The organism is Caballeronia sp. LZ032, assembly GCF_031451315.1.
Classification (GTDB): Bacteria; Pseudomonadota; Gammaproteobacteria; order Burkholderiales; family Burkholderiaceae; genus Caballeronia.
The window spans coordinates 678939-853166 of sequence record NZ_JARUXP010000003.1; the positions used below are offsets into that span (position 1 = coordinate 678939).

General features: G+C 64.6%; 147 protein-coding genes and 2 pseudogenes (1 of these 149 cut by a window edge). 93 read left to right on the forward strand and 56 right to left on the reverse strand.

What is annotated here, in order from left to right:
* From QCE69_RS24580 to QCE69_RS24620, 9 genes are all read left to right on the forward strand, one after another.
* Window positions 1-1319, forward strand: partial view of an LLM class flavin-dependent oxidoreductase gene (locus QCE69_RS24580; RefSeq protein ID WP_309933459.1) — the 3' portion only. Its footprint begins 34 nt before the window's first position; the window shows 1319 of its 1353 coding nt (coding positions 35-1353); the start codon falls outside the window, past its left edge; the stop codon is at window positions 1317-1319.
* Window positions 1320-1468: 149 nt separating this feature from the next.
* Entirely contained in the window at window positions 1469-2476 is a 1008-nt protein-coding gene (deoC, locus tag QCE69_RS24585) for a deoxyribose-phosphate aldolase (protein WP_309933461.1), read from the forward strand.
* 27 nt (window positions 2477-2503) lie between these two features.
* On the forward strand, window positions 2504-4894 hold the full coding sequence (locus tag QCE69_RS24590; RefSeq protein ID WP_309933463.1) for an aldehyde dehydrogenase family protein: 2391 nt from the start codon (window positions 2504-2506) through the stop codon (window positions 4892-4894).
* Between the two features lie 66 nt (window positions 4895-4960).
* Complete coding sequence (locus QCE69_RS24595) at window positions 4961-5443, forward strand: RbsD/FucU family protein (RefSeq protein WP_309934179.1); 483 nt, start codon at window positions 4961-4963, stop codon at window positions 5441-5443.
* Window positions 5440-6372 (forward strand): ribokinase, encoded by a 933-nt coding sequence (gene rbsK / locus QCE69_RS24600; RefSeq protein WP_309923937.1) that lies wholly within the window; start codon window positions 5440-5442, stop codon window positions 6370-6372. Before QCE69_RS24595 ends, rbsK begins: the two co-directional genes overlap by 4 nt.
* Window positions 6369-7409 (forward strand): ABC transporter permease, encoded by a 1041-nt coding sequence (locus QCE69_RS24605; RefSeq protein ID WP_309933465.1) that lies wholly within the window; start codon window positions 6369-6371, stop codon window positions 7407-7409. Before rbsK ends, QCE69_RS24605 begins: the two co-directional genes overlap by 4 nt.
* Window positions 7410-7467: 58 nt before the next feature.
* Window positions 7468-8472 (forward strand): substrate-binding domain-containing protein, encoded by a 1005-nt coding sequence (locus QCE69_RS24610; RefSeq protein ID WP_309816209.1) that lies wholly within the window; start codon window positions 7468-7470, stop codon window positions 8470-8472.
* A 53-nt stretch (window positions 8473-8525) separates the two neighbouring features.
* Complete coding sequence (locus QCE69_RS24615; protein ID WP_309933468.1) at window positions 8526-10055, forward strand: sugar ABC transporter ATP-binding protein; 1530 nt, start codon at window positions 8526-8528, stop codon at window positions 10053-10055.
* Window positions 10052-11113 carry an ABC transporter permease gene (locus QCE69_RS24620; protein WP_309923944.1) on the forward strand — a complete coding sequence of 354 codons (1062 nt, stop codon included), beginning with the start codon at window positions 10052-10054 and terminating at the stop codon, window positions 11111-11113. Before QCE69_RS24615 ends, QCE69_RS24620 begins: the two co-directional genes overlap by 4 nt.
* Window positions 11114-11284: 171 nt before the next feature.
* Here QCE69_RS24620 and QCE69_RS24625 read toward each other — a convergent pair whose 3' ends face one another.
* Both QCE69_RS24625 and QCE69_RS24630 read right to left on the reverse strand, forming a co-directional pair.
* Complete coding sequence (locus QCE69_RS24625; protein WP_309933469.1) at window positions 11285-12007, reverse strand: DeoR/GlpR family DNA-binding transcription regulator; 723 nt, start codon at window positions 12005-12007, stop codon at window positions 11285-11287.
* 144 nt (window positions 12008-12151) lie between these two features.
* Window positions 12152-12832, reverse strand: a complete 681-nt coding sequence (locus QCE69_RS24630) for a dihydrofolate reductase family protein (RefSeq protein WP_309933472.1) — start codon at window positions 12830-12832, stop codon at window positions 12152-12154.
* A gap of 164 nt (window positions 12833-12996) precedes the next feature.
* Here QCE69_RS24630 and QCE69_RS24635 point away from each other — a divergent pair, with 164 nt between their 5' ends.
* Window positions 12997-14211 carry a YeeE/YedE family protein gene (locus QCE69_RS24635; RefSeq protein WP_309933474.1) on the forward strand — a complete coding sequence of 405 codons (1215 nt, stop codon included), beginning with the start codon at window positions 12997-12999 and terminating at the stop codon, window positions 14209-14211.
* A 39-nt stretch (window positions 14212-14250) separates the two neighbouring features.
* Here QCE69_RS24635 and QCE69_RS24640 read toward each other — a convergent pair whose 3' ends face one another.
* From QCE69_RS24640 to QCE69_RS24655, 4 genes are all read right to left on the reverse strand, one after another.
* The gene (locus QCE69_RS24640; protein ID WP_309933476.1) at window positions 14251-15120 is read right to left on the reverse strand and encodes a type II secretion system F family protein; all 870 of its coding nucleotides are present in this window, start codon (window positions 15118-15120) and stop codon (window positions 14251-14253) included.
* Between the two features lie 235 nt (window positions 15121-15355).
* Window positions 15356-17050: a POTRA domain-containing protein gene (locus QCE69_RS24645; RefSeq protein WP_309933478.1), complete on the reverse strand. Its 1695-nt coding sequence runs from the start codon at window positions 17048-17050 to the stop codon at window positions 15356-15358.
* A 116-nt stretch (window positions 17051-17166) separates the two neighbouring features.
* Window positions 17167-18657: a collagen-like triple helix repeat-containing protein gene (locus QCE69_RS24650; protein WP_309933479.1), complete on the reverse strand. Its 1491-nt coding sequence runs from the start codon at window positions 18655-18657 to the stop codon at window positions 17167-17169.
* Window positions 18658-18891: 234 nt separating this feature from the next.
* Complete coding sequence (locus QCE69_RS24655) at window positions 18892-19062, reverse strand: Flp family type IVb pilin (RefSeq protein ID WP_309923955.1); 171 nt, start codon at window positions 19060-19062, stop codon at window positions 18892-18894.
* A gap of 498 nt (window positions 19063-19560) precedes the next feature.
* Here QCE69_RS24655 and QCE69_RS24660 point away from each other — a divergent pair, with 498 nt between their 5' ends.
* The 5 genes from QCE69_RS24660 (at window position 19561) to QCE69_RS24680 (ending at window position 23583) form a co-directional block, all read left to right on the forward strand.
* On the forward strand, window positions 19561-19815 hold the full coding sequence (locus tag QCE69_RS24660) for a hypothetical protein (protein WP_309933481.1): 255 nt from the start codon (window positions 19561-19563) through the stop codon (window positions 19813-19815).
* Between the two features lie 300 nt (window positions 19816-20115).
* Complete coding sequence (locus tag QCE69_RS24665) at window positions 20116-20439, forward strand: DUF3649 domain-containing protein (RefSeq protein ID WP_309933483.1); 324 nt, start codon at window positions 20116-20118, stop codon at window positions 20437-20439.
* Between the two features lie 47 nt (window positions 20440-20486).
* Window positions 20487-22064, forward strand: a complete 1578-nt coding sequence (locus tag QCE69_RS24670) for a PepSY-associated TM helix domain-containing protein (RefSeq protein ID WP_309934180.1) — start codon at window positions 20487-20489, stop codon at window positions 22062-22064.
* Complete coding sequence (locus QCE69_RS24675; RefSeq protein WP_309923962.1) at window positions 22061-22342, forward strand: DUF3325 domain-containing protein; 282 nt, start codon at window positions 22061-22063, stop codon at window positions 22340-22342. The genes QCE69_RS24670 and QCE69_RS24675 overlap by 4 nt, the downstream gene beginning before the upstream one ends.
* Window positions 22343-22413: 71 nt before the next feature.
* Entirely contained in the window at window positions 22414-23583 is a 1170-nt protein-coding gene (locus QCE69_RS24680) for an L-dopachrome tautomerase-related protein (protein ID WP_309923964.1), read from the forward strand.
* Window positions 23584-23593: 10 nt separating this feature from the next.
* Here the strand turns inward: QCE69_RS24680 and QCE69_RS24685 are convergent, their stop codons facing one another.
* Window positions 23594-24718 (reverse strand): alanine racemase, encoded by a 1125-nt coding sequence (locus tag QCE69_RS24685; protein WP_309933485.1) that lies wholly within the window; start codon window positions 24716-24718, stop codon window positions 23594-23596.
* 16 nt (window positions 24719-24734) lie between these two features.
* Window positions 24735-25637 (reverse strand): DMT family transporter, encoded by a 903-nt coding sequence (locus QCE69_RS24690; protein ID WP_309933487.1) that lies wholly within the window; start codon window positions 25635-25637, stop codon window positions 24735-24737.
* Window positions 25638-25826: 189 nt separating this feature from the next.
* Between QCE69_RS24690 and QCE69_RS24695 the strand changes: the two genes are divergently transcribed.
* The 13 genes from QCE69_RS24695 (at window position 25827) to QCE69_RS24755 (ending at window position 39674) form a co-directional block, all read left to right on the forward strand.
* Window positions 25827-26132, forward strand: a complete 306-nt coding sequence (locus QCE69_RS24695) for a non-heme iron oxygenase ferredoxin subunit (RefSeq protein ID WP_309933488.1) — start codon at window positions 25827-25829, stop codon at window positions 26130-26132.
* Between the two features lie 25 nt (window positions 26133-26157).
* Window positions 26158-27402, forward strand: coding sequence for an FAD-dependent oxidoreductase (locus QCE69_RS24700; RefSeq protein WP_309933489.1), 1245 nt, complete (start codon window positions 26158-26160; stop codon window positions 27400-27402).
* A complete protein-coding gene (locus QCE69_RS24705; protein ID WP_309923977.1) occupies window positions 27389-28681 on the forward strand; it encodes an aromatic ring-hydroxylating dioxygenase subunit alpha in 1293 nt (430 codons plus the stop codon). Before QCE69_RS24700 ends, QCE69_RS24705 begins: the two co-directional genes overlap by 14 nt.
* On the forward strand, window positions 28682-29191 hold the full coding sequence (locus QCE69_RS24710) for an aromatic-ring-hydroxylating dioxygenase subunit beta (protein WP_309923980.1): 510 nt from the start codon (window positions 28682-28684) through the stop codon (window positions 29189-29191).
* 30 nt (window positions 29192-29221) lie between these two features.
* Window positions 29222-31627, forward strand: a complete 2406-nt coding sequence (locus QCE69_RS24715) for a xanthine dehydrogenase family protein molybdopterin-binding subunit (RefSeq protein ID WP_309923982.1) — start codon at window positions 29222-29224, stop codon at window positions 31625-31627.
* Entirely contained in the window at window positions 31624-32460 is an 837-nt protein-coding gene (locus QCE69_RS24720; protein ID WP_309933490.1) for an FAD binding domain-containing protein, read from the forward strand. Before QCE69_RS24715 ends, QCE69_RS24720 begins: the two co-directional genes overlap by 4 nt.
* A 19-nt stretch (window positions 32461-32479) precedes the next feature.
* The gene (locus tag QCE69_RS24725; RefSeq protein WP_309933491.1) at window positions 32480-33673 is read left to right on the forward strand and encodes a 2Fe-2S iron-sulfur cluster-binding protein; all 1194 of its coding nucleotides are present in this window, start codon (window positions 32480-32482) and stop codon (window positions 33671-33673) included.
* 79 nt (window positions 33674-33752) lie between these two features.
* Window positions 33753-34718, forward strand: coding sequence for an amidohydrolase family protein (locus QCE69_RS24730; protein ID WP_309923988.1), 966 nt, complete (start codon window positions 33753-33755; stop codon window positions 34716-34718).
* Between the two features lie 50 nt (window positions 34719-34768).
* On the forward strand, window positions 34769-35521 hold the full coding sequence (locus tag QCE69_RS24735; RefSeq protein ID WP_309933492.1) for an Asp/Glu racemase: 753 nt from the start codon (window positions 34769-34771) through the stop codon (window positions 35519-35521).
* A gap of 11 nt (window positions 35522-35532) precedes the next feature.
* A complete protein-coding gene (locus QCE69_RS24740; RefSeq protein WP_309933493.1) occupies window positions 35533-36372 on the forward strand; it encodes an alpha/beta hydrolase in 840 nt (279 codons plus the stop codon).
* On the forward strand, window positions 36359-37393 hold the full coding sequence (locus tag QCE69_RS24745; protein ID WP_309933494.1) for a 2,5-dihydroxypyridine 5,6-dioxygenase: 1035 nt from the start codon (window positions 36359-36361) through the stop codon (window positions 37391-37393). The genes QCE69_RS24740 and QCE69_RS24745 overlap by 14 nt, the downstream gene beginning before the upstream one ends.
* A gap of 18 nt (window positions 37394-37411) precedes the next feature.
* Window positions 37412-38035 (forward strand): N-carbamoylsarcosine amidohydrolase, encoded by a 624-nt coding sequence (locus tag QCE69_RS24750; protein ID WP_309933495.1) that lies wholly within the window; start codon window positions 37412-37414, stop codon window positions 38033-38035.
* 43 nt (window positions 38036-38078) lie between these two features.
* Window positions 38079-39674 (forward strand): MFS transporter, encoded by a 1596-nt coding sequence (locus QCE69_RS24755; protein ID WP_309933496.1) that lies wholly within the window; start codon window positions 38079-38081, stop codon window positions 39672-39674.
* 23 nt (window positions 39675-39697) lie between these two features.
* Here QCE69_RS24755 and QCE69_RS24760 read toward each other — a convergent pair whose 3' ends face one another.
* Window positions 39698-40204, reverse strand: coding sequence for a MarR family winged helix-turn-helix transcriptional regulator (locus tag QCE69_RS24760; RefSeq protein WP_309924000.1), 507 nt, complete (start codon window positions 40202-40204; stop codon window positions 39698-39700).
* Between the two features lie 397 nt (window positions 40205-40601).
* Between QCE69_RS24760 and QCE69_RS24765 the strand changes: the two genes are divergently transcribed.
* Entirely contained in the window at window positions 40602-41924 is a 1323-nt protein-coding gene (locus QCE69_RS24765; protein ID WP_309816294.1) for an MFS transporter, read from the forward strand.
* A gap of 86 nt (window positions 41925-42010) precedes the next feature.
* Complete coding sequence (locus QCE69_RS24770; protein ID WP_309924004.1) at window positions 42011-43222, forward strand: benzoate/H(+) symporter BenE family transporter; 1212 nt, start codon at window positions 42011-42013, stop codon at window positions 43220-43222.
* 7 nt (window positions 43223-43229) lie between these two features.
* Here QCE69_RS24770 and tssM read toward each other — a convergent pair whose 3' ends face one another.
* From tssM to tssH, 10 genes are all read right to left on the reverse strand, one after another.
* Window positions 43230-47243: a type VI secretion system membrane subunit TssM gene (gene tssM, locus QCE69_RS24775; RefSeq protein WP_309933498.1), complete on the reverse strand. Its 4014-nt coding sequence runs from the start codon at window positions 47241-47243 to the stop codon at window positions 43230-43232.
* An 81-nt stretch (window positions 47244-47324) separates the two neighbouring features.
* Window positions 47325-48656 carry a type VI secretion system protein TssL, long form gene (gene tssL, locus QCE69_RS24780; RefSeq protein ID WP_309933500.1) on the reverse strand — a complete coding sequence of 444 codons (1332 nt, stop codon included), beginning with the start codon at window positions 48654-48656 and terminating at the stop codon, window positions 47325-47327.
* Between the two features lie 27 nt (window positions 48657-48683).
* Entirely contained in the window at window positions 48684-50030 is a 1347-nt protein-coding gene (gene tssK, locus QCE69_RS24785; RefSeq protein WP_309933501.1) for a type VI secretion system baseplate subunit TssK, read from the reverse strand.
* 11 nt (window positions 50031-50041) lie between these two features.
* Entirely contained in the window at window positions 50042-50608 is a 567-nt protein-coding gene (gene tssJ / locus QCE69_RS24790; RefSeq protein WP_309933503.1) for a type VI secretion system lipoprotein TssJ, read from the reverse strand.
* A gap of 136 nt (window positions 50609-50744) precedes the next feature.
* The gene (locus QCE69_RS24795; RefSeq protein WP_309924012.1) at window positions 50745-51227 is read right to left on the reverse strand and encodes a type VI secretion system tube protein Hcp; all 483 of its coding nucleotides are present in this window, start codon (window positions 51225-51227) and stop codon (window positions 50745-50747) included.
* A 29-nt stretch (window positions 51228-51256) separates the two neighbouring features.
* Window positions 51257-51793, reverse strand: coding sequence for a hypothetical protein (locus tag QCE69_RS24800; RefSeq protein WP_309933504.1), 537 nt, complete (start codon window positions 51791-51793; stop codon window positions 51257-51259).
* Window positions 51790-52152 carry a tlde1 domain-containing protein gene (locus QCE69_RS24805; protein ID WP_309933506.1) on the reverse strand — a complete coding sequence of 121 codons (363 nt, stop codon included), beginning with the start codon at window positions 52150-52152 and terminating at the stop codon, window positions 51790-51792. Before QCE69_RS24805 ends, QCE69_RS24800 begins: the two co-directional genes overlap by 4 nt.
* Before the next feature lie 20 nt (window positions 52153-52172).
* The gene (tssC, locus tag QCE69_RS24810; protein WP_309924019.1) at window positions 52173-53675 is read right to left on the reverse strand and encodes a type VI secretion system contractile sheath large subunit; all 1503 of its coding nucleotides are present in this window, start codon (window positions 53673-53675) and stop codon (window positions 52173-52175) included.
* Window positions 53676-53748: 73 nt separating this feature from the next.
* On the reverse strand, window positions 53749-54288 hold the full coding sequence (tssB, locus tag QCE69_RS24815; protein ID WP_309933507.1) for a type VI secretion system contractile sheath small subunit: 540 nt from the start codon (window positions 54286-54288) through the stop codon (window positions 53749-53751).
* Between the two features lie 55 nt (window positions 54289-54343).
* A complete protein-coding gene (gene tssH / locus QCE69_RS24820) occupies window positions 54344-57046 on the reverse strand; it encodes a type VI secretion system ATPase TssH (protein ID WP_309933509.1) in 2703 nt (900 codons plus the stop codon).
* Between the two features lie 798 nt (window positions 57047-57844).
* On the opposite strand from tssH, the gene QCE69_RS24825 reads away from it, so the two are divergent.
* From QCE69_RS24825 to QCE69_RS24845, 5 genes are read left to right on the forward strand one after another with little or no spacing between them, the layout of a single operon-like run.
* A complete protein-coding gene (locus QCE69_RS24825) occupies window positions 57845-58333 on the forward strand; it encodes a TagK domain-containing protein (RefSeq protein ID WP_309933512.1) in 489 nt (162 codons plus the stop codon).
* The gene (gene tssE, locus QCE69_RS24830) at window positions 58330-58848 is read left to right on the forward strand and encodes a type VI secretion system baseplate subunit TssE (RefSeq protein ID WP_309933513.1); all 519 of its coding nucleotides are present in this window, start codon (window positions 58330-58332) and stop codon (window positions 58846-58848) included. The genes QCE69_RS24825 and tssE overlap by 4 nt, the downstream gene beginning before the upstream one ends.
* A 53-nt stretch (window positions 58849-58901) precedes the next feature.
* Entirely contained in the window at window positions 58902-60797 is a 1896-nt protein-coding gene (gene tssF / locus QCE69_RS24835; protein WP_309933515.1) for a type VI secretion system baseplate subunit TssF, read from the forward strand.
* Window positions 60797-61903, forward strand: coding sequence for a type VI secretion system baseplate subunit TssG (gene tssG / locus QCE69_RS24840; protein ID WP_309933517.1), 1107 nt, complete (start codon window positions 60797-60799; stop codon window positions 61901-61903). The genes tssF and tssG overlap by 1 nt, the downstream gene beginning before the upstream one ends.
* Entirely contained in the window at window positions 61900-62937 is a 1038-nt protein-coding gene (locus QCE69_RS24845) for a type VI secretion system ImpA family N-terminal domain-containing protein (protein ID WP_309924034.1), read from the forward strand. Before tssG ends, QCE69_RS24845 begins: the two co-directional genes overlap by 4 nt.
* 29 nt (window positions 62938-62966) lie before the next feature.
* Here QCE69_RS24845 and QCE69_RS24850 read toward each other — a convergent pair whose 3' ends face one another.
* Together QCE69_RS24850 and QCE69_RS24855 are read right to left on the reverse strand one after the other, a co-directional pair.
* The gene (locus tag QCE69_RS24850) at window positions 62967-63371 is read right to left on the reverse strand and encodes a hypothetical protein (RefSeq protein WP_309924036.1); all 405 of its coding nucleotides are present in this window, start codon (window positions 63369-63371) and stop codon (window positions 62967-62969) included.
* Entirely contained in the window at window positions 63368-64783 is a 1416-nt protein-coding gene (locus QCE69_RS24855) for a GMC oxidoreductase (protein ID WP_309933518.1), read from the reverse strand. Before QCE69_RS24855 ends, QCE69_RS24850 begins: the two co-directional genes overlap by 4 nt.
* Window positions 64784-65187: 404 nt before the next feature.
* On the opposite strand from QCE69_RS24855, the gene QCE69_RS24860 reads away from it, so the two are divergent.
* From QCE69_RS24860 to QCE69_RS24905, 10 genes are all read left to right on the forward strand, one after another.
* Entirely contained in the window at window positions 65188-66036 is an 849-nt protein-coding gene (locus tag QCE69_RS24860; protein ID WP_309924039.1) for an ABC transporter permease, read from the forward strand.
* A gap of 40 nt (window positions 66037-66076) precedes the next feature.
* On the forward strand, window positions 66077-67180 hold the full coding sequence (wecB, locus tag QCE69_RS24865; protein WP_309816352.1) for a non-hydrolyzing UDP-N-acetylglucosamine 2-epimerase: 1104 nt from the start codon (window positions 66077-66079) through the stop codon (window positions 67178-67180).
* 179 nt (window positions 67181-67359) lie between these two features.
* Window positions 67360-68805 (forward strand): ABC transporter ATP-binding protein, encoded by a 1446-nt coding sequence (locus QCE69_RS24870; protein ID WP_309933519.1) that lies wholly within the window; start codon window positions 67360-67362, stop codon window positions 68803-68805.
* Entirely contained in the window at window positions 68802-72050 is a 3249-nt protein-coding gene (locus QCE69_RS24875) for a glycosyltransferase (protein ID WP_309933520.1), read from the forward strand. Before QCE69_RS24870 ends, QCE69_RS24875 begins: the two co-directional genes overlap by 4 nt.
* A 190-nt stretch (window positions 72051-72240) precedes the next feature.
* The gene (locus tag QCE69_RS24880; RefSeq protein ID WP_309933521.1) at window positions 72241-73623 is read left to right on the forward strand and encodes a hypothetical protein; all 1383 of its coding nucleotides are present in this window, start codon (window positions 72241-72243) and stop codon (window positions 73621-73623) included.
* 148 nt (window positions 73624-73771) lie between these two features.
* Window positions 73772-74833, forward strand: coding sequence for a dTDP-glucose 4,6-dehydratase (gene rfbB / locus QCE69_RS24885; protein WP_309816365.1), 1062 nt, complete (start codon window positions 73772-73774; stop codon window positions 74831-74833).
* 11 nt (window positions 74834-74844) lie between these two features.
* Window positions 74845-75738 carry a glucose-1-phosphate thymidylyltransferase RfbA gene (gene rfbA, locus QCE69_RS24890; protein ID WP_309924050.1) on the forward strand — a complete coding sequence of 298 codons (894 nt, stop codon included), beginning with the start codon at window positions 74845-74847 and terminating at the stop codon, window positions 75736-75738.
* Window positions 75723-76274, forward strand: coding sequence for a dTDP-4-dehydrorhamnose 3,5-epimerase (gene rfbC, locus QCE69_RS24895; RefSeq protein WP_309933523.1), 552 nt, complete (start codon window positions 75723-75725; stop codon window positions 76272-76274). Before rfbA ends, rfbC begins: the two co-directional genes overlap by 16 nt.
* Window positions 76271-77170, forward strand: a complete 900-nt coding sequence (rfbD, locus tag QCE69_RS24900) for a dTDP-4-dehydrorhamnose reductase (protein WP_309933525.1) — start codon at window positions 76271-76273, stop codon at window positions 77168-77170. Before rfbC ends, rfbD begins: the two co-directional genes overlap by 4 nt.
* 139 nt (window positions 77171-77309) lie before the next feature.
* Window positions 77310-78293, forward strand: a complete 984-nt coding sequence (locus QCE69_RS24905; RefSeq protein WP_309924055.1) for a LacI family DNA-binding transcriptional regulator — start codon at window positions 77310-77312, stop codon at window positions 78291-78293.
* An 11-nt stretch (window positions 78294-78304) separates the two neighbouring features.
* On the opposite strand, the gene QCE69_RS24910 is transcribed toward QCE69_RS24905, so the two are convergent.
* Both QCE69_RS24910 and QCE69_RS24915 read right to left on the reverse strand, forming a co-directional pair.
* A complete protein-coding gene (locus QCE69_RS24910) occupies window positions 78305-79045 on the reverse strand; it encodes an enoyl-CoA hydratase/isomerase family protein (protein ID WP_309933526.1) in 741 nt (246 codons plus the stop codon).
* A 34-nt stretch (window positions 79046-79079) separates the two neighbouring features.
* Window positions 79080-80396: an MFS transporter gene (locus QCE69_RS24915; protein WP_309933528.1), complete on the reverse strand. Its 1317-nt coding sequence runs from the start codon at window positions 80394-80396 to the stop codon at window positions 79080-79082.
* A gap of 271 nt (window positions 80397-80667) precedes the next feature.
* On the opposite strand from QCE69_RS24915, the gene QCE69_RS24920 reads away from it, so the two are divergent.
* Window positions 80668-81546, forward strand: a complete 879-nt coding sequence (locus QCE69_RS24920; RefSeq protein WP_309836317.1) for an isocitrate lyase/PEP mutase family protein — start codon at window positions 80668-80670, stop codon at window positions 81544-81546.
* A gap of 50 nt (window positions 81547-81596) precedes the next feature.
* Window positions 81597-82385, forward strand: coding sequence for a carboxymuconolactone decarboxylase family protein (locus QCE69_RS24925; RefSeq protein ID WP_309924060.1), 789 nt, complete (start codon window positions 81597-81599; stop codon window positions 82383-82385).
* On the opposite strand, the gene QCE69_RS24930 is transcribed toward QCE69_RS24925, so the two are convergent.
* Window positions 82357-83055, reverse strand: coding sequence for a GntR family transcriptional regulator (locus QCE69_RS24930; RefSeq protein ID WP_309933530.1), 699 nt, complete (start codon window positions 83053-83055; stop codon window positions 82357-82359). The genes QCE69_RS24925 and QCE69_RS24930 overlap by 29 nt on opposite strands.
* A gap of 101 nt (window positions 83056-83156) precedes the next feature.
* Between QCE69_RS24930 and QCE69_RS24935 the strand changes: the two genes are divergently transcribed.
* The 3 genes from QCE69_RS24935 to QCE69_RS24945 are packed head-to-tail and all read left to right on the forward strand — an operon-like array spanning window position 83157 to window position 86888.
* Window positions 83157-84467 (forward strand): MFS transporter, encoded by a 1311-nt coding sequence (locus tag QCE69_RS24935; RefSeq protein WP_309924064.1) that lies wholly within the window; start codon window positions 83157-83159, stop codon window positions 84465-84467.
* A gap of 22 nt (window positions 84468-84489) precedes the next feature.
* The gene (locus tag QCE69_RS24940; protein ID WP_309925276.1) at window positions 84490-85446 is read left to right on the forward strand and encodes a D-2-hydroxyacid dehydrogenase; all 957 of its coding nucleotides are present in this window, start codon (window positions 84490-84492) and stop codon (window positions 85444-85446) included.
* A gap of 35 nt (window positions 85447-85481) precedes the next feature.
* A complete protein-coding gene (locus tag QCE69_RS24945) occupies window positions 85482-86888 on the forward strand; it encodes an MFS transporter (RefSeq protein WP_309933532.1) in 1407 nt (468 codons plus the stop codon).
* Window positions 86889-86912: 24 nt separating this feature from the next.
* On the opposite strand, the gene QCE69_RS24950 is transcribed toward QCE69_RS24945, so the two are convergent.
* On the reverse strand, window positions 86913-87053 hold the full coding sequence (locus QCE69_RS24950) for a hypothetical protein (RefSeq protein WP_309933533.1): 141 nt from the start codon (window positions 87051-87053) through the stop codon (window positions 86913-86915).
* On the opposite strand from QCE69_RS24950, the gene QCE69_RS24955 reads away from it, so the two are divergent.
* The gene (locus QCE69_RS24955; RefSeq protein ID WP_309933535.1) at window positions 87039-88022 is read left to right on the forward strand and encodes a hypothetical protein; all 984 of its coding nucleotides are present in this window, start codon (window positions 87039-87041) and stop codon (window positions 88020-88022) included. The genes QCE69_RS24950 and QCE69_RS24955 overlap by 15 nt on opposite strands.
* Window positions 88023-88643: 621 nt before the next feature.
* Here the strand turns inward: QCE69_RS24955 and QCE69_RS24960 are convergent.
* Window positions 88644-90179 carry a class I adenylate-forming enzyme family protein gene (locus QCE69_RS24960; RefSeq protein WP_309933536.1) on the reverse strand — a complete coding sequence of 512 codons (1536 nt, stop codon included), beginning with the start codon at window positions 90177-90179 and terminating at the stop codon, window positions 88644-88646.
* Between the two features lie 262 nt (window positions 90180-90441).
* Here QCE69_RS24960 and QCE69_RS24965 point away from each other — a divergent pair, with 262 nt between their 5' ends.
* Window positions 90442-91590 (forward strand): MaoC family dehydratase N-terminal domain-containing protein, encoded by a 1149-nt coding sequence (locus QCE69_RS24965; RefSeq protein ID WP_309933538.1) that lies wholly within the window; start codon window positions 90442-90444, stop codon window positions 91588-91590.
* A gap of 16 nt (window positions 91591-91606) precedes the next feature.
* Here the strand turns inward: QCE69_RS24965 and QCE69_RS24970 are convergent, their stop codons facing one another.
* The 15 genes from QCE69_RS24970 to QCE69_RS25040 form a co-directional block, all read right to left on the reverse strand.
* Window positions 91607-92374: an IclR family transcriptional regulator gene (locus QCE69_RS24970; protein ID WP_309933540.1), complete on the reverse strand. Its 768-nt coding sequence runs from the start codon at window positions 92372-92374 to the stop codon at window positions 91607-91609.
* Window positions 92375-92487: 113 nt separating this feature from the next.
* Window positions 92488-94056: an AMP-binding protein gene (locus QCE69_RS24975; protein WP_309933541.1), complete on the reverse strand. Its 1569-nt coding sequence runs from the start codon at window positions 94054-94056 to the stop codon at window positions 92488-92490.
* 33 nt (window positions 94057-94089) lie between these two features.
* Window positions 94090-94899: an alpha/beta hydrolase gene (locus tag QCE69_RS24980; RefSeq protein WP_309933542.1), complete on the reverse strand. Its 810-nt coding sequence runs from the start codon at window positions 94897-94899 to the stop codon at window positions 94090-94092.
* Window positions 94900-94921: 22 nt separating this feature from the next.
* Window positions 94922-95311, reverse strand: a complete 390-nt coding sequence (locus QCE69_RS24985; RefSeq protein ID WP_309933544.1) for a hypothetical protein — start codon at window positions 95309-95311, stop codon at window positions 94922-94924.
* A 21-nt stretch (window positions 95312-95332) separates the two neighbouring features.
* A complete protein-coding gene (locus tag QCE69_RS24990; protein WP_309933545.1) occupies window positions 95333-96121 on the reverse strand; it encodes an enoyl-CoA hydratase/isomerase family protein in 789 nt (262 codons plus the stop codon).
* A gap of 20 nt (window positions 96122-96141) precedes the next feature.
* Window positions 96142-97734 carry a GMC family oxidoreductase N-terminal domain-containing protein gene (locus QCE69_RS24995; RefSeq protein WP_309933547.1) on the reverse strand — a complete coding sequence of 531 codons (1593 nt, stop codon included), beginning with the start codon at window positions 97732-97734 and terminating at the stop codon, window positions 96142-96144.
* A gap of 22 nt (window positions 97735-97756) precedes the next feature.
* Window positions 97757-98461 (reverse strand): ABC transporter ATP-binding protein, encoded by a 705-nt coding sequence (locus QCE69_RS25000; RefSeq protein WP_309933549.1) that lies wholly within the window; start codon window positions 98459-98461, stop codon window positions 97757-97759.
* Window positions 98462-98468: 7 nt separating this feature from the next.
* Window positions 98469-99221: an ABC transporter ATP-binding protein gene (locus tag QCE69_RS25005; protein WP_309933551.1), complete on the reverse strand. Its 753-nt coding sequence runs from the start codon at window positions 99219-99221 to the stop codon at window positions 98469-98471.
* On the reverse strand, window positions 99218-100126 hold the full coding sequence (locus QCE69_RS25010; RefSeq protein WP_309933552.1) for a branched-chain amino acid ABC transporter permease: 909 nt from the start codon (window positions 100124-100126) through the stop codon (window positions 99218-99220). Before QCE69_RS25010 ends, QCE69_RS25005 begins: the two co-directional genes overlap by 4 nt.
* 4 nt (window positions 100127-100130) lie before the next feature.
* The gene (locus QCE69_RS25015) at window positions 100131-101036 is read right to left on the reverse strand and encodes a branched-chain amino acid ABC transporter permease (RefSeq protein ID WP_309933554.1); all 906 of its coding nucleotides are present in this window, start codon (window positions 101034-101036) and stop codon (window positions 100131-100133) included.
* 24 nt (window positions 101037-101060) lie between these two features.
* Window positions 101061-102374 (reverse strand): ABC transporter substrate-binding protein, encoded by a 1314-nt coding sequence (locus QCE69_RS25020; RefSeq protein WP_309933556.1) that lies wholly within the window; start codon window positions 102372-102374, stop codon window positions 101061-101063.
* A gap of 186 nt (window positions 102375-102560) precedes the next feature.
* Window positions 102561-103664, reverse strand: a complete 1104-nt coding sequence (locus QCE69_RS25025; protein WP_309933558.1) for a porin — start codon at window positions 103662-103664, stop codon at window positions 102561-102563.
* Between the two features lie 286 nt (window positions 103665-103950).
* Entirely contained in the window at window positions 103951-104358 is a 408-nt protein-coding gene (locus tag QCE69_RS25030; protein WP_309933559.1) for a carboxymuconolactone decarboxylase family protein, read from the reverse strand.
* Between the two features lie 282 nt (window positions 104359-104640).
* Window positions 104641-105678 carry an IclR family transcriptional regulator gene (locus QCE69_RS25035; protein ID WP_309933561.1) on the reverse strand — a complete coding sequence of 346 codons (1038 nt, stop codon included), beginning with the start codon at window positions 105676-105678 and terminating at the stop codon, window positions 104641-104643.
* A gap of 98 nt (window positions 105679-105776) precedes the next feature.
* The gene (locus tag QCE69_RS25040) at window positions 105777-106481 is read right to left on the reverse strand and encodes a GntR family transcriptional regulator (protein WP_309933562.1); all 705 of its coding nucleotides are present in this window, start codon (window positions 106479-106481) and stop codon (window positions 105777-105779) included.
* Window positions 106482-106561: 80 nt separating this feature from the next.
* On the opposite strand from QCE69_RS25040, the gene QCE69_RS25045 reads away from it, so the two are divergent.
* The 9 genes from QCE69_RS25045 (at window position 106562) to QCE69_RS25085 (ending at window position 123595) form a co-directional block, all read left to right on the forward strand.
* A complete protein-coding gene (locus QCE69_RS25045) occupies window positions 106562-107317 on the forward strand; it encodes an SDR family NAD(P)-dependent oxidoreductase (RefSeq protein WP_309933564.1) in 756 nt (251 codons plus the stop codon).
* 16 nt (window positions 107318-107333) lie between these two features.
* A complete protein-coding gene (locus tag QCE69_RS25050; protein ID WP_309933566.1) occupies window positions 107334-108527 on the forward strand; it encodes an acyl-CoA dehydrogenase family protein in 1194 nt (397 codons plus the stop codon).
* On the forward strand, window positions 108520-109587 hold the full coding sequence (locus QCE69_RS25055; protein WP_309924082.1) for a phosphotransferase family protein: 1068 nt from the start codon (window positions 108520-108522) through the stop codon (window positions 109585-109587). Before QCE69_RS25050 ends, QCE69_RS25055 begins: the two co-directional genes overlap by 8 nt.
* Window positions 109588-109650: 63 nt before the next feature.
* Complete coding sequence (bktB, locus tag QCE69_RS25060; protein WP_309933568.1) at window positions 109651-110835, forward strand: beta-ketothiolase BktB; 1185 nt, start codon at window positions 109651-109653, stop codon at window positions 110833-110835.
* Window positions 110836-110912: 77 nt separating this feature from the next.
* Window positions 110913-111938 carry a phosphotransferase gene (locus tag QCE69_RS25065; protein WP_309933571.1) on the forward strand — a complete coding sequence of 342 codons (1026 nt, stop codon included), beginning with the start codon at window positions 110913-110915 and terminating at the stop codon, window positions 111936-111938.
* A gap of 395 nt (window positions 111939-112333) precedes the next feature.
* On the forward strand, window positions 112334-115885 hold the full coding sequence (gene recC / locus QCE69_RS25070; protein ID WP_309933572.1) for an exodeoxyribonuclease V subunit gamma: 3552 nt from the start codon (window positions 112334-112336) through the stop codon (window positions 115883-115885).
* Window positions 115882-119688 (forward strand): exodeoxyribonuclease V subunit beta, encoded by a 3807-nt coding sequence (recB, locus tag QCE69_RS25075; RefSeq protein WP_309933573.1) that lies wholly within the window; start codon window positions 115882-115884, stop codon window positions 119686-119688. The genes recC and recB overlap by 4 nt, the downstream gene beginning before the upstream one ends.
* Window positions 119685-121835 (forward strand): exodeoxyribonuclease V subunit alpha, encoded by a 2151-nt coding sequence (gene recD, locus QCE69_RS25080; RefSeq protein ID WP_309933576.1) that lies wholly within the window; start codon window positions 119685-119687, stop codon window positions 121833-121835. The genes recB and recD overlap by 4 nt, the downstream gene beginning before the upstream one ends.
* 215 nt (window positions 121836-122050) lie before the next feature.
* Entirely contained in the window at window positions 122051-123595 is a 1545-nt protein-coding gene (locus tag QCE69_RS25085; protein ID WP_309934182.1) for a DUF2779 domain-containing protein, read from the forward strand.
* Between the two features lie 30 nt (window positions 123596-123625).
* Here QCE69_RS25085 and QCE69_RS25090 read toward each other — a convergent pair whose 3' ends face one another.
* The 4 genes and pseudogenes from QCE69_RS25090 to QCE69_RS25105 all read right to left on the reverse strand — a co-directional run bounded on the left by QCE69_RS25090 (window position 123626) and on the right by QCE69_RS25105 (window position 126569).
* A complete protein-coding gene (locus QCE69_RS25090) occupies window positions 123626-124378 on the reverse strand; it encodes a hypothetical protein (RefSeq protein WP_309933578.1) in 753 nt (250 codons plus the stop codon).
* Between the two features lie 94 nt (window positions 124379-124472).
* A pseudogene (locus QCE69_RS25095) lies at window positions 124473-124836 on the reverse strand (SDR family oxidoreductase).
* Between the two features lie 95 nt (window positions 124837-124931).
* Window positions 124932-125684, reverse strand: coding sequence for an SDR family oxidoreductase (locus tag QCE69_RS25100; RefSeq protein ID WP_309933580.1), 753 nt, complete (start codon window positions 125682-125684; stop codon window positions 124932-124934).
* Between the two features lie 183 nt (window positions 125685-125867).
* A complete protein-coding gene (locus tag QCE69_RS25105) occupies window positions 125868-126569 on the reverse strand; it encodes a TetR/AcrR family transcriptional regulator (protein WP_309933581.1) in 702 nt (233 codons plus the stop codon).
* Between the two features lie 148 nt (window positions 126570-126717).
* Here QCE69_RS25105 and QCE69_RS25110 point away from each other — a divergent pair, with 148 nt between their 5' ends.
* The 4 genes from QCE69_RS25110 to QCE69_RS25125 all read left to right on the forward strand — a co-directional run bounded on the left by QCE69_RS25110 (window position 126718) and on the right by QCE69_RS25125 (window position 130040).
* Window positions 126718-127275, forward strand: coding sequence for a hypothetical protein (locus QCE69_RS25110; RefSeq protein WP_309933582.1), 558 nt, complete (start codon window positions 126718-126720; stop codon window positions 127273-127275).
* Between the two features lie 22 nt (window positions 127276-127297).
* The gene (locus QCE69_RS25115; RefSeq protein WP_309933583.1) at window positions 127298-128206 is read left to right on the forward strand and encodes an amidohydrolase family protein; all 909 of its coding nucleotides are present in this window, start codon (window positions 127298-127300) and stop codon (window positions 128204-128206) included.
* 21 nt (window positions 128207-128227) lie between these two features.
* On the forward strand, window positions 128228-129163 hold the full coding sequence (locus tag QCE69_RS25120; RefSeq protein ID WP_309933584.1) for an alpha/beta hydrolase: 936 nt from the start codon (window positions 128228-128230) through the stop codon (window positions 129161-129163).
* Between the two features lie 229 nt (window positions 129164-129392).
* Window positions 129393-130040 carry a hypothetical protein gene (locus tag QCE69_RS25125; RefSeq protein ID WP_309933586.1) on the forward strand — a complete coding sequence of 216 codons (648 nt, stop codon included), beginning with the start codon at window positions 129393-129395 and terminating at the stop codon, window positions 130038-130040.
* Window positions 130041-130056: 16 nt separating this feature from the next.
* On the opposite strand, the gene QCE69_RS25130 is transcribed toward QCE69_RS25125, so the two are convergent.
* Window positions 130057-131739 (reverse strand): FAD-dependent oxidoreductase, encoded by a 1683-nt coding sequence (locus QCE69_RS25130; protein WP_309933589.1) that lies wholly within the window; start codon window positions 131737-131739, stop codon window positions 130057-130059.
* A 348-nt stretch (window positions 131740-132087) separates the two neighbouring features.
* On the opposite strand from QCE69_RS25130, the gene QCE69_RS25135 reads away from it, so the two are divergent.
* The 11 genes from QCE69_RS25135 to QCE69_RS25185 all read left to right on the forward strand — a co-directional run bounded on the left by QCE69_RS25135 (window position 132088) and on the right by QCE69_RS25185 (window position 142725).
* On the forward strand, window positions 132088-133140 hold the full coding sequence (locus QCE69_RS25135; protein WP_309816458.1) for a sugar ABC transporter substrate-binding protein: 1053 nt from the start codon (window positions 132088-132090) through the stop codon (window positions 133138-133140).
* 69 nt (window positions 133141-133209) lie between these two features.
* Complete coding sequence (locus tag QCE69_RS25140; RefSeq protein ID WP_309924111.1) at window positions 133210-134013, forward strand: ATP-binding cassette domain-containing protein; 804 nt, start codon at window positions 133210-133212, stop codon at window positions 134011-134013.
* A 17-nt stretch (window positions 134014-134030) separates the two neighbouring features.
* Complete coding sequence (locus tag QCE69_RS25145; protein ID WP_309933590.1) at window positions 134031-135290, forward strand: ABC transporter permease subunit; 1260 nt, start codon at window positions 134031-134033, stop codon at window positions 135288-135290.
* A 35-nt stretch (window positions 135291-135325) separates the two neighbouring features.
* Complete coding sequence (locus tag QCE69_RS25150; RefSeq protein ID WP_309924114.1) at window positions 135326-136054, forward strand: SDR family oxidoreductase; 729 nt, start codon at window positions 135326-135328, stop codon at window positions 136052-136054.
* Window positions 136055-136076: 22 nt separating this feature from the next.
* Window positions 136077-136841, forward strand: coding sequence for an SDR family NAD(P)-dependent oxidoreductase (locus QCE69_RS25155; protein WP_309924116.1), 765 nt, complete (start codon window positions 136077-136079; stop codon window positions 136839-136841).
* 99 nt (window positions 136842-136940) lie between these two features.
* Window positions 136941-138065: an ROK family protein gene (locus QCE69_RS25160; protein WP_309933592.1), complete on the forward strand. Its 1125-nt coding sequence runs from the start codon at window positions 136941-136943 to the stop codon at window positions 138063-138065.
* A gap of 43 nt (window positions 138066-138108) precedes the next feature.
* Window positions 138109-139086 (forward strand): sugar kinase, encoded by a 978-nt coding sequence (locus QCE69_RS25165; protein ID WP_309933593.1) that lies wholly within the window; start codon window positions 138109-138111, stop codon window positions 139084-139086.
* A complete protein-coding gene (locus tag QCE69_RS25170; RefSeq protein WP_309924121.1) occupies window positions 139079-140362 on the forward strand; it encodes a D-tagatose-bisphosphate aldolase, class II, non-catalytic subunit in 1284 nt (427 codons plus the stop codon). The genes QCE69_RS25165 and QCE69_RS25170 overlap by 8 nt, the downstream gene beginning before the upstream one ends.
* 26 nt (window positions 140363-140388) lie before the next feature.
* A complete protein-coding gene (locus tag QCE69_RS25175) occupies window positions 140389-141165 on the forward strand; it encodes an L-iditol 2-dehydrogenase (RefSeq protein WP_309924123.1) in 777 nt (258 codons plus the stop codon).
* Window positions 141166-141210: 45 nt separating this feature from the next.
* Window positions 141211-141990: an SDR family NAD(P)-dependent oxidoreductase gene (locus tag QCE69_RS25180; RefSeq protein WP_309933595.1), complete on the forward strand. Its 780-nt coding sequence runs from the start codon at window positions 141211-141213 to the stop codon at window positions 141988-141990.
* Between the two features lie 90 nt (window positions 141991-142080).
* Window positions 142081-142725, forward strand: coding sequence for a DsbA family oxidoreductase (locus tag QCE69_RS25185; protein ID WP_309933596.1), 645 nt, complete (start codon window positions 142081-142083; stop codon window positions 142723-142725).
* Window positions 142726-142892: 167 nt separating this feature from the next.
* Here QCE69_RS25185 and QCE69_RS25190 read toward each other — a convergent pair whose 3' ends face one another.
* On the reverse strand, window positions 142893-143555 hold the full coding sequence (locus QCE69_RS25190) for a DUF4397 domain-containing protein (protein WP_309933597.1): 663 nt from the start codon (window positions 143553-143555) through the stop codon (window positions 142893-142895).
* A gap of 311 nt (window positions 143556-143866) precedes the next feature.
* Window positions 143867-145375, reverse strand: a complete 1509-nt coding sequence (locus QCE69_RS25195) for an MDR family MFS transporter (protein WP_309933599.1) — start codon at window positions 145373-145375, stop codon at window positions 143867-143869.
* A gap of 196 nt (window positions 145376-145571) precedes the next feature.
* Between QCE69_RS25195 and QCE69_RS25200 the strand changes: the two genes are divergently transcribed.
* The 3 genes from QCE69_RS25200 to QCE69_RS25210 all read left to right on the forward strand — a co-directional run bounded on the left by QCE69_RS25200 (window position 145572) and on the right by QCE69_RS25210 (window position 150350).
* Window positions 145572-147512 carry an AAA family ATPase gene (locus QCE69_RS25200; RefSeq protein WP_309933601.1) on the forward strand — a complete coding sequence of 647 codons (1941 nt, stop codon included), beginning with the start codon at window positions 145572-145574 and terminating at the stop codon, window positions 147510-147512.
* A gap of 127 nt (window positions 147513-147639) precedes the next feature.
* Window positions 147640-148110: a hypothetical protein gene (locus QCE69_RS25205; RefSeq protein ID WP_309924135.1), complete on the forward strand. Its 471-nt coding sequence runs from the start codon at window positions 147640-147642 to the stop codon at window positions 148108-148110.
* Between the two features lie 128 nt (window positions 148111-148238).
* Window positions 148239-150350: a TonB-dependent siderophore receptor gene (locus QCE69_RS25210; protein WP_309933602.1), complete on the forward strand. Its 2112-nt coding sequence runs from the start codon at window positions 148239-148241 to the stop codon at window positions 150348-150350.
* Window positions 150351-150428: 78 nt separating this feature from the next.
* Here the strand turns inward: QCE69_RS25210 and QCE69_RS25215 are convergent, their stop codons facing one another.
* The 4 genes from QCE69_RS25215 to QCE69_RS25230 all read right to left on the reverse strand — a co-directional run bounded on the left by QCE69_RS25215 (window position 150429) and on the right by QCE69_RS25230 (window position 153848).
* A complete protein-coding gene (locus QCE69_RS25215; protein WP_309933604.1) occupies window positions 150429-151157 on the reverse strand; it encodes an SDR family oxidoreductase in 729 nt (242 codons plus the stop codon).
* Window positions 151158-151171: 14 nt separating this feature from the next.
* Entirely contained in the window at window positions 151172-152473 is a 1302-nt protein-coding gene (locus QCE69_RS25220; RefSeq protein WP_309924141.1) for an MFS transporter, read from the reverse strand.
* Window positions 152474-152568: 95 nt separating this feature from the next.
* Window positions 152569-153327 carry an SDR family NAD(P)-dependent oxidoreductase gene (locus tag QCE69_RS25225; RefSeq protein ID WP_409021232.1) on the reverse strand — a complete coding sequence of 253 codons (759 nt, stop codon included), beginning with the start codon at window positions 153325-153327 and terminating at the stop codon, window positions 152569-152571.
* Window positions 153324-153848: a 2,4'-dihydroxyacetophenone dioxygenase family protein gene (locus tag QCE69_RS25230; protein WP_309816733.1), complete on the reverse strand. Its 525-nt coding sequence runs from the start codon at window positions 153846-153848 to the stop codon at window positions 153324-153326. The genes QCE69_RS25225 and QCE69_RS25230 overlap by 4 nt, the downstream gene beginning before the upstream one ends.
* Window positions 153849-154115: 267 nt before the next feature.
* Here QCE69_RS25230 and dld point away from each other — a divergent pair, with 267 nt between their 5' ends.
* Window positions 154116-155852, forward strand: coding sequence for a D-lactate dehydrogenase (gene dld / locus QCE69_RS25235; RefSeq protein WP_309924143.1), 1737 nt, complete (start codon window positions 154116-154118; stop codon window positions 155850-155852).
* Window positions 155853-156125: 273 nt separating this feature from the next.
* Window positions 156126-157625, forward strand: coding sequence for an argininosuccinate lyase (locus tag QCE69_RS25240; RefSeq protein ID WP_309924144.1), 1500 nt, complete (start codon window positions 156126-156128; stop codon window positions 157623-157625).
* 16 nt (window positions 157626-157641) lie between these two features.
* On the opposite strand, the gene QCE69_RS25245 is transcribed toward QCE69_RS25240, so the two are convergent.
* Window positions 157642-158556 carry a LysR family transcriptional regulator gene (locus QCE69_RS25245; RefSeq protein WP_309933606.1) on the reverse strand — a complete coding sequence of 305 codons (915 nt, stop codon included), beginning with the start codon at window positions 158554-158556 and terminating at the stop codon, window positions 157642-157644.
* A 164-nt stretch (window positions 158557-158720) separates the two neighbouring features.
* Here QCE69_RS25245 and QCE69_RS25250 point away from each other — a divergent pair.
* The 3 genes and pseudogenes from QCE69_RS25250 to QCE69_RS25260 all read left to right on the forward strand — a co-directional run bounded on the left by QCE69_RS25250 (window position 158721) and on the right by QCE69_RS25260 (window position 161098).
* Window positions 158721-160048: pseudogene (locus tag QCE69_RS25250) on the forward strand (MFS transporter).
* Between the two features lie 254 nt (window positions 160049-160302).
* Window positions 160303-160572, forward strand: coding sequence for a hypothetical protein (locus tag QCE69_RS25255; RefSeq protein WP_309933608.1), 270 nt, complete (start codon window positions 160303-160305; stop codon window positions 160570-160572).
* Complete coding sequence (locus tag QCE69_RS25260) at window positions 160535-161098, forward strand: glycine betaine ABC transporter substrate-binding protein (RefSeq protein WP_309934185.1); 564 nt, start codon at window positions 160535-160537, stop codon at window positions 161096-161098. The genes QCE69_RS25255 and QCE69_RS25260 overlap by 38 nt, the downstream gene beginning before the upstream one ends.
* A 20-nt stretch (window positions 161099-161118) precedes the next feature.
* Here QCE69_RS25260 and QCE69_RS25265 read toward each other — a convergent pair whose 3' ends face one another.
* Window positions 161119-161979, reverse strand: a complete 861-nt coding sequence (locus QCE69_RS25265) for an IclR family transcriptional regulator (protein ID WP_309933610.1) — start codon at window positions 161977-161979, stop codon at window positions 161119-161121.
* A 284-nt stretch (window positions 161980-162263) separates the two neighbouring features.
* On the opposite strand from QCE69_RS25265, the gene QCE69_RS25270 reads away from it, so the two are divergent.
* The 9 genes from QCE69_RS25270 (at window position 162264) to QCE69_RS25310 (ending at window position 172431) form a co-directional block, all read left to right on the forward strand.
* Window positions 162264-163355, forward strand: a complete 1092-nt coding sequence (locus QCE69_RS25270) for an ABC transporter ATP-binding protein (protein ID WP_309933611.1) — start codon at window positions 162264-162266, stop codon at window positions 163353-163355.
* Window positions 163348-164265 carry an ABC transporter permease gene (locus QCE69_RS25275; protein ID WP_309924158.1) on the forward strand — a complete coding sequence of 306 codons (918 nt, stop codon included), beginning with the start codon at window positions 163348-163350 and terminating at the stop codon, window positions 164263-164265. The genes QCE69_RS25270 and QCE69_RS25275 overlap by 8 nt, the downstream gene beginning before the upstream one ends.
* A 15-nt stretch (window positions 164266-164280) precedes the next feature.
* Window positions 164281-165075 (forward strand): ABC transporter permease, encoded by a 795-nt coding sequence (locus tag QCE69_RS25280; RefSeq protein ID WP_309924160.1) that lies wholly within the window; start codon window positions 164281-164283, stop codon window positions 165073-165075.
* 10 nt (window positions 165076-165085) lie between these two features.
* Window positions 165086-165436, forward strand: a complete 351-nt coding sequence (locus QCE69_RS25285; protein WP_309924161.1) for a (2Fe-2S)-binding protein — start codon at window positions 165086-165088, stop codon at window positions 165434-165436.
* Window positions 165433-166857 (forward strand): NAD(P)/FAD-dependent oxidoreductase, encoded by a 1425-nt coding sequence (locus QCE69_RS25290; RefSeq protein WP_309933613.1) that lies wholly within the window; start codon window positions 165433-165435, stop codon window positions 166855-166857. The genes QCE69_RS25285 and QCE69_RS25290 overlap by 4 nt, the downstream gene beginning before the upstream one ends.
* Complete coding sequence (locus QCE69_RS25295; protein ID WP_309924165.1) at window positions 166850-167977, forward strand: FAD-binding oxidoreductase; 1128 nt, start codon at window positions 166850-166852, stop codon at window positions 167975-167977. Before QCE69_RS25290 ends, QCE69_RS25295 begins: the two co-directional genes overlap by 8 nt.
* 35 nt (window positions 167978-168012) lie before the next feature.
* Window positions 168013-169059 (forward strand): ABC transporter substrate-binding protein, encoded by a 1047-nt coding sequence (locus QCE69_RS25300; RefSeq protein ID WP_309933614.1) that lies wholly within the window; start codon window positions 168013-168015, stop codon window positions 169057-169059.
* A 456-nt stretch (window positions 169060-169515) separates the two neighbouring features.
* Entirely contained in the window at window positions 169516-171135 is a 1620-nt protein-coding gene (locus QCE69_RS25305) for a gamma-glutamyltransferase family protein (RefSeq protein WP_309933616.1), read from the forward strand.
* A 198-nt stretch (window positions 171136-171333) separates the two neighbouring features.
* Window positions 171334-172431: a type I restriction endonuclease gene (locus tag QCE69_RS25310; RefSeq protein ID WP_309924171.1), complete on the forward strand. Its 1098-nt coding sequence runs from the start codon at window positions 171334-171336 to the stop codon at window positions 172429-172431.
* A 97-nt stretch (window positions 172432-172528) separates the two neighbouring features.
* Here the strand turns inward: QCE69_RS25310 and QCE69_RS25315 are convergent, their stop codons facing one another.
* A complete protein-coding gene (locus tag QCE69_RS25315; protein ID WP_309924173.1) occupies window positions 172529-173266 on the reverse strand; it encodes an SDR family oxidoreductase in 738 nt (245 codons plus the stop codon).
* Window positions 173267-173333: 67 nt separating this feature from the next.
* Entirely contained in the window at window positions 173334-174089 is a 756-nt protein-coding gene (locus tag QCE69_RS25320; protein WP_309933618.1) for an isocitrate lyase/phosphoenolpyruvate mutase family protein, read from the reverse strand.
* Between the last annotated feature and the right edge of the window lie 139 nt (window positions 174090-174228).

Consider the following 174228-nt stretch of genomic DNA (forward strand, 5'->3'; position numbering starts at 1 on the left):
CATTCCTCTATCCCACCGGTCATCACATCGCGGCATGGCGCCACCCTCGGGCGGTGGCTGATGCAGGCAGCAACTTCGCGCACTACGCGCAACTTGCGCAGGCGGCCGAGGCCGCGAAATTCGATCTCGTGTTTCTCGCCGATGGCTCCGGCACGCGGGGCGACGACGCACCGTTCCTCAGCCGCACGGCGCACAGCTACGTAGCCCAGTTCGAGCCACTTACGCTGCTTTCGGCGCTGGCAGCCGTGACGCAACGCATCGGGCTGATCGGCACCGCGTCGACGTCGTTCAACGAGCCGTATCACATCGCACGCAAGTTCGCGTCGCTCGATCACATCAGCGGCGGACGGGCCGGATGGAATCTCGTGACGTCGTCGAGCGAACATGAAGCGCGCAATTTCGGTCATGACGAACACTTGCAGCATGCGCACCGTTACGAACGCGCCGCGGAATTCGCGGACGTCGTCGCGGGGCTGTGGGACACCTGGGACGAGGATGCCTTCCCACGCGACAAGGCCTCCGGCATCTTCTTCGATCCTGCGAAGCGCCGCGTGTTGAATCATCGCGGCGCGTTCTTCAAGGTGCGTGGACCCTTGAACGTCGCGCGCGCGCCGCAGGGACATCCGGTGCTCGTGCAGGCGGGATCGTCGGAGGCGGGCAGGACGCTGGCGGCGCGCACGGCCGAGGTCGTTTTCACGGCGCAGCAGACACTCGAAGATGCGGTCTCGTTCTATGCGGACGTGAAGGGCCGCATGGCGCACTATGGCCGGCATCCGGATTCGCTCAGGATCATGCCGGGCGTCATGCCGATCGTCGGGCGCACGGAAGCGGAAGCGCAAGAGAAGTTCGAGGAACTGCAGGCGCTCATCGATCCTGTCGTCGGCCTCGCGATGGTCTCCACGCTGACGGGCGGTGTCGATCTCTCGTCGTTCCCCCTCGACGGTCCCATCCCCGAGTTGCCTGAAACCAATGCCAGCAAGAGCCGTCAGTCCCTGATGATCGAACTTGCGCGCCGCGAGAATCTGACGATTCGCGAACTCTATCGCCGCATTGCGGGGGCGCGCGGACATTGGCAACTCGTCGGGACCGCCGCGCAGATTGCCGACGAACTGGAACAGCGCTTTCAGCATTTCGGCGCCGATGGCTTCAACATCATGCCGGCGCTGCTGCCAGGTTCCCTGCACGATTTCATCGAAGGGGTGTTGCCGGAACTGCGACGACGCGGACTGTTCCGCAGCGAGTACGAAGGAACCACCCTGCGCGATCATCTCGGCCTGGCGAAACCGCGCGTTGCACAAAAAAACGGAATCGCAGCCTGATTTTTTCTGCATCGGCACCACGGCACGCCCAATCGACTGGAGCGCCTCCGAACTTTCCCTATGTTACGATCGTAACAAAGTTGATATAAACTGAGATCAATCTATCAAAACATGTTGTGCGTCGCACAAGACGCCGGCACACCGATCTCATGCTGGAAACTGCATCGAAGTCCATCGTCGCGTGGCCTGGAAAGGTTCAGGACCACGCTGGCACACGCAATCCCGGCGTGCCGTTCGACCTGGCGTGGCTGGACGGGCTGCGCGTCAATCAGTCAGCCGTGTCCCGCCGCGCGTCCACCCTCGGTACGCGGCGCGCGGTCAAGAAGGACGCGCAGGCGGCCTGGCTGCTGAAGGCCATCACCTGCATCGACCTGACGACGCTCAACGGCGACGACACCCACGGCCGCGTTGAACGCCTGTGCGCGAAGGCGCGCCGGCCGTTGCGCGACGACCTGCTCGACGCGCTCGGCATGCCGCCTGCGTCGATCACGACCGGCGCCGTCTGTGTCTATCACCGCTATGTGAAGACCGCCGTGGACGCGCTGCAAGGCAGCGGCATTCCGGTGGCCGCGGTGTCGACCGGTTTTCCCGCCGGCCTCAATCCGCATGAATTGAAGCTGCGCGAGATCGAGGCTTCGGTCGCCGACGGCGCAGCGGAGATCGATATCGTCGTCACGCGCGAGCACGTTCTGACAGGAAACTGGAAGGCGCTCTACGACGAGATGCGCGACTTCCGCGCCGCCTGCGGCCCGGCGCACGTCAAGGCAATTCTCGCGACGGGCGACATCCGCACGCTCTCGAATGTCGCCAAGGCGTCCATGATCTGCATGATGGCCGGCGCCGACTTCATCAAGACCTCGACGGGCAAGGAAGGCGTGAACGCCACGCTCGACGTGTCGCTCGTCATGGTGCGCATGATCCGCGACTATCTGGCGCGCACCGGCGTCCTGATCGGCTTCAAGCCGGCGGGCGGCGTCTCGACGGCCAAGTCGGTGCTCGAGTATCAGATCCTGATGAAGGAAGAACTCGGACGCGAGTGGCTCGAACCCGACCTGTTCCGCATCGGCGCATCGAGTCTGCTGGCCGATATCGAACGCCAGCTCGAACATCACGTGAGCGGACGCTATTCGGCGTTCAATCGTCATCCCGTCGCCTGATCCGCACGACTTCACATTCCAAGCCTCATGAGCGTTGCCGACTATTTCTCCTCGATGGACTACGGACCCGCACCGGAAGACGATCGCGCCGCGCGCGCCTGGCTCGATCAACATGAAGGGCGCTTCGGTCACTTCATCAACGGCGCCTGGCGCGACAGCGATGCCGCCGAGCGTTTCGATTCACGCGAACCCGCCACGGGCCACGTGCTCGCATCGGTCGCGCAGGGCGAGCAGGCCGATATCGATGCCGCCGTACAGGCCGCGCATGCGGCGCTCGAAGGCTGGCAGGCCATCGGCGGCGCCGGGCGTGCGCGTCATCTGTATGCGCTTTCGCGCATGGTGCAGCGGCATGCGCGCCTCTTTGCGGTGCTCGAATCGCTCGATAACGGCAAGCCGATCCGCGAGTCCCGCGACATCGATATCCCCCTTGTAGCAAGGCATTTTCTGCATCATGCGGGATGGGCCCAGTTGCAGGACAAGGAGTTCCCGGACTGGGCGCCGCTCGGCGTGGTCGGCCAGATCGTGCCGTGGAATTTTCCGCTGCTGATGCTGGCATGGAAGATCGCACCCGCACTCGCGCTCGGCAACACGGTCGTCCTGAAGCCAGCCGAGTTCACCTCGCTCACCGCGTTGTTGTTCGCCGAACTCGCGCACCGCGCGGGCTTGCCGAAGGGCGTGCTGAATGTCGTCACCGGCGACGGCCGCACCGGCGCCGCGCTCGTCGAACATCAGCGGGTCGCGAAGATCGCGTTCACCGGATCGACCGAAGTGGGCCGCCTGATTCGCGCGAGCACGGCGGGCTCGGGCAAGTCCCTGACGCTCGAACTCGGCGGCAAGTCGCCATTCATCGTCTTCGATGACGCCGACCTCGACAGCGCCGTCGAAGGCGTCGTCGATGCCATCTGGTTCAATCAGGGACAAGTGTGCTGCGCCGGTTCGCGCCTGCTCGTGCAGGAAGGCATCGAGGCGCTCTTCGTCGAGAAGCTCAAGCGTCGCATGGACACGCTGCGCGTCGGGCCGTCGCTGGACAAGGGCATCGACATGGGCGCGGTCGTCGACGACATCCAGCTCGAACGCATCCGCGCACTGGTCGCGCAGGGTGCGAGCGAAGGCTGCGAGATCCATCAGTCGACGCGTGTCGGCGTGCCGGAAGGCGGCGCGTTCTTTCCGCCGACGCTGGTTACCAAGGTCTCGCCTGCCTCGACGCTCGCACAGGAAGAAATCTTCGGTCCCGTCCTCGTGACGATGAGCTTCCGCACGCCGGAAGAAGCCGTCGCACTCGCAAACAACACGCGCTACGGGCTTGCCGCGAGCGTGTGGAGCGAGAACATCAGCCGCGCGCTGGATGTCGCGCCGCGCCTGCAATGCGGCGTCGTGTGGATCAACGCGACCAACCTCTTCGACGCGGCCGTGGGCTTCGGCGGCTATCGCGAGTCGGGCTTCGGCCGCGAGGGCGGACGCGAGGGCATCTACGAATATCTGAAGCCGCGCGCCTGGGCGAAGCTCCCGTTACGCAGCGAAGGCAAGGCCGCGCCGGCCGAGCCGGATTCATTGACCGATGCGGGCAACGTCAGCGCGCTCGATCGCACGGCGAAGCTCTTCATCGGCGGCAAGCAGGCGCGTCCGGACAGCGGCTATTCGCGCCTCGTGCGCGCGCCTTCGGGCGATATCGTCGGCGAAGTGGGCGAGGGCAATCGCAAGGACATTCGCAACGCCGTGGCGGCCGCGCGCGGCATGACCAAGTGGACGTCGGCGAGCGCGCACAATCGCGCGCAAGTGCTGTACTACCTCGCGGAGAACCTGAGCGCGCGCGCCGATGAATTCGCACGGCAACTGGTGCAGCGCGCCGGCGCCAGCGAACGGGATGCGAAGCGCGAAGTGGAAGCATCGATCACGCGCTTCTTCACGTACGCCGCATGGACCGACAAGTTCGACGGCGCGGTGCATGCGCCGCCGCTGCATGGCGTGGCGCTGGCAATGCATGAAGCGATGGGCGTGATCGGCGTGGTGTGTCCGGACGAGGCGCCTTTGCTGGGCTTCGTGTCGCTCGTCGCGCCCGCGCTGGCACTCGGCAATCGCGTGGTGGCGGTGCCCAGTGAGACGTGTCCGCTGATGGCCACGGACTTCTATCAGGTCGTCGAGACTTCGGATGTGCCGGGCGGCGCGCTCAACATCGTCACCGGCGATGCGCGCTCGCTGGCGCAGACGCTCGCGCAGCATGATGACGTCGATGCGCTCTGGTGCTTTCATGGCGCCGCGCTCTCGGCGCTTGCCGAGCGTGAATCGGTGGGCAACCTGAAGCGCACCTTCGTCGATCAGGGCCGTGTGTTCGACTGGCACGATGCCGCTAGTGAAGGCCTGCCGTTCCTGCGCCAGGCCGTGCAAGTGAAGAACATCTGGGTGCCGTACGGAGACTGATCAAGGAATTGACCGGGCGCAGATCTCGACAAGACAGGAGACGCGCCCATGCATGGAGGAGACGCTGTGCTGAAGAACATCGATCCGCTCTTGAACGCCGATATCCTGCACGCGCTCGCCGCGATGGGTCACGGCGACGAAGTGGTGATCTGCGACGCTCATTTTCCCGCCGATTCCGTCGCGCGCAAGACCGCGCTCGGACGCGTGCTGCGCATGGACGGCGCGAGTGCACCGCGTGCGGTGCGCGCGGTGCTGTCGGTATTGCCGCTCGATACTTTTGTCGATGACCCCGCGGGCCGCATGGAAGTGGTCGGCGACGCCGCCACGCTTCCGGCCGTACAGCGCGAGGCACAACGCGAAGTGGACGACGCCGAAGGCCGTGCGTTGCCGTTCGCAGCCGTCGAGCGTTTCGCTTTTTATGAACGTGCCAGACAGGCTTTTTGTGTGATCGCGACGGGCGAAGCGCGCGGTTATGGCTGCTTCATCTTCAAGAAGGGCGTGCTGCTTGCACCCGATGTACCCGAAGCTTCGAACGGAGGCGCGCGATGAAGAGCGTCGTCATTCTCGGCATCTACGTGACGGACCTCGCGTTTCGTGCACAGCGCATGCCCTTGCTCGGCGAGACCGTCGCGGGCTCCGCGTTCAAGATGGGGCCCGGCGGCAAGGGCTCGAATCAGGCGGTGGCCGCCGCGCGCGCGGGTGCGGACGTGATCTTCTGCACGCGCATCGGCGCGGATGCATTCGGTGACATCGCGCAGGCCACCTGGGCCGCCGAAGGCATCACGTCGCGGGCCACGGTCATGCAGGATGCCGCCACGGGCGCCGCGCACATCTACGTCGATGAAAACACCGGCGGCAACGCGATCATCGTGGCAGCGGGCGCTGCGGGCACGCTCGTGCCCGAGGACGTGGAAGCTATCGAAGCAGACATCGCGGGCGCGGGCGTGTTCGTCACGCAACTGGAACAGCCGATTCCGGCCGCACGACGCGGGCTGGAACTCGCGCGCAAGCATGGCGTGATCACCGTGTTCAACCCGGCCCCGGCGCTGCCGCTGACCGACGACATCTATCCGCTGTGCGACTACATCACGCCGAACGAGACCGAAGCGGCGGCATTGACGGGAGTCGAAATCACGTCGGTCGATGACGCGCGGCGTGCCGCCGACGTGCTGCTCGACAAGGGCGCGCGTGCCGTGATTGTGACGCTGGGTGAAGCGGGCGCGCTGCTGCATACGGCGCAGGAATCGACGCTCGTGCCGGCCTTCAACTGTGGCCGCGTGGTGGAAACAGCGGGCGCGGGCGATGGCTTCACCGGCGGCTTCGCGGCAGCGCTCGCACGCGGCGACAGTCCGCTCGATGCAGTGCGTTTCGGTTGCGCGCTTGCGAGCCTTTCGGTCACGCGGCCGGGCACGGCGCCATCGATGCCGCGTCTCGACGAAATCACCGCGGTGCTCGAGCAAAGGAGCGTCACGCAATGAAAGGTGCGAAGTGGCTCGCTGACCGCCAGTTCAATTTCCTGATCGGCGTGAACATCCTGGTGGTGCTGGTGGCCACAGCGATGTCGCACGGTCAGTTTCTCGACATCGACAATCTTCAGTCGATGGGCGGACAACTGCCCGAGCTCGGCCTGCTCGCGCTCGGCATCATGCTCTCGATGGTCTCGGGCAACGGCGGCATCGACCTGTCGGGTGTGGGACTCGCGAATCTCTCGGGCATGGTCGCGGCGCTGTTGCTGCCGCACATGGTCTCCGCCGATGATTCCCCCGCGCTCTATACCGGCGTGTTCGTATGCATCGTCGTGATCATGGGCTTGCTCGGCGGCCTGTTGAACGGCGTGGTAATCGCGAAGCTCAGGCTCACGCCGATTCTCTGCACGCTCGGCACGCAACTGCTGTTCACGGGCATTGCGGTGGTGCTGAGCAACGGGGCATCGGTGCGGGTCGAATACGTCGATCCGTTGTCGAATATCGGCAACGGCACCTTCCTGCAAGTGCCCATCGCGCTGTGGATCTTCATCGCGGCCGTGCTGGTGCTCGGCTGGGTCCTGAAGCGCACGCCGTTCGGCCTGCGTCTGTACCTGATGGGCACGAACCCGAAAGCCGCGTTCTATGCGGGCATTCCGCGCGCGCGCATGCTGATCGTCACGTATGGATTGTGCGGCGTGCTCGCTTCGCTTGCGGGACTGATCAGCGCGACGCATACGTCCAGCGCCAAGTGGGATTACGGCAACTCATATCTGCTGATCGCGATCCTGATCGCCGTGATGGGCGGCGTGAATCCGGCGGGCGGTTATGGGCGCATCGTCTGTGTGTTCCTTGCGGCGACCGTGCTGCAATTCCTGTCGAGTCTGTTCAACCTGCTCGGCGTATCGCAGTTTTTCGGCGATTGCGCATGGGGCTTTCTGCTGCTCGCATCGCTCGCCTTCGCAGGCGGTGAACGCGTGCGCGCGATCTTCGGCATCGGCGGGGCTGCACCCAAAAGCAAAGTGCCGCCGCCTGCATCGACCGGACGTTAGTGTTGCGTGTGACATATCAAAGAAGCCAATTCAATCGATACCTGAAGGAGACAACGCAATGAAGCTCAACAAACTCGCCACCGCGCTGACCGCGGTTGCACTCGCCGCAGGCGCCATCGCGGCGGCGCAGGCCGCGACCAACGAGACCATCGTGACGGTCGTCAAGGTGACCGGCATCAACTGGTTCAATCGCATGGACGAAGGCGTGAAGGAGTTCGGCAAGGACAACCCGAACATCAACGCCTATCAGACGGGACCGGGCCGCGCGGATGCCGCGCAGCAGCTCAAGATCATCGAGGATCTGATTGCGAAGAAGGTCACGGCCATTGCCGTGGTCCCCTACGATCCGCCTACGCTGGAACCCGCGCTCAAGAAAGCGATGGACCGCGGCATCAAGGTTGTGACGCATGAAGCGGACAACGCGAAGAACACGATGGTCGACATCGAAGCCTTCGACAACACCGCATACGGTGCGGGCCTGAACGAACGGCTCGCAAAGTGCATGGGCCAGCAGGGCAAGTGGGCGGTGCTGGTCGGCTCGCTCGGCAGCCGTTCGCAGGTGCAATGGGCTGATGGCGGCATCGGCAATGCGAAGGCCAAGTATCCGAAGATGGATCTCGTCGAGCCGAAGCTCGAAACCAACAACGACGGCGAGCGTGCCTATCAGGTCGCCAAGGAAGTCTTGCGCAAGCATCCGGACCTGACGGGCTTCCAGGGATCGTCGTCGCTGGATGTGATCGGCATCGGCCGCGCGGTGGAAGAGGCGGGCAAGGTCGGCAAGATCTGCGTGTACGGCACGGGCCTGCCGACGGAAGCCGCGAAGTTCCTCGAGAGCGGCGCGGTCAACGGCATCGCGTTCTGGGATCCGAAGCTCGCGGGACTGGCGATGAACAAGGTCGCGCAGATGCTCGTCGAGGGCAAGGAAGTTCAGAACGGCGCTGACCTCGGCATCACCGGCTACAACAAGGTAACGGTCACGAAGGGCCCGGGCAAGGGCGTGATCGTGCGCGGCACCGGCTGGGTCGATGTCGACAAGACGAACTACAAGCAATACAACTTCTGATGTGACGTGCGCGGCGCGCTTTTGCGGAAGCGCGCCGCTCGCCCCGGACAGACATGACCACCACGACACCGCTTCTCGAAGTCGTCAACATCCACAAGCGCTTTACCGGCGTGTATGCGCTGCGTGGCGTGAGCCTCGCGTTCGAACGCGGGCAGATCTATCACTTGCTGGGCGAGAACGGCTGCGGCAAGAGCACGCTCATCAAGATCATCTCGGGCGCGCAGCCGCCGGACGAAGGCGAACTCGTGATCGAGGGCGCGCGTCATAGCAAGCTCTCGCCGCTCGAATCGCTGTCGGCGGGTATCGAGACCGTCTATCAGGATCTGTCGTTGCTGCCGAACATGAGCGTCGCGGAGAACGTGGCGCTGACCGCGGAGCTTGCCACGCATCAGGGCAAGCTGGCGCGTACCTTCGACCGCCGCGCGCTCGCGCAAACCGCGGCGCGCGCGCTCGAAGCAGTGGGCCTGCCGGGCGACGCAGCGTTCCAGAAAACGCTCATCGAACAATTGCCGCTCGCGACGCGTCAGCTCGTTGCCATCGCGCGGGCCATTGCCAGCGAGGCGAAGTTCGTCATCATGGATGAGCCGACCACTTCGCTCACGCAGAAGGAAGTGGACAATCTGATTGCCGTGCTCGCGCGGCTGCGTGCGGACGGCGTGGCCGTGCTGTTCGTGAGCCACAAGCTGGACGAATGCTATGCGATCGGCGGTGAGGTGATCGTGTTGCGCGACGGCCAGAAAATGGCGCAAGGGCCGATCGAGCAATATACGAAAGCGCAGATCAGCGAACTCATGACGGGCAAGCATCTTTCGACCGAGCGATATCGCGCGGAAGGCGAGGACAGTGCGCAGCATGTGGTGCTGGACGTGCAGGCGCTCGGCCGCAAGGGCCAGTTCGCGGATGTTTCGTTCAAGCTCCACAAAGGCGAAATTCTGGGCGTGACCGGCTTGCTCGATTCGGGCCGCAATGAACTCGCGCGGGCACTGGCCGGCGTGGCGCCCGCCGATCACGGCAGCGTCACGCTCGACGGCATGCGCGTGCGCCTGCACTCTCCCGCCGACGCGAAGATGCAGCGCATCGGCTATGTGCCCGAAGATCGTCTCAACGAGGGCCTGTTCCTCGACAAGCCGATTCGCGACAACGTCGTCACTGCGATGATCGCGAGTCTGCGCGACCGTTTCGGGCAGATCGACCGCAAGCGCGCGCAGGAACTCGCGGAGCGCACGGTCAAGGACCTGCAGATAGCGACACCGGATGTGGACAAGCCGGTGCAGTCGCTTTCAGGCGGCAACCAGCAGCGCGTGCTGATCGGCCGGTGGCTGGCCATCGATCCACGCGTGCTGATCCTGCATGGCCCGACCGTGGGTGTGGACGTGGGCTCGAAGGACATCATCTATCGCATCATGCAGCGGCTCTCGAAGGAGGGCATCGGCATCATCCTGATCAGCGACGACCTGCCGGAATTGCTGCAGAACTGCGACCGCATCCTGATGATGAAGAAGGGCCGCATTGCGAGCGAATATCGCGCGGACCGGCTCGATGAAGCCGGTCTCTACCACGCGCTACTATCAGAGGCAGCATGAGCATGAGCGAATCCATCCGCCGCACGGGGAGCGAGACGATGCCGCAGCACGTGGCCGAAGTCGCACCGCGTGTGCGCAAGGGCAATCTTTACGCGCAGCTGATGCGCAATCCGGAGTGGTTCACAGTCGGGCTGATCGTAGTGACGTGTCTGGTCGTGGGCGGCCTCAACCCGCGCTTCTTCCAGTTCGCGACGCTGTTCGACATGCTGCATTCCGCCACCACCGTTTCGCTCTTCGCGCTCGGAACGCTGGTGGTGCTGGCCTCGGGCGGCATAGACGTGTCGTTTACGGCGATTGCAGCGCTCACGATGTATTCGATCACCAAGGCCGTGTTCGCCTGGTGGCCCGATTGTCCATTCGCGCTGATCCTGCTGGCGGGCGCCATTGGCGGCGTGATCCTTGGCATCGTCAATGGCATGCTCGTGCACCGGCTGAAGGCGCCGTCGCTGATCGTGACCATCGGTACGCAATATCTGTTTCGCGGCTTGTTGCTGACTTTCGTTGGCACGCAGTTCTTCATGAACATTCCGCACAGCATGGATACCTTCGGGCGTCTGCCGCTTTTCTTCTATCACACGTCCGATGGCCTGCGCGCCGTGCTGCCGGTTTCAGTGCTGGCGCTGGTGATTGCCGCGGTGGTCACGTGGTGGCTGCTGAACCGGACGATGATGGGCCGGGGTGTGTATGCAATGGGCGGCTCGCTCGCCATCGCGGAACGGCTCGGCTACAACCTGCGTGCGATCCATCTGTTCGTGTTCGGCTATACGGGTCTGCTGGCGGGCGTGGCGGGCATTCTCCACGTTTCGACCAACCGCCTCGCGAACCCGTTCGATCTCGTCGGCACGGAACTGGATGTGATCGCCGCGGTGATCCTGGGCGGTGCGCGCATTACCGGGGGCACGGGTACGGTGGCAGGCACGCTGCTCGGCGTGGTGCTGGTGACGCTCATCAATAGCGTGCTGATTCTGATCGGCGTGCCAAGCACGTGGCAGAAGGTGATCATCGGCGCGTTCATTCTGGTGGCGGGGACGTTGTTTGCGCTGGGGCGCAGGCAGTAGGTCTGCAGGCCTCTGGGGATCTTTTCACGGCTGGCGTTGAGCGACGGACTTTGAAATCCGAAATGAAAAAGGCTCGTTCAAAAACTGAACGAGCCTTTTCGATTTTTAGCGGAATGAGGCTTTCCAATTAAAAGCGGAACGTCGCTTTCGGCTTTTAATCGGAACCCGGGGTCAGGTACGCGCGCGCTGCGTCTGTCCTTCTTCCGTGATGACTGAATTGAACTCCGAAAGCTGCGAGAAGCGCACGGCCTTGACCTTGCCGAACTTGCTCGCATCGACGACAAGATGCCGCTCGACCGCGCTCGCCATGGCTGCCTGCTTGATGGCCACTTCGTGGAAATTCCAGCAGGTCACGCCGCGCGCTTCATCGACCCCGCCCGCCGACATGAACGCCTTGTTGATGCCCATGCGCCGCAAGGTTTCGACGCTTTCGTCGCTCGCGAACGATTCCGACGAAGGCACATAGACGCCGCCGAGCAGGATCATGCGCACGTTGGGCTTGCGCCGCAGGATTTCTGCGACGTTCAACGAATAACACACCACCGTGAGATGCATCTCCATCGGGATCTGCCGTGCAAGTGTGGTCAGGGTCGTGCCGCAGTCGATGAAGATGGTTTCGCTGTCGACCAGCAGCCGCGCCGCATGGTTCGATGCGATTGCCTTGGCTTGCGCGAAGTGATCTTTTTCTTCCTCGATGGTGTAGCCCGCGTTCGGCACGTCGGCCGCGCTGACGATATAGCCGCCGAGATAAGTGAACTGATGCGGATGGGCCGCGATGTCGCGGCGTACCGTCATTTCCGAGACGCCGAGCAACGCGGCCGCATCGCGCAGACGCATCACATTTTGTTTTACAAGCGCGCCGGAGAGGGTGCGCAAGCGGTCGTTTTTGGCCATCGGGGCGGCGCGACAGGGCGCAGTGAGGCGGGCGGCTATCGCACGGAGAGTGTTAGATTTTGGTCGTTCGTTGAAAGGATTATAACAACGCAAGCCGCGCTTTTTGCGGCTTGCCTGCATTGGAGCGGGTAAATCCCGAGACGGTCAGCGGGCGCGTGAATAGCGCACCCAGACCACGTCACGATCCAGTTTCTCGACCGATTCCAGTTTCAGATAGGCCGGCTTCTTCCATTGCTCCATCGATACTTCGAAAGAGGACGTGTGCGCCTCGCGACCGTCGACGAGCGGAATCAGCAGCACGCTGACCTCGTCGGCGAGGCCTGCATTGACGAACGCGCCGGACACATGGCCGCCGCCTTCGACGATCAGCTTGCCGACCTTCAATTCGCGCGCGAGCGTATCGACGACCCGTTTCAGTTCGATGTCTTCCTTGCCGCCGAATACATACGACGCGCCGATCGATTGCAGATATGCGAGGTAGTCATCTTCGACGCTCTCTGCCACCACTTCGACGACGTGCGAATCCAGCGCCGTGCTGCTCTTCCACGCGACGCGTCCCTTGGGATCGATCGAAATGGCGTACTGACTCGCGTTGCGGTCGGCGAAATGATCGGTGCGGGGAATCGGACCTTTTGCCATGCCGCGCGGATAGTCGCGGTCCTTGCCGTGCGAGATTTCCTGCATCGTGACGCGGCCGCAGACCCAGGCATCCGCCTTGAAACTCGCGGCGGTTTCCTCATAAGTGGGCGATGCGTAATCGAGGTTCCAGTTGTCGGTGAGACTGCGGCCGTCAATCGACGACATCATGTGGCAGACGATGTACATGCGGTTCTCCAGTGCGTGAGAGCAGATGAACCTTGGGTGCAAGCACCGTGCCGCGTACGTTTTGTTCCGATAAAAAACGTAATGGCCGCCAGCGAATTTTGCTCAAACACGCGACAATCCCCGGCTGCCGCGATTTTTTTTCACTCTGGATTCACTTTTTCGTCATGTCAGATCTCGCCAGTTCTCTCCCACGCCGTACCGACATCGATCCGAAGCCGCTCGGCATCGCCGCGCTGCTGATCGTGCTCGGCGTGCTGTATCTCGGCCAAACCGTCGGGGCGCGTCAGGCCGCGTTGTACGCCGTCGGCGCGCTGCTCGGCGTCACGCTCTATCACGCCGCGTTCGGCTTCACGTCGGCCTGGCGCGTCTTCATCGCCGATGGTCGCGGAGCCGGACTACGCGCGCAAATGCTGATGCTCGCGGTCGGTGTCGCACTGTTCTTCCCCGCGCTGGCAGCCGGCTCGCTGTTCGGCATGCCGGTCACGGGACTGGTGTCGCCGGCGGGGACATCGGTGGTGGTGGGCGCCTTCCTGTTCGGTATCGGCATGCAACTCGGCGGCGGCTGCGCGTCGGGCACCCTTTATACGGTCGGCGGCGGCAGCACGCGGATGATCGTGACGCTGGTCGCGTTCATCGCCGGGTCGGTCATCGGTACCGCGCACATGCCGTTCTGGACCTCGATGCCGCAACTGCAGCCCGTCTCGCTAGTCAAGACGTTGGGCGCAGGGCCTGCGCTCGCGCTCAACTGGCTCGTCTTCGCGTTGATCGCCGCGCTGACGGTGGTGATCGAGAAGCGCCGTCATGGCAGGCTCGTCGCGGCGCACGTGCAACCGGCGCACACGTCGCCGTGGCTGCATGGTCCGTGGCCGCTGATGGCGGGCGGCATTGCGCTCGCTGTGCTCAACTTTGCAACGCTGGCGCTGTCGGGACGGCCGTGGGGTATCACGTCGGCGTTTGCGCTGTGGGGCGCGAAGGCGTCGGCAATGATGGGTGTCGATACCGCCAGCTGGCCGTACTGGATGAGCAAGGCCAACGCAGCCGCCCTGGCCGCGCCGATTTCACGCGATGTGACGTCGGTGATGGACATCGGCATCGTGCTCGGCGCCATGCTTGCCGCCGCGCTCGCGGGCCGCTATGCGCCTGTGTGGCGCGTGCCGCTGCGCTCGCTGGTGGCGGCCATCGTCGGTGGCCTGTTGCTCGGCTATGGCGCGCGGCTGGCCTATGGCTGCAATATCGGCGCGTACTTCAGTGGCATCGTGTCGGGCAGCCTGCACGGCTGGTTGTGGCTCGCCGCTGCGTTCTTCGGCAACGTTCTGGGCACGCGCCTGCGCCCGATGTTCGGTCTCGAAGTGGAACGCGTGCGGCCGACTTCCTGCTGATTGTTTCTGCAAGCGCGGCCGTTCTTGCGGTCGCGCATCTCAGTCGTCCAGCCGCGCCTGCCGGAACAGCAGATACGCGGCGATGCCCTGCATGACGACCGCGGCATAGACCAGCTTCCTGCCGAGCATGTCGGTCCACATCGAGTCGAAATATTCCGGATTGAGGGTGATGACGGCGCAGCCGATCAATCCGGCTAACAGCGCGGGCATCCATGCCGATGTGCTGGGGCTGGCCGGCGCGTGCTCGTCCGGTTGGAGGTCGCGCAGGCTCGACGCCATGCGATCGAGCACTCGCTCCGAGCCTCCGCCGAATTTCATCGAAACCTGCAGCACCGCGCCGATCAGTTCAAATTCCTGAACGCGATAAGTGCGCGCGGCTGCCGCCAGCGCCTGATCGATGTTTGCGTCGATGCGAAATTGTGGAACGGCCCGTTCCAGGCATGCGGAAAGCGGCGCCTGCATGCTCGCGGCGGCTGCCTGGAACGCGGCCGGGATGCTGTGACCCGTATCGACCCGGCGCGTGATCCCTTCGAGGAACGCAGGCAACTGGCGCACGATATGCCGCTGGCACTGCCGCGCACGCCATGCGAGCCACGCGTAGCACGTCAGCGACGAGGCTGCGAGGGCAAGGGCCGCCGCCAAGGGCGCATCGCGCGTGATGCACAAAATGGCGACTGCCCCGGTGACGAGCGCCCATAGCGCCAGCGCCAGGCCGGGACGCCGTACGTTGGAGCGGTGCATCTGATCGTCGAGTTCGCGCAACAGGCGAGCGGGCGGCGTCATGCAACGACCGAGGATGCGCTTCGCGAGCCGTGCGTCGTGCCTGAGCGCGCCACAGACCCACGTCATGACGGCGCTCGCCGCGCACAGCATGGCGAGCGTGAAGACCAACACGATTCCAGTGGGCACCGAAGCCTCCGGCCAATGAGCAGCGGCCCGCAAGCGGGCGATTTGTGTAATCGATCAGGCTGCGGTACACGTCTCCCCGAGGTCGCGCGTTTCACCGTGATGCAAGGCCTGTCGATGTGGACGATACCGGCGATCGTCTCCACGATCTGTTTTCTCACGCTCATTTCCACGCGCCGAAATCCGGCGTTTCCCGCCAGCTCGAAAAAAAGTGGCGGGATTGCCGGGACGGGCACGCTCAATACAACTGGTACGAGAAAGTCGCATTCACGCGCGGACTACGTGACGGGCTTTCGATCGGCGCATCGCCGATGGCCCGCGCCAACGACAAATCGATGCTGTAGTGCTTCGCATCCGATACGCGAAATCCCACGCCCACCGACGAGAGCCGGCGCGGATTCGGCGTGCCGCCATGCAGGTAGACGCGTGCGGCGTCGATCGATGCATACGGCGTGAGCGTTTTCAGCCAGGTCCATTCGAGCGCGATCGGACGGTTCAGCTCGAACGATGCACCCCAGCCCGAATCGCCCGACACTTCGCCCGGCTGATAACCGAGCGCGAAACGTTGGGCGCCGAACGCAATCTGCTCGGACGTGGGCAGCGTGTCGGGCGAGAACTGACCTGTTGTCGAGATCACCGAGCCGATCTTCCACGGCCATTCATTGGTCTGCGAGAAGCTCGCGCCGGTGCGCAGGAATGTAAGCGACACCGGGTTCGTCAGCGCCAGGCCGGTGATGTTGGTTTCGGCCGATTTCGAGGCGCCGAGGATGTTCATTGCCTTCGCCACGTTCAGGCTGGCGCGGCGCGTCATGCCGGTGTCGATGCCGGTGTAGTCGAGCGACAGTTGCGCCACGCGAATCTGCGAGCGGTTCGTGAGCTGCGGATTGCTCGCCACCGCCATGTTCTTCAGGCGATCTTCGTCGTGAGTGGCATAGACGCTCGCGGTGCCGAGCACGCTGCGCTTGTTGCTCAGCACGAATGGATAGACCGCCGAGAAGGCGAGCTTGTCGTTGATGACCGTGCGCTCGATGTACGACGGCAGGCCCGGGTTGTCGACCGGATGACCGTAGTAATGCGAGGCGTCCACCTTGAACGCGAGGCCGTCGGCGCCCACGGGCACCATCGCGTTGATGCCGTAGTAAGTCTGGTCGTTGCGTCCCGGGGGCGCGAGTGCCGATGCGGTGATCGATTCGCCCAGGCCGAGCAGACCGTTCTCGGTGGCGCTGAAAATGCCCTGCACGCCTGGATGATTCACGTCGATGCCGCTCGACAGATTGAAACGCTTGCGCGTGACGTTGAGTTCGAGCGTCGTCTTGCCGTCGGTGTTCTGCGGCGGTGCGATGGTGGCGTCGATCTTCGCGCCGGGAATCATGCCGAGCAGGTTGATCGTGCGTTCGAAGGTGCTTTGACGCAGCGGGCGGTCCGTGGCGATATGCTGCGCGACCGCGCGAATCCGCTTTTCCAGGTTGCCGGGTTCGCCCTTGATCCTGATGTCGGCCACGTAGCCTTCGACGATCGTCACACGCACGACGCCGTTCTCGAAGGCCTGCGCGGGCACGAACGCGAACGACAGCGCATAGCCCCGCTCCTTGTAGAGCGCGGTGACGCCGTTGGCCGTTTCCATCAGCTGCGCGATCGTGATGTCGGTGCCGACGAGGCTCTTGAAGCGTTGCGCGACTTCCTCGAAGGGCAGGCACTTCACACCTTCGATCTGGATCGATTGTGGCGTGATGTGCCGCGCGAGCAAGTCCTGCAGTTGTTGCTGCGGCGCCTGCACCTCGACTTCGACCGCCGGCGCGCGTGCCGGCGCGTTGACCTGAGGCAGGGCTTCGAGCGGATTGCCGCCGACACTCGGGCGCGGCGCGTTCTGCGCATCCGCGGCGTGGACGAACGCAAGCGCCGCCGCGACTGCGGCCGCTTTCCAGTTGAACATTTTTTTAGCTTGGATCGTGATTGGTTTTTTTTGCAACGCACGGCCCAGGTGCCGCGCGCCGAACGCATCTTGTGGCGTCCGACGTGCGGGGAACCGGGCCGCTGTGCGCCGTTGCCTTACTTCTTGATTCCGCCGCCGCCGAGGACGCTGCCGAGCGTCGACGTCAGGCCGCCGAGCAGGCCCGTCGAGCCGCTCGTGCCACCCGAGGTGGTGCTCGCCGTGAGCGTCGTCGTCGCCGAGACGGTCGAGGTCGTGGTCGAGGTGGTGGTTGCGGTTGCCGGGACCGGCGCGGCCATCGTCATGGTTGCGGGCGCGGCCGGCGTCTTCACGCCGGTCGTGACCGTGCTGACGAGCGATGTGACCGGCGCGAGGGCGCCCGCCACTGCCGTCGAGCCGGTGACAGCCGACACCGCGCCCGTCACCGTCGATACCGCGCCATTGACAACGCCCGTGGCCGCGCTGACCACCGGCGCCGTGCCGGTTGCCGTGGTCACGCCGGACACGACACCGCTGATCGCAGAAGGCATCGAAGTCGCCGGCGTGCCGCCGACGAGCGTGCTCGCCGATGCCACCGTGGTGCCCGTCGCCGAGACGAGCGAGCCCACGCCCGTCGCAACCGGATTGCCACCGGCGGACAGTTTCTGGCCGCCGCTGACGAGGCCCGCGCCGACGTTCGACAGCAGCGTGGAGACGGGCGCGCCGAGGCCGGTCGCGGCGCCCACGGTCTGCGTCGTCGTGCTGACGAGCGAGGTGATCGGCGTGATGGTCGTGCTGACCTGTTGTGTCAACTGCTGCACGGGGGCGCTCGTGAGCGCGGTCGTCAGATTGCCGCCCAACTGGTTCACGCCCGTGCCGACGCCGCTGACCAGCGCGCCGACCGGCGTCGTCACGGCGGCGAGCGGGGCGAGCGCGCCGGTGTTCAAACTCGTCACGGCATTGCCGCCGCTCGTGACCGCGTCGCCGATGCGCTGCACGACGCCGCCGACGCTCGCCACGGTCGTGCCGACCGGATTGGTCGTCGCGCCGATCGAACCGATGCCGTTGCCGACGCCATTGCCGAGCGTCGTCACTGCCGCGCCCAGGTTCGAGACGACGCCGCCGAGGTTCTTCGTGGTGTTGTCGCCGAGACCGGTCGGCTTCGTGTCGCCGAGCGCGTTGCCGAGATCCGTTACCGTGCCGCCCGCAGCCGTCACGATGTTGCTCGTCTTGTCGACGACCTGCGCGATCGGCTGTGCTGTCGGACCGGTCTTGATGACGGGCGTGCCACCGCCGTCGCCGCCGGTGTCCTTGCCGCCATTGCCACCATTGCCGCCGTTGCCGGCCGTGGTGGTGACCGGCGTTACCGGCGTGCCGGCATCGTTGCCGCCGGTGCTGGTTTCGAGCGTTATGCCGTTGCCCTCGGTGCCGGCCATGCCGGACGAGTCACGCGCGCCGGAGGCGGAGGAACCATTGGCGCCGGTAGTGCTCGCCGTATGATTCGCCGTTCCGCCGGTCGATTTGTTGACGGAGCCCGAACCGCCGCAGGCCGACAACGCGAGGAGTGCCGCTACCGCCCCGGCCAGGGCGGTCATGCGGATGGTTTCGCTATGAAACGTAAGTGTCTTCATTTCTCAGAGATATCTGTTTATTGTTTGCTGCACCGATTTTTTCCCGACATATGTTGAAAAAAAACGGCGGACTGCGTAAAAGCACGAATATCGGGACCGGTTGATCCTTAATGACGTGCTGAGATAACCGCCAGCCTGTCTGTGCTATTTCCACAGGCGAGCGCGGTCCCCCGCGACTTGCGATCGCGGTTTGCCCGAAGGCGAGTTAATTTGCGATATGCGCGTTAAAGCGAATCAAACGCCTTTTAGCGCGGTCGAGATATTCTGGAAGGTGGATTTGAGCTGATCCGCCACGTCGCCCACGGCAGTCATGATGCCAAGAGCCAGCACACCGGCAATGAGTCCGTACTCGATGGCGGTGATGCCGCGTGTGTCTGCGAGATAGCGCTTGAAGACGCGTTTCATGATGTTCCTCGGTTTTTCCAATCACCGGGCCATCGGTCAGCGGGAGGCGCGACAAGCGTATCCGGCTTGCTTGCAAGGACGGGTCCATCTTGCGGGGCGCTTCTCGCTGGCCGATGCCTGGCGTTTGCTCTCAGGTTCTGTTTTTAATCTTCCCGTGTGCCCGGGTGAGAAGCCCTGTTCCGCATTTTTCCGGAATGCGTTCCGCTAAAAATTGGAACAGGTACTTCTTAAGCATGTTATCGACGCGCCTTTGTCCGGCCTGAGCCCGGCTTTTGCAAATCTTTAATCTTTTTTTTGTACGAAGTAATTTCTTCTCCATAAGCACGAGTCAGTGCGCAGATGATCAGGGTTTTCAGGCTTGCCGTTTCGCGCCTGGAAGTCTAGGAAGATGCATCGACGTTCCGGGTAAAAGCACCGGGAGACTTTCGTTGAGCAAGCAGAAACCCGCTCGGCATGCCGCAAAAGAGAAACACGAACGCTTATGCGAGAATTCGGTCCATGAAAAAAATCCAGCTCCTCATCCTCTCGCTGGCGCTCGCGGCGCTCAGCCCGCTGGCTCACGCCAGCTTCGCGGAGGGCGCCCATGAATTCAAGGAAGACGTCAAATCGGCCGGGCGCCAGACGGGCCATGCAGCCCGCGACGCGGCGCACGCCATCGGTCAGGGTGCGAAAACGGCGGGACACGCCGTCGCAGACACCTCGAAGCGCGGCTATCACGCCACTAAAAAATGGCTCACGGGCGATAGTGAGTAGTCGCGTCGTCGGAACAATTCACGCCGGTTTTTAAGCGTCGCATGACAAGTCTCGACGCAGGTTAATAATAAGCGTTATCATTTACGTCACTTTGCTGGCTCATCGGGCCGGAGCCGGGCAGCGTGCGTCGTCATCACGCAGCGCGCCTGGAAAGCGGCGACATCAGCAGTTCCAGTCACGCATCCGGGCTCGATCGAAGCCCGATCATCTCACCCACAGCTTTGAAACCGCGCAGTGCGATCCGGCGTTCCGGTTCGATTCGCGCGGGCGCAGTGGCGCGAACGTATCCAAGGAACTGAGTTGAAGACACACGCCACAGCGGGCGGGACGGGACTCCCCGCAGCAATCGGCAAACACGGGCCGCTGATCTCCCGCATCGTTGCCGCAATCCTGGGCGGCTATGCGCTCGCTTCCCTCACGAGCGTTGCGGCGCTCGTTCTGCCGATGAGCAAGCCCCAAGCGGTGCTCACCGGCATGCTCGCGAGTTTCATCGTGTATGTGTGCGCGGTGATCTGGGTGTTCGCCGTGCGCAGCGCGCGGCGCGCCTGGGGCGGTCTGGTGATCGCGGCGCTGCCGTTACTGCTTGCGTCGTGGTGCGTGTGGTCCGGAGGAAGCGCATCGTGAAGGCCACGCATGACGCTCAACCGCGAGCACGCGGCATTCGCCAGACCATGTCGGACCTGCATACATGGGCGGGTCTGCTGGCCGGCTGGATTCTTTATGCGATGTTCCTGACCGGCACCGTCAGTTACTTCAAGGACGAGACCTCGCAATGGATGCGCCCCGAGCAGCCGCATCAGCGCGCCTTGCCCGATCCCGCACAGGTCGCGCAGCGCGTGACCACGACTCTCGGCTCGATCGCCGCCGGCAGTCCGCAGTGGAGCTTCGGATTGCCGGATGAGCGCACCAGCGTGATCGACTCCTTCTGGCGTGCGCCGCCCAAGGCGAACGGCAGGCGCGCATTCGAGGAGGCGAGCTTCGATCCGGCCACGGGCGAGCGCAGCAGCGCGCGCAAGACGCTCGGCGGCGAATTTTTTTATCGCTTCCATTTCCAGTTTTATTACATGCCGGTGCTCTGGGGCCGCTGGCTCGCGGGCCTGTGCGCGATGTTCATGCTCGTCGCGATCGTGAGCGGCGTCATCACGCACAAAAAAATCTTTACCGATTTCTTCACGTTCCGCTGGGGCAAGGGCCAGCGTTCCTGGCTCGACGCGCATAACGCACTCTCGGTCTTCGGCCTGCCGTTCCACGCGATGATCACCTACACCGGTCTCGTCACGCTGATGGCGATGTATATGCCATGGGGCGCGCAGACCGCGTTCAAGACGCCGGCGGAACGGCAGGAGATGATGTCGCAGTTGAGCGCGTTCATCCAGCCCGGCAAGCCGTCCGGGCAGAAGGCCGCGCTCGCGCCCGTCGATGCCATGGTGCGCGAAGCCGAAGCGCGCTGGGGCCGCGACAAGGTCGGACGCGTGACCATCACCAATCCGGGCGACAGCACGGCGCGCGTAGCGGTTTCACGCGGCGAGGCGCAACGCGTGTCGATGAGTCCGCAGTATCTGCTTTTCGATGGCGTGAGCGGCAAGCTCATCGACGTGAAGGATCATGTCGGCGGCGCGGCTGAAACGCGCGGCGTGCTTTATGCGCTGCATCTCGGACGCTTCAGCGATCTGCAGTTGCGCTGGCTGTACTTCATCGTGAGCCTCGCGGGTACGGCAATGGTCGGCACAGGGCTGGTCATGTGGACCGTCAAGCGCCGTCAGAAGCTGCCCGATCCGGCGCGTCCTTACTTCGGCTTCCGTCTGGTCGAGCGCCTCAATATCGCGAGCATTGCGGGGCTCTCGGTTGCCATGACGAGCTTCCTGTGGGGCAACCGGCTGCTGCCGGTGGGCATCGCCGCGCGCGATGAAGCGGAGATCAACGTGTTCTTCACGGTATGGGCCGCGACCTTGCTGTACGCGATGATGCGTCCGGCCAAACGCGCGTGGATCGAACTGCTGTGGCTTGCCGCTGCAATGCTTGCGCTGCTGCCCGTGCTCAATGCGCTGACCACGGACCGTCCGCTCTGGCGCAGCATCGCGCAAGGCGACTGGGTCTTCGCGGGCTTCGATCTCATGATGCTGGCTTTCGCGCTGCTGCACGCCGCGCTGGCGCGGCGTGTCACACATCATCGTCCGCGCGTGAAGGCTTTGCGAAAGGAAGCGCCCGCGCGCGTGATGACCGCCGAGCGCGAAGAGGAGAATGCATGATGCACCTCCTGACCTTCCTGTTCTGCCTGATCGCCTTCGCGTGTCTGGCCGCTTCAATGGACCGCCACCAGCAAGCCGTATGGGGCCGCGAATGGTCGCCGCGAACGTCGCGTGGCTTGCGAATTACCGGGTGGTGCGGGCTGGTGCTCGCATTGCGCCTGATCGTCGATCAGGACGGATGGGCGCTCGGACTCGTTCGTTACAGCGGCTTGACGAGCCTGGCCGCAGGCATCGTATTCGGCTCGCTCATCATGTGGCAAAGACGCGCTGCGTCTTGACAGCCCAGGCATGCCTTCCTAGCATCAAGCGGTACTCGAGGGATCCACGCTGACACACAAGGAGACGCTTGATGAAGGATCGGGATGCGCACCGCACGATGCGTCGACGCGTGCTTGCTTCACTGGGCGCCGGCGCGCTTGCGACGCTGGGCTTCGAGCAAACGGCACATGCCGCTGCGCCCAAGCTCGAAACCGTCGCCACGTTCGACGATGACTTCCGCTTGGTCGGCATCGGTGTATCGAAGCAGGGTCGCGTGTTCGCGACCGCGCCTTCGTCCGTGAAGCGCTCGCGCTACAGCATGGTCGAGGTCGATCCGGACACCGGCGCACTCACGCCCTTTCCGGATGAAAGCTGGAACGTGTTCAAGCCGGATGAAGACGGTGCGCATCAATGGATCTCGCTTCAGGCGCTATGGGTCGACGAGCACGATCATCTCTGGGCGCTCGACTCGTCATTGCCTTCGGTGGATCAGACACGTCAGCCGCCGAAACTCGTCGAGTTCGATCTCGCCACGCGCAAGATCGTGCGTCAGTTCGATTACGGCAAACTCGTCACGCCGAAGGATTCGCTCAACGACATACGCGTCGATCACACGCATGGCTTCGCGTACATCAGCAACGCGGCCAATCAGGGCGGCGTAGTGGCGACGAACCTCCGGAGCGGCGCTTCACGGCTGCTGCTTGCAGGCGATCGTTCGAGCGTGTCGGATCCCGCACAACATCTGATGTTCGGCGACCAGCCCGCCCGCAAGCTCGACGGCAGCGTGCTGGTGCTGCAAACCGACGGCATCGCGCTGTCGCCGGAACGCAAGTGGCTGTACTACCGGCCGTTGACGGATCATCACTACTGGCGCATCGAGACCGCCGCGCTCATCGACGACACGCTGCCCGCCGAGGCGCTGGCGCAGCGCGTGCAATATCTCGGCGATGGCGCACTGACGGGCGGCCTCATCATGAGTCCGGCGGGCGTGCTGTATGGCGGCGATCTCGAGAAACGCACGGTGGTCGGCTTCGACGTGATCGAGCGCGATGGCAAGCCCGCGCTCAGGGAGCACACGCTTGTAGGCAAGCATCGCGAGCTGTCATGGGCGGATGGCTTCGCATACTCGAAGGGCTATCTCTACATCGCGGATTCCCATCTGCACGAAACCAACTTCTCCAACGGGTATCCGCGCGAGGGCAAGTTCGCGATCTTTCGTGTGCGCTTGCCGAATCAGCCCACGCACAGCCTCGCGGGATGAAGTCCGATCATCACCAGCCGTGAAAGCGCGGCCATACGGCGGTGCTGCCATCGCTCGATAGCGCGTGGTACTCGGGATACTGGGCGCCTGTCGCACACGCGTGATTCGGCAGGATGCGCAGCTTCATGCCGATGGGAAAACGTCGCGTGAGATCCTCGCCTGAGGCGACGGCGATGATGCCGTGCTCCTGATTCGCGCCGACGACTTCGCAGCCCGGCAGCGGCGTGCCATCGAGGGCGCAGGCCAGGCCGTAGCCGAAGTCGCGTGTCTGCTTCGATGTGCCGCGGTCACGGCTCATCGCCATCCATCCCGCATCGACGATGACCCAGCCCTTGTCGGGCTGATGTCCGATGACACTCGCCAGCACGCTCAACGCAATCTCATCGGTCGTGCATGCGCCGACGTTCGCCATCACCAGATCGAAGAACACGTAGACGCCCGCGCGCACTTCATCGACGCCTTCGAGATGGGTCGCGGCGAGGGCGGTCGGCGTCGAGCCGATGCTCACTGTCCTGCAAGCAATGCCCGCTGCACGCAGACGTTCGGCCGCATGCACGCAGCCGTCGCGTTCCTGGGCAGCGAGTGCGGCGAGCGCGTCGGGCTCGTTCAGTTCATAGCTGGAGCCGGCATGCGTCAACACGCCGCCAACGCCGATGCCGCCCTCCTGCAAGATGCGGCCGATGTCGATCAATGCGTCGTCGTCAGGTGCGAGGCCCGAGCGGTGCCCGTCCGTGTCGATCTCGAGCCAGACTTCGAACGATGCGCCTTCCGCCTTGCAATAGTCGACGATCGCGCGCGCCGCCGCGGCGTTGTCCGCGATGATCTTCAGGTCGCAGCCGCGCTGCCTGAGCGCGAATGCGCGCGGCAACTTCGCGGGCGCGATTCCGACCGCATAAAGAATATCGGTGATGCCGGCCGAGAAGAACTGTTCCGCTTCCTTGAGCGTCGATACCGTGATGCCGTGCGCGCCGGCCGCAATTTGCGCGCGCACGGCATCGAGGCATTTCGTGGTCTTCACATGCGGACGGAACTTCACGCCGAGCGCGTCCATGCGCGCCTGCATCGCGGTGATATTGCGCTGCATCCTGGCGATATCGATGATCGCCGCGGGGGTATCGAGTTGAGCGAGTTGCATGATGTGGTTGGGAGTGTCAGGCGATGGGACCTTCAGGCAGCTTGCTCTGCCACGCCACGGCGATCGCGCTGCCGACGATCAGCGCAATGCCAGCAAGCGACAGCGGCGCGATCGTTTCGCCCCACGCCAGATAGGCAAAGAGCGCGGCCCACACGATGCTCGTGTAATTGAAGGGCGCGAGCGTGCCGGCGTCTGCGCTGCGAAATGCAACGGTCATCAGGACCTGGCCGGCGGTGGCAAGCGCGCCGAGCAGGGCCATCAGGAGCAGGGCGTCGAGCGTCGGCGCCTTCCAGCTGAATGGAAGGGTCGCGGCCATCACGACCGTGCCCACCGTGGTGAAGAACAGGACCGTGGTGCGGGAATCGTCACTGGCGCGAATGCGCTTGATCTGGATGATCGAAAGTGCGCCGCACAACGCGCTCATGATCAACAACGCCGGGCCGAGCCAGCTCGACTCTCCGCCGCCCGGGCGCACGACCAGCAGCACGCCGGCAAAGCCGATCATGGCCGCCACGGCCGCGCGTGGCGTGAGCCGTTCCTTGAGCAGCCAGGGCGCGAGCACGACGACCAGCAGCGTCTCCGAATACGCGATCGCCACGGCCTCGCCGAGCGGAATATAGGGCAAACCCGCAAAGAAGAAACCGGAAGCGCCGAGCAGCGTCAACGCGCGCCAGGTCTGCCCGCGCATGTCGAGCCGCCTGACGCGCTGGATGAGCGAGCGCTCGCCGATGCAGCACATCGCCACGGCCGGCACGAGACCGAACAGCATGCGGAAAAAAGTCAGTTCGTTAGCCGGATAGTGCAGCGCGACAGCCTTGGCGAGCGTATCGACGATGGCGAAGCAGAGCATCGACGCAAGGATGAAACCGATGCTCGCGAGCGGAAGGTGTCCGGCGCGGGTGGCGACAGTCGAGGGCATGACGCGTGAAGTCGTGACAGAACCCTGAATCATCGCATGACGGCGTTGCCCACGTTCCGGACCGCCCTGTTCCGGTTTCTTTCGATACGGGAAACCACTATTTTTGATCAGCTTGACTCGCCGAAAAGTCCTGCTAGCATACGTTCATCAGATTCATCAGCATACTGAACATATCGGAAGGAGCGACAGATGGCTCTCAAGTTCGCGGCGAAACTCGCCGACCTCGTGGAAGACGAGCCGCTTGGCGTGACGATCGGCGAGGAACGCATCGCGCTCTATCTGCTGGGCGGCGAAGTGCATGCCACGCACAACGTCTGCACGCATCAGTTCGCGCTGTTGAGCGACGGCTATATGGAAGACGGCTGCATCGAATGTCCGCTGCATCAGGGACGTTTCGACATCCGCACGGGCGCCGCGCAGTGCGTGCCCGTGACCGAGCCGCTGCGCGTCTATGGCGTGCAGGTGGCAGGCGGCGAGATCTTCGTCGACCTTTGAAACGCGCGACGCGGAGCGGCGAATCATGACTCAGACGGTATTGATCATCGGTGCAGGACAGGCCGGCGCGCGCGCCGCCGAAGCGCTGCGCACGCACGGCTTCGACGGCCGCATCGTGCTGGTCGGCGACGAGGCGCACGCGCCCTACGAGAGGCCGCCGCTGTCGAAAGACGTGCTGACGGCTCAGTCCGATGCGGACTGTTTCAAGGGCTGGGTGCATCCGGCGCAGCTGTACGCGGATGCACGCATCGAATGGATCAGTGACCGCGTGCTGCAACTCGATCCGCAACGTCATGTCGCGGTGCTGGAGCAGGGCGGTGAACTGCGCTACGACCACTGTCTGCTGACCACAGGCGGACACGCGCGCCAGTTGCCCGGCATGCCCGAAGGCCCGCATACGTTTTATCTGCGCACGCTCGACGATGCCATGCGCCTGCGCAGCCGCATTGCAGACGCGCGTTCCGTGGCGGTGATCGGCGGCGGCTTCCTGGGGCTCGAATTTGCGGCGAGCGCACGCAGCCGTGGACTCGATGTGAGCGTGTTCGAATCGGCGTCGAGCCTGTTGAGCCGCGCGCTGCCGCCGTCCATCGCAGAACGCCTGCGCCTGAAGCACGAAGATCGCGGCGTGCGCTTCTTCTTCGATGCAAAGCCGCTGTCGCTGCAGGCGCATGCCACTGGCGTGCAAGTCAACGACATGCCATTCGATTGCTGCGTGATCGCGATCGGTCAGGAACCGGACGATGCGCTTGCACGGGCCGCGGGCATCGCGACCGACAACGGCATCCGCGTGGATCGCCATTGCCGCACATCCGCGCCGGATGTCTATGCCGCCGGCGATTGTGCGAGCTTCCCTTACGGCCCGGCGGACAGTGCGGTGCGCCTCGAATCGTGGCAGAACGCGCAGGAACAGGCGCTTGTCGCGGCGCGCAACATCATGGGCGAGTCCGTCGCCTACGCTCCGACGCCATGGTTCTGGACCGATCAGTACGACTGGAACATCCAGATGCTCGGCTGGCCCGGCATCGGCGTGGAGCAATGGATCGAACGCGCGGGCGCGGACGGCAAGACCGTGCTGATGGGCTTGCGCGAGGGCGTCATGGTCCAGGCGCTCGCCATCAATCAGGGCGGCGAGTTGCGTGCGCTCCGGCGGCTCGTTGAGGACGCCATGCCGGTCGACGCAAAGCTGCTGTGCGACCCCACGGTCAAGCTGCGCCAGCTGGAGCGGCTGATTCGCTCAACACAATCGGGAGATCAAGGTGTACTCGTCTGAAACGGTCATCGGGGTTCATACGCCCCAAACAAAGAATCCGCCGATAGAAGGCCTCGCATGGCCTGAACAAGGGCTGCAGTGCATCCCCGACTGGGTGTACACGAGCGAAGCGGTCTACACGCGCGAAGTGGAACGGATCTTTCATGGACGCACCTGGAACTTCGTCGCGCTCGAAGCGGAAGTGCCGAATGCGGGCGACTACAAGCGCTCCTATGTCGGGCCCACGCCGGTGGTCGTGTCGCGTGCGGAAGACGGTTCGATCAACGTCTTCGAAAACCGCTGCGCGCATCGCGGCGCGGAGTTCTGCCGCCATAGCCGCGGCAACAACAAGGAATTCGTCTGTCCGTATCACCAATGGTCATACGATCTGAAGGGCAATCTCCAGGGCGTGCCGTTCCGGCGCGGCGTCAACAAGCTCGGCGGCATGCCGAAGGACTTCCGCACGGATGAACACGGTCTGCGCAAGCTTGCCGTCGCGACCCGCAACGGCGTGGTGTTCGCATCGTTCACGCATGACATGGAGCCGCTCGAGGACTATCTCACGCCCGAGATCCTCACGGACTTCGACGCCGTGTTCAACGGCAAGAAACTGCGCGTGCTCGGCTTCTACAAGAACGAGCTGCCGTGCAACTGGAAGATGTATCACGAGAACCTGAAGGACCCGTATCACGCGACCCTGCTGCATTCGTTCCTCGTCGTGTTCGGCCTGCTGGTGGCGGGCAACCGCTCGGCGATGGTCGCGGACAGCAAGTACGGCATTCACGGCACCATGGCCTCGGCCAAGAGCGACACGCTCTACGCGACCGTCGACGAAGACAAGAAGAAGGAGATGCGTTCGTTTCACGACGGCATGGTGTTGCAGGACGAACGTTTCCTCGAATTCGTCAAGGAGTTCGATTCCGAATGGTCCGTGACGATGCAGACCATCTGGCCCAACCTGATCGTGCAGCGCGAGATGAACACGCTGGGCGTCCGCCATATCGTGCCGAACGGCCCGAACAGCATGATCATGCTCTGGACCATGTTCGGGTATGAAGACGATACCGAAGAGATGGTGCGTCATCGTTTGCGCCAGGGCAATCTGATGGGACCGTCGGGCTTTCTCGGCCTCGAAGACAACGAAGCGATGAAGTTCGTCCAGGAAGGCGTGCGCCGCTCGGTGACGGACCGCAGCATCATCAAGCTGGACGGCGACAAGATCGGCACGGCGGACAACCTGATCTCCGAGGCGGCCATTCGCGCCATGTACAAACACTATCGTGAAGTGATGGAGTTCTAGATGTTGCCAGGATTCGAGAAGCAGCCCATTGCGCACGATAAGGCGTTGATCGCACGCGCCGCGGTGGAAGACTTTCATGCCGAGTATTGCGCGGCGCTGGATAGCGGCGACATCGAGCGCTGGCCCGAGTTCTTCACCGAGAACTGCCTGTATCGCGTGACCGAATACGAAAATGCCGCGAACGGCTTTCCGGTCGGGCTCGTGTATGCGGAAGGCCGCAACATGCTGCGCGACCGGGCCGTGGCCATCGCCCGCACGCAGATGTTCGCGCCGCGTCAGATGCTGCATTTCGTGTCGAACGTGCGCATCCTGAACGCGACCGATGAAGAAATTGTCGCGCAGAGCAACTACATGCTGTTGCAGACACTGGTGGAAGGCGCGACCACGCTGCATCAGGCGGGCAGGCTTTTTGACCGCTTCGCGCGCAATGGTAACGTGCTTCTGCTGAAAGAAAGACAGGCGGTATACGACACGGCGATGATCGCCAACGATCTGGCCTATCCGGTCTGAACGTCAGCGCTGATCCGGGAGAGTGCGCATATGAGTCACACGGAAAATACGGAAGCACCTGTCGAAACAGGCGGTGTCGGCGCGCGCGTCAGGCGTCGAGAAGACGAACGGCATCTGCAAGGCAAGGGCAAGTTCGTCGCCGACTATACGTTTCCCGATCTGCAGGAGGTCGCGTTCCTGCGCAGTCCCGTGGCGCATGCGCGCATCGTGCGTATCGGCAAGCCCGAGCGCTACGCACAACAGGTGATCCTGCGCGACGACATGCAAGGCGCGACCGATATCGTCGCCGATTCGAGCCTGCCTTCGTACAAACCCTCGTCACATCCGCCGCTGGCGTCCGGCAAGGTACGCTTCGTCGGCGAACCGGTGGCGATGTGTTTCGCGAAGACGCGCGCGCAGGCGGAAGACATCGCCGAGGAAATCGAGCTCGATCTCGATGAACTGCCGGCCTTCGCCAATGCCTTCACCGCCCGCGAGCGCACCGACGTGCGCGTACACGATCACTGGACGGACAACCTGTTCCTCGACCTCAAGGCCGACGTGAATTTCGACGAACGCGCGAAGGACGCGCCCATCGTCGTGAAACAGAAAGTGGATCTCGCGCGTCAATGCATGGTGCCGATGGAAGGCAAGGCCGTGCTCGCGTACTGGGACGATACGCACGGGCAACTCGTCGTGATTACATCGACGCAAGTGCCGCACATGATCCGCACGGTGCTGTCGCAGTGCCTGGGCATCGACCATGCGCAGGTCCGCGTCATCTCGCCCGACGTGGGGGGCGCGTTCGGCTACAAGTGCGTGTTGCAGCAGGAAGAGTTGTGCATCGCGTGGCTGGCGCTCACTTTCCGGAAACCGTTCCGTTTTATTGAAGACCGCCGCGAGCATCTGATCGCCGGCGCCAACTCGCGTCAGCACCACTACGAACTCACCGCCTACGCGGACAAGACGGGCCGCCTGCTTGCGCTCGATGCCGAACTGCTGATCGACGGAGGCGCCTATTCCGCGTGGCCCTTCACGATCGGACTGGAAACCGGCCAGGCGCTCGGCAATCTTCCGGGACCGTACGATTTCAAGGGCTATCGCTGCCGCACGCAATGCGCAGCGACCAACAAGCCGGGCTTTCTGCCGTATCGCGGCGTGGCGCGCACGGGCGTGTGCTTCGCGATCGAATTGACGATGGACGCGATTGCGCGTGCAGTCGGACGCGAAGCGTGGGAAGTGCGTCACGACAATCTCGTGCGCGGCGCGGACATGCCTTATACGAACGTCGTGAAGAAGCATTACGACAGCGGCGACTTCCAGGAAAGCCTGCGGCGCGCGGTCGAACAACTCGACGTGCCGAAGTGGCGCGCGCGGCAGAAGGCGGGCGAGAAGGATGGGCGTCTCGTCGGCGTCGGCTTTGCGACTTTCACTGAACAGTCCGCGCACGGCACGGCGGTGTTCGCGTCGTGGGGCCTGCCGGTGGTGCCGGGCTACGATCTCGCGACGGTGCGCATCACGGCCGACGGCGGCCTCGAAGTGCGCGCGGGCATTCACTCGCATGGCCAGGGCATGGAGACCACGCTCGCGCAGATCGCAAACGAAGTGCTCGGCGTGACGCTGCAAAAGATCAAGGTCGTACACGGCGATACCGCGCTGACGCCATATTCCACCGGCACCTATGCATCGCGGAGCATCGTCATGGCGGGCGGCGCGGTGGCCGCGACCTGCCGCGAGCTCGTGCCGCGTCTGTTGTTCATCGGCGCGCATCTGCTCGGCGAACCGCAGGAAGCGGTCCGCTTCGAGCGGGGCGACGTGATCGGCACGCAAGGCCGTGTGTCGATCGGGGAGATCGCGGCCGCGTGGTATCTGCGTCCCGAGCGGCTGCCCGCCGGCGTGAACCTGGCCGGTCTTGAGGCGACACAAGGCTTCAAGCCCAAGGTGGACACCGGCGCGTTCAGCTACGCGACGCACGCCGCCGCCGTGGCCGTCGATCCGAAGACGGGCGATGTCGAGATCCTCGACTACGTGATCGTCGAGGACTGCGGCCGCATGATCAATCCGATGGTGGTCGAGGGACAGACGATCGGCGGAACGGCGCAAGGCATCGGCACCGCGTTCTATGAGGAGACGCTCTACGACGACAATGCGCAGCCGCTGACCTCCACGCTCGCCGACTACATGCTGCCCGGGCCGACCGAATTGCCTCCGCTCAGGATCATTCACATGGAAACGCCGTCGCCCTATACGGAGTTTGGTGCGAAGGGTGTCGGCGAAGGCGGCGCGATTGCTCCGCCCGCCGCGCTGTTCAACGCGGTGAACGATGCGCTCATGCCGCTCGGCGCGACCGTATCGGAGACGCCGCTCACGCCGCGCCGCCTGCTGTCGGCCATCGAGGCCGCGCGAGCGAAGAGCCAGGCGCCGCGTGAAGAACTGAGCCAGGAGGTGGCGGGATGAAGTCCGCTGCGTTCGACTATGTGAGGCCGGCATCCTTGCCGGAAGCGCTCCGCGAGTTGAGTGACGCGAAGCCCATCTCAGGCAGTCAGTCGATGGGACCGATGCTGAACCTGCGCCTCGCGCGCCCGTCGCGCGTGATCGATGTATCGCGCATCGCGGACCTGCGCAGCGTGACCGCGAGCGGCGATTTCGTGCGCGTCGGGGCAGCCGTCACGCACGCAGAGATCGAGGACGGCACGCACGAACTGCTGCGTCATCCCTATCTGCAGCACGTGGCGAGCGGCATCGCGTATCGCGCGATCCGCAATCGCGGCACGATCGGCGGCAGTCTGGCGCATGCCGATCCGGCGGCGGACTGGCCGCTCGCGCTCTCCGCGCTGGATGCACGTCTCGAAGTGGCGAAGGCCGGCGGCACGCGGCAGGTGCGCGCGAGCGGCTTCATGCTCGGCGCGTTCACGACGCTGCTCGAAGAAGGCGAAATCATCACTGCGGTGCTGCTGCCCAAGCTGGGTCCGACGCTGCGCTGGGGTTACTACAAGCTATGCCGCAAGACTGGCGAGTTCGCGCATGCCAGCGCGGCTGCTGCGTTCGATGCACGCTCGGGACTCGCACGCGTGGTGCTTGGCGCGCTCGACGGTCCGCCCGCCGCACTCGACGACCTCGCGCGCCAGATCGCTCAGCGGGGCCCGTCCGCCGTCACTGAAGACGCGCTCGCGCAAGCGGTGGCCGGGGCGATGCCCAACGCCGACAGCATCGACCGCTCGATCCATGCCGCCGCATTGCAGCGCTGCCTGGCGCAGGCGCTCGGCGACGCCGGCACGACTCAAGCCTAGAAGAGACTGAGAGACTGCAATGTCCGTCATCGAACTCACCATCAACGACCGTTCCGTGCGCAGCGATGTGGAGTCGCGCGTGCATCTCGGCGACTTCCTCCGCGAAACGCATCATCTCACCGGCACGCACCTCGGCTGCGAGCACGGCGTGTGTGGCGCATGCACCGTGCTCGTCGACGGCGAGCCGGTCCGTTCGTGCATCACCTTCGCCGTGGCATGCGATCAACAAAAGGTGCGCACGATCGAGGGCTTCGACGACGACGAACTGATGCGCCGTCTGCGCCGTTCGTTTTCGATTCATCATGGGCTGCAATGCGGTTACTGCACGCCGGGCATGCTGATAACAGCGAGCGATATCGTGCGGCGTTTCCCCGACGCCGATGAAGCGCGCATCCGTCTCGAACTCTCGGGCAACCTGTGCCGCTGTACGGGCTACATGGGTATCGTCGCGGCGATCAAGGCGGTGCTCGCGGACCTGAAGGAGAATCCGATCGCGGATGCGCCCGTCGCACGCAAAGTGGTTAGCGATGCAACCATCGCCGCGCCCGCGTTCGAGACTTTCGCGGCGGCGCCCGCCAGCGCGCCTCAGGCTGCCGCACCCACGGCGGCGGCCGTCAGCGAGCCTGCGGGCGCACAGCGCAAGGGCTGGACTGCCATCGACGACAGCTTCGTCGTGCCGTTCCCGCTCGATCAGGTCTGGACCTTCATGGGCGATCTGCCTTCCGTTGCGCGCTGCCTGCCGGGCGCGGAACTCCTGGATCACGACGGCGAGTCCCTGAAGGGCAAGATCGCGATCAAGTTCGGTCCGATGTCGGCGAACTTCGCCGGCGCCGCGCGCCTGGAACGCGATGACGCCGCGCATCGCGCGGTGATGCGCGGTGCGGGGCAGGACAACATCAGCCGCTCGCGCGCCAACGGCGACGTCACCTACGCCTTGTCCAGCGAGGCGAACGGCGCTCAGACGCGCGTGGCAGTCACGCTCGAATACATGCTGCAAGGCCCGCTCGCGCAATTCTCGCGCTCGGGGCTTGTGAAGGATTTCGTGCGACGCATGATCGCGGACTTCGGCGCGCGCATCACCGCGCAGCTCGGCGGCAGCGATGCGCCGGAGGCATCGGCTGCATCGGCTGCATCGGCGAAGTTCAATGCGGGCGGTCTCGTGTGGAGCGTCATCTGGAGCCGCATCAAGCAGCTTTTCGGCAAGCGCGACTGAACGGCGCATGACTGGCCAGGCACCCGGTTTTTCGGCCATATCGTCAGTCCACTGATTAAATAATCCATAGAGGTTTTACATGAGCAAGCGGATTCGCAAGATCGCTCTGGAAGAGCACTTCAGCACGCCGGGCTTCCAGGGCTATTCGAAGAGCTTCACGCAGCACATCGCACCCGAGGTGCTGCGCGATCTCGCGGCGCGCCTGAACGACTTCGACGAGGAGCGCATCGTCGAAATGGACCGCGCCGGGATCGACTATACGATCCTCTCGCAAACGGGTCCGAGCGTGCAGGGCGAGCCCGATGCCGCGCTCGCGATCCGCCGCGCGCGGGAAAGCAACGACTTCCTCGCCACGCAGATTGCACGTCATCCGGCGCGCTTCGGGGGCTTCGCCACCTTGCCGATGCACACGGCACACGCCGCATCGAATGAACTGACGCGCGCAGTCCGCGAACTCGGTTTCAAGGGAGCGCTTGTCAACGGCCATACGCTGGGAACCTATTACGACGACCGCGCCTACGATCCGTTCTGGGCGACGATGCAGGAACTCGATGTTCCGCTCTACCTGCATCCCACCGACGCTTTCGTGAACCCGCGCGTGCTCGACGGCCATCCGGAACTCACCGGCGCGACCTGGGGCTGGGGCGTCGAAACGGGCAGCCATGCGTTGCGTCTGCTGTTCAGCGGCGTGTTTGACCGCTTCCCGAAGCTCAAGCTCATTCTCGGTCACATGGGCGAGGGCCTGCCTTATCTGCGCTGGCGCTTCGACAGCCGCTTCGCCGTGTACTCGCATGGCTTGACGCTGGAGCGCGCGCCTTCGGAATACATCGGCACGAACATTCTCATCACGACCTCGGGCGTGTGTTCGGCGCCCGCGCTGATGGGCGCGATCGGCGAGATGGGCGCGGAGGCGGTGATGTTCTCGGTGGACTATCCATACGAGTCGACGGCCATTGCAGCGGACTTCATCGAACGCGCACCGCTCGACGACGCCACGCGCGCGCTCGTCTGTCACGGAAACGCGGAACGCCTGTTCCGCCTTTGATCGGTCGCAAGCAAGCAATCAAGCAATCAATCAAGCAGAGGGAGCAGCACATGACGAAGCCATACCGTATCGGCCAGATCGTGCCGAGTTCGAACACGACGATGGAAACCGAAATCCCCGCGATGTTGCTCGCGCGCCAGTCGATCCGGCCCGAGCGCTTCACGTTCCATTCGAGCCGCATGCGCATGAAGAAGGTCGTCAAGGAAGAACTGGCGGCCATGGATGCGGAGTCGGACCGTTGCGCCGTCGAGTTGTCCGATGCACGCGTGGATGTGCTCGGCTATGCCTGCCTCGTCGCGATCATGGCGATGGGACACGGCTATCACCGCGTGTCGCAAAAGCGCCTGCACGAACGCACCGTGGAGAACGGCGGCGATGCACCGGTCATCACGAGCGCGGGCGCGCTGGTCGATGCGCTGAAGGTGATCGGCGCGAAGCGCGTCGTGGTGGTTGCGCCCTACATGAGGCCGCTGACCGATCTCGTGGTCGACTATATCCGCAACGAGGATTACGAGGTCATCGACTATCGTGCGCTGGAGATTCCGGACAATCTCGAAGTGGGCCGCCACGACCCGAGCCGCCTGCCCGAGATCGTGATGTCGATGCGCTATCGGGAAGCGGACGCCATCGTGTTGTCGGCGTGCGTGCAGATGCCTTCGCTGCCGGTCATCGCGAAGGTCGAGGCGTTGACGGGCAAGCCGGTCGTCACGGCGGCGGTCGCGACCACGTATGCGATGCTCAAGCAACTCGGCCTCGAAGCCGTGGTGCCGGGCGCGGGCGCCCTGCTGTCGGGCGCATACTGATCGAGGCGCTTATGTCCACCTTCGTCTGCGGCGCGAACCTGCACGCCAACGGTATCCGCCAGCACTACCTCCGTTACGGCGGCGAGCGCGCCGGACGCGATCCGATCATCATCGTGCCGGGCATCACGAGTCCGGCCGTGACGTGGGGATTCGTTGCGGAACATCTCGGTCAGGTCTTCGATACCTATGTGCTCGACGTGCGCGGCCGTGGCTTGTCGTCGGCGTCGGATACGCTCGACTACAGCCTCGACGTGCAAGCTGCCGATCTGATTGCGTTCGCAACTACTTTGGGCCTGCAACGCTACAGCGTTCTCGGGCATTCGATGGGGGCGCGCATCGGCATTCGCGCCGCACGGTCGGCCCCCGAGGGCATGGTGCGGCTCGCGATGATCGATCCGCCGGTATCGGGTCCGGGACGACGTCCGTATCCGTCGCAATTGCCGTGGTATGTGGATTCGATCCGCCAGTCGCGCGAAGGCATGAGCGCCGAAGCGATGCGTGCGTTCTGCCCGACTTGGACCGAGGCGCAGCTCGCGTTGCGCGCGGAATGGCTGCATACCTGCGATGAACGCGCGATTCGCGCGAGCTTCGAAGGCTTCCATACCGACGACATCCACGCCGATCTCCCGCATCTGAAGATTCCCGCACGACTGGTGACGGCGGGACGTGGCGACGTGGTGCGCGACGAAGATGTCGAAGAGATTCGCGCAAGCGTGCCGCATCTCGAACACACGCGCGTGCAGAATGCAGGCCACATGATTCCGTGGGACGACGAAGCCGGCTTCTACGCGGCGCTCGGTGAGTTCCTCGGTGCGCCGCTCATTCAAGGAGGCGATCATGCCCGTCAGTGACTATCAAATGGTCGATGCCTGGACCCGGGTTCTGAAGCTTTCGCGTCTCGAAGCCGGGCAGACGGTGACGATCCTCACCAGCGCGTCCACGCATCCGCAGACGCTCGCCACCGCGTTGATCGCGACCCAGGCGCTGGGCGCTGTCGTGAACCGCCTCGACTTGCCGCCGGTGAACGGCGAGAAGTCCTTGAGCCGCGATTCGCTCGCGTATCTCGGCACGACGCCACTCACGGGCAACCGTGCCGCCATCGCGGCGCTCAAGGAAAGCGATCTCGTCCTCGACCTGATGACTCTGCTGTTCTCTCCCGAGCAGCTGGACATTCTCAAGACCGGCACGAAGATCCTGCTTGCCGTGGAGCCGCCTGAAGTGCTCACGCGTCTGGTGCCGACCGAAGGCGACCGGACGCGCGTCCTCGCGGCGCAGGCACGCATTGCGCGTGCGAAGAAGATGCACATCGTGTCAGCGGCGGGTACGGACTTTCATTGTCCGCTGGGCGAATTCGAACCGATCGCGGAGTACGGTTTCGTCGATGAACCGGGCCGCTGGGATCACTGGCCGAGCGGCTTCGCGCTGACCTTCCCGGACGATCGCACAGCCCATGGACGCATCGTCATCGATCGCGGCGACATCCTGCTGCCGCAGAAGAGCTATGTGCAGGACCGCATCGAACTGACAGTGGAGGGCGGCTATGCGACGCGCATCGAAGGCGGCATCGACGCGCAGTTGCTGAGCGAATACATGGCCACCTTCAACGATCCCGAAGCCTACGCGATCTCGCATATCGGCTGGGGTCTGCAACCGCGTGCACACTGGTCGACGCTCGGTCTCTATGATCGTGAGGCAACCATCGGCATGGACGCGCGCGCCTTCGAAGGGAATTTCCTGTTTTCGCTCGGACCAAACAACGAAGCAGGCGGCAGCCGCACGACGACCTGTCACATCGACATCCCGCTGCGGCACTGCGACGTCTTCCTCGACGGCGAGGCTGTCGTGCGCGACGGCGTCGTGCTGGATCGATAAATCACTGAAGGCACTCCCATGTCCCACGATATCGAAACCTACCAGCGTCAGAGCTTCGGCACGGCGCTCGAACCGAAAGCGCCGTTCGGCCTGTTGATCGTCGATCTGGTGAACGGCTTCGCCGATCCCGAAATCTTCGGCGGCGGCAATATTCCGCATGCCATCGAGAACACGGTGCCGCTGCTGGCGCACGCGCGCGCGAAGGGCTGGCCGGTGGCGCACAGCCGCATCGTATTCGCGGACGACGACGCCGATCACAACATCTTCACGATGAAAGTGCCCGGCCTGCTGACGCTGAAGGAAGCGGCCCACAACAGCGCGATCGTGCCGCAACTGACGCCGCGCGATGGTGAACTGGTCGTGCGCAAGACCGTGCCTTCCGCGTTCTTCGGCACGCCGCTCGCGGCATGGCTCACGCAGCACGGCGTGCGTACGCTGTTGATCGCGGGCGCGGTGACGAGCGGCTGCGTGCGTTCGTCGGTGGTCGATGCGATGCAGTACGGCTTCCGTCCGTTCGTATTGTCAGACTGCGTAGGCGATCGCGCGCTCGGGCCGCATGACGCGAACCTGTTCGACATGGCGCAGAAATATGCGGCCGTGATGAAGCGCGACGAAGCCCTGGCGTTGCTCAAGAACCTCTGATCGTCCGCATGGACGGCGCGCACGCCAACCGCATGGGATCGACATGGATACCTCTGTTTCCGGACAGCCGCAGCGTTCCGTCACGCGCCACGAGTTCACGCTGATCGTTGCGTCCTCGTTCGGCGCGCTGCTCGAATGGTATGACTTCTACATCTATGCGGCGCTCGCGGGCACGTTCGGCGCGTTGTTCTTCCCGAGCGGCAACGATACCGTGGCCTTCCTGGCGAGCCTCGCCACCTTCGGCGCCGGCTTTCTCGTGCGGCCGCTCGGCGCGCTGTTCTTCGGACGGCTCGGCGATCGCATCGGCCGCAAATACACCTTCATGGCGACCATCGTGCTGATGGGTGTCGCGACGGTGGGCGTCGGCTTGCTGCCTTCCTTCGAGCGCATCGGCATGCTGGCGCCGGCCTTGCTCGTCGCGTTGCGGCTGTTGCAGGGCTTCGCGCTCGGCGGCGAGACCGGTGGCGCGGCCACCTATCTTGCGGAGCATTCGCCGGCCGAACGGCGCGGCTTCTTCACAAGTTCGCTGCAAACCACGGCCACGCTCGGATTGCTGGCGTCCATCGCGGCCGTCAGCATCAGCCGCGCGGCAATGGACGAAGCCGCGTTCCGCAGCTGGGGCTGGCGCATGCCCTTTGTCGTGTCGATCGTGCTGCTCGCGGTCTCCGTGTATCTGCGCACGAAACTCGCGGAATCGCCCACTTTCCGCGACATGAAACGCGCCGGGCGGCTCTCGAAGTCACCGATCGGGGAAAGCTTCGGCACGTGGGGAAATCTGAAGTATGTGCTGATCATGCTGTTCAGCACGGCATCGGGCGTCGGCGTCGTGTTCGGCACGGGACACTTCTATTCGATGGTCTTCCTGCAGAACACGCTCAAGGTCGCGCCGAACACGGTGAACCTGTTTCTCGCCATCGCGCTGATCGGCGTGTTTCCGTGCTATCTCGTGTTCGGCTGGCTATCGGACCGGATCGGACGGAAGTGGATCATGATGCTCGCGTGCCTGCTGCTCGCCGCGACCACGCAACCGATCTTCCACGCGCTGACGCACTATGCGAACCCGGCGCTCGAAGCCTTCCAGAAGCAGGCGCCCGTGACCGTTCGCGCCGACGATTGCCGCTTCACGCTGTTCTCAGCGCCAGTGACGGAGTGCGACCGCATCCGCGCGTTCCTGAGCGCGTCGGGCGTGTCGTATGAGCAGGCGCGGCCGGCGGCGGGCGAAGGCGCATCGACGACGATCGGTGCGCGCATCGTGCAGGGCAGCGACCGGCACGCGCTGGAGCAGGCGCTGATCGCCTCCGGCTGGTCGCCCCACGCGGATCCCGCCCGCATCGACGCGCCGATGGTCATCTTCCTGATGTGGCTGCTGCTGCTCTATCTCGCGATGATCTACGGCCCGATGGCGGCCTTCATGGTCGAGCTGTTTCCCGCGCGCATCCGCTACACCTCGCTGTCGTTGCCATTTCATCTCGGCTCCGGCTGGTTCGGCGGCATGCTGCCTTTCGTGGTGTCGGCGATGGCGGTGGCGCGCGGCGACGTGTACTTCGGCCTCTGGTATCCGGTGACGATTGCGCTGGTGTCGTTCGCGGTCGGCGTGCTGTTCGTGCCCGAGACCTTCCAGCGCGACATCACGCAGTGACGCACAGTGACGAGTACGCAAAGTCAGTCGAAGTGCTTGAGCGAAGTCCGGCCGTACTGGTTGTTCCCCTCGACGAGCTTCATCATCATGCGCACGAAATGAACGCGATCTTCGGCACTGAGCGGTTCGAGAAACTTCACCTGCGCCTGGCGCATGCTGCCGTACATCTCCTTCATCGTGCGGCGGCCCTTCGCGGTGATGTTGGCGAGCTTCAGGCGGCCGTCGTTCGGGCTCGGTTCGCGCTTGACCAGGCCGCGTTCCTCGAGCCGGCGCAACACGTCCGCCATGGTCGTGCGATCCACGCCCACCTCCGCACACAGCGACGTCTGGTCGAGACCGGGTCGTTCGCTCAAGGTGGTCAGCAAGCCGTATTGCACCGGCGTGATGGCAAAGTCCTTGCAGCACTCGAAGAAGAGCGCGATGTGAATCTGGTTGAGCCGCCGGATCAGAAAGCCCGGGCGTTGCCACAAATGTCCGGTTTCGATGCCGCTGTCGGAGACGGCCGCTTTTTTCTCGGCTGCGGTGCCCATCCTTTACCTTTTTCGAAGAAGTTTCGTCACACGGGAGTGTAGCCTTCGCGCGCGGGGTCTGTCACAGGCGCGGTCACGGAGCATGCTTTCACATGGTGCCCGATGCACCGTATCCGGGACCACGACGGCCGCGTCGATTGTAGGGGCAATCATGCTTGCGCCGCCATTTTTTTCCGGATACAAAGCTATCAATCAGCGTACTGATGAAATGCCTCGGGTTGCATTGCAGCATGTCGATGATGGATGTCGGATCACGAAGTCAATAGAAGGACGCGTCGCGCAGTGATCAGTGCGATCGGTTCATGTGCAATGTCCCGCAATGCGCATGAATGATCAGCATGCTGATTAAAAAGCGAATGCGTTGAACCTCACCTCACTCAGTGCCTTGGAGTTTCACATGAGTTCTACCCCTGTACGGACGGACGACGTCGCCATCAAAGGGCGGTCGATGTCAGGCAACGACATCAAGACGCTGATGCTGGCGTCGCTGGGCGGTGCGCTCGAATACTACGACTTCATCGTCGCGGTGTTCTTCACCAAGCTGCTTGCAACGGTGTTCTTCCCGCCGCAGACGCCCGAGTGGCTCGCGCAGCTCGAAGTGTTCTGCATCTTCGCGGCGGGCTATCTGGTGCGGCCGATCGGCGGCATCTTCTTCGCGCACTTCGGCGACCGGATCGGCCGCAAGAAAATGTTCGCGCTGAGCCTGTTCCTGATGGCCGCGCCGACGCTGCTCATCGGCTTGCTGCCCAGCTACGCGATGCTCGGCATCGTCGCGCCGCTGCTGTTCCTGTTGTGCCGCGTGTTGCAGGGGCTGTCGGTCGGCGGGGAAGTGCCGGGCGCATGGATCTTCTGTTCGGAGCACGTGCGGCGTGACCGCATCGGTCTCGCGTGCGGCCTGCTGATGTCGGGGCTGTGCACCGGCATCCTGCTCGGCGCGCTGTCGGCGAAGTTCCTGATTGGCAACATGGATCCGGCCGAACTCAAGACCTGGGGTTGGCGCGTGCCGTTCATCGCGGGCGGCGTGTTCGGTCTGATCTCGGTCTATCTGCGCCGCTATCTGCAGGAGACGCCCGTGTTCGAGGCGCTGCGCGCCAAGCGTGAGGCCGATGCGCGCCTGCCGCTCGCGGTCGTGCTGAAGGAGCATCGCGGCGCGGTGATCGTCTCGCTGCTCGCCACGTGGGTGTTCTCGGGCATCTTCGTGCTGTACTTCCTCTACACGCCGACCTTCCTCCAGACGCAATTCCACTTCGCGCCGAAGGACGTCTTCACCAACAATTCGTGGTCGATCTTCGGCCTGATTCTCGGCAGCACCTTCGCCGGATGGGCCGCGGACAAGATTGGCGGAGGGCGCGCGTATGCCATCGGCAGCGTGGCGATGCTGCTCGTGACCGGCGCGTTCTACCTGAGCCTGAACGCGGGCAGCACGTCGGTCTGGGCGCTGTATATTGCCGGCGGCTTCCTGATCGGCACGATCACGCTCGGGCCGTACATCATCGTCAAGAGCTTTCCGGCCGAAGTGCGCTTCACCGGCTTCGCGCTCTCGTACAACACGGCCTATGCGATCTTCGGCGGCACCGCGCCCGCCATCGCGTCCTTCATGGTGGGACGGCAGGGCATGACGATGGCGCCCGCATGGTACATTGCCGCGTTGTGCGTGCTCGGCGTGATCATCGGCCTCATCTGGCGCGCGCCGGTGCACGCCGAAGCGGCCGCGCACTGACGCACGGCCTGGGTTCCGTCGCGGTCTTGCACGCTTTCACTGTTTCAGCGTTTCGGTGCGAGACCGCTTGCGCAAGAGCACTCTCCATGTCCGTTGGCGACACAAGCGGCGATCACGGCCTCGGCCGCTCGTGGCTTCTCTATCTCTCACTCGCGTTCGCGAGCATGAGTTTCTCCGCGACCGGCCCGGTCGCCATCATCATCGCCGCGTCGCGTGAAGGCGGCTTGAGCTTCGCGCAGACGTCGTCGTGGTTGTTCGCGTCGATCGGCATCAACGGGCTCGCGAGCATTGCGATCAGCTGGAAGACGCGCCAGCCGCTCTTGTTCCTGTGGACGATTCCCGGCGCGGTGCTCGCCGCACCGGTGATCGCGCAATACGGTTTCGGGGCGGCAGTGGGGACGTATCTCGTATGCGCGGCCGTGCTGCTCGTGCTGGGCGTGACGAACCTCGTCGGCTTGCTCGACCGCTGGGTGCCGATGCCCATCGTCATGGCGATGATCGCCGGACTCTTCATCAAGTACGTGCTGGCCGTGGTGCATTCGACCGTGGCTGCGCCGCTCATCGGCGGCTGCATGCTGCTGTGCTTCTTCGGCCTGCTGTGGCTCGAACGCCGCAACGCGGCGCCCATGCCGCCGCTGATCGGCGCGATGCTGGCGGGCGCGGCGGTGCTGTTCGCGACCGGCTTCAGGCTGCCGAGCCACAGCGGCGGCGCGTGGATCGCGACGCCCGCGTTGATCGTGCCGCGCTTCGACCTTCACGCGATCTCGCAACTGCTGCTGCCGCTGCTGATCACCGTGCTGTTCGTGCAGAACGCGCAGGGTATCGCGGTGACGCGCGCGTCGGGTTATCGGACGTCGTTGCGCCTCGTGACGCTCGTCAGCGCCGCGCTCACGGCGATCACCGCGCCCTTCGGCGGCTGTCCCTCGGTGCTGGCCGGGCCGAGCAATGCGATCCTGGTGTCGGGCGGCACGCACGGACGACACTTTCTCGGCGCGTTGATGGCGGGCGTCATCTGCGTGACGATCGGCGTGTGTTCGACGGCCTATGTATTTCTTCTGACGAGCCTGCCCGGCGCGTACATCGCGATCCTCGCCGGACTGGCGATGATGGGCGTGCTCGAAAAGTCGTTCGTCAGCGCGTTCCGTTCGGCCTTGCCCTTGAGCGCGATGATCGTGTTCGTCGTCACCTTGAGCGATGTCACGCTGCTGGGCGTGGGCGCAGCCTTCTGGGGTGTGGTGGCCGGTTGCCTCGTGTATTACGCGATCGAACAGCCGCGCGGCGGGGAAACGCGCGCGTAGCCTTCGTTCACGGCGAAGCCGGCATGGTCGACGGCGCCGGCAGCCCGGGCGGCGGACCGCTGTCCGCGAGATCGAACAGCGGGACGGCGGCGGGGCAGTGAAAGGCGGTGAGCAGGTCGCTCGTCAGCGGATTGGCGAGGCTGCCGGTGCTCGCGATATCGAGCGCCGCCTTGCGCCCGTCGAAATCGAACACGACGCGCACGCGCCCCGGCGTCGCGGTCGGCACGATCTGGCCGCGTCCGAGCAGGCGCATCAGCGCCCACGGGCCGTCCACCGAGAGGGTCGAGGTGTCCGTGCGGATCCGCGGGTTCGCCGTGAGCTCGACGTGCACGCCGCCGCGCGGTCCCGGCCAGGCGATGCGCAGCGGCGTCACGGGACCGTGCTGATACAGCATGCCTTGCCCGTCGATGTCGATGGCCAGACTCAGGATCGTGGGATCGAGTTCGGGCACGCGCACGTCCGCTTTCCAGGCAATCTGCTTGCCCTGTTCGCCGAAGAAGACCTGGCGGATCGCCTGCGCGCGCTGGAAGGGCACGAGATCCGGGCCTTGCACGGGGGCCGTCGAGCCGGGCAGCGTGCGGTAGCGCCAGGGCTGTGACGACGTATCGACGAAGGGCGCCAGGTTCTTGATGAAGAAATCGTCGAACAGGCCGCCTTGCGCGAACATGCGGGTGAAATCGTCGATGCTGATGTCGCGCGCGCTGTCCCGCACGAACGGATAGTTGCCCTCGACGGCCAGGCGGCATGCATCGCCGACCACCGCCTGGGTCTGGCGCGAGAGCAGTTGTCCCACGCCCTGGTTTACGTCGCGCGAGCCTTGCAGGGCGAGCGCCTGCAACACCGCGCGAAACGGCGCGGGCATGGTGTCGGCGGCCATCTTGAGCTTCGCGGAGGCGTCGTTCGGCGGCGGCAGGCCATTGTTCGACAGCGCGGTTTCGGCGATGGTCAACGCCGTGTAGGTGTCGTTGAGCAAGGTGGCGACGCCGTCGAGTCCCGTCTGGCGTGCCTGCGCCGACGCGGATGCGGACGGTGCGCCCTGCGCCGCTCGCGCCGGTGCGTCCGGCCGGACCTGCGCCTCGCCCGTCACCATCTCGCGCAGCGCGGCGAAGCGGTCGTCGACGAGTTCGCGCTCCACGCGCTCCTGCGCCCGCATGCCGAAACCTTTCGTCTTGCTGTTGAGCGCGGCGTCCGCCTGATCGAGCAGCGAACGCTTTTCATCCGTCAGGCTTCTGGTGAGCGTGGTCTCGCGCGCGGCGGCGAATGCCAGTCGCGCGAGCGGCGAATCAGGCGCCGCGAACTGCCGCATGATCTGCAGGTTGAAGCCGGCACTCGAACCGGTCACCGGACGAATGTCCGCCAGGAACGCGCTCCAGTGCTGCTGATACTCCGTCAGATACAGGCGGCGGATGGCGTCGGTCAGCGCATCGTCCCCGCCGCTGGCGGCGCTCACGAATTCAGCCGTTTTTTTTTGAGCCTCGCGTACGCCGCCGGTCCAGCCCGAGAGATACGCCCGTCCCATGACCCAGGCGTCGTCGTCGCGCGCGATCTTGAGGAATTCCGCCAGACGACGGTCGAACAGGGCGCGGTAGCCATCGAACGTGAAGAGGCCTGGCACGCCGCGCGAAAGCGGTTCTCCGCTCGCGCGCGTGAACGACATGCCCGCCTGCGGTCCCACCGCGCGCAGCAGCGTGAAGTCGTCCGGGGCGTCGTCCCGCATCGCGGCCTTCGCGCGGTCATACAGCCGTTGCGTGCCGTTGCTCTCGTCGAGAAAGCTTCGCGCGCGTTCGATCAGCGCGTCGTTGCGGATGAGCGGCGACTGCACGACGCGCTGCCCCGCGAAGAGCCGGTCCAGATGCTCCAGCATCGATGCACGGCCGCCGTAGGCCGACGCGCTGTCCGTTCTCGACCAGTCGTCCAGCACCCAGGTCTTGATTTCGCTGCCGTTGAACTTCGCGGGCTCGTACAACATCAGGTAGACGCGCAGCGCGCTGTAGGCGGCTTTTGGGTCCTGCCGTGCAATGGCCTGCGCGATGACCGCCTCGATGCGATGCACGAGCTGGGGCAGCAGCAGACTGGCTTCGAGAGCGCGATAAGTTGCGCCGCTCGCATCGACGATGCCGGGCGCCACGTACAGACCATAACGATAGCTTGCATCGGGACGGGCGAGATCGAGGCCTGTCCGGGCGGGCAGGTGCAGGGCGTCGGTCAGGGCATCGGGCACGCTGTCGGGCCTGGGCTCGCGATAGAGTTGCGCGACCTTCGCGGAGAGCGCCTGGGTCTTGTGCGTGACGGCTTCCAGGTAGCGGCTGTTATTGCCGAAGCTTTCATGCAGGGCGACGGCCAGCCACGCGAACAGCAGTACCGCGAGCGCATGGCCGATCAGCCGCAGCAGGCGGAAGCGATATTCCCAACGCAGGTTGGGCCGCACCAGATGCGCTTCGGGCAGGATCACCTTCCGGAAGACATCGTGCAGGAAGTAGCTTCGGTTGCCGGCTGGACTAGCCGTTGCCTGACGGCCCGTGAGCGCGTGGTCGACGCCGTCAGCCAGGCGCCGGGCGATCGTCGCGGGTTCGGCCGGCAGCGGCAGGCCTTCTTGCGCGGCGCTCGTGAAGTACACGCCGCGCAGCATCGGATGATGTTCGGTGTCGTCGTAGCGCGTGCCGGTGAAAAGCCGCGCGAAACACTCCGCGAGCGGCCCGGCGAGCGCGGCGAAGGCCTCGGGAAAGGCCACGAGACGGCGGCGGCGGTCGAGGTCGAATTCGTCTTCGAGGCGCGTGTTGAGGCCGTCGGCCAGACGCGCCGCCAGCAACGCGAGCTCTTCACGGCAGCGCGCTTCGGTGGCCGGCGACGCGACCGGCAGCGTGAAGCCCCAGACCTGCGCGCGATGCTCCTCGGTCAGCGCGGCAAAGTAATCGGCAAAGCCGCTCAGGCGGTCCATCTGCGTGACGATCAGATACACCGGAAAGCGGACCCCGAGCGTGCGGCGCAGGTCCGCGAGCCGCGCGCGGAGGGCGTCGGCTTCGGCTTCGCGCAGGGTGACGTCGGCGGCGGTGAGCAGGTCGAGGCGGATCGTCAGCAGCGCGCCGTTGATCGGCGCACGCGGACGGTGGCGGCGCAGCATTCGCAGAAAACCCAGCCATTCCTGCCTGTCGGTTTCGCGCCGGTTCGGAAGGTCCGTGTGGATGCTGGGATGCAAGGGCGCGACATTCGCTGAGCGAAGGCCCGCGGCTGCGGCCTGTGTTTCGCTGGCCGAGGTCAGCGGATGGGAGGAATGGCCCGGACGCGTGTAATAGCCGGGCGTGTCGATGCACAAGGCTTCGTCGGTGAGCCACCAGTCGACGGTCGGATCGGCGGGCGCATCCGGGCGCGCCTGCCGGAGCGCGACGCTCGCGGGCACCGGCAGCCCTGCATTGAGCAGCGCGCGCGTCTTGCCCGAACCCTCCGAACCGAGCGCGATGAACCAGGGCAATTCATACAGGTGACGGGTGCGCTGGAAGAGACGGGCGAAGCCGCCCGTGCGCGTGCTCTTGAGGCTCTCCAGCATGCTCCTGAAGCGCGTTTCGAGTTGCCGGAGTTTGGGGTTCGCCAGTGATTCCGGTTTGTTGCTGTTGCCGAAAGCGAGCGCGCGGCGCAGGAACTGTTCGTCGCTGCGCATGCGGCACCAGATGCGGTACAGCAGCCAGCCCACGAAGACCGCGACGACGGCGGCGATGGCGACGATGCGCGCGTCCGTGGACGCGAACGGTTTCCTCTCACCGAAGCTCAGCAGGGGCGCGGCATGCCAGATGAGCAGGCAGAGCAGCGCGCCGAACACGAGCGCCATCGACGCATGTCTGAGCCGGAGGAGCGCGCCGCACAGGATCAGCGCGATCACGGTCACGCGCAACGCGACGCTCTCGAGCGGCTTGAGTCCGCCGAACGCAAAGTATGGCCCGATGAACCAGACGGCCAGCACGAGCAGCAGCAGCGCGATGATCGCGAGAAACAGGCGTGAGAACAGGAACGACAACAGCTTCTTCATTCTTCGGGTCCACTTCGGGTCCAGTAGCGACGTTCGGCGTGAAGGCTTACGCGAGTGCAGGCGGTGCGGTCCGAGCCTCCGTCACGGCACGACGGCAATCTCGACGCGCCGGTTCAGCGCGCGGCCGGACGCCGTGCGGTTGTCGCCGAGGGGACTGGATGCGCCGCGGCCGACTGCCTCCAGCCTGCCCGCCGGCACGCCGGCCGCTTGCAGCTGCTGGACGACCTGTGTGGCGCGTTCGAGCGAGAGCGCGTCGTTGGAGGCGTAGCGACGGCTGCGGATGGGAAGGTTGTCGGTGTAGCCGGTGACCGTGACCCGGCCGGGAACCCGGGCCACTTCGCCGGCGATTTTCACGATCAGCGGAGTCATCGCGGCGTTCACGTCGATGCCGCCCGGCGCGAACATCGCGTCGCCGCGGAAGGTCACGGTGCTGTGGCGTGCGTCTTCATCGACGCTCACCATGTTGGCTGCGATCTCGTTTTCGAGCAGTTCGCGCAGACGCGGTACGCGCGGCGCGGGCGGCGGCGTCATGCGTCCGATCTCGATGATCCGCGTTTCGAGCAAGGCGCCTTCGCTGAGCAAGTGATACTTGAACCAGCCGAACAGGCCAAGCAACGCGAGACCGAGGACGGTGAAGCTGATCCATGCAGGGAAGTTCCACAGCGAGAGGCGTTTGCCGTGTGCGGTGGAGTCGGCGTGGGGTGAGAGGGCCAGGGGGATGGGATTGCGGCCTTCCTGAATCTTGTTGAACAGGAGGCGGCGGATTCCGTCATGCCTGCGCGCACCGTCCGCCAGCGTTCGATACGTGCCCATGAAACCCAGGCTGAGCACCCGATAGATGACTTCGATCAGGTCTAGGTGTTCGTGAGAATCCTCCAACAGGCGACCGATGAGATTGAAGATCTTTACGCCGCCTTTGACATCTTCATGGAACTTCGCCGCCAGAGTTTTGGTACTCCACTTGGCGCCGGGTGAATTGCGGTCCCATTCAGTTTGCATGGCCGCTTCATCAAGAGCCGTAGACAGGCAATAGCTCGCACCGAGCATGTGGTCGCGACGGATATTGCCCTGCTCGCACAAGCGCTGAAAATTGCGCACTTCGTCCTCGAGCAACTGCTGGAGCACCTTCATACCGACTCCAGTGAGGTTATCGGGCATGTCCGCAAGCGCGCGCAGAAGCGGACGCGCCGCTTCGAGCAATGGATTACCCGCCGCGAGAATCGCACGCAGACGTGCCGCGGGGACTTCGCCCGGCGGCATGCGGCTCATAGCAGTTTTGAACGCGACTTCAGCTGCCGTTTCCGCTTGCTTGTCTTGAGCCGGTTGGGCGTGCGTCGCGTTTTGCTGCGATGCCTGTTCGGCATCCGGTGTGATATCAGCCTGTGTAATTTTCCACTCTCCCGATGCCAGCAATCAGTTCTCGCCACCCGCGCCACCGCTTCATCCGCGCACACCCCACAGCTGGAGCTGCAACCCGGGAAACTCACCCGCAACGTGCAGCGCAATACCGCCATGTTTCTCGACGACACTCCAGAGCGGCCCGCCGCGCGCGATTTCGAAATAGACGAAGCCGGCGTTGAACGGAATCTGGCGCGGCGGTACCGGCAGGCTTTGCAGCGGAATGCCCGGCAGATGCGCGCGCACCAGATCCGGCAGACGCTCGGACGGTCCGACCTTGGCCTGAGACGCGAAGCGGTCCGCAAGCGCATCCATCGGCATTTCCGCGAACACGGCGAGCACCACCGAGGAGAACGAGCGCATCTCGCCCGGATCGACGACGGCGTTGCTCACGCCGTAGCCCGCATCATCGAGCGGAATGCGCTGGGCGCTACGCACCAGCACCGCGTTGAGCAGCCACTGCGTGTCTTCGACGATGGGCCGCAGACACAGATGCGGCTCTTCATGCCGGTACGGCGGATGCGTGTCGAGCGGACGGCGCGTGGCCGGCCGGACATAAGTAGAGAGTTCACCGGCCATGCTCAGCAGCAGCGCATACAGTTTCGCGGGAGAGGTAGTCGGCACGCGGCGCAGATGCTGCAACAGGGGTTCGTAACGATTGAGCGTCTGCAACAGCAAATAGTCCGAGACTTCGGCCACCGAACCCGCTTGGCCGTCGCTGCCGGTGAGCCGCTTCGCGAGCTTGTCGGCGCGCATGTGGAGCAGATCGTGGACGTCGCCGAGCCAGGTGGTCAGCAACGCGCTCGCGCCATATCCGCAGACGGGCGGAACGAGGGATTCGTCCAGTTCGATACTGCCGTCGGCGTGCAAGGACTTGACGCGCGCGAGCGGCAGGCCGATCCACCCGCCGGTCATCTCCTTGCGGGGCAACAGGCGCACGCGCAGATTCGACAGCTGGACAGTCTTGGGCCCCAGGCCCGTGGAGTTGGCGTCGCGCAAGTCGGTGGCGAACACGGAATGACGTGCGAGCGAATCCGCTGAATCGTCGAAGGTGGTTTCTTCGCCGTTGGGCACGCGCACCGGCACCGCGAGGCAGATCTCCTGTTCGAGGTGCTCCTGGCGGATCGTCAGCGGTGCGGGCGGCGGCGTGCTGCCGGGCATGTCGAAGGGCGTGCCGTCGGCGAACAGGCCGCTCGCCGACTTCACGATGACCTTGCCGAGCGCGAGCGCTTCGGAATCGATCGCATAGTGCGAGAAGCCGAAGAAGAACGGTGAAAGCGGCGCAGCGCGCTTGTGTGCGAAATGCTCCAGATACCGCTCCTGTTGCTGAAACAGTTGCGGACAGAGGAAAAGACCTTCGCTCCAGGTGACTTTGTTGTGCCAGCTCATGCGCTATGTGCTCATTCGTTGTGTGGCCGGTTGCCGGAGGGGTCGCCCGGTGGAGCGCCGGATTGCGCGTCGCTGATCCGGATGGCATCGGTATCGAGGTCAATGGCGAGCCGCAGCTTCGGCGCGCGCCGGTACCACGCCGCCGTGGGTGTCGCGGGCAGCAGCGTCGTCGCGCGCCACACGGCGTGGGGCAGGTCGCGATACGCCGCGATCACCCCCAGCGCCGTGCTGGCGCCGTGGGCATTGCGTGCGATGCGCCTGCTCTCGCCCGGCCGCAACATGAACTGGTCCCGCATCACGAGATCTGCGGCGAGCACGGTCTTGTCCTTGTCCTGTAGCGACTGGAAATCCGCCTCGTTGAAAGCGTCGAGACTCTTCAGTTCGTACACGCGCACGAGAATGGGCGCGGCCCTTTTCTGATCGTCGGGATTCACCGTCGATGACGCGCGAATGGCGACGTCGAGTTTCAGCGGCTCGTGTGCGGGCGGGGCGTCGGAGCTTGCGCAGGCGCCGAGTGCAAGTGCGCACACGAGCGCCGACACACGCGCTGATACGAGCGCTGATGCAAGCGAGCACACGAACGAGGCACCGGACGACCACACGGGCGCAGCGACGGAGCGAAGGGAGCGAGTCGGCAGAAATCGCATGGATGGCGTTAAGGGCGCTATCCGATGCGTGCGCATCGGATAGCGCGTGAAAAGGCGTCGAGTTCGTTCAGGCTTCCTTGTTGGCTTTGATGTCGAACGTTGCCGTGACGGCTCCGCCGCTGCCGCCCTGTGCGTTCTGCACGATGTACTCCTGCTTCACCTTGGCGAACGACAGGCGCACTTCCTCGCGCACCCCGATCTCCCCGTGGGACCCTGAAGGTTGGACCTTGGTCACCATCACGTCGCTCATGGTGATCTTCAGGTATTCGAGCGGGCTCGTGCCCGCCTTGCGCACCGTGAGGACAGCCTGGTCGATGTGCTTGCCGGTCAGGCAATACTTCATCAGGTTGGGACTCGCGCGGTCCATCAGATGCTCGAAGCTGAGATCGTCGACATTCGCCTTGCCCGCGCCGCCGCCACTGCCTGAGTGCATCATCGAATCCTGCGAGACGCGCCAGCCCCAGCTGGCCACTTCGATCTCGCTCTTGTGCGTGGCGTCCTGCGATTCGCCGTCGATACCGTTGATCTTGATGAAGATGTCTTGTGCCATGGCTATCTGTTCCTTGAAGTTGAGGATGTCTATTGCAATTGCGACGAGCTCGTTTCGAGCTGCCGCTGGATGTGCGCGAGCCGGTCCAGGCACGGGCCGCGCCGGACCGCGTCGCCTTCGGGCACGTCCGTTACCGCTGGAATCGTCCGGTCCAGATAGGCCTTCACCTCTCCGGGCGACGGCTCGATGAAGGGCGCGCCGCACACGGCGGAAGTGCCGAGCACGGGCCCGTCGTCGAGCACGCGCAGGACGGCCGCGGGATTCTTCGGCAGCGCTGTGGCGAGGGCGATGGTCAGGCCGATGGACGCGCTCGCGTCCGTACCCTGCGCGAGCCGGGGCGCGAGTTCGACCCACGCGGCGTTGCCGGTTGCGATGCTCTCGAGCACGGCATCGAACTGACCGTCGCGGTCGAGCGAGGCCACGGCGGGACGGGCGCCTTGCGTCTCGATCTCCCCGGCGATGCGCGCGGCGTCCGGCGTGACCTGGGCGCTGGCGCATGCCGAGGCAAGCAGCGCACAGGCGAGAGACGCAGGCAAGCTGGGTTTGAGCAACAGGAATCGCATCATTGGACGATCAATCCCCTGTCGGCGCTGCGGTTGATCTGTTCGCGGACGGGCCGCCCGAGAATCACGCAACCGGTGGACGCCGTGTGATCCTGGTTGTCGCCGTGGATCATGAAGGCGGATCGTCCGAAGGTGGCGGTGCCGACTTCCGGCGTGAGGTCCATCGAGAGGGCGCCCGTGCGTACTGAATGACGCGCATTGCCGATCCGATAACTGCCTCGCGGAATCGGGCCCACGTTCTGGATGTTTTCCATGGCGGGGTTGTTGCGGCCATTTCCTGCGCCGGAATAGCCGTTTCTGGCGACGATGTTGCCGTCCGGATCGCTGAGCGTGCCGGTGGTGCGGGTATAGGTCCAGGGCATGACGGTTCCTCCAGACTGATTCAGGCGGTTTGCTTCACGGAAGGCAGGCGGGCGACGAGTCTCAGCGATACCGTGAGCCCCTCGAGCTGGAAATGCGGACGCAGGAAGAACTTCGCCTGGTAGTAGCCCGGGTTGTCCTCGAGATCCTCGACGACGACTTCGGCTGCCGCGAGCGGACGGCTGGCCTTCGTGTCCTGCGAGGAGTTGGCGGGGTCCGCGTCGACGTAATTCATGATCCAGCCGTTCAGCCACTGCTGCATTTCCTCGCGTTCGCGGAACGAGCCGATCTTGTCGCGCACGATGCACTTGAGGTAATGCGCGAAACGCGAACACGCGAACAGATACGGCAGACGGGCAGAGAGATTCGCGTTCGCGGTGGCGTCCGGGTCGTGGTATTCCGCCGGCTTCTGCAGCGACTGGGCGCCAATGAACGTGGCGTGGTCGGTGTTCTTGCGGTGGATCAGCGGAATCAGGCCGTTCTTCGAGAGTTCTGCTTCGCGGCGGTCGGAAATGGCGATCTCGGTCGGACATTTCATGTCGACGCCGCCGTCGTCGGTCGGAAAGGTATGGCAGGGCAGGCTGTCCACCGTGCCGCCGGATTCGACGCCGCGAATCAGCGAGCACCAGCCATACAGCTTGAACGAGCGGTTGATGTTCACGCCCATCGCATAGGCGGCATTGGCCCATGCGAACCGCTGATGATCCGCGCCGTCGGTTTCCTCTTCGAAGTCGAATTGGTCGACCGGATTGCTCTTGGCGCCGTAGGGCAGACGCGCGAGGAAACGTGGCATGGCAAGACCCACATAGCGCGCATCCTCGGTGGTGCGCAACGAGTTCCACGGCGCATATTCGAGGTTCTGCGCGAAGATCCGGGACAGGTCGCGCGGGTTGGCGAGTTCCTGCCACGATTCCATCTGCAGGACGGCGGGCGACGCGCCGGAAATGAACGGCGTATGCGCCGCCGCGGCGACCTTGGCGATCGACCCGAGAAGGTCCACGTCGGGCGGCGTGTGGTCGAAGTAGTAATCAGCGACGAGACAGCCGTAGGGCTGGCCGCCAAGTTGCCCGTACTCCTCCTCGTAGATCTGCTTGAACAGCGGGCTCTGGTCCCATGCCAGCCCCTTGTAGCGCTTCATCGTGCGGCGCAGGTCGTTCTTGGATACGTCCATGAAGCGGATCTTGAGGCGCTCGTCCGTTTCGGTGTTCGACACCAGATGATGCAACCCGCGCCAGGCCGATTCGAGCTGCTGGAAATCAGCGTGATGCAGGATCAGGTTGATCTGCTCGGAAAGCTTGCGATCGATCTGCGCGATGATCGCTTCGATGCTCTTGTAGGCGTCGTCGCTGATGGTGAGCGTCTGCTGCAAGGCCTGTTCGGCCAGCGTCTGCACGGCCTGTTCCACCGCTTCGCGCGCGGCCGGCGTCTTGGGGCGGAACTCCTGATTCAGCAGGGCGGAGATGTCGCCGTGGGCGAACGGGGCTGTCGGGGCGGCTGCGCTCGCCTGGACCTGGTTGACTGTCATGACGGATCTCGGTCGTGTCTCGGTCGGGTTCGGGGTGCCGGAGCCGCGCGTGCGCAAGGCGTCCGGCGGCGGATCAGTTCAGCGTGGCTTCGACGGCGTCCGGCGCGCTGTCGGCGGCGGCCTTTGGCGCAACCGTGAGGGACTTGAGCAGCGCCGGGTCGCGCAGAAGCGTATTGACGAGCGCTTCCGCGCCGGACTTGCCGTCCATGTACGTTTGCAGGTTGGCAAGCTGGGTGCGTGCCTCCAGCAACCGGCTCAGTGCGTCCACCTTGCTTGCGACCGCGGCGGGCGAGAAGTCGTCGATGCTCTCGAACGTCATGTCCACCATCAACTGGCCTTCGCCCGTGAGTGTGTTGTGGACCGGGAACGCCACCCGCGGCTTGATGGCCTTCATGCGCTCGTCGAAGTTGTCGATGTCGATTTCCAGGAAGCGCCGGTCCGCGACGGCCAGCAACGGTTCGACTGGCTTGCCGGACAGGTCCGCGAGCACGCCCATGACAAAGGGCAGTTCGACTTTCTTCTCGGAACCGTAGACCTCGACGTCGTATTCGATCTGCACGCGCGGCGGGCGGTTGCGCGCGATGAACTTCTGGGAATTGTTGGCCTGCGACATACGTGCCTCCGTGATCTGAAAAGCGGGGAATTGGTGATGAAAGAGTGAGCGCCAACTAGAGAACGACGTCTGCGGCATGCGACGGTGGCGACGGCTCGGTGAGCGCGAAGACGATGGCCGCGGCAGGGTCGAGCAGCGGATCGCCGACGTCGGCATCGATCCGCGTGATCGGCCGCTGCGCTGCCATTGCGTCAAGCCACAGCCCGGACAGACGCGGCAGCACATGCTTTTCGATGAAGCCGATGAGCACCCGCGCACCTGTTTCCTGCACCAGGCAGCGGCTGACGATGTAATCCGCCAGGCGTTCGCTGCACACGAGCGAGATGCCGTGGCCTTCCGCCATGCGGCGTACGACGCGATTCAGATGCAGCCTCACGATGACGGCAAGCGATGCCTGCGCGAGCGGGCGGTAGGGCACGACGGTCACGCGGCCGAGAAATGCCGGCGGGAAGGTCTTCAGCAGTTCGGGCGTGAGCGCTGCCTGCAACGTGTCCTGATCGGGCGCAAGCGCGGGGTCCGCGCACAGGCTCGCGATGCGTTCCGCGCCGGCGTTGCTCGTGAGCAGGATGGTGGTGTTGCGGAAGTCGATATGGCGCCCGTCCGCGTCTTCCATGTAGCCCTTGTCGAACACCTGGAAGAACATCTCGTGCACGTCGCGATGCGCCTTCTCGATCTCGTCAAGCAGGAGCACCGCGTAGGGACGGCGCCGCACCGCCTCGGTCAGTACGCCGCCCTCGCCGGACCCGACATAACCCGGCGGCGCACCCTTGAGACCCGAGACGCTGTGCGCTTCCTGATACTCGCTCATGTTGATGGTGATGAGATTCTGCTCACCGCCATACAGCGCTTCGGCCAGCGCCAGCGCCGTTTCCGTCTTGCCGACGCCCGATGGCCCGGCGAGCAGGAATACGCCCACCGGCTTGTGGGGATCGGCGAGCCCGGCGCGCGCGGTCTGGATGCGTTCTCCGATCAGCGCAAGCGACGCAGGCTGACCGATCACGCGCGCCGCCAGCGTGCCGGACAACGCGCGGATGGCCATGATCTCGTCGGTGACCATGCGGCCCACGGGAATGCCGGTCCAGTCCGCAACGACGGCGGCCACGACGGCTTCGTTCACCTCCGGAAACACGAGTGGCGTTTCGCCTTGCAGTACGTGCAGGCCCTGTTCGAGCTGGCGAAGTTCGGCGGGCGTGGGACGAGACCTGGCCGCTGCAAGGTCGGGGACTGGTGTCAACGCCGCTTCGCGGGCACTGACGAGCGCTTCCGCCGCGGCGGACTGCGCCTGCCAGTGCGCCTCGAGCGCGCCTTGCTCGGTCAGCAGGGTATCGATGCGGGCGCGGGCCTCTTGCATGGCGCGTCCCGGCTCCAGGCCGATGCGCGCCTCTTGTTCGAGCAGGTCGAGTTCGACTCGCGCCGCCTGCAAGCGCTCAGTCAGTTGCAGGAGTTCACGCGGCGGCGCTTGCTGTGAGAGCGCAACGCGCGCACAGGCGGTATCCAGCAGGCTGATTGCCTTGTCGGGCAGCTGGCGAGACGGGATATACCGGTGCGAAAGCCGGACCGATGCCCGGATCGCCTCGTCGCGCACGATCACGCGATGATGGCGCGCGAACATCCCGGCCAGCCCGCGCACCATCTCGATCGCCGCGGCTTCGTGCGGTTCGGCGATTTGCAGGACCTGAAAGCGCCGCGTGAGCGCCGGGTCCTTTTCGATATGACGCTTGTACTCCGCCCACGTAGTCGCGCCGATGATCCGCACCGCACCGCGCGCAAGGGCGGGCTTGAGCAGATTGGCCGCGTCGCCGGTGCCGGCCTGGCCGCCCGCGCCGACGAGCGTATGAATCTCGTCGACGAACAGGATGACCGGCGCCGGCGATTTGCTTGCCGCTTCGAGCACGCCCTTGAGGCGGGCTTCGAATTCGCCCTTCATGCTGGCGCCCGCCAGCAGCGCGCCGACGTCGAGCGACAGCAAACGGACATCGGCGAGCACCCGTGGCACGTCGCCGCTTGCGATGGCCAGCGCGAATCCTTCCACCACGGCGGTCTTGCCGACGCCGGCCTCGCCGGTCAGCAACGGATGATTTTGCCGTCGGCGCAGCAGGACATCGGTCAGCGTGCGGATTTCCTGATCGCGGCCGCTGATGGCGTCGATCTCGCCGCTGCGCGCGAGCGCCGTGAGGTCGGTGCAATATTGTTCGAGCACGCCTTCAGGCGTTGCGCTCACGGCTCGGGACGCCTCACCCGGCAGCGCCGGATCGAAGGCGCTGCCGTCGTAGGGCAGGTCGGCGGCTTCGGGCGAACCGGCAGCCCATGAGGCAAAGGTTTCGTCGAGGTTCTCGGAGGGAAGACGCATGAACTCCCGCGATACTGCCAGCAGCTCCCGTCGCAATTCCGGTGTGCCCGCGAGCGCGGCCAGCAGCCATGCGCCGCGAATGCGCCGCTCGTTGCGCCCGAGCGACGCGATCACCCAGGCGCGTTCGACTGCCATCTCGACGGGATGCGAGAAATCGCTGATGGAACTCGCGCCCGCCGGAAGTGAGCGCAGTGTGCGCACCAGATCCTGTTCCAGCGTTTCGTACTCGATGCCAGCATGCCGCACGATGCGATGGAGGTCGCTGTCGGTCAGCTGAAGCAATTGATGAATCCAGTGCGCCAGTTCCACATAGGGATTGCCGCGCAACTTGCAGAACGTGGTCGCGGACTCAATGCCGCGAAACAGCGTCACGCCCAACTTTCCGAATAACGTCTGGCGAGAAATCATTTTCGTACGCGCGCCTGATTCACGCCCATGAATATGCATTCAGGGGGTGCGTTGAGTTTGTGTTTTATTCCGGGCCCGAATGAAAGCAGATGCTGATGCAATCCTCTTTTCTTTTTCGGAATCGATGTTATGAAGCCAATCATGGATTTCGATTCTCTAAACGTCAAGCGGGCTTCGTGACTCTGCTTATCCCAGATATTCAAATGTCAAAAGGCAGTAGATTCGCCGGAAAAGCCATTTTCAGATACATTTAATATTTAAAATCAATGTGGTATCTATGTACTGCCATGCTGCGCGCAGGCCCTGCCCAGAGGCGAAGGCGGCCAGGCTTGCTTGAGTAAAATCCTAATCCGCAGATTTTCCTATTACTAAATCGTACAAAAAATCACAATCGAACGTAGCCGAAGATTCTGATTACGCTGAATCAAGGTCTGAAGGTATGGACAGGCATAATCAATTCATGCGCTAATTCCCTCAATCAGGATCAGGCTGGATTAAAAGCCTGTTCAGGCTAGTTTTAACTCGCGGTATTTTCGCGGGCATCGAGGCGCGCCACTCTGGCGGCGAACGTGTGAGGGTTATCGAATGCTGTTTGAATCAATCTTCAAGCGTCGTTTTTCCATGTGCGAATGCGTGGAGCCGACGTTATCCGCCGCGCCTTCGTCTTCATTCCTTCGGGCGGACGCAGGCCCTTTCGTCCCGGTTCGCAAGGACGCCGACCTCAACGCGGCGCGCCAGGGCGCACGCGCGAGTCCCACACCTTCCGCGAGTCTTGATGCAGACGCACTGATCGCCGCCTTGCACACGGGCTATTACGAGGCACTCCACTCGGCCGGTAGTCAGGCGGGCAGCGCATGGGAGGCGGCGGAGTCAGTGGCTGATCGCGATGATCAGGAAGGCGCGTCGTCCGAAAGCAGCAGCGCAGACGAAGGGATCGGTTCGGAATCAATCAGTGTGTTTCTGGGTGAGGCACAGCGCGTCGAAGACGCTTTTGGCCCCTTGGGCGACAGCCTCGCGTCAGGCGGCGTGGACATGAGCATTCCGCCCACGCCAGAAATCCTGCGGCTCTTCGCGCCGGCCGAGCATCCGGCCGACCCCGCCGGCCATGCTCAAACGCCGCCGCGCCGCTTCACGGCGCCGCCCGCGCTTGCGCGCCGCGAGCATCATGCACTCGCCCTCGACAGCTGGTTGCCCGACCTTCACGCCGGGACGGAGCGGGATACCGCGCGCACCGTCAGCGAAGCCGGCGCGCGCACGCCGGACCTGAATGGCGGGCATCCAGCATGAGCGAAGCCAGGTTGCCGCGTCGGGCGGAAAGCCATCTGCTGCCTACGCTGATCGATCGCCTGCGCGACGACGCGCCGCAACGTCAGAAAGAGGTGCCTGGCGAATACACGGTGACGCGCGCGCAACTCCGCGACATCATCCAGCGCGACCTTGCCTATCTGCTGAACGCGACCAGCGGCGGGCCGTTGATCAACGCCGTGCGGCATCCGCATGTCGCGGCCTCCACGGTCAATTTCGGCGTGCCGCCGCTGGCGGGCGCGTACGTCGCGTCGGGTCGATGGGCGGAGATCGAGAAGGCGGTCAGTCTGGCCATCGTGCGCTTCGAACCGCGCCTGATACCCGAGTCGCTGCGCATCGTGCCGCGTGTGCAGGGTGAGCGTCTTGCACGGCATGGCGAAGTCGCCTTCGAGATTCATGGTCTGGTGCGGGCCGAGCCGTATCCGCTCGAATTCATGGTGCAGAGTTCGCTTTGCCTGGAATCGAGCCGCCTGCTGGCCTGCCCGAAGCAAGCCTGAGACTGCCCCGGACCGCATCGAACCGCACCGACCGAACCAGCACCGAACGCCGCATGGACCCGCGACTCCTCGATTACTACAGCCAGGAACTGATCTACCTGCGTGAGAGCGCAGGGGAATTCGCGCAGGCTCATCCGAAGATCGCGCGGCGCCTCGGGCTGCAATCCGGCGAAATGACCGATCCTTACGTGGAGCGCCTGATCGAGTCCTTCTGCTTCATGTCCGCGCGCATGCGCCTCAAGCTCGACGCGGAATTCCCCCGCTTTACCCAGCGCCTGCTCGAGGTCATCTACCCGAACTATGTGTCGCCAACACCGTCGATGGCTGTCGTGCAGATCCATCCGTCCGATACCGCCGGCGCTCTGAACGACGGACCTGTATTACCTCGCGGCACGACGTTGAAGACCCGCGAGGCTGATGGAGAAGCCACGTGCTGTACGTTCCGCACGAGCCAGGACGTGGCCCTGTATCCGCTGGAGATCGTGGATGCGCGGCTGACCGGCGTTCCGCCCGATATCCCGCGGCTCGACCGGTTCGTGCCCGGCCAGGCGCAGATTCGCGGCGCGCTGCGTCTGCGCCTCCGCACCACGGACCAATCGAACATCGCTACTCTGACCAAGCTGGACCGCCTGCCGGTCTACCTGGCGGGCGACGAAACCGTGGCGTCGCATCTGTTCGAACTCGTGCACGCGGCGGGCATCGTGTCGATCGTCGGCGAACCGGGACACTTCGGCGACGCGAGCCAGCCATTCGCCGCAGTTCAGACGAACGCCGTGGTGCACGAAGGACTCGGACTCGATCAGGGACTGCTGCCGCTCACGTGGTCGAAATTTCATGGCCATAACCTCCTGCACGAATACTTCGCGTGCCCCAGTCGCTTCCTGTTCTTCACGCTGACCGGCCTGACGGAAGGGCTCGCCCGGACGCGCGGGCAGGAAGCCGAAATCGTCGTGCTGCTCGACCGGGCATTCGACCAGTTGAACAATCTCGTCGACGCGGCGCGCTTCGCGCTCTTCTGCACGCCCGTCGTCAATCTGTTCCTCGACAGGCTTGACCGCGTCGACATCTCGGCGGCCAACACCGAAATCCATCTGGTGCCGAAGCGGCAAGCCCCGCTCGACTACGAGGTCCATTCCGTCGAGCGCGTTTATGGGCGTCCGCCGGAGTCTTCAACCCGGTTCGAATTCCGGCCGCTCTATCAGACGCTCAACCACGACGAAGGCAATCACGGACGCTATTTTTCCGTGCGCCGCGAACGGCGTCTGCTGTCGGACCGGACCCGGCGCTATGGCACGCGCACGTCCTATATCGGCAGCGAGACCTTCGTTTCGCTCGTGGATCAGCAGGAGGCGCCCTACCACGAAAACCTGCGGATTCTCGAAGCCGACGCCTGGCTCACCAACCGTGACCTGCCCCTGCTCATACCGCGCAACGGCGTCAACGACTTCACGCCGCTCGAGGACGGCAGTGCGCCGGTCAAGAGCATCGGCCTGATCCGGCGGCCCAGCGCGCCGCGTCCGCCTTGCGCGGAAGGCGAGATCGCCTGGCGGCTGATCCGCCAGTTGAACTTCAATTACCTGCCGCTCGAGGAAATCGATCACCGGCCGGGAGGGCAAGGCCTGCGCGACATGCTCAGGCTCTTTCTGGGCAGCCACGACGTCGAACAGCACCGGCAGGTGGAGAGTCTCATTGGCGTGAAGACGAACGCCGTCACGCGCAAGCTGCCCGGCAGCGGACCGCTCGTATTCGGACGCGGCATCGAATGTTGTCTGACGGTGGACGAAAGCGGGTTTTCCGGAGCCAGTCCTTATCTGTTCGGCCTGATCCTCGAGCACTACCTCGCGCGTCACGTGTCCATCAACTCGTTCACGCAAACGGAACTGGTGTCGATGCAGCGCGGCCGCATCATGCGCTGGCCGGTCCGCATGGGCACGCGCGGGGTGGCGTGATGGAGCGCAGACCGTCCACGATGCTGTTGCGCGAATCGGCCCTGTCGGCGGCGCTGCTCGAACGCCTTCAGAACGAGCCCTGGCGCTTCGGCTTTCTCGCGCTGGTGCGCCGGATCAGCGCGGACACGCGCATTCATCCGGTCGGCACCGCGGCGCGTCCGGGCGCCGAGCCGTTCCGGCTGGGACAGCAGCCCAGCCTGGCGTTCGCACCGCGCGAGATCGCGAGCGTCGGTGAAATCGACGGCCGCCTGCATCTCCGTCTGTTCGGACTCGGCATGCTCGGGCCGAACGGACCGTTACCCATTCATGTCACCGAGATCGCGCGTGAACGCGAAGAAGCCCGGCGCGACTCCACCCTGAGCCGGTTCCTCGACATCTTTCACCATCGCTATCTGACGCTGCTGTATCGCGCGTGGAGCACGGCGCAGGCAGCGGCCGGGCTGGATCGCGCGGACGACGAAAGCTTTTCGTTCTATGTGGCGTGCCTGACCGGACAGGCGCGCGGCGAGATTGCCGGGCGACGCTGGCCCGCGCACGCACAACTGGCCGCTTCCGCCAATCTGGTGCGGGAGGCGCGCAACCCCGACGGACTGCGCATGACAATCGAACATTACTTCGGCGTGCCGGTGAGTCTCGACGAATACGTGTTCCACTGGGTCAAGGTCGCGCGCGAGGAGCAGACCCGGCTGGGCCTGCCGGGCCCCGCGTCGGTGATGGGTGACGGCGCCATGCTCGGCGAACAGGCGCCAGACCGGCAGTTCCGCTTCCGCATCGTGATCGGGCCGGTGGGGATCGATGAATATCTGCGCTTCACCCCGCGCGGCGCGGCCTTGCCGGAACTCGTCGATATCGTGCGCAGCTTCGTGGGCCGGGAGTTCCAGTGGGAACTCGTGCTGCGCATCAGGGCGGACAGTGCGCCCCGCGCGCGAATTGGCGGGACCGAGCAACTGGGCTGGTCGGGCTGGCTCGGTTCCTCGGCGGACGGCAAGCCCGTCACCGGGATGCGCTTCGATCCCGAAGACTATGCTGGTCAGACCGAGCCGAACATCGCGGCTAAGCACGATGAGTCAGTGCGGAGCGGTTCGGCGATCGGGAGAAGATCATGAGCAAGAAGCGCGGCTCGACGCCGCAGCCGGACACGCAAGATGACTGGATGACGCCGCTCGACCCCGCCGCGCCGTGTGGCGTGGACCTCGAATACGACCCCGAATGCGTCGTGCTGTTCGCTCAGGCGGTGGCGCGTGCCGATGCCCAGTACGGCGACTTCGTCGGCACGGCGGATCCCGTGAACTGGAGCGAGGTCGAACGCGATTGCCGCCGGCTCATGCAGCGCAGCAAGGATATCCGTCTGGCCATCCTGTTCACGCGTTGCCGCACGCGGCTCGCGGGCGGGCAGGGACTGGCGGACGGACTGGGTGTGCTGTCGGCGTGGCTGTCATCGTATGCCGACACGATTCATCCGCAACAGGGCGTGGATGAAGACCGGGACGCCGCGCAGGAGATCCGCATGAACGCGTTGCAAACGCTGACCGATACGAACGGTCTGCTTGCCGATGTGCGGAATATCGCGTTGATGCGCTCGTCGGCGGCGCGTCTGCAGGTACGCGACGTCGAGCGCGCCTTTGCGCAGCCGAGACCGAATGACGCGTTGTCGGCGCAGTCCGTGAAGCAACAATTGCGCGACCTGCGCATCCGGCAGCCCGAAACGCTCGCGGGTTTCGACCTGGCGCTCCACAGTCTTGGCCTCATCGATGCCTGGAACCGCGAGCAACTGGGCGCATTCGCAGCCGATCTCGTGCCCTTGAAACGCGTGCTCGAACGCGTCGTGGGCGAGGGGCCAGTGGAGCGGGCGGTGGTGGAACTCGAAGAACCTGAGGAAGCGGAAAAACTTGAGCAGGCGTCAAGCCCGGCAAACTCGTCGCCACTACCCGACGACCCGCACGTTGAAAGCACCTTGCCCGGACGCGACGCCGCGCTGCACGCCATTCGCGACGCCCGTCACTGGTTCGAAGCGCATGAGCCCAGCAGCCCGATCCCCGTGTTGTTGCGCCGCGCGGAACGGTTCGTCGGCAAGCGCTATGGGGAAGCCGTCAAGGCTATCCCCGCTGCCGTGCTTGCGGAGTGGGAGGCTGAGCCGTGACCCGATCGGCATCAGCGCCCAACCGGTCCTCAGCAAGCCGCGCGGAAGCGGTCGGCGGTCAGCGCGCCGCTCGACAAGCCCATCAGCAGCATCTCGGTCTGCGTCACGGAAACGCCCGCCTTCTCGACGAACCGGTTCTGCCGCATGTCGCCGCTGACCGACGCCGCCACGGCGGAGCGGAGCGCGGCATCGCCGGCATCGCCCGACTGGGTTCCGAGCGAGGCGAGCAGGGTCTTGGCGGCGGGCGCGAGCGGCTCCCATTGCAGCTCGGCCGTCCATTCCGGCACGGATGCGATGTTCTGTTTGGCGAAGGTCACGAGCCGGTCGATCGACGCGCCTTGCGCGCTCGAACATGATCCGGCCTCGTTGCGGCACGCGGCAAGCGACAGACCGAGAGCCGGCAGTACGGCAATGAAGCGACGGCGAGAGATCATATTTGCTTTTGCTGGGAGGCGAGGTGGTCGCCCAGGCGGATCGCCAGGGCAACGATGGTGTAGGTCGGATTGGCGAAACCGCCGGTCGGGAACACGGAGCTGCCGGCCATGAAGACGTTGTCGACGCCGAACACGCGGCAGTCCGCATCGACCACGCCCTTGTCCGGCGTTTGCGCCATGCGCGTGGTGCCGTGCAGGTGGCCCACCGCGACGATCGACGCCTCCGTGGTCGGCGAAACCCACGCGTGCGCGCCGTTTGCCATCAGCCACGTCTTCGCGGCATCGACAATCTTCTTCTGCGCAGTCAGGTCGAGCGTCAGGTGACCGTCGTTCTTGCGCTTGAGCGTGTCGTCGTCGAGCACCGAAAAGTCTTTCGAATGCACCGTCTGCTCCATGCCGAGCGTGGCAATGTAGACGGCCGGCTCGACGCCGTAGATCGCCTTGTAGTTCCTGGCGATCGCCGCTTCACGGCTGTCGAGCTTGTCCGCCGGGACCGCCGAGAGCTGGAAGTTGAAATCAGTGAGCTTGTTCTTGACGAGGAAGTCCGCTGTGGGCATCAGCGAGATGAACGACGACGACTGGTATTGCTTCTTCGTCAGTTCCTGCGCCAGTTCCGGCGCGAACAGGATTTTCGCGAGCGAATAGCAATGCGGATGCTCGAAGAAGTACCTGCCGACATTCGCGGACGTGGCATCGGACACGCCCAGTTCGGCGGCTGAGCGCGCCAGCAGCCGCGCGTTGCCCACCGCGCCCGCAGCCAGCACGATGGCCTTGCCGCACTTGAGCGTGCGCGCTTCGCTGCCCACCGACAGTTCCAGCGCTTCCGCGTGGCCGTGGCGGCCCTTGATCGACAGCACCGTCACGCCTTGCACCAGCGTGATCTTCGGCGACTTCTCGATGTGTTCGCTGAAGTCCTTGCCGTAGCGCACCGGCGGCGAGAACCGGAAGGCCTTGACGTTCAGCTGATCGAAGCCGCTCACCGGAATGGCGTCGACGAGCGAGGCCTCGTAGTCGGGAATCTTGAGCCACGTGCCCGCGCGGCCATAGAACGGCGTGAGGTCCGCGCGCTTCAGCGGCCACTGGGGATAGTCCGCGATGTCCGTGCGCGACATCGACATCTCGCGCATGGTCGTGCACCAGCCACCCCAAACGTTTGATCCGCCGCCCAGTTGACGGCGAATGTGCAGCTGGGCATAGGAGTCGGCGACACCGTAGTCCGCGCCCTTGAAGCCGTCCGTCAGGACGTTCCATTGTTCCGTCTTGCTGGCCTCGCCCGATTCGAGCAGGACGCTCGGAACACCACGCTCTTCCAGCGCGTAGGCCACGGCGAGCGCGGCGGGGCCGGAGCCGACAATCACGACTTGAGACTGCAATGCACCAGAGCTGGCCAATTCCGTAAAGGCAGTGAGCACGTTTGATTCCGTTGATGTGACGGCTTGTTTCGAGCAGACTCGCTGCGTTCTACGAAACGAGCAAGTCGAAATCACCGCCGAGGAAAAAAGTGCGCACATTCTGCCATAACGATTCCGCTACCCGAATAACCGATCCTTGCCGAACCCGTTAATCGGTTCAGGTCAGGGTCGTGCGTACGGCACGGGCAAACACCTCTGCCCATGAACAAGGCAGCGGGTGGAGTGCGGCACACGACTCACGTATATTACGGGCAGCCGTGTTTGAGTTCGTGACCCGCTGGACGGCACCACGCTCCTATAGAATGAAGTAAGAACAAGTTACTCATAATTGTTGTTTTTGTTACCGAAATGCAGGCCATGCGGTAACAATAGCCACATCGAAACTGAAGGATGAATCGCCACACATGAGCGTCACTTATCGACATGACGGCCGCGATGAAGGTCGCAAGCGCGCGCACTTCAGCACTTTGTTTGCCGTGCCATGGCGAAATCGCCGGCTGATCTATGAATTGACCAAGCGGGACATTCTGGGCCGCTATCGCGGCTCCGTGATGGGCCTCGCATGGTCCATCGTGCAGCCGCTTATCATGCTCGCCATGTACACGGTGGTTTTCGGCACGCTGCTGAAGTCGCGCTGGCCCGGAACCACGGACAGTTTTCAATTCGCCGTCATTTTGTTTTCGGGGCTCATGCTGTTCAACTTCTTCGCGGAATGTCTGAATCGGGCGCCGACCATCATTACGTCGAATCCCAACTATGTGACGAAACTGATTTTCCCGCTTGAAATCCTGCCGTGGATTTCCGTGGCGTCCGCCGCGTTTCATCTGCTGATGAGCATCGTCGTGTGGGTCGCGTTCGCGTTGTATGTGTATGGCCGCATTCACTGGACCATCGTATTTCTTCCGGTGGTTTTCATCCCGCTCGCGATAGTGAGCGCAGGCGTAGGCTGGTTGTTTGCCGCCACCGGCGTGTATATCCGCGACCTTACTTATGTGACCGGTCTGCTTTCGTCGATGCTGATGTTTCTTTCGCCCATTTTCTATTCGCTGGATAATCTCTCGCCTGCTTTCCGCACGCTGATTCTCGCCAATCCGCTGACGTTCATCGTCGAGCAGACGCGGGTCGTGCTGGTGAAGGGCGACCTGCCGGATTTCATGGGCATCGGCCTGTATCTGGTGGGAAGCGTCGTCTTCGCCTGGCTGTGCCTGGCCTGGTTCCAGAAAGCGCGCGAAGGTTTCGCGGACGTCCTCTAGTCTGTCATCACATTCAACACCTGGTTTTTACGGAATCGTCGTGAACAAACGCAAGATCTTAGTCACTGTCGGGACGCGTCCCGAAGCCGTCAAGATGGCGCCGCTCATCGGGCGGCTGCAGAAGGAAGACTGGGCCGAGTGCCGCGTGCTCGCCACCGCCCAGCATCGCGGCATGCTGGACCAGGTGCTCGACCTGTTCAAGATCCACGCCGATGTGGATCTCGACATCATGCAGCCCAACCAGTCGCTGCCCGAACTGACTTCGCGGCTCATCACGCGGCTCGACCAGGTTCTCGAAGTGGAAAAGCCGGACGTCCTGCTGGCGCAAGGCGACACCACGACCGTGCTCACGGCCGCGCTCGCGTGCTTCTACCGGCGCATTCCGTTCGGCCACGTCGAAGCGGGACTGCGCACCGGCGACCTGGACAATCCGTTCCCGGAAGAGATGAACCGCGTCGTCGCGAGCCGGCTGGCGCGCTGGCATTTCGCGCCGACGCAAAGCTCGCGCCAGAATCTGCTGCGCGAGGGCGTGGACGACGCCTCGATCTTCGTGACCGGCAACACCGTGATCGACGCGCTGCTCGACGTGGCCAGCCGCTGCGACGGCGAGGCGCCTTATCAGGGCGAGCGCCGCCTGATCCTGGTGACGTCGCATCGCCGCGAGAATTTCGGTGAAGGCTTCCGGAACATCCTGCGCGCGATCAAGGCGGTCGCGGATGCCAACGAGGACACACACATCCTCTATCCGGTGCATCCGAATCCCAACGTGCGCGATCCGGCGTACGAACACCTCGGCGGCCATCCGCGCATCACGCTGTGCGAGCCGCTGTCGTACCTGCCGTTCGTCGCGGCGATGAAGCAGGCTTACCTGATCCTGACCGACTCGGGCGGCGTGCAGGAAGAAGCGCCCGCGCTGGGCAAGCCGGTGCTGGTCATGCGCCGCGAGACCGAGCGTCCGGAAGCCGTCGAGCATGAAGTGGTGAAGCTGGTGGGTACGGACTATGACGAGATCGTCTCGAGCGTGCAGCGCCTGCTCGACGACCCGGCCGAGTACAAGCGCATGGCGCGCGGCGTGTCGCCTTATGGCGACGGGCTGGCGTCGGGGCGTATCGTCGATGTCCTCAAGCAGTATTTCGGAGCGTAAGCGCATGGCAGACGTATCCGGGTGGTTTGGCAGGGCGAAGGCGGCCGTGCGTCTGGACGTTCGCCGCGCGGCGCGTCACGACGCTGACGGCTCGCCGGCAGGACATGCTTTCATCCTGCGCGGCGGCTGTGTGCCTGCCGCGCGTTCGACACGGAATGGCGATGTTTTCTGATCCGGGCATGAATCGCCCCCATCCTGACAGGCAGGACGAGATCGCCATTCGTGTCGAGAGCCTTTCCAAGCGTTTCGCCGTCTACGAGACGCCGCTCGAACGGCTGAAGCATCTCGTCATGCCGAAGCGCAAGAAAGGCTGGAGCGAATTCTGGGCGCTGGACAATGTCGACCTGAAGATCGGGCGGGGCGATACGGTCGCCATCATCGGCCGCAATGGTTCGGGCAAATCCACGCTGCTGCAGATCTTGTGTGGCACGCTCACCGGCACGTCCGGCAGCGTAGAGGTGAATGGCCGCATTGCGGCGCTGCTCGAACTGGGCGCGGGGTTCAACATCGAGTTCACCGGCCGCGAGAACGTCTATGTGAACGGCGCGGTGCTCGGGCTGTCGCGTGAGCAGATCGATACGCGTTTTGCGGATATCGAGGCATTCGCCGAAATCGGCGAGTTCATCGACCAGCCGGTCAAGACCTATTCCAGCGGCATGTACGTGCGGCTTGCTTTCGCCGTGGCCATTCACGTCGATCCGCAGATCCTGATCGTGGACGAAGCGCTGGCCGTCGGCGATTCGCGCTTCCAGGCCAAGTGTCTGAACCGCATCAAGGCGATGCAGAAGGACGGCGTCACCATCCTGTTCGTCTCGCATGACGTCGGCGCGGTGCGCACGCTCTGCGAGCACGCGCTGTGGCTGGATCACGGCAAGGTGCGCATGTACGGCGACGCGTTCTCGGTCACGGCGCAGTACAACCAGTTCCTGTTCGAGAAGGACGACGAGGAGACGCCGACGCCGAAGCTGACGCACGAGGCGCCCGCCGGCGAGCCCGAGGCTGAAGGCGAAGCCGAGGCCACTGCGGCAGCGGACGGCACGCCTGCTCAAGCAGAAGCCGAAGCACAAGCCGAAACGCAAGCCGAAACGCAAGCCACCGAGCCCGAACCCGAACCCGAGCAGGACAGCGCAGTCGGGCTGATGGCCAAGCATCGGCCGATCAACCATTGGGGCAGTCATGTCGGCTGCATTACCGACGTGGGCATGTACCACGCGAACGGCGAGCGGCTCTCCACGGTCAACGCGCTCGACGAGATGGAGATTCGCGTGCGCGTGACGCCGCCCGCGACGGCGGACCGCTCGACCATGAGCGTCGCGTTCTCGCTGAAGGACCTGCGCGGCACGGACCTGATCGTTTCCACCACGTGGGACCAGGGCTCGATGGACTTCACGCAGGCCGGCGAGACGGTGCTGGTGCGCTTCAAGCTGACCAACCGGCTCAACGCAGGCAATTACCTGCTGGCGGTGGCGCTCGAAGATCGCGCCAGCGTCCTGCCGCAATACTACGAATACATAGAAGGCGCGCATTACTTCACGTCGATGACCGAGCACAGGGTGTATGGCACCTTCGTCGCCGACGTCGAACAGGTCATGGAAGCGCAATCCGGACGGCGAGTCTACGCATGAGCGATCAAAACGGCATCAACAGCAACGAGTACTGGGACAAGCGTTTCGAAACCGACTGGGACAAGCTCGGCGGCCGCGAGCAGAGCCGCTTTTTCGCGCGCGTCGCGGTCGAGGCGCTGCCTGCCTGGTTCGTGCAGAAGGTCCGCCACGAGAAGCTGCGCGTATGCGATTTCGGTTGCGCGGAAGGCGACGGCACGGACGTGCTCGCGCAGGTGCTGGCGTGGGACATGACGGGCATCGACTTCTCGCAGCCCGCCATCGAGAGCGCGAACACGATGTACCACAGTGCGCGTTTCTCGCACGAGAACCTGCTGGATCGCCCGGACCGTCCGGCGTTCGACGTCATGTTCTCGTCGAATACGCTCGAGCACTTCGCGCGTCCCTGGGACGTGTTCGACGCCATTTCGAACTACGCGACGAAGTATGTCGTGCTGCTGCTGCCTTACCGTGAGTTCGACCGTCATTCCGAGCACGAAGTGACGTTCGATGCGCCGAACATTCCGCTCGCGCCGAAGGCCGGCTGGACGCTCGTGTACGAGTCGGTCGCGGATACGCGTCTGCACGAGCCGAGCTTCTGGCCGGGCTTCCAGATCCTGCTGATCTATGCGCGCAACGAGGAGGTCGCCGCGCTGCAGATGACGATGTCCGATGCGCGCATCAACGGCTCGGGCAGCGCGGACCATACCCTTGCCGAACTGCGCGCGGAACAGCAGCGCATGCGCGAGGTCGAGGCGCAGTCCGCCGCCGACAAGGCCCGCGCGGAGGAAGCGGTGGCGCAGCTGGACGCCGTGAAAGCCGAGGCGCGCGATGCACAGCTTGGCGTGGCGCATGCGGCGACGCATCTGGCCACGCTCACGCAGCGCTGCGACGTGCTGCGCGAGCGGCTTCAGACGGCTACCGAAGAACACGGGGCCCAGATCGGCGCTTTCGAGCGCATGCATCGGGACAACCTGAGGGAGCTGGATGCCGCCGCTCAGCGCGCGGCCACGGTCGCGAACGAGCTGACCGACTACATTCACTATCTGCGGCAACGCGAGCACACGCTGCAGAGCGAACTGAACCTGATCCACAAGAGCCGTAGCTGGCGCTGGACTTCATTGGCGCGTCAGGTGCAGGTGTGGCTGCGCCGCCGCATGAGCGACGTCAACTACGCCTACACGCACGGCGGCGTGCTGGACACGGCGCAGCGCATGTTCGCCTATGTGCCGAAGCATCTGCGGCGGCGTGCCGGTGCGGACGCGGCGCCTGCGCCGGTTGCATCGGCCGCGCCCGTGGAAACCGCTGCGCCGGTGGTCGCGGAAGCCGTGACGCCGGTCACCGTGATTCCGCCGAAGCTGCCGAGACAACGTCCCGACGCCCAGGCCGACGTCTTCGTCTTCAGCATCATCGACTGGCACTTCCGGATTCAGCGCCCGCAGCATCTGTCGCGCGAACTCGCGCAGGCGGGCCATCGGGTGTTCTTCTTCACGAACTATTTCGAGGATGCGGACGAGCCGGGTTTCTCGGTCGAACGGCTGGACGAAGCCTTGCCGCTCTTCCAGATCAAGCTGAAGGTCAAGGGCGCGCCGCAGATCTACTTCTCGCCGCCCGACGAAGACGCGCTCAGCCAGATGCGCACGGGCATGCGGCTGTTCACGGAGTGGACCGGCACCGATCATTCGTGGTCGATCATCCAGCATGCCTTCTGGTATCCGCTCGCGACGAGCCTGCAATCCGACGACCTGCTGTACGACTGCATGGATCACCATGAAGGCTTCGGCAATGTCTCGCCGGAACTGATCGAGGTCGAGAACCGGCTGATGCACAACGCGGACCTGCTGATCGCCACCTCGTCGTTCCTGGAGAAGGAAGCGCGCGAACGCAATCCGCGCGTGGCGGTAATCCGCAATGCCTGCCAGTACAGCGACTTCTGCAACGCGCCCGCCGAACGCTTCGTCGATCCCCAAGGCCGGCGGATCATCGGCTACTACGGTGCGATCGCCGACTGGTTCGACGCGGATCTGGTCGCGCAAGTCGCCGAGTCCTTCCCGGATGCACTCGTCCTGCTGGTCGGCGCGGACACGGCTGGCGTGCGCGAGCGTCTCGCGGGCTACGACAACGTGCAGATGACGGGCGAGGTGCGTTATACCGAGCTGCCGTACTACCTGTACGCCTTCGATGTCTGCATGATGCCGTTCCAGGTGATCCCGCTCACGCTGGCGACCAACCCCGTCAAGATCTACGAATACCTGGCGGCAGGGCGGCCGGTGGTCTCGGTGGACCTGCCGGAAATGGCGCAGTTCGGCGAACTGGTGCGCACGGCGACTACCTACGACGGTTTCGTCGATCAGCTGCGCGCCGCGCTGGCGGCGTTGCCTGATTCGAAGGCGGTCGTCGCGCGCCGCAAGGCCTTCTCCGCGGGACAGACCTGGGCGCATCGCGTCAACGACATCCGCCGCGCCGTGGAAACCCTGCCGCGCCCCACGGTGAGCGCCATCGTGCTGACCTACAACAACATCCATCTGACGATGGACTGTCTCGAGAGTCTGGTGCGCAACACGGCCGGCGTGGATCTGGAGATCGTCGCGGTCGACAACGCCTCCAGCGACGGCTCGCGCGCCTACCTGACCGCGTGGGCCGCGGCGCACTCGAACGTCAAGCTGATCCTGAACGACAAGAACCTCGGCTTCGCGGGCGGCAACAACGTCGGGCTGGCCGCGGCGACGGGCGACTACCTCACGATCCTGAACAACGACACGGTCGTCACACGCGGCTGGGCACGGCGGCTCGTCAATCATCTGCGCCACCATCCGGAGATCGGGATCATCGGGCCGGTGACCAACAATATCGGCAACGAGGCGCGCCTGACGACGCACTATCGCGGCATCGACGAGATGCACATCGAAGCCCGTTCGCTCACGGAGCCTTACCGGGGCGAGTGGTTCGAACTGAGCGTGGCCGCGTTCTTCTGCGTGATGATGCCGCGCAGCACGTATGAGCGTTGCGGGCCGATCAGCGAGGACTACGGCATCGGCTTTTATGAAGACGACGACTATTGCCGGCTGGTGGAATCGGCGGGGCTGCGTGTGGCCTGCGCGGAAGACGTGTTCGTGCATCACTATCTCTCCGCGTCCTTCAACAAGCTCGGCGAGGAGCGAAAGCTCGCCTTGCTCGCGACGAACCGCGCGGTCTATGAGGCGAAGTGGGGCACGTGGATGCCGCACAAGTCGCGCGAGCGGTCCAGGGTCGAGGGGGCGGCGGTCTGATCGCGCATAGCGCGGGTTCGAGGCGGCTCGCTGCTTGTGCAACCTGCCGGAGGCCGGCACCGCGCGCGCCGGCCTGGCGCTTGATTCATGTCTTTCGCGGGCGTTCAGCCATTCCTTTTTCGGGAACGGCGCACGCCCGCGCACATCCGGCGCGCGCTGACGCGCCAGTCATCAGAACGGAGTTTCAAACATGCAGGTCTGGTCCCGCACGGCCTCGGGAGAAGGGCGCGTCAACTTGCCCTTGATGATCGCCGTCGCGTTCGTTGCTTTCTTCATGACGGCGTTCTATGTGTCATACGCACACGCCGCCTGGTTCTTCCAGGACGACTTTGGCTTCCTCGAGCGTTATGCAGCAGTGGTCAAGCTCCCGGAGATGTGGCGCTTCACCAACTTCGGCCGCTTCATCACGCGCAACGTCTACTGGCACTACGGCCAGCAGCTCTTCGCACTGGACGCGCTGTATTTCTATCTCTTCAATCTCTTCTGCATCGGCGTGACCAGCGTGCTGGCCGGGCTGATCGTCACGCGCGGTCATGACCGGTTCGCGGGCGTCGTCGCGGGCCTGTTCTACTACGCATTGCCCGCGACCGCCGCTTCCTACGTGTGGCTGTCGAACTCGCAGCATCTGATCGGCCATCTGTTCGTGATGCTGTTCGTCTACCTGTTCATCAGCCATACGCCGTCCGCCGATGGCCGCACGCGCTTCGGCACCGTCCTCGCGCTGCTGGTCGTCCTGATACTTGGCTACATGTCGAACATCTTCATGTGCATGGCGGTCAGCCTGCCCGTCTGGATGCTCGCCACGGATGCGAAGCACCGGCGGGACTGGCGCAACTATGTGGTGCCGCTGGTGGGCATCGCATTGTTCGTCGTGTTCTTTCTGAAGCTGAAGGCGCAGCAGTCGGATGTGTATGCCACGTCGTACAAGCTTTCGGTTCTCTGGGAGAACGCCGCCTACTATTTCTACGGCAACGCGTCGCGCGTCGTGTGGGTGATCGTGGTGGTCGCGGGTGCGGCGAGTTCATGGGCCAAAGGCAGGCTGCTCACGGCATGGCTGTTCCTGGCCTCGTTCGCGTTCTTCCTGCCTTTCGCGTTCCTGGTTCACCAGCACTACACGCAGTACGGCGAACTCGCGCAACTGTTCTTCCTGATGGCCGTCCTGTGCGCGCTGCACGAGCTGCTGCCGGCGCGGGGTGTGAATCTTGCACGCTGGATCGGGGTGGCGGCGCTGCTGTTCATCTTCGGCGCGGCGTTCCGCGAACCGATCGCCTATTTCAGCCGCGAGCCTTATGGCGCGACCGTGCGTGCGGACGTCGAAGCGCTGCGCAACTACGACCGCGCTCATCCGCAAGTCTCGGTGTATTGCTTCCGTCCGAGCCAGGCGACGGTCAATACATCGGGCGTAAAGACCTGGGATATTCCAGGCGAATGGTGGTTTTCGGGCTTCGGCACGGCCTATACCGTGTTCGTGAATCACAACAAGATCTTCAGGCTCGCGTCCGGGCCGGAAGCGCCCGCATGCGACGTTACGCTGGTGCTCGAGAACGGACACGTGCAAATTCCTGCGAACTGATGCTGCGCGGACCAGGACAAGCGTCCGTCGCACGGTAGGCGGTAACATATAATCCAGCGCGCCAACAGGGTGCTCCGCAAGGCGGAAAGCGCAAGGCGTGCATGGCATGGCAGTTCAAACAGAAGCTAGTGGAAGAAGAGAGGGCATCATGATTCTGGTCACGGGCGGCGCGGGGTTCATCGGCGCCAATTTCGTTGTCGACTGGCTCGCGCAGACGGATGAGCCCGTGCTGAACGTCGACAAGCTGACGTACGCCGGCAATCTCAAGACGCTCGAATCCCTCTGGAACGACACCCGTCACGTGTTCGCGCGCGCGGATATCTGCGATCGCGCGGCCATCGACGAGCTGCTGGCCCGGCACACGCCGCGCGCCATCCTGCATTTCGCGGCGGAGAGTCACGTGGATCGCTCGATTCACGGGCCCGCCGATTTCGTGCAGACCAATGTGGTCGGCACCTTCACCTTGCTCGAAGCGGCGCGCCTGTACTGGAGCAAGCTGCCCGAAGCCGACAAGCAGGCCTTCCGTTTCCTGCACGTCTCGACCGACGAAGTCTTCGGTTCGCTCTCGGCCACGGACCCGCAGTTCTCCGAGACCACGCCGTATGCGCCGAACAGTCCGTACTCGGCCACGAAGGCGGGGTCGGACCATCTGGTGCGCGCGTATCATCACACCTACGGCCTGCCGGTGCTCACGACCAACTGCTCGAACAACTACGGTCCGTTCCAGTTCCCCGAGAAGCTGATTCCGTTGATGATCGCCAATGCGCTCGGCGGCAAGCCGTTGCCGGTGTATGGCGACGGCCAGAACGTGCGCGATTGGCTGTACGTGGGCGACCACTGCGCGGCGATCCGTGAAGTGCTTGCGCGCGGCGTGCCGGGCGAAACGTATAACGTCGGCGGCTGGAACGAGAAGAAGAATCTCGATGTCGTGCATACGCTGTGCGACCTGCTCGATCAGGCGCGGCCCAAGTCGGGCGGTTCGTATCGCGACCAGATCACCTATGTGAAGGATCGCCCGGGCCATGACCGGCGCTATGCCATCGACGCGCGCAAGCTCGAACGCGAACTCGGCTGGAAGCCTGCGGAGACCTTCGAGACCGGCCTCGCGAAGACGGTGCAGTGGTATCTGGACAATCAGGTGTGGTCCGACGAAGTCGCTTCCGGCGAGTACCGGAAATGGGTGGAAACCAACTACGCGCAGCGCGCGTGAGGGAACTGACGATGGCGCGCAAAGGCATCATTCTCGCGGGCGGATCGGGCACCCGGCTCTATCCGATCACGCACGTCGTCTCGAAGCAGCTGCTGCCCGTGTACGACAAGCCGATGATCTACTACCCGCTGTCGACGCTGATGATCGCGGGCATCCGGGACGTGCTGATCATCTCCACGCCACAGGACACGTCGCGTTTCGAGACGATGCTCGGCGACGGCAGCCAGTGGGGCATGAACATCCAGTACGCGGTGCAGCCTTCGCCCGACGGGCTGGCGCAGGCGTTCCTGATCGGCCGCGAGTTCATCGGCAACGATCCCTGCGCGCTGATCCTCGGCGACAACATCTTCTACGGGCACGATCTCGCCAAGCTGCTGGAAAGCGCGAATGCGCGCACGGAAGGCGCCACGGTGTTCGCCTATCACGTGCATGATCCCGAACGTTACGGCGTGGTGGAATTCGATCGCGAGTTCCGCGCGCTGTCGATCGAAGAAAAGCCCGAAAAGCCGCGCTCCAACTATGCGGTGACGGGCCTGTACTTCTACGACAACAGCGTGTGCAACATCGCGGCGGACATCAAGCCTTCGGCGCGCGGCGAACTCGAAATCACCGACGTCAACTCGTGCTACTTGAACGACGGCAAGCTCACCGTGCAGATCATGGGGCGCGGCCACGCCTGGCTCGACACCGGCACGCATGATTCGCTGATCGAAGCCGCCACGTTCATCGCCACGTTGCAGAAGCGGCAGGCGCTGGTGGTGGCATGTCCGGAAGAGATTGCCTTCCGCCGCCGCTGGATCGACGAGGAAGCCTTGCTCGCACTCGCCCGGCCGCTCGCGAAGAACGCGTACGGACAATATCTGCTCAACCTACCGAAGGACCAAGTCGCATGGCCATCAGCGTAACCGCCACGGCATTGCCCGAAGTCAAGATCATCGAGCCGAAGGTCTTCGGTGACGCACGCGGCTTCTTCTACGAAAGCTTCAACGCCCGCGAATTTGGCGAGCTCGTGGCGCCCGGCGTCGAGTTCGTGCAGGACAATCACTCGCGCTCGGCTCGCGGCGTGCTGCGCGGCCTGCATTATCAGATCGAGCACGCGCAGGGCAAGCTCGTGCGCGTGGTGGAAGGCGAAGTGTTCGATGTCGCCGTCGATATCCGCAAGCATTCGCCGAACTTCGGCAAATGGGTGGGCGTGGCGCTCTCGGAAGCGAACCATCGGCAATTGTGGGTGCCGCCGGGGTTTGCGCATGGTTTCGTGGTGCTGTCGGAGTCGGCGCAGTTTCTCTACAAGACCACCGACTACTGGTATCCGGAACACGAGCGCAGCCTCGTCTGGAACGACGAGACCATCGGCATCGAATGGCCCATCGACTTCGAGCCGATGCTCGCCGCGAAAGACCGCGACGGCAAGCGCCTCGCCGAAGCGGATTGCTACGCATGAGCGCGCCCGCCTTGCCCGCCATCCTGCTGACCGGCGTGAACGGTCAGGTCGGGTTTGAACTCGCGCGGACCTTGCAGGGTTTGGGACGCGTGGTGGCGCTGGATCGCCAGGCGCTCGACCTGCGCGATCTCGAGCGCGTGCGCAGCGTGCTGCGCGAGCTGCGGCCGGCGGTCGTCGTGAATCCCGCGGCCTATACGGCGGTGGATCGCGCGGAAGACGAGCGCGACGAAGCCCACCATCTCAATGCGGCCTTGCCCGCGACGCTCGCCGAGGAATGCGCCCGCACGAATGCCTGGCTCGTGCATTACTCGACGGACTACGTCTTCGACGGCGCGAAGGACACGCCCTATGTGGAAACCGACGCTGTCGCTCCGCTCAACGTCTATGGCGAAACCAAGCTCGCCGGGGAACAGGCGATTGCGGCAAGCGGCTGCCGGTATCTGATCCTGCGCACGAGCTGGGTCTATGGCGCACGCGGCGCGAACTTCATGCGCACCATCCTGCGGCTGGCGGAGCAGCGCCCGGAACTGACGATCGTCGCGGACCAGTTCGGCGCGCCGACCTGGAGCCGGACCATCGCCGAACTCAGCGCCGGCATGCTGAGCCAGATCGGCTACGCGGAACGCACCCGGCCCGGCTCGGCCGATGCGCTCAGCGGCCTCTATCACCTGACCAACGGCGGGCGCACGTCCTGGTGCGAGTTCGCCGGCGAGATCCTGCGCGTGTGGGGCAAGACGGAGCAGACGCGCGTGACGCCGATTCCGGCCAGCGCCTATCCGGTGAAAGCACGCCGTCCGGTCAACTCTTGTTTGTCCAACGCGAAGCTCGCGGCGGCCTTCGGCCTCGCCGCGCCCGACTGGCGGCACGCGCTCGAACTGTGCGCGCAGCAGACCTGATTCACGCCTGCATCGTCATCCAGTAACATGGCCGCACGGCGCACAGGGCGGCCGGTTCAGGCGCGGGCATGACCTCGTCGCGCGCCGCATCAGGAGCGAGATCAGGGTGGGAAGAAAAGGAGCGACTCAGGCGACCTCGATGAAAGACGTCGCGCGTCTCGCCGGCGTATCGACAATGACCGTCTCGCGCGCCATGCGCTCGCCGGGCAGCGTCTCGCCACACGTGCTGGAGAGCGTGCGCGCGGCCATCGAGGCGAGCGGCTATGTGCCGAACCGCATCGCGGGCAGCCTGTCGTCGAATCGCTCCACCGTGGTCGCGCTCGTCGTGCCGAGCCTGCGCAATGCGCTCTATGCCGAAACCATCAAGGGCATCTCCGAAGTGCTCACGCGCAACGGCCTGCATCTGATGATCTCGGACAGCGGACTCGATCTCGACGAAGAAGAGAAGCTCGTCGCCGAATACATCGCGATGCGTGTCTGCGGCGTGATCCTGCACAACACGAAGCACACGCCGCGCACCGTCACCATGCTGCGCAACAACGGCATCCCCTGCGTGGAGACCGGCAATCTCAGCGGCGACCCCATCGACATGGTGGTCAGCTACTCGAATCATGCCGCGGGCAAGGCCATGGCGCGGCATCTGCTCGAACTGGGCTATCGGCGTTTTGCGTTCGCGAGTCTCGCGGTGGCGGGCAGCGACCGGCTGCGTCAGCGACGCAACGGCTTTCTCGCGGAACTCAAGCGTGCGGGCGCCGGCATTGCGCCGGGGCTCGTGCTGGAAGTGGAGCCGGGACTGGAAAGCGGTTCACGCGCGCTGGCGCGTATCGTTGAACAGGAGCCTTCGGTGCAGGCCGTGTTCTTCGCCGGCGACGTGCTCGCCGCCGGCGCCGTGTTCGAATGTCAGCGGCGCGGCATCGCGGTGCCGGGACGCATCGCGGTGGCCGCATCCGATGACAACGAGCTGATGCAGAACATCGTGCCGCCCATCACCACGGTTGCATTTCCGCGCTATGAGATCGGCGTGCGCAGCGCGAGCATGATCGTCGCGCGGACCAAGGGGGTGACGCTGCCGGTGTCGAGCGTCGATGTCGGCTTCGAAGTGATCCAGCGCGGCAGTACCTGAGCGCGGTTGCTTTAACCGAGGCCGCTTTCGTCCATCGCTTTCAAGGCCGCGATCAACGCAAAGCGCGACTGCTCGACCGCCTCGTTCGGATTGCTGCAACGCGTGTTGTAGTAGAGATCGCGGCCAAGACTCACGATGTCGCGATTCCATTGCGCCGTGCAGCCCGCCAGTTCCACGGCATGCTCCAGCACGCTGTCCGCCGGCACGATCTCGTTGACGAGATGGAACTGCTGCGCCTCCGCCGCGCTCAGCAGCCGCGCGCGATACACCATGTCCCACAGCACCTTCTTCGGCAGACTGTCCTTCACGATGGCCAGCGCGAGAAACGGAAACAGTCCGTGCGCGATTTCCGGCAGACCGAAGGTCGCGCCTTCGTGCGTGACCGCGAGATCGCACGCGGTGAGCAGGCTGAAGCCGCCCGCATGCGTGGGGCCGTTGTTCGCGCAGACCAGCGGCTTGCCGACGCGCGTCATCGCCCGTTCCATGTCGCTGAACGCGCGCGCGAAGCCGAGCCGGCCTTCGCTCGTGCCGCCCGCGCTCATGTAGTCGCCGCCGGTGCAGAAGACTTCGCCGTGGCCTGTGAGCACGACGCCGCTCACCGACTTGTCGATGCGCGCCGCCTCGAACGCGCGCACGGCCTGCTCGGCCATGGCTTGCGTGACGCGATTGTTCTTGTCCGGCCTGCACATCGTGAGGATGCGGACGCTGCCGCGGTTTTCGATTTCGATCGTGCCTTGCTGCGCTGCATTCATGGCGGGTTTCCGTTTGAGTGGTCGATGAGAAGAGTCAGCCGCGCGCCTCGCGAAGCGCCTGCGCGGCGTCCTGCGTGTTCATATCCCGGCGATAGTGCCGGCTGACGACCGCAAGAATCAGCCACGCGATCACGCCATACGCGCCGATGGCCTGCAATCCGCCCGCCGTGCTGCCGGTCGCATCCTTGATGACGCCCACCACGTAGGGCGCGGCGAAGCCCGACAGGTTGCCGAGCGAGTTGATCGCCGCGAAGCCGATGGCCGCGACCGCCGGCCCGAGCAAGCCGGGCAGCAGCGCCCAGAAGACCGGCAATGCCGAGAACACGCCGAACGAAGCGAGACACAGCAAGGCCAGCTTCAGCGCGGGCACGGCGACGAGCGTCGAGCCGACGAGCCCGATAATGCCGAGCGCCATCGGCAGCAAGACATGGAAGCGGCGTTCGCCATGACGGTCCGAGCGCCGGCTCCACCACATCATGCCGAATGCGCCGACGGCAAACGGAATCGCGGCGACGATGCCTACCTGCATCAGACTCAGATGGAACTCGCGCACGATCTGCGGCAGGAAGAAGCTCAGCCCGAAGTTGATGCCGACAATGCCGAAGTAAGCGGCCGCCAGCATCAGCACGAGCGGCCGTTTCACGATGTTGAGGAAGCCGTGCTCGTTGAACGCGACGCTGCGCGTGCGTTCCGCATTGAGCGTGGCATCGAGCCAGGCGCGTTCGTCGTCGGCGAGCCATTCGGCTTGCGCGGGGGAATCGCGCAGCACCTTCAGCACGACGGCCGCGAGCACGAGTGAAGGCAGTGCTTCGGCGATGAACATCAGTTGCCAGCCCTTCAGGCCGAAGACGCCGTCATGGCCCAGCAGCCATCCGGACAAAGGTGCGCCGAACACGCTGGCGAACGGCATCGCGGCCATGAACACGCCCACCACGCGGCCGCGATGACGCTCCGGCACCCAGTAGGTCAGGAACAGGATGACGCCCGGGAAGAAGCCCGCTTCGGCGGCACCGAGCAGCACGCGCACGATGTAGTAGCTCCATGGCCCGGTAATGAACGCCGTGGCCCCTGACAGGATGCCCCACGTGAGCATGATGCGCGCGATCCAGCGGCGCGCGCCCACGCGTTCGAGCGCGAGATTCGACGGTACCTCGAAGAAGAAGTAGCCGATGAAGAACAGTCCTGCACCCAGGCCAAACACGGTGGAGGAAAACTTGAGATCCGCACTCATGGTCAGCGCGGCGAAACCGACGTTGACGCGATCGAGGAATGAGATCACGAAACAGATGATGAGCAAGGGCACGAAGCGGCGCGTGACCCGGCGCATGGTTCGCGATTCGATGTCGGACATGGGTGTGTCTCCTGGAGCGGCCGGGGGGTTTTGGTCCTGGTCTGTGCATGCATTATCTTGAGCGAGCAGGGCTTGCGAGGAATAGGGGAATACCCTTCGCGCTGGTCTCAGGCATCCCGATTTAAGCCTTCAACCTATTGATGATTAACGATAAAACAGAATTTACGCCGACGTGATATCGATATCAAATAATCGCCTTCCAGCCTTGCGTCTTGCGTTGAGTTATCGATATCATGAAACCTTGTCATTCACGCAAGCAGGGGAGAAGACCTTGAACCGTTCCGCCCAATTCCGCGAGTTGCTCAAATCCCCGCCGTTCGTGTGCCTGGGCGCACACGACGCCGTCACCGCCATGCTGGCCGAACAGGCCGGCGCGAAGGCCATCTATGTGAGCGGCTTCGCGGCGTCCGCCATCGTCGCCGGGCAGCCCGACGTGGGCCAGCTCACGCAGACGGAAATGTTCGACCACATCCGCCGCATCTGCCGCGTGACCAAGGTGCCGGTCTTCGCCGATGCCGACACCGGTTACGGCGGCGTGCTCGACTGCCAGCGCACCATCAAGCTGTGGGAAGAAGCAGGTGCGTCGGTGCTGCATCTGGAAGATCAGGCGGTGCCGAAGAAGTGCGGTCACTTCGCCGGCAAGCAGCTGGTGCCGAAGGAAGAGATGCAGCAGAAGCTCGCCGCGATGCTGGCCGCGCGCACGGATCCGAATTTCTTCATCGTCGCGCGCACCGATGCGATCGCGGTGACGGGTCTGAACGACGCCATCGAGCGGCTCGAATCGTATGCCGCGATCGGCGCGGACGGCCTGTATGCCGATGCGCCTGAAAGCATCGACCAGATGCGCGAACTGATCCGCCGCCTGAAGCCGCTCGGCAAGCCGATCCTGTTCAACATGGCGCGTTCGGGCAAGAGCCCGTACCTGTCGTTGAAGGAAGTGCACGAGATCGGTTTCGACTACGCGCTGTGCCCGATCGAACCCATGTTCGCGATGCACAAGGCCGTGAAGGAAATGATGGAGATCTTCATGCGCGAAGGATCCACCAATGCGGTGGCGGATCGCCTGACCTCGTTCGAGGATTTCAACAAGTTTGTCGGCCTCGACAAGGCCGTCGCGGAAGAGGCGCGCTACGCGAACATCGGCCGCTGAGCTTGCGGCGATGCCGGGCGCAGCCATGTCCTGCCAAGCCTGGAGGAGACATGCACATCAAGGACCGCATCAGGCATTTTGCCGCGCAGGGCGGGACCTGGAACGCCTCGCTCGATGCGCTCGCGGACGCCGCGCCCGAGTTCATCGACGCGTGGCTCGACTTCGCGGGCAAGCCGCTGCGGCACGGGCCGCTTGCGCCGAAGACCAAGGCGCTGATCGGTCTCGCGCTCAATGCGGCGATGACGCATCTGCACGAGGACGGCATCCGCGAACACTTGCGCCGGGCGCTGGACCATGGCGCGACGCGCGAGGAACTGGTGGAGGTGCTGCAACTGGTCAGCGTGATGGCCGTGCATGCGTGCACGCTCGGCGTGCCGATCCTCGCCGAATGCCTGGCGCTCGATCCGCATCAGGCCGACGAACTGCAACGCAGCGACGCACGCCGCGACGCGTTGCGTGCGGAGTTCGAGGCCAAGCGCGGCTACTGGAATCCGCTGTGGGAAACGCTGCTTGCGCTCGATCCGGAGTACTTCAAGGCTTTCATCGATTTTTCGGCGGCGCCGTGGTTGTCGGGCGCGCTGGAGCCGAAGGTCAAGGAGTTCGTGTATATCGCGGTGGCGGTATCGGCGACGCATCAGTTCGCGCCGGGTACGCGCATCCACATGAAGAACGCACTGGGGTATGGCGCAAGCGCGGCTGAACTGCTGGAAGTGATGCAGCTGGCCAGCGCGATGGGCATTCAGAGCTTCACGGTGGCGTGGCCCTTGCTCGACGAAGCCATCGCGGAGCATGCGGCGGCGGGGGACGCGCTCAGACCTGATCGAGGCGAAAGTCCCTGAGCGTGGCGAGCTGCTTCTGCACGCCGCGCGCGCGGTGTTCGCGAAACAGGCGTTGCGCGGTATCGGCATCGGAGCGGGCGAGCGCTGCGACGATCTCGCGATGTTCGCCCGCCGATGCGTGCGGTTTCGGCCCGAGCTTCAGCGTGATGAAACGCACGCGATGAATCTGGTCCCAGTACTTGCGCACGATCTGCTCGAGCCGCGCGTTGCCGCACAGCTTGAGGAGATGAAGGTGGAAGGCTTCGTCCGCGGCGGCCCAGGCTTCGAGGTCGTCCTTCGCGAGCGCGCGGTCCATGGCGACGCACGCGCGTTCGAGCGCTTGCAGATCCTTCGCGGCGGGCTTGCTCACGGCGACGAGTTCCGCGGCGGTCGCTTCGAGGCTGGTGAGGATCTGATAGATCTCGCGCATGTCCGCGACCGACACCGGCAACACGCGCATGCCGCGACGCGGCACGAGTTCGACGAGGCCTTCGTCACGCAGACGCACCATCGCCTCGCGAACCGGCGTGCGGCTCACGCCGAAGGCTTCGGCGAGCTCCTGTTCGGTGGCGTAGGCGCCGGGGCGCAGCGCGTTGTCGAGAATGCGCGCGCGGATCTGCGTGAAGACGATATCGGAAGAGGTGGTGCGGAAAGAAGGGACGGCGGTCTCGTTCGCTGGAGTCTTCGGCATGGAGGTCGCTCGATGATGATGCGCGCTGTCGCGGGCGTGCCAGGCTGAACGCATTATAGCCAGCGTGTTCACGCTGCATGACGATGTTCAAGGAGACCTGCATGGATGAACTCGAAGTCCGCACCATGCGCCGGGTGCTGCGGCGTTATGTGCCGCTGTTGATCGTGTGCTTCGTCGTGTCGTTTCTCGACCGCGTGAACATCGGCTTCGCGGCGCTGACGATGAATCGCGCGCTCGGCTTCTCGGCGACGACCTTCGGCATCGGCGCGGGCCTGTTCTTCATCGGCTATGTGATTTTCGAGGTGCCGTCGAACCTGATTCTCGAACGGGTCGGTGCGCGCCGCTGGATTGCGCGGATCATGCTGACCTGGGGCGTGCTGTCGGCCTGCATGGCCTTCGTGCAGGGACCGGCGAGCTTCTTCACGCTGCGCGTGCTGCTCGGCATCGCCGAGGCGGGCTTCTTTCCCGGCATCATGCTGTACTTCACGTACTGGATTCCGGGCGCGTGGCGCGCGCGGGTCGTGAGCGTCTTCATGGCCGCGATGCCGTTCGCCAATGTGTTCGGCTCGCTGTTGTCGGGCTGGCTGCTCGGACTCGACGGCGTGTTCGGCCTGCACGGCTGGCAACTGATGTTCATCGCGGAGGGCTTGCCCGCCGTGCTGCTCGCGTTCGCCGTGCTCGCCGTGTTGCGCGATACGCCCGCGCAGGCGCAGTGGCTCGCGCCGGACGAACGCGCGTGGCTCGCGAACACCATCGCCGCCGAACGCGCCCGCGTGCCCGCCGCGCGACACGGCGGCTGGAGCGCGGTGCGCAACCCGGTGATCGTCGCGCTGGCGCTGGCCTACTTCGGCATCAATCTGTCGATCTTCGGACTGAGCTTCTTCCTGCCGCAGATCGTCCGCGAGTTTCATCTGAGCCTGAGCATGGTCGGCGTGGTTGCGGCCATCCCGTTCTTCATCGCCGGCTTCGGCATGATGTGGTGGGGCAGACGTTCCGACCGTCACGACGAACGCCGCTTCCACGTGCTGCTGCCGATGGCGCTCGCCGTCATCGGACTGGGCGGCTCGACGCTTGCAGCCGCTCCGGTTCTCAAGCTTGGCTTTCTCTGTCTTGCTGCGTTCGGCACCTTCTCGGCGGTGGCGATCTTCTGGTCCACCTTGCCGTTGCTGCTCGGACCTGCGGTCGCGGCCATCGGCTTCGGCGCGATTAACTCGTTCGGCAATCTCGCGGGCTTCACCGCGCCCTATGCGATCGGCGTCGTGAAGGACGCCACCGGTCATTTCGACGCGGGCATCCAGTTGATCGCGCTATACGGCTGCTTTGCGCTTGCGGCGCTGGCGTGGGCCATGCGCGGCCGGCACGGCCGGACCGGAAACGATGCGAACGAACTCGCCGCCACCGAGCGTCCCTGATCCACGAACCTCAATGACATCGATGAACATCGTCTTTCTCGACCGCGCCACCCTCGCTCCACAGACCCGCCTGCGCCGGCCGGATTTTGCGCACACATGGCGCGAGTATCCGGCGACGGCCGCGCACGAAGTGGCCGAACGCATTCGCGATGCGGACATCGTCATCACGAACAAGGCGCCGATCAGCGCGGCCGCGCTCGAACACGCGCCGCGCGTGAAGCTGGTGGCGGTGGCGGCGACCGGCACGAACGTCATCGACCTGGAGGCGTGCAAGGCGCGCGGCATCGCCGTCTCGAACATTCGCGACTATGCGCGGCATACGGTGCCCGAACATACCTTCGCGCTGATCTTCGCGTTGCGGCGCAGTCTGGTTGCGTATCGCGAGTCGGTGCGCGCGGGCCGCTGGGAAGCGAGCGGCCAGTTCTGTTTCTTCGATCATCCGATCCGCGACCTCGCCGGTTCGACGCTCGGCGTCATCGGCGACGGCGCGCTCGGTCGCGCGGTGGCCGCGCTGGGGCAAGCGCTCGGAATGCGCGTGCTGATGTCGGCGCACAAGGGCCGCGAGGGCATGGGTTCGCTGTACACGCCGTTCGACACGGTGCTGCGCACGAGCGATGTCATCACGCTGCACTGCCCGCTCACGCCCGCGACGCGCAACCTGATCGACACGCCGGAGTTCGCCGCGATGGAGCGCCGCCCGCTGCTCATCAACACGGCGCGCGGCGGGCTCGTCAACGAGCATGCGCTGGGGCCGGCGCTGCGGGACGGGCGGATTGCGGGCGCGGGCTTTGACGTCGCGACGTCCGAGCCGCTCGCCGCCGATCACCCGTTCCGCGCCTTGCTCGACTTGCCGAACTTCATCCTGACGCCGCACGTTGCGTGGGCCAGCGAGGAGGCCGTGCAGGCGCTGGCGGACCAGTTGACCGGCAACCTCGAAGCGTTCGCGCGCGGTGCGCCGCGCAACCTCGTCATCGTCTGACCATCGTCTGACAAGCATCGTTTCCGGAGACCGACATGCAGGCTGACACCCGTATCGGCGCACGCCTCGACAGCGTGCCGCTGTCCCGCTATCACTGGAAGTTGCTCGCGTTGATTGCAGCGGGCATGTATTTCGATTCGTTCGATATCTACATTGCCGGCACTGTGCTCGCCGCGATGATCAAGAGCGGCGAGTCCACGCTGCAACTCAACGCGACCTTCGTCTCGGTGACCTTCATCGGCATGATGGCGGGCGCGTGGCTGTCCGGCGTGATGGGCGACCGCTACGGACGACGCTTCTGCTATCAGTTCAATCTGCTGATCTACGGTCTTGCTTCCATTGCGGCGGCGCTCGCGCCCTCGATGACCTGGCTGATCTTCTTCCGGCTCGTGATGGGTATCGGGATGGGCGCGGAGATCGTGGTTGGCTACGGCACGCTGAGCGAGTTCATTCCGCCTGCGTGGCGCGGCCGCTTCGGCACGATCGTCAATCTCATCATCAACTCGTCGCTGTTTCTCTCGACGCTGCTCGGCTGGATGATCGTGCCGCATTACGGCTGGCGCTGGATGTTCGCGATTGCCGGCGTGGGCGCGCTGGTCGCGTGGTTCCTGCGCAAGCGGATGCCGGAATCGCCGCGCTGGCTGGCGTCGAAAGGGCGTGAGCGCGAGGCGCTGGCGGTGGTCGAGTCGATCGAGGCTGCTTGCGGGGTGACGTCTTCTGTGTCGCCTTCTGTGTCGTCTCCGGTTGCGCGTGAGAGCGTGCCTGAGGCGAGCAGCCGTCTCCGCGACCTGTTCGCGCCCGGCATGCGTGCGCGCACCATCAGCGCGATCACCGTACTCGTGGTGCAGTTCGTCGCGCAGTTCGCGTTTGTCAGCTGGATCCCGACTTTTCTCGTCAAGGAAGGCCACACGATCTCCAGTTCGCTCGGGCTGACGGCCATCATGTTCGCGGGGGGACCGGTTGGATCGCTCATTGCCTTTCTGCTGACGGAGCGCATCGGGCGCAAGTGGGGCATCGTCGCGTTCTCGCTGATCTGCGCGGCGCTCGGCGTCGGCTATCCGTTCGCGCAATCCGAAGTCGTGATCGCCGTGCTGGGGTTTGCGATTACTGCGTGTCTTTATGTGTTGTCGTCGTTCACGATCGCCAGCTATGTGCCGGAGCTGTTTCCCACTGCTTTGCGGCTGCGTGGCACGGGGCTCGCGAATACCATCGGGCGCGCGGTCAGCATCGCGTTGCCTTATGCCGTGGCGGCGGCGTATGCGGGCACGGGCATCGCGGGCGTGCTGACGCTGATCGTCGGGACGCTGCTGGCGCAGGCGTTGATCGTCGGGATGTTCGGGCCGGAGACGAAGAACCGGTCGCTCGAGGCGATTTCCGTGGGGACGGAGGAAGGGGCGCGGGAGCGTGGGGAGGGGGTGGGCGCGTTTGAGCGGGGGAGGTGAGGGGCTGGGAGTTTCGGAATTTAATCATTCCGTTGCAGTGCCGGATGCAGCAAGCTCGATGGCTTCGATCAACGAGGCTTCGGGCGCATGATGCGGACAGGGCACCTTATCCTTCTGGTTGACCGTTGCCGGATCGATCTCAAGCTGAACATGGCGGAAATCCATGTTCAGCAGCCAATCGGCAGGGAAAGAAGCCTGATGGGCATGCTGGCGGTCACGCACCTGACGCCCGTCGTCGGCGTGGACGTGCATCTGATTCAGACGCCTGCGGGCGTCGTCATGCCCCTGCCGCATCCGCATGTGGGCTTCGTGCTCGATCCGATGGAATACCTGTCGACGCTGCCGGAAGGTGTCGGCAGCATGGTGTCGATGGGCATGGTGGCGATGAGTGCGGGAGCCATCGTCAAGCTTGGGATGCGCAGTGTGAGCGCGGCGGCAGTCGCGGCCGGTGCGATGGGTGTTGCGGTGACCGCCGGCGGTGGGGGTGGTCCGATCTGGATCAATGGCCTGATGCGCTCGACCGCCGGCACGCAGACCATGCATATGCCCGGCCTGCATTTTCCAATTGGCGGCGTGTTCACCGGGTCCGATGCGCCCAAGCCCGCGGGTAACGGCGAAGCCTTCCTCGGCAGCAAGACCGTGCAGGCCAATGGCGATCCGATGGCCTATGCGGTGCTGCCCGCGCTGACCTGCTGGTTCACGGGCATGCTTTCGCTGTCACACAACAGTGAGCACACCCGGCGCGGAAGCATGTCGCTGCCGACTTCGGTGATGCTGCCGATTCCGGCATCCCGTCCGGTGCTGGTGGGCGGTCCACCCGTGCCCAGTATCGCGGCGCTCGCCGGCATGGCGATGCGTGCAGTCTTCTCGCACGGTCTGTCCAAACCGTCGCGTGCCTGCCACGTGTCCAGAGCGATTCAGGATCGCGTGGGCAACGGACGATGGGGCAACTTCGTCAGACTCGTCGCTCAATGGGTCTTTGGCGAACCGGTCAACGGCATCACGGGTGAGGTCGTGGTGCAGCAGCACGATTTCACCGTGTCGGTGCAAGTGCTGAGGAAATCAGAATCGCGGGGTTTGATGTCATTCATAATCCGAGTAGAAATGGATCAGGTAATAGCCATGCCCGCTTGATACATCCCGATGGTCCCGACGGGCATAATGCGAACAAGGGTAACCTGATGCAGGTCTTCAAGTGCGGAGGAGGAGGATGAGAGATTATCTGGCAGGAAGAGACGGTGAAATCTATGAATTTTTTGATTATTTCCCGGATGCAGAGATCGAGCATTACTTTAGAGGCGAAATAATTGACTACTGACTGCCATCAGAGCTGACCGGACTTCTCGCGGATTATTCTGAGATTCTGGATGGCATGGCACTTTCGCTACTGGATGAGGTTGAAGCTAAGATAGCGAGCTATCAATTGCACTTGAAAAACGCGGGAATAAGCATTTTCAACCTTGAAATAGTAGACAAGATGAGTTTCACATTTTTTGACAGATATCCAACTGCGAAGGGATTTATTGATAGACATCCCGGATCGGATCTCTAAAAAATGGTGTGCATTAAGGATGAGATCAGAAGTCGACCGGGCGACGAGCGCCTGTTGGCGCTATCGCTCAGGCAGCACGAAGCAGGCGTTGATCCAAGACGAGAGAGAGGTGGCGTAGAATTTCACGAGGGCGTCGGCGCGTTCGAGCGCGCCGCCGAATCGACCGGGGCGATCCTCACATTCCGCCCCTTCTCACTCCTTTATCAACCCGCTCCCGCATACTCACCAACCCCCACCCCCTCCCGCAAGCTCCTTCGCGCCGCCACCATATCGACCTTCCCATTCCCGAGCTTCGGCAGTTCTTCCACCAACTGAATCAGCCGCGGAATCTTGAACCCCGGCAACAGCGCACGCGCCGCCTCGATAATCCCCTCCACGGACAACACAGGCCCCGACGGTTCCACCACCACAAGCGCCGCCACCCGTTCACCATAGCGCGCATCCGGCACGCCGAACACCACGGCATCACGTATCCCGTCGATCTCCAGCAGCGCGCGCGACACCTCTTCCGGATACACGTTCTCGCCGCCGGTCTTGATCATGAAATCGAGCCGCCCGAGAAAATGAAGATGGCCGTCCGCATCGAAGAAGCCGTTGTCGCCGGTGCGCTGCCAGCCGTCGGTCATGCGCTGCGTGCGCACGTAGTCCCCGTCCCAGTAGCCGGGCGAAACACCGTCTCCCCGCACGCAGATCTCACCCGCCTCGCCGACGCCGCAAGGCGCGCGCGTAGTCCAGTCGAAGACGGCGACGTCCGCGCTGTTGCGATTGGGCAGTCCATGATCGGTAAAGCGCCGCGCGGCGCCAAGCGGCTGATAGGTCAGGCCGCCTTCAGTGCGGCTGTAGCCGAGCAGGAAATCGCCGCCAAGCCGTTCCTCATACGTGCGCAGCATCTCGGACGTGACCGAATGGCCGCCGCCCCACGTGAAGCGCAACGGCGGACGGCCTTGCAGCGGCGCGAACACCTCAGCCGGCGCGCGCACGATATCGACCACCAGCGTCGCGATGATGTGCACGAAGCTCACGCGCTCGCGTGCAAGCGTCTCGACGAAGCGTTCGAGATCCCACTTCTCCATCGTGATGAGCGGACACCCCGCGAACAGCGCGTTGCAGGCCACGCTCAAGCCGCCGGTATGGAACATCGGCGAGATGGCGAGCGCCACGTCGCGCCGCGACAGCTGGAAGCAGTCCGCCATCGCGCCGCCGATCGATGCCCGCATACCGTGCGTATGGATCGCGGCCTTCGGCGTAGAAGTTGAGCCCGATGTGTACAGCAGATTGGCGATGTCGCCGCTCTGCGCCTGGAATGACGCGTAGGTGTCGGGATAGGCGCGCAACGCCGTCCAGAAACTGCCTTCCTGCGCCTGCAACGTCACGCACAGCACATCGCGCGCGCCCATCTCCACGAAGGCCTGCGCATGGGCATCGGTGGTCACGACGGAACGTGCATTCGTGTGCCCGACAATCCGCCTCAGTTCCTCGCCCGCCAGCCGCCAGTTCAGCGGCACCGCGACCACGCCCGCCTTCCAGGCGCCGAGCAGCGCGATCACGATTTCAGCCCGGTTGGGCAGGAACAGCGTGACCGGAGAACCCGGCCGATGTCCCATCGCGTTGAGCCAGTGAGCGAAGCGGTTGGCCCAGCCATCCAGTTCGGCGCGCGAGAGCCGCACGCGTTCATCGGCGAGCGCCAGCGCATCCGGTTCGCTGCGCGCGTGTAGTTCGGTGAAGAGCGAGAAGTTCATCGTGCGGCGCGGTCCTGTTCGCGGCCGCTCATGCCGGCCTTGGCCACTGCAATAGCCTGGTTCACAGAGTCTCCCTGTCTTTCGATGTAAATAAACACGATGTGTTCCATACGGAAACATAGAGTTATAGTAACGTCAGCCCTCGGATGAAAGCAAGAAGGGATTTGCGCCAATGGGCACGACGCCATTCGATGAACATACTGCGCTGGATGTTCGAATGAGAACTGATGTTTCCCTAACAGAAACGAATCTGACAGGCGCCATGACGACACTTCAAGACACCCGTGATCTCGACACTCCCGAACTCGGCGACCGGGCGCTGGCCGAAGCCCGCGCGCTGCTGGGCATGCCCATCCGCATCGAGCAATGGAACAACGAGGCCACGCGCGACACCATCCGCCACTACAGCTGGGGCATCGGCGACGACAATCCGCTGTACAGCGATCCCGACTACGCGGTCGGCACCCGTTGGGGCAGCATCATCGCGCCGCCGACGTTCTTCTTCGCTGTGTTCGACGCGGTCGTCGCGCCGGGGCTGGAAGATATCCAGTGGTACTACTCGGGCATCGATGCCGAGTTTTTCCAGCCGATGAAGCGCAACGACGAGATCAAGGCGTCGGCGGAATATGTGGAAGCGAAGAAGCTCGAAGGACGCCGTGTGCGCAACATGGTCCTGCAGACCGGCGAGGTGCTGTATCACAACCAGAAGGGCGAGCTCTGCACGCGGGTCCGCTCGCATACGTTCCGGGTGGCGCGCAGCGGCGCATCGGACGGGCTGCGCTACGAGCCGCGCGAGAAGCACGTCTATACCGAGGCCGAACTCGACGCGATCATGACCGCCCAGCTCGAAGAATTCCGCCGTGGCGCCGCGACGCTGTGGTGGGACGACGTGCGCGAAGGCGAGGACTTGCCCGGCACCGTGCGCGGCCCGATCAACCAGATGGACATGACGACGTACTACGCCGGCGCGGTCGGCACGACGGGCTACAAGTCCACCAAGCTCAAGTGGCGCTACACGGCGTGGGCGCGCAACGACCCGGACAAGCTGCCGAACAACTACGACAAGTGCTACTACGGCGCGAAGGTGCTGCCGAGCATCGGGCATCAGGACGCGAAAGTGGCGCAAGCGGATCTCGGCATGCCGGGTCCTTACGACAACGGCCCGCAGCGCTGCGGCATGCTGGCGACCGTCGTGACCAACTGGATCGGCGATGAAGGCGAGATGCTGCGCTATAGCGCGCGCATCAAGCTGCCGGTGATCTTCGGCGACACGCATCGCTTCTCGGGTCGCGTGACCGGCAAGCGTATCGAAGACGGCGCAGCGCTCGTCGACCTGGAGCTCTGGGGCGAAAACCAGCTGGGACAGGTCACGATCACCGGCTCGGCAACCGTGAAGCTGAAGCAGCGCTGAAGCCTTTCCAAGAAACTCAGCGGGCGCTGCCGTACGGATACACCGGGCAGCCCAGCCGCTGCGACAGCGTCCGCGCGGCGCGTTGCAGCGGCGCGAGCAGCGCCGCTTCCTCGCTTCGGGCCACGTTGTGGCTCGGAAACGCGATGCTGAGCGCGCCGATCACCACCCGATGCGCATCGAACACCGGCACGCTGACCGCGCCGAGGCCGACCGTGTTCTCGTCGCGGGACGCGGAGAAGCCGTGCTCGCGCACGGCGCGCAGCAGCTCGAACAAGGTCTCCGCATCGACGATCGTTTCCTGCGTGATCTTCCTGAGCGGCCCGCGCAACAGCGCGCGCATGTCATCGTCGGCCATGAAGGCCAGCAGCACGCGGCCGGCGGAGGTCGCGTGGATCGGCATATAGGTGCCGATCTTCCACGGCGAGTCCGTGAACAGCGGCCCGTTGATGCCGATCAGATACGCGGCGCGGTCGCCATCGAGCATCGAGAGGCGCGTGCTGTGGCCGGTCTGCTCCGTGAGGTCGCGCAGCAGCGGCAGCGCCTGGCCGCACAAGTCATCCTGATTGAAGAATTGCGAGCCGAGCACGAATGAACGCACGGCCACCGAGAAGGCCTGCGACGCAGGATCCTGGCGAATCAGTTGGGCGTCGGCCAGTGCGGCTGCGATCTTCGAGATATGGCTCTTGCTCAGGCCGGTCTGCGCCGCGAGTTCGGTGACGGTGTAGCTGGGCTTGCCGCTGGTGAATTCCATCAGCACACGCAGCGCCGACCGCAGGGACTTCATGGCGGCAGGAGAGTTGGAATCGTCTTCAGTGATGGGCGGCATAGTGCTGAATTTGGGCTACGGTTGGAGTCGCGTATCCGCTTCGCGGGGCAACGCGAGGCGCAGGCGTTGAATCAGGTCTCTGGTGCTTGCCGTTCTTTGAGCCGGGCGCGCAGCAGGTTCTTCTGCACCTTGCCGGTGGCCGTCTTCGGCAGCGCATCGAAGATGACGCGCTTCGGCGCCTTGAAGCGCGCAAGCGTCGCACGCACGTGTTCGATCAGCGCCTGTTCGCCGGCCGTCGCGCCGTCCTTCAGGGTGACGAAGGCCACCGGCACTTCGCCCCATTTCTCGTCTGCACAGGCGACGACCGCCGCTTCCAGCACATCGCCATGCGACGTCAGCGCGCGCTCCACCTCCACCGACGAGATGTTCTCGCCGCCGGAAATGATGATGTCCTTGCTACGGTCGCGCAGCTCGATGTAACCATCCGGATGCCGCACGCCCAGGTCACCGGTGCGGAACCAGCCATCGGGGCTGGCGGCCTGCGTCGCGGCGGCGTCGCGGTAGTAGCCGAGCATCACGTTGTTACCGCGAATCGCAATCTCGCCCAGCGCGATGCCGTCCGGTGCGACATCGGCGCCCGAGGCATCCACCACGCGCGGCTCGTTCGAGATCACATTGCCGACGCCTTGCCGCGCCTTCAGCCGCGCCTGCGCTTCGAAGGACAACGGATTCCATTCGCTGCGCCATTCGCAGATGCACGCCGGGCCGAAGGTCTCCGTCAGGCCATACAGATGCGTCATGCCGAAGCCGAGCGCCGCCAGTCGTTCGAGCAGGGCAGGCGTCGGCGGCGCGCCGCCCGTGGCGATGTGCACCGGCTGCGTCGCGGGACCGTTGGCGGCCTCCGGGTCCCAGATGGTCGACGTCAGCACCGTCGGCGCGGCGCACAGGTGCGTCACGCCCGAGTTGCGCAGATGCCGCCAGATCGCCGTGCTTTGCGGCTTGCGCAGGCACAGGTGCACGCCGCCCACCATCGTCACGGCCCAGGTGAAGCACCAGCCGTTGCAGTGAAACATCGGCAGGGTCCAGAGATAGACCGAGTCGGCGTCGAGCCGCATGTGCAGCGCCATCGCCAGCGCCTGCAACGCCGCGCCACGATGGTGAACCATCACGCCCTTCGGCTGCGCCGTCGTGCCGCTCGTGTAGTTGATCGCGAGCATGCCCATCTCGTCGCGCACGGGTTCGTCGAACGGCGCGGCGAAGGCGATCAGCGTCTCGAGTTCGTCTTCGTGGCCGCCGGCCCGCACCAGCCTGAGCGCCGGTCCGAGTTCCCGCGCCACCCGGGCGGCGGCCTCGGCGTAGTCATCGTCGTAGATCAGCACGGTGCAGCCGGCGTGGCGCAGGATCCACGTCATGTCGGCCGGCGTGATGCGCGTGTTGAGACTCACCAGCACCGCGCCGGCAAACGGCACCGCGTAGTGCGCCGCCAGCATCACGTGCGTATTGCCGGCCAGCATGCCGACACGTTCCCCCACGCCGACGCCCAGCGTCCGCAGCGCGCCCGCGAACTTCAGCGAGCGTTCGAGGAACTGCGCGTAGGTGAAGCGGATGTCGCCGTCCACGACGCCCACGCGATCACCGAACACGAGCGCGGCACGCCGCAAAGCGTTCGTCGGGGTCAGCGGTTCAAAGTTGAATGACATGTGCGTGGCCCGGAACGTGTGGAGAGGTCGCGATCAACGCTCGACTGCATCGAACTTGGCGAGCACGGTGTCGAGCATCGCGTTGAAGGCGTCGGGCTGTTCCCAGTGCGGGATGTGTCCCAGGCCCTTCAGTTCGTGCACCTCCGAAGCCACGCCTTGAGCGGCGAACTGCGCGCTGGTGGCGCGCGCCATTGCGGGCGTCGTGGACCAGTCATCCTCGCCGACGATCCAGTGCACCGGCCGGCGCACCTTGTGCATCGCTTCGTAGAGGTTGAGGCCCGCGTAGGTGAGCAGGTCGGCGTACGAGACGTAGGGCGAGCAGCGCGTCGCGTCGAAGGCCATCTCGCGGCGCCGTTCGAGCGAGGTCGTGCGCCCGAGCACCGAATGGAAGATGGTTTCGAGCCAGTCGGTTGCGTTGATCTGCGTGTTGCGCAGCAGGTCGCCCTGATAGCTCACGCCCGCCGATCCACGGAACGCCGCGCCGCCGCACACCGCGACGACGCCCTTGATCGCTTCGGGATGCTCGATCGACGTCATGATGGCGACGCCCGCGCCCAGCGAGTGCCCGATGATGATCGGCTCGCGCAGTTGCTTCGCCTCGATGAAGCGCCAGACGACGCCGGTGAATTCCGCGGTGGTCGTGGTCGGGCGGCGCTCGACGAGTGCGGATTTGCCGTGGCCCGGCAGGTCGATCGCGAGGACGCGGTAGCGGGTAGCGAAGTGGCGGATGTTGTCGTGCCATGACAGCGTGTCCTGGCTCGCCCCGTGGATCAGGACGAGCGGCTGGCCGTCGCCTTCTTCCTCGTAGTAGAGGCGCAGATCGTCGAGATAAAGGTAAGGCATGTGCGATCCCGTAGTGTCGTGTTCAGGCGTGGCCGGAGAAGTGCCGCATGGCCTCCGTGATGAAGAAGAGCGCCTTCCAGTTCTGCATCAGCCGCACCGGATCGGCCCGCACCGTCAGCGTGCCGGTGCGGTAAAGCCGGACCAGGCCCCAGCCCGCTTCGAACAGCACGTTCCACTGCTCGCGGGTGCCGGAGATCAGGTAGTCGGACTCGCTGTAGCCTTCGACCACATCCAGCACGATGCCGCGGTCAATCTGCATCACGACGGTCTGCTGGTCGCAGCGGTATGCGATGCGCGCGGTGAGCCAGCGGCCGTGCGCGCGAAAGTCGTCGTCCTGTTCGAGATGGCCGGCGAAGCGCTGGAACCATGCGCGCGCCGGGAAGGGCGCATGGTCAGGTGGCGTCTGGGTCAAGGTGTTCTCCTCGATGGCGGCTCAACGACCGGTGAATTTCGGCGCGCGGTTGTCGCGCAGCGCGAAGACCGCTTCCTTGTGATCGGCGTGCGCCTTGCTGAAGGTCTCCAGGCCGATATGCGCCGTCGCGTACGGTACGGCCCACTGCTTGAGCAGCATGTTGACGGCCTGCTTGGTGAGGCGCACGGCCATCGGCGGGCCCTCGGCGATCTGGGTCACGAGCGCGTCAACGGCCTCGTCGAGCTGGTCCGCCGGCACCGCGCGGTTGATGAGGCCCATCGCGGCGGCGTCGGGGGCGCTGATCGGATTGCCCGTCAGCAGATACTCCTTGGCGCGCGCGAAGCCGATCACCAGCGGCCACAGCAGCGCGCCGCCGTCGCCGGCAACGAGGCCGGTGCGCACGTGCGGATCGGCGATGACCGCGTGATCGGCGGCGATGATGATGTCGCAATACAGCGCGATGGTCGCGCCCACGCCGATCGCATCGCCGTTCAGGCGCGCGATGATCGGCTTGCGCAGGTCGATGAGCGCGTGCAGCAGCTCGGGCGCGCTCGCGATCAGCGAAAAGTCCTGCGGCTGTTCGAGCCGGCGTGCGAGCGCGGGAATGTCGATGCCGCCGCAGAACGCCTCGCCTTTGCCCGTCAGCACCACGACCGAGGTGTCTTCGTCGTGATTGATCTCGACGAAGGCCCGGTGCAGGTCGTGATGCAGCGCGCCGACCATGGTGTTGCGCGGCGGGTTGTCGATGGTCACGCGCAGCACGCGCCCCGCGCGCTTGAAGGTCAGCATCTCGTAGTTCTCGTACATCATCAGCGGCTCCTTTGCCGGGTTCAGGCGTCCGCGAGGATCAGGTCCGAGGCTTTCTCGCCGATCATGATCGCGGTGGCGTTGGTGTTGCCGGAGACGACCTCCGGCATGATCGAGTTGTCGGCGACGCGCAGGCCTTCGACGCCGTTCACGCGCAGCCGGGGATCGACGACGGCGTCGTCATCCGCGCCCATCCGGCAGGTGCCGCACGGGTGATAACAGGTGTTGCCGGCCTGGCGCACGAAGTCGAGCAGTTCGGCATCGCTCGACACTGCCGCGCCCGGCGCCGTCTCGACCGGTTCGAAGACGCGCAGCGGACCCGCCAGCATTACGCTGCGGGCGATCCTGATGCCGTCGGCGATCACGCGCGCGTCGTCCTCGACCGAGAAGGCGTTGTAGCGCACCACCGGCGACGCGGCCGGATCAGCGGACTCGCGATGCACCGAGCCGCGGCTCGCGGGCCGCAGGCCCATCACCGAGATCGTCATGCCCGGATGGCGATCGAGCTTGCGCGTGGCCGGGTCGGAGAACGACAGCGGCGCCGCGAACAACTGCACGTCGCAGTGTTCCTCGGTGTCGCGGGTGCGCGCAAAGCCCATCGCCGGGCACGCGGGATAGGTCAGCGCGCCGGTCCGGAACAACGCGAACTTGAGCGCTTCGAGCACCGCGCGCCAGCCGCGCGTGCGCTGGTTCAGCGTCGCGTGGCCCTTGACGCGCCAGCGCGTCCAGGCGGCGAAGTGATCCTGCAGGTTCTCGCCGACCTCGCGGGCGTCGTGCACGAGCGGAATGCCGAGCGCCGCGAGCCGCTCCGCCTGACCGACGCCCGAGCGCTCCAGCAGCGCCGGCGAGTGGATCGCGCCCGCGCACAGGATGATTTCCTTCGCCGCGCGCACCGTGACGGACGCGCCTTCCTGCCGGTATTCCACGGCCACCGCGCGGCGGTTCTCGAACACGATCCGGCTGGCGAGCGCCCCGGTGATCACCGTCAGGTTGCGGCGGCCCTGCACGGGCTTCAGATAGGCGCGCGCGGTGCTGTGCCGCCAGCCTTTGTAGGTCGTCGTCTGCGAGTAGTTGAAGCCGTCCTGCGAGTGCGCATTGAAGTCCGGATTGCAGCGATGCCCGACCGCCTGCGCCGACGCGATGAAGGCGTCGATCAGCTTGTCGCTCTCGTAGTTGTCGGACACGCCGAGCGGACCGTCGCCGCCGCGATACTCGCTGGCGCCGCGCTGGAAGCGTTCGGCGCGCTTGAAGTAGGGCAGCACGTCGGCATAGGACCAGCCAACGCAGCCTTTCTGCGCCCAGCGGTCGTAGTCGGCGCGGCTGCCGCGCACGTACACGCCGCCGTTGATCGCCGACGAGCCGCCGAGCACGCGCCCCAGCGGCACGGCGAGCCGGCGGCCATGCGCGTTCGACTCGGGCTCGGACTTGAGGCACCAGTTGACGTCGGGATCGGTGATGGTCTTCGACACGCCGACCACAAAGCGCGTCCACAGCTTCCGGTCGTCGGGACCCGCTTCGAGGATCAGGATGCGATGCTTGCCCGACTGCGACAGGCGGTTCGCGATGATGCAGCCCGCCGTGCCTCCGCCGATAACGACGTAATCGTAGGTTTCCATGTGGGATCTTTTCGTTGAAGGGTCAACCGCCGAGATAAGCCTGGATCACCCTGGGATCGGACGCGACCGCCGCCGCCGCGCCGGTGAGCGCGATCCGGCCGAGCTCAAGGACATAGGCGCGGTCGGCGATGGCCAGCGCGCGCTTCGCGTTCTGCTCGATCAGAAGCACGGTCACGCCCTCGCGGCGGATCTCCGAGACGAGTTCGAAAATCTGCTGGCTGATCACCGGCGCGAGGCCGAGCGACGGTTCGTCGAGCAACAGCAGCCGCGGCCGCGCCAGCAGCGCGCGCGCCATCACCAGCATCTGCTGCTGACCGCCGCTCAGCGTGCCGGCGAGTTGCTTCGCGCGCTCGCGCAGGATCGGGAAGCGGCCCATCACGCGATCGACATCGGCGGCGACTTCGGACTTGTCGCGCCGGATGCCGGTCGCGGCGAGCAGGTTTTCGAGTACCGAGAGCTTCGCCAGCGCCATGCGGCCTTCCGGCACGTGCACCAGGCCGTTGCGCACGATGGTGTGCGCTGGCACGGCGGACAGGTCCGCTCCTTCGAAGCGAATGCGGCCTGCCGCCGGGCGGATCAGGCCGGACAGCGCGCGCAGCAGCGTGGACTTGCCCGCGCCATTGGCGCCGATGATGGTGACGATCTCGCCCGGCGTCACGTTCAGCGTGACGCCCTTGAGGGCTTCGATCGCGCCGTAGCGGACCGACAGGTTGGAGACATCGAGCATGGCCGTTCTACTCCTCGCCGAGGTACGAGCGGATGACGCGTTCGTCGCGACGGACGGCGTCGGGTGTTCCCGTGGTGATCATCGAGCCGTGCGCGAGCACCGCGATGCGGTCGCACAGTTCCATCACGAGCTTCATGTTGTGTTCGATCAGCAGGATGGCCACGCCGCTTGCCCGCACCTCGCGCAGACGCACCTTCAGTTCCTCGATCTCGCTCGGATTCATGCCACCGGCGGGTTCGTCGAGCAGCAGCACCTGCGGGCCGTTGGCCAGCGCGCGCGCCAGCTCCAGCCGCTTCTGCTCGCCGAACGACAGGCTTCCGGCAATCGCCTCCGCGCGCTCGTCAAGGTTGAAGCGCTGCAGCCACTCGCGGGCGTCGCGGCGGCGGGCGCGGACCTGCGCCGTCAGCAGCGGGTTGAGGATTTCGCCGAGCGAGACCTTGGGCGTCTGGCCGAGCAGCACGTTGTCGAGCACCGTGCGCCGCTTGAAGATGCGCAAATTCTGGAAGGTGCGCGTGACGCCGGACCGGACGATGCGATGCGGCTGGAGTCCGGTCAGCGCATGCGCGTCGCCGAGCGAGACAACGCCCTTGTCGGGCCGCACGAAGCCGGAGATGACATTGACCAGCGTCGTCTTGCCAGAGCCGTTCGGGCCGATCAGCCCGAGGATCTCGCTGCCGCCGACGTCGAGATCGACACCGGACAGCGCCTTGACCCCGCCAAACGATTTCGCGATGCCGCGCAGACTGAGTGCCGTGTTCATGATTGCCCTCCTTGCAGACGGCGGCGTTCGTCGTGACCGGACCTGCGGCGCGTGACTCGGCCGAGCCAGTGCACGGCGTTTTCATCGATCAGGCCGCGCGGGCGCACCAGCACGATGGCCGTCACGAGCAGTCCGTAGAAGATCATCCGGTACTCCTGCAGCGGGCGGATCACCTCGGGCAGCAGCGTCAGCAGCACCGCGCCGAACACCGGGCCCCAGAAGGTGCCGAGACCGCCCGCGCCCACATACAGCACCGCGAGCATCGTCAGGCTGAAGCCGAAGTCGCCCGAGGTGATAAACGACATGTAGCACGCATACAGGCCTCCGCCGACCGCCGCGACTGCCGCGCCCAGCGCGAACACGAGCAGCTTGCTGGCGACCACGTCGATGCCCATCGCGGACGCGGCGGCTTCGTCTTCCTGGATCGCGCCGAGCATCTTGCCGTAGCGGCTGCGCTCGAGCGCGACCAGCAGCACGATCAGCACAACGAGGAACGCGGCGACGTGCCACGGTTGCGTCAGCACGGCCACGTTGCGAAAACCGGTGGCCGCGGCGGGTCCGGTCGGCACGCCTTGCACCGGCACCTGCCACGTGAAGTTCAGGAAGAAGACCCGCACGCACTCGGAGAAGCCGAGCGTCGCGAGCGCCAGATAGATGCCCTTGACGCGCAGGCACGGATAGCCGAGCGCGATGCCGATGACGAAGCACCCGGCGGCGCAGGCGAGCAGCGCGGGCAGCAGCGCCCAGCCATAGAGCGTGGTCAGCGCGGCGGTGCCGTACGCGCCGATGGCCCAGAAGCCGACTTGCGCGAGCGAGAACTGGCCGGTCGCCAGCGTCATGTAGACGCTGACCGCGAGGATCGCGTTGAGGCCGGCGATGGTGAAGAGGGTGACGAGATAGCTCATGGATTCAGTCCGGCCGGCCCACCGCGCCGCCGAACAGGCCTTGCGGACGCACGATGAGTACGATGAACATCAGGATGAACAGAACCGCTTCCTTGTAAGAGGCCGAGAGCAGGTTCGTCGTGAGAATCTGCACGACGCCGACGAACAAGCCGCCGAACATCGCGCCATACAGGTTGCCGAGTCCGCCGATCACGATCACCACGAAGCTCGTGAGCAGCAGCGGCGCGCCGATATAGGCGTTGATCGTGCCGGTGGACACGCCGATCAGGCAGCCCGCCGCGCCGGCGAGCGCGGAGGCCACCGCGAACGCGACCATCTCGGTGCGCTCCACGTTGATGCCGAGCAGACGCGCGGCCGTGGGGTTTTCCTCGACGATGCGCATCGCGCGGCCCGAGCTGCTGCGCGTCACCCACAGATGCAGCAGGACCATCAGCATCAGCGAGACGGCGAAGATCACCACGTATGCGCCGCGGATATAGACCTCGCCGAGATGGAACGAGAGATCTTCCAGCGGCGACGGATACGGCGTGTACTCCGGATAGAAGATCGGCACGCGGCGTGAGACCTGCTGCATCGCTTCTTCGAGCGCCATCGTGATGCCGACGGTCGCGACGAAGGGCGCGAGATAGGAGGCGTTGCGCAGCGGCCGGAAGATCACGCGCTCGATGAGTACGCCGAGCACCGCGCCCGTCACCACCGAAACGACGAAGGACAGCGCGAGCACCGCATAGCTGTCGCCGCCCAGCAGCAGCGAGACCGTGGCGCCGGCAAACGCCGACACCATGATCGTCGCGCCGTGGGCAATGTTGAGCCGGTGCAGCACGCCGAAGATGATCGTGAAGCCGATCGCGACGAGCGAATACGTGCTCCCGAACAGCAGCCCGCTCAAGATGTACTCAAGGATATGCATGGCGATTTCCGCGGCCGCGTAGGTTCAATGGAAGGGCTTCTGGTCCCAGATCTGGTACTTGCCGTTCCTGATCGTCAGCAAGTAGCCTTTCTTGACCGCGTCGTGTTCGGCGTCGAAGGTGACGCGCTCGCCGGTGATGCTGACGATGTCCACCTTGGCGAGCGCATCGCGAAACTTCTTGCGGTCGTCCTGCAACGTGTCCGGCGTGTTCCTGATGCCCGACGCCTCGATGGCCGCCTTGAACAAATAGATGGCCTCGTAGCCGTTCACGCCGAAGAGATTGATGTCGATGCCCGCGCGCTTGCGGTAGGTCTGCGCGAGCTCGGCGATCTTCGGCTGGTCAGGCGAGTACGAACTGCCCACGAGCATGTCTTCCACCGCCTTGCCGCCGAGCCTCGGTACTTCCGGCGCGATGTTGCCGATCGTGCCGATCCACACCTTCGGCGCGAAGCCGCGGCGCTTCGCTTCCTTCATCAGGTTGACGCCCGCGAGCACCGGCGTGGACACCGCGACGACATCGGGCTGTGCTTTCGAGAGCGCCTCGATCTGCGCGGACAGGTCGCTGTCATTCTCGAGGCCCGCCGTCTCGGCGACGATCTTGAAGCCGGCCTTTTCCAGCGCCGGACGCAGGACGCTCTGCGCGGTCAGCGCATTGGCGGCGTTGTCCTTGGCCACGAAGATCGCGGCGGTCTTGTAGCCGAACTTGTCGTGCAGCAGCTTCGTCTCGCTCTGGATCAGGTCGGACTCGAAGAACGAATTGCGAAAGCCCCAGCTGGAGATCTTGCCCAGCCCCGGACTCGCGGAAGCCGACGACAGCAGCACCACCGGCGTGCCTTGCTTTTCCAGTTCCTTCAGGTAGTTGAAGGCGGCTTCGGTGTTCGCCGACTTCGACGTGCCCTTGATGGCGAGTACGCGATCGTCGGCGACCAGCTTCTTCATCAGCGCGATGGTCGCGGCGGAGTCGCCGCCCGGGTCATAGCCGTTCGGCGCCGGCGTGAGCGCGAGCTTGACCATGCGGCCGTCCACCTTCACGCCTCCGGCCGCATTGATTTCGTCGATGGCGATCTGCGAGCCAACCAGCGCCTGGATGCCGTACGCCGCCGGGATGCCGGTTTGCGCTTCCATCGAGCCGATGCGCACCGTGCCTTCGGACTGGAAAGCGTGTGCAGGCGCCGCGCCGCCGAGCGCGGTCAGGAGCGCGACGTCCAGCAGCGCGCGCGATGCGCTTGCGCCAAGGCTGTCGATGACATGGCTCCAGGAAGAGCACAGCGAAGTTGCGGCGGCTCTCGTCGTACAGCGTTGCGCGGCGAGACGCGCGTGAGGTTGTGTAGCTTGCAATTGGGTGTCCGTAGCGGAATAGATAGCAGACCAGCGTGGCCGGGTTGTCGGAAGGCGATATTCTTGCCAGACGCCCGAACTTCGTCCCATCGTTTCCATCATGGAAACGCATGTGCCTCACAGGAATTATTTTGGCGCGTTCGCTTAATAGTTGTCTCCTAGGGAAGTCCATTAGCTTCGGCTTGATCAGAACGACGTGCGCATGCCGAGCTGAAACGTGCGTCCCACCGAATTCGGCGTGGCCACGCCGGCCAGGTACACCGCGCCGCCGAGTGAGTAGGTCGAGCCGTTCTTGTTCTGCACCTGCCCGTACGACGCGAACACCGCCGTGCGTTTCGACAGCGCGTATTGCAGTCCGATGGCTTCGATGTAGGCGTTCTGGGACGCGGAGAGTCCATCCGACGTGTTGATGACGTGCACGACCTGCGCCATCGCCGTCAGCGCCGGCGTGATCTGATAGCGGAGGCCGAGGTTCACGAGCGAGAACTGCACCTTGGGGCCTGTGAGGGCGGGCGTGTTGGCGGTGGTGTCGGTGTCCTTGCTGTAGGCCAGGAATATCTGCGCCGGTCCGATCGTGTAGGTGCCGCCCGCGGTCCAGGCGATCAGGTCGCCCGCGCCGTTGGTGGTGATGGTACGCAGGTACGCGCCGTTGAACGCGAAGCCGCCGAGCGTGTAGTTGACCCAGCCCGACACGGTCTGGCCGTCCTTGATGCTTCCGGGAACGCCGCCGAAGGCGTACATGGCGGTCACCGTGAAGCCATACAGATTGGGCGTCTTGTAGACGACGGAATTGTTGGTCCGCCCGTTCGACGCATACGCGTTCATCATGTTCTTCTGCGATCCGTCGGGCAGCGTCCGGTAGAAGTCCGACAAGCCGCCTTGCAGACCGCCTAGGAAGGCGTCGTTGTAGGTGAAGGCCCAGAACTCGGGCGAATACTGCCGGCCGAAGGTCAGCGTGCCTTGCGGTCCGGTGAAGCCGACGAACGCCTGGCGTCCGAACAGCAGGCCGCCCTGTCCGGCGGTGCCGGTGTTCGCGTTGAAGCCGTTCTCCAGCGTGAAGATGGCCTGATAGCCGCCGCCGAGATCCTCCTTGCCGATGAAGCCCCAGCGCGAGCCCTGCATGGCGCCACTGGTTTCACGGACCAGCGTGCCGTGGCCCTGGTTGGATATGTCGATGGCCGTATCGATCACGCCATATAAGGTCACGCTGCTCTGCGCTCGCGCGACCGGGCTCGCTGCGCCGAGTGCCAGGCCCGCGAAAGCGGCCGCCACGGCTTTGCCGTTCTTCATCTGCTTCACCTTCGTCTCCGATTGATATTTCGAATTGCTAACAGACAGGTTCGTGAAAACACGTTAGTTCCCGTGCCGTCTCGCGCTTCTTCCTGGTTATTCCCCGGTTATTCCCGGTTGTTCCGCCGTTCGATGGCGACGGCAGGACGGCAATGCGATGTGCGGCGATGTCGATGAATCCGGCGCCGGTCCGGCGTGCAAGGCCGACAGACCCGGGAGCGGTCGGCCTCGCTGCAGTGCATGGATCAGGCGGTTGACGTAGCGGCTGAGCCGTTTCGCCGGATAGTCACCGCGTGGCGCGATCGCGTTCGAGTGAAGCGATGTGATCGACGACCTTGTAGCCGGTCTTGCCCCAGGTGGTGACGCCGCACACGTGCATGACCTGCATGCAGGCTTCGGCCAGTTCGCGGCTGCTCATGCCGGCCTTGGCCGCGGCATTGCCGTGATTGATGGCGCCTTCGAGATTGCCGGTGACGATGTCCAGCACCGTATAGAGCAGTTCCTTGGTCTTCAGGTCCAGGCCGCCTTGCGCGGTGTGGTCGCCGTAGACGCCTTCGCGGAACAGCAGATAGCCCGGCCAGTGCTGCGGGCAATGCTCCATCATCGCGCGGATGGGTTCGGGCAGATTGCCCAGCGTTTCCTGGAAGTGCGCCTTGCCGCGCGCGATGGCCTGATCGATCTCGGATTGATTCACGAAGCGTCCTTGTCTGAGTGAATTTTTGGAACACCTTGTGTTCCATACGGAAACACGGAGTTATATTAGCTTTATTTTTTCGCGACGCAACGAGGGTTTGCCTGAATGCGCGACGCCGCGACGTGCGCGCGCAAGTTGGTCGCGTGGTCATGCAGCGTGAAAGAGAGGGCGTGCGGCAGGAAGTCCGGGCCGCATGCGCGCCCGGGACTGTCGAGGAAACCAGCTATAGAAGGGGATCAGACGGCCGGCGAGCGGCCGTGAGTCGAGCGGATCAGTCGCGCCTCAGCGCGCGCCGCCGTAGGGATACACGGGACAGCCCATGCGTTGGGAGAGCGTTCGCGCCGTGCGTTGCAGCGGAATCAGCAATTCAGCTTCTTCTTTCTTCGCGACGGTATGGCTGGGGAAGGCAATGCTCAACGCGCCGATCACCACGCGATGTTCATCGAAGACCGGCACGCTGATAGCCGCCAGACCGAGGGTGTTCTCATCGCGCGAAACGGAAAAGCCCTTGTCGCGCACGGTGTGCAGCAGCTTCACCAGCGCGGACGGATCCACGACCGTCGCCGGCGTGACCTTGCGCAACGGCTGATGGATGATCGCGAGCATGTCCTGCTCGTCCATGAAGGCCAGCAGGATGCGGCCGGCGGACGTGGAATGAATCGGCATGTAGGTGCCGATCTTCCACGGCGAGTCCGTGAACAGCGGACCATTGATGCCGATCAGATAGGCGGCGCGGTCGCCGTCGAGTGCTGAAAGCCGCGTGCTGTGACCGGTGCGTTCTGTGAGATCGCGCAGTAGGGGCAATGCGTGGCTGCACAACTCGTCCTGGTTGAAAAACTGCGAACCGAGAATAAACGAGCGCACCGCCACGGAATAAGCCTGCGACGACGGGTCCTGCCGGATAAGTCGGGCATCGGCCAGCGCGGCGGCAATCTTCGATATATGACTCTTGCTCAAGCCGGTTTGCGCAGCCAGTTCAGTGACGGTATAGCTGGCGCTTCCGCTCGTGAATTCCATCAGCACGCGCAATGCGGAGCGCAGCGATTTCATCGCGGCGGGAGAACTGGAATCGTCTTCGGTAATGGGAGGCATAGTGCAGAAACAGTGCGGGCGAATTGAATCCGATGCCTGTGCCACACGTCGCGCGGCAGCTCGGCAGCTCGGCAGCTCGGCAGCTCGGCAGCTCGGCGGCATTTTTGGCGTGATTATCTCGACTCCGCCATCAGATTCCATCGGCCTCGAATGTGGGAAACTCTCGTTTCTAAAAAAGAAACTCATGTGCTTGGCGGGAATTCTAGGTGCGCATGCTGCTTCGGTCAACCCGCGTCAGTCCGGCACATTCTTAGAAAGCTGCCACGCTTTTTAAAGACCCATTTAAGAGCGACATGAAGTCACTTTGCAAAGATTAATCGCGTGAATCACCCGACATCACTCAACCGCGCGTAATTCTCCCGAATGCACGCACGCACCGTCTGAACGTGTTCGCGCGCCAGCGCTTCGGCCTCATCTTCCTTGCCCGCAAGCACCGCGCTTGCAATGCGTTTGTAGTCGCGCAACCTGATCTGCTGCAACGAAGGCAAGCGATGCTGCGCGTACACGATCGGCATATGAATCGTCGGGAAGAGGCGCTTCAGTTCGCGATTGCGCGACAGATCCAGCAGCGCCCGATAAAACTGCCGTCGCGCGAGGGTAAAGGCGAGGGTGTCGCGTGCGTCGTCGGCGCGGGCGAGTTCGCGCAGGCTTTGACGCACCTTGCTGGCCAGCGGCGCATCGGCGTGATTCCGGGCAGCGCCGCGTGCAAGAAGACCCGTCATCAGTTCAGCGACGTCGAGAACGTCCATCGTGTCCTGCACGTCGAGCGTGCGAATCACCGCACCCTTGTGCTTCAACAATTCGATGACGCCCTCGGCCACCAGCCGTTGCAGACCCTCGCGCACCGAATTCCTGCTGACCCCGAAGCGCGCGGAAAGATCGGCTTCCACCAGACGTTGGCCCGGCACGAAAGCCTGGCTTTCGAGACCGCGCAGGATGCCATGGAACACCGCGTCGGAAGCGGCGCCCTTGTCGGCATCGGCCGGCGCGTCGTCATCAGACGCGGAGCGGGTGGGGGTTTTTGCGTTCATCGGCGGATCATAGCAGTTGAACAAAACGATTTTGTTCCTTAATATTGTCCAACAATCGGTTGGAACAATTAGGAGACTTCATGCCCCCGAAGGAGACATTCGGCCTGCAAGGGAAGCGCGTTCTGATCACCGGTGCATCGAGCGGACTCGGCGCTCACTTCGCGTCGGTCTGCGCTGCGCACGGCGCCGAGGTGATTCTCGCCGGTCGGCGCGGCGGCGTCCTGACGGAGCGGGTCGAGCGCTTGAAGGAAGCAGGCGGCCACGCATCCTTCATCCAGATCGACGTCAACGATGCAACTTCACGCCAGCAGATGGCCGAGTCGATCGGCGCACTGGACGTGCTCGTGAACAACGCCGGCGTGGTCATCGACAAGCCCGCCATCGAGCAGAGCGAGGCCGATTGGGATACCGTTGTCGATACCAACCTGAAGGCGATGTTCTTCGTCGCCCAGGCGTTGATGCCCGCGCTGAAGGCCCGCGCGGGATCCGTCATCAACGTGGCGTCGATTCTCGGGCTCAGACAGGCGGGCAATGTGCTGCCGTATGCGGTGTCGAAGGCGGGCGTGGTTCAGTTGACTCAGTCGCTTGCGCTCGAATGGGCGCGCCATGGCATCCGGGTGAATGCGATCGCGCCCGGCTACATCGAGACGGAACTGAATCAGGCGTTCTGGCGCACACCCGCCGGCGAAGCATTGATCCGCCGCATTCCGCAACGCCGCCTCGGACAACTCGACGACCTCGACGGCCCTTTGCTCCTGCTTGCCTCCGATGCATCGCGCTACATGACCGGAGCCGTCATCGTCGCGGATGGCGGCCACTTGACCAGCAGTCTCTAACTCACTCCATCGACCCATGCTGACCGCTCCTCCCACTGCACGCAGCCGCGAGATCGCGGACCGCGTCGAAGCGTTCGTTCGTGAACGCGTGATTCCATATGAAGGCGATGGCCGCCTCGGTCCACATGGTCCTTCGGCGGAACTGGTCGCGGAGTTGCGGGCGCTCGCACGCGAGGCCGGCGTGCTGACGCCGCACATCCTGTCCGACGGCGCGCATCTGTCCCAACTCGAAACCGCCGCCGTGCTGAAGCGTTCGGGGCTATCGCCGCTCGGACCGGTGGCCGTCAACACGATGGCGCCCGATGAAGGCAACATGTACCTGCTCGGCAAAGTGGCCACGCCCGCGCAGAAGACGCGTTACCTCGACCCGCTCGTCGCGGGCGAAGCGCGCTCGGCGTTCTTCATGACGGAACCCGCCGAAGACGGCGGCGCGGGCTCGGACCCGGGCATGCTCAGGACCACGGCGCGGCGCGACGGCGACGCGTGGATCATCGACGGCGACAAGACCTTCATCACCGGTGCGGTCGGGGCGAAAGTGGGCATCGTCATGGCGCGCACCGACGATGGCGACAAGCCGCGCGCCACCATGTTCCTCGCGGCGCTGCCCGATCCGGGCATCGAGATCGTGCGGGTGCTGGATACGATCGACAGTTCGATGCCGGGCGGCCATGCGCGCGTGGCCATTCGCGGCTTGCGCGTGGCCTCGGACTCGGTGCTGGGCGAGGTGCACGGCGGCTTTGAATACGCGCAGATCCGTTTGTCGCCGGCGCGTCTGTCGCATTGCATGCGCTGGCTCGGACTCGCGGTGCGCGCGCAGGAGATCGCGGTGGACTATGCAAGCAAGCGCCACGCTTTCGGCAAGCGGCTGATCGATCACGAAGGCGTCGGCTTCATGCTGGCCGACAACGCCATCGACCTGCAACAGGCCGCGCTGATGATCGACTGGTGCGCGGGCGTGCTCGATCAGGGCGATCTCGGCACCACCGAAAGCTCGATGACCAAGGTCGCGGTATCGGACGCGCTGTTCAGGGTGGCGGACCGCTGCGTGCAGGTGATGGGCGGGTCGGGCGTTTCGCGCGATTCGATCGTGGAACAGTTGTTCCGCGAGGTCCGCGCGTTCCGCATCTACGACGGTCCGACCGAAGTGCACAAGTGGTCGCTGGCCAAGAAGATCAAGCGGGCCGCGCTGGGAGGAAGCTATCGTGTCTGACGCGGCGAATTTCGCAGGGACCGGGCCGGTGCGCGACGCGCATCGCTTCGATGAGGCAGCGCTCGGCCAATGGATGCAGGCGCACGTCGAAGGTTTCGCCGGACCGATGCGGGTCGAGCAGTTCAAGGGCGGGCAATCGAATCCGACGTATCAGCTGCGCACGCCCGAGCGCGAGTATGTGCTGCGCCGCAAGCCGCCGGGTCCGCTGCTGAAGGGCGCTCATGCGGTGGAGCGGGAAGCGCGCGTGATCGCGGCGGTCGGCGCGGCCGGCTTTCCCGTGCCGAAGGTGTTCGGCGTCTGCGAAGATCCGCAGGTGCTGGGCAGCGCGTTCTTCGTGATGGAGCGGGTGCGCGGCAGGATCTTCTGGGAATCGGGCTTTTCGAACGTGCCGCAGGCGGAACGGTTCCGTTACCTCGATGCAATGAACGCGACGCTCGCCGACCTGCACCGTCTCGACTATGCCGCGCTCGGTCTCGGCGACTACGGCAAGCCGGGGCGTTACGTGGCGCGGCAGGTGGAGCGCTGGTCGCGGCAGTATCTCAGCGACGAGGCCGCCGGTCGCAATGCGGACATGGATCACGTCATCGCGTGGCTCGAAGCGAATCTGCCCGCGCGCGATGAAACCGCGTTGACGCATGGCGATTTTCGCGTGGACAACCTGATCTTCGATGCCGTCGAACCGCGCGTCATTGCCGTACTCGACTGGGAACTCTCGACGCTTGGCGATCCGCTCGCCGACTTCGCCTATCACGCGATGATGTACCGCCTGCCGACCGATATCCTGGGCGGCATCGGCGGACTCGATTTCGCCCAACTCGGCCTGCCCGACGAAGCGGCCTACGTGCAGGCCTATTGCCGCCGCACCGGGCGCGAAGCCATCGCGGACTTCGACTACTACGTCGTCTTCAACATGTTCCGCTTTGCGGCGATCCTGCATGGCATCCGTGCGCGCGTCGCGCGGGGCACTGCGGTCAGCGAGGACGCGCGCGCCATGGGCGACCGGTTCGCGCGCGTGGCGCAGCTTGCCTGGCGCGAGGCGCAGCGCGCGGGCGGCCAATGAATCTTCCAGGCTGACGCCCCGTGAAGACGGGCCAGCAAACTCTTCTTTCGGATGGAGCTGAAATTGAGCAGAGATGTGGTGATTGTGAGCGGCGTGCGGACGGCCATCGGCGAATTCGGTGGCAGCCTGAAGGACTTATCCCCGACCGATCTCGGCGCGCGCGTCGTGCGCGAGGCGCTGTTGCGCGCGGACGTGGCGGGTGACGAGGTCGGCCATGTCGTGTTCGGCAATGTGGTGCACACCGAGCCGCGCGACATGTACCTCGCACGCGTGGCGGCGCTCAACGGCGGCGTCGCGCAGCATGCGCCCGCGCTGACCGTGAACCGTCTGTGCGGCTCCGGTCTGCAGGCGATCGTCTCGGCGGCGCAAGGCATCCTGCTCGGCGATGCCGACATCGCCATCGGCGGCGGCGCGGAGAGCATGAGCCGCGCGCCGTACTCGATGCCGGCCGCGCGCTTCGGCCAGCGCATGGGCGATGCGCGGCTCGTCGACATGATGGTCGGCGCGCTGAATGATCCGTTCCAGAGCATCCATATGGGCGTGACCGCCGAGAACGTCGCGCGCAAATACGAGATTTCGCGCGAGGCGCAGGATGCGCTGGCGCTCGAATCGCATCGCCGCGCGGCGCATGCCATCGCCAGCGGTTATTTCAAGGAGCAGATTCTGCCGGTGACGATTCCGTCGAAGAAGGGCGAGATCGTATTCGACACGGACGAACACGTGCGCCTCGACGCTTCACCCGCCGATTTCGCCAGACTCAAGCCCGTGTTCGCGAAGGAGAACGGCACGGTGACGGCCGGCAACGCATCGGGCATCAACGATGCCGCCGCCGCGGTCGTGCTGATGGAACGCAGTGTCGCGGAGAAGCGCGGCGTGCAGCCGCTGGCGCGACTGGTTGCCTATGCGCATGCGGGCGTCGATCCGGCCTACATGGGAATCGGGCCGGTGCCGGCGACGCGCAAGGTGCTCGAGCGCGCCGGGCTCACGGTGAACGATCTCGATGTGATCGAAGCGAACGAGGCGTTTGCGGCGCAGGCTTGCGCGGTGACGCGGGAACTCGGTCTCGATCCGGCGAAGGTCAATCCGAACGGTTCCGGCATCTCGCTCGGACATCCGATCGGCGCGACCGGTGCGCTGATTACCGTGAAGGCGCTGTACGAGCTGCAGCGCGTGGGCGGGCGGTATGCGCTCGTGACGATGTGCATCGGCGGTGGCCAGGGAATCGCGGCGGTGTTCGAGCGCATCTGAAAGTCGCGTTCCCCGATGGCTCGTTGAAAGCCAATGCCTGCACAATGCCCGATCAGTCCAGACCGGGGAGCGACTGCATGACAGATCTCGAGTTGCTATCGTCCGGGCCGCTCAGTGCGGCGTATTCGACGATAGACGGCGACGCGCTGGGCGGCTTCATTGCATCGGCCTATCCCTTCGATGCACCGTTCACCTGCCGCCTGCTGAGGCGAGGTTTCAACGATGTGTATCTGCTGCGCTTCGCCGATGGCCACAAGAAGATTGCCCGGCTGAGTTCGCGCCGGGCGAGAGGGGCGTCGAACGTCGCGTATGAAACCGCGCTGCTTCGGCACCTGAAGCAAGCCGGCGGCGATGTCGCGGCGCCGCTTGGCACGAATACGGGGGCGCTGAGCATCGAAGTCGAAGCGCTGGAAGGCCGGCGTTCGCTCGTCGTGTTCGAGTATCTGGAAGGTCAATTTCCCGGTGTCGACTTGCAGGACACGAAGGCGATGGCGGCCAGCCTTGCGACGCTGCATCGTCTGGCGGGAAATTATGACGGTCCGCCGAGTCAGTATGTGCTGGATCTCGGGCATCTCGTCATGCGGCCGTTGCAGCGGCTGCTGGATCACGAATCGACGGACGAGGCGCTTGCGGAACGTCTGCGAAAGATTGCTGCGGACCTGGTCGCGAAGATCGAGGCGGCGCGGCAACTGACCCGGGTGGTCTGCCACGGCGACTGTCATGGCGGCAACACGTTCATGACGAGCGCTCCGGATGGCCGGCGCATCGGCTCGTTCTTCGATTTCGACGACGGAGGCCCGGGTTATCTGGCCTATGACCTTGCGGTCTATCTCTGGGCCATGTTGCTGCACAGGGAGGAGGCGGCGCTCAGCGAAGAGCAGCAGGCACGATGGACGTGTTTCGTCGAGGGTTATCGCGCGGTATCGCCGGTGTCTCCGAATGATTACGCGGCGATTGCACGGTTTGTCTGCGCGCGGCATTTCTGGTTCCTGGGCGAGTATGCAAGCCGCAGCAACGAATGGGGCTCGACGGCGCTCCCGCTGGAATGGCTGCAGAAACAGGCCGGCAAGCTGGAGGCGTGGAGCAGGATGGAGACGCCGTGACGCGGTGCATTCGAATTCCCCCTGGCTCCTCGATCATGCGGACCAACCGTCAACCCGTTCGACCAGTACGTCCGCACCTCTCCATCGGTACCAGCGCCGCCGCAAACAACGCTTCGGCGCGTTCATATTCCTGAGGACTGGCGCACGCGAACGCCATCCCGGGTTTGCCGCGAATGTGGCGCGCATCTTCCAGACAGACCACTGTTCCGCGCTTCGGACACGAAATGTCCGACCTGGCCCTCACACTGGGTACCGAGGTCTCGCGCAAGGCCCCGCACGCGAATCGAAGCCTCCGCACATTCGCTAAAATTGATCCCCGCCGACAGCTCGACACATCGACAGCTCCACAGCCGATGCCGTCCGCCTGCTACCGCCGCACTCAATACGGAGTCTGCTTGAACCCGAATTCCCTGTTTCCCGGACTGATGCTCGTCCATGGCAACCGTTCCGAGCGTCTGCGCGACTTGCTGGTCGAGTGGATGAAGCGCTATCCGCTCGCGCCGCTCGAAAACGAAACCATCCTCGTGCAAAGCAACGGGATCGCACAGTGGCTCAAGCTCGCGCTCGCCGCGCCCGCGCGTGCCGCGACCGGCGAGGGCGGCTGCGGGATTGCGGCGGCGCTCGACATCGTGCTGCCGTCGCGTTTCATCTGGAAGGCGTACCGCGCGGTGCTGGGCGCGGAGCAGGTCGCGGAAGTGTCGCCGTTCGACCGCACGCGCCTCGCGTGGCGCCTGATCCGCGTGGTGCCGGCGCTCGCCGGCCAGCCGGGGTTCGAGCCGCTCAGGCGCTTCATCAGCGAGGACGACGATCTCCGCAAGCGCTATCAGCTCGCCATGCGTCTCGCGGATCTGTTCGAGCAGTATCAGATGTATCGCGCCGACTGGCTCGCGGCGTGGGCACGAGGCGAGGACGTGGCGATCAGCGCGCGCGGCGAACCCGAACCGCTGCCCGACGAGCAGCGCTGGCAAGCCGCGCTGTGGCGCGCGTTGCTGGACGACGTGGCGCAGTCGCCGGGCGCCGAAAGCAGCGATATTTCATCGACGGGCGGGCGCGCCGCCGTCCACGAAGCGTTCATGGCCGCCGCCGCCAGCTTGCCTCACGACACGCGCCCCGCAGGCTTGCCGCGCCGTATCGTCGTGTTCGGGATTTCGAGCCTGCCGCGCCAGTCGCTGGAGGCGCTCGCGGCGCTGTCGCGCTGGAGCCAGGTGCTGTTGTGCGTGCCGAATCCCTGCGCGCACTACTGGGCCGACATCGTTCCCGACAAGGACCTGCTGCGCGCCGAACACTCGCGCCAGGCGCGGCGTGCCGGCGCGCCCGCCGAACTGAACGCGGACCAACTGCATCTGCATGCGCATCCGCTGCTCGCGTCCTGGGGCAAGCAGGGTCGCGACTTCATCGGCCTGCTCGACGAGTTCGACAGCGCCGAAGCCCGCGAGAGCTATCGCGCGCAATTCACGAACATCGGCGAGCGGATCGACCTGTTCGAGGAACGCGAAGCCGAAACGATGCTCGAGCAGTTGCAGGACGACATCCGCGACCTGCGTCCGCTCAACGAAACGCGCGAGACCTGGCCGCCCGTCGATCCGGATATCGATGATTCGATCCGCTTTCACATCGCCCATGGCGCGCAGCGCGAGGTGGAGATCCTGCACGACCAGTTGCTCGCCGCCTTCAACGCCGATGAAACCCTGCGCCCGCGCGACATCATCGTGATGGTGCCGGACATCGAGAGCTATGCGCCGCATATACAGGCCGTGTTCGGTCTGCTGGAACGCGGCGACCCGCGCCATATTCCGTTCACGGTCGCCGACCGCGGCCAGCGTGCGGCCGATCCGTTGATCGGCGCGCTGGAAACGCTGCTCGATCTGCCGCGTTCGCGCTTCACGGTCAGCGACCTGCTCGATCTGCTCGATGTTCCCGCGCTGCGCCGCCGCTTCGGCATCACGACCGCCGACCTGCCGCGCTTGCGCGCCTGGGTGCGCGGCGCCAACGTCCGTTGGGGGCTGCACGCGCAGCAGCGCGCGAGTCTCGGCTTGCCGAAGGAAGCGGAAGCCGACGCGCTGCATACCTGGGCGTTCGGCCTGCGGCGGATGCTGCTCGGCTACGCCGTCGGCAGCGATGCGGCGGCGTGGCAGGGCATCGAGCCGTTCGGCGAAGTCGGCGGCCTGGATGCCGCGTTGCTCGGCCCGCTCGCGCGCCTGCTCGACGCGCTCGATCACGCATGGACCACGCTCGGCACGCCGGCGACGCCCGCCGAGTGGGCCGTGCGTTTGCGCGGCCTGCGCGAGACCTTCTTCTTCTCGGACGACGCCGAGGACGCCTACACCTTCGCGCGTCTCGACAGCGTGCTGCAAGGCTGGCTCGACGCCTGCACGGAGGCGCAGCTGGAAGACGCGCTGCCGCTGTCGGTGGTCGCGGATCACTGGCTGTCGCAGCTCGACCAGAACGAACTGTCGCAGCGCTTCTTCGGTGGCGCGGTCACGTTCGCGACGCTCATGCCGATGCGCGCAATCCCGTTCCGCCGCGTCTGCCTGCTCGGCATGAACGACGGCGACTATCCGCGCACCCGCGTGCCGATGGACTTCGACCTGATGCGCGGCCACTATCGTCCGGGCGATCGTTCGCGGCGCGAGGACGATCGCTACCTGCTGCTGGAAGCGGTGCTGTCGGCGCGGGATCATCTGCATGTGTCGTGGGTCGGACGCAGCATCAACGACAACACCGAGCGGCCGCCGTCGGTGCTGATCGGGCAGTTGCGGGATCACCTGGCGCAGGGCTGGACGTCCATCGACGAATCCAACCTGCTCGAAGCCATCACCGTGGAGCATCGCTTGCAGCCGTTCAGCGCGGCCTACTTCCGTGACGAGGACGCGCGTCTCTTCACCTACGCCGGCGACTGGCGCAAGACGCCTGCCGCCGACGCCCATTCAGCCGATGACGCGCCGCTCGACCTGCCCGAGCGCGAAGAGCCGCTGTCGCTGCGCGAGCTGTCCGAGTTCGCCAAGGATCCGGTGAAGACTTTCTTCCGGCAGCGCCTGCGCGTGTCGCTCGACGACGAAGAAGCCGCCAGCGCCGACGAGGAGCCGTTCGAACTCGATCATCTCGCGCAATGGTCCTTGCAGAACGAGCTGATCCAGGCGCAGGCCGCCGGTCCGCTCACCGACGAAGCGCTCGCCGAGACCCGCGATAAGGTCATGGCGGCCATCCGCAGACGGGGCGATCTGGCGAGCGGCGGTTTCGGCGACCACGTGAGCGGCAAGCTGCTCGAACCAATGGACGCGCTCTTCGAAGCCTGGCGCGCGCAGCTCGAACGCTGGCCGGTCGTGATCGAGCGTGATCGCGAGGTGCGCTTCGAAACGGCGGGCGTCGCACGGAACACGCTCGAACTGGCCGACTGGCTCGGCCACTGGCGCACCGACGAAACAGGCCGCGTCGCGCGTCTGCTGCTGTCGAGCAGCGCGCTCGTCGATGACAAGCGCCAGTATCGCTACGCGAAGCTGCTCGGACAGTGGGTCGAGCATCTGGCCGCGAATCTGGACAGCGCCGTGACGACGGTGGTGGTGAGCAAGAAGGGCTCGGTCGAGATGGCGCCGGTCGCGCAGGAGGACGCGCGCACGCATCTGGGCGATCTGATGCGGCTGTGGGAAGAGGGCATGACCCGGCCCTTGCCGTTCGCGCTGGACACGGCGCTCAAGTGGCTGTTCGAAAGCAGCAAGGGCGAGGCGGCGGCGCACGGCAAGGCGCGCTCCACCTACGAAGGCAGTCCGCCGTTCAGGTTCGGCGAAGTGGAGCAGAGCGCGTCGCTGCGGCGCGCCTATCCCGACTACGACGCGCTCGTCGCGACTGGCGAGTTCATGGCGTATGCGAAGCGCATGCTCGAACCGATGCTCGCCGCGCTCGCCAGCAACCCCGCCGCCACTGATAGCGCCGCAGGAGCCGAAGCATGACCGTGTCATCCGAACTGTCCCAGTTGCCGCAACCGCTCGAACCACTGCGCTTTCCGTTGACGGGGCGCAGTCTTATCGAGGCGAGCGCCGGCACGGGCAAGACCTTTACCATCGCGATGCTTTATGTGCGGCTCGTGCTCGGCCACGATCCGGAAGCCACGCACGGAGACGCGCCGGCGCGTCCGCTCACGCCGCCGGAGATTCTCGTCGTCACCTTCACGGATGCCGCCACGAAGGAACTGCGCGATCGTATTCGCGCGCGGCTGACCGAAGCGGCGCGCTACTTCCAGGATGAGCCGGACGCCGTCGCCGACGATCTGCTGCACGAACTGCGCGAGCAATACGATCCGGCGCTGTGGTCCGCGTGCGCGCGCCGTCTCGCGCTCGCTGCCGAATGGATGGACGAGGCCGCGGTGTCGACCATTCACGGCTGGTGCAATCGCATGCTGCGCGAGCATGCGTTCGACAGCGACAGCCTGTTCGAACAGACGCTCGAAACGGATCAGAGCGACCTGCTTGCGGAAGTGGTGCGCGATTACTGGCGCACCTTCATGGCGCCGCTCAATGCCGACGACGCAGCCGCCGTCACGACCTGGGCAGCGGGACCCGAGGCGCTGCAAAAGGCGCTGCGCAACCTGCTCGATGTGAGCGCGCTGCTGCCCGACGCGAAGACGCCCGCCGAGGAACTCGCCGCGCGTCCGCAACTGCTGGCGGCGCTGAAGGAGCCGTGGAAAACGTGGCCCGCGGAGATGTCGGACCTGCTCGACCAGGCGCACAAGGAAGGACGCTACGACAAGAAGAAGTACGCACCGGCCACCTGCCGCAAATGGTTCCAGGCGCTGACCGACTGGGCGAACGATCCCGAACTGCACGAGCCGAAGCTGACGAAAACGGCCATCAGCCGGCTGTCGCCTGCCGAACTCGAGGAGCACTGCGCGCCCGGCGCAACGCCGCTCGCGCACGAAGCGTTCGACGCGCTCGCGACGCTCATGCCCAGGCTCGATGCGATCAAGGCATGCCGCGGCACGATCCTCGCGCATGCGGCGCGCTGGGTGGCGCAGCGCTTCGGCGACGAGCAGGCGAGCCGCGCGCAGATGGGCTTCGACGATCTGCTCGAACGGCTCGACGCGGCGTTGCAGGGGCCGAACGGCGCGCGCCTCGCGGAAGTCATCCGCCGGCAGTTTCCGGTCGCGCTGATCGACGAGTTCCAGGACACGGATCCGGTGCAGTACCGCATTTTCGACGCGGTCTATCGCATGGAAGATGCCGACGGCGACGAACACCGCGCGGCGCTCATCATGATCGGCGACCCGAAGCAGGCCATCTACGCGTTTCGCGGCGCCGACATCTTCACCTACCTGGCGGCGCGGCGCTCCTGCGGCACGCGGCTGTTTACGCTGGCGAAGAACTTCCGCTCGACGCACGCGATGGTCGCCGCGGTGAACCATTGCTTCAACCTGGCGGAAACGCGCGAGGACGGCACGGGCGCGTTCCTGTTCCGGCGCGGCGGAACGAACCCGGTGCCGTTCGTGAGCGTGGACGCGCAGGGCCGCAAGGACCGCTTCGTCGTGGAAGGCGAGACGCCGCGCGCGCTGACGCTGTGGTCGCTCGCACCCGGCAGCGTCGAGGCCGCCGATGAACCGCTCGCCAAGGGCGCCTACCTAGAGCGCATGGCGGCGGCGTGCGCCACCGACATGGTGCGGCTGCTCGAACTCGGCCGGCGCGGCGCGGCGGGCTTCGAAGGCGCAGCGGGACAGCGCGCGCTGCGTCCCGCCGACATGGCCGTGCTCGTCAACAATCGCGATGAAGCGCGCAAGATCCGCGCGGAACTGGGCGCGCGCGGCGTGCGCTCGGTGTATCTGTCCGACAAGGACTCGGTGTACGCGAGCGAACAGGCGGGCGAGGTGGCGCACTGGCTGGCGGCGTGCGCCGAACCGGAAGATGGCCGGCTCGTGCGCAATGCGCTCGCCACCACGACGCTCGGCCTGTCGTACGCCGATCTCGATGCCCTGTTCCGCGACGAAGCGCGCTGGGAAGCGTGCATGCTGCAATTCCGCGGCTATCGCGAATACTGGCGCACGAAGGGCATCCTGCCGATGCTGCGCACGTTCCTGAACGACTTCCACGTGCCGGCGCGGCTGCTCGGACTCGATGCAAACGCCCCGCGCCCGGACGCCGACGGCGAGCGCGTGCTCACCGACCTGCTGCATCTGGCGGAACTGTTGCAGCATGCCAGCGTGCTGATCGAAGGCGAGCAGGGTTTGATCCGGCATCTGCACGAAGAACGCGAAGCCGCCGGCGACGGCGCGGGCGGCGATGCGCGCCAGATCCGTCTGGAAAGCGACGGCGATCTGGTCAAGGTGGTGACCATTCACAAGTCGAAGGGGCTGGAATATCCGCTCGTGTTCCTGCCGTTCATCTGCGCCTACCGTCAGGTCGATGCCGGCGACACCCTGATCAAATGGCACGATGACGATGGCGCGCTGCACGTCGCCGTCGACGGTGCGGGCGAGATGCTCGGGCGCGCCGACGACGAACGCCTCGGCGAAGACCTGCGCAAGCTCTATGTCGCGTTGACGCGGGCGCGTTACGCGACGTGGCTCGGCATCGGGCCGCTCAAGGCGCTGGAGCGCAGCGCGATCGGCTATTTGCTGAACGGGCGCCATGCGCTCGGGCCGGCGCGTCTCGGCGCGGCGTTGCAGGAAGGCTTCGCGGCGTCGGACGACGTGGCGCTGCTGCCCGCGCCCGAGGTCGGCCTCGAACGGTTCCAGGCGGATGGAACGGAGCAGCAGCGCGGTGCGGCGCGCGTCTCGGCGCGCGTGGTGCGCGAAGCATGGTGGATCGCCAGCTATTCGAGCCTGAAGACGGTAGGCGGCGTGCATGCGGTCGAGCCGGAAACGCGCCGTCAGGACGTGTTCAACGAGATCCGCGACGCGCAAAGCGATGGCGAGGACGCAGCGAGCGGCGCAGAGGACACCGCGCCGGACGCCGCCGCGCCGCGCATGCCGGCGCCGTCCAGCGACACCGCCGCTGCCTTGCACGACTTCCCGCGCGGCTCGCAGCAGGGCAGCTTCCTGCATGACCTGCTCGAATGGGCCGCTGAACGGGGCTTCGCGCAGACCGCGAACGACCCGGACGAACTGCGCGAAGTCATCGCCCGGCGTTGCAGCGTGCGCGGCTGGGAGCGCTGGATCCATCCACTCAATGCATGGATGCAGCAGATCATCACGACGCCTTTCGTATTGAAGCCGGACTACGGCATGCGGCCGGCGTCGTTCACGCTGGCCGGCCTGAAGACGGCGATCGGCGAAATGGAGTTCTGGTTCGCGGCCGAGCGTGTCGACACCCTCGAACTGGACCGGCTCGTGTGCGCGCTTACCTTTGGCGGCGCCGAGCGTCCCGCGCTCGAACAGACCCAGCTCAACGGCATGCTGAAGGGCTTCATGGATCTCGTGTTCGAGGACGACGGACGCTATTACGTGGCGGACTACAAGTCGAACTGGCTCGGCGCGGATGACGCTCAATACACCGTCGAGCGGATCCGCGCGCAGATGCTGCGCTCGCGCTACGACCTGCAAATGGTGCTGTATCTGCTCGCGCTGCATCGCCTGCTGAAGGCGCGCCTGCCGGACTACGACTACGACGTGCACATGGGCGGCGCGGTCTACCTGTTCGTGCGCGGCCTGAATGCGCCGTCGCAGGGCGTGTGCGCGGAGCGTCCGCCACGCGAGCTGATCGAACGGCTCGATGCCTTGTTCATGGGCGAGCAACACGCCCTTGCCGCCGGACTGGAGACACAATGAGCACGCAGTTTTTTGCGGCTGCGGCCGCCGTTCCTTTCGATGCACGCCGCGCGCTCGACAGCGCCCATGACGCGATCCAGCTGCTCACGCAATGGGTGCAGCGCGGCTGGCTGCGTGAAGTCGATGCCGCCTTCGCCCAGTTTCTCGCCCGCGAGGCCGACGACGCCTCCGGCCTGCTGATCCTGGCGGCGGCGTTCGCGAGCCATCAGCTCGGGCGCGGGCATGCATGTCTCGACTTGTCCGCGACGCTCTCCGATCCCACTTTCGCCTTGTCCCTGCCGCCGGATGGCGCACCTGCCCGCGGCCACTCCGGCGCTGAGGACGACGACGCGCATCTGCTGCCGTCCAGCGTGCTCAAGGGCGTGACGCTCGAACGCTGGCAGACGGCGCTGGCTCATCCCGCCTTGCTGAGCGACGGGCCGGGCGGCACGCCGCTCGTGCTCTCGGACGAGCGGCTGTATCTGCGTCGCTACTGGCGTTACGAACAGGACGTGTGCAGGGCGATCCATGACCGCATCACGGCTGACGACACGGTGCAGGACACATACGACATGCATGCGCTGCGGCATGCGCTCGATGCGTTGTTTCCCGCCGTTCCCACGGCATCCGGCGACGAAGCCGAAGCCGACTGGCAGAAGCTGGCCTGCGCGCTGGCCGCGAAGAGCGCGTTCGCCATCGTGACGGGCGGGCCGGGCACCGGCAAGACGACGACCGTCGTCAAGCTGCTGGCGCTGTTGCAGGCCCAGGCGCTCTCGCGCGCCGACTCGCCGCGCGCGTTGCGTATCCGCCTCGCCGCGCCGACCGGCAAGGCGGCGGCGCGGCTGAACGAGTCGATTGCGGGCGCGGTGGCGAAACTGCCGCTCAGCGCCTTTCCCCAAGGCGAAGCGATCCGCGCGGCAATTCCCGTCGACGTGACCACGCTGCACCGGCTGCTCGGCACGGTGCCGGACTCGCGGCGCTTTCGCCATCACGCGGGCCGTCCGCTGTCGCTCGACGTGCTGGTGATCGACGAAGCATCGATGGTCGATCTGGAGATGATGAACGCGGTGCTCGCCGCGTTGCCGCGCGGCGCGCGCATCGTGCTGCTGGGCGACAAGGATCAGCTCGCGTCGGTCGAGGCGGGCGCGGTGCTGGGCGAGTTGTGCAGCCGGGCCGCGCGCGCGCATTACACGCCGGCCACGCAGGCCTGGCTCGAAGCGGCAAGCGGCGAGCGCGTTGCCGCGCATTACATCGATCCGGCGGGCGGCGCGCTGGATCAGGGCATCGCGATGCTGCGCAAGAGCCACCGCTTTTCGTCGACGAGCGGGATCGGCAAGCTCGCGCATGCGGTCAACGAAGGCAAGGGCGGTGAGCTTGCCAGGATTCTCGCGAAGGGCCATGACGACATCGCGTACGTGGACTGTCCCGAGCGCGGCGATGCCGTGCTGAAGGCGCTGGCTGTGGAAGGCGCGGTGGCCGCGACGGGCGTGACCGGCGACCTCTTTGCCGAGACGCCCGTGCGCCACGGCTATCGGCACTATCTGAAGACGATGCACGACCGCAAGCCCGCGTCCAACGCCGATGACCACGCCTTTGACGCCTGGGCGCATGCCGTACTGCGCGCGCATGGCGAGTTCCAGTTGCTGAGCGCGCTGCGGCGCGGGCCGTGGGGTGTCGAGGGCTTGAACCGGCGCATTACGCGGTTGTTGCAGGACGAGCAACTGATTCACGCGGGCGCCGAGTGGTATGCGGGACGGCCGGTGCTCGTCACCCGCAACGACTACGAACTGGGGCTCATGAACGGCGACATCGGCATTACGCTCGCGCGGCCGGACCGCGACGGCAAGCCGATGCTGCGCGTCGCGTTCGCGGCCGGCGATGGCTCGTCGCGCATCCATTGGGTGCTGCCGAGCCGTTTGCAGGCCGTCGAGACGGTGTTCGCGCTCACGGTGCACAAGTCGCAGGGCTCCGAGTTCACACACGCGGCGCTGGTGCTGCCCGAGCGGATCAGCCCGGTGCTCACGCGCGAACTCGTCTATACCGGCATTACGCGCGCGCGCAGGTTCCTGACGATTGCGAGCGCGGGCGGCATGGCGCTGGTCGAGCAGGCAGTGCGGGCGAGCGTGCAGCGCGCGAGCGGCTTGTCCGCGGCGTTTGACGCGCGGTAATTCCCTCACGCATTCAAGAAGCGGTTCACGCTGCCGTAAAACACGGGCCTCGTTTTGCGAGGCCCGTGTCTTTTGCGATATCGATCCGCGCAGCAGGGCGCTTCGATACGGGACGCGGATTGACTGAATCGCCTGCTACGGTGCCGTCAGGCCCGTGCATGAACAGCGCGGCGCAAAGAACAACAACCCGCCTTCGAGGAGCCCTGACCGTGCCGATGCCGATGAAGCCGCTGTCGAAATCCCGCCTGATGGCCTATCGCCAATGTCCCCGGCGCCTCTGGCTTGAACTGCACCGGCCCGAACTGCGTGAGGACTCGGCGGCCACGCAGGCCATTTTTCGCACCGGACATCAGGTCGGCGCGATTGCGCAGCGCCTCTACGATCCCAACAACACCGGCACGATCATCGAACTGAGCCCCGAGCGCGTAGCCGACGCGCTCGCGCAGACGCAAGCGCTGCTCGGATCGGCGGCGCCGATCTTCGAGGCCGGCTTCTCGGCGAGCGGCGCGCGCGCGTTCGCGGATGTCCTGCTTCCGGTCAATGCAATGGATGAACCCGACGCGCCGGCATGGCGCATGGTGGAGGTGAAGGCGTCCACGCAGGTGAAGCCCTACTTCCGCGACGATGCCGCCATTCAGGCCCATGTCGCCCGGAGCGCGGGTGTACCGCTGACAGCGGTGGCGCTTGCCCGTATCGACAGCACATGGACTTATCCGGGCGAAGGCGACTATCGCGGGCTGCTGGTCGAAGAGGATCTGACGGCGGAAGTCTTCGCGCGCGGCGCTGAAGTGCAGACATGGATCGATGAGGCGCAGGCCGTGGCCCGCAGTGCGGATGAGCCGGGCACGCGCGCGGGCCGTCAGTGCAGCGAGCCGTATCCGTGCGGCTTCGTTGCGCATTGCCGACGCGATGAACCGGAAGTGGCCCAGCCGGTGCATTGGCTGCCGCAGATCCGCAGCACATCGCTGCGCGCGTGGATCGATGCGCATCCGGGCGCCAGCCTGGGCGACGTGCCCGACACCTTGCTCAGCGAGATCCAGCGCCGCGTCAAGGCGCACACCGTGTCGGGCGAAGTCTATTTCGATGCCGAAGGCGCAGCCGCCGATCTCGAAGGACACGCGTTTCCCGCATGCTTCGTCGATTTCGAAAGCATCAATTTCGGGGTGCCGGTATGGCCAGGCACGCGTCCCTTCCAGCAGGTTCCGTTTCAGTTCAGCGTGCATCGGCTGGAGGCTTGCGGGACGCTGTTGCATCGGTCGTTTGTCGACTTGTCGGGCGATGATCCGTCGCGTGCCTTCGCTCACGCGCTGATCGACGCGTGCGGCAGCGACGGTCCCGTCTTCGTCTACAACCAGGCCTTCGAGGCGGCGCGGATCCGCGAGCTCGCGGAACGCTTTCCCGGCCTCAGCACGGCGTTGCTGGCGCTCGAAACGCGCATCGTCGATCTGTTGAAGGTTGCCCGGCGGCGTTACTACCATCCGGCCCAGGAAGGCAGTTGGAGCATCAAGCGCGTGCTGCCCGCAATCGCCCCGGATCTGAACTACGCCACGCTCGACGGCGTACAGGACGGCGGCATGGCGATGGACGCCTACTGCGAGGCCATCGATCCGCAAACGCCGGCCGTGCGCCGCGCGCAGATCGGCGAGCAACTGACCGCGTACTGCGGTCTCGATACCTATGCGATGGTCCGGCTCTGGCAGTTCTTCGCGGGGCGCCAGGACCTTGGTCTCTGTTTAGCCGAATCTGTGAAGAAGCAATGAACGCTCCGCTGAAGCATTCGGGCCGCACGCTCACACTGCGTGGTCCGGGTCCACGGTCTTGCGCGGTTTCACGAGCCATTGCGTCGGATGCTTGCCGTCGGGTTTGCCCTTGTCGTTGCAACGCACGACGCACAATGTCTCGCGCATCTGAAGGTCGAGCCACCGGATATCGCCGAATTGCTTGAACGTGTTGAGCACGTCGAGGAATTCAGCGTTCTTCGCGCTCTTTTCAAACGGGTCTTTCGGCGACATCAGCACCAGGTGCGGCCGCACATGCAGGTTGTGCGGGGCGTCGAACGCGTGCTTCATCGCGCGATACTGCATAAGCTTCGAGCGCATCTGCTTCGTGTTCCAGCTTCCCACGCCCTTGGCCTCGATGAGCAACAAGTGCGTCACCGGCGGCGACGCCGGCTTGTCCGTCATGCTCTCGGTAAAGCACATGACAAAATCCGCATCCTGCTGTTTGCCGGTGACGGGATATTCCCCGGCTTCCTCGTCGAAGATGCGGGGCAGCGGGACGTCTTCCTTGAGCCATGCGGGATCGAGGTCGGGCTTCATCAGCGCGGCGTAGAGCCAGTCGAGATGGAAATCCATCGCGCAGAAGATGCGCTCCGGTTGCGTCTCGATACCGCAGACCTTGAAGATCCGCGCCACAAAATCCTTGTGCGGCACGAACTCCACGCCGAGCACCGCGTTGATGAGCGCAAACCGTTCTTTCGCGTCGAACTGGGCGAGACGGTATTCGAGACTTCCCTTGTGGAACGCGATCGGGGGCAGGGGCATGAGCGATGCAGTGCGCGAGAGCCTGAAGTCAGGCGAGGATACAAGCGCGGGCAGCATTGCTCGGTGTGTCGGCACACGCAGCGTTTGAGCACGCCTACCGTCCCGCGCTCTGTCCGCCATCCACATGCAGGATCTCCCCCGTGACGAACGGCGCCGAATCGAGATAGAGAATGGCGTTCGCGATATCGCTTGTCTCGCCCATGCGCCCGAGCGGATGGAACGCCCCCAATGCCTCGTGATCCGCCGAAGCGGGCCATGCCTTCCGAAATGACCCGGCGCGCGGTTGCCGGGTCGCCGATATCGCCGGCGACGCTCAAGATGTTCTCGTCGTCCGACGGCCTGATGGATCGCGAGGTCGCGACGATGCGGTAATCGAACTGGCGAAATGCCTTGACGACTTCAACGCCAATGCCTTGCGATGCGCCGGTGACGACGACCACCTTGCGTGACGTGTTCATGCTTGACCCAGGAGAAGTGTGTGTGTGGCTTGACGGCGGAATGAGGGAAGGTTTCGATCGAAGCCATTCCGCCGCGTTGATGCGGGCTGTTGAGCTCAGCGCTTGCCCGCCTGCGCGAGCCACTGCTCGAGACTGATGCGGCCGATCCGCGCCTGGCCGAGCGGCACGAGCGACTGCTCGTCGACACGGCCGCCATAGTAGAGGGCATCGCGATCTGTCACGACCGGGCGCGTGTCGCCCTGCGCTTGCAGATAGCGCGCGATGATCTCCGCGAAAGGCTTCCGGTCAGGACCCGCGATGTCGACGATGCCGTTCACCGGCGCACCGAGCGCGAGCTGAGCGAGGTTGTCGGCGACGTCGTCGGCGGCGATCGGCTGGAACAAGCCAGCGCCGACGCGCACCGTGCCATCGACCATGCTGAAATCGGCGATGCCGCCGATGAATTCCATGAACTGCGTCGCCCGCACGATGGAGTACGGCACGCCCGAGGCCTCGATCAGCTTTTCCTGCTCGACCTTGGCGACGAAGTAGGCATTCTCCGGCGTACGTTCGCACCCGACGATGGAAAGCGCAACGTGATGACGGACGCCCGCCGCGGTTTCGGCGCGGCCGACATTGCGGGCCGACGTGCGGAAAAAGTCGAGTACCGCCTGCGGTTCCCACGAAGGCGCGTTCGTGACATCGACAACCGCATCCGCGCCGGCAAAGGCGTGACCCAGTCCTTCGCCCGTGATCGCGTTCACACCGCTGCGTGGCGATGCGGCGAGCGCTTCATGGCCGGCCTCGCCGAGCCGTGCGACGACACGCGATCCGATCAGGCCGGAACCACCCAATACGACGATCTTCATGGCAAATTCTCCCGAACATAAGAATGATTACGCGATGTTTGGCGAGGCTGCGACTTGCGTACAACCGTTCGCGCCAGGCATCGTGTAAAGCATTGTGGAAGAATCTTGTTCCACCAGAAAGTGCCAGGAATGGGTGATCTGACTAGTCCATTCCGGCGCTTCTGCCCAGGGTTTCAGGAGCAACTAGACAGCGGGTCCACGCGGCTCGTCTGCGGGAGACAGGCGCATGCGTTCGAGAACAGCCGCCACCAGCGCGGCTGCGTCTTCGATATCGTCGGTGATCTGCGCGATGCTGTTGAGGCGTTCATCGATGAGCAGCATCGCCAGCCCGTGCACATAGGCCCAGCCGGCCGTCATCTCGATGGCCCGCGCCGTGTCGATGCGCTGTATCGGCTGTTCCGGCACATTCGCCGGACCAAGCGTGCCTGCCAGCGCGCGAATCGACATGCGTCTGGCCTGAACAAGCGCCTCGTTCGACTGATCGAGCAACTCGTTGCGCGACATCAGCCTGAAAAGATCCGGCTGCTTCACCGCGAAGCGGATATAGCCCCGCCCGATGGCCTTGCGACGTTCCAGCGGGTCGGCGATGCCTTTCGCGCATTTCGCCATCGCCGCCGCAAGCCGATGATGACCGATCGCCGCCAGTTCGCTCAGCACGCCCGCCGTGTCGTTGAAGTGGCGTTGCGGGGCCGTGTGCGACACGCCGACTTCCCGGGAGATCGCGCGCAAGGTCAGCCCTCGCAGACCGTCCCGGCGTAAGACCTGTTCGGCCGCTTCGAGCAGCGCCTCGCGCAGCGAGCCGTGGTGATAGGGCCGGTCCGGCGGGGCTTGTTCCGTAGGGGATTCGTGTCGTCCCCGACGCGATTTTCTGGGTGTTTCGTTCATCAGGCAGTCTATTGTCCATATGTTTCCATCGTAAACACATGTTGACGGATCCGTGGACCGAAGTCAAAATGTTTCCAGTGGACACATTTCCGATGACGAATGAGCGCTGGCTCGCGCCAGCTCGACTTTTCTTCCGCAGGAGTTTTGCATGGACATGCTGCTGGCGTTTTCCCCTTTCATCGCGTTTGTCGTGATCGAGCGTACCGTCGGGATTTCGGCGGGTCTGGCCGCTGGCGCGCTGGTTTCGGCCGTGTTACTGGTGCGCGATCTCCTGTCGAGCGAACGTCGCATGAAGATTCTGGAGATCGGCACGTTCCTGCTGTTCGGCGCCCTGACGCTGTATTCGCTCGCGTATGGCGCAGCCTGGTCGGTGGCGGAGGTGCGGTTGCGCGTCGACGCGGGGCTCCTGCTGATCGTCCTGGCGTCCATCCTGGTGCGGCAGCCGTTCACGCTGCAATATGCGCGCGAGAAAGTGGCCCGCGAACTGTGGACCTCGCCGGGATTCGTCCGGACCAACTACGCGATATCCTTCGCCTGGGCGGCCGCATTTGCAGTCATGGTCGCGGCCGATGTGCTGATGGCGTACATGACGTCGGTGCCGCACTCGGTCGGCATTGTCATTACAGTTGCAGCGCTGTACGCGGCGATCAAGTTTACCGGATGGTATCCGCAGCAGCAGCAACAGCGTGCGGCACAGCGGGCATGAAACGGCCTTATCGGAGAGGTTCATGAGCACGCCATCCAGGATCGTCGACGCGCATGTCCACTTCTACGACTCGGGACACAATCGTCATGCATTTCTGGAACGTGTGGATCCGGGCTATGAAGCCTTCGTCGGCAACTACGATGCGCTGCCGCGACGTTATCTGCTGTCCGACTATCTCGCGGATACGCGCGATCATTGCGTCGAAGGCGTGGTCTGGCATGAGTTCCTGTCCGATGATCCGTGGCAGGAAGCGTCCTGGGCACAGGAACGCGCGAACGATTCCGGCGTGCGGCACGCGCTTGTCGCCATCGTCGATTTTCTCGATCCGGAACTCGAACGCAAGCTGGATCAGTATCAAGGTTTGCCGAAACTGACCGCCGTGCGCGAGCATCTCATCTGGGATCCGTCGAATCCGCTCAGGCGTTTCGCGAAGCGGCCCGACCTGCTGGAAGATCCGGCGTGGCGCAGGCAACTGGGTTTGCTCGAGAAGCGTTCACTCAAGTGCGGTCTGGAGATATTCGCGCATCAGTTGCCTGCGTTGACGGATGTCATCAAGGCTCATCCGCATATCGGCTTTACGGTGGCCGTGATGGGCTGGCCGCTCGACCTGTCCGACGAAGGCTTCACCCGATGGCGCAATGATCTGGCCGAGCTGGCGCGCTGCGACAACATCCGCGTGAGCATTTCGGCGCTCGAATGTATCTTCGGCATGCGGTGGACAGCGGACCAGGCGGAGCGGTGGGTGCGCGCCACGCTGGACACGATCGGCGTGTCGCGATGCATGTTCGGCAGCCATATGCCGATTGCAGGACTGTCGACCGGCTTTGCGGCGTTATACGCGCGTTACGCGGGCTTCGTCGAAACGTATTCCGCCGATGAGCGCGATGCGCTTTTCTACGGCGTCGCGAACGACTGGTTCAATCCATCCTGAGCGCCGCATCGGAGCCGTTGAATGCCTCAGAACGAGCGACTTCAGGCGAATGGCATCGAACTTCATGTGGAAGTGTTCGGCTCGCGCTCCGATCCCGTGGCGCTTCTGGTGATGGGCAACAGCGCACCCGGGCTCGTGTGGCCTGACCGGTTCTGTGAAGAACTGGCCAGCGCCGGTTTGTGCGTCGTGCGTTTCGATGCCCGCGATACCGGGCTCTCCACCTATATCGACTTCGACACTTCGCCCTACACGCTCGATGACCTCGCCGCCGATGCCTTCGCCCTGCTGGATGCACTGGCTGTCCGGAGCGCTCACGTCATAGGCTTGTCGCAAGGCGGGGTGATCGGGTACCGGATGGCGCTCCAACGGCCGGAACGATTGCGCAGCCTGACCGTGATGATGTCCTCGGCCGACCTGCGGCCCAAGAACGACGCTTTTGCAGGCGTCGCGCCGAGGGCGGGCGAGCTGCCGCGTCCGTCGGCGGACTACGTTGCGCAAGTCATCGCGCTCAATGCGAGTGCGCCGGTGACGGCGGAAGAGCGGGCGCAGCGCTTCGTCGACAACTTCCGGCTCGCCGCCGGGCCGCGTTCGCCGTTCGATGAAGCCGCCTGGCTGGCGCTCGCCCATGCGTATGCGGCGCAAGTCATGCTGAGAACCGACGGCCTGTCTGCGAAACTCGCCAACCACAGTCATCATGCGCTGGCCCAGAAGCGTTCGCCGAATCTGCAAGCGGACGAACTTGCCTCGTTGCGGGTACCGGTACTGCTGATCCACGGTAGCGACGACCCGATCTTCCCGCTGGAGCATGCGCGCTGGGCTGCGTCCGTGATACCTGGGGCGCAGTTGCATATCGTGGACGCGATGGGCCATGCATTGGATCCCGCGTTTTTCGCACCGGTGCTCGGCGCGCTGGGCAGCTTTTACGCGCGGCTCGATCGAGAACCGGCATCGGCTTGAGCGCCTGACCGGGCCACCGGCCGAGAGCCGGGCTCATGTTACGATCGTTGCTGTATCCCGAAAGCTTTCCAGCCATACCCTGTTGCCGTTCACGCCGCGTCCTTCCGCGCGTACTGCACGACAGGCGTGACCGCACCTTCCATCCCTGAATATCCCGACACGACCCGATGGCTTCGCCATGAAGCAGCCCATGCAGGTCGAGCAGAAGTGACACTGGAGTCATGCAGCAATGAACAAGTCAAAGACCAAGTTGACCCGTATGGATGCCGAGCGGCTTTTCGAAGGGCTGGCGCCGTCGAAGAAGAGCGTGTCGGGTCGCCCGGAGAATCCGTTCGGTCCCGCCGCGTCCGACGTCGTGAAGCGCGTCGAGGATGACGAGTCGGCGCTGTGGAAGGACAACCTGATCACGCTTCCGGTCGGCATGGATTTGCCGAAAGGCTATGCGTCGGCGGCCCGGATGCGCGAAGCGATGACACGGGCGCTCCACGTGAAGTGGGTCAGGGAAGGCAAGGACGAAATCGTCGCGGAATTTCCGGAAGGTTGGGAGGCGGTCCGCCCGAAGACCGGCGCCATTGAACTACGGGATGCCGGCGGCCGCGTGCGCGCGGTGTACGGATGGGCCAAGGACGCCGAGTTCCGGCTGCTGCCGCGTTATCTCGTCGAATCGCAGTCGCATGGCTCGAACGGACTCGGCAGCGTGCTGGTGCGCGACCGCGAGAACGGACGCATCGTCGAACGCTCGTCGAACTGGTCTGCACAGACTGGAACCCGTCATCCGGACTGGCCGAAGCTCACCGCGTGGCTCGACGCACACTATCCGGATCACCATGATCCGCTGCGTTACTGGGAAGACTGCGAGAGCAATCTGCGGGGTTGAGCAGGATGGGAAGCGTCTAGCCTGTTTCGGCCAGGCAAGCATGGATCTGTGCGACCACCGCCGCGCCTTCGCCGACCGCCGATGCGACACGCTTGATCGATCCCGACCGCACATCGCCGATGGCGAACACGCGCGCCACGCTCGTCTGCAAGGACATCGCGCCGGCTTCCGGCTGAGGCTGCGGCACCTGCGGGCCGGTCAGGACAAAGCCTTTGCTGTCCAGCGCGACGCCGCAAGTCGCGAGCCATTTGCCGTTTGGCTGCGCGCCAATGAACACGAACAGATGGTGCGTCGCGACACTATCGGTCGCGCCGTCTTCACGCCGGTAGTGAACGCGTTCGAGCCGGGCATCGCCTTCGAGCGCGGTCAGATCGGTACGGACATGCAGCGTCACGTTGGACAGCGACATGATCCGCTCGATCAAGTAATGCGACATGCTGCGCCGCAGGCTCGCGCCCCGGATGCACAGATGCACGTGTTCGGCATGGGACGCCAGGAACACCACGGCCTGTCCCGCCGAGTTGCCGCCGCCGACCAGCACGACCGGTTCCTTGCGGCATAGCCGGGCCTCGATGGGCGTCGCCCAGTAATACACGCCGTTGCCCTCGAAGCGCGCGAGGTCCTGAATATCGGGGCGGCGATATTCCGCGCCGGTTGCGATCACGATCGTACGTGCCGTGATACGCCGGCCATCCGTCAACTCGACGCAGGGCAGCGCGCCGCCGCAGTGCAAGGCCATCGCTTCGCAAGGAATGCCGATATGCGCGCCGAACTTCTGCGCCTGGACGAACGCGCGTCCGGCGAGCGCATGACCGGTGATGCCGGTCGGGAAGCCCAGATAGTTCTCGATGCGCGAACTGCTGCCTGCCTGACCACCGGGCGCGCGGCAGTCGATTGCCGCCACCGACAAGCCTTCCGACGCCGCATACACCGCCGTCGCCAGCCCGGCCGGACCCGAGCCGACGATCGCCACGTCATAGGCATGCGCCGGGTCGAATTCGGGAATGAGCCCGAGACACGACGCCAGTTGCCCCGCGTCGGGATTGCGCAGGATGGCGCCGTCCGGACACAGGACCAGGGGAAAGTCGTCGGGCTTGGGCGCGAGGCGTTCGAGCAGCGCGAGCGCTTCGGCATTGCCTTCGGCATCGAGGGAAGTAGACGGGAACACATTGCGGCGCAGGAAGGTCTGCAGATCGAGCAGGCGCGCATCGTTCGACGATCCCACCAGCACCACGCCCTGACCGCGTTCGAACACGAGCACGCGGCGCAGGATCAGCGCGCGCATGATCGTCTCGCCGAGATCGGCTTCGCTGATCATGACGGCCTGAAGCGCATCGGGGCGCAGCAGCAGCGCATCGACGTCCTCGATGACCTGGGCATCCACGACCGCCGGCTTGTTCGACAGCTGGGTCACGTCGGACGTGAATGCGCCGCGCTGCGTGTAGGTGCAGAGGACGCGCTCGTGTCCGAGCGCATCGCGGCTGACGATGCGCACTCGGCCGGAGAGCAGCACGAAGACGCCGGGACACGGACTGCCTGCGCTGTAGAGCAGGGTGCCGCTCGCGTGCCGGCAGGGCTCGCCGAAATGGCGCAGCCGTTCGACATCGCGCTCCGTCAGCACGGGGAACATCTGCTGATGTCGCGGATGATCGCGCACGCTGGCTTCGTCCGACTCGGGTGCGCCGAAGAAATCGCTCATGCGGTGATGCTCCATCGAGGGTGCGAACCGGCCGTCGGGCACTCCACAGTCCGGCTGCGATTTCCATCATAGGCGAGCCATGTGCGCACGACAGGAGCACCATTGATCGCGCTTGGCGGGCTCATGCGCAATTGGCTGAAGGTCTTGCCGGAGCATGCCTTCGTATGGCTTAGCAATCGGCACGACGCGGACGCCCGTGCTTTATTCAGCGGCGAACTCGGGGTTTGCCCTTGTCCGCCAACATCTCGTTGACTTAGTTAAATCAATTGATTTAATGTCGTTTCGACGCGGACGGATCGAGCCTGCGTTGCCCATACCAAGATCGCAAGATCGAATAACGGAGACATGATGACTAGCCAATCCCGGACGCTATTGAGCGCGGCCACGTTTGCGCTCGCCTTGTCGAGCGGCGCCGCCACTGCAGCAACGAGCGGCACCGTTGCATTCCTGATGCCCGATCAGGGGTCGACGCGCTACGAGCAGCACGACTTTCCCGGCTTCAAGGCGGAGATGGGCAAGCTCTGTCCCAACTGCAAGGTGCTGTACCAGAACGCCAACGGCGACGCGTCGCAACAGCAGCAGCAATTCAATTCGGCGATCTCGCAAGGCGCGAAAGTGATCGTGCTCGATCCGGTCGATTCGGCCGCCGCCGCTTCGCTCGTGCATCTGGCGCAGAGCCAGGGCGTCAAGGTGATCGCCTATGACCGGCCGATTCCATCGACGCCCGCCGACTACTACGTCTCGTTCGACAACCAGCAGATCGGCCGGGCCGTGGCGCAATCGCTGGTGGAGCATCTGAAGGCGAGCGGCGTCGCGCCGGGCAAGGGCGGCGTGCTCCAGGTGAACGGTTCACCGACCGATGCCGCCGCGGGGCTCATCAAGAAGGGCAGTCATGAAGGTCTCGCGGGCAGCGGCTACAAGACGCTCGCCGAATACGACACGCCGGACTGGGCGCCGCCGAAGGCGCAGCAATGGGTCGGCGGGCAGATCAACCGCTTCTCCGGGCAGATCGTCGGCGTGGTCGCCGCCAACGACGGCACCGGCGGCGCCGCCATCGCGGCGCTGAAGGCGGCGGGCGTCAATCCCGTGCCGCCGGTGACGGGCAACGACGCCACCATCGCGGGTCTGCAACTGATCATCGCGGGCGAGCAGTACAACACGATTCTCAAGCCGAGCGAGATCGTCGCGGCAGCGGCGGCGCGCGTCGCGGTCGGGCTGCTCGACGGACAGAAGCCCAAGGCGCAGACGACGCTCTTCAACACGCCGTCGCAACTCTTCCAGCCGACGGTCATCACGCAGAAGAACCTGAAGGCGGAGGTCGTGGACAAGGGCATCGAAAGCGCGAAGAACCTCTGCACCGACCGCTATGCGGAAGGCTGCAAGAAGCTCGGCATCAACTGATCCGGCGTACTCGCTGCACGGATGCCGTGTCTGCGGCATCCGCCTTCTTCCGATCCGAGGCCTGTCCAAATGAGCGACCAACCGACTGCGGGAGCGCGGACCGGCGAGCTCGTGCTGAGCTTGCGCGGCATCTCCAAACATTTCGGCGCGGTGTCGGCGCTGACGGATATCGAGCTCGACGTGCACGCGGGCGAAGTCGTCGCGCTGGTCGGCGACAACGGCGCGGGCAAGTCGACGCTCGTCAAGATTCTCGCCGGCGTGCATCAGCCGAGCAGCGGCACGATCACCTTCGGCGGCCGTGAAGTGACCCTGGCCGATCCCGGCGCGGCGCTCGACCTGGGCATCGCGACGGTATTCCAGGACCTCGCGCTGTGCGAGAACCTGGATGTCGTCGCGAACATCTTCCTGGGCCGCGAACTCGCCCCGCTGCGCCTCGACGAAGTCGCGATGGAAGTGCGCGCGTGGACGCTGCTCAATGAACTGTCGGCGCGCATTCCGAGCGTGCGCGACGTGGTGGCGTCGCTGTCGGGCGGCCAGCGGCAGACCGTGGCGATCGCGCGTTCGCTGCTGCTCGACCCGAAACTCATCATGCTCGACGAACCGACGGCCGCGCTCGGCGTCGCGCAGACCGCCGAGGTGCTGAACCTGATCGAACGGGTGCGCGACCGCGGTCACGCCGTGATCATGATCAGCCACAACATGGAAGACGTGCGCGCCGTGGCGGACCGGATCGTCGTGCTGCGGCTCGGGCGCAATAACGGCGTGTTCTATCCGGATTCGTCGAATCAGTCGCTGGTCGCGGCCATCACCGGCGCCACCGAGAACGCCGTGTCGCGCCGCGCGGAGCGTCGTCAGGCTGCGCCCAACGCCTGAAGCCAGGAGTCATCGAGATGAGCGACAAATCCACTGAAACGCGCCCGGCCGGCGCGCCGCTCGACCGCAGCGACGTGCGCGTGAAGCACGCCGCGAGCGCGGGCGATGTCATCTCCGCCTTCTTCGATCGCGTGCGTTCCGGCGATCTCGGATCCTTGCCCGTGGTCGTGGGCCTGATCCTCATCTGGACCGTGTTTACGAGCCTGAATCCGGTGTTCCTGTCGGCCAACAATCTGGTGAACCTGTTGTTCGACTGCTCGACCATCGGCGTGATCTCGCTGGGCATTGTCTGCGTGCTGCTGGTCGGACAGATCGATCTTTCGGTCGGTTCGATGAGCGGCTTCGCCTCTGCCTTGGCGGGCGTGCTGTGGGTCAACCAGGGCTGGCCTGCGCTGGCGGCGATCGTCGTGGCGGCGATCGCGGGCGCGGCCGTGGGCGTGCTGTACGCGGTGCTGCTCAACCGCTTCGGCATGCCGAGTTTCGTCGCGACGCTCGCGGGCCTGCTCACGCTGCTCGGCTTGCAACTCTACGTGCTCGGTCCGTCAGGCTCGATCAACCTGCCGTACGACTCGGTGATGGTCAACCTCGGGCAACTGATGATCATCCCCGCTGCCGTGTCCTATGTCATCGCGCTCCTGCCCGGCGCGGCGCTGCTGATCGCGGGATGGCGCACGAGCGCACGGCGGCGGGCCTCGAACCTGTCGGCGGCATCGAGCACTTCGTTGCTGATCCGGAGCATCGTCGTTACCGTGCTGCTCGAAATCGTCGTGGCTTATCTCAACACCGGACGCGGCGTGCCGCTGATGTTCGGCCTGTTCGTGGGTCTCGCGGTCGCGCTGGACTACGCGCTGCGCCGCACGCGCTGGGGCCGGTCGATGAACGCCGTCGGCGGCAATCGCGAAGCCGCGCGGCGCGCGGGCATCAACGTGCGGGCCATCTACACCAGCGCCTTCGTGCTGTGCGCGACGCTCGCCGCGCTCGGCGGCGTGCTGACCGCCGCGCGCCTCGCGTCGGCGAGCACGCAGGCCGGCACCGGCGATGTCAACCTGAACGCCATCGCGGCGGCGGTGATCGGCGGGACGAGTCTGTTCGGCGGCCGCGGCAGCGCGTATTCGGCGGTGCTGGGCATGATCGTGATCCAGTCGATTGCAAGCGGCCTCACGCTGCTGAACCTCTCCTCATCGCTGCGCTTCATGATTACCGGCGCGGTGCTCGCCATTGCAGTGATTGTCGATTCGCTGGCGCGGCAGTCGCGGGTCTCGCACGGACGCGCCTGACTTCATTTCAAACCTCACGAAAGGCAGAAACGGACATGAGTGAACTGCTGAAGGGCAAGGTCGCCGCCGTCACGGGCGCGGCATCGGGCATCGGTCTCGAATGCGCGCGCACGTTCGCGGCGGAAGGGGCGAAGGTCGTGCTGATCGATCGCGCCAGGGAACGGCTGGAGACGCTGTGTACCGAGATCGGGCCGAACGCACTGCCGCTCGTCGTGGACCTGCTGGAGCCGTCGCAGGTGAGCGGCATGCTGCCCGGGATTCTCGATGCCGCCGGCGGTCTCGACATCTTCCACGCGAACGCCGGCGCCTATGTGGGCGGCGAGGTCGCGGCGGGCAATCCTGACGACTGGGACCGCATGCTCAATCTCAACATCAACGCCGCGTTTCGCTCGGTGCACGCCGTGTTGCCGCACATGATCGCGCAGAAGTCCGGCGATGTGATGTTCACGAGTTCGGTGGCGGGCTTCGTGCCGGTGGTGTGGGAGCCGGTCTACACGGCATCGAAATTCGCGGTGCAGGCTTTCGTGCATACGCTCAGGCGGCAGGTGATCAAGCATGGCATTCGCGTTGGCGCGGTCGCGCCCGGTCCGGTCGTGACGGCGCTGCTCGACGACTGGCCGAAAGCCAAGATGGAAGAAGCGCTGGCTGCCGGCAGTCTGATGCAGCCGAAGGAAGTCGCCGATGCCGTGCTCTTCATGCTGAGCCGCCCGCGCAATGTGACGATCCGCGATCTCGTGATTCTGCCGACGAGCGTCGATATCTGAACGCCTTTCAGGACCTCACTCCATGATCCTCGATAAATTCCGCCTCGACGGCAAACTCGCGCTGATCACCGGCGGCACGCGCGGCATCGGCCTGGCGATTGCCCATGCGTTCGGCGAAGCGGGCGCGCGTCTGGTCATCAGCAGCCGCGCCCCGGTGCCCGAAGCCGAACGCAGCCTGCGTGACGCGGGCCTCGAATTCGACTTCATCGCGGCTGATCTTCAGGAAGAGGACGCGCCGCAACGTCTGATCGATGAAACGGTGAAGCGGCACGGCCGGCTCGACATTCTGGTCAACAACGCGGGCGTCGCCATTCACGGCGACAGCGGCGATTTTGACGAAGCGCGCTGGCGCCGCATCATGAGCCTCAATCTCGATGCCGTGTTCCGCGCCTGCCGCGCCGCTCTCGTGCCGATGCGCGCGCAGGGCAGCGGCGTGATGCTCAACATGGGTTCGATCTCGGGCATCGTCTCGAACATTCCGCAGAACCAGGTGGCCTACAACAGTTCGAAGGCCGCGGTCCACATGATGACGAAGAGCCTCGCCAGCGAACTGGCGACGGAGAACATCCGTGTCAATGCGGTTGCGCCGGGCTATATCGATACCGACATGTCGCGCGGCGGCATCGAGAATCCGGAGTGGTTCAGGATCTGGAGCGGCATGACGCCGATGGTGCGCGTCGGCCAGCCCGAGGAAGTCGCGGCGGCGGCGCTGTTCCTGTGCTCGCCCGCCGCGAGCTATGTGACCGGCGAAGTGCTGGTTGTCGACGGCGGCTATACCACGCGTTGATTCAAGGCAGAACAGGAGTTTCCAAGCGTGCCCGACAAGCACACACGATCGCACACCCGACAGCACACCCGGCATCAGCACGGCTTCAACGGACCTCGCGTGCGCGACCTCAATCGCGCGCTGGTGCTCGAAGTCATTCGTCAGGAGCCGGGCATCGGACGCGCCGACATCGCGGCCTCAACGCGGCTCACCGCCGCGACGATCACCAACATCGTCGGCGGCCTCATCGGCGACGGCGCGGTGGAGGAATCGATCGATCGCGAAGTGCGCGCGACCGGCCAGCCGGTGCGCAGCCTGCACATCATTGCGGACTATGCCTCGACCATCGGCCTGCACTTCGACCATGAATTCGCGACCGGCGTGCTCGTGGACGTAGCGGGCAACGTGATCCACAAGATGCGTCAAGAGCTGTCGATAGAAGATCCCGAGCGCGCGGTCCAGGTGCTTGCTTCGCTTTACAACGCGTTGTACATGCATCCCGGCCGCGTGGGGAAGATGCTTGGCGTGGGCGTCTCGGTGATGGGGCCGATCGACGGCGCGAGCGGCCGCGTCTGCCAGTCGGCGCAGTATCCGGCCTGGCGTGAGTACGGCTTCCGCGATGCGCTGTCGCAGCACATCCACCACGAGATCCACATCGAGAACAACGGCACGGCGGCGGGACTCGGCGAATACTGGTTCGGCGACGGCCGGCATTTCGGCAGCTATCTGCACGTGAGCATCGGCAATGGACTGGGCGGCGCGCTGCTGGTGAACCGGCGCGCGGTGCGCGGCTTGACGGGCAACGGTTGCGAGATCGGCCACGTCAATGCGTACCGCGACGGCGTACCGTGCTTCTGCGGCGCGCGCGGCTGCCTGGAGACCATCGTGTCCTTGCGCGGGCTGGCGCATGCGCTGGGCTGCGAGCATATCGGCGATATCGATCTGAACGCGCTCGACACCGGGCGCAGCGCGGCCTTCGAGCGCTGGATCGAGCAGGCCGGCGCGGACCTGGGCCGGGTGCTGGCGAGCGTGTCGAATATCGTCGACGTGTCGGATGTGATCGTGAACGGCATGCTGCCGCCGGAGCCGTTGCAGAGGCTCGTCGCCCGGGCGCGCGACGGCGTGGCCGCCTACGAAATGAACGGCCGTCCCGCCCGCATCGCGCTGCATCAGGGCCGCGCCGACAGCGAGATTTCCGCGGCGCTCGGCGCGGCCACGATGCCGCTCTACAGCAACCTGTTCTAGCGGCACACGCAGCGCCGGTTCATCAATGATCGAGGGTACAGGCATGGCTGAATCATCACTCTTCGGAATCCAGACGAAAGGCCTCATCATGACGATGGGCGAGATCCTCGTCGAGATCATGGCGACCGAGCGCGGGCAATCGTTTCGTGCGCCGGGCCTGCTGATCGGACCGTATGCGAGCGGCGCGCCGGCGATCTTCATCGATCAGGTGGCCAAGGCGGGCAGCCGTTGCGCGATGATCGGCTGCGTCGGCGACGACGACTTTGGCGTGCTCAACGTGGAGCGGCTGCGCGCGGATGGCGTGGATGTGTCGGCCATCGACGTGCTGCGGCATGAAACCACGGGCAGCGCCTTCGTCACCTATCGCGAGGACGGCGAGCGCGACTTCATCTACAACATTGCCAACAGCGCGTCGGCGAAGTTGTCGGAGGCGCAGGTGAGCGAGGCGCGGCTCAAGGACTGCGCGCATTTTCATGTGATGGGTTCGTCGCTGTTCTCGGCCGGGATCATCGACGCCGTGAAGAAGGCGGTCCGTATCGTCAAGGCGCAGGGCGGCACGGTGAGCTTCGATCCCAATGCGCGCAAGGAGATCCTGAACCGTCCCGGCATGCGCGATGCTTTCGACCATCTGATCGCCAGCACGGACGTGTTCCTGCCGAGCGGACACGAAGTCACGCTGCTGACGCAAGCCGATTCCGAGGAAGCCGCCATCGAGGAACTGCTTGGACGAGGCGTGCGCGAGATCGTCGTCAAGCAGGGCGCGCAGGGCTGCCGTCTGTACGACGGTGCGCAGCGGCTGGACCATCCGGCGTTTGCCGTCGAAGAGGTCGATCCCACCGGCGCGGGCGACTGCTTCGGCGCGACCTACATTGCGTGCCGCATGCAGGGCATGGACGCGGAACGCGCGCTGCGCTATGCGAGCGCGAGCGGCGCGCGTGCGGTTCAGGCCAAGGGTCCGATGGAAGGCACCGCGACGCTCGCACAACTCGATCAGTTCATCTCGGAGCACCGACATGCATGACGTGGTGACACGCCTTTCCGGCGATGCCGACGCGGGCCGCAGGCTCAAGGGCATCTACTCGATCTGTTCCGCGCATCCCTGGGTGCTCGAAGCCGCGCTGCGACAGGCGCTGGACGACGATACGCCGCTGCTGATCGAATCGACGTCGAATCAGGTCGATCAGTTCGGCGGCTACACCGGCATGAAGCCGGCGGATTTCGTGCGCTTCGTGCACGGCATCGCCGACAAGGTGGGCTTCGCGCGCGAGCGTCTGATCCTCGGCGGCGATCATCTGGGTCCGAACGCGTGGCGCGCATTGCTTGCCGAGGAAGCGATGGAGCGCGCCGATGCGCTGATCGATGCCTATGTCAGCGCAGGCTTCAGCAAGATTCATCTCGATGCCAGCATGCCGTGCGGCGGCGATCCCGAGCGGCTGTCCGACGCAGTCGTGGCCGAGCGCGCGTCGCGTCTCTGCGCGGTTGGCGAAGCGGCAGCGCAACGCGCGGGCTTCGCCACGCGGCCGGTCTATGTGATCGGCACTGAAGTGCCCGTGCCGGGCGGCGCGAGCGAGGCACTGGAAGGCGTCGAGCTCACGCATGCGGATGCGGCCCTCGAGACGGTCGCGATTCATCGCGCCGCCTGGCACGCGCGCGGTCTCGACGATGCCTGGCAACGCGTGATCGCGCTGGTCGTGCAGCCGGGCGTCGAGTTCGATCATACGAAGGTGATCGACTATCAGCCCGCGCTCGCGGGAGGACTGTCGCAGGCCTTGAAGCAACTGCCGGGCATGGTCTTCGAGGCGCATTCCACCGACTATCAGACCGCCGACGCACTGCGTGCCCTGGTGCACGATGGCTTCGCGATTCTCAAGGTCGGCCCGGGCGTGACCTTCGCGTTGCGCGAAGCGCTGTACGCACTCGCCGATATCGAAGCCGAACTCGTGCCGGCGGGCGAGCAGTCGAGGCTGCGCGAGGTGGTCGAGCAGGTGATGACGGACAAGCCGGGCAACTGGGAACGCTACTACCACGGCGACGAACACGAAAAGCGTCTGCTGCGCACCTATAGCTATAGCGACCGCGTGCGCTACTACTGGACCGATCCCGCGATCGATGCCGCGACGCATCGCCTGCTGCACAACCTCGACGCAACGCCGATCCCCGAGAACCTGCTGAGCCGTCATCTCCCGGCGCAGTACTGGGCGCTGCGGGCGGGACGCATCGACGGTGCGCCGTCGAGCCTGATTCAAAGCAAGGTACGTGAAGTCATCGAGATGTACGCGGCCGCGTGCCGCGCCTGAATCCCTTCTTTCAATGGACGCTGCAAATGAAACTCGAAGGCAAGATTGCGATTGTGACCGGCGCGGCAGCCGGCATCGGCGAGGCGGTCGTGCGCCGCTATCTGGAGGAAGGCGCGAAAGTCGCGGCGGTCGATGTCAAGCCGCAGGCCGACATGAGCGCCACGTTCGGCGGCATTCCGGCCGAGCGGCTGCTGCTCATCCAGGCCGACGTCACGAAGCGCGAGGGCATTGAACAGATCGTGAGCGCGACGCTCGGCGCGTTCGGGCGTATCGACATTCTTTACAACAACGCGGCCATCTTCGACATGCGGCCCTTGCTGGACGAATCGTGGGAGATCTTCGACCGCGTGTTCGCCGTCAATGTCAAAGGCATGTTCTTTCTGATGCAGCGCGTGGCGCAGCAGATGGTGGAGCAGGGCGGCGGCGGCAAGATCATCAACATGGCGTCGCAGGCGGGCCGGCGCGGCGAAGCGCTGGTGTCCCATTACTGCGCGAGCAAGGCCGCGGTCATAAGCTATACGCAGTCGGCGGCTCTCGCGCTGGCGCCGCACAAGATCAACGTCAACGGGATTGCGCCCGGCGTGATCGATACGCCGATGTGGAAGGACGTCGATGCACTCTTCGCGCGTTATGAAAACCGGCCCATCGGCGAGAAGAAGCGGCTGGTGGGCGAAGCGGTGCCGCTCGGGCGCATGGGCAAGCCGGATGAACTGACCGGCGCGGCGGTGTTCCTTGCATCGGCGGATGCGGACTACATCACGGCCCAGACGCTCAATGTGGATGGAGGGAACTGGATGAGCTGACCTGCATTGGGTCATCCCTTTGTCAAACGCGCTGAGGATCCACGCATGTACATGAACAAATTCCGGCTGGACGACCGTGTCGCGGTGGTTACCGGTGCTGCACGGGGCATCGGTTTCGCCATTGCGGAGGCGCTTGCCGAAGCGGGCGCGCGCGTCGTGCTGACCGACTACGACGCGAAGGCGCTCGACGATGCCGTCGCCAGGCTTGCCGCGACCGGCGCGACGGTGGAAGGCGAGGTGTTCGACGTCACCGATGCCGCTGCCGCGCAGCGCGTGAACGACGCCATCGTGGCGCGGCACGGGCGCGTGGATGTGCTGGTGAACAACGCGGGCATCGCCATCTCCGATCACCCGGCGGAAAGCATGAGCGACGAAACCTGGAGCCGCGTGATCGATGTCAATCTGACCGGCGTGTTCCGGGCGTGCCGCGCGTTCGGCCGGGGCATGCTGGAGCGGGGCGGCGGCAGTATCGTGAACATCGGCTCGATGTCGGGATTCATCGTCAACCGGCCACAGGAGCAGGTGAACTACAACGCATCGAAGGCGGGCGTGCATCATCTGACGCGTTCGCTGGCGGCCGAGTGGGGTGCGCGCGGCGTGCGGGTGAATGCGGTGGCGCCCACTTATATCGACACCGAGATGAACCAGTACGTGCACGCGAAGGAAAACGAGGCGCGCTTGCAGGGCTGGGTCGGCAACACGCCCATGCACCGGTTGGGCCGGGTGGGCGAGATCGCCTCTGTGGTGCTGTTTCTTGCAAGCGATGCGGCGAGTCTCATGACCGGGGCGATCGTGCTCGCCGATGGCGGATACGTGTGCTGGTGAGGATGCGCAAGCGCATCGCTTCCGGCCGATGCCTGCAAGCCCGTGCAATTGACGCTACCCTGTCGAATTCGCGTTCCACTCAATCCACCCATGTCCCGCACTCTTCAAATCGACTTCGTTTCCGATATCGCCTGCCCGTGGTGCGCCGTCGGGCTTACCTCGCTGCAACGCGCGCTGGAACGCCTCGGCGACTCTGTCGACGCCAATATCACGCTCCATCCGTTCGAACTGAATCCGGACATGCAGCCGGAAGGCGAGCGCATCGTCGACTATATCGGCCGCAAATATGGCCGCACGCCCGCGCAGATAGCCGAATCGCAGGCGATGATCCGCGAGCGTGGCGGGCAGGAAGGCTTCACGTTCGGTGAACGCAACCGGGTCTACAACACCTTCGATGCGCACCGCCTGCTGCATTGGGCGCGCATCGAAGGCAAGCAGCTCGAGCTCAAGCTCGCGCTGTTGCGCGCCTATCACGGCGAGGGCAAGGACGTGAGCCAGGCGGACGTGCTGATCGATGCAGCACGAAGCGTCGGACTCGATGCCGAACAAGCGCGCGACGTGCTCGCCAGCGGCCGGTTCGCGGATGAAGTCCGCGCGGAAGAGCGCGAGTTCCAGGAACTCGGCATTCAATCCGTCCCGGCGATCATCTTCGACCGCCAGTATCTGGTGAGCGGCGGACAGTCTTCGGAAGCATTCGAAGAAGCGATCCGCAAGATCATCGACGGGCAGGCTTGAGGCGCTTCTAGCCTTGAAGCCAGAGATTGCCCATCTCGGGCTGGCCATAGGTCAAGATATGGCCGCTTCGCTTAAAAAGTTTCATCATAAGCATTATGTTAAGCAAAGCACGGGGTAACGTACCGTGACATGGGCATCCCGAACTTCATGCCGGTCCGGGTTCGCACTCACTTCCCGTCCACCAACACCTTGAGTGCAAGCGGGTTCGTCGCAGCCGTCTTGACCGACCCGATCGCCACCGCCGTGTAGTTCGTGCCTGCAGCCACATCGATATTCGCTTCGATTGCGGTCGTCGACGTCCCTGCAACGTTGACCTTCACATCGTAAGTGCCGGGTGCGACCGAAAGGTAGTTGCTGATCGCCGCAAACGGCACATTCGACAACACCACTTGGTTATTGACGAGTACATCCACGGGACCCGCGTCGGGCGCAGCGTGAATCACTCGCAAACGCGCTTGTCCGGCGGGAGGCGCCGATGGGTCATCGGTCGCGAGAAGCGGCTGAATGCTTGCCACGAAATTCGCTGCAATGGCGGTATAGAAATTGTCTCGTGCCAGCGAGGGTGAAACGCTGATTACGGTAGTCGAAGTACCCGCTGCGTTGATCTTGATGTTATGCGCGCCCGCAACAATCGTCAGGTAATTCGACGCAGTGGGATAAGGAACATTTGCGAGGACGAGGCCGTTGTCGATATAAACATCGACGTTGGGCGCGTCGGGAGATGCGTGAAGAATCCTGAGATGGGTATTGCCGGAATTGTTATCGTCACCGCCGCAGCCCGCTATGACTGACGCGACGCAAACCAGCAACATTGCAAGGTATTTGATCACGTCGTGCTCCCATAGCCCAGGCGGGCGATGCCAACAGTCTGACCGATTTCCTTGGCCGATCAAGCTTCGGTTCTAAGCACGATGGGCCTATGGGAAAAATATAAGGTCGCGAGTTTTTAGACAAGATGAACAAATGCCGTACATGGAAATATTCTTGTTCATTCTTTGTTGGATTTTAAAAGACTTAGCATTTACGCAAGTGTTTTAACTGCTAAAAACCGCTGACGAACTCCTGTATCAATCAAAGCGAAACGAGGAAATCGCTCAAACAATTCCTCGATGGCATGTGAGAAAACGGAGAGCGGCATAACCTAACGCTGCGGCAGCCTGCTGCGCGCCAGCCTGAGCACCAGCAGGAAGCCGATCAACATCACGATGCCGCCCGCTATCAGGCTCGCGCCAATCGCCCCGCGATAAACCGCGACGACCTGCGCCTGCTGCGCGGCGCTCATCTGCGCGATCGCGCCCAGGCCGTGGTCGAGCAGCGCCTGCGTGTCGAAGGCCGCGGGCAGATCGCTGAGCTCGCGCTTGAGCACGAAGCTCATGATGCCGCCCGACAACGCCACGCCCAGCGACGCGCCGAGCGAGCGCACGAAACCCATCGTCGCGGTCGCGGCGCCGAGCACGCGTTCGGGCACCGAGTTCTGCACGATGACGGTCGCATTCGGCATGCCGATTCCCATGCCTGCGCCGAGCACCGCCATCGCGCAAAGAAACAGCGGCACACTGGCGCCGCGATGCGCGAGCAGCGCGAGCGATGCCAGCCCGAGGCATTCCAGGAACACGCCGATCGACAGCAGCGTTGCAATGCGCTTCAGGCTGCCGACCGAGAAGCGTCCACCGGCCACCGAGGTAATCAGCATCAGCGCGACTTGCGGCAGCATCATCGCGCCAGACTGCTCGGGCGTCTCGCCCAGCACGAGCTGGAAATACAGCGGCATGAACACGAGCGAGCCCATCATCGCGAAGGCCATGATGCCCGACGCGGCCACGCAGGTGGCGTAGGGCACGTTGCTGAACAGCTTCAGGTCGATGATCGGCTCTTGCGCGCGCCGCTCGACGAAGAACAATGCGGCGAAGCACGCGAGCGCCAGCACGCAGGCCAGCGGCAGGCGCAGCCCGGACATGAACGATGCCGACGCCGAGTTGAACACCAGCAACAGCGCCGACGTGCCGAGGCAGACCAGCACCGCGCCCGCGTAATCGACGGCATGTTGCCCGCCGCGCTCGACCTTCGGCAGCGACATCAGCACCAGCGCCAGCGACAGCGCGCCGATCGGCGGGTTGATATAGAACACCCATCGCCAGGATGCGTGGCTCGTGATGAAGCCGCCGAGCAGCGGTCCCGCCACGCTGCTCACCGCGAATGCGCCGGTGAAGAGTCCCTGATAGCGGCCGCGCTCGCGCATCGGCACGATGCTGCAGACGAGCGTCTGCGACTTCGTCATCAACCCGCCCGCGCCGAGTCCCTGCAACGCGCGGAACAGGATCAGCGTGTTCATCGACTGTGCGGCGCCGCACAGCGCCGAAGCCGCCAGGAAGATGCCTATGCTGAGCGCGAAGAACGGCTTGCGGCCGTACATGTCGGAGAGCTTGCCGTAGAGCGGCGCGCTGACGGTCGAGGTCAGCATGAACGCCGTCACCACCCACGTGAGGTGATTGAGTCCGCCAAGTTCGCCGGCGATGACCGGCAGCGCGGTCGCGACGATGCTCTGGTCGAGCGCGGCCAGGATCATCGCAAGGATGAGGCCCGCGAAGACGCGGCGGCGCTGGTTCAGTGGGAGGGAGCTTGCGTGGGGTTCGATTGCTTCGGTGGACATCGGTTGAAGAGAATGGAATGGCGATCGCCAGTTTACTGGACGTGGCGCCCGCATGACCAAAGCGGTCACCCGCACGGACAGCCCGCCGCGATGCGTACACCATGGGTCAGCCATGCTCATGCGTCGCCGCATGAGCGCCACGTCCCCGCCCGAGAGGGACGCATGCATACGCATACGCATTCGAGGAAGACCGCTGATGAAACCGGGAAAAAACGGACCGTGGACCCGGTGGGGCCGACGGCGGGTGCGCTTCGCCTTTGTGGTGATCATCGCGGTGCTGGTTGCGATCGGCGGCGCCGTGCTGCAGCATCGCACGGCCCAGCCGCATGTCGATCCGCTGCAGGCATCGAGCATTGTCCGCGCGATGCGCGATGACCCGTCGCCATGGGCGCGCACCGAGCAGGATGCGTCGCGCATGCTCGCGGACATCCGCGAGCAGCGCGTGGCGGCCATCGGCGTGACGCTGGACGCCATTCTCGTCTCGACGAAAGACGGCGCGCGCTACTTCGTCACCGACCGTTTCGCGGTGTTCTCGCAGGCGCTGCTGCTCAATCCTGCAAAGGACGGCCGCGCGCCCGATTACCGGATTGCGTGGCTGCCGAATGTGTCGATCGGCACGCATGCGGGCTTTGCGACGCTGCTCGCCGCGTTCCGCGACTCGGCCAGCATGCTGGTGTCCGTGCTGCTGCTGTTCCTGATCTTCCGCTACATGCGTCGCGAGATGAAGGGCGATGCCACGCTCATCACCGAACCGACCCACCTGAGCTTCGACGACGTGATCGGCGCGGCCGAGGCCAAGGCCGCGCTCGAAGACATCCGCGCCTATCTGCGCGATCCGGCTTCGTTCGCGAAGCTGGGCGTCCGTCCGCCATGCGGCGTGCTGATGACGGGCGGACCGGGCGTCGGCAAGACGCGGCTGGCGCAGGCGCTGGCGGGCGAATGCGGCGCGCAGTTCATCGCCATCACGGGAAGTTATTTCAGCGCGAAGTACTACGGCGTCGGCATCCAGAAGGTCAAGCAGTTGTTCAAGATGGCGCGCAAGCATGGGCCGGCCATCATCTTCATCGATGAAGCCGACGGCCTCGCCGCGCGCACCACCGGCGCGTCCGATTCCGCCGATGCCGAAAGCAACCGCATCATCAACCAGTTGCTCGCGGAGATGGACGGCTTCGACAAGAACGATGGCGTGATCGTCGTCGCGGCGACCAACTTTCCCGAGAGCATCGACGAAGCGCTGCGCCGTCCCGGCCGCTTCGACCGCATCGTGCCGGTGCGCCTGCCCGATGTCGCGGATCGCGTGAAGATTTTCGAGTATTACCTGGAAAGGATGCCGTCGCGTGCCGCGGATATCGACTGCGCCCAGCTCGCGCGGCTGACGGTCGGCTTGTCGCCGGCCTCGCTGGCGATGATCGTCAATCAGGCCGGGCTCATCGCGCGCCGGAAGGGTGCGGACTCGGTGGCCGCGGCGCATCTGCGCGAGGCGGTCAAGGTCGTGCGCATCGGCGACGTGAGCGGCGCGCAGAAGGCGCTCGATGCCGAGGAGGTGCGCCGCGTCGGCGTGCACGAGGCGGGGCATGGCGTCGTCGCGGCGCTGCTGGGCACGGGCGTGCTGGAGGAACTGACGGTGCTGCCGCGCGGCGGTGCGCTGGGCATGGCGCTCATCACGAAGCCGCAGGAGAAGCATCTGTACCGCCGCAGCGAACTCGAAAAGGAACTGATGGTGCTGCTCGGCGGACGCAACGCGGAATTGCTGGTGTTCGGCGAAGCGTCGAGCGGCGCGGCGCAGGATCTGCAGGAGGCATCGCGCATCAGCCTGGAGATGGTCTCGCGACTGGGCTTCGGCAGCGACGGCAATCTGTTCAGCCTTGCAGCGCTGCCACGCGAGAGCGCCGGACGCCAGCTCGACGGGGCGATCGCACAGGCCAATGCGATGTTGAACGAGATGGACACGCGCTGCTTCGAGTTGCTGGAGCGGCATCAGGCCGTCCTGCAGGAGGTCACGGACGCGTTGATCCGCTCGGAGACGATTCCGGGGGAGGTTGTGTATGGGTTGATTCGCGGGAGCGAAGGCGTCCTGCCGCTCGAACTCGATGCTGCATGCACGGCTATCGATGCGCGAGGCATGCGTCCTTTGTAACGGGCGTTTTTGGAGCCCTGCCGCTCTTCCGACTCACCCGCGTCAAGCGAAAGCAGCGATGGCGCCACGCTGAATCTGCCGAAACGCGGCCGCCTCAATTTTGAGATAGCCGGTTAAAATGCGCGCCATGAATGCCCTTCGCCGGTTCCTCCTGCGGGGCGGAATCGCGAGCCGGCTGAGTGTGCTGGCCGCTTTCGCCTTGCTTCTTGCGCGCGCCCTGTTGCCGGGCGCGGTGATGCTCGATCCGGTATCGGCGGCGCAGGGCGATTTTGCGCTTGTCATCTGTTCCGGGCACGGTCCGATGTTCGCGCCCGACGCCCACGCGATGATGAACATGTCCGACGAGGACATGATGCACGGCGACATGCACATGTCCGCAAGCGGCGGCGCGCCGATGCAGACGCCGATGGCATCGGACGACGGTCTCTGCCCCTTCAGCGCCGCGCTGTTCGTTGCCTGCGTGAGCGTGACGCTCGCGATCGTGCTGTTTGCGCTGACGCGCGTCACGGAACGATGGCGCGTCCTTCCGACGCACCGGCCGACGCGTGCGTCACCCCATCTTCGCCCGTTGTCGCGGGCGCCTCCCCTGTTCATCTGAGAACGAGTCTTCCCGCTGCGCGCGCGCTCCTGGCGACGCGCGAGCCCGACTATTCCTTTTGCTGAACCGAAACCATGAACATCGAACCACGACCGCGGCGAGCGGACGTCGCCGGCACGCGCGCGCCCATGGCACGCTGCGCTCAAATTGCCGCTGCCATGATGTGTGCGGGCCTTGTGAGCGTGCCCGAGGCGCGTGCGGCGGATGCATCGCCGTCCGTCGACGATACCGCCGCCCTGCCCGCCGTCCACGTCAGCGATACCTTCGCGCCCGTCTATGCACCCGGCACGGCCGACAACCTCCTGCGCACCGGCACGCCCTTGAAGGACTACCCGGCATCCGTCCAGGTGGTGCCGTCGGAGATCCTGCAAGAACGCGGCGTCACGCGCATCGACCAGATCGCCGACAACGTCAGCGGCGTGCATGCCGAAGCCAGCTATGGCGGCAATGGCGCCACGTTCTTCAACATCCGCGGCTTCAGCGAGAGCAATGGCCTGCGCGACGGTTTCCGCAACTACGGCTATTACGCCTTCCGCGACGTGCAGAACATCGACCGCGTCGAGATCTTCAAGGGACCGGCGGGCGCGCTGTACGGCGGCGTCGGCGCGGTGGGCGGCTATATCGACACCGTTTCCAAACGGCCCGAACAGGACAACTTCGGCGAAGTCGGGGTCACGGCGGGAACGCATGGTCTCGCGCGCTCGACCGTGGATGTGAACCGCGTCTTGAACGACGAGCTGAGCGTCCGGCTGAATGCATCGGCGGAGAGCAATTCGACCTTCCGCGACAATGCGGGCTATCGCTCATGGTCCTTCGCGCCGGCCATCACGTGGGACAACCACAGCGGCACCTCGGTGACGCTGCTCACCGAGTACAACCACCTGAACCGCGATGGCTTCGATTTCGGCGTGCCGGCGGTGCCCGATTATCAGTCGCTGTCCCGCACCCGCTATTACGGGCTGCGCAGCGGCATGTATCCCGGCATCGACGGCGATTACGGCCGCAACGACACCTTCGCGGAGACCGTGTTGTTCGAACACGCGCTGTCGAGCAACTGGACGCTGCGTTTGTCCGGGCAATACGCCTATGCGCGCCAGCTCTCGACCCAGTCCTTCCCCGACAGCACGACACCCACCGGCAATCTGCTCGATTACTCCGTCTACAGCGGCGCGAACGAGTTTTCCCGTCAATACTCGGCCCGTGCCGAACTGGCCGGCAAGTTCTTCACCGGCAGCGTGAAGCACGCGTTGCTGGCGGGCGTGGACTACAGCTATCTGAAGATCGGCAGCGGCGGCTCGCAAGTCTCGACGATGTCGCTCGACCTGTTCAATCCGGCCTATCTGTCCGGCCTGACACCGGGCGATCCGCTGCCCGGCCATCAGGGACAGGGCAAGGACTACGGCGTGTACGTGCAGGATCTCGTCGAACTGACGCGGGCGGTCACGCTCCAGGCCGCCTTGCGGGCAGACCGCTTCATCAACCAGGCCGAAGAAGCCGGACAACCCGCCGGCCACGGCCAGCAGACGGCGTTTTCGCCGCGTATCGGCGTGGTGTGGCAAGCCACGCAAAATACGTCATGGTTCGCCGACTGGAGCCGCAGCCATGCGCCGAATGTCGGGCATAGCGGCAGCAACGTGACCTACGACGCCGAAGTGGCGGAACAATACGAAGTGGGCGTCAAGCACGATGTCATCAAGGACCGGCTGAGCGCCAGTCTGGCGCTGTTCGACATCGAGCGGAATCACATCCTCACCACCGATCCCTCCAACCCGTTGCTGGAAGTGCTGACGGGCAAGCAGCGCAGCCGCGGTATCGAGCTCGACGTGGCGGGCAACATCACGCCACGCTGGAAGGCGATCCTCACCTATGCCTACACCTTCGCGACCGTGACGAGCGACACCACCTACCCCGTCGGCGATGTGCTGAGCAATGTCCCGCGTCACAGCGCGAGCCTCTGGACCGTGTACCGGCTGGAGTCGCTGCCGGGCTTGCAGGTCGGCGCGGGCCTGTACTACGTCGGTTCCCGGGAAGCGACCCTGCCCAACACGTTCAAGCTCGGCAGCTATGTGCGCGCCGATGCCATGGCGTCGTACGAGCAAGGCCGGTGGAAGACGCAGTTGAACGTCTTCAATCTGTTCAACCGCAAGTACTACACCGGCGGCTCGGCGGCGACCTTCGACTACACGTTGATGCCGAGCCCGCCGCTATCGGCACAGGTGACGGTTGCTTACCGGTTCTGAACGCGCTTGCAAAAAAGAAACGGTCTCGCCCTGCCCTCCGGCAGATGCGAGACCGCTTGCACGAGCAGGTGATGAACCTCAGGAAACGAGATACCCGCCATCCACCGGCACGATCGCGCCGGTCATGAACGAAGCTGCCGGCGTGCACAGGAACGCCGCCACTTGCGCGACTTCTTCCGGCAAGCCCCAGCGCTTCATCGGCGTGCGCTCGAGAATGGCTTGCGAGCGGCCGTCGTCGTTCTGCAATGCCTGCGTAAGCGGCGTCGCGATCCAGCCCGGCGCAATCGCGTTCACACGAATGCCGTCCGCCGCATACGCGATGGCCAGCGACTTCGTCAGTTGCGCCACCGCGCCCTTGCTCGCGCTGTAACCCGGCACCAGTCCGCCGCCGAAGAAGCTCAGCATCGAAGCCGTGTTCACGATGCAGCCCGACGATGCCTTAAGCAGCTCACGCGCCGCCGCGCAAATGCGCATCGTGCCGTTCAGATTGATGTCGAGCACGCGCTCGAAGACCTCGGGTTGATGCTCTTCAACGCGGCTGATCACGCCCGCGCAGTTCACGACGATATCGAGCCGCTCGAACGAGCCGATCAACGCAACGATCTCGTCATTCGAGCGCACATTGAGCGTGGCCTTGCGCACGACGGGCACGAGGACGTCGGGCACGTCGCCCGGAGGCGGCAGGCCCGCCGCGACGACGCTCGCGCCCATCTCGGCGAGCCGGTTCGCAATCGCCGCGCCGATGCCCGAGAATCCGCCCGTCACGAGCGCGGTCTTGCCTGCGAAGAGGTTATTGGAGAATGTCATGATCGATGCCTTGCTTATGAAACCGAGGGAACGTGCGTGCTGGCCTGCTGCGGCGCCACTTCGCGCACCACGAACAGGTACACGAGGGCGGCGGCGAATGCGACCGCTGCGCTGATGAGCAGTGCATTGACGAACGAATGCGTCTGATCCACCACGATGCCCGTGATGACCGGCGCAAACGAGCCGCCGAGATAGCCGCCGAAATTCTGCATGCTGCCGAGCGAAGCCACGAGGTGACGCGGCGCCGCCACGGTCACCAGCGCCCAGGCGCTGCCGCTGGCGAGATTCACGAAGAACATCGCGAGCGAGACGTAGGCGATCGCCATGGCCGTGCTCGGCGTGTACGCGGCCGGCACGGTGAACGCCGCCGCGCCGATCAGCCCGATGCACACCGGCCACTTGCGGCTGCGGATCGGCGCCATGCCCCGGCGCAGCAGATAGTCCGCGATATAGCCGCTGCCGCCCATGCCGAGCGTGCCGAAGATATACGGGATCGACACGAGCCAGCCGGTCTTCGCAATGCTCAGGTGGCGCTCATGTTCGAGATAGCCGGGCAGCCAGGTCAGATACAGCCACACCATGTAGATGACGCCCATGAAGCCGAAGATCATGCCCCACGTGTTGCGCAGCTTGAAGAGCGCGCCCCACTCCTTGAAGCTCAGGCCCTTGTTCGGACGCGCTTCGGTCTTGGCGTTCTGATCGAGCCATTCGGTCTCGTCCTGCGTCAGCGTGACTTCATCGCGATTGCGATACCACACGTACCAGCCCACCGAGACCAGCACGCCGAGCACGCCCATGATGACGAACATCGTGCGCCAGCCGAACGACAGCATCAGCACCGTGAGCAGCGGCGGCGCGATCATCGGCGCGATGGTCGAGGACGCGATGAAGGTGCCGGTCGGCCCGCCGCGCTCATGCACGGCGAACCATTCGTTGACCACCTTCGCGCCGGCCGGGAACAGCGGCGCCTCGGCAATGCCGAGAATCGTGCGGGCGAACAGGAAGTGATTGAGCGACTGGATGAAGCCGCCCGCCATCTGCGCGACGGACCACACCAGCATGCCGAGCCCGAGCATGGCGCGCGAGCCGAAGCGATCGAGCATCGCGCCGACCGGCAATTGCGCAAACGCATAAGCCAGCGAGAAAGCGGACAGCAGCAGACCGATCTGCGCGCCGCTCAGGTGCAATTCCTCGCTGACCGAGTGATTCGCGATGGACAGCGTGGTGCGGTCCAGATAATTGACGATGCCTGCGATCGTCAGAAAAACGACCGCGATAACCTGCGTGCGTTTCAGGCGCTTCGATTTCTGAAGCATGAGTGTCCCCTCGACTTGCGTTGTGGTGTCCAGCTTGGTTCAGGTCAGGTCCGGCATGCGTGACGGGCCGTCCGGCGGAGGCCCGCTGGCCGGTATCAGTATGTGGCGCGGCCGCCCGAGAGATCGAAGATCGCGCCCGTGCTGAAGGTGCAGGAATCGGAGCAGAGCCAGAGCGCCAGCTGCGCGACTTCGTCGACGGTGCCGAGGCGGCCCATCGGGCTCTTGTCGATCATCGTCTGCACGTGGGCCGGCGACATCTGGCCGAGCAGCGGCGTTTCCACCGCAGCCGGCGCGATGCCGTTCACGAGCACGCCTGTCTTCGCGAGTTCCTTGCCGAGCGACTTCGTCATCGCGATCACGCCGGCCTTGGCCGCGCTGTACGCGGATGCGTTGGGCGTGCCTTCCTTGCCCGCCAGCGACGCGATATTGACGATGCGGCCCTGCCCCGCGCGGCGCATCTCCGGCACGACGAAGCGGCTCACGTGAAACGTGCCGATCAGATTGATCTCGACGATGCGTTGCCACTCGTCGGGATCGTAATCATCGAGCGGCGCGGTGGAACCGGCGAAGCCCGCGTTGTTGACGAGGAAGTCGATGCGGCCATGACGCGCCAGCGTGGCGTCGAGCGCGCGCTGGATCGACGCGGGATCGGCGATGTTCACCTGGCATTGCGAGGCGGCGGGCGTGGCGTCGTCGGGGCCGGGCGCAAGATCCCAGTTGACGACGGTGGCGCCCTGCTTCGCCAGCGAGTCGCAGACCGCGCGGCCGATGCCGCCGGTCGCGCCCGTCACGACAGCCACGCGTGCCGCGAAGTCATAAGTCGCGAGCGCAGCCTGGGCGGAATGCATGTTCATCGGATGAACTGGTCGACGTAGTCTTCGCCCAGGCCGACCTGCGCGTAGTGCTTGCGGCACATGTCGATCTTCGTGAAGACGTCTTCGTAGCCGGTGTAGTTGCCGTACGGATCGCAATAGAACATCACGCCGTTGACCTGGAAGTACGTGATCATCTCTTCGACGTCTTCAGGCACGTACAGCGTATGCGTCTCGCCCGGCGGCTCGTAGACATAGCTGCCCTCCGTGGCGGTCCATTCGTGTTCCAGATACTTCCAGCGCCCCTTCAGCACCATGCCGTGCACGCCTTGCGGATGGCGGTGCCGGCTCAGCACGCCCGACTTGCGCACGCGCAGCAGGTTCATCCAGTAACCTTGCGATGCATTCAGGCACAGGGGACGGAACGACACGTTCTCGGCCTGCGGCACCCACACGCGCTCATCGGTGGGAATGGCGAACGGGACAACGACTTCCTTTTGCGCTTCCTTCGGGAAAGGCAGCTGGTAAGGCGTCATCGGATTGGTTTCGACGATCGTGGGCATGGATATCTCGTTTTGAAGTCCGATACGGGTGATCTGCGTGCTGGAACGTCTTTCCAGCGACGTCCACAATACGGACACGTAAATCACGATATGGACAATTATCCGGTGCGCTGTTGATGCCGGTCAAGGCTAGGGTATTCCCTGACCGCCTCGCCTCCACCGTCAAGGCTTCGCAAGGACGCATGCTAGGATCGACGCAAGCCCCGTCCATGGCGACGACAGCGCGACGTGACCCCGCGACCCCGCGACCACAACGAATCGTTCAACATGCAAGCACTCATCCAGTCGCTCGGCGATATCGTCGGCAGCAAGTTCGTGTTCACCGGCGCCACTGAAACGCGCCGCTTCAGGCAGGGTTATCGCTACGGCGGCGGCGCGGTGCTGGCTGCCGTGCAACCCGGTACATTGGTTGAAATGTGGCGCGCGTTGCAAGCGTGCCACCAGGCCAACATCATCGTCATCTGCCAGGCGGCCAATACCGGGCTGACAGGCGGATCGACTCCGGCGGACGAAGGTTATGACCGCCCGGTCATCATCATCAACGGCATGCGGCTGCGCCGGCTCGATCTGATTCGCAACGGCGAACAGGTGGTCTGCCAGCCCGGCGTGACGCTGGATCAACTGGAAAAGCGCTTGCAGCCGCTCAGGCGCGAGCCGCATTCGGTGATTGGTTCGAGCTGCATCGGCGCTTCGGTGACGGGCGGCATCTGCAACAACTCGGGCGGCTCGCTGATCCGCCGCGGTCCCGCGTTCACGCAGTTGTCCATTCACGCGCGCATCACGGCGGACGGGGAACTGAAGCTCGTCAATCATCTGGGCATCGACCTGGGCGATTCGGCCGAGGCCATCCTCGCGCGCCTCGATGCAGGCGAGCTACCCGACGATATTCCGGCTGCCGCCGGGCTGCTGGCATCGGATCATGAATACAGCACCCATGTGCGCGACATCTCGGCTGCCACGCCCGCGCGCTTCAACGCGGATCCGCGCCGGCTCTACGAAGCGTCCGGCTCCGCGGGACATCTCGCGGTGTTCGCGCTGCGGCTGGATACCTTCCCGGCGGACGAACACACCCAGGTGTTCTATGTCGGCAGCAACGATCCGGCCGAACTCGAGACGATCCGCCGCGACATTCTTGCGGACTTCGAGAGCCTGCCGATAGCGGGCGAATACATGCATCGCGGCGCGTTCGACATTGCCCGCCGCTATGGCAAGGACATGTTCCTGTATATCCGCAAGTTCGGCACGGACAAGGTGCCGCATGCGTTCGCGGCGAAGAGCCGCTTCGACGGCTTCACCGAAAAGGCCGGCCTGGGCGGTGCGATCAGCGACCGGTTGTTGCAGGCCGCGAGCCGGCTGTTGCCCGAGCATCTGCCGCGCAGGCTCATCGAGTACCGCGACCGCTTCGAGCATCACTTGCTGCTGAAGATGGGCAATGACGGCGTGCAGGAGGCGCGCGCGTATCTGCAAGCGCGCTTCCCGACGCAGCAAGGCGACTACTTCGAATGCACCGACGAGGAAGGCAAGGCGGCGTTCCTCAACCGCTTTGCGATCGGCGGCGCGATGGTCCGTTATCGCGCGGTGCATCCGCGCACCGTGGAAGACATCGTGGCGCTCGACATCGCCCTGCCGCGCAATACCACCGACTGGTTCGAGCGCCTGCCGCCGGAGATCACGAAGGACATCGAGTTCACGATGTACTGCGGCCATTTCTTCTGCCACGTGCTGCACCAGGAGTATCTGGTGAAGAAGGGCGTGGACTGCGACCGCGTCAAGGACACCATTCTTGCGCTGCTCGCCGCGCGTGGCGCGGAATATCCGGCCGAGCACAACGTCGGGCATCTGTACGAGGCCAAGGCTTCGTTGCGCGAGTTCTACGAGCAACTCGACCCGACGAACTCGTTCAATCCTGGCATCGGCAAGACATCACGCGTGTTCAACTGGGGCAAGCCGGGGTATGCCTGTGCTTGCGAAAGCGAACATGAGGGCGTGCAGCACGCGCCCTGATCGTGTCGAGCTCGATTGCTGAGGGTCATTGAGACCCCATGGGCCTATACGAAGCCGGGCTGTATCGCGCGCGGCGGGACGCATCCGTTCCATTAAAAAACGGAATGCGTTCATTTCATTAGCGGAGCGCGGCCTCGATTCGGGATATTCGTCGCTTGAGGTTTGCGCGTCGCAGCTTCGGGCTTACGCGATTAGAATCGCTGTCTTGGCGACGAGCCGCAACAACTTGCGGACTCCGTCGTGCCCACTGAAGCGACCAGAACAAACGAGACCATGCTCAGAAAAAAAGTCTTACCACTCGCTTTCGCGATTCTTTTCCATGCATTGCCGGCGGCAGCCCAGCAGACGCCGAACCGCGACGAGTTCTACTGGCTCGGCGAGATCAACAAGGCCAGCGCGGTCATCAATACGCAAGAGGGGTTGCTGGACAAGTCGCTGGCGCCCGGCATCGCAGCGGGCCTTGCCAAGGTGCTTCACGATGGCGATCAACCCGGCGGCAAGCGCCCGTCCACGGTGATCACCTTCGAGCCGCTGATGATCCAGGCAGCAGGCATGGATGTCACGCTCCTGCATGCGGGACGCTCGAGCCAGGACATGCACGCAACCTACCGCGCGGCGATCCTTCGTGACGACATGCTGCGCCTCGCCGATCAGCTGAACCAGACCGCCACGACGATCGTGGCGCTCGCACAGAAGCACGAACACACCATCGTGCCGAACTACACCAACGGCGTCGCGGCGCAGCCGAACAGCTACGGTCACTATCTGCTGGGCTATGCGGCCGCGCTCGATCGTGACGCGCAACGCATTCGCGAAGCCTATGCACGCATCGATCTCTCTCCGATGGGAACAACCGTCCTGAACGGCACGAGCTGGCCGCTGGATCGAACGCGCATGGCAGCGTATCTGGGGTTCGCCGGCATCGTCGACAACGCTTACGATGCGCATCAGATCGCCGCGGTCGATCATCCTGTCGAAGCGGGCGCGATCGTCACGAGCATCGCGCTTCATGCGGGGAGCTTCATCGAGGATGTAATGACGCAGTACGCGCAGCCGCGTCCCTGGATCCTCTTGCAGGAGGGCGGCAACAACACCTATGTGTCCAGCGCGATGCCGCAGAAGCGCAATCCGGGCTTGTTGAATTCGACCCGCGCCGATGCCTCCACCGCCATCACGCTCGCCATGGGCCCGGTGATGCGCGCCCACAACCTGCCGCCGGGCATGCCCGACGCGAAGGAAGTCCGCGACAACAAGGAGATGGTGAACAGCGCGATCACGGTCTTGCGAAAGTGGAATGCGATCCTCAATGCGCTGGTGATCGATCAGGGCCGCGCGCTGGAAGAACTGAACAGCGACTGGACCGCTTCGCAGGAAGTCGCCGACGTGCTGATGCGCAAATACAAGCTGCCGTTCAGACTGGGACATCACTTTGCTTCGGAGGTCGTGGAATACGCGCGAGCGCACGACATCAAGCCCAGCGACTTTCCCTATGACCAGGCACAGCGGATTTATGCGGAAACCACGCAAGGGTACGGCAATGGCGTGCTGCCCATGAGCGAGGCGGAATTTCGTTCGACGCTTGATCCGGTCGCCATCGTCAATAACCGGCGCACCTTGGGCGGTCCTCAACCAGCCGAGATGACGCGCATGCTCACCGAGGCGAAAGCGAAGCTTGCGCAACAGGATCAATGGATCAAGGAGAAGCGTGCGCGGATCGATGCATCGCTGAACCGGCTCGACCGCGACTTCGACACGCTCCTGAGCAGCCGCTGAGGCATCTTCAGGATGCTCAGCGCCGCCCCGTCAGCGCGAACTCGGTGGTCGTGACGGCGTCGGCCAGATAATCGACGAACGAGGCGATCCGTGCCGAGATCGCCGTGTTGCGGTAGTAGACGGCGTTGATGGGCTGCCGCACTTCCTGCGTGTGCCGCGCAAGGATCTGCACGAGCTTGCCTTCGCGCCGGTCGCGCAGGGTCATGAAGTCCGACAGGCATACGATGCCCTGTCCTTCCAGCGCGAGATGCCGCAGCGTCTCGCCGCTCGAGGACGCGATAGCCGGCGTAATCCGATACGGCTCGCTGTCCCGTGCCGAAAGCGGCCACGCATTGAGCGACTCGGGCTGGGTGAAGCCGAGCAGCGCATGGCCCGCGAGTTCGTCGACGCGCTTCGGATGCCCATGCGCTTCCAGATATCGTGGCGACGCGAGCACGCGGATCCGGCTGCTGCCGATCGGGCGGCTGTGCAGCGTCGAATCCTTCAGCCTGCCGATGCGGATCGCGACGTCGGTGCGGCGTTCCAGCAGGTCGATCACCCCTTCATTGCTGTTCAGTTCCAGTTCGACGTGCGGATAGCGTTCACGGTATCCGGCGAGCAGCGGCACGATCACGTGCAGCATGAACGGCGTCGCGGCATCGACGCGCAACAATCCGGACGGCCGCTCGCGGCGCGCAGCAATCTGCTCTTCAGCACGTTCCACCGCATCGATGATTTCACGTGCGTTCTGAAGAAAACTCTTGCCTTCGTCCGTCAGTTCCAGCCGGCGGGTGGTTCGCCGCAGAAGCGTGGTCTGGAGTTTTTCTTCGAGCCGGCCCAAAGTCCGACTTGCGCCGGAGACGGTCTGATCCAGCTGCTCCGCGGCGGCAGTGATGGAACCCGTGTCGACCACGGCGGCAAAGGTCTGAAGCTCGTCGAGCGTGACTTTCATCGTTGATTATTTTTCAAGGATGTTCCGGTTATAGACTAGCTTCCTCGCAAAAGTAAAGCCGGTCCGCACGCCGCCGATTAAGAAAAAAAGCGGAAGATGCCGTTCCACCCAGAAAGCGCCGCGCGCGTTACCCTTCGACGGCGGCCCACTCTTCGATTCCGAACATGGTCAGGTCCTTGCTGACGAACCTTGTTTCCGGAACGCATCCGCCTGACGAAGACCATGTGCTCGATCGCAAGATCACCTGGCGCATCGTGCCCTTCCTGTTCGCCTGCTTTGTCGTGCTGTTTCTGGAACGGATCAACGTCGGCTTCGCGCAGCTTCAGATGAAGCACGATCTCGGCTTCACCGACGCGATGTACGGGCTCGCCGCCGGCGTCTTCTATCTCGGCCATGTCATCTGCGAAGCGTGCAAGCAACATGCTGCTTGCACGCTTCGGCGCGCGCAAGACGTTCTCGCGCATCATGCTTTTTTTCCGGAATCACGGCCATGGGCACGATGCTGGCCTCCACGCCGTCGGCGTATTTCGCGCTTCGCTTCATGCTCGGCGTGTTCGAGGCGGGGTTCTTCTTGGGCATCATCCTGTACATGACCTACTGGTTTCCCCCGCATCGGCGCGCCGGCATCATGTCCGTCTTCATCGCGGGTGTCGCCACCGCCGGCATGCTTGGCGGATTGTTCTCCGGATGGATCATGCGCGACATGAACGGCATGCTCGGACTCTTCGGCTGGCAATGGATGTTTGCGCTCGAAGGCTTGCCCGCGGTTGCCCTCGGCCTCGTCGCGCGAGTGTGCCTGGCCGATTCCCCGGCTCAGGCAAACTGGCTCTCCGAGGCTGAAAAGACGCGTCTGGGCGCGATGCTTGCCTTGCAGGCGTCGGCCACGCGCGCGAGCAGTACACGCGCCATCACCGCGAATCCGAAGGTGTACCTGTTCGCGTTCGTCTACTTCACGCTGACCTGCGCATCACTCACGCTCAACTTCTGGCTGCCGCTGATGATTCGCGACTTCGGCGTCGATGACGTCGCGCTCGTCAGCCTGTATTCCGTCATTCCGAATGCGATCGGCGTCGTCGGCCTGATCGTCATTGCAAGGCATTCCGACCATACCCGCGAGCGCCGCTGGCATTTCGTGTGGTGCACGGCCGGCGGCGCCGCCGCACTCGGTGCGCTGACGCTGCATCCGCACAGCCTCGTGGTCATGCTGGGCTTGCTCACCGTGGCATGCGTGTCGATCTATGCGGCGTTGCCGGTGTTCTGGGCCGTCCCGCCGACACACTTCCCGGCCCGCGACACGGCGGCCGGCATCGCGCTCGTCAGCAGCATCGGGATCACGAGCGGCATCGTCAATCCATGGGCAATCGGTATCGTCCGCAGCAGAACGGGCAGCCTCGATGACGCCATCCACATTCTTGCGCCGCTGCTCCTGCTGAGCGGCATCGTGCTGCTGGCGGCCGCGAGGCCTGCGCATCGACGCGACCGGGCTACATGATTCCGGCACTTGCGACGATGGAATCGGCGCGTGCAGCGATCCGGTTTTTATCGCGCTTCCATTCCGCTTTTTTCCGGAACAAACCGGCTCTTTAAAAAGCGGAATGCCTGGACGCTGTTTTCTGACGCCTTGCCAGAACGCACTGAGCCCACGGCCCAGGGTGTGAAGCGCGCTAGCCTGTATGAAGGCGCCGGACTTCTGCCGCGCTTGCCATGGGTCGCGCGTTCTTGCGCATCGAAGCGGAGGAGCGTCAGATGGAACATCAGCCGGAAAACGCCCGGAACCTGCGTCATGTCGGCCATGCGCCTCTGAACCATGGCCGGCGCGCACTGATGATCGCGGCGGCGGGATCGATGTTCACATGCGTGGCGGCGCAGACGCAACCGAAGAAGCTCCAGACCATCACCCTCGGACAGATATCGCTCAGCTTCTGGACACAACGAATACTGGACCGGATACGGCCGGAACGCGCAGGAAGTCGCGGAGCTGTATCAGGGCGCACGCTTTTTCTGGGCCGTGCCTGACTATGTTCCGGCGACGGAAATCCACTCCATCGCCGATCTCGCCAGGCCGGACGTGATGAAAACGATGAACCTGTCCATCCAGGGCATCGGAGCCGGCGCGGCGATCACGAGACTCTCGGAGATCGCCATGGACGAGTACAACCTGGAGGAGCTGGGCTATCGCTTCCAGCCAGGTTCGCAAGGCGAATGGATCGCCGCTCACGACGCCGCGCTCGCTCAGCGTCAACGCTTCATCTTCCCGACCTGGACGCCGCAATACCTCAACAACGGTGGCCGCTTGCGGCCGCTCGACGATCCTCTGCACGTGCTGGGCGGTGAGAATCGCGGTTCGCTGGTGGCGCCGCACGCGCGGCTAAAGATGCTTCCGGAGCGAACGGTGCGCGTGCTTTTGCGCATCCGGCTCGGAATCGACGGCGTGACGCAAATGGACTGGCTGGTGAACGTTCAGAAAAAAACGCCGCTGGAAGCCGCGCGTGCGTGGATGCGAGCCAACGATGCGCTCGTCTCCTCATGGTTCGCCGCCTGACCGGGCACACAAACCCGGGATCAATCTCCCGATCCGGATAACGGCTTCGTCGCCATCGCGCGCGTCAGGCCGTGTACCGGCCGCCGCACGGCGACATCGAACGGATTGATCTGCTGGCCGAGCGCCTCGGCCTGGCGTCTCAACAGTTCGACCACCATCGGCAGGCGGTCTTCGCCAAGGCGCGTGGACAAGGTGCCGACGCTCAATGCGCCGATCGCAAGGCCCGAACGGTCGAGAATCGGCACCGCAACGCCCGCCATTCCGTCGATCAGACCGCTGTTGCGCCCCGCGTAGCCCTGCGTGCGCACCCGTTCGATCTCGGTGCGCAAATAGACTTCGTCGAATACGCCATAGCTGTGCAGACGCGGCACGTTGAAGCGAATGATCTCTTCACGCTCCGCTTCGGGCTGGAATGCGAGTATCGCGAGGCTGCCCTGTCCGACGCCCAGCGCCACGCGTCCGCCCACATCGCCTGTGAAGGAGCGGATGGGAAACGGACCTTCGCAGATGTCGAGGCACACCGCATCGAAGCTGCTCTTCACCAGCAGGAAGATGGTTTCGCCGAGTCCCGAACACAACCTCAAGAGTGCGGGCCTGCACAGCGCGCGCATGCGGCTCGGGTTGCCTGCCTGCGCCGCGAGCGAGAAAAAATCGACGCTCAGCCGATAGCGCTTGCTGCCCTCGTCTTGCTCGACCACCCCTTCCGCAATCAGCGCATGGAGAATCCGGTGCACGGTGGCCTGTGTGAGGCCGACAGCTTTCGCCAGCGCCGTGACGCGGCTTCCTTCCACCTGATCGTTGCCCAGCGCCCGGATCACGGCGAAGGCACGCTGCAGCATGCCCGCGCCGGGCGTTCCGTTTTCTTCGTCCAATACCTGCATTCTTGCCTCTCCGATTCCATTAAACGGAATAACTGCGCCGCTGCTCCACCTGCCCCGGGACACGCGGATGTCCAATCCTGAAGCGGCGCTCCGGGATTACCCACATACCGCTCAGCGAAATTTCTTCCGGAACATCGTAACGATAATTTCATTAATCGAAATCCAAATGCAGATTCTAATCAATGGATGGAATTTTAAATTGACCGGGCGAAATTTGGCTGGCTAGAGTCGCTCCATCGCAATCAAACGGATGTCGCCATGCAGGCGCACCGAAGGGGCTCGCCGTGTCGTTTCTCACCTTGACCGATCTGTCGAAGTCATTCGGCGATCTGCACGCCGTCGCCGACGTCAACCTGTCGGTCGAGAAAGGCGAATTCGTCTCGCTGCTCGGGCCGTCAGGCTGCGGCAAGACCACGACGCTGCAAATGATCGCCGGCTTCATCGAGGCCACGCGCGGACGCATCATGCTCGATGGGCGCGACATCACCCACATGCGGCCGAACCGGCGCGGTCTCGGCATCGTGTTCCAGAGCTATGCGCTGTTCCCGCACATGAGCGTCGAACAGAACGTGAGCTTCGGCCTGGAGATGCGCGGCATCGACCGCGCCGAGCGCCGTGAGCGCGTCAAAGAAGCGCTCTCGCTCGTGCGCCTCGATGCCTACGCGCACCGTTTTCCCCGTGAGCTGTCCGGCGGCCAGCGTCAGCGCGTCGCGATCGCGCGCGCCATCGTGATCGCGCCGCCGGTGCTGCTGCTCGACGAACCCATGTCGAACCTCGACGCCAAGCTGCGCGAGGACATGCAGTTTGAATTGCGCGGCATCCAGCGCAAGATCGGCACGACGACCATCATGGTCACGCACGACCAGTCCGAGGCGCTGTCCATCAGCGATCGTGTCGTCGTGATGGAAGCGGGCCGCATCACGCAGGTGGACTCGCCGTATCGCGCCTACGAGCGGCCCGAGACGAGCTTCGTGTCGCAGTTCATCGGCAAGGCGAACATGCTGCATGGAAAGATCGTGGCGCGCGATGGCGACGCGATCCGCATCGACCTCGGTCACGACCTCGCGGAAACCGGCACGACCTCGCAATTGCCGGAACGCGAGCGCGGCATCGGCGTCGGCGCCGCGATCACGGTCTGCATCCGTCCGGAGAAGCTCCGGCTCGGCGCGGCGGGCAGCGGACGTCTGCCGGGTCGCGTGACCAGCCGCTTCTTCCTCGGCAGCCAGTGGCTCTATCGTCTCGACAGCCGCGCCGGCGAAATGCTCGTGTGCTGCCAGAACCACGGCGACGACCCGCTCGATGAAGGCGCGCAGGTGGGCATCGACTGGAACACGGAATCGATCCGCTTCATCCAGCAGGAGGCCGCCCGTGGATAGCACGCTGCGCTCCTCCAGCCCCACCGCGACACCCGACCCGCAAAACACGCGACGCGCGCCGTGGCATGCGTATCTGCCCTTGTGGCTGATGAGCGCGCCCGCCCTGCTGCTGTTCTGCGTGCTCGTGATCGTGCCGCTCGGCATGACGCTCGCACTGACGTTCTATCGTTTCGATCCGTCGCTCGGCCCGGTGGCGGCATTCGATCTGCATAACTACGCCGAGGTGCTCGGCTCGTCGTACTTCCACACGATCTTCCTGCGCACCTTCGGCATCGCCGCGCTCGTGACGGTGCTGTGCATCGCGATCGGCACACCCGAGGCCTACATCCTGTCGCGCATGGGAGATCCCTGGCGCTCCCTCTTCCTGCTGGTGATCCTCGCGCCGCTGCTCGTTTCGGTGGTCGTGCGCGCGTTCGGCTGGAGCATGCTGCTCAACGTGAACGGTCTGGTGAACCAGTTGCTCGGCGTGTTCGGCATGGGGCCGTACAAGCTGCTCTATACGACCTTCGCGATTGTCATCGCGCTCGTGCACGTGATGCTGCCGTTCATGGTGATTCCGGTCTGGACCGCGCTGCAACGGATCGATCCGCAAACCGAGAACGCCGCGCTGTCGCTGATGGCCTCGCCCGCCGTCACCCTGCGGCGCATCGTGCTGCCGCAACTGGTGCCGGGGATCCTGTCGGGCAGCCTGATGGTGTTCGGCCTCTCCGCGAGCGCGTTCGCTATTCCGGGCCTGCTGGGCGGACGACGCCTGAAGGTCGCCGCAACCACCGTGTACGACCAGTTCCTCAGCTCGATGAACTGGCCGCTCGGCGCGACCATCGCGGTGCTGCTGCTGATCGCCAATCTGGTCGTGATGCTCACTTATTACCGTGTGCTCGAGCGGCGCTATGCGCGCAGCATGGGCTGAGCGAGACGAATCATCATGCGTAAAAACGGTCCCATCGCCCTCGCGTTCCACACTATCGTCATTCTCTTCGTGCTCGCGCCGCTCGCTGTCGTCGTGCTGGTCGCATTCACGCCCGAAGAGACGCTCACGCTGCCCACCCATGCACTGTCGCTGCGCTGGTTCCGCGCGATCCTCGACTATCCGGATTTCATTTCGGCTTTTTTCAACAGCGTCAAGCTCGCTTTTGCATCGGCGACGCTTTCGCTCGTCATCGCGTTGCCGGCGGGACTCGCGATTGGCCGCGGGCGCTTTCCGGGCAGAAATTTCCTGAACGCGTTGTTGCTTTCTCCGCTCGTGATTCCCGGCCTTGTGCTCGGCATCGCCATGCTGCGTTTCTTCGCGATGATCGGTGCAACCGGTTCGTTCGCGTGGCTGATCCTCGCGCACATGATCGTCATCACGCCGTTCGTCATGCGGCTCGTGCTGGCTTCGGTGACCGGCATGGACCGTAGCGTCGAGCATGCAGCGGCGTCGCTGGGCGCGGGCGCATGGACCACTTTCCGCCGCGTCACCTGGCCGATGATCCTGCCCGGCATCACCGGCGGCTGGCTGCTCGCGTTCATCAATAGCTTTGACGAGCTGACCATGTCCGTCTTCGTCACGTCGCCCCAGACCATCACGCTGCCGGTGCGCATGTACATGTACGCGACCGAATCGATCGATCCGATGATGGCCTCCGTGTCCGCGCTGGTGATCTTCATCACTGCCGGGGCCATGCTCATCCTCGATCGCGTGTATGGGCTCAACCGCATTCTGATCGGCCAGCACTGAACGACATCTCATGACTACCCCGACGTCCCGCTGCGCCCCGCAATTCGTCCGACTCGCGGAAACCGGACGCGCGCCCGTTTCCTTCATCCTCGACGGCACGCCCACGCAAGCCCTCGCGGGCGACACGCTCCTCACCGCGATCCTTCTGCAGCAGCGCCATGTGCGCCACAGCGAGTTCAGCGACGCACCGCGTGCAGGCTTCTGCCTGATCGGCGCGTGTCAGGACTGCTGGGTGCGCGGCGAGGACGGCACGCGCATGCGCGCCTGCTCTACACGCATCGAGGCCGGCATGCGCATCGTCACGCAGGGACAATGCACATCGCGCACATTGCACACAGCGAACCCGGAGGATGCGCAATGAGCGGCGAGCGCCGTGTGGTGATCGTCGGCGCGGGCCCCGCGGGGATTCGTGCGGCGCAGACACTCGTGGGCGCCGGTGTACGGCCGGTGGTCATCGATGAAAATCCGCGCTGGGGTGGACAGATCTATCGCCAGCCGCCGGCGGACGCGGGCTTCGCACGCGCGAAGTCCACGCTCTATGGCTTCGAGGCCAGCAAGGCCGATGCCGTACATCGCGCGATGGAAGCGCTCCTGCCCGGGATCGACTATCGTCCCGGCACGCTGGTCTGGTCATGCGAAGCGAACCGGCTCGATACGCTCCACGCCGGCCGCGAAGCCACCGTGCCGTTCACGCATCTGATCATCGCGAGCGGCGCGACCGATCGCGTCATGCCGCTCCCCGGCTGGACTCTTGCAGGCGTCTACACGCTCGGCGGCGCGCAGGTCGCGCTGAAGTCGCAGGGTTGCGCGATCGGCGCGCGCATCGTGCTGGCAGGCACGGGGCCATTGCTTTATCTCGTCGCCTATCAATACGTGAAGGCCGGCGCGCAGATCGCCGCCGCACTCGATACCAGTCCGCTCGCACGGCAGGCCGCGGCCGCGCCGCGCATGCTCAGCCAGCCCGCGACTTTCGCGAAGGGCCTGTATTACGTGGCATGGCTGCAGGCGCGCGGCGTGCGTATCGAACGCGGCGTCACGCTCGATGCCATCGAAGGCGAAGACGCCGTGCGTTCGATCCGCTGGCGCACGCATCGCGGCGAGGCGCGCGCGCTGGAGTGCGATGCCGTCGGCATCGGTTTCGGTCTGCGCCCGGAGACCCAGCTCGCCGATCTCGCCGGTTGCCGCTTCCGTTTCGACACGCTCAATCGCTGCTGGATTCCGGAACGCGATGCAGCCGGCCGCAGTTCGGTGCGCAACGTGTATCTCGCCGGCGATGGCGCAGGCATCGCCGGCGCGGATGCCGCCGAACTCGCCGGCCAGCGTGCGGCGCTCGCGCTGATCGAGGACCTCGGCGTCATGACGCATCGTCATAGCCAGCCCGATGCCGCGCGGCTCGAACAACAGCTCTCACGCATCGGCGCGTTTCGTGTCGGTATCGAGCAGGCGTTCGCGCCGCCCGATCATGCCGCGAAGACCTGGCCCGACGATCTCGTGATCTGCCGCTGCGAGGAAGTCACCGCAGGCACACTGCGCGCGTGCGTCCGCAGTGGCCTCGCCACCGAAGTGAACCGGCTGAAGGCGCTTACGCGCATCGGCATGGGCCGCTGCCAGGGGCGCATGTGCGGTGAAGCGGCCGTGGCGCTGCTCGCCGCCGAAACCGGCAAGCAGGTTTCCGAAGTGGGCAGGCTGCGCAGCCAGGCGCCCATCAAACCCATTCCCATCACGCCGATGCTCTACGACGACGGCGTGCAGGTCCAGCCCGAGGAAGCCCACGATGAGTGAGGCGCGTCACTACGATGTCGTCATCGCGGGCGGCGGCCTCGTCGGGTCATCCACGGCGCTGGCGCTGGCATTGCAAGGGCTGCGGGTCGCGCTGATCGAACGGCGCTTCTGCGGTGCGCAGGCGAGCGGCGTGAACTATGGCGGCGTGCGCACGCAAGGCCGCAGTCCCGAACAGATGCCGCTCGCGGTGCGCGCGCGAAGCGTCTATGCTCGCTTGCCTGAACTGATCGGCATCGATGGCGAGCTGGTGGTGTCGGGTCATCTGCGGCTCGCACGCCGCGAAGCCGATCTCGATGTGCTCGACCAATGGTCCGCGATGGCGCGCGAGCACGGTGTCGAATCGCAGGTGCTGCGCGGCCCGGAATTTCGCAAGCGCTATCCGTGGCTGGGTCCGGCGGCGATCGGCGGGTCGCTTTGTCCGAGCGATGGTCACGCGAATCCGCGTCTCGTCTCGCCGGGTTTCGCGCATGCCGCACGTCGCGCGGGTGTCGACGTGCGCGAGCAGACCGAGCTCGCCGATATCGTCTTCGACGGCACGCGTTTCCAGATGCGCGCGGGCGACCGCCGCATCAGCTCGGACTGGCTCGTCAACAGCGCGGGTGCGTGGGCCAATCGCATCGCGGGCAGCTTCGGCGAGACTGTGCCGATGAAACCCATCTATCCGAACATGTGGGTGACCGAGCCGCTGCCGCGCTTCATCGGCCACAGTCTCGGCGTGGTGGGCGGCGGCGTGTATGCGCGGCAAGTGGAGCGCGGCAATTGCGTGATCGGCGGCGGCCGCGGTCATGGCGACGGCGAGTATGCCCAGCCGTCCACCGCCACCACGCGCGCCGTGATGCGCGATGCCTGTGCGCTGCTGCCGGCGCTGCGCGATGCACTGTTGATCCGCACCTGGAGCGGCGTGGAAGGCGAAACGCCGGACAGCAATCCGGTCATCGGCCTGAGCCGCACCACGCCGCGTCTGCTGCATGCATTCGGTTTTTCGGGCGGAGGCTTCCTGCTTGCGCCCGGCGTCGGCGAAGTGCTCGCCGAGCTCGTCACGCAAGGCGATACCCGCACGCCGATCGACGCGTTCTCGATTCAACGCTTCAGCCGGGTGCCGCTCTCCGCTGCTCACTAACCTCAAACGCAATCGCCATAACAAGGACAATCACGATGAACCTGCCCCGCACACTCGCCTCCGTTGCCGCGCTCGTCGCGTTCGGTGTCTCGTCGCAAGCCTGGTCGCAGAGCAAGACGATCTATATCGGCATGAACGGCGGACCGATGGAGAAGGCCTACACCAGCCAGGTGCTGCCTGACTTCGAGAAGGCCAACAACGTCAAGGTCGTGGTGGTGCCCGGCACGTCGTCCGACGTGCTCGCGAAGCTGCTCGCGAACCGCAACAGTCCGCAGATCCATGCCGCGTTCCTCGACGACGGCGTGATGGCGCGCGCCGTCAGCATGGGCATCTGCCAGAAGCTCGATGACGCGCCCGTACTCAAGGAACTCTATCCGTTCGCGCGCCTGAAGGACGACATGGGCGCAGGCGTGCAGCTCGGCATGACGGGCATCGGCTACAACACCAAGCTGTTCAAGGAAAAGGGCTGGGCGCCGCCGACCTCGTGGATGGACTTCGCCGATCCGAAGTACAAGGGCAAGGTCGTGTTCCAGTCGGCTTCCAGCAGCACGTTCGGCCTGCACGGTTTCCTCGCGATCAACCGTCTGCTCGGCGGAAGCGAGAAGAACGTCGAGCCGGGTTTCAGCAAATGGGCGACGACGGTCGGCCCGAACGTCGTCGAATACATTCCTAACTCGGCGAAGCTCTCGGAGATGATTACCACGGGCGAAGCCGGTTTGTTTCCGCTCACGCCGACCGCCATCGGCGACCTGAAGGACAAGGGCCTGCCGGTTGCCTACGTCGCGCCGAAGGAAGGCGCGGTGTTGCTGCTGGTCGATCTGTGCGTCGTGAAGAACAATCCCGATCCGGCGCTCGCTCAGAAACTCGCGCAGTATCTGCTGTCCGCGCCCGCGCAGACCAAGGCGGCCGAAGCGGGCAAGCAGATCCCCACGAATTCGCAAGCGAAGATGACGCCGGACATGGAAAAGAATCTCGGCGACCTGAACACGCTCGTGAAGAAAGTAACGGTGGTGGACTGGGACACCATCAATGCGAACCGCGCGCAGTGGGATCAGCGCTGGAATCAGCAGATCGAGAAGTAAGCAGGTTCGCGCTGGCGCTGGACGGCGGCGCGGCAGTCTTCTCCCTTTCAGCGTCTCTCGGGACTGAATGGGGTTGCCGCAGCCGCTTGTCCACGACTTGATGGCCTTCTTCGGAACAGCCAATTCCGCATTTTCTTGCAACTGCCGAAGCTCTTGGTGGGCAAGGTGTCGGGGCCCGTTCCGATAAAAAGCTGAACGCGTTCCGGAAAATAATGCACGTTTGCGGATCGCTTTCTTGAAAGCAGTGCCCGGCCGCCGGGCATCCAGGACGACAGTCGACTACTTGCGAGCCGCCATGCCGCTCTTGCGAAGCGGCTTCATCGCGCCAGACCGACAGCCGCGAAAACCGCCCCATGCCGCGGATTCATTGGACGCGATCATTCAGGCCACCGACAATGAGGAAACACGCGCGACAACCTCGCGCCTTCGCTTTCCACTCATTCCGAACGCGCCCTCATGACCTTCCAGCACTCCAACCCTTCGCGCGGCACACGCGGCATGGCCGTCGCGCCGCATTCACTTGCAACGCAAAGCGCCCTCGCCGTACTGCGCGAAGGCGGCAACGCGGTCGAAGCGATGATCTCCGCCGCAGCCACCATCGCGGTGGTATATCCGCACATGAACGGTATCGGCGGGGACGGCTTCTGGCTGATCTCGCGTCCGGGCGAGCCACCCGTCGGCATCGAGGCATGCGGGTCCGCCGCCTCGGGCGCCAGCATCGAACGGTATCGCGCGCTCGGGCTCGACCGCATTCCGCATCGCGGCGCGCTTGCTGCGAATACGATGGCCGGGACCGTGTCGGGCTGGCAGGCCGCATTCGACTGGTCTGCGAAAACGCTAGGCGGTCGTCTGCCGGTCTCGCGCCTGCTCGACGACGCCATTGCCTACGCCACCCACGGCGTGCCCGTCACCGACAGCCAGGCGCGCTGCGTCGCCGGCAAGCGCGGCGAACTGGCAGACGTGCCGGGCTTCGCCGAAAGCTTCATGCCCGACGCACTCGATGGCGGCCCGCCGCGCGCCGGCGCTCGCTTCAGGCAGCCGCGCATGGCCGCGACGCTCGCGCAGCTCGTCCATAACGGTCTCGACGATTTCTATCGCGGCGATCTCGCGCGCACGCTTGCGCGAGAACTCGGCGCGCTCGGCAGCCCGCTCGCGCTGGAAGATTTCGAGCGTCATCGCGCGCGCCTGGTGACGCCGCTCGCGCTCAAGCATTCGCTCGGCTCGGTATACAACATGCCGCCGCCGACACAAGGTCTCGTGTCACTGCTCATCGTCGGACTGCTGGACCGCGTGCTGCGCGACGACATGGACCCGCTCGGCCCCGAGTACGTGCACGCGTGCGTCGAAGCAACCAAGCTCGCCTTCAGGATCCGCGACGCACACATCACCGATCCGGATCACATGGACATCGATCCGCAGACCCTGCTCGATCCCGCGCGCCTCGACGCACTCGCCGCGCAGATTTCCTTCACGCAGGCCGCGCCGTGGGGCAACGGACGCGGTCCGGCGGATACCGTGTGGCTTGGCGTCGTCGATGGCGACGGCGTCGCCGTGAGTTTCATCCAGAGCATCTATCACGAGTTCGGCAGCGGCATCGTCCTGCCGGGGTCGGGCGTGAACTGGCAGAACCGCGGCTGCAGCTTCTCGCTCGACGCAGCCTCGCTCAATCCGCTGATGCCGCGCCGGCGTCCTTTCCACACGCTGAATCCCGCACTCGCGCGTTTCGCCGATGGACGCGTCATGGTCTACGGCAACATGGGCGGCGACGGCCAGCCGCAATCGCAGAGCGCGGTGTTCACGCGCATCGCGCGGTATGGCTGGAATCCGCAATCGGCCATCGACGCACCGCGCTGGCTGCTCGGGCGCACATGGGGACAGGCGAGCGATTCGCTCAAGCTGGAGGCGCGCTTCGGCGATGCGACGGTGGCCGCGCTGCGGCAACTCGGCCATGAAGTCGATGTCCTGCTGCCCTACGACGAAACCATGGGTCACGCCGGGGCCATCATCCGCTACCCGAACGGTTGCTTCGAAGGCGGCCACGATCCGCGCAGTGACGGCGCGGCGATTGGCTGGTAGGTTTCTTGGGCAGGCAGGAGCAGGATTCATCGAGACATCGCTACTGCCACAATCAATTTGTAACGCAATCAGATAAATTCGATTTCTAAAGCTTTGTTGCGCACTTACAAAGCTTGACATTCTTTGACGTTTACGAAGGCTGAATCGTGGGACTCTCGCGCGGGAGCGATTCGTCCAAGAACGGAGGAGAAGAGAAATATGGATTTCATCGATGAAGTGAGGACTTTGGCGGCACGCATCGCAACAGCGAAGGATAGGGTGCAAACCGAAGAGGCAACCAAGAATGCCATGGTGATGCCGTTCATCCATCTGCTGGGATATAACGTCTTTGATCCCCTCGAGGTGACGCCCGAGCTGATCGCCGATGTTGGCACGAAGAAAGGCGAGAAGGTGGACTATGCGATCCTGAAAGACGGCAAACCTATCATGCTGTTCGAGTGCAAGAGGTCCGGCGGCGATCTCAACATCAATCATGCAAGCCAGCTCTTCCGCTACTTCCATGTCACGGAGGCGCGATTCGGGGTGTTGACGAATGGTCTCGTCTATCGCTTCTTTACCGACCTTGAACAGCCGAACAAGATGGACGAGAAACCGTTCTTCGAATTCAATATCGCTGACTTCCGCGATCAGGATGTCGATGAACTGAAGAAGTTCGCCAAAGCTGCGTTTGACCTCGAAAATATCCTGACCACGGCAAACCACCTCAAATATACGCGTGCAATCAAGAATACCTTGAACGAATGGATGGCTGAGCCTCCCGAGGAATTCGTTCGGCTCGTTTCAGCGGAATTCCTCGCAGGGAAACAGTTCAGGACCACCGTCAAGGATCAATTCACGCAGGTCACGAAACACGCTTTTCAGCAGCTGGTGGCCGACAAGATCAATGGCCGTCTCAAGGGCGCAATGACACCGGAGCCGGCGTTGCTTCCCTCAGTTCCACCGACAGGGAGTGATGCAGCATCCGGAGACGCATCTGAGCCGACTGCTATCGAGGTCGAAGCATTCCAGATTATCCGGGCGATCCTGCGGCCTGTCATATCGCCGGGGATGGTGGCGATCCGCGGTGCGGCGAGCTATTGCGCGATTCTCTTCGATGATAACAATCGCAAACCCATCTGCAGATTGCGCTTCAAGAACGAAAGCAGGCTTGTCATCGGCGTGTTCGACGACAAGAAGGAAGAGGATCGTGTGCATCTGGACAATCTCGATGCCATTTTCGAGCTTTCCGACAGATTGAAAGCCTGCGCGACGTCGTACATGAAACCTGCCCGGGAAGACGAAAGCGCTGTCGCTTAGTTGTCTCCGTGCATCAGGCACATGTTCTGATGTTTGAGCCGGCGCCGCCGTCGTGCAGGATCACAGCGGGCCGGCATACAAAAGCACCCTTCCGTCTTCAGGCGTTCGCACCGCCATCCACAGTGAGCGTCGCCCCGGTGATATAACCGGCGTTCGCGCTCGCCAGAAAGACCACGGCCTGCGCGATATCCTCGCCCGTGCCGTAGTCGCCGGTGGCCGTCAACGCTTTCAGCGTCGGCCCGAACGGACCTTCCACCGGATTCATGTCCGTGTTGATCGAGCCGGGCTGCACGAGGTTCGCCGTGATCCGCTGCGGGCCGAGTTCTCTCGCGAGGCCCTGCGTGAACGCCACGAGCGCCGACTTGGACGCGGAATAAACGCCGAGCAACGAAGCGGGAACGCGGTCCGCAAAGTAGCTGCCAATCGAAATCACGCGGCCGCCCGCCTTCAGGTGCGGAATCGCCGCCTTGGCAGCGAGAATCGGCGCGCGCACGTTCACGTTCAGCGTGGCATCGATATCTTCGAGCGAGATGTCCTTCACATCGCCCATGCGCAGAATGCCGGCGTTGTTGACCAGGATATCGAGCCCGCCCAGCGACTCCACCGTCTTTTGCACGGAAGCATCGATCGCCGCTGCATCCGCGCTATTCGCCTGGATCGCGACGCCACGGCGACCTTGCGCTTCGATTGCCTGCACGACCTGCGCGGCCTGTTCCGCCGACTTCTCATACGTGATCGCGACGTCCGCGCCAGCGGCCGCCAGAGCCTTTGCAATCGAAGCGCCGATACCGCGGCTTGCGCCGGTGACCAGCGCGCGTTTTCCTTCGAGCATCATGTCAATCTCCAGAGTGGTTTATTGAATACAAAAAATCGTGAAGGGCCTGTCCGCCCATACCGATCCATCAGTTGAACAATCCTTGAATCTCGCCGTATGGCAGCGGCGTGTCGTCGAGCGCTTCGGAACGGCCGTGCGCGAGGAAGTCCGCGGCCATGGCCTTGCTCCTGCCGAGCACCACCTGCGCGATGCCGCTGCCCGCGCTGAGCCGCCGTACGCCGAGCCTTCCGAGCGTCGCGGCATCGGGCAGGCCCGGCAGCGCCATCACATTCAAAGGCAGCCGGATGTCCCGGACGATCGTCTCGATGTGGGACGGCCGCATCAGCGCCGGAACGAACAAACCGTCCGCGCCCGCCGATGCATACAGCCCGCCGCGCGCAATCGCCTCCTCCGGCTGCTTCGCCGGTTCGACCAGGCTGGCCAGGAACACGTCGCTGCGTGCATTGACGAACAGGTCCAGGCCGGCCTTCGTCACAGCCGCCTTGATCGCCTTGATCTTCGCGGCCAGCAGCGATGCCGGGTCGGGTCCGTCTTCGATATTGATGCCCGCAATCCCCAGCTCCGCCAGCCGCAGCACCTGCTCTGCGACGGTCTCCGGATCGTCGGAATAGCCGTGTTCGACGTCCACTGACAACGGCACGGCGAGCACGCGCACGATCCGTCGAACCGATGCGAGGACTTCATCGAACGGCAGCATGCGGCCGTCCGGATAACCGAGCGCCCATAGGTGAATGCGTCGTCTATTTGGGCGATTGCTCCGCCGAAGCAGGTCTTGACTGGACTTGTGAGCCGTAAATGAGAAGAACCCCGCTTCGCCTGTCATGGGCGAGGCGGTTAGATCCTCATGTCTGCGATCTCTCACCTCCTTGCACGGACGTGCATCGTGTCCGACCGTTCAATGGCGGGCCGTAGTAGAGGGTGCAGAGCGATTTGGGTTCTTCGTCGCTCCGCCCAGTCAACTC

Coding starts and splice junctions, on each gene's coding strand:
- deoC (WP_309933461.1), top strand. CDS start 1,469: ATGCTGGAAACTGCATCGAAGTCCATCGTCGCGTGGCCTGGAAAGGTT.
- QCE69_RS24590 (WP_309933463.1), top strand. CDS start 2,504: ATGAGCGTTGCCGACTATTTCTCCTCGATGGACTACGGACCCGCACCG.
- rbsK (WP_309923937.1), top strand. CDS start 5,440: ATGAAGAGCGTCGTCATTCTCGGCATCTACGTGACGGACCTCGCGTTT.
- QCE69_RS24605 (WP_309933465.1), top strand. CDS start 6,369: ATGAAAGGTGCGAAGTGGCTCGCTGACCGCCAGTTCAATTTCCTGATC.
- QCE69_RS24610 (WP_309816209.1), top strand. CDS start 7,468: ATGAAGCTCAACAAACTCGCCACCGCGCTGACCGCGGTTGCACTCGCC.
- QCE69_RS24615 (WP_309933468.1), top strand. CDS start 8,526: ATGACCACCACGACACCGCTTCTCGAAGTCGTCAACATCCACAAGCGC.
- QCE69_RS24620 (WP_309923944.1), top strand. CDS start 10,052: ATGAGCATGAGCGAATCCATCCGCCGCACGGGGAGCGAGACGATGCCG.
- QCE69_RS24625 (WP_309933469.1), bottom strand. CDS start 12,007: ATGGCCAAAAACGACCGCTTGCGCACCCTCTCCGGCGCGCTTGTAAAA.
- QCE69_RS24630 (WP_309933472.1), bottom strand. CDS start 12,832: ATGTACATCGTCTGCCACATGATGTCGTCGATTGACGGCCGCAGTCTC.
- QCE69_RS24635 (WP_309933474.1), top strand. CDS start 12,997: ATGTCAGATCTCGCCAGTTCTCTCCCACGCCGTACCGACATCGATCCG.
- QCE69_RS24645 (WP_309933478.1), bottom strand. CDS start 17,050: ATGTTCAACTGGAAAGCGGCCGCAGTCGCGGCGGCGCTTGCGTTCGTC.
- QCE69_RS24650 (WP_309933479.1), bottom strand. CDS start 18,657: ATGAAGACACTTACGTTTCATAGCGAAACCATCCGCATGACCGCCCTG.
- QCE69_RS24655 (WP_309923955.1), bottom strand. CDS start 19,062: ATGAAACGCGTCTTCAAGCGCTATCTCGCAGACACACGCGGCATCACC.
- QCE69_RS24660 (WP_309933481.1), top strand. CDS start 19,561: ATGAAAAAAATCCAGCTCCTCATCCTCTCGCTGGCGCTCGCGGCGCTC.
- QCE69_RS24670 (WP_309934180.1), top strand. CDS start 20,487: ATGTCGGACCTGCATACATGGGCGGGTCTGCTGGCCGGCTGGATTCTT.
- QCE69_RS24675 (WP_309923962.1), top strand. CDS start 22,061: ATGATGCACCTCCTGACCTTCCTGTTCTGCCTGATCGCCTTCGCGTGT.
- QCE69_RS24680 (WP_309923964.1), top strand. CDS start 22,414: ATGAAGGATCGGGATGCGCACCGCACGATGCGTCGACGCGTGCTTGCT.
- QCE69_RS24685 (WP_309933485.1), bottom strand. CDS start 24,718: ATGCAACTCGCTCAACTCGATACCCCCGCGGCGATCATCGATATCGCC.
- QCE69_RS24690 (WP_309933487.1), bottom strand. CDS start 25,637: ATGCCCTCGACTGTCGCCACCCGCGCCGGACACCTTCCGCTCGCGAGC.
- QCE69_RS24695 (WP_309933488.1), top strand. CDS start 25,827: ATGGCTCTCAAGTTCGCGGCGAAACTCGCCGACCTCGTGGAAGACGAG.
- QCE69_RS24700 (WP_309933489.1), top strand. CDS start 26,158: ATGACTCAGACGGTATTGATCATCGGTGCAGGACAGGCCGGCGCGCGC.
- QCE69_RS24710 (WP_309923980.1), top strand. CDS start 28,682: ATGTTGCCAGGATTCGAGAAGCAGCCCATTGCGCACGATAAGGCGTTG.
- QCE69_RS24715 (WP_309923982.1), top strand. CDS start 29,222: ATGAGTCACACGGAAAATACGGAAGCACCTGTCGAAACAGGCGGTGTC.
- QCE69_RS24720 (WP_309933490.1), top strand. CDS start 31,624: ATGAAGTCCGCTGCGTTCGACTATGTGAGGCCGGCATCCTTGCCGGAA.
- QCE69_RS24725 (WP_309933491.1), top strand. CDS start 32,480: ATGTCCGTCATCGAACTCACCATCAACGACCGTTCCGTGCGCAGCGAT.
- QCE69_RS24730 (WP_309923988.1), top strand. CDS start 33,753: ATGAGCAAGCGGATTCGCAAGATCGCTCTGGAAGAGCACTTCAGCACG.
- QCE69_RS24735 (WP_309933492.1), top strand. CDS start 34,769: ATGACGAAGCCATACCGTATCGGCCAGATCGTGCCGAGTTCGAACACG.
- QCE69_RS24740 (WP_309933493.1), top strand. CDS start 35,533: ATGTCCACCTTCGTCTGCGGCGCGAACCTGCACGCCAACGGTATCCGC.
- QCE69_RS24745 (WP_309933494.1), top strand. CDS start 36,359: ATGCCCGTCAGTGACTATCAAATGGTCGATGCCTGGACCCGGGTTCTG.
- QCE69_RS24750 (WP_309933495.1), top strand. CDS start 37,412: ATGTCCCACGATATCGAAACCTACCAGCGTCAGAGCTTCGGCACGGCG.
- QCE69_RS24755 (WP_309933496.1), top strand. CDS start 38,079: ATGGATACCTCTGTTTCCGGACAGCCGCAGCGTTCCGTCACGCGCCAC.
- QCE69_RS24760 (WP_309924000.1), bottom strand. CDS start 40,204: ATGGGCACCGCAGCCGAGAAAAAAGCGGCCGTCTCCGACAGCGGCATC.
- QCE69_RS24765 (WP_309816294.1), top strand. CDS start 40,602: ATGAGTTCTACCCCTGTACGGACGGACGACGTCGCCATCAAAGGGCGG.
- QCE69_RS24770 (WP_309924004.1), top strand. CDS start 42,011: ATGTCCGTTGGCGACACAAGCGGCGATCACGGCCTCGGCCGCTCGTGG.
- tssM (WP_309933498.1), bottom strand. CDS start 47,243: ATGAAGAAGCTGTTGTCGTTCCTGTTCTCACGCCTGTTTCTCGCGATC.
- tssK (WP_309933501.1), bottom strand. CDS start 50,030: ATGAGCTGGCACAACAAAGTCACCTGGAGCGAAGGTCTTTTCCTCTGT.
- QCE69_RS24795 (WP_309924012.1), bottom strand. CDS start 51,227: ATGGCACAAGACATCTTCATCAAGATCAACGGTATCGACGGCGAATCG.
- QCE69_RS24800 (WP_309933504.1), bottom strand. CDS start 51,793: ATGATGCGATTCCTGTTGCTCAAACCCAGCTTGCCTGCGTCTCTCGCC.
- QCE69_RS24805 (WP_309933506.1), bottom strand. CDS start 52,152: ATGCCCTGGACCTATACCCGCACCACCGGCACGCTCAGCGATCCGGAC.
- tssC (WP_309924019.1), bottom strand. CDS start 53,675: ATGACAGTCAACCAGGTCCAGGCGAGCGCAGCCGCCCCGACAGCCCCG.
- tssB (WP_309933507.1), bottom strand. CDS start 54,288: ATGTCGCAGGCCAACAATTCCCAGAAGTTCATCGCGCGCAACCGCCCG.
- tssH (WP_309933509.1), bottom strand. CDS start 57,046: ATGATTTCTCGCCAGACGTTATTCGGAAAGTTGGGCGTGACGCTGTTT.
- tssE (WP_309933513.1), top strand. CDS start 58,330: ATGAGCGAAGCCAGGTTGCCGCGTCGGGCGGAAAGCCATCTGCTGCCT.
- tssF (WP_309933515.1), top strand. CDS start 58,902: ATGGACCCGCGACTCCTCGATTACTACAGCCAGGAACTGATCTACCTG.
- tssG (WP_309933517.1), top strand. CDS start 60,797: ATGGAGCGCAGACCGTCCACGATGCTGTTGCGCGAATCGGCCCTGTCG.
- QCE69_RS24845 (WP_309924034.1), top strand. CDS start 61,900: ATGAGCAAGAAGCGCGGCTCGACGCCGCAGCCGGACACGCAAGATGAC.
- QCE69_RS24850 (WP_309924036.1), bottom strand. CDS start 63,371: ATGATCTCTCGCCGTCGCTTCATTGCCGTACTGCCGGCTCTCGGTCTG.
- QCE69_RS24860 (WP_309924039.1), top strand. CDS start 65,188: ATGAGCGTCACTTATCGACATGACGGCCGCGATGAAGGTCGCAAGCGC.
- QCE69_RS24870 (WP_309933519.1), top strand. CDS start 67,360: ATGAATCGCCCCCATCCTGACAGGCAGGACGAGATCGCCATTCGTGTC.
- QCE69_RS24875 (WP_309933520.1), top strand. CDS start 68,802: ATGAGCGATCAAAACGGCATCAACAGCAACGAGTACTGGGACAAGCGT.
- QCE69_RS24880 (WP_309933521.1), top strand. CDS start 72,241: ATGCAGGTCTGGTCCCGCACGGCCTCGGGAGAAGGGCGCGTCAACTTG.
- rfbB (WP_309816365.1), top strand. CDS start 73,772: ATGATTCTGGTCACGGGCGGCGCGGGGTTCATCGGCGCCAATTTCGTT.
- rfbA (WP_309924050.1), top strand. CDS start 74,845: ATGGCGCGCAAAGGCATCATTCTCGCGGGCGGATCGGGCACCCGGCTC.
- rfbC (WP_309933523.1), top strand. CDS start 75,723: ATGGCCATCAGCGTAACCGCCACGGCATTGCCCGAAGTCAAGATCATC.
- rfbD (WP_309933525.1), top strand. CDS start 76,271: ATGAGCGCGCCCGCCTTGCCCGCCATCCTGCTGACCGGCGTGAACGGT.
- QCE69_RS24905 (WP_309924055.1), top strand. CDS start 77,310: ATGAAAGACGTCGCGCGTCTCGCCGGCGTATCGACAATGACCGTCTCG.
- QCE69_RS24910 (WP_309933526.1), bottom strand. CDS start 79,045: ATGAATGCAGCGCAGCAAGGCACGATCGAAATCGAAAACCGCGGCAGC.
- QCE69_RS24915 (WP_309933528.1), bottom strand. CDS start 80,396: ATGTCCGACATCGAATCGCGAACCATGCGCCGGGTCACGCGCCGCTTC.
- QCE69_RS24925 (WP_309924060.1), top strand. CDS start 81,597: ATGCACATCAAGGACCGCATCAGGCATTTTGCCGCGCAGGGCGGGACC.
- QCE69_RS24930 (WP_309933530.1), bottom strand. CDS start 83,055: ATGCCGAAGACTCCAGCGAACGAGACCGCCGTCCCTTCTTTCCGCACC.
- QCE69_RS24935 (WP_309924064.1), top strand. CDS start 83,157: ATGGATGAACTCGAAGTCCGCACCATGCGCCGGGTGCTGCGGCGTTAT.
- QCE69_RS24940 (WP_309925276.1), top strand. CDS start 84,490: ATGAACATCGTCTTTCTCGACCGCGCCACCCTCGCTCCACAGACCCGC.
- QCE69_RS24945 (WP_309933532.1), top strand. CDS start 85,482: ATGCAGGCTGACACCCGTATCGGCGCACGCCTCGACAGCGTGCCGCTG.
- QCE69_RS24955 (WP_309933535.1), top strand. CDS start 87,039: ATGGCGGAAATCCATGTTCAGCAGCCAATCGGCAGGGAAAGAAGCCTG.
- QCE69_RS24950 (WP_309933533.1), bottom strand. CDS start 87,053: ATGGATTTCCGCCATGTTCAGCTTGAGATCGATCCGGCAACGGTCAAC.
- QCE69_RS24960 (WP_309933536.1), bottom strand. CDS start 90,179: ATGAACTTCTCGCTCTTCACCGAACTACACGCGCGCAGCGAACCGGAT.
- QCE69_RS24965 (WP_309933538.1), top strand. CDS start 90,442: ATGACGACACTTCAAGACACCCGTGATCTCGACACTCCCGAACTCGGC.
- QCE69_RS24970 (WP_309933540.1), bottom strand. CDS start 92,374: ATGAAGTCCCTGCGGTCGGCGCTGCGTGTGCTGATGGAATTCACCAGC.
- QCE69_RS24975 (WP_309933541.1), bottom strand. CDS start 94,056: ATGTCATTCAACTTTGAACCGCTGACCCCGACGAACGCTTTGCGGCGT.
- QCE69_RS24980 (WP_309933542.1), bottom strand. CDS start 94,899: ATGCCTTACCTTTATCTCGACGATCTGCGCCTCTACTACGAGGAAGAA.
- QCE69_RS24990 (WP_309933545.1), bottom strand. CDS start 96,121: ATGATGTACGAGAACTACGAGATGCTGACCTTCAAGCGCGCGGGGCGC.
- QCE69_RS24995 (WP_309933547.1), bottom strand. CDS start 97,734: ATGGAAACCTACGATTACGTCGTTATCGGCGGAGGCACGGCGGGCTGC.
- QCE69_RS25000 (WP_309933549.1), bottom strand. CDS start 98,461: ATGCTCGATGTCTCCAACCTGTCGGTCCGCTACGGCGCGATCGAAGCC.
- QCE69_RS25005 (WP_309933551.1), bottom strand. CDS start 99,221: ATGAACACGGCACTCAGTCTGCGCGGCATCGCGAAATCGTTTGGCGGG.
- QCE69_RS25010 (WP_309933552.1), bottom strand. CDS start 100,126: ATGAGCTATCTCGTCACCCTCTTCACCATCGCCGGCCTCAACGCGATC.
- QCE69_RS25015 (WP_309933554.1), bottom strand. CDS start 101,036: ATGCATATCCTTGAGTACATCTTGAGCGGGCTGCTGTTCGGGAGCACG.
- QCE69_RS25025 (WP_309933558.1), bottom strand. CDS start 103,664: ATGAAGAACGGCAAAGCCGTGGCGGCCGCTTTCGCGGGCCTGGCACTC.
- QCE69_RS25040 (WP_309933562.1), bottom strand. CDS start 106,481: ATGAACGCAAAAACCCCCACCCGCTCCGCGTCTGATGACGACGCGCCG.
- QCE69_RS25045 (WP_309933564.1), top strand. CDS start 106,562: ATGCCCCCGAAGGAGACATTCGGCCTGCAAGGGAAGCGCGTTCTGATC.
- QCE69_RS25050 (WP_309933566.1), top strand. CDS start 107,334: ATGCTGACCGCTCCTCCCACTGCACGCAGCCGCGAGATCGCGGACCGC.
- QCE69_RS25065 (WP_309933571.1), top strand. CDS start 110,913: ATGACAGATCTCGAGTTGCTATCGTCCGGGCCGCTCAGTGCGGCGTAT.
- recB (WP_309933573.1), top strand. CDS start 115,882: ATGACCGTGTCATCCGAACTGTCCCAGTTGCCGCAACCGCTCGAACCA.
- recD (WP_309933576.1), top strand. CDS start 119,685: ATGAGCACGCAGTTTTTTGCGGCTGCGGCCGCCGTTCCTTTCGATGCA.
- QCE69_RS25085 (WP_309934182.1), top strand. CDS start 122,051: ATGCCGATGAAGCCGCTGTCGAAATCCCGCCTGATGGCCTATCGCCAA.
- QCE69_RS25090 (WP_309933578.1), bottom strand. CDS start 124,378: ATGCCCCTGCCCCCGATCGCGTTCCACAAGGGAAGTCTCGAATACCGT.
- QCE69_RS25100 (WP_309933580.1), bottom strand. CDS start 125,684: ATGAAGATCGTCGTATTGGGTGGTTCCGGCCTGATCGGATCGCGTGTC.
- QCE69_RS25105 (WP_309933581.1), bottom strand. CDS start 126,569: ATGAACGAAACACCCAGAAAATCGCGTCGGGGACGACACGAATCCCCT.
- QCE69_RS25110 (WP_309933582.1), top strand. CDS start 126,718: ATGGACATGCTGCTGGCGTTTTCCCCTTTCATCGCGTTTGTCGTGATC.
- QCE69_RS25115 (WP_309933583.1), top strand. CDS start 127,298: ATGAGCACGCCATCCAGGATCGTCGACGCGCATGTCCACTTCTACGAC.
- QCE69_RS25120 (WP_309933584.1), top strand. CDS start 128,228: ATGCCTCAGAACGAGCGACTTCAGGCGAATGGCATCGAACTTCATGTG.
- QCE69_RS25125 (WP_309933586.1), top strand. CDS start 129,393: ATGAACAAGTCAAAGACCAAGTTGACCCGTATGGATGCCGAGCGGCTT.
- QCE69_RS25130 (WP_309933589.1), bottom strand. CDS start 131,739: ATGAGCGATTTCTTCGGCGCACCCGAGTCGGACGAAGCCAGCGTGCGC.
- QCE69_RS25135 (WP_309816458.1), top strand. CDS start 132,088: ATGACTAGCCAATCCCGGACGCTATTGAGCGCGGCCACGTTTGCGCTC.
- QCE69_RS25140 (WP_309924111.1), top strand. CDS start 133,210: ATGAGCGACCAACCGACTGCGGGAGCGCGGACCGGCGAGCTCGTGCTG.
- QCE69_RS25145 (WP_309933590.1), top strand. CDS start 134,031: ATGAGCGACAAATCCACTGAAACGCGCCCGGCCGGCGCGCCGCTCGAC.
- QCE69_RS25150 (WP_309924114.1), top strand. CDS start 135,326: ATGAGTGAACTGCTGAAGGGCAAGGTCGCCGCCGTCACGGGCGCGGCA.
- QCE69_RS25155 (WP_309924116.1), top strand. CDS start 136,077: ATGATCCTCGATAAATTCCGCCTCGACGGCAAACTCGCGCTGATCACC.
- QCE69_RS25165 (WP_309933593.1), top strand. CDS start 138,109: ATGGCTGAATCATCACTCTTCGGAATCCAGACGAAAGGCCTCATCATG.
- QCE69_RS25170 (WP_309924121.1), top strand. CDS start 139,079: ATGCATGACGTGGTGACACGCCTTTCCGGCGATGCCGACGCGGGCCGC.
- QCE69_RS25175 (WP_309924123.1), top strand. CDS start 140,389: ATGAAACTCGAAGGCAAGATTGCGATTGTGACCGGCGCGGCAGCCGGC.
- QCE69_RS25180 (WP_309933595.1), top strand. CDS start 141,211: ATGTACATGAACAAATTCCGGCTGGACGACCGTGTCGCGGTGGTTACC.
- QCE69_RS25185 (WP_309933596.1), top strand. CDS start 142,081: ATGTCCCGCACTCTTCAAATCGACTTCGTTTCCGATATCGCCTGCCCG.
- QCE69_RS25195 (WP_309933599.1), bottom strand. CDS start 145,375: ATGTCCACCGAAGCAATCGAACCCCACGCAAGCTCCCTCCCACTGAAC.
- QCE69_RS25200 (WP_309933601.1), top strand. CDS start 145,572: ATGAAACCGGGAAAAAACGGACCGTGGACCCGGTGGGGCCGACGGCGG.
- QCE69_RS25205 (WP_309924135.1), top strand. CDS start 147,640: ATGAATGCCCTTCGCCGGTTCCTCCTGCGGGGCGGAATCGCGAGCCGG.
- QCE69_RS25210 (WP_309933602.1), top strand. CDS start 148,239: ATGGCACGCTGCGCTCAAATTGCCGCTGCCATGATGTGTGCGGGCCTT.
- QCE69_RS25215 (WP_309933604.1), bottom strand. CDS start 151,157: ATGACATTCTCCAATAACCTCTTCGCAGGCAAGACCGCGCTCGTGACG.
- QCE69_RS25220 (WP_309924141.1), bottom strand. CDS start 152,473: ATGCTTCAGAAATCGAAGCGCCTGAAACGCACGCAGGTTATCGCGGTC.
- QCE69_RS25225 (WP_409021232.1), bottom strand. CDS start 153,327: ATGAACATGCATTCCGCCCAGGCTGCGCTCGCGACTTATGACTTCGCG.
- QCE69_RS25230 (WP_309816733.1), bottom strand. CDS start 153,848: ATGCCCACGATCGTCGAAACCAATCCGATGACGCCTTACCAGCTGCCT.
- dld (WP_309924143.1), top strand. CDS start 154,116: ATGCAAGCACTCATCCAGTCGCTCGGCGATATCGTCGGCAGCAAGTTC.
- QCE69_RS25240 (WP_309924144.1), top strand. CDS start 156,126: ATGCTCAGAAAAAAAGTCTTACCACTCGCTTTCGCGATTCTTTTCCAT.
- QCE69_RS25245 (WP_309933606.1), bottom strand. CDS start 158,556: ATGAAAGTCACGCTCGACGAGCTTCAGACCTTTGCCGCCGTGGTCGAC.
- QCE69_RS25255 (WP_309933608.1), top strand. CDS start 160,303: ATGGAACATCAGCCGGAAAACGCCCGGAACCTGCGTCATGTCGGCCAT.
- QCE69_RS25265 (WP_309933610.1), bottom strand. CDS start 161,979: ATGCAGGTATTGGACGAAGAAAACGGAACGCCCGGCGCGGGCATGCTG.
- QCE69_RS25280 (WP_309924160.1), top strand. CDS start 164,281: ATGCGTAAAAACGGTCCCATCGCCCTCGCGTTCCACACTATCGTCATT.
- QCE69_RS25285 (WP_309924161.1), top strand. CDS start 165,086: ATGACTACCCCGACGTCCCGCTGCGCCCCGCAATTCGTCCGACTCGCG.
- QCE69_RS25290 (WP_309933613.1), top strand. CDS start 165,433: ATGAGCGGCGAGCGCCGTGTGGTGATCGTCGGCGCGGGCCCCGCGGGG.
- QCE69_RS25295 (WP_309924165.1), top strand. CDS start 166,850: ATGAGTGAGGCGCGTCACTACGATGTCGTCATCGCGGGCGGCGGCCTC.
- QCE69_RS25300 (WP_309933614.1), top strand. CDS start 168,013: ATGAACCTGCCCCGCACACTCGCCTCCGTTGCCGCGCTCGTCGCGTTC.
- QCE69_RS25305 (WP_309933616.1), top strand. CDS start 169,516: ATGACCTTCCAGCACTCCAACCCTTCGCGCGGCACACGCGGCATGGCC.
- QCE69_RS25310 (WP_309924171.1), top strand. CDS start 171,334: ATGGATTTCATCGATGAAGTGAGGACTTTGGCGGCACGCATCGCAACA.
- QCE69_RS25315 (WP_309924173.1), bottom strand. CDS start 173,266: ATGATGCTCGAAGGAAAACGCGCGCTGGTCACCGGCGCAAGCCGCGGT.
- QCE69_RS25320 (WP_309933618.1), bottom strand. CDS start 174,089: ATGACAGGCGAAGCGGGGTTCTTCTCATTTACGGCTCACAAGTCCAGT.